This is a genomic window from Pseudomonas sp. P1.8 (genome assembly GCF_001269805.1).
Classification (GTDB): Bacteria; Pseudomonadota; Gammaproteobacteria; order Pseudomonadales; family Pseudomonadaceae; genus Aquipseudomonas.
The window spans coordinates 57,444-256,721 of sequence record NZ_LHVM01000009.1; the positions used below are offsets into that span (position 1 = coordinate 57,444).

General features: G+C 59.1%; 199 protein-coding genes, 4 tRNA genes, 2 pseudogenes and 1 riboswitch. Of the genes and pseudogenes, 129 read left to right on the top strand and 76 right to left on the bottom strand.

Annotation, left to right across the window (positions count from 1 at the left end; translation table 11 throughout):
• Window positions 1-13: 13 nt before the first annotated feature.
• The 39 genes from AD668_RS07730 to AD668_RS07920 all read left to right on the top strand — a co-directional run bounded on the left by AD668_RS07730 (window position 14) and on the right by AD668_RS07920 (window position 37,330).
• On the top strand, window positions 14-358 hold the full coding sequence (locus tag AD668_RS07730; protein ID WP_053156571.1) for a flagellar protein FlaG: 345 nt from the start codon (window positions 14-16) through the stop codon (window positions 356-358).
• Window positions 359-439: 81 nt separating this feature from the next.
• Window positions 440-1,804 carry a flagellar filament capping protein FliD gene (gene fliD / locus AD668_RS07735; protein WP_053156572.1) on the top strand — a complete coding sequence of 455 codons (1,365 nt, stop codon included), beginning with the start codon at window positions 440-442 and terminating at the stop codon, window positions 1,802-1,804.
• 131 nt (window positions 1,805-1,935) lie between these two features.
• Complete coding sequence (gene fliS / locus AD668_RS07740) at window positions 1,936-2,331, top strand: flagellar export chaperone FliS (RefSeq protein WP_053156575.1); 396 nt, start codon at window positions 1,936-1,938, stop codon at window positions 2,329-2,331.
• A 17-nt stretch (window positions 2,332-2,348) separates the two neighbouring features.
• Window positions 2,349-2,645, top strand: a complete 297-nt coding sequence (gene fliT / locus AD668_RS07745; protein ID WP_053157081.1) for a flagellar protein FliT — start codon at window positions 2,349-2,351, stop codon at window positions 2,643-2,645.
• A gap of 175 nt (window positions 2,646-2,820) precedes the next feature.
• The gene (locus AD668_RS07750; protein WP_053156578.1) at window positions 2,821-4,296 is read left to right on the top strand and encodes a sigma-54 dependent transcriptional regulator; all 1,476 of its coding nucleotides are present in this window, start codon (window positions 2,821-2,823) and stop codon (window positions 4,294-4,296) included.
• Window positions 4,297-4,424: 128 nt separating this feature from the next.
• Window positions 4,425-5,618, top strand: coding sequence for a PAS domain-containing sensor histidine kinase (locus tag AD668_RS07755; protein WP_172681809.1), 1,194 nt, complete (start codon window positions 4,425-4,427; stop codon window positions 5,616-5,618).
• 5 nt (window positions 5,619-5,623) lie between these two features.
• On the top strand, window positions 5,624-7,009 hold the full coding sequence (locus AD668_RS07760; RefSeq protein WP_053156584.1) for a sigma-54 dependent transcriptional regulator: 1,386 nt from the start codon (window positions 5,624-5,626) through the stop codon (window positions 7,007-7,009).
• A gap of 233 nt (window positions 7,010-7,242) precedes the next feature.
• Entirely contained in the window at window positions 7,243-7,572 is a 330-nt protein-coding gene (fliE, locus tag AD668_RS07765; RefSeq protein WP_053156587.1) for a flagellar hook-basal body complex protein FliE, read from the top strand.
• A gap of 16 nt (window positions 7,573-7,588) precedes the next feature.
• Entirely contained in the window at window positions 7,589-9,376 is a 1,788-nt protein-coding gene (fliF, locus tag AD668_RS07770) for a flagellar basal-body MS-ring/collar protein FliF (protein ID WP_053156589.1), read from the top strand.
• The gene (gene fliG / locus AD668_RS07775; RefSeq protein ID WP_053156594.1) at window positions 9,369-10,388 is read left to right on the top strand and encodes a flagellar motor switch protein FliG; all 1,020 of its coding nucleotides are present in this window, start codon (window positions 9,369-9,371) and stop codon (window positions 10,386-10,388) included. The genes fliF and fliG overlap by 8 nt, the downstream gene beginning before the upstream one ends.
• Window positions 10,389-10,392: 4 nt before the next feature.
• On the top strand, window positions 10,393-11,196 hold the full coding sequence (gene fliH / locus AD668_RS07780; protein ID WP_053156597.1) for a flagellar assembly protein FliH: 804 nt from the start codon (window positions 10,393-10,395) through the stop codon (window positions 11,194-11,196).
• A complete protein-coding gene (gene fliI, locus AD668_RS07785; RefSeq protein WP_053156600.1) occupies window positions 11,186-12,544 on the top strand; it encodes a flagellar protein export ATPase FliI in 1,359 nt (452 codons plus the stop codon). The genes fliH and fliI overlap by 11 nt, the downstream gene beginning before the upstream one ends.
• A gap of 6 nt (window positions 12,545-12,550) precedes the next feature.
• A complete protein-coding gene (gene fliJ / locus AD668_RS07790; RefSeq protein WP_053156603.1) occupies window positions 12,551-13,000 on the top strand; it encodes a flagellar export protein FliJ in 450 nt (149 codons plus the stop codon).
• A gap of 170 nt (window positions 13,001-13,170) precedes the next feature.
• Window positions 13,171-13,470, top strand: a complete 300-nt coding sequence (locus AD668_RS07795; RefSeq protein ID WP_053156606.1) for an STAS domain-containing protein — start codon at window positions 13,171-13,173, stop codon at window positions 13,468-13,470.
• Window positions 13,471-13,475: 5 nt separating this feature from the next.
• Window positions 13,476-15,182 (top strand): fused response regulator/phosphatase, encoded by a 1,707-nt coding sequence (locus AD668_RS07800; RefSeq protein ID WP_053156608.1) that lies wholly within the window; start codon window positions 13,476-13,478, stop codon window positions 15,180-15,182.
• Between the two features lie 30 nt (window positions 15,183-15,212).
• Window positions 15,213-15,563 (top strand): Hpt domain-containing protein, encoded by a 351-nt coding sequence (locus tag AD668_RS07805; RefSeq protein WP_053156610.1) that lies wholly within the window; start codon window positions 15,213-15,215, stop codon window positions 15,561-15,563.
• 101 nt (window positions 15,564-15,664) lie between these two features.
• Window positions 15,665-16,999 carry a flagellar hook-length control protein FliK gene (locus tag AD668_RS07810; RefSeq protein WP_053156612.1) on the top strand — a complete coding sequence of 445 codons (1,335 nt, stop codon included), beginning with the start codon at window positions 15,665-15,667 and terminating at the stop codon, window positions 16,997-16,999.
• Window positions 17,000-17,184: 185 nt separating this feature from the next.
• A complete protein-coding gene (gene fliL, locus AD668_RS07815; RefSeq protein ID WP_053156614.1) occupies window positions 17,185-17,688 on the top strand; it encodes a flagellar basal body-associated protein FliL in 504 nt (167 codons plus the stop codon).
• A 9-nt stretch (window positions 17,689-17,697) separates the two neighbouring features.
• A complete protein-coding gene (gene fliM / locus AD668_RS07820; RefSeq protein WP_053156617.1) occupies window positions 17,698-18,666 on the top strand; it encodes a flagellar motor switch protein FliM in 969 nt (322 codons plus the stop codon).
• A 67-nt stretch (window positions 18,667-18,733) separates the two neighbouring features.
• Window positions 18,734-19,177 carry a flagellar motor switch protein FliN gene (gene fliN, locus AD668_RS07825; RefSeq protein WP_053156620.1) on the top strand — a complete coding sequence of 148 codons (444 nt, stop codon included), beginning with the start codon at window positions 18,734-18,736 and terminating at the stop codon, window positions 19,175-19,177.
• Window positions 19,178-19,624: a flagellar biosynthetic protein FliO gene (gene fliO / locus AD668_RS07830; protein WP_053156621.1), complete on the top strand. Its 447-nt coding sequence runs from the start codon at window positions 19,178-19,180 to the stop codon at window positions 19,622-19,624.
• Entirely contained in the window at window positions 19,624-20,382 is a 759-nt protein-coding gene (gene fliP, locus AD668_RS07835; protein ID WP_053156624.1) for a flagellar type III secretion system pore protein FliP, read from the top strand. Before fliO ends, fliP begins: the two co-directional genes overlap by 1 nt.
• Complete coding sequence (gene fliQ / locus AD668_RS07840) at window positions 20,379-20,648, top strand: flagellar biosynthesis protein FliQ (protein WP_008077662.1); 270 nt, start codon at window positions 20,379-20,381, stop codon at window positions 20,646-20,648. Before fliP ends, fliQ begins: the two co-directional genes overlap by 4 nt.
• Window positions 20,649-20,651: 3 nt before the next feature.
• Window positions 20,652-21,437, top strand: coding sequence for a flagellar biosynthetic protein FliR (fliR, locus tag AD668_RS07845; protein ID WP_053156627.1), 786 nt, complete (start codon window positions 20,652-20,654; stop codon window positions 21,435-21,437).
• A gap of 3 nt (window positions 21,438-21,440) precedes the next feature.
• Window positions 21,441-22,580: a flagellar biosynthesis protein FlhB gene (gene flhB / locus AD668_RS07850; protein ID WP_053156630.1), complete on the top strand. Its 1,140-nt coding sequence runs from the start codon at window positions 21,441-21,443 to the stop codon at window positions 22,578-22,580.
• A gap of 261 nt (window positions 22,581-22,841) precedes the next feature.
• The gene (flhA, locus tag AD668_RS07855) at window positions 22,842-24,971 is read left to right on the top strand and encodes a flagellar biosynthesis protein FlhA (RefSeq protein WP_053156633.1); all 2,130 of its coding nucleotides are present in this window, start codon (window positions 22,842-22,844) and stop codon (window positions 24,969-24,971) included.
• An 11-nt stretch (window positions 24,972-24,982) separates the two neighbouring features.
• Entirely contained in the window at window positions 24,983-26,308 is a 1,326-nt protein-coding gene (gene flhF, locus AD668_RS07860; RefSeq protein ID WP_053156636.1) for a flagellar biosynthesis protein FlhF, read from the top strand.
• Between the two features lie 116 nt (window positions 26,309-26,424).
• Window positions 26,425-27,255, top strand: coding sequence for a flagellar synthesis regulator FleN (gene fleN / locus AD668_RS07865; RefSeq protein WP_007975361.1), 831 nt, complete (start codon window positions 26,425-26,427; stop codon window positions 27,253-27,255).
• The gene (fliA, locus tag AD668_RS07870; RefSeq protein ID WP_018925059.1) at window positions 27,252-27,992 is read left to right on the top strand and encodes an RNA polymerase sigma factor FliA; all 741 of its coding nucleotides are present in this window, start codon (window positions 27,252-27,254) and stop codon (window positions 27,990-27,992) included. Before fleN ends, fliA begins: the two co-directional genes overlap by 4 nt.
• A 167-nt stretch (window positions 27,993-28,159) precedes the next feature.
• A complete protein-coding gene (locus AD668_RS07875; protein WP_003183998.1) occupies window positions 28,160-28,531 on the top strand; it encodes a chemotaxis response regulator CheY in 372 nt (123 codons plus the stop codon).
• A gap of 19 nt (window positions 28,532-28,550) precedes the next feature.
• On the top strand, window positions 28,551-29,339 hold the full coding sequence (locus AD668_RS07880) for a protein phosphatase CheZ (protein WP_053156640.1): 789 nt from the start codon (window positions 28,551-28,553) through the stop codon (window positions 29,337-29,339).
• A 54-nt stretch (window positions 29,340-29,393) separates the two neighbouring features.
• Window positions 29,394-31,640 (top strand): chemotaxis protein CheA, encoded by a 2,247-nt coding sequence (locus AD668_RS07885; protein ID WP_053156643.1) that lies wholly within the window; start codon window positions 29,394-29,396, stop codon window positions 31,638-31,640.
• Between the two features lie 49 nt (window positions 31,641-31,689).
• Entirely contained in the window at window positions 31,690-32,820 is a 1,131-nt protein-coding gene (locus AD668_RS07890) for a chemotaxis response regulator protein-glutamate methylesterase (protein ID WP_053156646.1), read from the top strand.
• Window positions 32,820-33,560 (top strand): flagellar motor protein, encoded by a 741-nt coding sequence (locus AD668_RS07895; protein WP_053156650.1) that lies wholly within the window; start codon window positions 32,820-32,822, stop codon window positions 33,558-33,560. Before AD668_RS07890 ends, AD668_RS07895 begins: the two co-directional genes overlap by 1 nt.
• A gap of 15 nt (window positions 33,561-33,575) precedes the next feature.
• Window positions 33,576-34,466 carry a flagellar motor protein MotD gene (motD, locus tag AD668_RS07900; protein WP_053156653.1) on the top strand — a complete coding sequence of 297 codons (891 nt, stop codon included), beginning with the start codon at window positions 33,576-33,578 and terminating at the stop codon, window positions 34,464-34,466.
• Between the two features lie 43 nt (window positions 34,467-34,509).
• Window positions 34,510-35,298, top strand: a complete 789-nt coding sequence (locus tag AD668_RS07905; RefSeq protein WP_053156657.1) for a ParA family protein — start codon at window positions 34,510-34,512, stop codon at window positions 35,296-35,298.
• Between the two features lie 120 nt (window positions 35,299-35,418).
• Window positions 35,419-36,375 carry a CheW domain-containing protein gene (locus AD668_RS07910; protein WP_053156662.1) on the top strand — a complete coding sequence of 319 codons (957 nt, stop codon included), beginning with the start codon at window positions 35,419-35,421 and terminating at the stop codon, window positions 36,373-36,375.
• 76 nt (window positions 36,376-36,451) lie between these two features.
• Window positions 36,452-36,937 (top strand): chemotaxis protein CheW, encoded by a 486-nt coding sequence (locus tag AD668_RS07915; RefSeq protein WP_007946765.1) that lies wholly within the window; start codon window positions 36,452-36,454, stop codon window positions 36,935-36,937.
• A complete protein-coding gene (locus tag AD668_RS07920; RefSeq protein ID WP_053156665.1) occupies window positions 36,938-37,330 on the top strand; it encodes a DUF2802 domain-containing protein in 393 nt (130 codons plus the stop codon).
• Between the two features lie 115 nt (window positions 37,331-37,445).
• On the opposite strand, the gene AD668_RS07925 is transcribed toward AD668_RS07920, so the two are convergent.
• Together AD668_RS07925 and AD668_RS07930 are read right to left on the bottom strand one after the other, a co-directional pair.
• Complete coding sequence (locus AD668_RS07925; protein WP_053156668.1) at window positions 37,446-37,775, bottom strand: EscU/YscU/HrcU family type III secretion system export apparatus switch protein; 330 nt, start codon at window positions 37,773-37,775, stop codon at window positions 37,446-37,448.
• The gene (locus AD668_RS07930; RefSeq protein WP_053156671.1) at window positions 37,772-39,346 is read right to left on the bottom strand and encodes a flagellar hook-length control protein FliK; all 1,575 of its coding nucleotides are present in this window, start codon (window positions 39,344-39,346) and stop codon (window positions 37,772-37,774) included. The genes AD668_RS07925 and AD668_RS07930 overlap by 4 nt, the downstream gene beginning before the upstream one ends.
• A gap of 198 nt (window positions 39,347-39,544) precedes the next feature.
• Here AD668_RS07930 and ccmA point away from each other — a divergent pair, with 198 nt between their 5' ends.
• The 23 genes from ccmA to phnP all read left to right on the top strand — a co-directional run bounded on the left by ccmA (window position 39,545) and on the right by phnP (window position 58,404).
• Window positions 39,545-40,180: a cytochrome c biogenesis heme-transporting ATPase CcmA gene (gene ccmA / locus AD668_RS07935; protein ID WP_053156674.1), complete on the top strand. Its 636-nt coding sequence runs from the start codon at window positions 39,545-39,547 to the stop codon at window positions 40,178-40,180.
• The gene (gene ccmB, locus AD668_RS07940) at window positions 40,177-40,845 is read left to right on the top strand and encodes a heme exporter protein CcmB (protein WP_007980754.1); all 669 of its coding nucleotides are present in this window, start codon (window positions 40,177-40,179) and stop codon (window positions 40,843-40,845) included. The genes ccmA and ccmB overlap by 4 nt, the downstream gene beginning before the upstream one ends.
• A 73-nt stretch (window positions 40,846-40,918) precedes the next feature.
• Window positions 40,919-41,674 (top strand): heme ABC transporter permease, encoded by a 756-nt coding sequence (locus AD668_RS07945; protein ID WP_053156678.1) that lies wholly within the window; start codon window positions 40,919-40,921, stop codon window positions 41,672-41,674.
• Window positions 41,671-41,847 (top strand): heme exporter protein CcmD, encoded by a 177-nt coding sequence (gene ccmD, locus AD668_RS07950; protein ID WP_007980758.1) that lies wholly within the window; start codon window positions 41,671-41,673, stop codon window positions 41,845-41,847. The genes AD668_RS07945 and ccmD overlap by 4 nt, the downstream gene beginning before the upstream one ends.
• Window positions 41,844-42,299, top strand: coding sequence for a cytochrome c maturation protein CcmE (gene ccmE / locus AD668_RS07955; protein ID WP_053156681.1), 456 nt, complete (start codon window positions 41,844-41,846; stop codon window positions 42,297-42,299). The genes ccmD and ccmE overlap by 4 nt, the downstream gene beginning before the upstream one ends.
• A gap of 3 nt (window positions 42,300-42,302) precedes the next feature.
• Window positions 42,303-44,291 (top strand): heme lyase CcmF/NrfE family subunit, encoded by a 1,989-nt coding sequence (locus tag AD668_RS07960; protein ID WP_053156684.1) that lies wholly within the window; start codon window positions 42,303-42,305, stop codon window positions 44,289-44,291.
• On the top strand, window positions 44,288-44,824 hold the full coding sequence (locus AD668_RS07965; protein ID WP_053156687.1) for a DsbE family thiol:disulfide interchange protein: 537 nt from the start codon (window positions 44,288-44,290) through the stop codon (window positions 44,822-44,824). Before AD668_RS07960 ends, AD668_RS07965 begins: the two co-directional genes overlap by 4 nt.
• Window positions 44,821-45,291 carry a cytochrome c-type biogenesis protein gene (locus tag AD668_RS07970; RefSeq protein WP_053156691.1) on the top strand — a complete coding sequence of 157 codons (471 nt, stop codon included), beginning with the start codon at window positions 44,821-44,823 and terminating at the stop codon, window positions 45,289-45,291. Before AD668_RS07965 ends, AD668_RS07970 begins: the two co-directional genes overlap by 4 nt.
• Window positions 45,288-46,490: a c-type cytochrome biogenesis protein CcmI gene (ccmI, locus tag AD668_RS07975; protein WP_053156694.1), complete on the top strand. Its 1,203-nt coding sequence runs from the start codon at window positions 45,288-45,290 to the stop codon at window positions 46,488-46,490. The genes AD668_RS07970 and ccmI overlap by 4 nt, the downstream gene beginning before the upstream one ends.
• A 14-nt stretch (window positions 46,491-46,504) precedes the next feature.
• A complete protein-coding gene (locus AD668_RS07980; protein ID WP_053156696.1) occupies window positions 46,505-46,912 on the top strand; it encodes a hypothetical protein in 408 nt (135 codons plus the stop codon).
• 938 nt (window positions 46,913-47,850) lie between these two features.
• Window positions 47,851-48,684: a phosphonate ABC transporter ATP-binding protein gene (phnC, locus tag AD668_RS07985; RefSeq protein WP_053156699.1), complete on the top strand. Its 834-nt coding sequence runs from the start codon at window positions 47,851-47,853 to the stop codon at window positions 48,682-48,684.
• A 43-nt stretch (window positions 48,685-48,727) separates the two neighbouring features.
• Window positions 48,728-49,741 (top strand): phosphonate ABC transporter substrate-binding protein, encoded by a 1,014-nt coding sequence (gene phnD, locus AD668_RS07990; protein ID WP_053156701.1) that lies wholly within the window; start codon window positions 48,728-48,730, stop codon window positions 49,739-49,741.
• Window positions 49,742-49,890: 149 nt separating this feature from the next.
• Complete coding sequence (gene phnE / locus AD668_RS07995) at window positions 49,891-50,673, top strand: phosphonate ABC transporter, permease protein PhnE (protein WP_053156703.1); 783 nt, start codon at window positions 49,891-49,893, stop codon at window positions 50,671-50,673.
• Window positions 50,674-50,712: 39 nt separating this feature from the next.
• On the top strand, window positions 50,713-51,417 hold the full coding sequence (phnF, locus tag AD668_RS08000) for a phosphonate metabolism transcriptional regulator PhnF (RefSeq protein WP_172681803.1): 705 nt from the start codon (window positions 50,713-50,715) through the stop codon (window positions 51,415-51,417).
• Window positions 51,418-51,428: 11 nt separating this feature from the next.
• Window positions 51,429-51,878: a phosphonate C-P lyase system protein PhnG gene (gene phnG, locus AD668_RS08005; protein WP_053156711.1), complete on the top strand. Its 450-nt coding sequence runs from the start codon at window positions 51,429-51,431 to the stop codon at window positions 51,876-51,878.
• Window positions 51,878-52,468 carry a phosphonate C-P lyase system protein PhnH gene (phnH, locus tag AD668_RS08010; RefSeq protein WP_053156714.1) on the top strand — a complete coding sequence of 197 codons (591 nt, stop codon included), beginning with the start codon at window positions 51,878-51,880 and terminating at the stop codon, window positions 52,466-52,468. Before phnG ends, phnH begins: the two co-directional genes overlap by 1 nt.
• Window positions 52,468-53,544 carry a carbon-phosphorus lyase complex subunit PhnI gene (locus AD668_RS08015; protein WP_053156716.1) on the top strand — a complete coding sequence of 359 codons (1,077 nt, stop codon included), beginning with the start codon at window positions 52,468-52,470 and terminating at the stop codon, window positions 53,542-53,544. The genes phnH and AD668_RS08015 overlap by 1 nt, the downstream gene beginning before the upstream one ends.
• On the top strand, window positions 53,537-54,409 hold the full coding sequence (locus AD668_RS08020; RefSeq protein ID WP_053156719.1) for an alpha-D-ribose 1-methylphosphonate 5-phosphate C-P-lyase PhnJ: 873 nt from the start codon (window positions 53,537-53,539) through the stop codon (window positions 54,407-54,409). Before AD668_RS08015 ends, AD668_RS08020 begins: the two co-directional genes overlap by 8 nt.
• Window positions 54,406-55,212, top strand: a complete 807-nt coding sequence (gene phnK, locus AD668_RS08025; RefSeq protein WP_053156723.1) for a phosphonate C-P lyase system protein PhnK — start codon at window positions 54,406-54,408, stop codon at window positions 55,210-55,212. Before AD668_RS08020 ends, phnK begins: the two co-directional genes overlap by 4 nt.
• A 28-nt stretch (window positions 55,213-55,240) precedes the next feature.
• Complete coding sequence (phnL, locus tag AD668_RS08030) at window positions 55,241-55,960, top strand: phosphonate C-P lyase system protein PhnL (protein ID WP_053156726.1); 720 nt, start codon at window positions 55,241-55,243, stop codon at window positions 55,958-55,960.
• Window positions 55,950-57,095, top strand: a complete 1,146-nt coding sequence (locus tag AD668_RS08035; RefSeq protein ID WP_053156729.1) for an alpha-D-ribose 1-methylphosphonate 5-triphosphate diphosphatase — start codon at window positions 55,950-55,952, stop codon at window positions 57,093-57,095. Before phnL ends, AD668_RS08035 begins: the two co-directional genes overlap by 11 nt.
• Window positions 57,095-57,664 carry a phosphonate metabolism protein/1,5-bisphosphokinase (PRPP-forming) PhnN gene (gene phnN, locus AD668_RS08040; RefSeq protein ID WP_053156732.1) on the top strand — a complete coding sequence of 190 codons (570 nt, stop codon included), beginning with the start codon at window positions 57,095-57,097 and terminating at the stop codon, window positions 57,662-57,664. The genes AD668_RS08035 and phnN overlap by 1 nt, the downstream gene beginning before the upstream one ends.
• Window positions 57,655-58,404 (top strand): phosphonate metabolism protein PhnP, encoded by a 750-nt coding sequence (phnP, locus tag AD668_RS08045; protein ID WP_053156735.1) that lies wholly within the window; start codon window positions 57,655-57,657, stop codon window positions 58,402-58,404. The genes phnN and phnP overlap by 10 nt, the downstream gene beginning before the upstream one ends.
• Before the next feature lie 177 nt (window positions 58,405-58,581).
• On the opposite strand, the gene AD668_RS08050 is transcribed toward phnP, so the two are convergent.
• Complete coding sequence (locus tag AD668_RS08050) at window positions 58,582-59,787, bottom strand: MFS transporter (protein ID WP_053156737.1); 1,206 nt, start codon at window positions 59,785-59,787, stop codon at window positions 58,582-58,584.
• A gap of 308 nt (window positions 59,788-60,095) precedes the next feature.
• Between AD668_RS08050 and AD668_RS08055 the strand changes: the two genes are divergently transcribed.
• Entirely contained in the window at window positions 60,096-60,539 is a 444-nt protein-coding gene (locus AD668_RS08055) for a hypothetical protein (protein WP_053156740.1), read from the top strand.
• Window positions 60,540-60,719: 180 nt separating this feature from the next.
• Here AD668_RS08055 and AD668_RS08060 read toward each other — a convergent pair whose 3' ends face one another.
• The 8 genes from AD668_RS08060 to gcl all read right to left on the bottom strand — a co-directional run bounded on the left by AD668_RS08060 (window position 60,720) and on the right by gcl (window position 70,369).
• Window positions 60,720-61,718, bottom strand: coding sequence for a sulfate ABC transporter substrate-binding protein (locus tag AD668_RS08060; RefSeq protein WP_053157084.1), 999 nt, complete (start codon window positions 61,716-61,718; stop codon window positions 60,720-60,722).
• Window positions 61,719-61,889: 171 nt separating this feature from the next.
• Complete coding sequence (locus tag AD668_RS08065; protein WP_053156743.1) at window positions 61,890-62,714, bottom strand: ion transporter; 825 nt, start codon at window positions 62,712-62,714, stop codon at window positions 61,890-61,892.
• 21 nt (window positions 62,715-62,735) lie between these two features.
• Window positions 62,736-63,650, bottom strand: coding sequence for an urea transporter (locus AD668_RS08070; RefSeq protein WP_053156746.1), 915 nt, complete (start codon window positions 63,648-63,650; stop codon window positions 62,736-62,738).
• Window positions 63,651-63,798: 148 nt separating this feature from the next.
• Window positions 63,799-65,214, bottom strand: coding sequence for a pyruvate kinase (gene pyk, locus AD668_RS08075; RefSeq protein ID WP_053156749.1), 1,416 nt, complete (start codon window positions 65,212-65,214; stop codon window positions 63,799-63,801).
• Complete coding sequence (locus AD668_RS08080; protein ID WP_053156752.1) at window positions 65,211-66,485, bottom strand: glycerate kinase; 1,275 nt, start codon at window positions 66,483-66,485, stop codon at window positions 65,211-65,213. Before AD668_RS08080 ends, pyk begins: the two co-directional genes overlap by 4 nt.
• 177 nt (window positions 66,486-66,662) lie before the next feature.
• The gene (locus AD668_RS08085; protein WP_053156755.1) at window positions 66,663-67,550 is read right to left on the bottom strand and encodes a 2-hydroxy-3-oxopropionate reductase; all 888 of its coding nucleotides are present in this window, start codon (window positions 67,548-67,550) and stop codon (window positions 66,663-66,665) included.
• 123 nt (window positions 67,551-67,673) lie between these two features.
• Window positions 67,674-68,456, bottom strand: a complete 783-nt coding sequence (gene hyi / locus AD668_RS08090) for a hydroxypyruvate isomerase (protein ID WP_053156758.1) — start codon at window positions 68,454-68,456, stop codon at window positions 67,674-67,676.
• A gap of 137 nt (window positions 68,457-68,593) precedes the next feature.
• Window positions 68,594-70,369, bottom strand: coding sequence for a glyoxylate carboligase (gene gcl, locus AD668_RS08095; protein WP_053156761.1), 1,776 nt, complete (start codon window positions 70,367-70,369; stop codon window positions 68,594-68,596).
• Between the two features lie 268 nt (window positions 70,370-70,637).
• Between gcl and AD668_RS08100 the strand changes: the two genes are divergently transcribed.
• The gene (locus AD668_RS08100; RefSeq protein ID WP_053156764.1) at window positions 70,638-71,078 is read left to right on the top strand and encodes a heme-binding protein; all 441 of its coding nucleotides are present in this window, start codon (window positions 70,638-70,640) and stop codon (window positions 71,076-71,078) included.
• Between the two features lie 135 nt (window positions 71,079-71,213).
• Here the strand turns inward: AD668_RS08100 and AD668_RS08105 are convergent, their stop codons facing one another.
• Entirely contained in the window at window positions 71,214-71,819 is a 606-nt protein-coding gene (locus AD668_RS08105) for a TetR/AcrR family transcriptional regulator (protein WP_053156767.1), read from the bottom strand.
• Window positions 71,820-71,953: 134 nt separating this feature from the next.
• Between AD668_RS08105 and AD668_RS08110 the strand changes: the two genes are divergently transcribed.
• On the top strand, window positions 71,954-72,868 hold the full coding sequence (locus AD668_RS08110) for a DUF808 domain-containing protein (RefSeq protein WP_053156772.1): 915 nt from the start codon (window positions 71,954-71,956) through the stop codon (window positions 72,866-72,868).
• 134 nt (window positions 72,869-73,002) lie between these two features.
• Here AD668_RS08110 and AD668_RS08115 read toward each other — a convergent pair whose 3' ends face one another.
• The gene (locus tag AD668_RS08115; RefSeq protein ID WP_053156775.1) at window positions 73,003-73,791 is read right to left on the bottom strand and encodes a VacJ family lipoprotein; all 789 of its coding nucleotides are present in this window, start codon (window positions 73,789-73,791) and stop codon (window positions 73,003-73,005) included.
• Window positions 73,784-75,082: a serine/threonine protein kinase gene (locus AD668_RS08120; protein WP_053156778.1), complete on the bottom strand. Its 1,299-nt coding sequence runs from the start codon at window positions 75,080-75,082 to the stop codon at window positions 73,784-73,786. The genes AD668_RS08115 and AD668_RS08120 overlap by 8 nt, the downstream gene beginning before the upstream one ends.
• 226 nt (window positions 75,083-75,308) lie before the next feature.
• On the opposite strand from AD668_RS08120, the gene AD668_RS08125 reads away from it, so the two are divergent.
• Window positions 75,309-75,677 carry a hypothetical protein gene (locus tag AD668_RS08125; RefSeq protein ID WP_053156783.1) on the top strand — a complete coding sequence of 123 codons (369 nt, stop codon included), beginning with the start codon at window positions 75,309-75,311 and terminating at the stop codon, window positions 75,675-75,677.
• Between the two features lie 126 nt (window positions 75,678-75,803).
• On the opposite strand, the gene AD668_RS08130 is transcribed toward AD668_RS08125, so the two are convergent.
• On the bottom strand, window positions 75,804-77,399 hold the full coding sequence (locus AD668_RS08130; protein WP_053156786.1) for a beta (1-6) glucans synthase: 1,596 nt from the start codon (window positions 77,397-77,399) through the stop codon (window positions 75,804-75,806).
• 287 nt (window positions 77,400-77,686) lie between these two features.
• On the opposite strand from AD668_RS08130, the gene AD668_RS08140 reads away from it, so the two are divergent.
• The 3 genes from AD668_RS08140 to AD668_RS08150 all read left to right on the top strand — a co-directional run bounded on the left by AD668_RS08140 (window position 77,687) and on the right by AD668_RS08150 (window position 80,789).
• Entirely contained in the window at window positions 77,687-78,538 is an 852-nt protein-coding gene (locus tag AD668_RS08140; protein WP_053156789.1) for a glycine betaine ABC transporter substrate-binding protein, read from the top strand.
• Between the two features lie 284 nt (window positions 78,539-78,822).
• Complete coding sequence (locus AD668_RS08145) at window positions 78,823-79,134, top strand: DUF485 domain-containing protein (protein ID WP_053156791.1); 312 nt, start codon at window positions 78,823-78,825, stop codon at window positions 79,132-79,134.
• Complete coding sequence (locus tag AD668_RS08150) at window positions 79,131-80,789, top strand: cation acetate symporter (RefSeq protein WP_053156796.1); 1,659 nt, start codon at window positions 79,131-79,133, stop codon at window positions 80,787-80,789. The genes AD668_RS08145 and AD668_RS08150 overlap by 4 nt, the downstream gene beginning before the upstream one ends.
• Window positions 80,790-81,925: 1,136 nt before the next feature.
• On the opposite strand, the gene gltA is transcribed toward AD668_RS08150, so the two are convergent.
• Window positions 81,926-83,215 carry a citrate synthase gene (gene gltA / locus AD668_RS08155; RefSeq protein ID WP_053156800.1) on the bottom strand — a complete coding sequence of 430 codons (1,290 nt, stop codon included), beginning with the start codon at window positions 83,213-83,215 and terminating at the stop codon, window positions 81,926-81,928.
• A 364-nt stretch (window positions 83,216-83,579) separates the two neighbouring features.
• Between gltA and sdhC the strand changes: the two genes are divergently transcribed.
• From sdhC to AD668_RS08215, 12 genes are all read left to right on the top strand, one after another.
• Entirely contained in the window at window positions 83,580-83,954 is a 375-nt protein-coding gene (sdhC, locus tag AD668_RS08160) for a succinate dehydrogenase, cytochrome b556 subunit (protein WP_032829628.1), read from the top strand.
• Window positions 83,948-84,316 carry a succinate dehydrogenase, hydrophobic membrane anchor protein gene (gene sdhD, locus AD668_RS08165; protein WP_053156804.1) on the top strand — a complete coding sequence of 123 codons (369 nt, stop codon included), beginning with the start codon at window positions 83,948-83,950 and terminating at the stop codon, window positions 84,314-84,316. Before sdhC ends, sdhD begins: the two co-directional genes overlap by 7 nt.
• A gap of 3 nt (window positions 84,317-84,319) precedes the next feature.
• Window positions 84,320-86,092 (top strand): succinate dehydrogenase flavoprotein subunit, encoded by a 1,773-nt coding sequence (sdhA, locus tag AD668_RS08170; protein WP_053156807.1) that lies wholly within the window; start codon window positions 84,320-84,322, stop codon window positions 86,090-86,092.
• An 11-nt stretch (window positions 86,093-86,103) separates the two neighbouring features.
• Window positions 86,104-86,808, top strand: coding sequence for a succinate dehydrogenase iron-sulfur subunit (locus tag AD668_RS08175; RefSeq protein WP_008063297.1), 705 nt, complete (start codon window positions 86,104-86,106; stop codon window positions 86,806-86,808).
• Between the two features lie 252 nt (window positions 86,809-87,060).
• Window positions 87,061-89,892, top strand: coding sequence for a 2-oxoglutarate dehydrogenase E1 component (locus tag AD668_RS08180; protein WP_053156810.1), 2,832 nt, complete (start codon window positions 87,061-87,063; stop codon window positions 89,890-89,892).
• 42 nt (window positions 89,893-89,934) lie between these two features.
• Entirely contained in the window at window positions 89,935-91,155 is a 1,221-nt protein-coding gene (gene odhB, locus AD668_RS08185) for a 2-oxoglutarate dehydrogenase complex dihydrolipoyllysine-residue succinyltransferase (protein ID WP_053156814.1), read from the top strand.
• A gap of 98 nt (window positions 91,156-91,253) precedes the next feature.
• Complete coding sequence (gene lpdA / locus AD668_RS08190) at window positions 91,254-92,690, top strand: dihydrolipoyl dehydrogenase (protein WP_053156817.1); 1,437 nt, start codon at window positions 91,254-91,256, stop codon at window positions 92,688-92,690.
• 196 nt (window positions 92,691-92,886) lie between these two features.
• Window positions 92,887-94,053 carry an ADP-forming succinate--CoA ligase subunit beta gene (sucC, locus tag AD668_RS08195; RefSeq protein ID WP_007919879.1) on the top strand — a complete coding sequence of 389 codons (1,167 nt, stop codon included), beginning with the start codon at window positions 92,887-92,889 and terminating at the stop codon, window positions 94,051-94,053.
• Window positions 94,053-94,934: a succinate--CoA ligase subunit alpha gene (gene sucD / locus AD668_RS08200; RefSeq protein WP_053156820.1), complete on the top strand. Its 882-nt coding sequence runs from the start codon at window positions 94,053-94,055 to the stop codon at window positions 94,932-94,934. Before sucC ends, sucD begins: the two co-directional genes overlap by 1 nt.
• A 374-nt stretch (window positions 94,935-95,308) precedes the next feature.
• Entirely contained in the window at window positions 95,309-96,622 is a 1,314-nt protein-coding gene (brnQ, locus tag AD668_RS08205; RefSeq protein WP_053156823.1) for a branched-chain amino acid transport system II carrier protein, read from the top strand.
• Between the two features lie 274 nt (window positions 96,623-96,896).
• Window positions 96,897-97,634, top strand: a complete 738-nt coding sequence (locus AD668_RS08210) for a DUF599 domain-containing protein (RefSeq protein WP_053156826.1) — start codon at window positions 96,897-96,899, stop codon at window positions 97,632-97,634.
• Window positions 97,634-98,035 (top strand): MAPEG family protein, encoded by a 402-nt coding sequence (locus AD668_RS08215; protein WP_053156830.1) that lies wholly within the window; start codon window positions 97,634-97,636, stop codon window positions 98,033-98,035. Before AD668_RS08210 ends, AD668_RS08215 begins: the two co-directional genes overlap by 1 nt.
• 80 nt (window positions 98,036-98,115) lie before the next feature.
• Here AD668_RS08215 and AD668_RS08220 read toward each other — a convergent pair whose 3' ends face one another.
• Window positions 98,116-98,352: a hypothetical protein gene (locus AD668_RS08220; RefSeq protein ID WP_053156833.1), complete on the bottom strand. Its 237-nt coding sequence runs from the start codon at window positions 98,350-98,352 to the stop codon at window positions 98,116-98,118.
• A 158-nt stretch (window positions 98,353-98,510) separates the two neighbouring features.
• On the opposite strand from AD668_RS08220, the gene AD668_RS08225 reads away from it, so the two are divergent.
• The 4 genes from AD668_RS08225 (at window position 98,511) to AD668_RS08240 (ending at window position 102,219) form a co-directional block, all read left to right on the top strand.
• Complete coding sequence (locus AD668_RS08225; RefSeq protein ID WP_053156836.1) at window positions 98,511-98,987, top strand: PaaI family thioesterase; 477 nt, start codon at window positions 98,511-98,513, stop codon at window positions 98,985-98,987.
• On the top strand, window positions 98,984-99,436 hold the full coding sequence (locus tag AD668_RS08230; protein WP_053156839.1) for a PaaI family thioesterase: 453 nt from the start codon (window positions 98,984-98,986) through the stop codon (window positions 99,434-99,436). Before AD668_RS08225 ends, AD668_RS08230 begins: the two co-directional genes overlap by 4 nt.
• Window positions 99,437-99,517: 81 nt before the next feature.
• On the top strand, window positions 99,518-101,422 hold the full coding sequence (gene htpG / locus AD668_RS08235) for a molecular chaperone HtpG (RefSeq protein WP_053157090.1): 1,905 nt from the start codon (window positions 99,518-99,520) through the stop codon (window positions 101,420-101,422).
• A 68-nt stretch (window positions 101,423-101,490) separates the two neighbouring features.
• On the top strand, window positions 101,491-102,219 hold the full coding sequence (locus AD668_RS08240) for a dienelactone hydrolase family protein (RefSeq protein ID WP_053156842.1): 729 nt from the start codon (window positions 101,491-101,493) through the stop codon (window positions 102,217-102,219).
• A 99-nt stretch (window positions 102,220-102,318) separates the two neighbouring features.
• On the opposite strand, the gene AD668_RS08245 is transcribed toward AD668_RS08240, so the two are convergent.
• Window positions 102,319-103,179: a pirin family protein gene (locus AD668_RS08245; protein ID WP_053156845.1), complete on the bottom strand. Its 861-nt coding sequence runs from the start codon at window positions 103,177-103,179 to the stop codon at window positions 102,319-102,321.
• Between the two features lie 62 nt (window positions 103,180-103,241).
• Window positions 103,242-103,658: an OsmC family protein gene (locus AD668_RS08250; RefSeq protein WP_053156847.1), complete on the bottom strand. Its 417-nt coding sequence runs from the start codon at window positions 103,656-103,658 to the stop codon at window positions 103,242-103,244.
• Between AD668_RS08250 and AD668_RS29420 the strand changes: the two genes are divergently transcribed.
• Window positions 103,657-103,872, top strand: a complete 216-nt coding sequence (locus AD668_RS29420) for a hypothetical protein (protein WP_156322317.1) — start codon at window positions 103,657-103,659, stop codon at window positions 103,870-103,872. The genes AD668_RS08250 and AD668_RS29420 overlap by 2 nt on opposite strands.
• Before the next feature lie 663 nt (window positions 103,873-104,535).
• Here the strand turns inward: AD668_RS29420 and AD668_RS08260 are convergent.
• Window positions 104,536-104,925 (bottom strand): annotated as a pseudogene (locus AD668_RS08260) (DUF3108 domain-containing protein); the annotation flags it as partial.
• A gap of 166 nt (window positions 104,926-105,091) precedes the next feature.
• Between AD668_RS08260 and AD668_RS28640 the strand changes: the two are divergent.
• The gene (locus tag AD668_RS28640; protein ID WP_082344435.1) at window positions 105,092-105,301 is read left to right on the top strand and encodes a hypothetical protein; all 210 of its coding nucleotides are present in this window, start codon (window positions 105,092-105,094) and stop codon (window positions 105,299-105,301) included.
• Window positions 105,302-105,323: 22 nt separating this feature from the next.
• Here the strand turns inward: AD668_RS28640 and AD668_RS30305 are convergent, their stop codons facing one another.
• The 6 genes and pseudogenes from AD668_RS30305 to purM form a co-directional block, all read right to left on the bottom strand.
• Window positions 105,324-105,611: a DUF4225 domain-containing protein gene (locus AD668_RS30305; RefSeq protein ID WP_371259773.1), complete on the bottom strand. Its 288-nt coding sequence runs from the start codon at window positions 105,609-105,611 to the stop codon at window positions 105,324-105,326.
• A complete protein-coding gene (locus AD668_RS29865; protein WP_256220594.1) occupies window positions 105,518-105,850 on the bottom strand; it encodes a DUF4225 domain-containing protein in 333 nt (110 codons plus the stop codon). The genes AD668_RS30305 and AD668_RS29865 overlap by 94 nt, the downstream gene beginning before the upstream one ends.
• A gap of 130 nt (window positions 105,851-105,980) precedes the next feature.
• A pseudogene (tssD, locus tag AD668_RS08265) lies at window positions 105,981-106,271 on the bottom strand (type VI secretion system tube protein TssD); the annotation flags it as partial.
• Window positions 106,272-106,713: 442 nt separating this feature from the next.
• Complete coding sequence (locus AD668_RS08270; protein WP_053156852.1) at window positions 106,714-107,427, bottom strand: DUF3108 domain-containing protein; 714 nt, start codon at window positions 107,425-107,427, stop codon at window positions 106,714-106,716.
• Between the two features lie 8 nt (window positions 107,428-107,435).
• Window positions 107,436-108,086: a phosphoribosylglycinamide formyltransferase gene (gene purN, locus AD668_RS08275; protein WP_053156855.1), complete on the bottom strand. Its 651-nt coding sequence runs from the start codon at window positions 108,084-108,086 to the stop codon at window positions 107,436-107,438.
• On the bottom strand, window positions 108,086-109,144 hold the full coding sequence (gene purM / locus AD668_RS08280; protein WP_053156858.1) for a phosphoribosylformylglycinamidine cyclo-ligase: 1,059 nt from the start codon (window positions 109,142-109,144) through the stop codon (window positions 108,086-108,088). The genes purN and purM overlap by 1 nt, the downstream gene beginning before the upstream one ends.
• A gap of 384 nt (window positions 109,145-109,528) precedes the next feature.
• Between purM and AD668_RS08285 the strand changes: the two genes are divergently transcribed.
• The 6 genes from AD668_RS08285 to AD668_RS08310 all read left to right on the top strand — a co-directional run bounded on the left by AD668_RS08285 (window position 109,529) and on the right by AD668_RS08310 (window position 114,829).
• The gene (locus tag AD668_RS08285) at window positions 109,529-110,590 is read left to right on the top strand and encodes a DUF2066 domain-containing protein (RefSeq protein ID WP_053156861.1); all 1,062 of its coding nucleotides are present in this window, start codon (window positions 109,529-109,531) and stop codon (window positions 110,588-110,590) included.
• A 37-nt stretch (window positions 110,591-110,627) separates the two neighbouring features.
• Window positions 110,628-111,695 carry an AI-2E family transporter gene (locus AD668_RS08290; RefSeq protein ID WP_053156864.1) on the top strand — a complete coding sequence of 356 codons (1,068 nt, stop codon included), beginning with the start codon at window positions 110,628-110,630 and terminating at the stop codon, window positions 111,693-111,695.
• Window positions 111,696-111,878: 183 nt separating this feature from the next.
• Complete coding sequence (gene hda / locus AD668_RS08295; protein ID WP_038979708.1) at window positions 111,879-112,583, top strand: DnaA regulatory inactivator Hda; 705 nt, start codon at window positions 111,879-111,881, stop codon at window positions 112,581-112,583.
• 223 nt (window positions 112,584-112,806) lie between these two features.
• Window positions 112,807-113,454: a C40 family peptidase gene (locus AD668_RS08300; RefSeq protein ID WP_053156867.1), complete on the top strand. Its 648-nt coding sequence runs from the start codon at window positions 112,807-112,809 to the stop codon at window positions 113,452-113,454.
• A gap of 166 nt (window positions 113,455-113,620) precedes the next feature.
• Window positions 113,621-114,157 (top strand): C40 family peptidase, encoded by a 537-nt coding sequence (locus tag AD668_RS08305; RefSeq protein ID WP_053156870.1) that lies wholly within the window; start codon window positions 113,621-113,623, stop codon window positions 114,155-114,157.
• An 18-nt stretch (window positions 114,158-114,175) separates the two neighbouring features.
• Window positions 114,176-114,829 carry an O-methyltransferase gene (locus AD668_RS08310; RefSeq protein ID WP_053156873.1) on the top strand — a complete coding sequence of 218 codons (654 nt, stop codon included), beginning with the start codon at window positions 114,176-114,178 and terminating at the stop codon, window positions 114,827-114,829.
• A gap of 92 nt (window positions 114,830-114,921) precedes the next feature.
• On the opposite strand, the gene AD668_RS08315 is transcribed toward AD668_RS08310, so the two are convergent.
• Window positions 114,922-116,235: a sorbosone dehydrogenase family protein gene (locus AD668_RS08315; protein ID WP_053156876.1), complete on the bottom strand. Its 1,314-nt coding sequence runs from the start codon at window positions 116,233-116,235 to the stop codon at window positions 114,922-114,924.
• 137 nt (window positions 116,236-116,372) lie between these two features.
• Window positions 116,373-116,607, top strand: a riboswitch (cobalamin riboswitch).
• Between the two features lie 81 nt (window positions 116,608-116,688).
• Between AD668_RS08315 and cobO the strand changes: the two genes are divergently transcribed.
• The 14 genes from cobO to AD668_RS08380 all read left to right on the top strand — a co-directional run bounded on the left by cobO (window position 116,689) and on the right by AD668_RS08380 (window position 128,113).
• Complete coding sequence (gene cobO / locus AD668_RS08320) at window positions 116,689-117,300, top strand: cob(I)yrinic acid a,c-diamide adenosyltransferase (RefSeq protein ID WP_053156879.1); 612 nt, start codon at window positions 116,689-116,691, stop codon at window positions 117,298-117,300.
• Window positions 117,297-118,679 (top strand): cobyrinate a,c-diamide synthase, encoded by a 1,383-nt coding sequence (locus AD668_RS08325; protein WP_053156881.1) that lies wholly within the window; start codon window positions 117,297-117,299, stop codon window positions 118,677-118,679. The genes cobO and AD668_RS08325 overlap by 4 nt, the downstream gene beginning before the upstream one ends.
• Window positions 118,676-119,326: a 5,6-dimethylbenzimidazole synthase gene (bluB, locus tag AD668_RS08330; protein WP_053156885.1), complete on the top strand. Its 651-nt coding sequence runs from the start codon at window positions 118,676-118,678 to the stop codon at window positions 119,324-119,326. The genes AD668_RS08325 and bluB overlap by 4 nt, the downstream gene beginning before the upstream one ends.
• Complete coding sequence (gene cbiB, locus AD668_RS08335; RefSeq protein WP_053156888.1) at window positions 119,323-120,231, top strand: adenosylcobinamide-phosphate synthase CbiB; 909 nt, start codon at window positions 119,323-119,325, stop codon at window positions 120,229-120,231. Before bluB ends, cbiB begins: the two co-directional genes overlap by 4 nt.
• A complete protein-coding gene (cobD, locus tag AD668_RS08340) occupies window positions 120,224-121,216 on the top strand; it encodes a threonine-phosphate decarboxylase CobD (protein ID WP_053156891.1) in 993 nt (330 codons plus the stop codon). Before cbiB ends, cobD begins: the two co-directional genes overlap by 8 nt.
• Window positions 121,213-122,664, top strand: coding sequence for a cobyric acid synthase (locus AD668_RS08345; protein ID WP_053156893.1), 1,452 nt, complete (start codon window positions 121,213-121,215; stop codon window positions 122,662-122,664). The genes cobD and AD668_RS08345 overlap by 4 nt, the downstream gene beginning before the upstream one ends.
• Before the next feature lie 122 nt (window positions 122,665-122,786).
• Entirely contained in the window at window positions 122,787-123,308 is a 522-nt protein-coding gene (gene cobU / locus AD668_RS08350) for a bifunctional adenosylcobinamide kinase/adenosylcobinamide-phosphate guanylyltransferase (RefSeq protein ID WP_053157093.1), read from the top strand.
• Window positions 123,305-124,360 (top strand): nicotinate-nucleotide--dimethylbenzimidazole phosphoribosyltransferase, encoded by a 1,056-nt coding sequence (cobT, locus tag AD668_RS08355; protein ID WP_053156896.1) that lies wholly within the window; start codon window positions 123,305-123,307, stop codon window positions 124,358-124,360. The genes cobU and cobT overlap by 4 nt, the downstream gene beginning before the upstream one ends.
• Complete coding sequence (gene cobC / locus AD668_RS08360; protein ID WP_053156899.1) at window positions 124,357-124,932, top strand: alpha-ribazole phosphatase family protein; 576 nt, start codon at window positions 124,357-124,359, stop codon at window positions 124,930-124,932. Before cobT ends, cobC begins: the two co-directional genes overlap by 4 nt.
• A 2-nt stretch (window positions 124,933-124,934) precedes the next feature.
• Window positions 124,935-125,666 (top strand): adenosylcobinamide-GDP ribazoletransferase, encoded by a 732-nt coding sequence (locus AD668_RS08365; protein WP_053156902.1) that lies wholly within the window; start codon window positions 124,935-124,937, stop codon window positions 125,664-125,666.
• A gap of 54 nt (window positions 125,667-125,720) precedes the next feature.
• A complete protein-coding gene (locus tag AD668_RS08370) occupies window positions 125,721-126,125 on the top strand; it encodes a MarR family winged helix-turn-helix transcriptional regulator (RefSeq protein ID WP_053156905.1) in 405 nt (134 codons plus the stop codon).
• Between the two features lie 52 nt (window positions 126,126-126,177).
• The gene (locus AD668_RS08375) at window positions 126,178-127,386 is read left to right on the top strand and encodes an MFS transporter (RefSeq protein ID WP_053156908.1); all 1,209 of its coding nucleotides are present in this window, start codon (window positions 126,178-126,180) and stop codon (window positions 127,384-127,386) included.
• Window positions 127,383-127,505, top strand: a complete 123-nt coding sequence (locus tag AD668_RS29870; protein ID WP_256220596.1) for a hypothetical protein — start codon at window positions 127,383-127,385, stop codon at window positions 127,503-127,505. Before AD668_RS08375 ends, AD668_RS29870 begins: the two co-directional genes overlap by 4 nt.
• A 56-nt stretch (window positions 127,506-127,561) precedes the next feature.
• Window positions 127,562-128,113, top strand: a complete 552-nt coding sequence (locus AD668_RS08380; RefSeq protein ID WP_053156911.1) for a glutathione peroxidase — start codon at window positions 127,562-127,564, stop codon at window positions 128,111-128,113.
• Window positions 128,114-128,202: 89 nt separating this feature from the next.
• Here the strand turns inward: AD668_RS08380 and AD668_RS08385 are convergent, their stop codons facing one another.
• From AD668_RS08385 to AD668_RS08395, 3 genes are all read right to left on the bottom strand, one after another.
• Window positions 128,203-129,489, bottom strand: coding sequence for an OmpP1/FadL family transporter (locus tag AD668_RS08385; protein ID WP_053156914.1), 1,287 nt, complete (start codon window positions 129,487-129,489; stop codon window positions 128,203-128,205).
• A gap of 147 nt (window positions 129,490-129,636) precedes the next feature.
• On the bottom strand, window positions 129,637-130,119 hold the full coding sequence (locus AD668_RS08390; RefSeq protein ID WP_034146385.1) for a hypothetical protein: 483 nt from the start codon (window positions 130,117-130,119) through the stop codon (window positions 129,637-129,639).
• Window positions 130,120-130,392: 273 nt separating this feature from the next.
• On the bottom strand, window positions 130,393-130,617 hold the full coding sequence (locus AD668_RS08395) for a hypothetical protein (protein WP_007898912.1): 225 nt from the start codon (window positions 130,615-130,617) through the stop codon (window positions 130,393-130,395).
• A gap of 975 nt (window positions 130,618-131,592) precedes the next feature.
• Between AD668_RS08395 and AD668_RS08405 the strand changes: the two genes are divergently transcribed.
• Complete coding sequence (locus AD668_RS08405) at window positions 131,593-131,916, top strand: hypothetical protein (protein WP_082344436.1); 324 nt, start codon at window positions 131,593-131,595, stop codon at window positions 131,914-131,916.
• A 175-nt stretch (window positions 131,917-132,091) separates the two neighbouring features.
• Window positions 132,092-133,456, top strand: coding sequence for a DNA recombination protein RmuC (rmuC, locus tag AD668_RS08410; protein WP_172681810.1), 1,365 nt, complete (start codon window positions 132,092-132,094; stop codon window positions 133,454-133,456).
• Between the two features lie 72 nt (window positions 133,457-133,528).
• Here rmuC and AD668_RS08415 read toward each other — a convergent pair whose 3' ends face one another.
• Window positions 133,529-136,999 (bottom strand): PAS domain-containing hybrid sensor histidine kinase/response regulator, encoded by a 3,471-nt coding sequence (locus AD668_RS08415; RefSeq protein WP_053156926.1) that lies wholly within the window; start codon window positions 136,997-136,999, stop codon window positions 133,529-133,531.
• Between the two features lie 413 nt (window positions 137,000-137,412).
• Here AD668_RS08415 and AD668_RS08420 point away from each other — a divergent pair, with 413 nt between their 5' ends.
• Window positions 137,413-138,564 carry a TDT family transporter gene (locus AD668_RS08420; RefSeq protein ID WP_053156930.1) on the top strand — a complete coding sequence of 384 codons (1,152 nt, stop codon included), beginning with the start codon at window positions 137,413-137,415 and terminating at the stop codon, window positions 138,562-138,564.
• A gap of 93 nt (window positions 138,565-138,657) precedes the next feature.
• Window positions 138,658-140,532: an MFS transporter gene (locus tag AD668_RS08425; RefSeq protein WP_053156934.1), complete on the top strand. Its 1,875-nt coding sequence runs from the start codon at window positions 138,658-138,660 to the stop codon at window positions 140,530-140,532.
• A gap of 96 nt (window positions 140,533-140,628) precedes the next feature.
• On the opposite strand, the gene sugE is transcribed toward AD668_RS08425, so the two are convergent.
• The 3 genes from sugE to rdgC all read right to left on the bottom strand — a co-directional run bounded on the left by sugE (window position 140,629) and on the right by rdgC (window position 143,131).
• Window positions 140,629-140,943, bottom strand: coding sequence for a quaternary ammonium compound efflux SMR transporter SugE (gene sugE / locus AD668_RS08430; protein WP_027922462.1), 315 nt, complete (start codon window positions 140,941-140,943; stop codon window positions 140,629-140,631).
• Between the two features lie 119 nt (window positions 140,944-141,062).
• Window positions 141,063-142,028, bottom strand: coding sequence for a bile acid:sodium symporter family protein (locus tag AD668_RS08435; RefSeq protein WP_053156936.1), 966 nt, complete (start codon window positions 142,026-142,028; stop codon window positions 141,063-141,065).
• A gap of 182 nt (window positions 142,029-142,210) precedes the next feature.
• Window positions 142,211-143,131 carry a recombination-associated protein RdgC gene (gene rdgC, locus AD668_RS08440; RefSeq protein ID WP_053156939.1) on the bottom strand — a complete coding sequence of 307 codons (921 nt, stop codon included), beginning with the start codon at window positions 143,129-143,131 and terminating at the stop codon, window positions 142,211-142,213.
• A gap of 160 nt (window positions 143,132-143,291) precedes the next feature.
• Here rdgC and AD668_RS08445 point away from each other — a divergent pair.
• From AD668_RS08445 to AD668_RS08485, 9 genes are all read left to right on the top strand, one after another.
• Window positions 143,292-143,367: transfer RNA gene (locus AD668_RS08445), tRNA-Val, on the top strand.
• A gap of 19 nt (window positions 143,368-143,386) precedes the next feature.
• Window positions 143,387-143,463: transfer RNA gene (locus AD668_RS08450), tRNA-Asp, on the top strand.
• A 199-nt stretch (window positions 143,464-143,662) separates the two neighbouring features.
• A tRNA-Val gene (locus tag AD668_RS08455) sits at window positions 143,663-143,738 on the top strand.
• A gap of 19 nt (window positions 143,739-143,757) precedes the next feature.
• Window positions 143,758-143,834, top strand: a tRNA-Asp gene (locus AD668_RS08460).
• A 476-nt stretch (window positions 143,835-144,310) separates the two neighbouring features.
• The gene (locus tag AD668_RS08465) at window positions 144,311-145,027 is read left to right on the top strand and encodes an FKBP-type peptidyl-prolyl cis-trans isomerase (RefSeq protein WP_053156940.1); all 717 of its coding nucleotides are present in this window, start codon (window positions 144,311-144,313) and stop codon (window positions 145,025-145,027) included.
• Between the two features lie 293 nt (window positions 145,028-145,320).
• The gene (locus AD668_RS08470) at window positions 145,321-145,776 is read left to right on the top strand and encodes a YkvA family protein (protein ID WP_053156941.1); all 456 of its coding nucleotides are present in this window, start codon (window positions 145,321-145,323) and stop codon (window positions 145,774-145,776) included.
• Between the two features lie 114 nt (window positions 145,777-145,890).
• Entirely contained in the window at window positions 145,891-146,232 is a 342-nt protein-coding gene (locus AD668_RS08475) for a helix-turn-helix transcriptional regulator (RefSeq protein WP_053156944.1), read from the top strand.
• The gene (locus tag AD668_RS08480) at window positions 146,229-146,600 is read left to right on the top strand and encodes a hypothetical protein (protein WP_007898892.1); all 372 of its coding nucleotides are present in this window, start codon (window positions 146,229-146,231) and stop codon (window positions 146,598-146,600) included. The genes AD668_RS08475 and AD668_RS08480 overlap by 4 nt, the downstream gene beginning before the upstream one ends.
• On the top strand, window positions 146,601-147,032 hold the full coding sequence (locus tag AD668_RS08485) for a sel1 repeat family protein (protein WP_053156946.1): 432 nt from the start codon (window positions 146,601-146,603) through the stop codon (window positions 147,030-147,032).
• Between the two features lie 223 nt (window positions 147,033-147,255).
• On the opposite strand, the gene AD668_RS08490 is transcribed toward AD668_RS08485, so the two are convergent.
• Window positions 147,256-149,337 carry a carboxy terminal-processing peptidase gene (locus tag AD668_RS08490; RefSeq protein WP_172681811.1) on the bottom strand — a complete coding sequence of 694 codons (2,082 nt, stop codon included), beginning with the start codon at window positions 149,335-149,337 and terminating at the stop codon, window positions 147,256-147,258.
• 138 nt (window positions 149,338-149,475) lie between these two features.
• Here AD668_RS08490 and AD668_RS08495 point away from each other — a divergent pair, with 138 nt between their 5' ends.
• Window positions 149,476-150,438 carry a zinc-binding dehydrogenase gene (locus tag AD668_RS08495; protein ID WP_053156952.1) on the top strand — a complete coding sequence of 321 codons (963 nt, stop codon included), beginning with the start codon at window positions 149,476-149,478 and terminating at the stop codon, window positions 150,436-150,438.
• Between the two features lie 111 nt (window positions 150,439-150,549).
• Here AD668_RS08495 and AD668_RS08500 read toward each other — a convergent pair whose 3' ends face one another.
• From AD668_RS08500 to AD668_RS08525, 6 genes are all read right to left on the bottom strand, one after another.
• Window positions 150,550-151,203, bottom strand: coding sequence for an HAD family phosphatase (locus AD668_RS08500; RefSeq protein ID WP_053156955.1), 654 nt, complete (start codon window positions 151,201-151,203; stop codon window positions 150,550-150,552).
• A gap of 34 nt (window positions 151,204-151,237) precedes the next feature.
• A complete protein-coding gene (locus tag AD668_RS08505) occupies window positions 151,238-152,227 on the bottom strand; it encodes an ABC transporter ATP-binding protein (protein WP_053156957.1) in 990 nt (329 codons plus the stop codon).
• Window positions 152,224-153,024 (bottom strand): ABC transporter permease, encoded by an 801-nt coding sequence (locus AD668_RS08510; RefSeq protein WP_053156960.1) that lies wholly within the window; start codon window positions 153,022-153,024, stop codon window positions 152,224-152,226. Before AD668_RS08510 ends, AD668_RS08505 begins: the two co-directional genes overlap by 4 nt.
• Complete coding sequence (locus AD668_RS08515) at window positions 153,011-153,847, bottom strand: ABC transporter permease subunit (RefSeq protein ID WP_172681804.1); 837 nt, start codon at window positions 153,845-153,847, stop codon at window positions 153,011-153,013. The genes AD668_RS08510 and AD668_RS08515 overlap by 14 nt, the downstream gene beginning before the upstream one ends.
• 5 nt (window positions 153,848-153,852) lie before the next feature.
• Window positions 153,853-154,659, bottom strand: coding sequence for an alkaline phosphatase family protein (locus tag AD668_RS08520; protein ID WP_053156965.1), 807 nt, complete (start codon window positions 154,657-154,659; stop codon window positions 153,853-153,855).
• Between the two features lie 135 nt (window positions 154,660-154,794).
• Window positions 154,795-155,859 carry an ABC transporter substrate-binding protein gene (locus tag AD668_RS08525; RefSeq protein WP_053156967.1) on the bottom strand — a complete coding sequence of 355 codons (1,065 nt, stop codon included), beginning with the start codon at window positions 155,857-155,859 and terminating at the stop codon, window positions 154,795-154,797.
• A 353-nt stretch (window positions 155,860-156,212) separates the two neighbouring features.
• On the opposite strand from AD668_RS08525, the gene AD668_RS08530 reads away from it, so the two are divergent.
• On the top strand, window positions 156,213-156,926 hold the full coding sequence (locus tag AD668_RS08530) for a UTRA domain-containing protein (RefSeq protein ID WP_053156970.1): 714 nt from the start codon (window positions 156,213-156,215) through the stop codon (window positions 156,924-156,926).
• Window positions 156,927-157,028: 102 nt separating this feature from the next.
• On the opposite strand, the gene AD668_RS08535 is transcribed toward AD668_RS08530, so the two are convergent.
• The 9 genes from AD668_RS08535 to minC form a co-directional block, all read right to left on the bottom strand.
• On the bottom strand, window positions 157,029-159,185 hold the full coding sequence (locus tag AD668_RS08535) for a mechanosensitive ion channel family protein (RefSeq protein ID WP_053156973.1): 2,157 nt from the start codon (window positions 159,183-159,185) through the stop codon (window positions 157,029-157,031).
• A 78-nt stretch (window positions 159,186-159,263) separates the two neighbouring features.
• The gene (locus AD668_RS29645; protein WP_172681805.1) at window positions 159,264-159,440 is read right to left on the bottom strand and encodes a hypothetical protein; all 177 of its coding nucleotides are present in this window, start codon (window positions 159,438-159,440) and stop codon (window positions 159,264-159,266) included.
• A gap of 154 nt (window positions 159,441-159,594) precedes the next feature.
• Window positions 159,595-160,884, bottom strand: coding sequence for a M18 family aminopeptidase (locus tag AD668_RS08540; protein ID WP_053156979.1), 1,290 nt, complete (start codon window positions 160,882-160,884; stop codon window positions 159,595-159,597).
• Window positions 160,885-160,981: 97 nt separating this feature from the next.
• Window positions 160,982-162,073 carry a hypothetical protein gene (locus AD668_RS08545; protein ID WP_053156984.1) on the bottom strand — a complete coding sequence of 364 codons (1,092 nt, stop codon included), beginning with the start codon at window positions 162,071-162,073 and terminating at the stop codon, window positions 160,982-160,984.
• A 104-nt stretch (window positions 162,074-162,177) separates the two neighbouring features.
• Window positions 162,178-163,020 (bottom strand): lipopolysaccharide kinase InaA family protein, encoded by an 843-nt coding sequence (locus tag AD668_RS08550; protein ID WP_053156987.1) that lies wholly within the window; start codon window positions 163,018-163,020, stop codon window positions 162,178-162,180.
• A gap of 156 nt (window positions 163,021-163,176) precedes the next feature.
• Complete coding sequence (locus AD668_RS08555; protein WP_053156990.1) at window positions 163,177-163,812, bottom strand: RluA family pseudouridine synthase; 636 nt, start codon at window positions 163,810-163,812, stop codon at window positions 163,177-163,179.
• Between the two features lie 191 nt (window positions 163,813-164,003).
• Complete coding sequence (minE, locus tag AD668_RS08560; RefSeq protein ID WP_007974947.1) at window positions 164,004-164,258, bottom strand: cell division topological specificity factor MinE; 255 nt, start codon at window positions 164,256-164,258, stop codon at window positions 164,004-164,006.
• Between the two features lie 3 nt (window positions 164,259-164,261).
• Window positions 164,262-165,074 (bottom strand): septum site-determining protein MinD, encoded by an 813-nt coding sequence (gene minD, locus AD668_RS08565; RefSeq protein ID WP_008056976.1) that lies wholly within the window; start codon window positions 165,072-165,074, stop codon window positions 164,262-164,264.
• Window positions 165,075-165,275: 201 nt separating this feature from the next.
• Complete coding sequence (gene minC, locus AD668_RS08570; RefSeq protein ID WP_053157096.1) at window positions 165,276-166,013, bottom strand: septum site-determining protein MinC; 738 nt, start codon at window positions 166,011-166,013, stop codon at window positions 165,276-165,278.
• Window positions 166,014-166,131: 118 nt separating this feature from the next.
• Here minC and AD668_RS08575 point away from each other — a divergent pair, with 118 nt between their 5' ends.
• The 3 genes from AD668_RS08575 (at window position 166,132) to AD668_RS08585 (ending at window position 171,127) form a co-directional block, all read left to right on the top strand.
• On the top strand, window positions 166,132-167,064 hold the full coding sequence (locus AD668_RS08575) for a lipid A biosynthesis lauroyl acyltransferase (protein ID WP_053156993.1): 933 nt from the start codon (window positions 166,132-166,134) through the stop codon (window positions 167,062-167,064).
• 88 nt (window positions 167,065-167,152) lie between these two features.
• Entirely contained in the window at window positions 167,153-168,322 is a 1,170-nt protein-coding gene (locus AD668_RS08580) for a patatin-like phospholipase family protein (RefSeq protein WP_053156996.1), read from the top strand.
• Window positions 168,323-168,586: 264 nt separating this feature from the next.
• Window positions 168,587-171,127, top strand: a complete 2,541-nt coding sequence (locus AD668_RS08585; protein ID WP_053156999.1) for an RHS repeat domain-containing protein — start codon at window positions 168,587-168,589, stop codon at window positions 171,125-171,127.
• A gap of 47 nt (window positions 171,128-171,174) precedes the next feature.
• Here the strand turns inward: AD668_RS08585 and AD668_RS08590 are convergent, their stop codons facing one another.
• The 9 genes from AD668_RS08590 to puuE form a co-directional block, all read right to left on the bottom strand.
• Window positions 171,175-171,960, bottom strand: a complete 786-nt coding sequence (locus AD668_RS08590; protein ID WP_053157002.1) for an outer membrane protein OmpK — start codon at window positions 171,958-171,960, stop codon at window positions 171,175-171,177.
• Window positions 171,957-172,337 carry a hypothetical protein gene (locus tag AD668_RS29425; RefSeq protein ID WP_156322318.1) on the bottom strand — a complete coding sequence of 127 codons (381 nt, stop codon included), beginning with the start codon at window positions 172,335-172,337 and terminating at the stop codon, window positions 171,957-171,959. The genes AD668_RS08590 and AD668_RS29425 overlap by 4 nt, the downstream gene beginning before the upstream one ends.
• A gap of 1 nt (window position 172,338) precedes the next feature.
• The gene (locus AD668_RS08595) at window positions 172,339-173,124 is read right to left on the bottom strand and encodes an outer membrane protein OmpK (protein WP_053157005.1); all 786 of its coding nucleotides are present in this window, start codon (window positions 173,122-173,124) and stop codon (window positions 172,339-172,341) included.
• Window positions 173,125-173,292: 168 nt separating this feature from the next.
• Window positions 173,293-174,651, bottom strand: coding sequence for a nucleobase:cation symporter-2 family protein (locus AD668_RS08600; RefSeq protein WP_053157010.1), 1,359 nt, complete (start codon window positions 174,649-174,651; stop codon window positions 173,293-173,295).
• Between the two features lie 148 nt (window positions 174,652-174,799).
• Window positions 174,800-176,104 (bottom strand): urate hydroxylase PuuD, encoded by a 1,305-nt coding sequence (locus tag AD668_RS08605; protein WP_053157013.1) that lies wholly within the window; start codon window positions 176,102-176,104, stop codon window positions 174,800-174,802.
• 50 nt (window positions 176,105-176,154) lie between these two features.
• On the bottom strand, window positions 176,155-176,658 hold the full coding sequence (locus AD668_RS08610) for an ureidoglycolate lyase (protein ID WP_053157016.1): 504 nt from the start codon (window positions 176,656-176,658) through the stop codon (window positions 176,155-176,157).
• 123 nt (window positions 176,659-176,781) lie between these two features.
• A complete protein-coding gene (gene alc, locus AD668_RS08615; RefSeq protein ID WP_053157019.1) occupies window positions 176,782-177,777 on the bottom strand; it encodes an allantoicase in 996 nt (331 codons plus the stop codon).
• A gap of 86 nt (window positions 177,778-177,863) precedes the next feature.
• Window positions 177,864-178,379, bottom strand: a complete 516-nt coding sequence (gene uraD / locus AD668_RS08620) for a 2-oxo-4-hydroxy-4-carboxy-5-ureidoimidazoline decarboxylase (RefSeq protein WP_053157022.1) — start codon at window positions 178,377-178,379, stop codon at window positions 177,864-177,866.
• Window positions 178,376-179,302, bottom strand: a complete 927-nt coding sequence (gene puuE, locus AD668_RS08625; protein ID WP_053157025.1) for an allantoinase PuuE — start codon at window positions 179,300-179,302, stop codon at window positions 178,376-178,378. The genes uraD and puuE overlap by 4 nt, the downstream gene beginning before the upstream one ends.
• A gap of 435 nt (window positions 179,303-179,737) precedes the next feature.
• On the opposite strand from puuE, the gene uraH reads away from it, so the two are divergent.
• On the top strand, window positions 179,738-180,091 hold the full coding sequence (gene uraH, locus AD668_RS08630; protein ID WP_053157028.1) for a hydroxyisourate hydrolase: 354 nt from the start codon (window positions 179,738-179,740) through the stop codon (window positions 180,089-180,091).
• Between the two features lie 186 nt (window positions 180,092-180,277).
• On the opposite strand, the gene AD668_RS08635 is transcribed toward uraH, so the two are convergent.
• The 3 genes from AD668_RS08635 to AD668_RS08645 all read right to left on the bottom strand — a co-directional run bounded on the left by AD668_RS08635 (window position 180,278) and on the right by AD668_RS08645 (window position 183,045).
• The gene (locus tag AD668_RS08635; RefSeq protein WP_053157031.1) at window positions 180,278-180,904 is read right to left on the bottom strand and encodes a LysE family translocator; all 627 of its coding nucleotides are present in this window, start codon (window positions 180,902-180,904) and stop codon (window positions 180,278-180,280) included.
• Window positions 180,905-180,976: 72 nt separating this feature from the next.
• Window positions 180,977-182,326 (bottom strand): NCS2 family permease, encoded by a 1,350-nt coding sequence (locus AD668_RS08640; RefSeq protein WP_053157033.1) that lies wholly within the window; start codon window positions 182,324-182,326, stop codon window positions 180,977-180,979.
• Window positions 182,327-182,598: 272 nt separating this feature from the next.
• Window positions 182,599-183,045, bottom strand: a complete 447-nt coding sequence (locus AD668_RS08645; protein ID WP_053157036.1) for a MarR family winged helix-turn-helix transcriptional regulator — start codon at window positions 183,043-183,045, stop codon at window positions 182,599-182,601.
• Window positions 183,046-183,127: 82 nt separating this feature from the next.
• On the opposite strand from AD668_RS08645, the gene AD668_RS08650 reads away from it, so the two are divergent.
• The gene (locus AD668_RS08650) at window positions 183,128-184,294 is read left to right on the top strand and encodes a PLP-dependent aminotransferase family protein (RefSeq protein WP_053157039.1); all 1,167 of its coding nucleotides are present in this window, start codon (window positions 183,128-183,130) and stop codon (window positions 184,292-184,294) included.
• Between the two features lie 182 nt (window positions 184,295-184,476).
• Here AD668_RS08650 and AD668_RS08655 read toward each other — a convergent pair whose 3' ends face one another.
• The 5 genes from AD668_RS08655 to AD668_RS08675 all read right to left on the bottom strand — a co-directional run bounded on the left by AD668_RS08655 (window position 184,477) and on the right by AD668_RS08675 (window position 187,251).
• Window positions 184,477-184,848, bottom strand: a complete 372-nt coding sequence (locus AD668_RS08655) for a glutathione S-transferase N-terminal domain-containing protein (RefSeq protein ID WP_053157042.1) — start codon at window positions 184,846-184,848, stop codon at window positions 184,477-184,479.
• A 104-nt stretch (window positions 184,849-184,952) separates the two neighbouring features.
• Window positions 184,953-185,498: a GTP cyclohydrolase I FolE gene (folE, locus tag AD668_RS08660; protein ID WP_003204506.1), complete on the bottom strand. Its 546-nt coding sequence runs from the start codon at window positions 185,496-185,498 to the stop codon at window positions 184,953-184,955.
• A gap of 77 nt (window positions 185,499-185,575) precedes the next feature.
• Window positions 185,576-186,133: a Smr/MutS family protein gene (locus AD668_RS08665; protein WP_053157045.1), complete on the bottom strand. Its 558-nt coding sequence runs from the start codon at window positions 186,131-186,133 to the stop codon at window positions 185,576-185,578.
• A gap of 75 nt (window positions 186,134-186,208) precedes the next feature.
• On the bottom strand, window positions 186,209-186,529 hold the full coding sequence (locus AD668_RS08670; RefSeq protein ID WP_053157046.1) for a hypothetical protein: 321 nt from the start codon (window positions 186,527-186,529) through the stop codon (window positions 186,209-186,211).
• A 131-nt stretch (window positions 186,530-186,660) separates the two neighbouring features.
• Entirely contained in the window at window positions 186,661-187,251 is a 591-nt protein-coding gene (locus AD668_RS08675; protein ID WP_053157049.1) for a cysteine hydrolase family protein, read from the bottom strand.
• A gap of 239 nt (window positions 187,252-187,490) precedes the next feature.
• Here AD668_RS08675 and prmB point away from each other — a divergent pair, with 239 nt between their 5' ends.
• Window positions 187,491-188,399 carry a 50S ribosomal protein L3 N(5)-glutamine methyltransferase gene (prmB, locus tag AD668_RS08680; protein WP_053157052.1) on the top strand — a complete coding sequence of 303 codons (909 nt, stop codon included), beginning with the start codon at window positions 187,491-187,493 and terminating at the stop codon, window positions 188,397-188,399.
• A 58-nt stretch (window positions 188,400-188,457) separates the two neighbouring features.
• On the opposite strand, the gene paaZ is transcribed toward prmB, so the two are convergent.
• From paaZ to paaA, 9 genes are all read right to left on the bottom strand, one after another.
• Window positions 188,458-190,527: a phenylacetic acid degradation bifunctional protein PaaZ gene (paaZ, locus tag AD668_RS08685; RefSeq protein WP_053157055.1), complete on the bottom strand. Its 2,070-nt coding sequence runs from the start codon at window positions 190,525-190,527 to the stop codon at window positions 188,458-188,460.
• 58 nt (window positions 190,528-190,585) lie between these two features.
• Window positions 190,586-191,839 carry an OprD family porin gene (locus AD668_RS08690; protein WP_053157058.1) on the bottom strand — a complete coding sequence of 418 codons (1,254 nt, stop codon included), beginning with the start codon at window positions 191,837-191,839 and terminating at the stop codon, window positions 190,586-190,588.
• Window positions 191,840-191,873: 34 nt separating this feature from the next.
• Complete coding sequence (locus AD668_RS08695; RefSeq protein WP_053157061.1) at window positions 191,874-193,520, bottom strand: cation acetate symporter; 1,647 nt, start codon at window positions 193,518-193,520, stop codon at window positions 191,874-191,876.
• The gene (locus AD668_RS08700) at window positions 193,517-193,825 is read right to left on the bottom strand and encodes a DUF485 domain-containing protein (RefSeq protein WP_053157064.1); all 309 of its coding nucleotides are present in this window, start codon (window positions 193,823-193,825) and stop codon (window positions 193,517-193,519) included. The genes AD668_RS08695 and AD668_RS08700 overlap by 4 nt, the downstream gene beginning before the upstream one ends.
• A 147-nt stretch (window positions 193,826-193,972) precedes the next feature.
• Complete coding sequence (paaE, locus tag AD668_RS08705; protein WP_053157068.1) at window positions 193,973-195,049, bottom strand: 1,2-phenylacetyl-CoA epoxidase subunit PaaE; 1,077 nt, start codon at window positions 195,047-195,049, stop codon at window positions 193,973-193,975.
• A 34-nt stretch (window positions 195,050-195,083) separates the two neighbouring features.
• Entirely contained in the window at window positions 195,084-195,617 is a 534-nt protein-coding gene (paaD, locus tag AD668_RS08710) for a 1,2-phenylacetyl-CoA epoxidase subunit PaaD (protein WP_053157070.1), read from the bottom strand.
• Window positions 195,604-196,365, bottom strand: a complete 762-nt coding sequence (paaC, locus tag AD668_RS08715) for a 1,2-phenylacetyl-CoA epoxidase subunit PaaC (protein ID WP_053157072.1) — start codon at window positions 196,363-196,365, stop codon at window positions 195,604-195,606. Before paaC ends, paaD begins: the two co-directional genes overlap by 14 nt.
• Window positions 196,366-196,373: 8 nt before the next feature.
• Window positions 196,374-196,655 (bottom strand): 1,2-phenylacetyl-CoA epoxidase subunit PaaB, encoded by a 282-nt coding sequence (gene paaB / locus AD668_RS08720; protein ID WP_053157074.1) that lies wholly within the window; start codon window positions 196,653-196,655, stop codon window positions 196,374-196,376.
• A gap of 126 nt (window positions 196,656-196,781) precedes the next feature.
• Window positions 196,782-197,771: a 1,2-phenylacetyl-CoA epoxidase subunit PaaA gene (paaA, locus tag AD668_RS08725; protein WP_053157076.1), complete on the bottom strand. Its 990-nt coding sequence runs from the start codon at window positions 197,769-197,771 to the stop codon at window positions 196,782-196,784.
• Between the two features lie 676 nt (window positions 197,772-198,447).
• Here paaA and tssI point away from each other — a divergent pair.
• Window positions 198,448-199,278, top strand: an 831-nt coding sequence (gene tssI, locus AD668_RS08730; protein ID WP_156322319.1) for a type VI secretion system tip protein TssI/VgrG, incomplete at its 3' end; no start/stop codon positions are given.

A 199,278-nucleotide genomic window follows, 5' to 3' on the forward strand; every position in this document is an offset into this window, starting at 1 on the left:
TTGAGGTGATGTCATGGATATGAGCATTAAGCTGAACGCGCATTACCCTGCCGGTGCAACCCAGGCTGGCAGCGCCTCTGTCATTCAGGCGCAGCCTGTGGTCGAGAAAGACTCCGCGCCTGCGGACGAGACCCGGCGAGTTGCCCTGGAGAAGGCTGTAACCGATATTCGCGAGTTCGTTCAATCGACTCAGCGCAACCTGGATTTTTCCATCGATGACTCGACCGGTCGTGTCGTGGTCAAGGTGATAGCAACCGAAAGTGGCGAAGTGATTCGGCAGATTCCGTCAGAGACGGCGCTGAAACTTGCACAAAACCTGAGTGATGCCAGCAGCCTGCTGTTTGATACCAAGGCCTGATCTGGCATGAAATGTGTTTCTGACTGCCGTTAAGGCGCTATTCGCCAATAAAACGGCAGCCACAGGACAAGGAGAAAGCAGATGGCGAGTTCAACGATTACCGGCGTGGGTTCGGGCTTCGATACCCAGGGCATTGTCAAAGCCCTGGTCGCGGCCGAAAAAGCCCCCAAGCAAACCCAGATTACCAACCAGCAAAAAGACACCACGATTCAGTTGTCGGCAGTCGGCTCGGTGAAGGGCGCGCTGGAGGCATACCGCACCGCAATCAGCAAATTGAACAACGTGTCTGCCTTCAACGGCTTGGCGGGTACTTCGTCCGAAGACAAGAACGTCAAGGTCACCCTGGGCGATGGCGCGTCCAGCGGCAAGTACACCGTCGTCGTGCAGGATCTGGCTACGTCCTCGAAAGTCACCAGCAAGTTGTTTGCGGGTGGTGCAACGGGCAAGGCCAACACCACTGATGAAGCGCAGACGCTGACCATTACCCAGTCCGGCAAAAGCTACGATGTGTCGATTCCGGGTGGCGCGACCCTGAGCCAGGTGCGCGAATCGATCAATACCCAGCTTTCGGCCCAGGGTATCAGCGCCAACATTCTGAGTGATGCCAATGGTGCGCGCCTGGTTGTTGGTTCCACCACCACGGGCGCAGGCACCGACATTACCCTCAGTGGCAACTCCGAACTGGCCCAAGGCTACGACACTGGCGTGGCGGCGAAGAACGCCAAGTACACCATCGACGGCATCGCGCTGGAGTCCACGACCAACAAAGTGACTTCCGCCATCAGTGGTGTGACCCTGGATCTGCTTGCCAGTGACAAAGACAAGCCGATCACAGTCAATGTGGAAAGTAACTCTGCCACCCTGAAGACTTCGGTGCAGTCGTTCGTCACGGCCTACAACGCCTTGATGACCAGCATCAATACCCAGACCAAAGTCACCGCCACGGGCGATGCCTCGACCACCACGTCAGGCGCCCTCACGGGGGACGCATCGATGCGTCAGCTGGTGGCGAGCCTGCGCAGCGAGCTGGTCAACAGTTCGGGTTCGACCAGCATGACCGGACTGGCACAGATCGGCGTGACCACCGACCAGAAAACCGGGCTCTTGAGCCTGGATGACAAGGCGTGGGAAAAAGCGGTGGTCAAGAGCTCTGGTGATATCGCGAAGCTTTTCACCGGCGACGACGGTTTGATCACCCGCATGAACAAGGCGACTGACGCTTATGTAGGGACCGCCGGGCTTCTGGCCTCGCGTGTCACCGATCTGAACACCAAGTTGACCGACCTGACCACCCAGCAGTCGGACCTTGATCGTCGCATGGAAAGTATGCAGACGTCCCTGACGGCCAAGTACACGGCGATGGATACCCTGATCGCCAAGCTCAACGCCAGTAGCTCGAGCATCATGACAACGCTCAACTCGTTGAATAATCCGAAGTCGGATTGATCCATGAGGGAAAACCTCGGGAATTGATGCCGGATGGCCTCGGCTTTTTGGCCGAATTAAAGTTTTATGCGACGCAGTCGACAAAATGAACAGAGAGTTTTTTCGCCTGTAGCCTGTTACGAGGTAGCAACATGAATCCTATGAGAGCCCTTCGTCAGTATCAGAAGGTCAATTCCCACGCTCAGATATCCGAGGCCAGTCCTCATCGTCTGATTCAGATGCTGCTTGAAGGTGGTCTGGATCGACTGGCTCAGGCCAAGGGTGCACTGGCTCGCGGGGATATCGCCCAGAAGTGCCTGTTGATCACCAAGGCAATCGACATCATCACCGGTCTGCGCCAGGGTCTGGATGCGGAGAAGGCCGAAGATCCAGCCTCGATCGAACAGCTCGACAGTCTCTACGAATATATGAATGCGAGATTGGTGCAAGCCAACGCCGGCAATGACCCGCAAATCATCGACGAGGTCGTGAGCCTGCTCGTTACCGTGAAAAGCGGCTGGGATGCAATCGGCACCCCACAGGCCTGATGGCCGAGGATGACGTCATGAGTCAAGCACTCCAACGGATCGAACAAACCCGTGAAGCCTTGGTCGATGCCCTGGCCGAGCGCAACTGGGACGCCATCGGCGAACTGGATGCAGCTTGCCGGGAATGCGTCGAAGAAGTACTCAGCGAAGCACCCGTCGATGAAGACGCTGTTCGCAGCAATCTGGAAGGATTATTGGCGGTGTACAAAGATTTATTGACGGCGACAATGGGCGAGCGTCAGGCGATAGTCGAAGAGATGTCGCAGATGAACCAAGCGAAGAGCGCGGCAAAGGTTTACCATCTGTTTGGTTAATTAATCCCGCGGTTAATCCAGATATGTGCGCCATAAATTTGACTGTGCACGGTTTTTTGACTTAACTAGTGTGGCTGGTTCCAGGTTTCAGTCGTCTTCAGGCATATCAGGCCTGCAAGCGTTTAGCTTGCCCCAGCATTTTGGGCATTGAGTTGACTAGGGAAGTTGCTATTGCATGTGGCGTGAAACCAAAATTCTGCTGATTGATGACGATAGCGTCCGCCGCCGCGACCTGGCGGTGATCTTGAATTTTCTCGGTGAAGAAAATTTGCCTTGCGGCAGCCATGACTGGCAGCAGGCCGTCGGCTCTTTGTCGTCAAGTCGTGAAGTCATCTGTGTCCTGATCGGCACGGTCAATGCGCCTGGCGCAGTTGTGGGCTTGTTAAAGACACTCGCAACCTGGGATGAGTTCCTTCCGGTTTTGCTGATGGGCGATAATTCTTCCATTGACCTGCCTGAAGACCAGCGTCGTCGCGTGCTGTCGACCCTCGAAATGCCGCCCAGCTACAGCAAGCTGCTCGATTCGCTGCACCGTGCCCAGGTCTATCGCGAAATGTATGACCAGGCCCGTGAGCGCGGTCGTCATCGCGAACCCAATCTGTTTCGTAGCCTTGTCGGCACCAGCCGGGCGATTCAGCATGTCCGTCAGATGATGCAGCAAGTGGCCGACACCGATGCCAGCGTGTTGATCCTCGGCGAGTCCGGGACCGGCAAGGAAGTGGTTGCGCGTAACCTGCATTACCATTCCAAGCGCCGCGAAGCGCCGTTCGTGCCGGTCAACTGCGGGGCGATCCCGGCCGAGTTGCTGGAAAGCGAATTGTTCGGTCACGAGAAGGGCGCGTTCACTGGTGCTATCACCAGTCGTGCCGGGCGTTTCGAGCTGGCCAATGGCGGCACGCTGTTCCTCGATGAAATCGGCGACATGCCGCTGCCAATGCAGGTCAAGCTGCTGCGCGTATTGCAGGAACGCACCTTCGAGCGCGTGGGCAGCAACAAGACCCAGAGCGTCGACGTGCGCATCATCGCCGCCACCCACAAGAATCTCGAAAGCATGATCGAGATCGGCACCTTCCGCGAAGACCTGTACTACCGCCTGAACGTGTTCCCGATCGAGATGGCGCCGCTGCGCGAGCGCGTCGAAGACATACCGCTGCTGATGAACGAGTTGATCTCGCGCATGGAGCACGAGAAGCGTGGTTCGATCCGTTTCAACTCAGCCGCCATCATGTCCCTGTGCCGCCATGGCTGGCCGGGCAACGTCCGCGAGCTGGCCAACCTGGTGGAGCGCATGGCGATCATGCACCCCTATGGCGTCATCGGTGTGGTCGAATTGCCGAAGAAATTCCGCTACGTCGACGACGAAGACGAGCAGATGGTCGACAGCCTGCGCAGCGATCTCGAAGAGCGCGTGGCCATCAATGGGCATGCCCAGGACTTCAACGCCGGCGCCATGCTGCCGCCGGAAGGTCTGGACCTCAAAGACTATCTGGGCGGGCTCGAGCAAGGGCTGATTCAGCAGGCGCTGGATGATGCCAATGGCATCGTGGCGCGTGCCGCTGAGCGCCTGCGCATCCGTCGAACCACCCTGGTGGAGAAGATGCGCAAGTACGGCATGAGCCGTCGTGACGGTGATGAACAGGCGGATGATTGACGCCCGTTTTTCAACTTGTTCATTTGTAAGCGATTTTTTTTAGGCACGGGTATTGCTACGTCCCTCGCAACGTTCCGTTTCACTGACGGTCAACCAAGCGAGAGAGCACAATGCCCCAAGCCGCCCAGATGTCTCCTGTTCCTGATGCTTCGGAGTCATCGTCGTCCGTCGAGCAGGCGAGCCGGATGGGGCTTGAGCAGGCGTTCGCACTGTTCAATCAGATGTCCAGTCAATTAACCGATTCCTACAGCATGCTGGAAGCCCGGGTCACCGAGCTCAAGGGCGAGTTGGCGGTGGTCAGCGCGCAACGCATGCAGGAGCTGGCCGAAAAGGAACGCCTGGCCAACCGTCTGCAAAACCTGCTTGATCTGTTGCCTGGCGGGGTCATTGTCATCGATGCCCAAGGCATCGTGCGCGAGGCCAATCCGGCGGCTTGCGAGCTGCTCGGCCTGCCGCTCGAAGGCGAGTTGTGGCGTCATGTCATCGCCCGCTGCTTTGCGCCGCGCGAAGACGACGGGCATGAAGTCTCCCTCAAGGATGGTCGGCGCCTGTCGATAGCCACGCGCTCGCTGGATGCCGAGCCCGGTCAGTTGGTGCTGCTCAATGACCTGACCGAAACCCGCCACCTGCAGGATCAACTGGCGCGCCACGAGCGTTTGTCGTCCCTGGGGCGCATGGTCGCTTCCCTGGCCCATCAGATTCGCACGCCGTTGTCGGCGGCGTTGCTGTATGCGAGCCATTTGACCGAACAGGAGTTGCCGGTCGCGACCCAGCAGCGCTTTGCCGGGCGTCTCAAGGAGCGCTTGCACGAGCTGGAGCATCAGGTGCGCGACATGCTGGTGTTCGCTCGTGGCGAGCTGCCGTTGACTGATCGCGTGACCCCTGGCCAGTTGATGCAGTCGCTGCAGGCTGCCGCGCTGACTCAGGTGCAGGATCTGCCGATCCGTTGGCAGTGCGACAGTCATTGCGGGGAGTTGCTGTGCAATCGCGACACCCTGGTCGGCGCGATCCTGAACTTGATCGAAAACGCCATTCAGGCCAGCGCCGGCGATTTGCGTCTGAAGGTTCATCTCTACACCCGTGGCAGCAGTCTGTGCCTGAGTGTCAGCGACAGCGGCAGCGGTATCGACGACGCCGTGCTGGCGCGTCTGGGTGAGCCGTTCTTCACCACCAAGACCAACGGAACGGGCCTTGGGCTGACCGTGGTCAAGGCCGTGGCGCGTGCGCATCAGGGAGAATTGCGCCTGCGTTCGCGACTCGGTCGCGGTACTTGCGCGCAAGTGATTCTGCCGTTGTTCAGCGGCACCCAGGGAGTGGAGTGACGGGCATGGGCATCAAGGTTTTACTGGTTGAGGACGACCGCGCTTTGCGCGAAGCACTGGCGGATACGCTGTTGCTGGCGGGGCATGATTACCAGGCTGTGGGCTCGGCGGAAGAGGCGTTGGTGGCGGTGGGCAGCGAGGCTTTCAGTCTGGTGCTCAGCGACGTCAACATGCCGGGCATGGACGGGCATCAATTGCTCGGCTTGCTAAGGGCACGCCAGCCGCAATTGCCGGTGTTGCTGATGACCGCCCATGGTGCGGTGGAGCGCGCAGTCGACGCGATGCGCCAGGGCGCGGCGGACTATCTGGTCAAGCCGTTCGAGCCCAAGGCGCTGCTCGACTTGGTGGCGCGTCACGCCCTGGGCAATCTGGGTGTGACTGACCATGACGGCCCGATTGCGTTCGAGCCGGCCAGCACCCAGTTGCTGGAACTGGCGGCGCGTGTGGCGCGCAGCGATTCCACGGTGTTGATCTCCGGGGAGTCGGGGACCGGCAAGGAAGTGCTGGCGCGGTACATCCATCAGCATTCCCATCGCGCCAATCAGCCGTTTGTGGCGATCAACTGCGCAGCGATACCGGACAACATGCTCGAAGCTACCTTGTTCGGCCACGAAAAGGGTTCTTTCACCGGCGCCATCGCCGCGCAGGCGGGCAAGTTCGAACAGGCTGACGGCGGGACGCTGCTGCTCGATGAAATTTCCGAAATGCCCCTGGGGCTTCAAGCCAAGTTGCTGCGGGTGCTTCAGGAGCGCGAAGTTGAGCGGGTGGGTGGGCGCAAGCCGATCAGTCTGGATATCCGCGTGGTTGCCACGACCAATCGGGATCTGGCGGCAGAGGTTGCGTCGGGGCGCTTCCGTGAAGATCTTTTCTATCGTCTGTCGGTGTTCCCTTTGGCCTGGCGGCCTCTGCGCGAGCGCACCGCCGATATCCTGCCGCTGGCCGAGCGTCTGCTGGCCAAGCACGTCAATAAAATGAAGCACGCGCCAGCCCGGCTGTCGCCCGAGGCTCAGGCGTGTCTGGTCGGTTATCCGTGGCCGGGGAACGTGCGGGAGTTGGACAACGCGATCCAGCGCGCCTTGATTCTTCAGCAGGGCGGGTTGATTCAGCCGCAGGATTTTTGTCTGGTCGGGGTGGTGGCCTGCGCGCCGTTGCCCGTTGCGTCGGCGGAGCCTGTTCGTGCCTCGCAAAGCGAGCCTGAATCAGTCGGTGCCTTGGGTGACGACCTGCGTCGCCGTGAATTCCAGATGATCATCGACACCTTGCGCACCGAGCGCGGTCGCCGCAAAGAGGCGGCGCAGCGCCTGGGCATCAGCCCGCGAACCCTGCGCTACAAGCTGGCGCAAATGCGCGATGCCGGCATGGATGTAGAGGCTTACCTGTTCGCGACCTGAGGGTCTGGCGAACAACCCTGTTCACCACATCCGATCCTGTAGGAGCAGGCTTGCCGGCGAATCGATGGTGGCTGTGACGCCGCTTTCGCTGGCAAGCCAGCTCCTACAGGGGGTGAGATGTCTGGAAAGGGCTTTTGTTAGGTGAGGTCATGGAGCTGGCACCCTTGTTGCTAACACCTCAGTGCCCGCCGCGTGAGTGTCAAAAAATTGCGGGTCGCCCAAGAGAGTAGATCATGAGCCAAGGTATCGAATTTAATCGATTGATGCTGGATATGCGCGCCATGCAAATGGATGCCATGTCTGCGCCGAAATCGACTGCCGCCGTCCCGGAACTGGCGGGCAGCAGCTTTTCCGACATGCTCGGTCAGGCCGTCAATAAAGTGAACGACACCCAGCAGGCTTCTACTCAGTTGGCCAGCGCTTTCGAAATCGGTAAAAGCGGTGTCGACCTGACGGACGTGATGGTTTCCTCGCAGAAAGCCAGCGTCTCATTCCAGGCGCTGACCCAAGTGCGCAACAAGCTGGTTCAGGCCTACCAAGACATCATGCAGATGCCGGTTTAAAGGACGAGATTGAGTCATGGCAGAAGCAGTCGCCGATAACGTTCCGGCCAAGTCCACCTCAAACGACGGCAAGCCGCCGCTGTTCGGGTTGTCCTTTCTGGAAAACCTCTCCGAGATGACCGTGTTGCGTCAGGTAGGCCTGTTGGTTGGCCTGGCAGCGAGCGTGGCGATTGGTTTTGCCGTGGTGTTGTGGTCCCAGCAGCCGGACTATCGGCCTCTGTACGGCAGCCTTGCCGGTATGGACGCCAAACAGGTCATGGATACCCTGGCCTCGGCCGATATTCCCTACACCGTCGAACCGAACTCCGGCGCGTTGTTGGTCAAGGCCGAAGACTTGTCCCGTGCGCGGCTCAAGCTCGCGGGCGCTGGTGTCACGCCCAGCGATGGCAACATCGGCTTTGAGATTCTCGACAAGGAGCAAGGCCTGGGGACCAGCCAGTTCATGGAGGCGACCCGTTATCGTCGTGGTCTCGAAGGCGAACTGGCCCGCACCATTTCCAGCCTGAACAACGTCAAGGGTGCCCGTGTGCATCTGGCGATTCCGAAGAGTTCGGTGTTCGTGCGCGACGAACGCAAGCCCAGTGCTTCGGTTCTGGTTGAGTTGTATTCCGGTCGTTCGCTGGAGCCGGGGCAGGTCGTGGCGATCATCAACCTGGTGGCGACCAGCGTCCCTGAACTGAGCAAGTCGCAGATCACCGTGGTCGACCAGAAGGGCAACCTGCTCTCCGATCAGGCGGAAAACTCCGAACTGACCATGGCCGGCAAGCAATTCGATTACAGCCGTCGCATGGAAAGCATGCTTACCCAGCGTGTGCACAATATTCTGCAGCCGGTGCTGGGCAATGATCGCTACAAAGCCGAAGTCTCGGCCGACGTGGATTTCAGCGCCGTCGAATCGACCTCCGAGCAGTTCAACCCGGACCAACCGGCGTTGCGCAGCGAGCAGTCGGTCAACGAACAACGCACCGCCAGCAATGGCCCGCAAGGGGTGCCGGGTGCCCTGAGCAATCAGCCACCGGCGCCGGCCTCCGCGCCGCAAACCACCGGTGGCGCCACGGCGTCGGCGGGCATGGTGCAACCAGGTCAGCCGCTGATCGATGCCAACGGTCAGCAAATCATGGACCCGGCCACCGGCCAGCCGATGCTCGCGCCGTATCCGGCGGACAAGCGTCAGCAATCGACCAGGAACTTCGAGCTGGATCGTTCGATCAGCCACACCAAGCAACAGCAGGGTCGATTGAATCGCCTGTCGGTGTCGGTCGTGGTCGACGATCAGGTCGTGATCAACCCGGCCAACGGTGAAACCAGCCGCGCGCCCTGGAGCGCCGATCAATTGGCGCGCTTCACGCGGCTGGTTCAGGATGCAGTCGGTTTCGATGCCAGCCGTGGCGACAGTGTCAGCGTGATCAACATGCCGTTCTCCGCGGAGCGCGGAGAGGTGATTGCCGAAGCTGCGTTCTATTCCCAGCCGTGGTTCTGGGACATCGTCAAGCAACTGCTGGGTGTGCTGTTCATTCTGGTGCTGGTGTTCGGCGTGCTGCGTCCGGTGCTCAACAACATCACCGGTGGCGGCAAAGACAAGCAACTGGCCGGCATCGGCAGCGATGTCGAACTGGGTGGCATGGGCGGTCTGGATGGCGAACTGGCCAACGACCGTGTCAGCCTCGGCGGCCCGCAAAGCATTCTGCTGCCGAGCCCAAGCGAAGGCTATGACGCTCAGTTGAACGCAATCAAGAGTCTGGTGGCTGAAGACCCGGGTCGCGTGGCCCAGGTCGTGAAAGAGTGGATTAACGCAGATGAGTGATAACCGAGCCGCTACCGTCAAACTCAACAAGGTCGACAAAGCCGCGATCCTGTTGCTGTCACTGGGCTCAACCGACGCTGCCCAGGTGCTGCGCCACATGGGGCCCAAAGAGGTTCAGCGTGTGGGCATGGCCATGGCGCAGATGGGCAATGTGCATCGCGAGCAGGTCGAGCAGGTCATGCGAGAGTTCGTCGACATCGTCGGCGACCAGACCAGCCTGGGCGTCGGCTCCGACGATTACGTGCGCAAGATGCTCACCCAGGCGTTGGGCGAAGACAAGGCCAACGGCCTGATCGACCGCATCCTGCTCGGCGGCAACACCAGCGGCCTCGACAGCCTGAAATGGATGGAGCCACGTGCCGTCGCCGACGTGATCCGCTACGAGCACCCACAGATCCAGGCGATCGTGGTGGCCTACCTCGATCCGGACCAGGCCGGTGAAGTGCTGGGCAACTTCGACCATAAGGTGCGCCTGGACATCATTCTGCGGGTTTCATCGCTGAACACGGTGCAGCCGGCAGCCCTGAAAGAACTCAACCAGATTCTCGAGAAGCAGTTCTCCGGCAACTCGAATGCCTCGCGCACCAACCTGGGCGGCATCAAGCGCGCAGCGGACATCATGAACTTCCTCGACAGCTCGATCGAAGGCCAGCTCATGGACTCGATCCGCGAAGTCGACGAAGACCTGTCCGGCCAGATCGAAGACCTCATGTTCGTGTTCAACAACCTGGCCGATGTCGACGATCGCGGCATTCAGGCGTTGCTGCGCGAAGTGTCCTCGGACGTGCTGGTGCTCGCGCTCAAAGGCTCGGACGAAGGCGTCAAGGAAAAGATCTTCAAGAACATGTCCAAGCGTGCAGCCGAACTGTTGCGCGACGACCTGGAAGCCAAAGGCCCTGTGCGCGTCAGCGATGTCGAAACCGCGCAGAAGGAAATCCTCACCATCGCCCGCCGTATGGCCGAAGCCGGAGAAATCGTGCTCGGTGGCAAGGGCGGCGAGGAAATGATCTGACCCCATGGCCAAGCATGATGAAGTGCACTCTGAGCTGATTCGGGCCGGGGTTGTCAGTGGTTTCGATACCTGGGCGTTGCCCAGTTTCGATCCGCCGGCACCCGAGCCTGAACCGCAGCCGGAGCCGGAACCCGAGCCGCCGGAAATGGAGGAAGTGCCGCTGGAGGAAGTCCAGCCACTGACCCTCGAAGAGCTCGAAAGCATCCGCCAGGAAGCCTACAACGAAGGCTTCGCCGTGGGCGAAAAGGAAGGCTTTCACAGCGCCACGCTCAAGGTCCGTCAGGAAGCGGACGTGGCTCTGACGGCGAAAGTCTCGGCCCTGGAGCAACTGATGTCGCGCCTGTTCGAGCCTATCGCCGAACAGGACACGCTGATTGAAAAATCCTTGGTCGATCTTGTGCAGCACATCACTCGGCAAGTGATCCAGCGCGAACTGGCGATCGATTCGACGCAACTCGAACACGTGATGCGCGACGCGCTCAAGCTATTGCCGCTGGGTGCGAACAATGTGCGGCTGTACATCAATCCGCAGGATTTCGCCCAGGTCAAAGCCCTGCGCGAACGCCATGAGGAAACCTGGCGCATTGTCGAGGATGAGTCGCTGTTGCCGGGTGGTTGCCGGGTCGAGACCGAGCACAGTCGCATCGACGCTACCGTGGAAACCCGGGTCGCGCGGGTCATGGACAAGCTGCTCGATCAGTTGCACGAACAGGCGCTGCACCCGGCCGCGCCTGACTTGAGCGTCGATTTGACGGCAACAGCCAAACCGGCGGTCGCGCCTGAACCGGATGCACCTGATGCGCCTTGACCGCACCAGCTTTGCCAAGCGCCTGAGCAGTTACGCCGAGGCCACGACACTGGCCGGCGCACCGATCCTCGAGGGGCGCCTGCTGCGCATGGTCGGCCTGACCCTCGAAGCCGAAGGCCTGCGCGCCGCCATGGGCAGCCGCTGCATGGTCATCAACGATGACAGCTATCACCCGGTGCAGGTTGAAGCCGAAGTCATGGGTTTCTCCGGCAACAAAGTCTTTCTGATGCCCGTCGGCAGCGTTGCCGGCATTGCGCCCGGCGCCCGCGTGGTGCCGCTGTCTGACAGTGGCCGGCTGCCGATGGGCATGAGCATGCTGGGGCGTGTGCTCGACGGTGCCGGGCGTGCGCTGGACGGCAAGGGCGGAATGAAAGCCGAAGACTGGGTGCCGATGGACGGCCCGACGATCAACCCGCTCAAACGCGAGCCGATCAGCGAGCCGCTGGATGTGGGCATTCGCTGCATCAACGGCATGCTGACGGTCGGTCGTGGTCAGCGGCTCGGGCTGTTCGCCGGTACCGGTGTCGGTAAATCCGTGTTATTGGGGATGATGACGCGCTTCACCGAGGCCGACATCATCGTCGTCGGGCTGATCGGTGAGCGGGGTCGTGAAGTCAAAGAGTTCATCGAGCACATCCTCGGTGAAGAAGGGCTCAAGCGTTCGGTGGTGGTGGCGTCCCCGGCGGACGATGCGCCGTTGATGCGTCTGCGCGCCGCGATGTATTGCACGCGAATCGCCGAGTATTTCCGCGACAAGGGCAAGAATGTCTTGCTGCTCATGGATTCGCTGACCCGTTTTGCCCAGGCCCAGCGGGAAATCGCCCTGGCCATCGGCGAGCCGCCCGCGACCAAGGGCTATCCGCCGTCGGTGTTCGCCAAGCTGCCGAAACTGGTGGAGCGGGCGGGTAATGCGGAGAAGGGCGGTGGCTCGATCACCGCGTTCTACACCGTGCTGTCCGAGGGCGATGACCAGCAGGATCCGATAGCCGACTCGGCGCGAGGCGTGCTCGACGGTCACATCGTGCTGTCCCGGCGACTGGCCGAAGAAGGGCATTACCCTGCCATCGATATCGAGGCCTCCATCAGCCGGGTGATGCCGGCCGTGGTTTCGCCGGAACACATGATGCGCGCGCAATACTTCAAGCAGTTGTGGTCGCGCTATCAGCAGAGCCGCGACCTGATCAGCGTCGGCGCTTACGTCGCCGGTGGCGACCGCGAGACCGATCTGGCGATTTCCCTGCAGCCGCAATTGGTCAAATACCTGCGCCAGGGCCTCAACGACAGCATCAGCCTGGGCGAAAGCGAAGCGTATCTCGCCTCGATCTTCGCGCCAGCGGCGGGCGGTTAACCGGTCATGGCCCAGACTCGTGCAGGGCGTTTGGCCCCCGTGGTGGAAATGGCCGAAAAAGCCGAGAAAACCGCGGTGCAGCGTCTGGGGCATTTCCAGGGGCAGGTGCGGCTGGCAGAAAGCAAACTCGCCGACCTCGAAGCCTTTCGTCTGGATTATCAGGAACAATGGATCGTGCGCGGCAGCGGTGGCGTCTCCGGCCAATGGTTGCTGGGCTATCAGGGCTTTCTCGCGCAACTGGGGACGGCCATCGACCAGCAGCGTCAAAGCCTCGCCTGGCATCAGAACAATCTGAACAAGGCCCGGGAAACCTGGCAGCAGGCGTTTGCCCGGGTCGAAGGTTTGCGCAAGCTGGTGCAGCGTTATGCCGATGAGGCAAGGGCGCTGGAAGATCGGCGCGAGCAAAAGTTGATGGATGAATTGTCTCAGCGCTTGCCGCGGGACAATCCGTATTGATTGTAGGGTTTAAAAAGATCGCAGCTCCTACATTGAGCGCATGCAGTTTCGATTTGGCAGGCGCCGGCGAAGGGTGCGAGCTTTTGATCCTGATGGCGTAACTTGCCCCAACCTCTAGCCAATGCTAAACCTTGTACAACGAGGTTCCCCAGCGACAAGGAAGCCATGCCATGCCAGTCGTTTCAGAAATCTCCCCGGATGGGCAAAAACTGACGATATCGATCAAAGGACGATTCGATTTCGCCAAGCATCAAGAATTTCGTGAATCCTACGAAGATAAAACACTGTCAGCGGTCGTCGTCGACCTCAAGGAGGCCACCTACCTCGACAGTTCCGCATTGGGCATGTTGCTCTTGCTGCGCGACCACGCCGGCGGTGACGACTCTGACATTCAAGTGATCAACAGCACCCCGGATGTGCGAAAGATCCTCGCCATCTCCAACTTCGACAAGCTGTTCGACATCAGTTGATCCCCGTGCAGCCCTCTGAGCCGCTGACGATCCTGATCGCCGAAGACAGCGCTGCCGATCGCATGCTGTTGTCGAGCATTCTGCGTCGGCAGGGGCACGCGGTATTGACAGCCGCCGACGGTGCGCAAGCTGTCGACATCTTCCGCCAGCAGCAGCCGCATCTGGTGTTGATGGATGCCATGATGCCGGTGATGGATGGCTTCGAGGCGGCCCGGCAGATCAAGGCGTTGTCCGGGGAAAACCTGGTGCCGATCATCTTTCTCACGTCGTTGTCCGAGAGCGAGGCCCTGGCCCGCTGCCTGGAGGCGGGAGGCGACGACTTTCTGGCGAAACCCTATAACCAGGTGATCCTCGCAGCCAAGATCAAGGCGATGGATCGATTGCGACGGCTGCAGACTACGGTGCTGCAGCAGCGTGACCAGATCGCCAGGCATCACCAATACCTGCTCAACGAGCAGCGCGTGGCCAAAGCCGTGTTCGACAAGGTTGCGCACTCCGGTTGCCTGAATGCCGCTGCCAATATCCGCTATTTGCAGTCGCCCTATGCGCTGTTCAATGGCGACCTGTTACTGGCCGCCTATACCCCTTCCGGCGACATGCATGTGCTGCTCGGCGATTTCACCGGCCACGGTTTGCCCGCTGCGGTGGGTGCCATGCCCCTGGCCGAAGTCTTTTATGGCATGACGGCCAAGGGTTACGGATTCTCGCAAACCCTGCGCGAGATGAACGCCAAGCTCAAACGCATCCTGCCAGTGGACATGTTCTGTTGCGCCACCTTGCTGTGCCTGAGTATCCAGCGGCGCTCGGTGGAGGTCTGGAATGGCGGCATGCCGGACGGATACCTGCACCGCATGGCCGACGGCGAGCGAACGCCACTGACGGCACGGCATCTGCCGCTCGGGGTGCTGGGGCCGGAGTCGTTCGATGACCGGTCAGAGGTTTATCCCATGGCCATCGGCGATCGGGTTTTCCTGCTGTCCGACGGGGTGGTCGATACCTGTGATGCCAATGATCAGCTGTTTGGCGTGGAGCGCTTGCAGCAGGTGTTCGCGGCCAATCGTCAGCCAGATGCAGTGTTCGAAGAGATCGAGCAGGCACTGCGGGATTTTGGCGGTGAGTCCCGCGACGATGTGAGCATGGTCGAGATCAGTCTGCTGGAACCTGCGCAGACAAACCTGCCGGCACTGGTGTATTCCGACAGTGGCCAATCCTGTCCGCTGGATTGGTCAGCCAGCTTCGAGTTTCGCGCCGCGACGCTCAAACGCTTCAATCCGTTGCCCTATCTGTTGCAGTTGCTGCTGGAGGTGCATGGCCTGCGGGCTCAGAGCGGGGCGCTGTACAGCGTGCTGGCGGAGCTGTACTCCAATGCGCTGGAACATGGCGTGTTGGGCCTGGACTCGAGCCTGAAACGCAATGCCTCGGGTTTTGCGCGCTATTATCAAGAGCGCAGTGCACGCCTGGAGACGCTGCAGGACGGTTTCATCCGGGTGCACTTGCAGGTAAACCCCGAAGGCGAGGGCGGTCATCTGGCCATACACGTCGAGGACAGCGGCAAGGGGTTCGATGTGGCGCGGGTGATGGAGCGGCCGCTGGATGAGGTCCGTCTGTCGGGTCGCGGGGTCAGTCTGATCCGCCAATTGGGCAGAAACGCTCGTTGGACCGACGATGGACGAAGTGCCCGCGTGGAATTTTTCTGGAGCGCTCAGGCATAATCCCCGCATTCTTGATCAAGGAGTGAGCAAGTGGCTGATAAGCATCTAGATCTCGACATCTTGGCCGCGTTGCAGGAAGTCATGGAGGAGGAGTATTCGACGTTGCTGGATACTTTTCTTGCTGATTGCGAAGAGCGTTTAGACCACCTGCAAAAATCAGGCGACATTGTGCAGCTCATTGAAACCGCTCACAGCCTCAAAGGCAGCAGCGGCAACATGGGGGCCATCCATCTCGCGGCGTTATGCGGCACGCTCGAATCCAGTGCTCAGGACATGCCATCGGTGGACTTGAAAGCACTGGTCGCAGAAATTCACGATGAGTTCGCTTTCGTACGCCCCCTTTATGAAGCTGAGCTGCAGCGTTCCCTTTCGGAAATTTGAAGCCGTTTCTGCTGTTCGTCGTGTTCGAGCAAAACTGGCTCAACCCTTGCAGCTAACTCTTCCAACTGTATCTACGAGCCCCGTGCAGCGGAGACCGTTTCATGCCTGTCACCCCCAACACCTTGCTTCAGGCCGCCGCGCAGACCAAGGCGCAAACCGCGTCCGCCAATAGCCCGGCGCCGACCGTCGAGCCCGGGGGCAAGGCGGCCAGCTTCGCTCATGTGTATGCCAATCAAGCGCAGAACAAACCTTCAGCGATGGGCGATGGCTCAGCCAGGCCGATGCGCGATAAGGCGGCGGATGGCCCTGGTAAAAAAGACAGCAGCGACGACAAATCTGCCGCTGCACAGCCAGCGCTTGCCGATAACGGCAAATCCTTGCCTGCCGATCAATCGGCGCAGGCTGACGGCACGACGTCCACTGATGAGGCTCCAGAGGCAGGTCAATCTCCGGTTGCCGATGTGTTGCCCGTCGATCCAGCGCTTGATCCTGCATTGCAGGTCGCTCAAGCGATAGTGCCTGCAGCGCTGCCAGCGGAGGATGCCGCGCAGGAGGCCCCGTTAGACTCAGCGGTCTCGACTGCGGCGACGACAGCCCTTGCCGCCGACGCGGATTTCGACCCGCAAGCGGACCCGCTCGACGCATTGCCGGCGTTGCGCCTGGCGATGGAGCAGAGTGGGCATCTGTCCGCGTCCAGTCAGGCTCAGGCGAAGGGGGCGTCGACGTCAGCAGAAGCACAGGCTGACGGTGAGTTGACCTCGGCACAGAATTTCGCCACGGGCATGGCGAACATGCTGGACGTGCAGGCCGACAAGGACAGCACCAGCCAGGGTGGCGACAAGGCATTCAGCGGCTTGATCGATGACGGTCTCAAGGACCTCAAGGCTGCCACCAGCGATACCCGGGTCGACGATTTTGCCAATCGTCTGGCCGCGTTGACCCAGGCTGCCACGCCGAAAACCGCCAACGCCTTGCCGGTCAACCAGCCGATTGCCATGCACCAAAGCGGTTGGACCGAAGAGGTGGTGAATCGGGTCATGTACCTGTCCAGCGCCAATCTCAAGGCGGCTGACATTCAGTTGCAGCCTGCCGAACTTGGGCGTCTGGATATCCGGGTGAACATGGTTCCGGATCAGCAGACCCAAGTGACCTTCATGAGCGCCCATCCCGGTGTCCGTGAAGCGCTGGACAGCCAGATGCATCGCTTGCGGGACATGTTCGTGCAGCAGGGCATGGGGCAGGTTGACGTCAACGTGTCCGACCAGAATCGCGGTTCGCAGGATCAGGGGCAGAATCAGCAGGCCCGGAGCGGACGAGCTGACGCCAATGGCGGTCGACTTGACGGCGTGGACGAGAGTCTCACCCCAAGCGTCGCCGAAGTCGCCGCAACCACCACCAGCGTGATCGGCTCCAGCGCGGTTGACTACTACGCCTGACGAACACAACGCCCAACCTTGTAGGAGCGAGCTTGCTCGCGATGGACGTTAACGATGACGAGTGCCATCTGGAAAAACGCGGCGCTCTCACGTCTTTCGCGAGCAAGCTCGCTCCTACATGGCATAACACTTGCTCTTGCCTATCCGTGCGACTGTGAAAACCCGAATAGTGACGGATTATTGGCATGGCGAAGAGCGACGCAGCAGTAAAAGACCCCGCGACCAAAGGCAAACTCAAACTGATCATCGCGATCGTGGTGGCCCTGCTGCTGGCGATCGGTGTGTCCGTGGGTGCGACCTGGTACTTCATGCACAGCGCTCAGAACAAGCCGACCGCCGCCGTGGCTGAAACCGCCACCGTGGGCAAGCAGCCAGCGATTTTCGAATCGATGGCGCCCGCTTTCGTGGCCAACTTCAACCAGAACGGTCGTCAGCGCTACATGCAGGTGAGCATCACCATGCTCGGCCGCAATCAGGCTGATCTGGACGCGCTCAAGGTCCACATGCCGGTGATCCGCAATAACCTGGTGATGCTGTTCTCCGGTCAGGATTTCTCGACCCTCGCCTCGCCGGTCGGTCAGGAAATGCTGCGTCAGAAAGCCACGGCCAGCGTCCAGGAAGTGGCGCACAAAGAGCTGGGCAAAGTGGTGATCGAACAGTTGCTTTTCACTAATTTCGTACTGCAGTAGGAACACGACATGGCCGTGCAGGACCTGCTGTCCCAGGATGAGATCGATGCGCTGTTGCATGGCGTCGACGATGGTCTGGTACAGACCGAAAACGCTGCCGAACCCGGCACCGTCAAAAGCTATGACCTGACCAGCCAGGATCGCATCGTCCGTGGACGCATGCCGACGCTGGAAATGATCAACGAACGTTTCGCCCGCTATACGCGCATCAGCATGTTCAACATGTTGCGCCGCTCGGCGGACGTGGCGGTCGGTGGTGTGCAGGTGATGAAGTTCGGCGAATACGTGCACTCGCTGTACGTGCCGACCAGCCTCAATCTGGTCAAGATCAAACCCCTGCGCGGCACTGCGCTGTTCATTCTGGACGCCAAGCTGGTGTTCAAACTGGTGGACAACTTCTTCGGCGGCGATGGCCGCCACGCGAAGATCGAAGGTCGTGAGTTCACGCCGACCGAGCTGCGTGTGGTGCGCATGGTGCTGGAGCAGGCGTTCGTCGATCTGAAGGAAGCCTGGCAGGCGATCATGGAAGTGAACTTCGAGTACATCAACTCGGAAGTGAACCCGGCCATGGCCAACATCGTCGGCCCGAGCGAAGCCATTGTGGTGTCGACCTTCCACATCGAACTCGATGGTGGTGGCGGTGACCTGCACGTGACCATGCCGTACTCGATGATCGAGCCGGTGCGCGAAATGCTCGACGCCGGCTTTCAGTCCGACCTCGATGATCAGGACGAGCGCTGGGTCAACGCCCTGCGCCAGGACGTGCTGGACGTCGATGTGCCAATCGGCGCCACCGTGGCTCGTCGTCAGCTCAAGCTGCGCGACATCCTGCACATGCAGCCGGGGGACATCATCCCGGTCGACATGCCGGAAGACATGGTCATGCGCGCCAATGGCGTACCGGCCTTCAAGGTCAAGATGGGGTCGCACAAAGGCAACCTGGCGTTGCAAGTGATCGAGCCGATCGAGCGCCGTTGAGCGGTGCTTCTTACACATTCGCAGTTAACCGAATTCTGATTTTTTGCTCGCCGAGGACACTGACAATATGAACACCCAAGACGACCAGGCTCTGGCCGACGAGTGGGCGGCAGCCCTGGAAGAAACCGGTGACGCGCAGGCCGATATCGATGCCTTGCTGGCAGCCGATGCCGGGCTTTCGTCGTCCAACCGTCTGCCAATGGAAGAGTTTGGCAGCGTGCCGAAAAACAACGAGCCGGTCAGTCTCGAAGGTCCGAACCTGGACGTGATCCTGGATATCCCGGTATCGATTTCCATGGAAGTGGGCAGCACCGACATCAACATCCGCAACCTGCTGCAACTCAACCAGGGCTCGGTGATCGAGCTCGATCGTCTGGCCGGTGAGCCGTTGGACGTGCTGGTCAACGGCACCCTGATCGCCCATGGCGAAGTCGTAGTGGTCAACGAGAAGTTCGGCATCCGCCTGACCGACGTGATCAGCCCAAGCGAACGCATCAAGAAGCTGCGCTGAGTGAAACAGGTTCTGGGAGTTCTTCTGGCCTTGCCGATGAGCGCGCTGGCGGCCGAGCCGGTCGCTACGGCCACCGCCGCAGCTGCGCCGACGGTCAACAGCGGTGTGGCCGGGCAACTCACGCAATTGGTGTTTGGATTGCTGTTGGTGCTGGGGCTGATCTTCTTCCTGGCCTGGCTGCTGCGCCGGGTGCAACAGGCCGGACCGGCCGGTAAAGGCCAGGTCATCGAACTGATCGGTTCCCGCGCCCTGGGTCCGCGTGACCGGCTGATGCTGGTACAGGTCGGCAACGAGCAGATTCTGCTTGGCCTGAGCCCCGGCACCATCACTGCGCTGCACGTGCTCAAAGAGCCGGTGAAAGTGCCGGACGGGACTGAAAAAACGACTCCGGAATTTGCCCAGCGCCTGCTGGAGATCCTGGGCAAAGATCACAAGGATAAGAAGTAATGGGTGCGTTACGCATCGTCCTGACGCTGGCCCTGATGCTGGCTGCGCCGCTGGCGTTCGCCGCCGATCCATTGTCGATTCCGGCGATCACGTTGGGAACCAACGCCGAAGGCGCTCAGGAGTACTCGGTCAGCCTGCAAATCCTGCTGATCATGACCGCGCTGAGTTTCATCCCGGCGTTCGTCATGCTGATGACCAGTTTCACCCGGATCATCATCGTCTTCTCGATCCTGCGTCAGGCCCTTGGCCTGCAGCAGACGCCGTCGAACCAGATCCTCACGGGCATGGCACTGTTCCTGACGCTGTTCATCATGGCGCCGGTCTTCGATAGGGTGAACCAGGACGCCTTGCAGCCTTACCTGGCGGAAAAACTCACGGCGCAGGATGCCGTCGCCAAGGCCCAGGTGCCGATCAAGGACTTCATGCTCGCCCAGACCCGCAGCAGTGATCTGGAGTTGTTCATGCGTCTGTCCAAACGCACCGACATTGCCACGCCGGACCAGGCGCCGTTGACCATCCTGGTGCCGGCTTTCGTGACGTCCGAACTGAAGACCGCTTTCCAGATCGGCTTCATGATCTTCATTCCGTTTCTGATCATCGACCTGGTCGTGGCCAGTGTGCTGATGGCGATGGGTATGATGATGCTCTCGCCGCTGATCATTTCCCTGCCGTTCAAGATCATGCTGTTCGTGCTGGTGGATGGCTGGGCGTTGATCATTGGTACATTGGCCAGCAGTTTCGGCGGTGTCTCGCCATGACGCCTGAAGTTGCGGTCGATATCTTTCGCGAAGCGCTGTGGCTGACCACCATGATGGTGGCGGTGCTGGTGATTCCGAGTCTGCTCGTGGGGTTGCTGGTGGCGATGTTCCAGGCCGCCACCCAGATCAACGAACAGACCTTGAGTTTTCTGCCGCGCCTGTTGGTGATGCTGGTGACGCTGATCGTCGCCGGACCCTGGCTGGTGCAGACCTTCATGGAATACATCATCCAGCTGTACCACAACATTCCGATGGTCATCGGCTAAGCCATGCCTTCCCTGCTTCAGCTGACCGACACTCAGATCAGTACCTGGGTCGCGACCTTCATGCTGCCGCTGTTTCGCATCGGCGCATTGCTGATGGTGATGCCGGTGTTCGGCACCTCGCTGGTGCCCAAACGCATCCGTCTTTATTTCGCCCTGGCCATTACTGTGGTCATTGCTCCCAACCTGCCGCCCATGCCACCGGTGAACGCACTGGATTTGAGCGGATTGTTGCTGATCGCCGAGCAGATTCTCGTCGGTGCGATCCTGGGGTTCTCTCTGCAACTGTTTTTCCAGGCGTTCGTGGTGGCGGGGCAGATCGTCGCGATCCAGATGGGCATGGGCTTCGCCTCGATGGTCGACCCCACCAACGGCGTGTCGGTGGCGGTGATCGGGCAGTTCTTCACGATGCTGGTGACGCTGATGTTCCTGGCGATGAACGGCCATCTGGTGGTGTTCGAAGTTCTGACCGAAAGCTTCACTACGTTGCCGGTCGGGAGCGGCTTGATGGTCAATCATTACTGGGAACTGGCCGGCAAACTGGGCTGGGTGCTGGGCGCGGCACTGTTGCTGGTGTTGCCGGCGATCACCGCGTTGCTGGTGGTCAACATCGCCTTCGGCGTGATGACACGCGCGGCGCCGCAACTGAATATTTTCTCCATCGGCTTCCCGCTGACTCTGGTGCTCGGCCTGTTCATCGTCTGGGTCGGTCTGGCGGACATCCTCAATCAGTATCAGCCGCTGGCCACCGAGGCCCTGCAGTTTTTACGCGAACTGGCGAAGGCGCGCTGAGTCATGGCTGAGAGCGAAAGCGGTCAGGACAAGACAGAAGACCCCACGGAGAAAAAGAAAAAGGACGCCCGTGAAAAGGGTGAGATTGCCCGTTCCAAGGAGCTTAATACGCTGGCGATCATGCTCGCCGGTTCCGGCGCATTGCTGGTGTTCGGCGGGGCGCTGGCCCAGGAATTGATGGACCTGATGCGCCTGAATTTCACCCTGTCGCGGGAGGTGCTGCTGGATCCGCGTTCCATGGGTAGCTACCTGCTGCACTCGGGGCAGATTGCCTTGCTGGCGATTCAACCGGTGATGATTACCTTGCTGCTGGCCGCTTTGATCGGCCCGATTTCCCTCGGTGGCTGGCTGTTTTCCGCAGGCACCATGGCGCCCAAGTTCAGCCGGATGAACCCCGGCGCCGGGCTCAAGCGAATGTTCTCGGCCAAAGCCGTGGCCGAATTGCTCAAAGCCCTGGCAAAGTTTTTCATCGTGCTGTTCGTGGCCCTGCTGGTGCTGTCGGCGGACATCGACGACTTGCTGCGCATCGCCCATGAACCGCTGGATCGCGCGATCATTCACAGCCTGCAAGTGGTCGGCTGGAGCACGCTGTGGATGGCTTGCGGGCTGTTTATCATTGCCGCTGTCGACGTGCCGATCCAGATCTGGGAAAGCATCAAGAAACTCAAGATGACCAAGCAGGAAGTGCGTGACGAGCACAAGGATCAGGAGGGGCGGCCAGAGGTCAAGCAGCGGATTCGCCAGTTGCAGCGTGAAATGTCCCAGCGCCGGATGATGGCGGCGGTTCCCGACGCCGACGTGGTCATTACCAACCCGACCCACTACGCGGTAGCGCTCAAGTACGATCCGGACAAGGGTGGGGCGCCCATGCTGATCGCCAAGGGCAGCGATTTCCTGGCCCTGAAAATTCGCGAGATTGCCACGGCCAACGAGATTCTGCTGCTGGAGTCACCAGCGCTGGCGCGGTCGATTTACTACTCCACTGAGTTGGAGCAGGAAATTCCCGGCGGGCTCTATCTCGCGGTTGCCCAGGTATTGGCTTACGTCTATCAGATCCGCCAGTACCGCGCGGGTAAAGGTAAACGACCTGATCCGCTCAAGGATGACTTGCCGATTCCGCCGGACCTGCGCCGCGATTCCTGAGGTCTGCAGTGCTTATGCCGACGCCTTCGCTGGCAAGCCAGCTCCTACAGGGTTGTGTTGATTGCGTTGGATGTTGCGTAGATCTTGCCCACGCTTTCTGTAGGAGCCGGCTAGCCGGCGAAGGCGTCTGTTCAGGCAAAGAAAATCGCGGTTAAACCTCTCTATTTCAACCTCCCGCAAAAGTTGGAAAGCTTCTTGCAGTAGCCGCCCTGCGCCCGCTTCAGGCGTCAATGTTTTGCTTCAAAGGAACGGGGAATACCGGTGGATCGCTCTCAGTTAATCAGCGCAGCTCGCACAAACGTCGCCGACCTCAGTCGGGGCAATTTGGGTGTGCCGCTGTTGCTGCTGGTCATGCTGGCGATGATGATGTTGCCGATACCGCCGTTCCTGCTCGACGTGTTCTTCACGTTCAACATTGCGTTGTCGATTGTGGTCTTGCTGGTTTGCGTATACGCCCTGCGACCGCTTGATTTTGCGGTGTTCCCGACCATTCTGCTGGTGGCGACGCTGTTGCGCCTGGCGTTGAACGTGGCGTCCACGCGGGTGGTGATGCTCCACGGGCAGGATGGCCATGCGGCCGCCGGCAAGGTGATTCAGGCCTTCGGTGAGGTGGTGATCGGCGGCAACTATGTCGTGGGTATCGTGGTCTTCGCGATCCTGATGATCATCAACTTCGTCGTGGTGACCAAGGGTGCCGGGCGGATTTCCGAGGTGAGCGCGCGTTTCACCCTCGATGCGATGCCCGGCAAACAGATGGCGATCGACGCCGACCTCAACGCCGGCCTGATCGATCAGGCGCAGGCCAAGGCCCGTCGTTCGGAAGTCGCCCAGGAAGCCGAGTTCTACGGTTCCATGGACGGTGCCAGCAAGTTCGTGCGCGGTGATGCCATCGCCGGCTTGCTGATTCTGTTCATCAACCTGATCGGCGGCATGGCGGTCGGTATCTTCCAGCACGGCATGTCCTTCGGCGACGCCGGCAAGGTGTATGCGCTGCTGACCATCGGTGACGGTTTGGTGGCGCAATTGCCATCACTGTTGTTGTCCACGGCGGCCGCCATCATGGTGACCCGTGCTTCCGGTTCGGAAGACATGGGCAAACAGATCAATCGCCAGATGTTCGCCTCGCCCAAGGCGTTGGCGGTATCGGCGGGTTTGATGGCGGTCATGGGGCTCGTCCCCGGCATGCCGCACTTTTCCTTCCTGAGCATGGCAGCCCTTGCGGCGGGCGGTGCCTATCTGTTCTGGAAGAAGCAGAACGGTGCCAAGGTGCAGGCGCTGCAAGAGATCAAACGCCAGCAGGAATTGCTGCCATCGCCAGCGCGGGCCCAGGAAACCAAAGAGCTTGGTTGGGACGATGTGACGCCTATCGACATGATCGGCCTGGAAGTGGGTTACCGCCTGATTCCACTGGTGGATCGCAACCAGGGCGGTCAGCTGCTCGCACGGATCAAGGGCGTGCGCAAGAAGCTGTCCCAGGACCTGGGTTTCCTTATGCCGACTGTGCATATTCGCGACAACCTCGACCTGGCGCCGAGTGCCTATCGCCTGACGTTGATGGGGGTGATCCTGGCGGAAGCGGAAATTTACCCGGATCGCGAATTGGCGATCAATCCGGGGCAGGTCTATGGCACGCTCAACGGTATTACCGCCAAAGACCCGGCTTTTGGCCTGGAGGCGGTCTGGATCGAAATCAGCCAGCGTGCGCAAGCGCAATCGTTAGGGTATACAGTGGTCGATGCCAGTACTGTAGTGGCCACCCACTTGAACCAGATTCTCTACAAGCATTCCAGTGAGCTGATCGGCCACGAAGAAGTGCAGCAGCTCATGCAGTTGTTGGCCCGCAGCTCGCCAAAACTGGCCGAAGAGCTGGTGCCGGGAGTGGTGTCGCTGTCGCAACTGCTCAAGGTGTTGCAAGCGTTGTTGGCTGAACAGGTGCCGGTACGCGACATCCGCAGCATTGCCGAAGCCATCGCCAATAATGCGGCCAAGAGTCAAGATACCGCCGCCCTGGTGGCTGCGGTGCGTGTCGGTGTCTCTCGCGCCATCGTCCAAAGCATTGTAGGCACTGACTCCGAGCTTCCGGTGATCACGCTGGAGCCAAGGTTGGAACAGATATTGCTCAATAGTCTGCAGAAGGCAGGGCAGGGCTCGGAAGAGGGGGTTCTGCTGGAGCCAAGCATGGCTGAAAAGCTGCAGCGCTCGTTGATCGATGCAGCGCAGCGCCAGGAGATGCAAGGTCAACCGGTGATTCTGCTGGTAGCCGGTCCGGTTCGCGCGATGCTCTCGCGATTTGGCCGGCTCGCAGTCCCGGGTTTGCACGTGTTGGCTTATCAGGAAATCCCTGACAACAAGCAAGTGACCATCGTTGCGACAGTAGGGCCCAACGGCTGAGGTAGTGGTTTATGCAAGTTAAGCGTTTTTTCGCCGCCGATATGCGTCAGGCCATGAAGCTGGTTCGTGATGAGCTGGGCGCTGATGCTGCGATCATCGGCAACCGCCGAATCGCCGGCGGCGTCGAGCTGACTGCCGCGCTGGATTACAAGTTGTCGGCGCTGGCGCCGCGTGTGCCGAACCTCGAGCTCGAGGATGAGCTGCGCAAGACCCAGTCGCGGATCGTCACCGCCCAGGCCGAACTGAGCCTGCGCAGCGAAGGCGAGCGCGACGACAGCACCAACCTTCAGTTGTTCGCCGGCTTGCCGCTGACCGCTGCCGAGCCGTTGATTGAACCGACACTGGCCGAGCCTCGTCACCCTGCACCAGCGCCTGCTCCAGCAGCCGGTATCGATGCTCGGGTGTTCGACTCGATGCGGTTTGAGCTCAACAGTCTGCGTGAATTGATGGAAGTACAGCTCGGCTCGCTGGCGTGGAATCAGCTGCAAGGCAGCAGCCCGGGCCAGGCGAACCTGTGGCGGCGTCTGCAGCGCATTGGCCTGTCCGGCCCGTTGTCGCGTGATCTGCTGGCCATGATTACTGAAATTCAGGAGCCTCGTCAGGCCTGGCGCATGTTGCTGGCGCACCTGGCGCGAATGATCGTGACGCCGGAAATCGAGCCTCTGGAAGAAGGTGGCGTGATTGCCATGGTCGGCCCGGCCGGCATGGGCAAGACCACCACTCTGGCCAAGCTGGCAGCCCGCTACGTGCTCAAATACGGCGCGCAGAACATTGCGCTGGTCAGCATGGACAGTTTTCGCATCGGCGCCCAGGAGCAGCTGCGCACGCTTGGCCGCATCCTCAATGTACCGGTAACCCATGTCGATCCGGGGCAGTCCCTGGTGCAGGCGCTGGAGCCTCTGATGCGCAAGCGTGTGGTGCTGATCGATACCGCAGGCCTTCAGGCCAGCGACCCGGCGCTGCGCATGCAGCTTGAAAGCCTGGCTGGCCGTGGCATCCGCTCAAAAAATTATCTGGTCCTGGCAACCACTAGCCAAAAACAGGTTCTAACCGCCGCTTATCATAGTTACAAGCGCTGCGGGCTCGCTGGCTGCATCCTGACTAAACTGGATGAAACGGCAAGTCTGGGCGAAGTGTTGAGTCTAGCCATCAGCCATGAATTGCCGGTGGCGTATCTGACCGATGGCCCGCGGATTCCGGATGATTTGCATCTGCCGCGTCGTCATCAACTGGTCAGTCGCGCCGTTAGCGTGCAAATGCAGGAAGAACCCAGCGAAGAAGCCATGGCTGACATGTTCGCTGACATCTACCACAGCCCCACCAAGCAGGTAGGCTGAGGTGAAAATGAATAGTTTTTGTACCTACATCGATGGTCTGCCATGCATTGTTCCGTTTGTGAACGCGCAGCCAGTAATGTGGCCTCCGTCTATGCAAGACAAGGTAATGGAATAACATGGGCAGCATGCATCCTGTACAGGTGATCGCGGTGACCGGCGGCAAAGGTGGCGTCGGGAAAACTAATGTGTCAGTGAACTTGTCGCTGGCCTTGGCGGAACTAGGCCGGCGCGTCATGTTGCTGGACGCCGACCTGGGGCTGGCGAACGTCGACGTTCTGCTGGGCCTGACACCCAAACGTACCCTGGCCGACGTGATCGAAGGCCGCTGCGAGCTGCGCGACGTTCTGTTGCAGGGCCCCGGTGGCATTCGCATCGTTCCGGCGGCGTCCGGCACCCAGAGCATGGTTCACTTGAGCCCGGCTCAACACGCCGGCCTGATCCAGGCATTCAGTGATATCGGCGACAATCTCGATGTGCTGGTGATCGATACCGCCGCCGGTATCGGTGAGTCGGTCGTCAGCTTCGTTCGCGCCGCTCAGGAAGTGTTGCTGGTGGTCTGCGACGAGCCGACATCCATCACCGATGCCTACGCCTTGATCAAGTTGCTCAACCGCGACTACGGCATGAACCGTTTCCGCGTCCTGGCCAACATGGCCCAGAGTCCGCAGGAAGGGCGCAACCTGTTCGCCAAGTTGACCAAGGTCACCGACCGCTTCCTCGACGTCGCGCTGCAATACGTCGGCGCCGTGCCTTATGACGAAAGCGTGCGCAAGGCTGTGCAGAAGCAACGCGCCGTATATGAAGCCTTCCCGCGTTCCAAATGCTCGCTGGCGTTCAAGGCGATCGCGCAGAAGGTCGACACCTGGCCGCTGCCCGCCAACCCGCGTGGGCACCTGGAGTTTTTCGTCGAGCGCCTCGTGCAACAAACGGCAGGACCGGTGTTATGACCGCCAGCGGCTACAACCTCTACAAGCAATCGGCCCGCGATGCGCAGTACGAGCTGATCGAGCGTTACGCGCCGCTGGTCAAACGCATTGCCTACCACTTGCTGGCGCGTCTGCCGGCCAGTGTCCAGGTCGAAGACTTGATCCAGGCCGGGATGATCGGTCTGCTTGAAGTCTCGACCAAATACGACGCCAGCAAAGGCGCCAGTTTCGAGACGTACGCGGGCATACGAATCCGCGGCGCGATGCTCGATGAAGTGCGCAAGGGAGACTGGGCACCCCGTTCGGTTCACCGCAATACGCGCATGGTCAGCGACGCGATTCGCTCGATTGAAGCTAAAACCGGCCGTGACGCTAAAGATCACGAGGTTGCGGCCGAACTCCAATTGAGTCTCGATGATTATTACGGAATTTTGAACGACACCCTGGGTAGCCGGTTATTCAGTTTCGACGACCTGTTGCAGGACGGCGAACATGAGGGGCTGCACGAGGATGGCGCGAGTGCTCATCTCGAGCCGTCTCGCGATCTGGAAGATGAACGCTTCCAGGCAGCGCTGGCGGACGCGATTGCCAATTTGCCGGAGCGTGAGCGACTGGTGTTGGCGCTGTACTACGACGAAGAGTTGAATCTCAAGGAAATCGGGGAGGTCCTGGGGGTCAGCGAATCTCGGGTCAGCCAGTTACACAGCCAGTGCGCGGCCCGTTTGCGGGGGCGTTTGGGGGAGTGGCGAGCGCGCTGAAGGCAGTGTGGGGACACTGCGAATGGAGCTGGTGTGGCGTTGAACTGCACCGGTCTCGATCTGTTGTGCTCCAGACAGTCATTGAGTGCTTTGCCGGATTGAATGAAATGGCGCGTCCAGGTGCTGGGCGCGTTTAAGACTGCTTGGAGGTCGAATTGGACAAGAACATGAAAATCCTCATCGTTGATGACTTCTCAACGATGCGGCGGATCATCAAGAACCTGCTGCGTGACCTTGGGTTCACCAACACCGTCGAGGCCGATGATGGCACTACCGCCATTCCGGTGCTCAACAGCGGAAGCATCGACTTTCTGGTAACGGACTGGAACATGCCGGGCATGACCGGCATCGATCTGCTGCGCCACGTGCGTGCCGATGAAAAGCTCAAGCACCTGCCGGTGCTGATGGTAACCGCTGAAGCCAAGCGTGAGCAGATCATCGAAGCGGCCCAGGCCGGCGTTAACGGCTATGTGGTCAAACCCTTCACAGCCCAGGCGTTGAAAGAAAAAATCGAGAAGATTTTCGAACGCATCGGTTGAACGGCGCCACGGGGGAGCTATGGGGAATAACGAATCTTCATTGGGCGATTTTGAATCGACCCTGAAAAAACACGCCGTCGAATTGGTCGCAAGCCTTGAAAAAGGCAAGTTCGGCGACGCTGTGCAATTGATCCATGAGCTCAATCAGACCCGTGATCGCGGCCTGTATCAGGAGGTGGGCAAGCTCACCCGCGAGCTGCATAGCGCGATCGTCAATTTTCAGATTGACCCGCACATGCCGCAAGCCGCAGAAGTGTCCCAGATCACCGACGCCGCCGAGCGTCTGGGCTACGTTGTGAAGCTGACCGAAGCCGCGGCCAATCGCACCATGGACCTGGTCGAAAGCGCCACGCCACTGGTCAACAGCCTGGGTGATGAAGCCCAGGCCTTGAGCACGGACTGGGGGCGCTTCATGCGTCGCGAAGTCGGGGCCGAAGAATTTCGCGAGCTGGCACGACGGGTCGACGGTTTTCTGTCGCGCAGCAGTGTCGATAGTCGTGCGGTGTCGAGCAACCTTAACGACATCCTGCTCGCCCAGGATTACCAGGACCTCACGGGGCAGGTGATCAAGCGCGTGACCCAGTTGGTCACCGAAGTTGAAAGCAACTTGCTCAAGCTCGTGCTGATGGCCAGTCAGGTGGACCGCTTTGCGGGCATCGAACATGACCGTGCCGCGATGCTTGCAGAAAAAGATCCACAAAAACATCTCTCTCAGGGTGAAGGTCCGCAGATTCATGCCGATAAAAGAGAAGACGTTGTGTCCGGTCAGGACGATGTGGACGATTTGTTATCCAGCCTAGGGTTCTAGCGTTTTAGCATTTTAGGTTTTTGGGTTTTTTGACCTTTAGGAGCACCCCCCTACATGAGCTTCGGCGCCGATGAAGAGATCCTTCAGGATTTCCTGGTTGAGGCCGGCGAGATTCTAGAGCAACTGTCCGAACAACTGGTCGAGCTGGAAAGCCGTCCGGATGATGCGGATTTGCTCAATGCAATTTTTCGCGGTTTTCACACTGTAAAAGGGGGCGCCGGCTTCCTCCAGCTCAACGAGCTGGTGGAGTGCTGCCACATCGCCGAGAACGTGTTCGACATCTTGCGCAAGGGTGAGCGTCGCGTCGATTCGGAGTTGATGGACGTGGTGCTCGAAGCACTGGACGCGGTGAACGGTATGTTCAGCGAAGTCCGCGAGCGCTGCCCGATCACGGCCGCCACACCTCAATTGCTCGCCGCACTGGCGCGTCTGGCAGAACCTCAGGCAGCTGACGAGGCGGCGCCTGCCCCCGTCGCCGAAGTGGTTGGCGCTCCTCAAAGCGAATCGGGTGACATCACCGACAACGAATTCGAACAACTGCTGGATTCGCTGAACGCCGTCAAGGCACAGGCCGAGGCTCCGGCGGCTGCTCCAGTCTCGGCCGGCAATGCCGCGGCAAGCGATGAAATCACCGATGCCGAGTTCGAGTCCCTGCTCGATCAATTGCACGGTAAAGGCCAGTTCGCCGTCGACGCAATCGCGCCAGCGCCTGTTGCGCCACCAGCGCCGAAAGCCGCTGGCGACAGCTCCGACATTACCGATGAAGAATTCGAAGCGCTGCTCGATCAGCTGCACGGCAAGGGTAACTTTGCCGTCGAAGCGCTGGAATCGGCGATTGCCTCGGTGCCCGTGCCCGCAGCGCCAAGCGCTGTAGCGGCCGGTAGCGATCTGATCACCGACCACGAGTTCGAATCGCTGCTCGACGAGCTGCATGGCAAAGGCAAGTTCAGCGAAGTCGGCACCGCGAAGGTGGTGAGCGGGGCGAGTGCGTCCGTCGCGGCCCCGGCAGTCAAAGCCGCCGCGCCCACGCCTGTAGCCAAGGCCCCGGAACCGAAAGCCCAAGCGCCTGCCGCAGCACCGGCGCCGGCCCGCGCTGTCGCCGCGCCGCCGGCGGAAAAAACGGCCAGCGAAGCCGAGACCACCGTGCGGGTCGATACCGCGCGTCTCGACGAAATCATGAACATGGTCGGCGAGTTGGTGCTGGTGCGTAACCGCCTGGTACGCCTGGGTGCCAACAGCGCCGATGAAGCCATGTCCAAGGCGGTGTCGAACCTCGATGTGGTGACGGCCGACCTGCAAACCGCGGTCATGAAGACCCGGATGCAACCGATCAAGAAAGTCTTCGGGCGCTTCCCGCGCCTGGTTCGCGACCTGGCTCGGCAGCTCAAGAAAGAGATCAACCTGGAGCTGGTCGGCGAAGAAACCGACCTCGACAAGAACCTCGTCGAAGCCCTGGCCGACCCATTGGTCCACTTGGTGCGCAACGCGGTCGACCACGGCATCGAGTCGCCGGAAGAACGCGAAGCCTCGGGCAAGGCACGTGGCGGCAAGGTGGTTCTGGCCGCCGAGCAGGAAGGCGATCACATCCTGCTGTCGATCTCCGATGACGGCAAAGGCATGGACCCGAACGTCCTGCGTTCCATCGCGGTAAAACGTGGCGTGATGGACAAGGACGCGGCCGATCGCCTGAGCGATACCGAGTGCTACAACCTGATCTTCGCCCCGGGCTTCTCGACCAAGACCGAGATTTCCGACGTGTCGGGTCGCGGCGTGGGCATGGACGTGGTGAAAACCAAGATTTCCCAGCTCAACGGTTCGATCAATATCTACTCGGCCAAGGGCCAGGGCTCGAAAATCGTCATCAAGGTGCCACTGACCCTCGCGATCATGCCGACGCTGATGGTGATGCTTGGCAACCAGGCGTTTGCGTTCCCGCTGGTGAACGTCAACGAGATCTTCCACCTTGACCTGTCGACCACCAACGTCGTCGATGGCCAGGAAGTGGTGATCGTACGGGACAAGGCCTTGCCATTGTTCTACCTCAAGCGCTGGCTGGTCAGTTCCGCCGCTCACGAAGAGCAGCGCGAAGGCCATGTGGTGATCCTTTCGGTGGGCACTCAGCGGATCGGCTTCGTCGTCGATCAACTGGTGGGCCAGGAAGAAGTGGTCATCAAGCCATTGGGCAAAATGCTTCAGGGAACGCCGGGCATGTCGGGCGCCACCATTACCGGTGACGGTCGCATCGCGCTGATCCTCGATGTCCCGAGCATGCTCAAGCGTTACGCCACACGGCGTATTTGATTCTGGTGGGGCGGGGCGACCGAGCTTCGCTCCATCTAATGGAGTGTTTATGGCAGTCAAAGTCCTGGTGGTGGATGATTCGGGTTTTTTCCGCCGCCGCGTCTCGGAAATTCTTTCAGCGGATTCCAATATCCAGGTCGTCGGCACCGCAACCAACGGCAAAGAGGCGATTGATCAAGCGTTGGCCCTCAAGCCCGACGTGATCACCATGGACTACGAGATGCCGATGATGGACGGCATCACCGCCGTGCGGCACATCATGCAACGCTGCCCGACCCCGGTGTTGATGTTCTCTTCGCTGACCCATGAAGGCGCCCGGGTGACCCTCGATGCGCTGGATGCCGGCGCTGTGGATTTTCTGCCGAAAAATTTCGAAGACATCTCGCGCAACCCCGAGAAGGTCAAGCAACTGCTGTGCGAAAAGATCCTGAGCATCTCGCGCAGCAACCGTCGTGTCAGCACCTACAGTGCTCCGACGCCAGTGCACGCCCCGGCCCCGGCCCCTGCGCCTTCGAGCATTGGCAGTTACGCCAGCAGCGTGCCTGCACGCCCGGTCCCGACACCGGTCCCTGCGCGTTCCCATGCGCCTGCGCCGTCGTCGCCAGCGCCCAAACGCAAAGCCTACAAACTGCTGGCCATCGGTACGTCCACGGGCGGGCCGGTTGCCCTGCAGCGGGTCTTGACCCAATTGCCGGCCAACTTCCCGGCACCGATCGTGTTGATCCAGCACATGCCGGCCGCGTTCACCAAAGCCTTCGCCGAGCGTCTGGACAAGCTCTGCCGCATCAGCGTCAAGGAAGCCGAGGATGGCGACATCCTGCGACCTGGCCTGGCGCTGCTGGCGCCGGGCGGCAAACAGATGATGGTCGATGGTCGGGGCGCGGTGAAAATCCTCCCGGGCGACGAACGTCTGAATTACAAGCCGTGCGTGGACATCACGTTCGGTTCGGCGGCCAAGACCTACGGTGACAAAGTTCTGGCGGTTGTGTTGACCGGCATGGGTGCCGACGGCCGCGAAGGCGCGCGCCTGCTCAAGCAGGGCGGCAGTACGATCTGGGCTCAGGACGAAGCCAGTTGCGTGATCTACGGCATGCCGATGGCCATCGTCAAAGCTGAACTCGCCGACGCGGTGTACAGCCTGGACGAGATCGGCCGGCACATCGTCGAGGCGTGCGTCTGATGGATGTTCTGAGCCTGATCGGCATCATCATGGCGTTCGTCGCCATCATTGGCGGCAACTACCTCGAAGGCGGACATCTCGGCGCGTTGGCCAACGGCCCGGCGGCCTTGATCGTACTGGGTGGGACCGTCGGTGCTGCGCTGCTGCAATCGCCGATGAGCGCCTTCAAGCGTGCGATGCAGATTCTGGCGTGGATCCTGTTTCCGCCGCGCGTCGACCTCGCCGGTGGCATCGACCGCGTGGTGAACTGGAGTTTGACGGCGCGCAAGGAAGGCCTGCTGGGCCTGGAAGGCATCGCCGACGCCGAACCGGATAATTACTCGCGCAAAGGCCTGCAATTGTTGGTCGACGGCGCTGAGCCAGAGGCCATCCGCAGCATTCTCGAAGTGGATTTCTACACCCAGGAAAGCCGCGATGTCGAAGCGGCCAAAGTGTTTGAAAGCATGGGCGGCTATGCGCCGACTATCGGCATCATCGGCGCGGTCATGGGCCTGATTCATGTGATGGGTAACCTCGGCGATCCTTCGCAATTGGGCAACGGCATTGCCGTGGCTTTTGTTGCCACCATCTACGGTGTGGCCAGTGCCAACCTGGTGCTGTTGCCGATTGCCGCCAAGCTCAAGTCCATCGCGTTGCGCCAGTCGCGTTACCGCGAAATGTTGCTCGAAGGCATCCTGTCGATCGCCGAAGGTGAAAACCCTCGATCCATTGAATTGAAGCTCCAAGGCTTCATGGATTGATGGGGGTAAAGGACTATGGCTCGTCGTCGCCAGCATGAAGAGCACGTAAACCATGAGCGTTGGCTGGTGTCCTACGCCGACTTCATCACTTTGCTGTTCGCCTTCTTCGTGGTGATGTACTCCATCTCGTCGGTCAATGAAGGCAAGTACAAGATCATTTCCGAGGCATTGATCGGCGTCTTCAGCGACACCGATCGCGCGCTCAAGCCGATCCCGATTGGCGACGAGCGACCGAAGACCGTCACACCGGCCAAACCTTTGGTCAAGGACAGCGACGAGGTCGACGCCGGTGTGGCCGGTGCCAGCGATCCGCTCAAAAGCATCGCCGACGACATCAGCGCAGCGTTCGGCGATCTGATCAGTTCCCATCAGATGACCGTGCGCGGCAACGAGTTATGGGTCGAGATCGAGCTCAACTCCAGCCTGTTGTTCGGCAGTGGCGATGCCATGCCCAGCGACATTGCGTTCAACATCATCGACAAGGTCGCGGCGATTCTGAAGCCGTTCGACAACCCGATTCATGTTGAAGGCTTTACCGATGACCAACCGATCCGCACCGCGCAGTACCCGACCAATTGGGAGCTGTCGTCTGCCCGCTCGGCGAGCATCGTGCGCATGCTTGCGATGCAGGGGGTACACCCTGGGCGCCTGGCGTCGGTGGGTTACGGTGAATTCCAGCCAGTGGCCAATAACGCTACGAGCGAAGGCCGGGCGCGCAACCGCCGCGTTGTGCTGGTGGTCTCGCGCAACCTGGATGTGCGCCGCAGCCTGACCGCCACCGGAACCGCCAAAGCGCAACCGGACGCCGCGCTGAAGCGTGCTGGCACACAAACTGCACCGACCACCGTCAAGTCGCCGGTACGAGAGAGCGCCGTCAAATCTCCGTCACCCGTATTAACACGTTGAGCTATTTCTCGGCCGATCCACTTGGCCGGGAGGAATCATTCGAATGAGAGTCTGGGCAGTCGCCAATCAAAAGGGTGGTGTTGGTAAAACCACTTCCTCCATCGCTTTAGCCGGTTTACTGGCCGAGGCGGGCAAGCGCGTGGTTGTGGTCGATCTCGACCCCCACGGCTCGATGACCAGCTATTTCGGTTACGATCCCGACACTCTGGAACACAGCAACTACGATCTGTTCCTGCACAAAGGCAGCGTGCCGCAGGGTTTGCCAGGGCAACTGTTGCTGTCGACCAGTGACGAGCGAATCTCGCTTTTACCTTCCAGTACCGCGCTGGCGACCCTTGAGCGCCAGTCGCCGGGCCAGAGTGGTCTGGGTCTGGTGATTGCCAAGAGCCTGGCGCAGTTATGGCAGGACTTCGATTACGCGATCATCGACAGCCCGCCGCTGCTCGGGGTGCTGATGGTCAATGCCTTGGCCGCGAGCCAGCAGCTGGTAATCCCGGTGCAAACCGAACACCTGGCGGTCAAGGGTCTTGAGCGCATGGTCAATACGTTGGCGATGATCAATCGTTCACGCAAACAGGCGTTGCCGTTCAGTATCGTCCCGACCTTGTTCGACCGCCGCACGCAAGCCTCCCTTGGAACGCTGCGGGTCCTGCGCGACAAATTCCCCGAGGAAATCTGGCAAGGCTACATCCCGGTCGACACGCGCCTGCGTGATGCCAGCCGCGCCGGCTTGACGCCTTCGCAGTTTGACGGCAAGAGCCGCGGCGTGCTCGCGTACCGTGCATTGCTCAAGCACCTGCTGGCGGCGCAACTCGTCGCGCAGGTGGCTTGATATGAACTCAATCTGTGTAGGAGCTGCCGCAGGCCGCGATCTTTTGATCTTGCTTGGCGGCGCTCTTGATATCGCTAAAAGATCGCAGCCTGCGGCAGCTCCTACAGTGGGAATGTTCCAGTGAACCGGCCGATCAAGATCACATCGCGTCCACAGCGGGCGTTGCAGTCGTATCTGGACAACCTGCTGCAAGACGCGACCGAAGAGTTTTCGCCAGACATTTCGGCAATTCCCGAAGTCGTGGAAGTCGTCGCAGCAGTAAAAACCATTGAAGAGCAGGGCGTGCTGGATGAATTCCAGGCAGCCGTGCTTGAAGAACAGGCCCGGGATGCGCAGAAAAACACGGTGGCGGTTGCGCCGGTAGTCAAAGCGCTCGTTGCCGTGGTCGACGCGCCTGCACCCGCCATGGTGTCGGTATCGACTATCGCGCCGTTGCTGCCAACCTTGTCCGAGCCAGTCGTCGACGCGCCTGAGGCCCAGGAACCGCTGCCCACGCAATCGCAGCAAGTCCTGGTAGAACCCGTCGTCGAAGTTCATCTGCCGCCGAGCAACACGCCGCCCCCGGTAGAAACCGACGGACGTCCTGCCTGGGCGGCCGAACCCTTCGAATGCCTGCTGTTCGACGTCGCAGGGTTGACCCTGGCGGTGCCGCTGGTGTGCCTGGGTTCGATCTATTCCCTGACCGGTCACGAGCTCACGCCGCTGTTCGGCCAGCCGGAGTGGTTCCTTGGCATCCTGCCCAGTCAGGCGGGCAACCTCAAGGTGCTGGATACCGCGCGTTGGGTCATGCCCGATCGATATCGCGACGATTTCAAGCAGGGCCTGCAATACGTCATTTCCGTTCAGGGCTACGAGTGGGGGCTGGCTGTGCACCAGGTCAGTCGCTCGTTGCGCCTGAATCCGAACGAAATCAAATGGAGAAGTCACCGAGGTCAGCGGCCATGGCTCGCCGGCACGGTGATTGAGCACATGTGCGCTTTGCTCGATGTCGCCTCACTGGCCGAATTGATCGCCAGCGGCGGCGCCCGGCACATGTCCGGCAGCAAGCCGGGCCACAAACCGACATCAGTCAAATAAACAAAACAGGCGACGTCACTCTGATGATGTTGCACAGAACACACACCGCCAGGGCGGTTTCTTGAGGGGTCAGGGTATGAATGACAAGGCAACGGCGGCAAAAGGTTCCGAAGATCCGATCCTGCAATGGGTCACCTTCAAGCTGGACAACGAGACCTACGGCATCAACGTGATGCGCGTCCAGGAAGTCCTGCGCTACACCGAAATTGCCCCGGTCCCGGGTGCCCCGAGCTACGTGCTGGGCATCATCAACCTGCGCGGCAACGTCGTCACCGTGATCGACACCCGCCAGCGCTTCGGCCTGATGAATGCCGAAATCAGCGACAACACCCGCATCGTCATCATCGAAGCCGACAAGCAAGTGGTCGGGATCATGGTCGACAGCGTGGCCGAAGTGGTTTACCTGCGTCAGTCGGAAATCGAAACCGCGCCGAACGTGGGTAACGAAGAGTCTGCCAAGTTCATCCAGGGCGTTTGCAACAAGAACAATGAATTGCTCATCCTGGTCGAGCTGGACAAGATGATGAGCGAAGAAGAATGGTCGGACCTGGAGAACATCTGATTGATTCTCGAGGTGGCGGTCATCGTCCTGTTCCTGTTCTGGGCAGGCACCCTGGCGATGTTCCTGGCGTATATTCGCGGACAAAAGCTCATCGCCGCGCAGCAAGCCCAGGGGGATGCGCTGCGTGATCAGCGCATCAAGGACCTGGCCAAGCGCATTGACGACTATCAGAACAGCAATGTACGCATGGGCGAAGACCTGCACGAACTGCGGACCATCGTCGCGCCCTTGCCGAACAAACTCGTCCAGCTGGAACAGCGCGATCCCACCAGCCTGTCGTTCGCCCAGGCGGCGCGACTGGTCGGGATGGGCGCCAGCGTCGACGAACTGACCCAGTCCTGCGGCTTGACCCAGGCAGAGGCGGAGTTGATGAGCAAGATGCACAAGAACTGACAGATCAAAAGATCGCAGCCTCGTTGCACTCGACAGCTCCTACATTGGGACGGCGTACGCCCTGTAGGAGCTGTCGAGTGAAACGAGGCTGCGATCTCTTCTATTTACCTCTAACTCAATAATCATCCCCACGCTCGGTGACGTCCTTCTCGACCATCGCCCCATCCGGATCCTGCCCCGCCGCAAACTTCCCTTTCAAATTCCACGCAAACGCAATGATCTCGGCAATCGTCAGATAGAGTTCCTGCGGAATGCTGTCCCCCAATTCCATTCGCGCCAATAACCTCACCAGCTCGGCGTTCTCGTAGATCGGCACTTCGCAGTCGCGGGCGATGCGCAGGATTTCTTCCGCCAGTTCTTCGTCGCCCTTGGCGGTGAGGGTCGGGGCGTGGGTGCCGTCGTACTTGAGGGCGATGGCCTGGCGTGGCGCGTTTGAATTGTTCATGCGGTTTCGTCGACCCAGCGTTGTTCGAGGCAGGTTTGTGGGCCTTGGGGCGGTGTGCCGAGGTGGCAATCCAGATCGCCGACGTTGAGTCCGGCAGCCAGCAAGCGGTCGCGCAGACCGGCCAGATTGCTTTCGATCAGGCTGGCGGTGTACGGGCGCTCGGCCCAGAGCTGGCCAGACAGGCTGCCTTTGATCAAGTGTGCCTGGATCTGCAACGGTCCCAGCGGCTCCATGGCGAAGGCCAGTTCCACACGCCACAACTGTTGTTTGGGCTCGTGTTCTTCGCGACGCTCTTTTGGTTGTTCTTTCGCGGGGGCGTCTTCGCGCTGGAACTTGAGCTGCAGGGGCACGATGTCTTGCAGATTGCGCATCGGGATTTCCAGCTGCCAGGTGCTCATCAGCCGTCCGTCGGCGGTGACGCCAGTCTGTTCCAGGCTTGAGAGCTGGTGGCTTTGCAGGCGTGAAACAGCGGCGGCTGCCAGACGCAGCAGGTGTTCGAGATCGTCTTCACCTTCGGCGCTTTGCAGCAGGCGCTCGGGCAGGGGAAAGCCGGTCGGCGATGGCTTGGCACTGACCTGGCCGAGCATGCCCAGGGCATTGCGCAGGAAACTCGGCATGGCCTGGGCCAGGGTGTTGGAGGCGATGATTGCGCCGAGATTAGTGCTCGTCGGCAACCCCGGCGTCAGTTGCCCGATCAGTTTGAGCAGATCGCCTTTCATGTCCGGTGCCAGTGCTGGATTCTGGCCGCTCAGCAGTTTCGACTCGAGGAATGCGCCGCTGCTGGCCAAGGCTAACGCGAGCCCTTTGGGCGTACTGAGTTGATGCACATCGGGCAGGCCGGCGAGCAGTTTATCGACGGCTGCGCGCAGGCCGCTGGAGGTCTGCTCGGAGGGCGCCAGGTTTTGCAGGAGCTTGAGCAATCCATCCAGCGAGCCTTGGCGACTTTGCTGGCTGACCAATTGCTGGGTCACGGCCAACTGTTCCTGCCGACTGCTCAGCGGTACGAATTTCAGCGTCTGGCCGTCCTGCACCTGGGCACTGAGCAAGGTGTCGATGCGCAACGGTTGCGGGCTGTCGATGGTCAGGGTGCTGCCACTCAGGGCGGTGTTGAGCAGGCTGACCATCGAACGAAACACGGCCGGCTGCCCCGGTAGTTGCGGCAGCGCTTGAGAGGTCAGCACCTTGCCCTGCAGTAACGTCCCGGCCGGCAATTGCGCAGTGTCGATGCGGGTGAGGGTGGCGACACTGGAGGCGATGGCCTGTTGCACGCTGACCGCCAGATTGCCCGCTGAAGGCTGGGTGACGAGCAGGCTGGACCCTTGCGCCAACGGTTGATTGCTGGTGGTCTGCACCGTGGTCTGCCGACCGCTGTCGAGGGTGAGTTTGAGCAACATCTGGAAAGCCTGGTCGGCCTGCTTGAGCGACAGGACTTCGGCCCGAGCGGTCTGGCCTGCGCTAATCAAACCCTCCAGTGGCGTCAGCAGCTTGAGCAACTCACCGCTGAATGCCTGGGCGCGCGTAGTCGTCGCAGTGGTCTGCTGCAGCGGGGGAATGTTCATTTCGCCTGTCATACGCGGTCACAACCTGAGGAAAATGCGCTCTTTAGAGTAAGGCATGGCATGTATAATGCCGCGCCGTTGTATCCAAAAATGGCGGAAACTTTGCAATTGTTTGACGCAGCTCTCTAGAACAAGACGTCGTTGCATCTATGCTGCATCTCTTTAACGGCCGCGCCAGCGCCGACTTGAACCGTATAAGGCCGTGAACCCTTGACCAGTCCTGTCCTGCAAACCGTTGCCCTTGCCTGCGAGCGAGACCTTCGGCTGCTCTTCGAAAATCTCGATTTGAGACTGGCCAGTGGCGAAATGATGCAAATCAGCGGCCCCAACGGCAGCGGCAAGACCAGCCTGTTGCGCCTGCTCTCGGGGCTGATGCAGCCGACGGCCGGTCAAGTGTTGCTCAACGGCCAGCCGCTGAACGAGCAACGCACCGAGCTGGCGCGCAACCTGTTGTGGATCGGCCATGCTGCCGGGATCAAAGACCTGCTGACGCCGGAAGAGAACCTGAGCTGGCTGTGCGCCTTGCATCATCGGGCGACCCACGAGGCGATCTGGCAGGCGCTGGCGGCTGTCGGCCTGCGCGGTTTCGAGGATGTGCCGTGCCATACCTTGTCCGCCGGTCAGCAGCGCCGCGTCGCATTGGCGCGTTTGTATCTGGACTGTCCACCGTTGTGGATTCTCGACGAGCCGTTCACCGCCCTCGACAAGCAAGGCGTGGCGCAACTTGAAGAACACCTGGCGACCCACTGCGAGCGCGGCGGTATGGTGGTCCTGACCACACACCACACATTGAGCCGGATGCCGGCCGGTTATCGCGACATCGATCTGGGGAGCTGGGTCGTATGAGTGTTTTCGGCCTGTTGGTCGCCCGTGAGGCTCGCTTGTTGTTTCGCCGTCCGGCGGAGCTGGCCAATCCGTTGGTATTTTTCGCCATCGTCGTTTCGCTGTTCCCGTTGGCGGTCGGACCCGAGTCTCAATTGTTGCAAACCTTGTCTCCGGGGCTGGTCTGGGTCGCAGCCCTTTTATCGGTTTTGCTCTCGCTGGACGGGCTTTTTCGCAGTGATTTCGAGGATGGATCGCTTGAACAGTGGGTCCTTTCGCCGCACCCCTTGGCTCTTCTGGTTTTGGCCAAAGTGCTGGCACACTGGGCGTTTTCCGGCCTGGCACTGGTTTTGCTCGCGCCCTTGCTGGCGTTGATGCTCGGTTTGCCTGCCGCCTGTCTGCCGGTGTTGCTGCTTTCGTTGTTGCTCGGTACACCGGTGCTGAGCCTGCTCGGTGCAGTGGGCGCGGCGCTGACGGTCGGTTTGAAGCGCGGCGGCCTGTTGCTGGCGTTGCTGATTCTGCCGTTGTACATCCCGGTGTTGATCCTGGGCAGTGGCGCCTTGCAGGCTGCCTTGCAGGGCATGCCGGCAACCGGTTATCTGCTGTGGCTTGGTAGCCTGACCGCTTTGGCGATAACCCTGACACCTTTTGCAATAGCTGCTGGCCTGAAGATCAGCGTCGGCGAATAATGAGGTCTGATCATTTTTTGATCAGCAAAGACCCAGGCTCTTCACAGTAAAGAGCAACCGTGATGGAAACAGTATGAACTGGACGTGGTTTCACAAGCTCGGCTCGCCCAAATGGTTTTACGGCATCAGCGGCAAAATGCTGCCATGGCTGAGCGTCGCGGCGTTGCTGCTGATCGGCGTTGGCGTGGTCTGGGGCCTGGCCTTCGCGCCGCCGGAAAAATGGCAGCAAAACAGCTACCGCATCATCTATATCCATGTCCCGGCCGCGATGCTGGCCCAGTCCATCTACGTGATGCTGGCGGTGTGCGGCATCGTCGGCCTGGTGTGGAAAATGAAAATGGCCGACGTCGCCCTGCAGTGCGCTGCGCCGGTCGGGGCCTGGATGACCGCCTTGGCGCTGGTCACCGGGGCGATCTGGGGCAAGCCGACGTGGGGCTCGTGGTGGGTCTGGGATGCACGACTGACGTCCATGCTGATTCTGCTTTTCCTGTACTTCGGTCTTATTGCGCTGGGCAACGCCATCAGCAATCGTGACAGCGCGGCCAAGGCTTGCGCGGTGCTGGCGATTGTCGGCGTGATCAACATCCCGATCATCAAGTACTCGGTGGAGTGGTGGAACACCCTGCACCAGGGCGCGACCTTCACCCTCACGGAAAAACCGGCGATGCCCGCCGAGATGTGGCTGCCGTTGCTGCTGACGGCGTTGGGTTTCTATTGTTTCTTCGGCGCGGTGTTGCTGCTGCGCATGCGCCTCGAAGTGCTCAAGCGCGAAGCGCGGGCCAGTTGGGTAAAAGCCGAAGTGGAAAACAGCCTGGAGGTCGTTCGATGAGTTTTGCTTCATTCGGCGACTTCATCGCCATGGGCCATCATGGCCTGTATGTCTGGTCAGCCTATGGCATCTGCCTGGCGGTATTGGCCCTCAACGTGGCGGCGCCGATCCTGGCCCGCAAGCGGTATCTGCAACAAGAGGCGCGTCGTCTGCGCCGGGAGAACGGCAAGTGAATCCGCTGCGCAAAAAGCGTCTTATCATCATTCTCGCGATTCTGGTCGGGGTCGGCGCTGCCGTCGGCCTGGCCCTGAGCGCCCTGCAGCAGAACATCAACCTGTTTTACACGCCGACCCAGATCGCCAACGGCGAAGCCCCGCAAGACACGCGCATTCGTGCCGGCGGCATGGTCGAGGCAGGTTCCCTGCAGCGCTCCGGCGACTCGCTGGACGTGAGGTTTGTCGTCACCGACTTCAACAAATCCGTGACCATCACCTATCGTGGCATCCTGCCGGATCTGTTCCGCGAAGGGCAGGGCATCGTCGCCTTGGGCAAACTCAATGCTGAAGGCGTGGTGGTGGCCGATGAAGTGCTGGCCAAACACGATGAAAAGTACATGCCGCCGGAAGTGACCAAGGCTCTGAAAGACAGTGGCCAGTCGGCACCTACTCCTGCGAAAGAGGGCTAACCGATGACCGCTGGAATTTTTATCCCGGAGCTGGGCCACCTGGCCATGATCCTGGCGCTGTGTTTTGCGTTGGTTCAGGCCGTGGTGCCATTGGTCGGTGCCTGGCGCGGTGATCGTTTCTGGATGAGCCTGGCCCAGCCGGCCGCGTGGGGGCAGTTCGCGTTTTTGCTGTTCGCTTTCGGTTGCCTGACGTATGCCTTCATGGTCGACGACTTCTCCGTGGCTTACGTGGCCAACAACTCCAACAGCGCGCTGCCGTGGTACTACAAATTCAGCGCCGTGTGGGGTGCCCACGAAGGGTCCTTGTTGCTGTGGGCGTTGATTCTTGGCGGCTGGACCTTCGCAGTGTCAGTGTTCTCCCGGCAATTGCCGCAAGTCATGCTGGCCCGCGTGCTGGCGGTGATGGGCATGATCAGCACCGGTTTCCTGCTGTTCCTGATCCTCACCTCGAACCCGTTCAAGCGCATCCTGCCGCAAATGCCGACCGACGGCGCCGACCTCAATCCGTTGCTGCAAGACATCGGACTGATCGTTCACCCGCCGATGCTGTACATGGGCTACGTCGGTTTCTCGGTGGCCTTCGCTTTCGCCATTGCCGCACTGATGGGCGGTCGCCTGGACGCCGCATGGGCGCGCTGGTCGCGTCCGTGGACCATCGTGGCCTGGGCGTTCCTCGGCATCGGTATCACCCTCGGTTCGTGGTGGGCGTACTACGAACTCGGTTGGGGCGGCTGGTGGTTCTGGGACCCGGTGGAAAACGCCTCGTTCATGCCATGGCTGGTGGGCACCGCGCTGATTCACTCGTTGGCGGTCACGGAAAAACGTGGTGTGTTCAAAAGCTGGACCGTGTTGCTGGCCATCGCCGCGTTTTCGTTGAGCCTGCTGGGCACCTTCCTCGTGCGTTCCGGCGTGCTGACGTCGGTGCATGCGTTTGCCTCCGACCCGGAGCGCGGCGTGTTCATCCTGATTTTCCTGCTCTTCGTGGTCGGCGGTTCGCTGACGCTGTTCGCCCTGCGCGCACCGGTGGTCAAGAGTCAGGTCGGCTTCAACCTGTGGTCTCGGGAAACCCTGCTGCTGGGCAACAATCTGGTGCTGGTGGTAGCGGCTTCGATGATCCTGCTCGGCACCTTGTACCCGCTGATTCTCGATGCCATGACCGGCGCCAAGCTGTCCGTCGGTCCGCCGTACTTCAACGCACTGTTCATTCCGTTGATGGCGCTGCTGATGATGGTGATGGCGGTCGGCGTGATCGTGCGCTGGAAAGACACACCGGTGAAATGGCTGGTGAGCATGCTTACGCCAGTGCTGCTCGGCAGCGCTGCGCTCGCGGTCGTAGCGGGCGTCGCCTACGGCGATTTCAACTGGGCGGTGCTTGCGACCTTCATGCTCGCGGCCTGGGTGTTGCTGGCCGGTGTGCGTGACATCTTCGACAAGACGCGCCACAAAGGCCTGATCAAAGGCCTGCCAACCCTGACCCGCAGCTATTGGGGCATGCAGGTTGCGCACCTGGGCATTGCCGTGTGTGCGTTGGGTGTCGTGTTGTCCAGCCAGAACAGTGCCGAGCGCGACCTGCGTCTGGCGCCGGGCGAATCCATGGACCTGGGCGGTTATCAGTTCGTGTTCGAAGGCGCCAAGCATTACGAAGGCCCGAACTTCACCTCGGACAAGGGCACCGTTCGCGTGATCCGCGATGGCAAGGAAATCAGCGTGCTGCACCCGGAAAAACGCCTCTACACCGTGCAAAACTCGGTGATGACCGAAGCCGGGATCGACGCAGGTTTCACCCGTGACCTCTATGTCGCCCTTGGCGAACCGTTGGGCGATGGCGCGTGGGCCGTGCGCGTGCACGTCAAACCGTTCGTGCGCTGGATCTGGTTCGGCGGTCTGCTGACAGGTCTGGGTGGATTGCTGGCGGCGCTGGATCGTCGTTATCGGGTCAAGGTGAAAAGCCGTGTGCGTGAAGCGCTGGGCCTGTCGGGAGCGACTGCATGAAACGTTGGTTGATGGTGTTGCCGCTGGCGATTTTTCTGGTGGTGGCGGTGTTCCTTTATCGCGGTCTGTACCTGGACCCGGCCGAGCTGCCTTCGGCGATGATCGGCAAGCCGTTCCCAGAGTTTTCGCTGCCAGCGGTGCAGGGTGAAAAGACCCTGACCAAGGCCGATATTCTCGGAAAACCGGCGCTGGTCAACGTGTGGGGCACCTGGTGCATTTCCTGCCGGGTCGAGCACCCGGTGCTGAACAAACTGGCCGGGCAGGGCGTGGTGATCTATGGCATCAACTACAAGGACGTCAATGCCGATGCCTTGAAGTGGCTGGCAGACTTCCACAACCCGTACGTCTTGGACATTCGAGACGATGAAGGCTCATTGGGCCTGAACCTCGGTGTCTACGGTGCTCCGGAAACCTTCTTCATCGACGCCAAGGGCATCATCCGCGACAAGTTCGTCGGCGTGATCGACGAACAGGTCTGGCGCGAAAAACTGGCGGCGAAGTATCAGGCGCTGGTCGACGAGGCCAAGCCATGAAGCGCTGGATCGCTGCCGCCATTCTCGGCTTGAGCATGGCCGGCATGGCCCACGCGGCCATCGACACCTATGAGTTCGCCAAGGAAGGTGATCGCGAGCGTTTTCGCGAGCTGACCAAAGAACTGCGTTGCCCAAAGTGCCAGAACCAGGACATTGCCGACTCCAACGCACCGATTGCCGCTGACTTGCGCAAAGAGATTTTTCGCATGCTCGGCGAGGGCAAGGACAACCAGCAGATCATCGACTTCATGGTCGATCGCTACGGTGATTTCGTCCGCTACAAACCGGCGTTGAATGCCAAGACCGCATTGCTCTGGTTCGGCCCCGCCGGCCTGTTGCTCGGTGGTGTGGTGATTATTGCGGTGATCGTCCGCCGTCGTCGCGTGCAGCGCGCCGACATCCAGGATGAGCTGTCTCCCGAGGAACGTTCGCGCCTCGACAACCTGTTGGATAAAAACCAAGAATGATTGATTTCTGGCTCGCTGCAGGTCTGCTGCTTCTGGTTGCCCTGAGTTTTCTGTTGATTCCGGTTCTGCGCAGTCGTCGTGCCCAGCTCGAAGAGGATCGTACCGCCCTGAACGTCGCGCTTTATCAGGAGCGCGTGGCTGAGTTGCAGGCTCAGCAGGAAGAAGGCGTACTGGATGCGGCGCAAATGGACACCGGCCGCGCCGAAGCCGCCCGCGAGTTGCTGGCGGATACCGAGGGCGTCGAGGCACCTCGGGTATCGCGTCTGGGCAAACCCTTGCCGTTGCTCGCAGCGATTCTGGTGCCCGTCCTGGGCCTTGGGCTGTACCTGCATTTTGGTGCCAGCGACAAAGTCGAGCTGACCCGTGAATTCGCCCATGCGCCGCAATCGATGGAAGAGATGACCAAGCGCCTGGAGCGCACGGTTGCCGCTCAACCGGATTCTGCCGAAGGCGTATATTTCCTCGGTCGTACCTACATGGCCCAGGATCGGCCTGCGGAGGCGGCGAAGATGTTCGAACGCACCGTAAACCTGGCGGGTCGTGAGCCTGAACTGCTCGGCCAATGGGCTCAGGCCCAGTACTTTGCCGACGGAAAGAAGTGGTCGGACAAGGTCCAGGCCCTGACCGATGAAGCACTCAAGGCTGATCCGAATGAAGTCACCAGCCTTGGCCTGCTCGGCATTGCCGCTTTTGAAAGCGAGCGTTATCAGGACGCCATCGATTACTGGAACCGCCTGCTGGCGCAATTGCCACCGCAAGACAATTCCCGCGAAGCCCTGCAAGGCGGGATTACCCGCGCCACCGAGAAGCTGGTGGCCAGCGGCGGCAAGGTCGCGCAAGCACCGGCGGCAAAGGCCTCGGCAGTGCTCAAGGTCAGCGTCGATCTGGCGGCCGAACTCAAAGGCAAGGTCCAGCCCGGCGACAGCGTCTTCATCTTCGCCCGGGCGATTTCCGGTCCTCCGGCTCCGCTGGCGGTCAAGCGCATGACCGTGGCCGATCTGCCGGTAACCGTCGAACTGGGTGATGCCGATGCGATGATGCCGCAATTGAAACTGTCGAACTTCCCTGAAGTCCAACTGGTTGCACGCGTTTCCCGTGCCGGCAAACCGACCGCCGGCGAATGGATCGGTCGCAGCCAGCCGCTGGCCAGCAGCACCACCGCGCCGCAAACACTGACCATCGACAGCCCGGACAAATAACAGGAAACGCCACCATGACCGCCATTGCTCGTATTGCCCTGCTCAGCGCTGTTTTGGGGTTAAGTGCTTGTGCGGTCCAGCGGCCGCCGGAGCAGCCGACTCCGGCACCGATCCCGCCGTCGCAGCCAAGCCCTACGCCATCGACGTCGCCCACTCCGAGCAAACCGAGCATCCCGGCCAAACCGGCCAAGCCGTTGCCGCGCACCTCCGCCAGCTTCGCGCCGCCGCCGGGTGGGAACAGTCATTGGGATCAGAAGATGGGGGTCTATGTGCTTGATGACCAGCCCAATACCTTCTATCGCCAGCGGACTTACTACCGTTGGGATAATGGCTGGAGCCGTTCGATCAGTCCGAAAGGGCCTTGGGAGGAGACGGATATCCACGGGGTGCCGGGCGGGTTGGGGCGGCAGTTCGAGCAGTAACGCAGAGAGGCGACCTTCGGGTCGCCTTTTTTGTGGGCGTTGAACAGTGTTTTTCGGGCCGCGTGTGAACTCTGTGGGAATGGGCTTGCTCGCGAAGGCGGCCTGACTTTGGTTGACCGGGTACATATCCATTGCTGCGGTAACGACGGCTTATGGTTTCGCCCTTACGGCGACTCACTTTTTTACAAGCGCCTAAAAAAGTAAGCAAAAAACGCTCGCCCCTTACGTACGGCCCCTCGCTGAGGCTCGGCGTTCCTTCGCTCCGGCATTCATCCGGGGGCATTGCCCTCCGGTCTGCTTCGCTACGACCTACATGCAATGAGTTCGACTGCGTCGAACGGCGCTGCGCGCCAATCCCCGGATAAACACCTCCACTCAGCCTCCCGAGGGGGCGGGTGGATCAAAAGCGGAAGGCGAGCTAACGCTCGGCCTGATGAGTGGTGAAGAGCGTGGGTGTACGCTGATCAATTGTAGGAGCTGGCTTGCCAGCGATGGCGGCCTGCCAGCTGACCTGATCTCGCGGATGTATCACTCCGCTGGAGCTGCCGAAGGCTGCGATCTTTTGATCTTGCCTGTAAAAAACAGAGTCAAAAGATCGCAGCCTCGTTGCACTCGACAGCTCCTACAGGGAAACACGCACGCATCAGAACCAGACCGGCCGGTAGGCCGCCTCTGACGCGGTTGCGGTATATGCCCCCTCATGAAAAACCAGGGCGAATACCGGCCTGAGTCAAGTCTGCTGGGTTCGCCAGTGGACACCCAATCCGGTCACAACCGCGACCAAACGCGCCAGCCCTCCAGCTCAACCTTTCACAAAACCTTCATCAAATGACTCACCCAGTGTCATGTGCAAGTCATAGGGCTGACATGCCCCATGCCTAAAGTCTGTTGAACTCAAATACGGCCACGGACGGCTGTTCAACCAGACAGAGAAGCCCATGAACGCTGCTATCCATGTCGATCATCTGAACAAGACCTTTGCGCGTAAAACCGCACTGGTCGACCTCGAACTGACCATCGCGGCCGGTGAGATGGTCGCGCTGATCGGCGCGTCCGGCTCCGGAAAATCCACCTTGTTGCGCCATCTCGCGGGCCTGGCTTGCTGCGATAAAAACAACGGCGGCAGCGTCAAGGTGCTGGGCCGCGAGGTGCAGGCGTCGGGTCGGCTCAATGGCAAGGTGCGCCGCCTGCGCGCCGACATCGGCTATATCTTCCAGCAGTTCAACCTGGTCAACCGCCTGAGCGTGCTCGACAACGTGCTGCTCGGTTGTCTGGGACGCATGCCGCGCTGGCGTGGCAATTTAAGCCTGTTCAATGCCGAGGAGAAACAGTTCGCCATGGCGTCCCTGGACCGCGTCGGCCTGGCTGACCTGGCTGCGCAGCGCGCCTCCACCTTGTCCGGTGGGCAACAGCAGCGCGTGGCGATCGCCCGTGCGCTGACCCAGCGTGCCGAAGTCATTCTTGCGGACGAGCCGATCGCCTCCCTCGATCCGGAGTCGGCGCGCAAGGTCATGGAGATCCTCGCCGACATCAATCGCCGCGACGGCAAGACCGTGGTGGTGACCCTGCATCAGGTCGACTACGCCACCCGCTATTGCCCACGCGCGGTAGCACTGAAGGCCGGCCGGATTCATTTCGATGGCCCGGGTACCGAGCTCAGTGGCGCGTTCCTCAACGATTTGTACGGGGCCGATATCGACACCAGCCTCATGTGCTCCGAGCCACTGCGTCACAACGAATCAGCGCCCCGGCTGGTGCTGGCGCGTGTTTGATCACTGCGTATTCCTTAACCGTTCACTCTCAGGAAGCCTTTCCATGTTGAACCGTATCGGTCGCGTTTTTGCGGGTGCAGCTCTGCTCACCGGTTGCTTGATGGGCACTGCCCAGGCTGAAGAAAAAGCCATCAACTTCGGCATCATGTCCACCGAGTCTTCGCAAAACCTCAAGAGCATCTGGCAGCCATTCCTTGATGACATGCACAAACAGACCGGCCTGAAGATCAATGCCACGTTTGCCTCTGACTATGCGGGTCTGATCCAGGGCATGCGTTTCAACAAGGTCGATGTCGCCTGGCTGGGCAACAAGGCCGCCATCGAAGCCGTGGACCGTTCCAACGGCGAAATCTTCGCCCAGACCGCTGCAGCCAGTGGCGCTGCCGGTTACTGGAGCGTGTTGATCGCACGCAAGGACAGTCCGATCAACTCGGTCGACGACATGCTGAAAAACGCCAAAAACCTGACCTTCGGCAACGGTGATCCGAACTCGACGTCCGGCTACCTCGTACCGGGCTATTACGTGTTCGCCAAGAACCATGTCGATGCGGCCACCGCGTTCAAGCGCACGCTCAACTCCAGCCATGAGGTCAACGCCTTGAGTGTGGCCAAGGGGCAGCTGGATGTGGCGACCTTCAACACCGAGAGCTGGGATCGCCTGGAGGTCACCCAGCCTGATAAAGCTGCGCTGCTGAAGGTGATCTGGAAGTCGCCGCTGATCCCCGCCGACCCGTTGGTGTGGAGCAAAGCGCTGAGTGACAGCGAGAAAACCAAGATCCGCGATTTCATTTTCAGCTACGGCGATACCGACGAAGAGAAAGCGGTGCTCAAGGGCATGCAATTGGGCAAGTTCCTGACATCCAGCGACGACCAGTTGCTGCCGATTCGCCAGCTCGAATTGTTCAAGCAACGGACCACGATCAGTGCGGACACCAAGCTTGAGGCGGCGGACAAGGCCAAGAAACTGGCCGACATCGACGCCGAACTGGCCAAGCTGCAAGAGCGCATCACCGTGCTCGATAAAACCGCCGACAAAAAATCCGCAGCCAACGGCTAACCCCTGTAGGAGCGAGCCGGCTCCGGGCGGCGTTCCGACGATGAACATAAGGACACCGCGTTTCTCCCGGTTTCCCGCGTCATCGTTGACGACCATCGCGAGCAGGCTCGCTCCTACAGGTTCTGCATTACGCAATCTAGAGAACCCTCATGACCACTCTGCACGCTGAAGCTGTCGGCAAGCGTACCTGGCCGCAATACGCCGGTTGGGGCCTGTTCCTGGTCCTGCTGGCCTGGGCCTGGCACGGCGCCGAAATGAACCCGATGACGCTGTACCGCGACTCGGGAAACATGGCGACCTTCGCCGGGGACTTCTTCCCGCCGGATTTCCATGAATGGCGCATGTACCTCAAGGAAATGCTCGTCACCGTACAAATCGCCCTGTGGGGCACGGTGCTGGCGATTGTCTGCTCGGTGCCGCTGGGCATCCTCTGTTCGGAAAACATCACACCGTGGTGGATCCACCAACCGCTGCGCCGGGTGATGGATGCGTTCCGCTCAATCAACGAAATGGTGTTCGCCATGTTGTTCGTGGTGGCCGTCGGGCTGGGTCCGTTTGCCGGGGTATTGGCGCTGTGGATCAGCACCACCGGGGTACTCGCCAAATTGTTCGCCGAAGCTGTCGAGGCGATAGATCCGGGCCCGGTGGAAGGCGTTCGCGCCACCGGTGCCAGCGCCTTGCAGGAAGTGATCTACGGCGTGATCCCGCAGGTGATGCCGCTGTGGGTGTCCTACGCGCTGTATCGCTTCGAGGCCAACGTGCGTTCGGCGACGGTGGTGGGAATGGTCGGGGCCGGCGGGATCGGGGTGATCCTGTGGGAGAACATCCGCGCCTTCCAGTTCACACAGACCTGCGCGGTGCTGCTGGTGATTATCGTCGTGGTCAGCTTGATCGACATCCTGTCGCAGCGCTTGCGCAAGCAGTTCATCTGACTTTTTCGGAGGGGTGCCCTTGGGCGCTTTTTTTAAAGCATGCAGTTGTCTAGACAAGATGAACCGGTGTACCGCGAATTGGCCGATATCCTGCGGCGGGAGCTGGCGGAGTACCGCGCCGGGGATTTCCTGCCGGGCGAAGTGATGTTGGCCGAGCGCTTCGGTGTCAATCGCCACACCTTGCGCCGCGCCATCGATGAACTGGTGTTCGAAGGCAGCCTGTTGCGCCTTCAGGGCAAAGGCACCCAGGTGCTGGAGCGGCCGCTGATTTACTCGATGACCGCCGACAGCGCCTACAGCCAGTCGCTGTCAGCCCAGGGACATGGCGTCGAGGCAGTGCTGCTCAAGCGTCGCTACTGCTTTGCCAGCCGTGAAGAAGCGCAGCATCTGGGCATCGCCGAGATGGCGCCGATGATCGAATTGCAGACCTTGCGCAAACTCGACAACCAACCGGTCAGCCTGATCCGCCATCGCTACTGCGCCAGTCACGCACCGCTGCTGGCCGACTACTGCGGCGGCTCTCTGCGCAAATACCTGAGCGAACGGGACCTGCCGCTGACCCGTACCCAGAGCCTGATCGGCGCCCGATTACCCAACCGCGAAGAAGCCGCGCTGCTGCTCATGCCCCGGCATTTGCCGGCGCTGAGCGTGTTCACCCTTTCCCGCGACCGCGACGGCCGTGCGGTGGAGCTGGCCCAGTCCACCAGCCGTTCGGATCGCTTCCAGTACCAGGTCGTGACCTGATGGAGAACTCAATGACCAACCTTGCTCAGCACGCCGAACGGCAACACTGGATCGGCGTACTCGCCTGCGCTCGTCGCGATGAATTACAGCCCTTCGAAAATGCGCTGCGCGACATCGATTACCAACTGATCCGCGCCCCGGAAATCGGCATGACCCTGGTCCGTGGTCGCATGGGCGGTAACGGCGCGCCGTTCAATGTCGGCGAAATGAGCGTCACCCGTTGCGTGGTGCGCCTGGCCGATGGCCGTACCGGTTACAGCTACCTGGCAGGCCGCGACAAGGTCCACGCCGAACTGGCTGCACTGGCCGACGCGCATTTGCAGGGCGCGCAACAGCGCCATTGGCTGGCCGACATGATCACGCCTCTGGCGGCAGCGCAGGCCGAGCGCCGGGCACAGAAAGAGGCGGAAACCGCCGCCACCAAAGTCGAATTCTTCACCCTCGTGCGAGGAGAAAACTGATGAGCGCACAGCTGTTGCAACGGGCCTTCAGCGACCCGGTGCTGGATGCCCAGCGTGGATTTCGCACGGCGCTCAAGGCCCTGGCCGGTCCCGGTTTGATCCAGACGTTATACGCCTCGCCGAGACTCGAAGGCTTGGCCCCCGCAACCTATGCGCTGTGTCTGGCGTTGCTGGATGTCGACACGCCGCTGTGGCTGGCGCCGTCCTTCGACACGCCGCTGATCCGCGCCAATCTGGCGTTCCACGGTTGTTGCCCGTTGACCGCCAAGCGTGAAGAAGCGCGGTTCGCATTGCTCGCCTCCGAGGATCTGCTCGACCTGAGCGGTTTCGATACCGGCAATGATCGTTATCCCGACCAGTCCTGCACCTTGCTCATTCAGCTGCCACGCCTCGACGGCGGGGCAGGGCGGACGTGGCGCGGACCGGGGATCGAAAGCGAACACGGCGTCGCGCTGCCGGTGGCCGAAGGCTTCTGGCGCGAACGCGAACGGCGCAACGAATTCCCCCGTGGGCTTGACCTGTTTTTCACCGCCGGCCACGACCTGGTCGGCCTGCCGCGCAGCACCCGCATCGCAGAGGAGCGAGCCTGATGTACGTAGCCGTCAAGGGTGGCGAACAGGCCATCGACAATGCCCACCGTCTGCTGGCAAAAAAACGTCGGGGCGATACCGCGGTCACTGAGCTCGGTGTCGAGCAGATTCGCCAGCAACTGCCGCTGGCGGTGGCGCGGGTGATGAGCGAAGGCTCGCTGTACGACGAAGAGCTCGCTGCGCTGGCGATCAAGCAGGCGGCGGGGGATCTGGTGGAAGCGATCTTCCTGCTGCGGGCCTACCGCACCACGTTGCCGCGCTTCAGCCCGAGCCTGCCGATCGATACCCAGAACATGCAACTGAGTCGGCGCTTGTCCGCCACCTTCAAGGACGTGCCGGGTGGACAACTGCTGGGTCCGACCTTCGACTACACCCATCGTCTGCTGGACTTCGCGTTGCTGGCCGAAGGCGAATACCCGGGGCCGCAAGTGACCCCGAATGCCAGTCTCCAAGCGTGCCCGCGAGTCCTCGGTTTGCTGGCGCAGGAAGGCCTGATCAAGAACGAGTCCGACAACGGCGAACGCGTGGCCGACATCACCCGCGACCCGCTGGAATTGCCCGCCTGTCGCGCTCAACGCCTGCAAGCACTGGCCCGGGGCGACGAAGGTTTCCTGTTGGCGCTGGGTTATTCGACCCAGCGCGGTTATGGCCGCAACCACCCGTTCGCGGGTGAAATCCGCATCGGCGAAGTCGAGGTCTGGATCGACCCTGAAGAGCTGGGTTTTCCGATCAATCTGGGCAGCATCGAAGTCACCGAGTGCGAGATGGTCAACCAGTTCGTCGGCTCGGCCACGGAGTTGGCGCAGTTCACTCGCGGCTACGGTTTGGCCTTCGGACACGCCGAGCGCAAGGCCATGGGCATGGCGCTGGTGGACCGTGCGTTGCGCGCCGACGAGTACAACGAAGAGATCGTGTCCCCGGCCCAGCAGGAAGAGTTTGTGCTGATGCACTGCGACAACGTCGAGGCCGCCGGTTTTGTCTCGCACCTCAAGCTGCCTCACTACGTCGACTTCCAGGCCGAACTGGAACTGATCCGCAAACTGCGCAAGCCTGCCGAGGGCCAAAACCATGAATGACCTGAACCAGGCACCCGTGCGCGACGCGGCGTACAACTTTGCCTACCTTGATGAACAGACCAAACGCATGATTCGTCGCGCCTTGCTCAAGGCCGTGGCGATCCCTGGCTATCAGGTGCCGTTCGGTGGTCGCGAGATGCCGTTGCCTTACGGTTGGGGCACCGGTGGCATGCAGTTGACCGCCGCGATCCTCGGTGACGATGACGTGCTAAAGGTTATCGATCAGGGCGCGGACGACACCACCAACGCCGTATCGATCCGCCGCTTCTTCGCCCGCACCGCAGGCGTCGCCACCACCGAAAGTACGCCGGACGCGACGGTGATCCAGACCCGTCACCGCATCCCGGAAACTGCGCTGCATGCCGATCAGATCATGGTTTATCAAGTGCCGATTCCCGAGCCGCTGCGCTTTATCGAGCCGTCGGAAACCGAGACCCGGACCATGCACGCCCTCAACGATTACGGGGTCATGCACGTCAAACTCTACGAAGACATCGCCACCTTCGGCCACATCGCCACCGCGTACGCCTACCCGGTGATGGTCGACGAGCGCTACGTGATGGACCCGTCGCCGATTCCCAAATTCGACAACCCGAAACTCGACATGAGCCCGGCGCTGATGCTGTTCGGCGCCGGCCGCGAGAAGCGCCTGTACGCGGTGCCGCCGTACACCCGGGTCACCAGCCTCGACTTCGAGGATCACCCCTTCGAAGCGCAGAAATGGGAAGCGTGCTGCGCCATTTGTGGCAGCCGTGAATCGTTCCTCGATGAGTTGATTCTCGACGACGCCGGCACCCAAAGCTTCGTCTGTTCCGACACTTATTACTGCGCCCAGCGCGTCAGCCAGCAGGAGCAGGGCCAATGAAGCATGCGCTGAAAAACGATGTGTCCGTGTCCACTGAACCGCTGTTGCGAGTGCGTGATTTGTCGCTGTTGTACGGCCCGGAAAAGGGCTGCCAGGACGTCGGTTTCGACCTGTACCCCGGTGAAGTGCTGGGGATTGTCGGCGAGTCCGGCTCGGGCAAATCCACGTTGCTCTCGTTGCTCAGCGGGCGCTTGCCGCCGCAGCGCGGCAACATCGGTTACCGCGACAAACAGGACCAATGGCTGGACCTGTACAGCGCCAGCGAAGCCGAGCGCCGCACGCTTCTGCGCACCGAATGGGGCTTTGTCGAACAGAATCCGAGGGACGGTCTGCGCATGGGCGTGTCCGCTGGCGCCAACATCGGCGAACGCCTGATGGCCCAGGGCGTGCGCAATTATCAGCAGCTGCGCGGGGCCGGTCTCGACTGGTTGAGTCAGGTGGAAATCGATCCGCAGCGCATCGACGATTTGCCCCGGACCTTTTCTGGCGGCATGCAGCAGCGCCTGCAAATCGCCCGCAATCTGGTGTCCAGTCCACGGCTGGTGTTCATGGACGAGCCGACCGGCGGCCTCGACGTCTCGGTGCAGGCGCGCTTACTCGACCTGCTGCGTGGGCTGGTGCGTGAACTGGATCTGGCCGTGGTGATTGTCACCCATGACCTGGCGGTGGCGCGGCTGCTGGCCGACCGCTTGATGGTGATGCGCCGCTCGCGGGTGGTGGAAACCGGGCTGACCGACCAGATCCTCGACGACCCTCAGCACCCTTATTCGCAACTGCTGGTGTCTTCGGTGTTGCAGCCGTGAAGCCCCGTTCAATAGTGGAATCCGAGCGATGAATACCTTGATCGAGGTCCGTGACCTCTCGAAAACTTTCACCCTGCACCAGCAGCACGGCGTGGTCCTCAATGTACTGCGCGGGATCGATTTCAGTGTGGCGGCCGGTGAATGCCTGGTGCTGCACGGTCAGTCCGGTGCCGGTAAAAGTACCTTGCTGCGCACCTTGTACGGCAACTACTTGCCTGCGGGCGGCAGTATTCGCGTGCAGCACGATGGCCAATGGCTGGAGCTGGTGGGCGTCGAGCCCCGGGACATCCTGCAAGTGCGTCAGCGCACGTTGGGTTATGTCAGCCAGTTTTTGCGAGTGATCCCGCGGGTCGCGTGCCTGGACGTGGTCATGGAGCCAGCGCTGGCCCGGGGCTGGTCGAAAGATCAGGCGCAATTGCGTGCCGAATTGCTGCTCAGCCGCCTGAACATTCCGCAACGGCTCTGGCAACTTGCGCCCGGTACGTTTTCCGGTGGCGAGCAGCAACGAGTCAACATCGCTCGCGGCTTCATGGTGGCGTGGCCGGTGATGTTGCTCGACGAGCCGACCGCATCACTCGACGACAACAATCGCCAGGTGGTGCTGGAACTGATGAACGAAGCGAAAAGCGCGGGTGCCGCACTGATCGGCATCTTCCACGATCGCATCGCCCGCGAGGCGGTTGCCGATCGCCATCTCGACATGACCCCAGCCGCAGTCAGCCAAGAGGAATACGCCGATGCCCGTTGAACAGATCCTCAGCAATGCCCAACTGGTCACCGCGGACCGTGTGTTCTACGGCACCGTGGTGCTGCGCGACGGGTTGATTGCCGAGGTCGCCGAAGGTCCGAGTCGCTTGCCCCAGGCACAGGATCTGCACGGTGATTACCTGCTGCCCGGTCTGGTGGAGTTGCACACCGACAACCTGGAGCGCCACATGACCCCACGTCCCGGTGTGGATTGGCCGTCGGTGCCGGCAGTGCTCAGCCACGATGCGCAGATCATCGCGGCGGGCATCACCACGGTGTTCGATGCCGTGTCCATCGGCGACGTGAACCCCAAGGGCAATCGCATGCAGAAATTGCCGGCGATGCTCGATGCCATCTCCAAGGCCTCGGATGCCGGGCTGACCCGCGCCGAACATCGTCTGCACTTGCGCTGCGAGCTGTGCCACCCGGACACCCTCAGCGTGTTTCGCGATCTGGTGGAAAACCCGCTGGTGCAACTGGTGTCGGTCATGGACCACTCGCCGGGTCAGCGCCAATTCGTGCTGGAGTCCAAGTACCGTGAGTACTACATGGGCAAGTACCACCTGACGACGACGCAGATGGATGAGTTCATCACCCTGCAAATGGCCAACTCCCGGCAATACAGTGATCGTTATCGTGCGGCGATTGTCGAACATTGCCAGGCCCTTGGCCTGTCGGTGGCCAGCCATGATGACGCGACCCTGGCCCACGTCGAAGAGTCGGCGCGCTACGGCATGACCATCGCCGAGTTCCCGACCACGGTCGAGGCGGCACGCGGTTGCAGGGAGCGGGACATGCAAGTGTTGATGGGCGCACCGAACATCGTGCGCGGCGGATCGCACTCGGGTAACGTGGCCGCCGCGGATCTGGCTGCCGAAGGCTTGCTGGATATCCTGTCCAGCGATTACTACCCGGCGAGTCTGTTGCAATCGACGTTCGCGCTGGCGGCCCAGAACAATCGCATCGGCCTGGCTGATGCGGTGCGCATGGTCAGCCTGAACCCGGCACGGGCGGCGGGATTGAATGATCGGGGCGAAATTGCGCCTGGCTTGCGCGCTGATCTGGTGCAGGCGCGCAGTCAGGACGGTATGCCGGTGGTCCAGCAAGTATGGCGAAAAGCGAAGAGGGTGTTTTGATGGCGGGCAGGTTGATCTATCTCATCGGACCCTCAGGGGCGGGCAAGGACAGCCTGTTGGATGCAGCACGCGAACGATTGGCCGAACGCGGCTGCCGTATCGTGCGGCGGGTCATCACCCGTTCGGCCGAGGCGGTGGGCGAGGCCGCAATGGGCGTCAGCCCGCAGCAGTTCACCGAGATGGAAGCTCAGGGCGCGTTTGCCCTGAGCTGGCACGCCAATGGCTTGTCCTATGGCATCCCGCGGGAAATCGACGACTGGCTGAAGTCGGGGCAGGATGTGCTGGTCAACGGCTCACGCGGGCATTTGCAGAATGCCCGTGAGCGCTACCCGCACATGCTTGTGGTGCTGTTGACCGTGGAACAGGCCGTGTTGTGTGAGCGCCTGCTGGCACGAGGGCGAGAGTCCATAGCGGAAATAGACTCACGACTGGCACGCAATGCCCGGTTCAACCAGCGCGTACTCGCCGACAATGACCCGACGCTGCACGTACTCGATAACTCCGGGGCGCTGGAGAACACAGTGGATCGTTTGCTTGCCTGCATCGATGAGCCTTGCGCATGCGCCTGATGTTGCTCGGTACCGGCGATGCGCGACAGGTTCCGGTCTATGGCTGCGAGTGCGTGGCTTGCGACCGGGCGCGTCATGATCAGCGCTTGCTGCGTCGACCATGCAGTGCGCTGATCGAGTGTGGCGATCAACGCTGGTTGATCGACAGTGGTCTGCCAGACGTGTGCGAACGTTTTGCGCCACGCAGCTTTAACGGCATTTTCCAGACCCACTACCACGCTGATCACGCCCAGGGCTTGTTGCACCTGCGCTGGGGGCAGGGGCTGGTCATTCCGGTCCATGGTCCCGTGGACCCGGAGGGCCTGGCCGACCTCTACAAGCACCCCGGTATTCTCGATTTCAGCCAGCCGTTCGAGCCCTTTGAAACACGCTCCTTCGGCACGCTGACCGTTACCGCGCTGCCGTTGCTGCACTCCAGACCGACTCTGGGCTATTTGCTGGAAGGCGAGGGGCGGCGGATTGCCTACCTCACTGACACCGTGGGATTGCCCCCGCATACGACGGCCTGGCTGCAACGTCAGACGTTGGATTTGCTCGTGCTGGACTGCTCGATGCCGCCGCAACCCCAGGCGCCGCGCAATCACAATGACCTGAACCTGGCCTTGCAGTGCATCGAGGAGTTGCAGCCGACGTCAGCGGTATTGACCCACGTCGGGCATACGCTCGATGCATGGTTGATCGAGCATCGCGAAGAGCTGCCGGGCAATGTCAGTGTCGGGTTTGATGGGTGTGTGCTGTAAAAAGATCGCAGGCTGCGCCAGCTCCTACAGGGCCATATGCACGACCAACGTAGGAGCTGGCGCAGCCTGCGATCTTTTGATTTTGATTCCAGATCCAGATATTCCCGGCGCAGTGACCGCCGGCGATACGATTCCGATGCCGATTTCGGATGTCAAAAGCCGCTCCTCGTTAGGGGGCTACGCCGTCGCCAAGGAGTCTTTCTGCGAAAAACTCAAGAATCGCAACAACGCCAACAGGGGAAACGCACTGCCAACGATCACGATCCACAACCAGCCACCGTGCTCGTACACCGCGCTGGCCACTGAAGAACCGAAGGCGCCACCGATGAAGATGCTGGTCATGTACAGCGCATTCAGGCGGCTGCGGCTTTTGGAATCGAGGGCGTAGACCGCGCGTTGGCCGAGGACCATGTTCATTTGCACGCAGAAGTCGAGCACTACGCCGGTCACGGCCAGGCCGATTACGCTGTAGGCCGGGTGGATGAACGCAGGCAAGAAACTCAGACTGGCGAACAGCAGGGCCAGCAATGAAGCCGTGCGGGTGTGACCGGCATCGGCGAGGCGACCGGCGATGGGCGCGGCGATGGCACCGATGGCCCCGACCAAGGCGAAAATCGCGATCTGGCTTTGCGACAAGCCATGATTACGCGCCAGTTCCAGCGGCACCGCAGTCCAGAACAGACTGAACGTGGCGAACATGCAGCCTTGGTAAAACGCACGCTGGCGCAGCACCGGTTGCTTGCGCAACAGCGTCCATAGCGACCCCAGCAGTTGGCCATAGGATGCACTGTGATCGGGTTGGCGCTTTGGAATGGTCACGGCCAGGATGATGCTGATCGCTGCCATCAACGCCGCGGCGATCACGAACATGGCACGCCAGCCGAAATGATCGGCTACCACGCTGGATACCGGACGGGCCAACAGAATCCCCAGTAACAAGCCGCCCATGATGCCGCCGACGATGCGGCCGCGAGACGCTTCCGGCGCCAGGTTCGCGGCCAGTGGAATCAGGATCTGCACCGACACCGAACTGAACCCCACCAGCAGCGAAATCAACAAGAACACATTGGGCTGATCGGTGAACGCTGCACCCAGCAGGCTGGCAATCGCCACTATTGTGGTGATGATCATCAGCCGACGGTTCTCCAGCAAATCGCCCAGCGGCACCAGGAAAAACAGGCCCAGCGCATAACCGATCTGGGTCAGCGAAACAATCAGGCTGGCCATGGTGTTGGTCAGTCCAATGTCCGGGGCAATCAGACCGATGATCGGCTGTGCGTAGTAGATGTTGGCCACAATGGCGCCGCAGCAGAAGGCGAACAGCAGCACCATGCCTGGGGTCATTGTCGCGGTGCCATGGGGCACCTGGGTTGCTGGATTCATGACGTGTCTCGCTGAGCAGAAGGGAATGCGCGCAGGCTGGAAGCCTGACTGAAACGGCGGAAGAGTGATTGGCGTGCTACCGGTCATTGCGTTGTGCAAGGCGTGATGAACGAGCGCGAGAGGGTCAGCCTCGCGACAGAGGCGTTGAACAGGAATGATACATTCACTTACATCTTGTTCGATAGCATGCTTATGTTTCTCTTTCGAACGATGTGTGACCGGCCATCCGAAGAAATGCCCACCTTTGCCTGGCAACTAAAATCAACAGGGGGATCACTTCAACGCATCCTTATAGCGGGAGTATCACGATGAAAATCGTATCTTCGCTGGCGTTGGTGGTAGCGATTGGATCGATCTGCGGGTGCTCGACAGTGCCCGACAGTCAAGTCACCAACGTTCCCCTCAACGCTACACCCATCAACGCCGGGAATATCGCCCGGCCTATCATGATGGCCGACGGTAATGCCACGGTGTTCTGGTTCGCTGTCAGCGGCGAAAGCATGGGCAGTGCCTTGCCGGGTCGTTTGCAGGCCTACATCTACTCGGGAAGCTGTGCGAATCTGGGTGCCAAACCGGTGTATGACATGAACGACGGCCCGAATGCGCGGTTCTATTCTGCGGCATCGCACCAGTATTTCTGGAAAAGCGCACCGGTCGCCTACGAGACGCTTCGGGCGGGAGGCTATTCGTTGGTGGTGCGGGAAAGTCCGGCCGACGGCAACCAGAATATTTTTTGCGGGAGCCTGAGCTAAAAGACACCGAGCCCTGTAGGAGCGAGCATGCTCGCGAAAAAGCCAAGGGCGTCGCGGGCTGTCTGGTTTCAAGCGTTATCGTTTGCGATCTTCGCGAGCATGCTCGCTCCTACAGGGGTCAGGTTGTATCCATGAAAAAGGCGGCCTGTGCAGGCCGCCTTTTTTTATGCCGATCTGCGCTTACTGACCGGTGTAGATCTGATCGAAAACGCCACCGTCATTGAAGTGGGTCTTCTGCACGGTGCGCCAGTCGCCGAAGGTCTTTTCAACCGACAGGAAGTCGACTTTCGGGAAGCGGTCGGTGTATTTCGCCAACACGGCCGGGTCACGCGGACGCAGGTAGTTGGCGGCGGCGATCTCCTGACCTTGCGGCGACCACAGGTACTTCAGGTATTCCTCGGCAGCGGCGCGGGTGCCTTTCTTGTCGACGGTTTTGTCGACCACCGACACCGGCGGCTCGGCTTCGGCGGAGACGCTTGGGTAGATGACTTCGAACTGATCGCGGCCGAACTCGCGGGCAATCATTTCCGCTTCGTTTTCGAAGGTCACCAGCACGTCGCCGATCTGGTTGGTCATGAAAGTGGTAGTGGCGGCGCGGCCACCGGTGTCCAGGACCGGCGCTTGCTTGAACAGCTTGCCGACGAAGTCCTTGGCCTTGCTTTCATCGCCGCCGTTTTTCAGCACATAGCCCCAGGCCGACAAGTAGGTGTAGCGACCATTGCCCGAGGTTTTCGGGTTCGGGACGATGACTTGCACGCCATCCTTGAGCAGGTCGGGCCAGTCTTTCAGGGCTTTCGGGTTGCCTTTGCGGACGATGAACACGGTGGCCGAGGTGAACGGTGCGCTGTTGTTCGGCAGGCGCGTCACCCAGTTTTCCGGGACCAGTTTGCCGTTGTCGGCAAGTGCATTGATGTCGGTCGCCATGTTCATGGTGATCACGTCAGCCGGCAGGCCGTCGATAACCGAACGCGCCTGTTTGCTGGAACCGCCGAAGGACATCTGCAAGGTGATGTTTTCGTTGTGTTCGGCTTGCCAGTGCTTTTGGAACGCAGTGTTGTAGTCCTTGTAGAAATCGCGCATCACGTCGTAGGAAACGTTAAGCAGGGTCGGTGCGGCCTGAGCCACGCTGGTCAATGCCAGGCCAGCGGCCAGAAGTGAGGCGCCAAAGAGTTTTTTCACTGCGCATTCCTTGTTGTGCAGGAGCTGCCGCAGGCTGCGATCTTTTGATTTTGCCTTCAAAGATCAAAAGATCGCAGCCTGCGGCAGCTCCTACGGGTTATTAGTCTTTTATTCCAGCCAGCGACTATAGCCGGGGACGGATAGTCCTTTAAAGATTAAAAAGCTCTTTGCTTATTCCAGTTTTTTAAACAATGCATTGCCGCACCGGGAACAGAACGCGGCACCGTGTTCGTGACTGTTTTTCCGGCACACAGGGCAATCGTGTTGCAACTGTTCGCCACGCATCGCGTTGGCCAGTTCGGCGGTGAAAATGCCGGTGGGTACCGCGATGATCGAATAACCGGTGATCATCACCAGCGACGAGATCACCTGGCCCAGGGGTGTCTTGGGCACGATGTCGCCGAAACCCACGGTCGTCAGGGTCACGATCGCCCAGTAGATGCCTTTGGGTATGCTGGTGAAACCGTGTTCCGGGCCTTCAATCACATACATCAGGGTGCCGAATACTGTCACCAGGGTGCAGACGCTGACCAGAAACACCACGATTTTCTGCTTGCTGCCGCGCAGCGCCGACATCAGGTAGTTGGCTTGCTTGAGATAAGGGCTGAGCTTGAGCACGCGGAAAATCCGCAGCATCCGGATGATCCGGATAATCAGCAGGTACTGCGCATCGGCGTAATACAGCGCAAGGATACCGGGCACGATTGCGAGCAAGTCCACCAGTCCATAAAAGCTGAAGGCGTAGCGCAGGGGCTTGGGCGAGCAGTAAAGGCGCAGGATGTACTCGCCGAGGAAGATGACCGTGAAACCCCATTCGATATAGGCGAGTACATCGGCGTAGTTTTTGTGAATGCTGTCGATGCTGTCGAGCATCACGATTACCAGGCTGGCGAGGATGATCAACAGTAAAATGCCGTCGAAACGCCGGCCAGCCTGGGTGTCGCTTTGGAAAATCATGACGTAAAGGTCTTCACGCCAGTTTTTGTTGCTGTCCATGGATTGCGCCTGACTCGATGATCAGCGCAGCCTAGGTTGATTCTCCTCCAGAGTGCAAGGCGTATGGCTGACAGGGGCCTTGGCAAACATTTGAACCACGCAGCGCACCAGCCAGCAGGCAAGAATGAACGGCGCAGTCAGGGTTGGCAGACCGATGGCGGCAAACATCGGTGTCAGCACCAGCGCTAGCACTATGCCAACCAGCGGCAGCCACGGCTGTTGGCGCTGCGAGCTGAGGGCAAGGGCGGCGAGCACGGCGTTATAGCCACCGAGGCCGAGCAGCGCGGTATAGAAGTCGTGTTGCAACAGGCTCCAGCCCATGCCGGCGACAGACGCCAACAGCGCCCAACAGAATGCGCGGCGATCGGCGATCAGCAAACCCGCGACAATCATCGCCCCGGCCAGCGGATGACCCAGGAACATCACCTGGCCGATGCCTTTGAGTGGCGCGGCGAGCATGTTCAGCGTGCTGACTTCGATCAAGCGAGCGTCTGTCGAGGGAGTGGCGAAGCACAGCAGCATCCAGCTCAGCACGACGAAGGGTGTGGTGTAGGCGGGCAGGTATTGGCTGACCCGCACGCGCTTGAGCCACTGTTGCGTGATCATCGCGCTCAGGCCGCCAGCAGCCAGAATCAGCGGCGGCATCATGGCCGACCAAGGGAAATACAGGCTCAGCAAAAGTCCGAGCAATACGCCGTTGTAGCTGTACAACCCGGCTTGACGATCAGTCTTTGCATAGTTGCGACGTTGCGCGGTGAGCAGCCCGGCGACGCCGCCGAGTAATGCGCCGCCCAGCAAGGCGGGCGCGGTGAACAGGATGGCCGAAAGAATCAGCAATCCACACAGCGGATTGCGCTGGAGGAATATTTGACTGAAGCCGTTGAGCAAAGCCTCGGCCCAGTCGGGGCAGTGGGTGTTGAAGTGGTTGGCAGGCATGGCAGTTCTGAAAGGTCGGTGAAACCGAGTCACCTCCATCGCCAGCAGGCTGGCTCCCACACTGAATCTCTGTTCAGTCTTGATTCCGTGATCGACACAAAACCAATGTGGGAGCCAGCCTGCTGGCGATGAGGCCGGTATGGGCGCTCTAGATCAACGTCTCGATACGCAATGAGTTAGTCGATCCCGGTTGACCAAAGGGCACACCGGCAGTGATCAATAATGTATCGCCGCGCTGGGCCATGCCCTGGGCCTGAGCAATCTCCAGTGCCGTCGAGCACACTTCGTCCACTTGACGCAGGCGATCATTGACCACCGAATGCACGCCCCACGCCACAGTCAGTCGGCGTGCGGTTTGCAGATTTGGCGTCAGATTGAGGATCGGCACCGTCGGCCGTTCCCGCGCTGCACGCAGGCTGGAAGTACCCGATTCGCTGTAGTTCACCAGCACCGCCACCGGCAGCACATTGCTGATGCGGCGAATCGCGCAGCTGATCGCATCGGAAACAGTCGCCTCGGCTTTTGGCCGGCTGACATCCAGTTGCGCCTGATAGTCCGGACCGTTTTCCACCTGGCGGATGATCTTGCTCATCATTTGCACGGCTTCAAGTGGGTACTCACCGGACGCGGTTTCTGCCGACAGCATCACCGCGTCGGCACCTTCGGCCACGGCGTTGGCCACATCGGTGACCTCGGCGCGGGTTGGCGCGGGAGAGAAGCGCATCGACTCCAGCATCTGAGTGGCGACCACCACCGGTTTGCCGAGTTCGCGGCAGGTGCTGATGATGTTTTTCTGGATCTGCGGCACGCTCTCGGCCGGCACTTCCACGCCCAGGTCACCACGGGCGACCATGATCGCGTCGCTCAATTCGGCGATCTCGCGCAGTTGTTCCACCGCCGACGGCTTTTCGATTTTCGCCATCAGGAAGGCTTTGTCGCCGATCAGCGTACGGGCTTCGCGAATGTCGTCCGGGCGTTGCACGAATGACAGCGCCACCCAGTCGACACCCAACTCCAGACCGAAGCTCAGGTCACGGCGGTCCTTGGCAGTCAATGGGCTGAGGTCGAGCACCGCTTGCGGTACGTTCACGCCTTTGCGGTCCGACAGTTCGCCGCCATTGAGCACCGTGGTGTCGATGGCGTCGGCGTATTTGGTGACCACACGCAGGCGCAGCTTGCCGTCGTCCAGCAGCAGGTCCATGCCCGGCTCCAGCGCGGCGATGATTTCCGGGTGCGGCAGGTTGACCCGGCGTTCATCGCCCGGTGTGGCGTCCAGATCCAGGCGCAAAGCCTGACCTCGCACCAGTTGGATCTTGCCTTCAGCGAATTTGCCAACCCGCAGTTTCGGACCTTGCAGATCCATCAGGATACCCAGCGGATAATTCAGCTGACGCTCGACTTCACGGATCCACTGAAAACGCTGGGCATGGTCGGCATGATCGCCATGACTGAAATTCAGGCGAAAGATGTTCACCCCGGCCTGCACCAGCTCACGGATGTCGTCGATTCCGTTGATGGCCGGGCCAAGGGTGGCGAGGATTTTGACCTTTTTATCAGGCGTCATGATGTTGGGCTCTCGAGGATCAGAATGGCGCGGAAATCGTTGACGTTGGTGCGGGTCGGCTCGGTGACGATCAGCGCGTCGAGCGCCTCGAAATAGCCGTAGCCATTGTTGTTGTCCAACTCGTCGCTGGTGCTCAAACCCAGGGCGGCGGCGCGGGCGTAGCTGTCTGGGGTCATGATCGCGCCGGCGTTGTCTTCGGAGCCGTCGATGCCGTCGGTGTCGCCGGCCAGCGCGTAGACGCCGGGCAGACCTTTGAGGCTGTCGGTCAGGCTCAGCAGGAACTCGGCGTTGCGTCCGCCACGGCCATTGCCGCGCACGGTCACGGTGGTTTCACCGCCCGAGAGAATCACGCAAGGTGCCGCCAATGGCTGGCCGTGCTGGACGATCTGCCGCGCGATGCCGGCATGGACTTTGGCCACTTCGCGGGATTCGCCTTCCAGGTCGCCGAGGATCAGCGGGCTGAACCCGGCCTGGCGGCATTTCACCGCCGCCGCTTCAAGCGATTGCTGTGGGCGGGCGATCAGTTGGAAATGACTGCGCGCCAGACTCGGATCGCCGGGTTTGACCGTCTCCGATTCCGGGCTTTGCAGCCAGGTGCGCACCGAGGCCGGTACGTCGATGTTGTAACGCTTGAGGATCGCCAGCGCTTCGGCGCAGGTGCTCGGGTCGGCCACGGTGGGGCCGGAGGCGATGACCGTGGCGAGGTCGCCCGGCACATCGGAAATCGCATAGGTATAAACAGTGGCAGGCCAGCAGGCTTTGCCCAGGCGCCCGCCCTTGATCGCCGAGAGGTGCTTGCGTACGCAGTTCATCTCGCCGATGGTCGCGCCGGACTTGAGCAGGGCTTTGTTGATGGACTGCTTGTCGGCCAGGGTGATGCCTTCGGCCGGCAGTGCCAGCAGGGCAGAGCCACCGCCCGAGAGCAGGAAAATCACGCGATCGCTTTCGTTCAGGTCGCTGACCAGTTCCAGCACGCGTTTGGCGACGGCCAGGCCGGCTGCATCGGGAACGGGGTGAGCCGCTTCGACCACTTCGATTTTTTCGCAAGGTGCACCGTGACCGTATCGGGTCACGACTAGGCCGGATACTTCACCCTGCCAGCAACGCTCGACCACCTGGGCCATGGCGGCGGCGGCTTTACCGGCGCCAATGACAATGACGCGACCCGTGCGATCGGCAGGCAGATGGGCTTCGAGGACTTGTTGCGGATGCGCCGCGTCGATGGCTGTGGCAAACAGCTCGCGCAGCAATTGTTGCGGATCGACCGACATGGCGGGCTCCCGGAATTCTTGTTATTGGGATTGACGTTGGAGCAGTGCTGAATGGATCGCTGGCAGGCCAGCGCCTACAGGGTTTCATCGGCCTCTGTAGGAGCTGGCTTGCCAGCGATCCAGGCGCCTCGGTGCTTCAGATACACCGAGGCGATTTTGTCGCGAGCAAGCTTGCTCCTACTTGCGAATCGAGAAGTTCGCCATGTGTTCCAGGCCCTTGATCAGCGCCGAGTGGTCCCAGTTACTGCCACCGATGGCCGCGCAGGTGCTGAACACTTGCTGAGTGTTGGCGGTGTTCGGCAGGTTGATGTTCAGTTCCTTGGCACCTTGCAGGGCCAGATTCAGGTCCTTCTGGTGCAGGCTGATGCGGAAACCTGGGTCGAAGGTGCCCTTGATCATGCGCTCGCCGTGCACTTCGAGGATCTTCGACGAAGCGAAACCGCCCATCAGTGCTTCGCGCACCTTGGCTGGATCGGCACCGTTTTTCGAAGCAAACAGCAGGGCTTCGGCCACGGCCTGGATATTCAGCGCAACGATGATCTGGTTCGCCACTTTCGCGGTTTGACCGTCGCCATTGCCGCCGACCAGGGTGATGTTCTTGCCCATGGCCTGGAACAGCGGCAGGGCGCGTTCGAAGGCATCGGCGTCGCCACCGACCATGATGCTCAGCGTCGCAGCCTTGGCACCGACTTCACCGCCGGACACTGGCGCGTCGAGGTACTGGGCGCCTTTTTCGTTGATTTTGGCAGCGAAAGCCTTGGTGGCGGTCGGCGAGATCGAGCTCATGTCGATCACGACTTTACCTTTGCCTACGCCAGCAGCGATGCCGTCGGCACGGAACAGCACGTCATCGACCTGCGGGGTATCCGGCACCATGACGATGATGAATTCGGCTTCCTGTGCCACTTCGCGCGGGTTCGCCAGTGCGACGGCGCCAGCGGCGACCAGGTCGGCAGGGGCGGCGTCGTGGTGCGCCGACAGGAACAGGCTGTGACCGGCTTTCTGCAGGTTCGCCGCCATTGGGTGGCCCATGATGCCGGTGCCGATAAATCCGATTTTAGCCATGAGAAAATCCTCGTTGTATTTGTTTTTGTAGGAGCCGGCTTGCTGGCGATCCAGGCGAGACGGTCTGTCTGATACACCGCGGTGATGCCATCGCCGGCAAGCCGGCTCCTACAGGGATTTGTGTTAGATCGCGTTGTGGGTTTTCAGCCAGCCCAGGCCTGCTTCAGTGGTGGTCAGCGGCTTGTATTCGCAACCGACCCAACCCTGATAACCAATGCGGTCCAGGTGTTCGAACAGGAAGCGGTAGTTGATTTCACCGGTGCCTGGTTCGTTGCGCCCCGGGTTGTCCGCGAGTTGCACGTGGTTGATCTCGGCCAGGTGCGATTGCAGGGTGCGCGCCAGATCACCTTCCATGATTTGCATGTGGTAGATGTCGTATTGCAGGAACAGGTTGGCGCTGCCGACCTGCTCGCGAATCGACAGGGCTTGCGCCGTGTTGTTCAGGTAGAAACCCGGAATGTCACGCGTGTTGATTGCTTCCATCACCAGTTTGATACCTGCCGCTTGCAGCTTGTCGGCGGCAAACTTGAGGTTGTCGACGAAGGTTTTCTCGACGGTGGCATCGTCAAAACCCTGCGGACGAATACCGGCCAGGCAGTTGACCTGGGTGTTGCCCAGCACTTGTGCGTAAGCGATGGCCAGATCGACACCGGCGCGGAACTCTTCGATACGGTCCGGCAGGCACGCGATACCGCGCTCGCCCTTGGCCCAATCACCGGCCGGCAGGTTGAACAGCACTTGAGTCAGACCGTGGGCATCAAGCTGGGCCTTGATTTCGGCGGAGCTGAAGTCGTACGGGAACAGGTATTCGACACCACTGAAGCCGGCCTTGGCGGCCGCTTCAAAACGGGCGAGAAAGTCCTGTTCAGTGAACAGCATGGACAGGTTGGCTGCGAAACGCGGCATGGTGGTCTCCCGTAAATATGTAAGGCCCCCTTGTAGGAGCCGGCTTGCTGGCGATGGCGTTATGTCAGTCATATCAATGTCGATTGATACTCCGCTATCGCCAGCAAGCCGGCTCCTACAGAGGGAGCGAGCAGCTATTAATCAAGCAACGAAATCGCCGTCGGTGCGTCGTTGCCGACCAGCGCCAGGTCTTCGAATTCGTTGACGGCGTTGATCTCGGTACCCATGGAAATGTTGGTCACACGCTCCAGGATAATCTCGACGATCACCGGCACCTTGAACTCTTCGATCAGCTCCTGAGCCTTGCGCAGGGCAGGCTGGATCTGAGCCGGTTCGAACACACGCAGTGCCTTGCAGCCGAGGCCTTCGGCCACTGCGACGTGATCGACACCGTAGCCGTTGAGTTCCGGCGCGTTCAGGTTATCGAAGGACAGCTGCACGCAGTAGTCCATGTCGAAACCGCGCTGTGCCTGACGGATCAGTCCCAGGTACGAGTTGTTCACGACTACATGAATGTACGGCAGCTTGAACTGCGCGCCTACGGCCAATTCTTCGATCATGAACTGGAAGTCATAGTCCCCCGACAGGGCCACGACTTTACGGTTCGGATCGGCCTTGACCACACCCAGTGCTGCCGGAATGGTCCAGCCCAACGGGCCTGCCTGACCGCAGTTGATCCAGTGACGCGGCTTGTAGACGTGCAGGAACTGCGCGCCGGCAATCTGTGACAGACCGATGGTGCTGACGTAGCAGGTGTCTTTGCCGAACACCTGGTTCATTTCTTCGTAAACGCGTTGCGGCTTGACCGGCACGTTGTCGAAGTGAGTCTTGCGCTGCAGGCTGGCTTTACGCTGCTGGCAGTCTTGCAGCCAGGCGCTGCGGTTCTTCAGCTTACCGGCGGCTTGCCATTCGCGAGCGACTTCGATGAACACGGTCAGCGCGGCGGCAGCGTCGGACACGATGCCCAGGTCCGGGGTGAACACGCGGCCGATCTGAGTGCCTTCGATATCGACGTGAATGAACTTGCGGCCTTCGGTGTACACATCCACCGAACCGGTATGACGGTTGGCCCAACGGTTACCGATACCCAGCACCACGTCGGACTTCAGCATGGTGGCGTTACCGTAGCGGTGCGAAGTCTGCAAGCCAACCATGCCCACCATCAGCGGGTGATCGTCCGGGATGGTGCCCCAGCCCATCAGGGTCGGGATCACCGGAATACCGGTCAGTTCGGCGAACTCGACCAACAGATCGCTGGCGTCGGCATTGATGATGCCTCCACCGGCCACCAGCAATGGGCGTTCAGCCTGATCCAGCAAGGCCAGAGCCTTCTCGACTTGAACGCGGCTGGCGGTCGGCTTGGCCAGCGGCAGTGGCTGGTAAGCGTCGATGTCGAATTCGATTTCGGCCATCTGCACGTCGAACGGCAGGTCGATCAGCACCGGGCCTGGACGGCCGGAGCGCATTTCGAAGAAAGCTTTCTGGAACGCGTAGGGCACTTGGCCCGGTTCGAGAACCGTGGTTGCCCACTTGGTGACGGGCTTGACGATGCTGGTGATGTCGACAGCCTGGAAGTCTTCCTTGTGCATACGGGCGCGGGGTGCCTGGCCGGTAATGCAGAGGATTGGAATCGAGTCGGCCGAGGCGCTGTAGAGCCCGGTGACCATGTCAGTACCGGCAGGGCCGGAAGTCCCGATGCACACGCCGATGTTGCCAGCCTTGGTGCGGGTGTAGCCCTCGGCCATGTGCGAGGCGCCTTCAACGTGGCGAGCAAGGACATGATCGATGCCGCCGACCTTTTGCAGGGCGTTGTACAACGGGTTGATGGCGGCACCCGGGATGCCAAAAGCGGTATCAACCCCTTCACGGCGCATCACCAGAACGGCGGCTTCGATTGCTCTCATTTTGCTCATGGTTTTGTGCCTCTTTACGTTTTGTAATTGTATACAAGTGGCTTTGCGCAGAGTGTATTCACGGCGGACGGCGCAGGTCAATCCATTTTCTCAAGCGCTCGTTTCATTCGTCTGAAGCCCGTTCTGCTGTGGCTTTTCGTCGCATGTCGCGCTTTTCGAGAATTATTGTATACAAAAAAATAATTCATTGTGTTCTATTTGTTGCATCGGGCTGCGACGTAAAAGCGCAGCTCAACGGCTTTCCGAAAAACAAAATGAGGACGGCACCATGAGCGCTTTAACCTTGAAAGTCGCAGTCAACCTGGTCAACGAAGCCATCACCGCAGGGCGTGCAATCTGCGCGGCACCCTTGACCATCGCAGTACTGGATGCCGGCGGGCATCTGATCACCCTGCAGCGCGAAGACGGCGCGAGCCTCCTGCGCCCGCACGTCGCCATCGGCAAAGCCTGGGGCGCGATCGCGCTGGGCAAGGGTTCACGTCTGCTGGCGCTGGATGCGCAACAACGTCCGGCGTTTATCGCGGCGTTGAACAGCCTGGGGCAGGGCAGCGTCGTGCCGGCACCGGGAGGGGTGTTGATCCGCGATCAGGCGGGCAATGTGCTGGGGGCGTTGGGGATCAGCGGGGATTTGTCCGATGTTGATGAGCAGTGTGCGATCACTGCGATTGAGGTGTTGGGGTTGCGGGCGGATGCGGGGGTGGTTGCTTAAGTTTTTTATTGATTGATCTACCGTCATCGCCAGCAGGCTGGCTCCCACAGGGGGATGTTTGTCTTACACAAATTTTGTGTTCACAAGGATCCAGTGTGGGAGCTAGCCTGCTAGCGATGAAGACACAGCGATGGATCAATCCGGCTCACATCCTTTGAGCACCAACCGAATAATCGTCTGCGCCGCCGCTTCATAATCTTCTTCGTCCAGCTTTGCCTTGCCAGTGATAGCCGTGATCTGCCAGTCGAAATCAGCGTAGGTCTGGGTCGCGGCCCAGATGCTGAACATCAGGTGGTTGGGGTCGATGGGGGCGATTTGCCCGCGATCGATCCAGGTCTGGATACACTCGATATTGTGTTTGGCCTGGCCGTTGAGCTGTTCGACGAGGTCGGTGCTCAGGTGCGGTGCGCCGTGCATGATTTCGCTGGCGAACACCTTGGAGGCGAAAGGCAGGTCGCGGGAAATGCGGATTTTCGAGCGAATGTAGCCGCTGAGCACTTCGCTGGGAACACCGTCCGGATTGAACGGCGTGGACGCCTGGAGAATCGGCTCGATGATACTTTCCAGGACCTCGCGGTAGAGGTTTTCCTTGGATTTGAAATAGTAATAGACGTTGGGCTTGGGCAATCCCGCCTTGGCTGCGATGTCGCTGGTTTTGGTCGCAGCGAAGCCTTTGTCGGCGAATTCTTCACTGGCGGCACGCAGGATCAGTTGTTTGTTGCGCTCGCGGATTGTGCTCATAAAGCCGGTGGTTCCTTGCCTGTTCTGGCGGTTGCGCATGGTATCACCGGGCTCGCGCGGCGCTCAAGAATGCACCATAGCCTGTTGCGCCGCGCTATGCTGCATCGCATTTATCGAAGAAGGAAACCTGACCCATGGCAGGAAGCAGTTTGCTGGTGCTGATCGACGACATCGCCACCGTACTGGACGATGTATCGTTGATGACCAAAATGGCCGCCAAGAAGACTGCCGGGGTGCTCGGCGACGATCTGGCGCTCAATGCCCAGCAAGTCAGCGGCGTGCGCGCCGAACGGGAGATCCCGGTGGTCTGGGCGGTCGCCAAGGGGTCGTTCATCAATAAGCTGATCCTGGTGCCGTCGGCATTGGCCATCAGCGCATTCGTTCCGTGGCTGGTCACGCCGTTGCTGATGGTCGGTGGCGCTTACCTGTGCTTCGAAGGTTTCGAAAAGCTCGCCCACAAATTCCTGCACAGCAAGGCCGAGGACGCCGCCGAGCATGCGCAGCTGGTCGAGGCGGTGGCCGATCCTGCCACCGACCTGGTGGCCTTCGAGAAGGACAAGATCAAAGGCGCCGTGCGCACCGACTTCATTCTTTCGGCGGAAATTATTGCGATCACCCTCGGCACCGTGGCCGATGCGCCGCTGTCCCAGCAAGTAATCGTGCTGTCGGGCATCGCAATCGTCATGACGGTCGGCGTCTATGGCCTGGTGGCGGGCATCGTCAAACTCGACGATCTGGGGCTGTGGCTGACGCAGAAGCCCGGACAGATGGCGAAAAGCATCGGCGGCGCGATCCTGCGGGCAGCGCCTTACATGATGAAAAGTCTGTCGGTGATCGGCACGGCCGCGATGTTCCTGGTCGGCGGGGGGATCCTGACCCATGGTGTGCCTGTGGTGCATCACTGGATTGAAAGTGTCAGCGCGGGGGCGGGCGGGGCAGGTTTTATCGTGCCGATGTTGCTGAATGCGGCGGCGGGTATTGTCGCGGGTGCAGTGGTGCTGGCCGGTGTGATGGTCGCAAGCAAAATCTGGAAAGCCCTGAAAGGCTGAAAGCAATCACATAACAAATGTGGGAGTGAGCCTGCTCGCGAAGAGGGCGTGTCAGTCACCAAAAAGGTTGTCTGTCACACCGTCATCGCGAGCAGGCTCGCTCCCACACTGTTTTTGTTTTTTGGGCGCCGGACTTACTCGGCAACCTGCAACTTGCGAGACTCCGTATACACGTAACGCACTTTTTCATATTCGAACGGTGAGTTCAGCTGACCGTAGCGGAAGCTGGTCTGGTTGCGCTTGTCGATGCCGCGCAGGATCCAGACTTCCGGATGGTTGGAGCTGACTTCGGATACGTTGAGAAAGTTGATCGCCGAATCCGCGCTGAAGTCCACGATCAGGCCGCCCGTGTCCCGCAGGTTCGACGGTCCAAGGATGGGTAATACGAAGTAGGCACCGCCTGGTACACCGTAGAAGCCCAGTGTCTGGCCAAAGTCTTCGTTCTGACGCGGCAAGCCCATGGCAGTTGCCGGGTCCCACAGGCCGGCAATGCCGATGGTGGTGTTGAGCAGCAGTCGCGCAGTGGTTTCCATCGAGCGCTCACCCTTGAACTGCAGCAGGCTGTTCAACAGGTTTGGTACATCGCCAAGGTTGTTGAAAAAGTTGCTGACGCCGGTGCGCAGGAAGCTCGGAGTGATATAGCGATAGCCGTTGACGACGGGCAGGAACACCCACTCGTCAAAGCGATAGTTGAAGTGGTAAACGCGACGGTTCCACTCTTCCAGCGGGTCGTAGATGTTCAGCGCGTTGAGCGTCGAGCGTTCGAATTCGCGCTGATCGAGGCCCGGGTTGATCTTCAGCTTGCTCAATGGTTCCTTGAAGCCGTCACTGTCGACCACGGTGGGGGCGTTGGCCTTGCTGTTATCGGCATTGGCGATGTTTGCACAGAGTAACGCGGCGAGAAGCAGGAGATATTTAGCCACGGAAGAACTCCAGCATGGCGTCGCTGTTGACGCGGTAATTAAGGTTGCCGCAATGGCCGCCCAGTGGATAAACAGTCAAGCGTTTGCCAAACGTCTCGCGCAGGAAGCCCAAGTCGCCCGGGCCGAGGATCACGTCATCGGCATTGTGCATGACGGCGATTTTCGGGCTGTTGTGCAGATAGTCTTTCAGCGCATACAAACTGACCTGGTCAATCAGTTGCAGCAGGCTGCCACCGTCGGTGCGGGCGCGCCACATAGGGATCACCTGTTCGGTGATGTAGCAATCGAAGTCGCATTGCAGCGCACGCTTGAGGAACGGCGTGAGGCTGGTGCCTTCGGTAATCGGGAACTTGGGCGGCGTGATCAGGCCGCGGCGGTTGATCAGGTCCGAGGTAAATGCGATGTCGGCAGCCGAAAAGCGAAACGATGTGCCAATCAGCATGGCCATCTGTTCGTTGGTCAGATGCTGTTTGGACTGCTGGAAATCGTAAAGCAGGGCATCGTTGAGGTCGATGTAGCCCTTCTGCTGGAAGTAGCGGGTCAGTTTGTTCAGTACCAGCTCATAAAAGGTAGTGCTGTTGTTGATGCCCTTCACCTCGGTTTGCACCAGCTTGTCGAGGTTGGTGATGGAGGTGTAGAGGTTCACCGGCGGGTTGAGCAACAGGACTTTCTTGAAGTTGAAGCTGCGGCGGGTTTCGTCCAGGTGCGCTACAAAGGCGGCATCCAGAGCACCCAGGCTGTAACCGGTCAGGTAGTAATCGGTGACCGGCAGGTTCGGGTTTTGTGCCCGTACGGCCTGCATCACCCGATACATATCCTCGGCGTCTTCCTTGGTGACGCCAGGTGTAGCAAAGCGCGAAGCGGCGCTGATGAAATCGAAGCTGGTCGGCGAAGACAGCTGCACCACGTGATAACCAGCTTTGTAGTAGAGCTTCTTCAGGTATTCGTTGTGGCTGCTGTCATAGCGTGCGCCGGTGCCGGCAATCAGGAAAATCAGTGGAGCGGCATGGTCCTGGGTGGCGATGCGGTAATTGAGGCTCTTCACTGGCCAGAAGTTGTCCGGCAGTTCAAACGCCCGCTCGGGGCGCAGGGTGATGCTGCGTGTCGACTGATCGATGTCTTCGTCCAGCGGCAATTCGGGACGCAGGTCCGGTGGTGTCGTGGCGATGGTCGCTTCGAACGGATTGGTGAGGGGATAGCCATAACTGGCAGCGTCTATATCGACCGCCAGTGCGGACGCACTCAATATAAGGCCGCCAAAGAGGGCGGCGAAGCGCAAGGAACGGAGCATGACTAGATCCCTTAGAAGAAGGTGCCGATTGAATTTCGCAGGCTATGACCACAGGGTTTGCGCCTAAGTGCCATGCATCGGCACCAAACAGGGCGGATTTCGAAGTAATAGTAGCTGGACGATACACTTTGCAGCGATTGAATGACCAGTTAACAGTTGTTATAGCTTGCGAATCGTTTGTGTGCGATTAAGCTGGCCGCCGTTTTTTCGTCAATTGGAGTGCTACATGTCCCGTCGCCTGCCCGTGATCCTGCTGCTTGTTTTGCTGCCTGTCTGGCTGGCCGCCAGTTATGGCGCGCGTTATGGCTTCATGGAGGATGCGCAATGGGTTGGCATTTGCGTTGACGAGACAAGCCGTTGGGAATGTCAGGTACGTTCGAATCTGGGGTTGATGATTCACTTCGCCGTCCTGGGATGGGCTGCATTGGCGGCTGCGATTATCGGTTTCGTTGTGCCGGGGCGGGCAGGGTGGTGGCTGGCGGTACTGGCGCTGGTGTTCGGGTTACCCGCGCTGGCGTTGTACAACACGACCTTGGCGGTGTTTGCGGTGGTGGTTGCGGGGTTGCGGTTGGTTCGGGCGTCTCGTAGCGCCTGATAGATTGCCATCGCGAGCAGGCTCGCTCCTACAGTAGATCTTCAGCGAACGCAAAATTGGCGTGCGACAAAAATCAAATGTAGGAGCAAGCTTGCTCGCGATGGGGCCGTACGCTTCGCTGTTAATTCAAGCCTTGCGAACTCGCAGGCAACGCCACAACGCCGCCACCATCAACACACTCACCAACGCCCAACCCCAAGCCTGCTGATTCTGCAGCCCTTCACGAAACAACTGCGGTGCAATGCTGGCCCCGATAATGAAGGTCAGCAACGCAATCTCCCGACGCTGCACGCTCACCGGGCGGCATAGGTAGACGAGTGCTGGCACGACAAACGCGACACTCGGGAAGCTGCGATAACGCGGGTCGAGCACCAGTTCGAGCATCATCACTGCCGCCGCAAAACCGGAAGCTGCAACGAGCCATCCAGCGTGGCGCTCCAAAAAGTTGAAAGCGCTTTCACGCCATCCGGTGCGTGAGCTCAGCGTCAGCGCCGCATGGGCAATGATCAGCAGATTCAACACGGTCAGCAAACCGACCCACAACCATTCACTGTTGAAGCGAGTGGTGACCCGCGCCAGGTCGCCCCAGGCACCCAGCGAGCAGGCGGCGAGTGCACCGAAAAGCGGGAGTATCAAAGCCGCGCGCGTGCTACGAACCCGACCGCCAAGCAGCAGCGTGCCGATGAAAATCAAACCACCCACCACCAGCCATTGCGACCAGTACGGCACGTTCGTCACCGGCCCGGCCAGCACGCCTTTGTCCTGGCGGTCGGCATCGAACAATCCCCAGTAACCGCCGACTGCACCTTCGCTGGCGCGTTTCCACGGCTGGTCGAAAGCTTCGATCAGGTTGTAATGCCAGCCTTGCTGCTCGGCCATGGTGACAAAGCCACGAATGAATTTGGCTTCGTTAACCCGGCTCGGCAGCGCGGTTTCACGCTGGCGGCCCTCACTCGGCCAGCCGGTTTCGCCAATCATCACGTCCTTGGGCGCGAACTTGTTGCCGAACACCTGGCGTACCTCGGCCACATGTTGCAGGGCGGCATCGATGTTCGATGGATCATCTTCCCAGTACGGCAGCAAGTGGATGGTCAGGAAGTCCACGGCGGGGGCGATTTGCGGATGCTTGAGCCAGAACTCCCAGACGTCGGCATAAGTGACGGGTTGTTTGACCTGGCTTTTGACTTTGTTGATCAGCTTGGCCAGTTGTGGTCCGGTAACTTCCTTGCGCAGCAGGGCTTCGTTGCCGACGATCACCGCGCTCACCACGTCGGCGTTGGCGTTGGCCGAGGCGATCAGCATATCGACCTCTTTTTCCGTGTCCACCGGATTGCTGTTCACCCAGGCGCCGATCATCAACTTCAAGCCATGCTTGCGCGCCAGATCCGGCAACGCTTCGAGGCCGGTCATGGAGTAGGTACGAATGCATTCGAAGCTCTTGGACAGCAGCGCGAGGTCAGCGTCCATGCGCTCGGGACGCAAATTGAACGGCACATCGAACGGTGATTGGTCTTTATCGAATGGCGTGTAGGAGGCGCACTGCAGCTTGTGCGTCGCGCTGGCCACGTCCGGCAAAATCACCGGTTTGCCAAGCCCGTACCAAAAGCCGCAGAGCGCGAACAGACCCAGCAGGCAAGCGAAAAAATAAGCAGCAAAAGGGAATCGAGGAGTCGCGGACATGGTCAGACCGTGTGGGAGCAAAGCGGCGCATGTTACCTGCATTTACCGCGTGCTTGGGGGCCTGCATGATTTTGACATGCAAAGTTCGGGCGGATCGGCCGGAGTGTTTGTCGTGCTCAGGGTTAATGGCGTTCTGATGTCGTTTCTCGTTGCTTTGAGGTCGCTGGCAGAGCAGGTCGTCATTGGCGCGAGGTTGATGATCGGAGTGTCAGTGCTCCGCTGATGTTCGAGCGAGTTTGCAGTGAGGCGTGATGGGGGCGCTGTGCACGATAACTATACGTTGACGCGGCTCGGCACCCGTCGAGCGCAGCACTTTCGGGGAAGTAACGATGAAGATGCGACGACTTTTAGGCGCGAGTGCCGCTCTGGTACTTGCGGTTGGCTCCACATTCGCCAATGCCGAGAGCAAGACCCTGAGCATCGGTTATGTTGACGGCTGGTCCGACAGCGTTGCGACCACTCACGTGGCCGCCGAAGTGATCAAACAGAAGCTCGGTTATGACGTGAAGCTGCAGGCCGTCGCCACCGGGATCATGTGGCAAGGCGTGGCGACCGGCAAGCTCGACGCCATGCTATCGGCGTGGCTGCCAGTGACACACGGCGATTACTGGACCAAGAACAAGGATCAGGTTGTCGATTACGGCCCCAACTTCAAAGATGCGAAAATCGGTTTGATCGTACCGGAGTACGTGAAGGCCAAGACCGTTGGCGATCTGAAAACCGACGACAGCTTCAAGAACCGCATCGTTGGTATCGACGCCGGTTCAGGCGTAATGCTCAAGACCGAACAGGCCATCAAGGACTACGACCTTACCGGTTATCAACTCAAGGCCAGTTCCGGCGCCGGCATGATTGCCGAGCTGACTCGCGCCGAGAAGAAAAACGAATCCATCGCCGTGACCGGTTGGGTGCCGCACTGGATGTTCGCCAAGTGGAAACTGCGTTTCCTGGAAGACCCGAAAGGCGTGTATGGCGCTGCTGAAACCGTCAACAGCATCGGCAGCAAAGAGCTGGCAACCAAAGCACCGGAAGTGGCCAAGTTCCTGAAGCACTTCCAGTGGGCGTCGAAAGACGAAATCGGCGAAGTCATGCTGGCGATTCAGGATGGTGCCAAACCTGAAGCGGCGGCGAAGGACTGGGTCGCTAAACACCCGGAGCGCGTGGCTGATTGGACTAAATAATCTGAGTTGATGCTTCAGGTCAGTCTCTTCCAGGGTCGCTGGGCATTCTATGCCTAGTGGCCCTTTTTCTTTTCTGTAGGAGCAAGCTTGCTCGCGATGGGCGTGAACGTTAACGCGTGCCGCCGGGAAAAACTCGGTGCCTCCAAATTCATCGCGAGCAAGCTCGCTCCTACAATTGGCAGATATGTCATGGCGTTCTAAGACTAAGGTCGTCTGGAACCTGCCCCGCAGCCGCATAGAGTGGATACCGTTCCAACTAAATCTGTGCTGCGAGGATAAAAACAATGAACGACAGCATTTACCTCTCGATTCAAAACAGCCCGCGCTTCAAGGAGCTGGTTAGCAAGAGGGAACGATTCGCCTGGATTCTTTCGGCGATCATGCTAGGGCTTTACTCCGGATTCATCCTTTTGATTGCCTACGGGCCGCATGTGCTGGGGGCGAAAATCAGCCCTGAGTCATCGATTACCTGGGGTATACCGATCGGTGTCGGGCTGATTATCTCGGCCTTCGTCCTGACCGCTATTTACGTGCGACGCGCCAACGGCGAATTCGACGACCTGAACAATGCGATTCTCAAGGAGGCTCAGCAATGATCCGGCGTCTAATGGCTCTGTTGAGCATCGCAGCCTTCGCACCGGGCGCCTGGGCGGCTGACGCCCTGACCGGCGCCGTGCAGAAACAACCGCTGAACGTCGCCGCGATCCTTATGTTCGTGGCGTTCGTCGGCGCAACCTTGTGCATCACTTACTGGGCGTCCAAGAAAAACAACTCGGCCTCCGACTACTACGCCGCTGGCGGCAAGATCACCGGTTTCCAGAACGGTCTGGCGATTGCCGGTGACTACATGTCGGCAGCATCCTTCCTGGGTATTTCCGCGCTGGTGTTCACCTCCGGCTACGACGGTCTGATCTACTCGATCGGCTTCCTGGTGGGCTGGCCGATCATTCTGTTCCTGATCGCCGAGCGCTTGCGGAACCTGGGCAAGTACACCTTTGCCGACGTGGCGTCCTATCGCCTGGGCCAAACCCAGATTCGCTCGCTGTCCGCGTGCGGTTCGCTGGTGGTGGTGGCGTTCTACCTGATCGCGCAAATGGTGGGTGCCGGCAAGCTGATTCAGCTGCTGTTCGGTCTCGACTACCACGTTGCAGTGATCCTGGTCGGTATCCTGATGTGCATGTACGTGTTGTTCGGCGGCATGCTGGCGACCACCTGGGTGCAGATCATCAAGGCAGTCCTGCTGCTGTCCGGCGCTTCGTTCATGGCGCTGATGGTGATGAAGCACGTTAACTTCGACTTCAACATGCTGTTCTCCGAAGCGATCAAGGTTCACCCCAAAGCTGAAGCGATCATGAGCCCGGGCGGCCTGGTGAAAGATCCGATCTCGGCGTTCTCCCTTGGTCTGGCCCTGATGTTCGGTACCGCTGGCCTGCCACACATCCTGATGCGCTTCTTCACCGTGAGTGACGCTAAAGAAGCTCGCAAGAGCGTGTTGTATGCAACTGGTTTCATTGGTTACTTCTACATCCTGACCTTCATCATTGGCTTCGGCGCGATCCTGCTGGTCAGCACCAACCCGGCCTTCAAAGATGCTGCTGGCGCGCTGTTGGGCGGCAACAACATGGCGGCGGTGCACCTGGCCAACGCGGTCGGTGGCAGTATCTTCCTGGGCTTCATCTCGGCGGTGGCGTTCGCGACCATTCTGGCAGTGGTAGCTGGTCTGACTCTGGCCGGTGCTTCGGCGGTGTCCCACGACCTGTACGCCAGCGTGATCAAGAAAGGCAAAGCCAACGAGAAGGATGAGATTCGCGTCTCGAAGATCACCACCATCGCCTTGGCGGTGCTGGCAATTGGTCTGGGTATCCTGTTCGAGAGCCAGAACATTGCGTTCATGGTCGGCCTGGCATTCTCCATCGCGGCGAGCTGCAACTTCCCGGTGCTGCTGCTTTCCATGTACTGGAAAAAGCTGACCACTCGCGGTGCGATGATCGGCGGCTGGATGGGGCTGATCAGTGCGGTCGGTTTGATGGTGCTTGGTCCGACCATCTGGGTGCAGATCCTGCATCACGAGAAGGCTATCTTCCCGTATGAGTACCCGGCGCTGTTCTCGATGATGATTGCCTTTGTCGGTATCTGGTTCTTCTCGATCACTGACAAGTCGACGGCGGCTGACAATGAGCGGGCGCTGTTTTTCCCGCAGTTTGTTCGTTCGCAGACTGGCCTGGGCGCGAGTGGGGCGGTTTCGCACTAAGCGTTTGGGTTTGACTGTTTAAGATGTGTTGAATGGAATGCCCCGGTCGAGAGATCGGGGCATTTTTTATTGGGCGGTAATCGGCCTGAATTTGGTGGATGTAGCCGATTTGCTGTAGGAGCTGGCTTGCCAGCGATGGCGGCCTTCGGGTCGACCAGGTTCTTGGTTGATTGAGTACATATCCGTTATTCAGGTGACGGCGGCTTATGGGTTCGCTCTTACAGCGGGTCACTTTTGGCAAACGCCCGGAGTGCCGGCCCAGCCAAAAGTAACCAAAAGGTCTCGCCCCTTACGTACGGCCCCTCGCTAAGGCTCGGCGTTCCTTCGCTCCGGCATTCATCCGGGGGCATTTCCCTCCGGTCGGCTTCGCTTCGACCTACATGCAATGAGCTCGACTGCGTCGAACGGCGCTGTGCGCCAATCCCCGGATGAACACCTCCACTCAGCCTCCCGAGGGGGCGGGTGGATCAAAAGCGGAAGGCGAGCTAACGCTCGGCCTGATGAGTGGTGAAGAGCGTGGGTGTACGCCAATCAACTGTAGGAGCTGGCTTGCCAGCGATGGCGGCCTGCCTGCCGGCCAGATTTCGCGGATGTATCACTCCGAGCTGCCGAAGGCAGCGATCTTTTGATCTTGCCTTTAAAAAACAGAGTCGAAAGATCGCAGCCTCGTTGCACTCGACAGCTCCTACAGGGAGGGCGCGTACACATCAGAACCAGGCCGGCCGGTAGGCCGCCTCGGATGCTGTTGCGGTGTATGCCCCCTCGTGAGGCTGAGTGGAGGTTCTGCGCAGTGGGCAACCCGGCATGGATGCCGGGTTAGCCGCCCCCGGCCATGGATGGTCGATGGCGGCGGGCCCACGGAGCAGGACCGGAGCGAGGGAATGCCGAGCCACGGCGAGGCACCGAATGTCAGGGGCAAGAGCCCTTGGTTACTTGGGGCCGGGCGGCGTTCCGTTTTTCCAAGTGACCCGCCGTAAGGGCGGAACCCTAAGTGGCCGTTACAGAAAAAACGGATATGTACCCGAGCAAAGAACCAATTGCGAAAAAGGCGCACAAACAAAAACGGCCTCCTGCTCTTTATATAAAAAGCAGAGGCCGTCTCCGGTACAACTCAACACGCTACAGCAAGACAGATCTTACTTACGGTCTTCCAGCTTGGTGATGTCACGCGACTCGTAGCCGGTGTACAGCTGGCGCGGGCGGCCGATCTTGTACGGGCTGGAGAGCATTTCTTTCCAGTGGGAGATCCAGCCGACGGTCCGCGCCAGGGCGAAGATTACGGTGAACATGCTGGTTGGAATGCCGATCGCCTTGAGGATGATCCCCGAGTAGAAGTCGACGTTCGGGTACAGCGAGCGTTCGATGAAGTACGGGTCGGTCAGAGCGATCTCTTCCAGGCGCATGGCCAGTTCGAGTTGCGGATCGTTGTTGATCCCCAGTTCGCGCAGCACTTCGTCGCAGGTCTGCTTCATCACGGTGGCGCGTGGGTCGCGGTTTTTGTAAACGCGGTGACCGAAGCCCATCAGTTTGAACGGATCGTTCTTGTCCTTGGCCTTGGCAATGAACTTGTCGATGTTCGAAACATCGCCGATTTCATCGAGCATGGTCAGTACGGCTTCGTTGGCGCCGCCATGGGCAGGGCCCCACAGTGCAGCGATACCGGCGGCGATACAGGCGAACGGGTTGGCGCCCGAAGAGCCAGCCAGACGTACGGTGGAGGTCGAAGCGTTCTGCTCGTGGTCGGCGTGGAGGATGAAGATCCGGTCCATGGCCTTGGCGAGTACCGGGCTGATCGGTTTGATCTCGCACGGGGTGTTGAACATCATGTGCAGGAAGTTTTCCGCGTACGACAGGTCGTTGCGCGGGTACATCATGGGTTGGCCCATGGAGTACTTGTAAACCATCGCTGCCAGGGTAGGCATCTTGGCAACCAGGCGGATCGCGGAAATTTCGCGATGCTGCGGGTTATTGATGTCCAGGGAGTCGTGGTAGAACGCCGAGAGGGCGCCGACTACGCCGCACATTACGGCCATCGGGTGAGCGTCGCGACGGAAGCCGTTGAAGAAAGTCTTCAGCTGCTCGTGAACCATGGTGTGGTTCTTCACGGTGCTGACGAACTGGGCCTTCTGTTCTGCGGTCGGCAGTTCGCCGTTGAGCAGCAGATAGCAGGTTTCCAGGTAGTCCGACTTTTCAGCCAACTGCTCGATCGGATAGCCGCGATGCAACAAAATGCCATTGTCACCGTCAATATAGGTGATCTTCGACTCGCAAGAAGCGGTCGACATGAAGCCTGGGTCAAAGGTGAAGCGGCCCGTGGCCGTCAGACCCCGAACATCGATAACATCGGGACCAACGGTGCCGGTTAAAATGGGCAGCTCGACGGGGGCTGCGCCCTCGATGATCAACTGCGCTTTTTTGTCAGCCATGTGGCCTCCTATTTATGCTTGAAATCATCAGACAGACCCCCCACGCAGGGCCCGCACCACTATAGTGAGATAAATTTGAATGTCAATTTGCCTAAAGTCTTGCTGCTAAAGGCTTTAACCGTACTTTTTCCTCGAAATTGACTGCCATTTACGCCTTTTATCCAACTTGTGCAATCAGCTATTAGGGGAAGGTGAACGCGTTGTCATTAGTAGCCTAACTGTCTATACTCGGCCACCGACCGCCAAGGGCTTTTGGGCTTGCTTTCATTGGGGGTCGCATCCCTGGGTGGTGGTTACCTGACCAGTGCACTCCCCAACAACTTTGCCCTGATTGTTAGGGGCTCTTCAGTGTGAAAAAAAAGCCGTGAAAAGCCAACGACCTGTAAACCTAGACCTAAGGACCATCAAACTCCCAGTCACTGCTTACACGTCCATCCTTCACCGTATTTCCGGTGTCATCCTCTTCGTGTGCCTTGCCATCATGCTTTATGCATTGGACAAGTCGCTGAGCTCTGAGGAAGGCTTCGGTCAGGTGAAAGCGTGTCTGACCAGTCCGCTAGCCAAGCTAGTGACATGGGGCATCCTGTCCGCTCTGCTTTATCATCTGGTAGCCGGTGTGCGCCATTTGATCATGGACATGGGCATCGGTGAGACGCTGGAAGGCGGCAAGCTGGGCTCGAAAATCGTTATCGCCGTTTCCGTGGTGGTAATCGTTCTGGCAGGAGTTTGGATATGGTAACTAACGTCACGAACCTCTCGCGTTCGGGCCTCTATGACTGGATGGCGCAACGTGTGTCTGCGGTCGTTCTCGCGGCTTACTTCATCTTCCTGATCGGATACATCGCGGCCAACCCTGGCATCGATTACGCCCAGTGGCATGAACTGTTCGCCCATAACGGAATGCGTATCTTCAGCCTCCTGGCCCTTGTTGCCCTCGGCGCTCACGCCTGGGTCGGCATGTGGACCATCGCGACCGACTACCTGACGCCAATGGCGTTCGGCAAGTCCGCGACGGCTATACGTTTCCTTTTCCAGGCAGTCTGCGGCGTTGCGATGTTCGCTTACTTCGTCTGGGGCGTGCAGATTCTCTGGGGTATCTGATTCATGGCTAACATTCCAACGATTTCTTTCGACGCCATCATTATTGGTGGTGGCGGTGCCGGCATGCGCGCAGCGCTGCAACTGGCACAGGGCGGTCACAAGACTGCCGTGATCACCAAGGTTTTCCCGACCCGTTCGCACACTGTTTCCGCCCAGGGCGGCATCACCTGTGCCATCGCGTCCGCTGACCCGAACGATGACTGGCGCTGGCACATGTACGATACCGTCAAGGGTTCCGACTACATCGGTGACCAGGACGCTATCGAATACATGTGTCAGGAAGGCCCGGCTGCTGTTTACGAGCTGGATCACATGGGTATGCCGTTCTCGCGTACCGAGCAAGGTCGTATCTACCAGCGTCCATTCGGTGGTCAGTCCAAGGACTACGGTAAAGGCGGCCAGGCTGCGCGTACCTGCGCTGCGTCCGACCGTACCGGTCACGCTCTGCTGCACACCCTTTATCAGGGCAACCTGAAAGCCGGTACCGTGTTCCTGAACGAGTACTACGCTGTCGATCTGGTGAAGAACGGCGAAGGCGAGTTCGTCGGCGTGATCGCCATCTGCATCGAAACCGGCGAAACCACCTACATCCGTGCCAAGGCCACCGTACTGGCTACCGGCGGTGCAGGTCGTATCTACGCTTCGACCACCAACGCCCTGATCAACACCGGTGACGGCGTTGGTATGGCACTGCGTGCTGGCGTTCCGGTGCAAGACATCGAAATGTGGCAGTTCCACCCGACCGGCATCGCCGGCGCCGGTGTACTGGTCACCGAAGGTTGCCGTGGTGAAGGTGGATACCTGATCAACAAGCACGGCGAGCGTTTCATGGAGCGTTATGCTCCGAACGCCAAAGACCTTGCCGGTCGTGACGTGGTTGCTCGTTCGATGGTTAAAGAAATCATCGCCGGCAACGGTTGCGGTCCGAATGGCGACCACGTAATGCTCAAACTCGACCACCTGGGCGAGGAAGTGCTGCATAGCCGTCTGCCAGGCATCTGCGAACTGTCGAAGACTTTCGCGCACGTTGACCCGGTTGTTGCGCCGGTTCCGGTTGTTCCGACCTGCCACTATATGATGGGCGGCGTTGCCACCAACATTCATGGTCAGGCGATCACACAGGACGCCGAAGGCGTTGACACCATCATCCCGGGTCTGTTCGCAGTGGGTGAAGTGGCTTGCGTATCGGTTCACGGTGCCAACCGTCTGGGCGGCAACTCGTTGCTCGACCTGGTGGTGTTCGGCCGCGCTGCCGGCCTGCACCTGGAAAAAGCACTGACCGACGGCATCGAATACGACGACGCTACCGAAGCCGATATCGAAGCTGCCCTGTCGCGCCTGAACGCACTGAACAGCCGTACTGAAGGCGAAGACGTGGCTACCCTGCGTCGCGAGCTGCAGAACTGCATGCAGAACTACTTCGGTGTATTCCGTACCGGCGAATACATGCAGAAGGGTATTGCCCAGCTGGCTGACCTGCGCAAGCGCATCGCCAACGTCAAGATCAACGATAAGTCGCAGGCGTTCAACACTGCACGTATCGAAGCGCTTGAGCTGCAGAACCTGCTGGAAGTGGCAGAAGCTACCGCCATCGCTGCAGAAGTACGTAAAGAGTCCCGCGGTGCTCACGCCCGTGAAGACTTCGAAGACCGTGACGACGAAAACTGGCTGTGCCACACCCTGTACTTCCCGGGTGACAAGCGCGTGACCAAGCGTGCTGTGAACTTCTCGCCGAAGACTGTTCCGACTTTTGAACCTAAGATTCGGACTTATTAAGGGTGGCCGCCATGTTGCAAGTCAGCGTTTATCGTTACAACCCTGATCAGGACGCCGCGCCGTTCATGCAGGAATTCCAGGTTGATACCGGTGGTAAAGACCTGATGGTGCTGGACGTGCTGGCCCTGATCAAAGAGCAGGACGAAGGTTTCTCCTATCGTCGCTCTTGCCGTGAAGGTGTTTGCGGTTCCGATGGCATGAACATCAACGGCAAAAACGGTCTGGCCTGCGTCACACCGTTGTCTGCTGTCGTGAAAGGCAACAAGTTGATCGTTCGTCCTCTGCCAGGTTTGCCGGTTATCCGTGACCTGGTCGTCGATATGAGCATCTTCTACAAGCAATACGAGAAGGTTAAGCCCTACCTGCAGAACGACACGCCGGCTCCGGCCATCGAGCGTCTGCAGTCCCCTGAAGAGCGTGAAAAGCTCGACGGTCTGTACGAGTGCATCCTGTGCGCTTGCTGCTCGACCTCTTGCCCGTCCTTCTGGTGGAACCCGGACAAATTCCTGGGTCCAGCTGCTCTGCTGCAAGCGTATCGCTTCCTGGCAGACAGCCGTGACACCAAGACGTCCGAGCGTCTGGCTTCGCTGGATGACCCGTTCAGCGTATTCCGCTGCCGCGGGATCATGAACTGCGTCAACGTATGTCCGAAAGGCCTGAACCCGACTAAGGCCATCGGTCACATCCGTAACATGTTGCTGTCTAGCGGCGTGTGATTCAGCTGCTGTACCCGTTGTACCCGTAGATGCTACGGCGCAGGCTTCAACCGGCGCCGTAGTTTTAACCTGAGCAGCAGCTTAAAAGGCTGGGCTCTTATTTTGAAGAAATGAGACAAGCAGGGGCATCCGGGCTGGTACCCGGACTATCAGTGTGATCCTAGTGGCTTGTTTTGGTCGCTGCATTCGGACTTCTGCAAGCTTGCTCTGTGTCGACACCGGTGGTGTTCCCCTAACCGAGGGTGACCAAGCATGCAAGAAAGCGTGATGCAGCGCATGTGGAACAGCGCCTACCTATCCGGTAGTAACGCTGCCTATGTGGAAGAGCTCTACGAGCTCTACCTGCACGACCCTAACGCTGTGCCAGAAGAGTGGCGCACCTACTTCCAGAAGTTGCCTGCTGACGGCAACTCTGCCACCGATGTTTCGCACTCGACAATTCGCGATCATTTCGTCCTGCTGGCAAAGAACCAGCGCCGCGCCCAACCGGTTTCCGCCGGCAGCGTGAGCAGTGAGCACGAGAAGAAGCAAGTTGAAGTGCTGCGATTGATCCAGGCCTACCGTATGCGTGGCCACCAGGCAGCCCAGCTTGATCCGCTGGGGCTGTGGCAGCGTCCTGCACCTGCAGACCTGTCGATCAATCATTACGGCTTGACCAATGCCGATCTTGATACGACCTTCCGTGCCGGCGACCTGTTCATCGGCAAAGAGGAAGCGAGCCTACGCGAAATTCACGAAGCGTTGCAGCAGACATATTGCCGCACCATCGGCGCTGAATTCACGCACATTACCGATTCCGAGCAGCGCCAGTGGTTCCAGCAGCGTCTGGAAAGCGTGCGCGGCCGTCCGACGTACTCCGCCGACATCAAGAGCCACCTGCTTGAGCGCGTGACTGCCGGTGAAGGCCTGGAAAAATACCTGGGCACCAAATACCCGGGTACCAAGCGTTTTGGCCTGGAAGGCGGCGAAAGCCTGATTCCGATGCTCGACGAGCTGATCCAGCGTTCCGGTTCCTACGGCACCAAGGAAATCGTCATCGGCATGGCCCACCGTGGCCGTCTGAACGTACTGGTCAACACCTTCGGCAAGAACCCGCGCGAGCTGTTCGACGAGTTCGAAGGCAAGAAGAAGGTCGAGCTGGGTTCGGGTGACGTTAAATACCACCAGGGCTTCTCGTCCAACGTGATGACCACCGGCGGTGAAGTTCACCTGGCGATGGCGTTCAACCCGTCCCACCTGGAAATCGTTTCCCCGGTGGTCGAGGGTTCGGTACGCGCCCGTCAGGATCGTCGCAACGATCCAACCGGTGAGAAGGTTCTGCCGATCTCCATCCACGGTGACGCGGCTTTCGCCGGTCAGGGCGTGGTCATGGAAACCTTCCAGATGTCGCAGACCCGCGGTTTCAAGACCGGCGGTACCGTGCACATCGTGATCAACAACCAGGTCGGTTTCACCATCAGCAACCCGCTGGACTCGCGCTCCACCGAGTACGCGACCGACGTTGCGAAAATGATCCAGGCGCCGATCCTCCATGTGAATGGTGATGATCCGGAAGCCGTATTGTTCGTGACCCAGCTGGCCATCGACTACCGCATGCAATTCAAGCGTGACGTGGTGATCGACCTGGTCTGCTACCGTCGTCGCGGCCACAACGAGGCCGACGAACCTAGCGGTACCCAGCCGATCATGTATCAGCAGATCACCAAACAGCGCACCACCCGTGAGCTGTATGCCGATCGTCTGACCCAGGGCGGTGTGCTGGACGCAGAGCGTGTTCAGGCGAAAGTCGACGAATACCGCAGCGCGCTGGACAACGGTCTGCACGTTGTGAAAAGCCTGGTCAAAGAGCCGAACAAAGAGTTGTTCGTGGACTGGCGTCCGTATCTGGGCCACGCCTGGACCGCGCGTCACGACACTCGCTTTGATCTGAAGACCCTGCAGGAACTGTCCGCCAAGCTGCTGGAAATTCCGGAAGGCTTCGTGGTTCAGCGCCAGGTTGCGAAGATCTACGAAGACCGTCAGAAGATGCAAGCCGGCGGCCTGCCGATCAACTGGGGTTACGCCGAAACCATGGCGTACGCGACCCTGGCGTTCGAAGGTCACCCGATCCGCATGACCGGCCAGGACATCGGCCGGGGTACGTTCTCGCACCGTCATGCTGTGCTGCACAACCAGAAAGACGCGGGCACCTACATCCCGTTGCAGAACCTGTACGACGGTCAGCCGCGTTTTGACCTGTACGACTCGTTCCTGTCCGAAGAAGCGGTGCTGGCGTTCGAATACGGCTACTCGACCACCACGCCGGATGCGCTGGTGATCTGGGAGGCCCAGTTCGGCGACTTCGCCAACGGTGCCCAAGTGGTTATCGACCAGTTCATCACCAGTGGCGAGCACAAGTGGGGCCGTCTGTGCGGTCTGACCATGCTGCTGCCGCACGGTTATGAAGGTCAGGGGCCAGAGCACTCCTCGGCTCGTCTGGAGCGTTACCTGCAACTGTGCGCCGAGCACAACATTCAGGTCGCGGTACCGACTACGCCGGCACAGATCTACCACTTGCTGCGTCGTCAGGTGATTCGCCCGCTGCGCAAGCCGTTGATCGTTTTGACTCCGAAGTCGTTGTTGCGTCACAAGCTGGCCATTTCGACCCTGGAAGATCTGGCCGAAGGTTCGTTCCAGACCGTTATCCCGGAAATCGATGCCCTGGACCCGAAAAAGGTCGAGCGCGTTGTTCTGTGTAGCGGCAAGGTCTACTACGACCTGCTGGAAAAACGCCGTGCCGAAGGCCGTGACGATATCGCCATCGTGCGTATCGAGCAGCTGTACCCATTCCCTGAGGACGACTTGAAAGAAGTCCTGGCGCCTTATACCAACGTCAAAGCTGCCGTTTGGTGTCAGGAAGAGCCGATGAACCAGGGTGCGTGGTACTGCAGCCAACACCACATGCGTCGAAGCATCAGCAACCTCGACAAGTCTCTCGTACTTGAGTACGCGGGCCGCGAGGCTTCTGCTGCACCGGCATGCGGTTACGCCTCGATGCACGCCGAGCAGCAGGAACAATTGCTGCAAGCGGCCTTTACTGTTTAACGCCTTCGCGCACCTGAAACCGAATTTAAGGACTCACAGACAATGGCTATCGAAATCAAGGCCCCCACTTTCCCGGAATCGGTTGCCGATGGCACCGTTGCCACCTGGCACAAAAAACCAGGCGACGCTGTAAAGCGTGACGACCTGATCGTTGACATCGAGACCGACAAGGTTGTGCTGGAAGTGTTGGCAGAAGCCGACGGCGTCCTGGGCGCCATCGTGGCCGAAGAGGGCGCTACCGTTCTTTCTGCCCAGGTACTGGGTTCCATCGAAGCGGGCGGCGCTGCTGCCGCTCCAGCTGCTGCCGCGGCTCCGGCTGCTGCACAGGCTGCTGCTCCAGCTGCCGAAGGCGAAGACGATCCTGTTGCTGCACCGGCTGCTCGCAAGCTGGCTGAAGAAAATGGCATCAACATCGCTTCCGTTGCCGGCACTGGCAAAGGCGGTCGTGTGACCAAGGAAGACGTGGTTGCAGCTGTTGCTGCCAAGAAAGCCACTCCGGCTGCCGCGCCTGCCAAGGCGGCTGCACCTGCCGCTGCTGCTCCGGTGTTCGCTGCTGGCGACCGCATCGAGAAGCGCGTGCCGATGACCCGCGTTCGTGCCACCGTGGCCAAGCGTCTGGTTGAAGCTCAGTCGAACATGGCGATGCTGACCACTTTCAACGAAGTCGACATGACCGAAGTCATGGCCCTGCGTTCGAAGTACAAGGACCTGTTCGAGAAGTCCCACAACGGCGTGCGCCTGGGCTTCATGTCGTTCTTCGTGAAAGCGGCCACCGAAGCGCTGAAACGCTTCCCGGCTGTCAACGCTTCGATCGACGGCGGCGACATCGTTTACCACGGCTACGCTGACGTCGGCGTTGCAGTTTCCAGCGATCGCGGCCTGGTTGTACCGGTTCTGCGTAACGCCGAACTGATGAGCCTGGCTGAAATCGAAGGCGGCATCGCCACCTTCGGCAAGAAAGCCCGCGACGGCAAACTGTCGATGGACGAAATGACCGGTGGTACGTTCACCATCACCAACGGCGGTACTTTCGGTTCGATGATGTCGACCCCGATCGTCAACCCGCCACAAGCCGCCATCCTGGGCATGCACAACATCATCCAGCGTCCAATGGCCATCAACGGCCAGGTCGTTATCCGTCCGATGATGTACCTGGCACTGTCCTACGATCACCGTCTGATCGATGGCAAAGAAGCTGTGACCTTCCTGGTGACCATCAAGAACCTGCTGGAAGATCCGGCTCGTCTGTTGCTGGATATCTGATAGAAGCAGCCATGAGCTGCAAGTCCAGGCTGTCGGAAAACCCGCTGCCTGGCTTGCAGCTTGCGGCTTGAAGCTTTTCGCTAAAGAGGATTTTTTGAATGTCGCAGAAATTTGACGTAGTAGTGATCGGCGCGGGCCCTGGCGGTTACGTGGCTGCCATCAAGGCCGCTCAGCTTGGTCTTTCGACGGCCTGCATCGAGAAGTACACCGACAAGGAAGGTAAACTGGCTCTGGGCGGTACTTGCCTGAACGTCGGCTGCATTCCATCCAAAGCCCTGCTGGACAGCTCGTGGAAATTCCACGAAGCCCAGGACGGTTTCGCGATCCACGGTATCAACCACGCTGGCGTGACCATGGACGTGCCAGCAATGGTGGGCCGCAAGGCCAACATCGTCAAAGGCCTGACCTCCGGCGTTGCGACCCTGTTCAAAGCCAACGGTGTGACCTCCATCCAGGGTCACGGCAAGCTGCTGGCCGGCAAAAAAGTTGAAGTCACCAAGCCTGATGGCTCGGTAGAAATCATCGAAGCCGAAAACGTCATCCTGGCTCCAGGTTCGCGTCCGATCGACATTCCGCCAGCACCGGTTGACCAGAATGTGATCGTCGATTCGACCGGCGCCCTGGAATTCCAATCCGTGCCCAAGCGTCTGGGCGTGATCGGCGCTGGCGTGATCGGTCTGGAGCTGGGTTCGGTCTGGTCGCGTCTGGGTGCAGAAGTCACTGTCCTGGAAGCCCTGGACACCTTCCTGATGGCAGCCGATGCCGCTGTTTCCAAGGAAGCGCTGAAAACCCTGACCAAACAGGGTCTGGACATCAAACTGGGCGCTCGCGTGACCGGTTCGAAAGTGAACGGCGACGAAGTCGTGGTGAACTACACCGATGCCAAAGGCGAACAGAACATCACTTTCGACAAGCTGATCGTAGCCGTTGGTCGCCGTCCGGTGACCACTGATCTGCTGGCTGCCGACTGCGGCGTGACCCTGGACGAGCGCGGTTTCGTGCACGTCGACGATCACTGCGCTACCACCGTGCCGGGCGTTTACGCCATCGGCGACGTGGTTCGCGGCATGATGCTGGCGCACAAGGCGTCGGAAGAAGGCATCATGGTTGTCGAGCGCATCAAGGGTCACAAGGCTCAGATGAACTATGATCTGATCCCTTCGGTTATTTATACTCACCCGGAAATCGCGTGGGTCGGTAAAACCGAGCAGGCCTTGAAAGCTGAAGGCGTTGAAGTTAACGTCGGCACCTTCCCGTTCGCAGCCTCCGGCCGTGCCATGGCTGCCAACGATACCGGTGGTTTCGTCAAGGTCATCGCAGATGCCAAGACAGACCGCGTACTGGGCGTCCACGTGATTGGCCCAAGCGCTGCCGAACTGGTTCAGCAGGGCGCGATCGGTATGGAATTCGGCACCAGCGCTGAAGACCTGGGCATGATGGTTTTCTCCCATCCGACCCTGTCTGAAGCCTTGCACGAAGCTGCTTTGGCAGTGAATGGCGGCGCCATCCACATCGCCAACCGCAAGAAGCGTTAAGACAATAAGAAACCACGGCGGAATGGCCCGTCGTGAGCCTTGCATGCAAGACTCACCGCGGAATATCCGCTGGACGCAGTCTTGCGTAGCTGCACCGGTTGTCCGGAAAGGCTACGCAAGCAGCAGTCACAGGTGGTGCGGCACTTGAATGAGTGCAGCACCGAATGCGCAGTACCTAACGAAGACGGTAATAAGCATGAATCTTCACGAGTATCAGGGTAAGCAGCTGTTCGCTGAATACGGCCTGCCAGTTTCCACCGGTTACGCAGTAGACACCCCGGAAGCAGCAGCAGAAGCTTGCGACAAAATCGGCGGCAGCGAGTGGGTTGTCAAAGCCCAGGTCCACGCCGGTGGTCGCGGTAAAGCGGGCGGCGTAAAGCTGGTTCGCAGCAAAGAAGACGCCAAAGCCTTCGCACAGCAGTGGCTGGGCAAGCGTCTGGTGACTTACCAGACTGACGCCAATGGTCAGCCAGTCACCAAGATCCTGGTTGAATCGTGCACTGATATCGCTAAAGAGCTGTACCTGGGCGCTGTCGTTGACCGTTCGAGCCGTCGTATCGTGTTCATGGCTTCCACCGAAGGTGGCGTGGACATCGAGAAAATCGCTCACGACACTCCAGAAAAAATTCTGAAAGCCACTATCGATCCATTGGTTGGCGCTCAGCCATTCCAGGGTCGCGAGCTGGCATTCCAGCTGGGCCTGGAAGGCAAGCAAGTTGCTCAGTTCGCCAAGATCTTCGTAGGTCTGGCCAAACTGTTCAAGGATCACGACCTGGCTCTGCTGGAAGTGAACCCGCTGGTGATCAAGGCTGATGGCGATCTGCATTGCCTCGACGCCAAGATCAACATCGACGCCAACGCCATGTACCGTCAGCCTAAGCTGAAAACTTTCCACGATCCGTCGCAAGACGATCCGCGCGAAGCGCACGCTGCCAAGTTCGAACTGAACTACGTAGCACTGGAAGGCAACATCGGTTGCATGGTCAACGGTGCTGGCCTGGCCATGGGTACCATGGACATCGTCAACCTGCATGGCGGCAAGCCAGCCAACTTCCTCGACGTGGGCGGCGGTGCTACCAAAGAACGCGTTACCGAAGCGTTCAAGATCATTCTGTCCGACACTAACGTCGCTGCAGTACTGGTCAACATCTTCGGCGGCATCGTTCGTTGCGACATGATTGCCGAAGGCATCATCGGCGCCGTGAAAGAAGTCGGCGTGAAAATCCCGGTTGTTGTTCGCCTTGAAGGCAACAACGCTGAGCTGGGCGCTAAAGTACTGGCAGAAAGCGGTTTGAACATCATCGCTGCTACCAGCCTGACCGACGCTGCTCAACAAGTTGTTAAAGCTGCGGAGGGCAAATAATGAGCGTCCTGATCAATAAAGACACCAAAGTTATCTGCCAGGGTATTACCGGTTCGCAAGGTAGTTTCCACACCCAGCAAGCCATCGAATACGGCACCAAGATGGTTGGTGGCGTAACTCCAGGCAAAGGCGGCACCGAGCACCTGGGTCTGCCAGTGTTCAACACCGTTAAAGACGCAGTAGCTGCCACTGGCGCTACCGCCAGCGTGATCTACGTTCCGGCTCCTTTCTGCAAAGATTCGATCCTGGAAGCTGCTTTCGGCGGCATCAAGCTGATCGTCTGCATCACCGAAGGCATTCCTACCCTGGACATGCTGGACGCTAAAGTTAAGTGCGACGAGCTGGGCGTAGTCCTGATCGGCCCTAACTGCCCAGGCGTGATCACCCCAGGCGAATGCAAGATCGGCATCATGCCAGGTCACATTCACTTGCCAGGCAAGGTCGGTATCGTTTCCCGTTCCGGCACCCTGACCTACGAAGCTGTGAAGCAGACTACTGACGCCGGTTTCGGTCAGTCGACTTGCGTCGGCATCGGTGGTGACCCGATCCCGGGTTCGAACTTCATCGACATCCTGAAGCTGTTCCAGGAAGACCCGAAGACCGAAGCGATCGTGATGATCGGCGAGATCGGCGGTTCGGCTGAAGAAGAAGCGGCTGCCTACATCAAGGCACACGTGACCAAGCCGGTTGTTTCCTACATCGCTGGTGTGACTGCTCCTCCGGGCAAGCGCATGGGCCATGCTGGCGCAATCATCTCTGGCGGCAAAGGCACTGCAGACGAGAAGTTTGCTGCCCTGGAAGACGCAGGCGTTAAAACCGTGCGTTCGCTGGCAGACATCGGCAAGGCTTTGTCCGAGCTGACCGGTTGGGCTGTCAAGTAAGCCTCGCGCTTAGCTGACGCTTCACCAAACAAAGGCCACCTTCGGGTGGCCTTTGTCGTTTTTGAAGATCAAAAGATCGCAGCCTGCGGCAGCTCCTACATTGGATCGCATTTCCCTGCAGGAGCTGCCGCAGGCTGCGATCTTTTGATCTTTTAATGCATAAACGCGACATCGAAGTGTCGCAGATCGGAATGTTCGCCCCGTAACAGTGCGTTTATCAGCCAAATTCGTTAGGCTACGCGCCATTTTTGCGTCCGCAGCCCACAAGGCGGCAACGCGCTAAAAGGGTTGGTCCCATACGGACCGACAGCATTTCCCTCACCCATAGGGAAATCCCTCTCTAAATTCCGATTCAGTAGTGTGGTATTTCCTTAATGAAAGTGTTGAAAGGCCAGGACATCCTGGCACTTGGTTTTATGACGTTTGCCCTGTTCGTCGGGGCCGGCAACATCATCTTCCCGCCTATCGTCGGTTTGCAGTCCGGACCTCATGTCTGGATGGCGGCGCTGGGTTTCCTGGTCACGGCAGTCGGTCTGCCAGTGATCACCGTTGTGGCGCTGGCCAAGGTCGGTGGTGCCATGGATGCGCTGAGCAGCCCGATCGGTAAAGTCGCCGGTGGCCTGTTGGCAGCCGCCTGCTACCTCGCTGTGGGTCCGCTGTTCGCGACACCGCGCACTGCGACCGTATCGTTCGAAGTGGGGCTGGCGCCTTTGACCGGCGAGAGCCCGTTGGCGCTGTTCCTCTACAGTTCGGTGTACTTTCTGTTGGTGTTCTTCATCTCGCTCTATCCGGGCCGCCTGCTGGACACTGTAGGTCGTTTCCTCGCCCCGCTGAAGATCATCGCGCTCGCCGTTCTGGGCATTGCTGCATTCGCCTTGCCGGCGGGTGATATTGGTCAAGCCACGCCTGAGTACGTTGCGGCACCGTTCTCCCAAGGGTTCATCAATGGTTATCTGACCATGGATACCTTGGGCGCACTGGTGTTCGGCATTGTCATTGTCAACGCCATCCGCTCCCGTGGCGTCGAGTCGCCAGCACTGATCACCCGTTATGCGATCATCGCCGGCCTGATCGCCGGTGTCGGGTTGGCACTGGTGTATGTCAGTCTGTTCCGCCTGGGTTCGGGCAGCCACGAAGTGGCCGCTGGCGCTACCAATGGCGCAGTGGTATTGCATGCTTACGTGCAACATACCTTTGGTTCGTTGGGCAGCGGCTTCCTTGCCGTGCTGATCTCTTTGGCGTGCCTGGTGACAGCGGTCGGCCTGACCTGCGCCTGTGCCGAGTATTTCAGCCGTGTGTTGCCGCTGTCCTACAAGACACTGGTGATCATCCTCGCGGCATTCTCGCTGCTGGTGTCCAACCTGGGCCTGACCAAACTGATTGCGTTCTCGATCCCGGTGCTCACCGCGATCTATCCACCGTGCATCGTTCTGGTGGCGTTGAGCTTCTGCAAGGACTTCTGGCATGAGCAGAGTCGCATCCTTGGCCCAGTGATGCTGGTGTCGTTCATCTTCGGCTTGATCGATGCCCTGAAGGGGGCCGGTCTGGCTGACTGGATGCCGACTCAACTGACCCATTTGCCGCTGAGCGAGCAAGGTCTGGCATGGCTGGTGCCATCGGTGATGACGCTGGTGGTCGCCGTGGTCTGTGATCGTCTGTTGGGCAAGCGCGCCGAAGCGTTGGCTTAAGCCTCAAAGGCCGGCCGCTAGCCGGCCTGACAAGCCAATACAGAAATGCCCCGTATCGATTGATACGGGGCATTTTTTTTGTGAGGGATGCGGTGTCTTTTGCGTTGCGCTAACGTCGAAGCATTGCCGAATCGATTGTAGGGGCGAGCTTGCTCGCGAAGAACCCGAGAGTAACGCGTTTATCCAGAAATCACGTGCCATGGTTTGCGACCATCGCGAGCAAGCTCGCTCCTACAGGCTTTATGTACGCCGTTAACACATCACAAGGACCTGCATGTCGTTTATCCAAGCCAACCTGATCCACATTCTTGCCGCTATCTGGTTTGTCATCTGCTGGGGCGGTTACACCCGCTATGCGACGTGGAAGGGCCGCGACACGGCGTGTCTGGCCAGCGTCCTGCACCTGTACCGCGAAGACTGGATGCGTCGCATGCTGCTGCGAGACAACCGCATTGCTGATGCCAGCGTGATCGGTAACCTTGAGCGCAACGCGTCATTTTTTGCTTCCAGCACGTTGATCATCCTGGCGGGCATTCTCACGGTGCTCGGCGCTTCCGAGCGTGCAGTGTCATTGCTGGCGGATATTCCAATGGTGCAACAGGCGTCCCAAGGCATGTCGGAGATCAAGTTGCTGTGCCTGGCGCTGGTGTTTGTCTATGCGTTCTTCACCTTCAGCTGGTGCATGCGCCAGTACAACTTCGCGGCGATTCTGGTCGGTTCGGCGCCGATGGTCGGTGAGCGTCATGTTTCCGAACAGGAACGCAAAGCCTTCGCCTCCCGGGCGGCGCGGGTTATTTCGATGGCCGCCAACCAGTTCAACTTCGGGCTGCGCTCCTACTACTTCGGCATGACGATGCTGGCCTGGTTTGTCAGCCCCTGGTTGTTCATGTTGATGAGCGCCGGTGTGGTGTTCGTGTTGTATCGCCGCGAGTTTCACTCTGACGTTCTCGACGTGATGGTCTATACCCCTACAGAGGCACCCTTGCCCGATGTGAGTAAAGAGGCGGCTTGATGAGTATTCCGTTCTGGTGCGTGTTTATCTCGGCGTTGCTGATCTTCGTGGCGCGTATGCCCGTGAGCAAGGCGATGAAAGAGCAGGGTGGTTACAACAATCACCAGCCACGCCAACAGCAGGCGCAACTCACGGGGTTGGGTGCGCGCGCGGTGGCGGCCCACCAGAACAGTTTCGAAGCTTTCTTGTTATTCGCCGTGGGTGTGTTGATGGCGCATACCACTCAAACGGCAGGATGGCTCATCGATTTGCTGGCGATCATCTTCGTGATTTCGCGAGTGATCTACCTGGCGTGTTACTGGAAAGATCTGGCTTGGCAGCGCAGTCTTGTTTGGCTGGTGGGATTGGTCTGTTCGTTGTTACTGATGATTAGTCCGACTTTTCGAACGATTTTGCTCTAGCGCTAACGATGCAAAAAAAAACTCCGGACAAAAGAAAACCCGCACTTGGCGGGTTTTCTTTTGTCGCGCTAAAAACTGTTTTAGTTTTTAGGGGCGGCCTCTTTAGCCGCTGCTTCGTTCGATTCAGCCTGAGCTTTGGCAGCTTCGGCGTTTTCTTTCGCAGCGTCGTTCACTTTATCCTGAGCTTTGTTCATGTCTTGCTGAGCCTGCTCAGCATGTTTGGCGGCATCTTGAGCTTTGTCCTCGGATTTTTTATCGCAGGCAGCGAGACCGAGGGAAGCGGTCAACATCAAGGCAATAGCTAAAGTCTTACGCATGGGGTGTTTCTCCTTATGGAAAATATCTACTGGCTTTAAGAGCACAGGCGTTCGGGTTAAGTTCCACAATTTGTGCAGATATATAAGTTTGTTCTAACGCGGAACTTTTACCGGGACTTTCACTGCACTGGGCCAACACTAACAAGAGTCTTTATCAAATGGCTGAAAACCCCGTTTTTGAGCGCGCCAGGCGATTCCTATCGGCGTTGCGGCATTGTCAGGTACTTGGATTGCGAGTTCACAGCGCCAGCCACGAAGGCCTCACCGTTGTGCTGCCATACAGCCCGCAAATCGTCGGCAATCCTGAAACGGGCGTCATTCATGGCGGCGCCTTGACCTCGTTGATGGACACGGCTTGCGGCATGTCTACGCTCTGCGTACTGCCAGAATTCGAAGTCTGCCCGACGCTCGACCTGCGCATTGATTACATGCACGCCGCCGAGCCTCATAAAAATGTCTACGGTTTTGCCCAGTGCTACCGGGTGACCACCGATGTGATCTTTGCCCGCGGCTTCGCTTATCAGGACGACCCGGAGCATCCCATCGCCCATGTGGTCGGCACATTCATGCGCATGGGCAAGGGCATTAAAGGCACCAAAGGCTTCGGTGGCGCCATCGCCGGAGGAGTGAAATGACCATTAGCTTTCAGGCGCAACTGCAAGCGGCCCATGAGCAGGGGGACTACAGTTCGCTGTTGCAGCTGATTCCGTACGCCACGCTGATCGGCGTCGAATGCTCACGGGTGGGGGATGAACTGCTTTTTCGTCTGCCGGCCAACAAAGACAATATTGGTAATCCTTTATTGCCGGCCATTCATGGCGGAGTAATCGCCGGTTTCATGGAGTTGTCCGCCGCGTTGCATCTGCTGGTCGCGACCGGATCGCCCGGTGTGCCGAAGATCATCGACTTCTCCCTGGACTACCTTCGGGCCGGGCAATTTCGCGATACCTGGGCCCGTTGCCAGGTATGTCGCCAGGGCCGCAGAGTCGCCAATGTGGCGATTACCGCCTGGCAAAGCACCGAAGCCGAACCCATTGCCACCGCCCGCGCCCATTTCAAACTCGAGGAGCCCTTGAAATCCTGATCGGTGCCCCAAACTCTGAGGACAACCCGCCGTCGATCATTCGGGTCGCGGTTTATGCCATCTGATTGGAGTTTGATGACCATGAGTGTGGAAACTCAAAAGGAAACCCTGGGCTTCCAGACCGAGGTGAAGCAACTGTTGCACCTCATGATCCATTCGCTGTATTCCAACAAGGAAATTTTCCTTCGCGAATTGATCTCGAACGCCTCTGACGCTGTCGATAAATTACGTTTCGAAGCCCTGGCCAAACCAGAGCTGCTGGAAGGTGGCGCCGAACTGAAAATCCGTGTGAGCTTCGACAAGGACGCTAAAACCGTCACCCTCGAAGACAACGGTATCGGCATGAGCCGCGAAGACGCGATCACCCATCTGGGCACCATCGCCAAGTCCGGCACCGCCGATTTCATGAAGCACCTGAGCGGCGACCAGAAGAAAGATTCACACCTGATCGGTCAGTTTGGTGTCGGCTTCTATTCCGCTTTCATCGTTGCCGACAAGGTCGACGTGTACAGCCGTCGCGCCGGCGCTGCTGCCAGCGAAGGTGTGCACTGGTCGTCCAAAGGCGAAGGCGACTTTGAAGTCGCTACCGTCGAAAAGGCCGACCGTGGCACGCGCATCGTCCTGCACCTGAAATCCGGCGAAGACGAGTTCGCCGATGGCTGGCGCCTGCGCAACATCATCAAGAAGTACTCCGACCACATCGCGTTGCCAATCGAGTTGCCGAAAGAAGTGGCAGCTGCTGAAGGCGAAGAGAAGCCTGCCGTTGAATGGGAAACCGTCAACCGCGCCAGCGCTCTGTGGACCCGTCCGCGTACCGAGGTCAAGGACGAGGAATACCAGGAGTTCTACAAGCACATCGCTCACGACTTCGAAAACCCGCTGAGCTGGAGCCACAACAAGGTCGAAGGCAAGCTCGAATACAGCTCGCTGCTGTACGTGCCGGCCCGTGCCCCGTTCGATCTGTACCAGCGTGAAGCGCCGAAAGGCCTGAAGCTGTACGTGCAGCGTGTGTTCGTCATGGATCAGGCTGAGTCCTTCCTGCCGTTGTACCTGCGCTTCATCAAGGGCGTGGTCGACTCCAACGATCTGTCGTTGAACGTGTCCCGGGAAATCCTGCAGAAAGACCCGATCATCGACTCCATGAAGTCGGCGCTGACCAAGCGCGTTCTGGACATGCTGGAAAAGCTGGCGAAGAACGAGCCCGAGCAATACAAAGGCTTCTGGAAAAACTTCGGCCAGGTCATGAAAGAAGGCCCGGCAGAAGACTTCGCCAACAAAGAGAAAATCGCCGGTCTGCTGCGTTTCGCCTCGACCAACGGCGATGATGGCGAGCAGGTTGTCGGCCTGGCTGACTATCTGGCACGCGCCAAGGAAGGTCAGGACAAGATTTACTACCTGACCGGCGAAACCTACGCGCAAGTCAAAAACAGTCCGCACCTGGAAGTCTTCCGCAAGAAAGGCATCGAAGTGCTGCTGCTGACCGATCGCATCGACGAGTGGCTGATGAGCTACCTCAGCGATTTCGACGGCAAGAGCTTTGTCGACGTGGCGCGCGGTGACCTGGACCTGGGCAACCTGGACTCGGAAGAGGACAAGAAGGCTGCGCAAGAAGTCGCCAAGGCCAAAGAAGGTCTGGTCGAGCGTCTGAAAACCGCCTTGGGCGAATCCGTTGCTGAAGTGCGGGTTTCCCATCGTCTGACCGACTCCCCGGCAATTCTGGCCATCGGTGAACAGGACCTGGGTCTGCAAATGCGTCAGATCCTCGAAGCCAGCGGTCAGAAGGTTCCGGATTCGAAGCCGATCTTCGAATTCAACCCGACTCACCCGCTGATCGAGAAGCTCGACAACGAGCAGAGCGACGAGCGCTTCGGCGATCTGTCGCACATCCTCTTCGATCAGGCCGCTCTGGCTGCCGGCGACAGCTTGAAAGACCCGGCGGCCTACGTGCGCCGTCTGAACAAGCTGCTGGTCGAACTATCAGCTTAACTGTGTTGCAGAAAAACCCGCTTCGGCGGGTTTTTTTTATTCTGGTGTTCAACAATCAGGAGTCATAAATGAGCCAAATCACTGTACGTTCTGTTGCCTATCAGATTGATGGGCGGGAGTACGAAAGCCGTCTGGCTTTCGATGCCGACCAAAAAGGTCCGCGTCCGGGTCTGTTGATGGCGCCGAACTGGATGGGCGTCAGCGCCGGCGCTGAAGAGATTGCCAGGTCGGTGGCGGCCAAGGGCTACGTGGTGCTGATCGCGGACCTCTACGGTCAATCGGTTCGTCCGACCAACAACGATGAAGCGGCCGCGGCGATGATGCCGTTGAAAGATGACCGTCCGTTGCTGCGCAAACGCATGCAGGTGGCGTTCGAACAGCTGCAAAGCCAGGGTGAAGCGGCCGTTGATACGTCGAAACTGGCGACTTTCGGGTTCTGCTTCGGCGGTTGCTGTGCTTTGGAGTTGGCGCGTACCGGTGCTCCGGTCAAGGCGGCTGTGTCGTTCCACGGCACTCTCGATACGCCGAATCCGGCTGATGCGAACAACATCAAGGGTAAAGTGCTGGTGCTGCACGGTGCTTCCGATCCATTGGTGCCGAAGGAGCAGTTGCCAGCCTTTGAAGATGAGATGAATGCGGCGGGTGTGGATTGGCAGTTGCTGAGTTATGGCGGTGCCTTCCACTCGTTCACCGATCCGCATGCCAACGTTGCGGGGATGATGATGTACGACGCTAAAATCGCCGCTCGAGCGTTTACCTCAATGCATAACTTGCTGGATGAAGTGTTCAAGGGCTGATTAGCTTTGAGGTCAAAAGATCGCAGCCTTCGGCAGCTCCTACAGAATGACGTGATTCCTGTAGGAGTGGCCGAAGGCTGCGATCTTTTGCTTTTTATCCTAAGGCAATTCGATCCGCTCCACCTCCCCCGGAACTGTCGGCCAATCCCCGGCCGCCCAGCGACGGCGCGCCTCGTCGATGGCTGCCGGATCGCTTGCGACAAAATTCCAGTTGATCCGTCGTGGCCCGTCCAGCGGTGCACCGCCGAACAGAACGGCATGACTGTCGCTTTCAGCGAACAGGGTCATTTCTACTCCGGCAGGCAGCACCACCAGCGAGTGCGGTTCTATTGGCTCGCCATCCAGCTGCACCTCACCACTCAATACATATAGCGCGCGTTCTTCGTGCTCGGTGGGAATCAGCATTGTCGTCGCTGTTTGCAGGTGCAGCTCAGCGTACAACGTAGGTGAAAGCACCGGTACTGGCGATTCCAGGCAAAAGCCTGAGCCGGCAATCAGGCGGATTTTCACACCGAGGTTGTCGCTGACCGGAAGCGTGGATGCGCGATGGTGGCTGTAATGGCCGGGACCCTGTTCATGTTCTTTGGGTGATGCCAGCCAAATCTGCAGGCCATGCATCGTGAAGCCGCTGCTTTGAAGCGCCTCAGGGGTACGTTCGACGTGAGCAATGGCGCTGCCGGCGGTCATCCAGCTGACATCACCGGCATTCACTACCTGATCGGAGCCCAGGCTATCCTTGTGCTGAATCTGCCCCTGGAACAGGTAGGTCAAAGTGGAGAGGCCAATGTGCGGATGCTGGCGGATGTTCATGCCTTTGCCGGGCGGATAACGGGTCTCCAACATGTGGTCGAAAAACACGAATGGCCCGACGCTGCGACACTTGGCCGATGGCAGCGGGCGGAGAATCGGCTGGCCTTCGACATCTTCGGCGCGGGGGCGGATCACGAGCGGAGTGTTCATGGTGCGTTCCAGGCTGAGCGGGTGATGCCGTCGAGCATAACCCGCTTGCGTTGCCCTTGCCGCTACTGGCTGAAGGCACCTTCGGACAGATGGGTCTCGATGCTGACTTCGCTGGTGGTCATCAGCTTGTGCACCGGGCAGCGGTCGGCCACCCGGTGCAGCTCTTCACGCTGGGCGTCGGTGAGCACGCCCTTGAGGGTCAGTTTCACATGCAGGGCATATTTACCTTTCTGTTCTTCACTGTTGTCACGTTTGACCTCCACGCCAACGCCGGTCAGCGGAATGTCCTTTTTCTTCGCGTACATCTTCAAGGTCAGGGCCTTGCAGGCGCCCAGCGCGGCATCGAAGTAATCGTGCGGCTCCGGCGCCGAACCTTCTCCGCCTGCCGATGGCGGGGCATCGGCAAAGAGTTCGTGGTCATCGATCTGGACGGTATGGCGCAAGCCTTCAGCAGAAACGGTGTTGACGGTGACAGTCATGGGAAACCTCGCAGGCAGCAGGAAAAGTCATTCGATCAAGAAAGACCTTGAAGGTATAGAGCATTACACCGCGCGTGCGTTCCGCATTCCTCCTGTAGGAGCTGGGGCAGGCTGCGATCTTTTGATCTTCAAAAAAAAGCATTTGCGCAATGCTGTTCACTTAAGCATGGGGTTGTTAAAAACTGGATTGGGGGGATATCCATTGCTGCGGTAACGGCCACTTATGGTTTCGCCCTTACGGCGAGTCCCTTTTTCAAACGCCAAAAAGGAACCAAAAGGCTCTTGCCCCACCACTCGGTGCCTCGCCTAGGCTCGGCATGCCCTCTCTCCGGCATTGCTCCGTGGGTCGCCGCGATGGGCCATCCATGGCCCAGCGCGGCTAAACCGGCGTCCTGCCGGTTTACCCACTACGCAATGCCTGCGTTCGGCCATCGTGGTTTAACGGGGCGCCACGATCAAAAGCAAAGCGAGGCAGCCTGACAGCCGACCTGTTTCTAGTGAACACGTTTCCCTGTAGGAGCGAGCTTGCTCGCGATGGTCGCCAACGATAAAGCGCCCTGTCTGGATGACTGCGTTGTCTGGAAGTCCATCGTCGGAACGCCGCGTGGAGCAGGCGCGCTCCTACAATTGGATCGCGCACAGACCTGCAATCAGGTCGGCTGTCAGGCCGCCTCGCTTTGGCTTTGGCTTTTTGATTTTCTTGCCCTATATCGAGAGGCCGAGTGGAGGTTCTGCGCAGGCTTTTCCAAGTGACTCGCTGTAAGAGCAAAACCATAGGTGGCCGTTACCGCAGGAATGGATATACACCTAATCCAAATATCCACCTGGAGCCCTCCAACGTAAAGTGAACAGCATTACCGCATTCGCGGGGCTTCGTTCAACTGCCCTTAACCGAGTTGCCGTTCACCGCGCCGTCCAGGAGCATGATGTTGTACTCCCTGCCATCGGTCTCGACCTGTTGCAGGCGAACCAGCAGGTAATCCCAATCCTTGGCGAACCACAGCACGGTGATGCGCTTGCTTTGTGTTGGGTCGCGCACGCGCTCGACCTCGACCTTGATCGCATCGATCTGGCCAGCCTTGGTTTCGACTTTTTCCGAACCCAGCACGCGGAAGTCGTAGGTATCGACTTCGCCATCATCGACGACCTGATAGCTCATGCTTTTCTTGCCGGCGGCCACGTCATGCTGCAGCTCCAGCTGGTAGGTGGATTTGTCGAGCATGCCGCGGTTGAGGGCAATATTGACCGCGTCGCCGCTACCGGTGCCCTTGTCGGCGGTCAGGGTGTTTTTCTTCGGACAGCCAATCAGTTCAGTCATCGCCGCCAGTCAAATTCAATTACAAATGCTTTTCTGGTGTCGTCCGAAGAAGTGTTTATTTGTTTTGCAAGGCCGTATTAATCTCGATGCTCACATCGGTTGGATATGATGGCTAATGAATCTTGAAAATATTCGATACCATATCGCAGTCACTCTCTTGGTTTTAGGGTGTTCAATTCCGGTCATGGGAATGGTGGTCTGGGTAATTACTGAGATAATCCCGCTTGAAGATCGAGCCTTGAAAATTGCTTATTTAACAACCTATGTGTTTATAGTATTGCTTGGCTTGCGCTTTTACATTCCAAGAATGCGCGGCATGACATAAAATAGCAGCGCATCATCCAGTATTATGGATTATTAAGTGTTGATTGGTTTTCTTCGTGAATGGCGCTCAATGTGATCGAGTCAACTAATCCTTCAAAGAGCAAAGCCAGCCTCCCAGTTTGCTGATAGCTCCGCTCATTACTAATAGGGTCAAATCGAAAAAACTGTACAGAGCCTGGTTTTCGCACAACTCTGAACATTCCGTAACCCGACAAGATCAAGTCTGTTGTGTAGTACGCCATATTGCCGCTGTAGCTATCCCTAAATAACGCCTGATAGCCGCGCCGAATAGGTCCTTGAGTGGCAGGCATGTCTGGGCCGTTATAATATTGGCCGCACCTTCGGCGATATTGTTAGCCCCATGACTGACTAGAAGTGCGCCAGGTATAACTCCGACTCCCCAAGATGCACCTGTAACCACTACCCCTGCTTTAATCTGTGCGCCTCCTGCTAGAATATTGATGCCGTTTTGAGTATAAAAAAGTGACTTGGATATTAGCTCCGCATGTTCAGCCCCGATCTGCCGCAGCCCTTCCCATGCGCTTATCACGCCCTCATCAACGGCCTGAATAATTTCCGATGTGCGCCATGCCTATGCTGCAGCCAGCTGCAACCAATTCTGACGCCGCTCTGGTCACGTCATGAATATCACAGGAAGTTTCATTCATTATCATTCATTCCCTGTATAAATTGATGGTGCAGTCCAATTCTTCACCACCATGCAGTGCGCTCGCCAGCAGTGGTGATGATTTGTCGATGGCTTTGGTTATCATGATAGGCATGTGTTTACCGCGACCACCGGTAATGCTTCCGTCATTGCCTGCAACCATATCATGCGAAAAAGCCAGCACCATGATTTCGTCCTGATGGCCGAATTGGCACTTATTGCCGATAGAACTTTGGCCTGAGCAGCCGGCAGAAATCTTCCCTTGACGCTTACCGGTAATACTCATGTAGCTATGGCTCGCAATTAAGGTCGCTCCTTAATTTATTGGGAGCGCCAGATTATAGGAGAAGTGTTGATCCTGGCTTTAGGCTGTTTCTGAAAATGCAATATTTCACCCGTTTTGTTTTAGATTAAGAAATTGCTGTGGGAAATTACGACGTGGCTTGTAGGATTAAGGCGTCAGGGAAGATCTAAGAGTTTGTGTACTAAAAAATTCCCGGTACTTAAATCTGGTTTCTTAAAGTATCTATATTCTTGTGTTCGAAGGTTTTTCAGCGGGGATATATGAAGTGCGGGTATTAATGTCGTATGGGCTAAAGAGTTGCCGAGGGCGAGCGGGTCCTGTTCAGCAGAAAAAAATCCGATGCCAGAGGTCTGGCATCGGATTTTCGGAGAAGCTCGCAGGGGTTTAATTGCTTACGCAAACTACGTTGCCGCAATGGCGGTGTTTTACATGTCGATCCGAATCAGCTGCCTTTGACAGTCTTGCCGTTGACCGTACCGTTCAGGAGCATGATGTTGTACTCCTTGCCGTCGGTTTCGACCTGTTGCAGGCGGACCAGCAAGTAGTCCCAATCCTTGGCGAACCACAGCACGGTGATGCGCTTGCTTTGTGTCGGGTCGCGCACGCGTTCGACCTTGATTGCCTCGATCTGGCCAGCCTTGGTGTCGACTTTTTCCGAACCCAGCACGCGGAAGTCATAGGTATCGACTTCACCATCATCGACCACTTGATAGCTCATGCTTTTCTTGCCGGCAGCTACGTCATGCTGCAGCGCCAACTGGTAAGTGGATTTGTCGAGCATGCCACGGTTGAGCGCAATCTTGACCGGGTCACCACGATCGGTGCCGGTGACCATCTTGGTGGTCCAGTCGAAATCCAGGTCGGCTTTCTTGGCTTTACCCAGGCCACCGCGTTCGAAGTGATACGACTGCGGCAGAAAAGTGTCCTTGTCCACGGTCAGAGTGCTTTCTTCGGACAGGCTGGCAATCATCATTGATGCCTTGAAGCTCAGCTTCCACTTGCCGCCACCCAGGCTTTCGAGGCTTCGCTCGGCAGTGCCGCTCATGGGCAGTTGTTTCCAGTCGGCGGTGTAGCTGGCGGAGAACGGTTGTAGGTCTGCAGCCTGTGCGAAGGGTAAGGCAAGCAAGGCGCAAGCGAAGAGCAGGGCGCGACGCATAAAATCTCCTAGGGTCGAATCAAGTGGCCACTGGCCGCGAGTAACTGTCCATCCAGTAAAGCACCTTGTTCGCCGAGGGCTAGACGACCTTCGGCAAACCAGCGTACCGCCATCGGGTAAATCAGGTGTTCCTGTACATGGACCCGCTGCGCCAGGCTCTGCGGCGAGTCATGCAACTCTACCGGTATTACTGCTTGTACGACCAGTGGTCCGCCATCGAGTTCCTCGGTGACGAAGTGCACGGAGCAGCCATGCTCGGCGTCGCCGGCCTCCAGCGCGCGCTGATGAGTATGTAGCCCTTTGTATTTGGGTAGCAGCGACGGGTGGATATTGAGCAGGCGACCCTGATAGTGGCGCACGAATCCAGCGCTGAGAATGCGCATGAAACCGGCCAGTACAACGAGTTTGGGGTTGAAGGCGTCGATCAGTTCGATCAGCGCGGCATCGAAGGCCTCGCGACCTTCGAAGGCCTTGTGATCCAGGGTGCGAGTGTCGATACCCGCATCCCTGGCGCGTTGCAGGCCGTAAGCGTCGGCGCGGTTGGAAATCACCGCAGCGATGCGGACCGGGCTGTCGCCGGTCCGCGTGCTGTCGATCAAGGCCTGCAAGTTACTGCCGGTGCCGGAGAGCAGCACCACGACATCACAGGTCTTAGGCATCAGTGAGCCTTGAGGTTCTTCAATTCGACCTGAGCCGCGCCTTCGGCAGCGGTGGAGATCTGACCGATGACCCATGGCTGCTCGCCGGCTTCACGCAGGACGTTCAGGGCGGTTTCAACGTGCTCTTGAGCCACGCAGATGACCATGCCGACGCCGCAGTTCAGGACGCGGTGCATTTCGTTTTCATCGACGTTGCCTTTCTCTTGCAGCCAGTCGAACACCGCCGGGCGGGTCCAGCTCGCCACGTCAACCACCGCCTGTGCACCTTTAGGCAGGACGCGCGGGATGTTGTCCAGCAGGCCGCCACCGGTGATGTGGGCCATGGCTTTGACTGCGCCGGTTTCCTTGATCAGCTTGAGCAGCGGCTTGACGTAGATACGGGTTGGTGCCATCAGCAGGTCGGTCAGTGGCTTGCCGTCGAGCTGGGTGTTTTCGATGTCGGCACCGGACACTTCGATGATCTTGCGGATCAGCGAGTAGCCGTTGGAGTGCGGGCCGGAAGACGGCAGGGCGAGCAGGGCATCGCCGGCTGCGACTTTGGATCCGTCGATGATCTCGGATTTTTCCACGACGCCGACGCAGAAGCCGGCCAGGTCGTAGTCTTCGCCTTCGTACATGCCAGGCATTTCTGCAGTCTCACCGCCAACCAGTGAGCAACCGGACAGCTCGCAGCCAGCACCGATGCCGGTTACGACCTGGGTCGCGGTTTCGACGTTGAGTTTGCCGGTGGCGTAGTAGTCGAGGAAGAACAGCGGCTCGGCGCCGCAGACCACCAGGTCATTCACGCACATGGCGACCAGATCGATACCGATGCTGTCGTGCTTGTTGAGGTTCAGTGCCAGGCGCAGCTTGGTGCCGACACCGTCAGTACCGGAAACCAGCACAGGCTGCTTGTAGCCGGCCGGGATTTCGCAGAGGGCGCCAAAACCGCCCAGGCCGCCCATGACTTCCGGGCGCGCAGTGCGCTTGGCGACGCTCTTGATGCGTTCGACCAATGCTTCACCGGCGTCGATGTCTACACCGGCGTCCTTGTAGCTCAGGGAGGGTTGCTTGCTCATGATCCAGGCCTTTAGGGGGGATTTCTGGGTAACGACCGAGTCCAGCGGGACCGCCGAACTGCGTAGGCAAGAGCCATGCGCGCTATTCGGACACTGCCCGGCTGTTGCCGGTCTGCGAAGGCGCGCGATTTTATCAGGCTTGAGCGGCAGCGACCATCCTCACGCCGACAGCAGGGGCATATCTGCTTAAAAAAAACCGTGATTGAGCCGTGTCATTGGCATCCTTCATGGCTGTAAGGTATCGCGATTAACCGTCTATCGTTATGGCAGTGCGAAAAACTTACCCAGGGCGTGTGAATGTTTGGCGTCGGTCGAGGGTCACAGCCTTGCCCGATTGTTCTCATGCGGTCTGTTCCAAGCCGCTCTTGTCGTCAGGAATCGTCCATGCGTTTTTGTAAATTCTTGTTTGTGGGCTGTTTGTCATTGTTCAGCCTTGTGGGGCATGCCGAAACCGTCAAAGGCCTCTATCAAGTGCGTGAACCAGTCAATGGTCAGTCGCCCGAGGAGCGCGAGCAGGCGACTCAGCGTGCGCTGGATACGCTGGTGGTACGCCTGACCGGCGATCCCAAGGCTGCGCAGAGTCCGGGGTTGGCGGCGGTTCGCAAGGATCCGCAACAAATCATCAGTCAGTACGGTTTTGAAGCCGGTCCGCCGGAAGTGTTGAAAGTCGATTTCGATCCGGGCACGACTGAGCAAGCTCTGCGCCGTGCCGGTTTGCCCATGTGGGGTGCCAATCGGCCGTCGATTCTGGGTTGGTGGCTGAATGATTCGACTGAGGGTTCCAGCCTTGTCGGCGATGGTCAGGCCAGCGCAACACCGCTGCGACGGGCCGCACAGCATCGTGGATTGCCATTGCGCTTGCCATTGGCGGACTTGAATGAACAGATCATCGCCACGGCACCGAATCTGGAAGGCACTGACCCGGCGCCGTTGCGCGGTGCTTCGGAACGATACAACGCAGACGCCTTGCTGGCGGTGCATGCCCGTGAGGAAGGTGGCCAGTGGCAAGCCAATTGGCGGCTGTGGCTTGGTGATCAGAAAGAGGCCGGCACTGTGCAGGGCGCCGATCAGGCGGCTTTGGCCGATGCGGTGATGCTGGCGGTCAATCAGCGTCTGGCGCCCCGTTTCGTCGCCAAGCCTGGGGCTTCAGGTCAGCAGTTGGTAGAAGTGCAAGGCATGAATCTTGAGCGATACGCCGCGCTTGGGCGTTTGCTTGAGCCATTTGGCGGGCGGCTGCAAGGTGTTGATGGTGACCGGATACTTTATCGGGTAAATGGCAGTGTCGAACAATTGAAGGCGCAGATGTCGCTGGCGAGATTGCAGGAAATGCCGGTCGAACCCGCACCGGCGCCAGTAGTTTCCGCCCAGCCTGTGGCTGGAGGCGCGGCACCTGCCGCAGCGCCAGCCCCTGTCGCACCGACACCGCAATTGCGTTTTCGTTGGTAAATCGTTTTCGTTCCTTATATAGAAGCAGGAGTGGTACATGGCCGATTCTCGGCGTTGGTTCTGGCTGGGTGGGGTGGTCCTGCTTTGCGTGTTTGTCTGGTTGTTGCATCCGATTCTGACGCCGTTCCTGGTGGCGCTGCTGTTGGCCTATCTGTTCGATCCGCTGGTGGATCGCCTGGAGAGCGCCGGTCTTTCCCGGACCTGGGGCGTGATTACTGTGTTTGCAGTGTTCACCCTGATTTTTACTGCACTGCTATTGGTGCTGGTGCCAATGCTCGCCAGGCAGTTGTTCCGTTTGTATGAACTGGCGCCGCAAATGCTCGATTGGTTGCAGCACACCGCATTGCCATGGGCGCAATCGAAATTCGGCTTGTCAGACGGGTTCTGGAAGTTCGACAAGCTCAAGGCGGCGATCAGCGAGCACATGGGTCAGACCACTGACATTGTCGGCGTGGTGTTGAGCCAGGCGACGGCCTCGGGGCTGGCGTTGATAGGTTTGCTGGCGAACCTGGTGCTTATTCCGGTGGTGAGTTTTTACCTGTTGCGGGACTGGGACGTGATGATGGCCAAAATCCGCGGCCTGTTACCTCGCGATCGCGAGGAGCGTGCTGTGTCCCTGGCAGGCGAATGTCACGAAGTGCTCGGGGCGTTCGTACGCGGGCAATTGTTGGTCATGGTGGCGTTGGGCGTGATTTACGCGGCAGGCCTGATGCTGGTCGGCCTGGAGTTGGGATTGCTGATTGGTCTGATTGCCGGTCTGGCGGCAATCGTGCCGTATATGGGTTTCATCATCGGCATCGGAGCGGCATTGATCGCCGGCCTGTTTCAATTCGGCGGGGATTTGTATCCCATGCTGGGAATCGTAGCGGTCTTCATGATCGGTCAGGCGCTGGAGGGCATGGTGCTGACGCCGTTGCTGGTCGGCGACCGTATCGGTTTGCACCCAGTGGCAGTGATTTTTGCGATTCTGGCTGGCGGAGAGCTGTTCGGCTTTACCGGTGTGTTGCTGGCGCTACCGGTGGCGGCAGTGATCATGGTGCTGGTACGTCATGCCCATGATTTGTACAAGGACTCGGACATCTATGCCAATGGCGAGGAGCCTTGACGAGAAGATGAGTGGGTGGCGGTCGCACTGACCGCCGAACAAACTGTCATAAAACTGTAGCGTTAACGCAAACCTTTGATTTTGCTTATGGTCTGTCGCATTGTGCGTCCAGCGCCACGGGTATAAACTTCGCAAACTTTACACAGAGGCCACTAACGGTTCCTTTGGAACTGTTCAGTCAGCATGAAACCGATTCAGCTGCCCCTAGGTGTGCGTCTGCGTGATGACGCCACCTTTATCAACTATTACCCAGGCGCCAACGCCGCTGCACTCGGCTATGTCGAGCGGCTCTGCGAAGCCGACGCCGGCTGGACCGAAAGCCTGATCTACCTTTGGGGCAAGGACGGGGTAGGGCGTACGCACCTGCTGCAAGCGGCCTGTCTGCGTTTCGAGCAGTTGGGGGAGCGGGCGGTATACCTGCCGCTGGCCGAGCTGCTGGACCGTGGCATTGAAATTCTCGATAACCTCGAACAGTACGAACTGGTCTGCCTGGATGATTTACAGGCGGTCGCTGGCAAGGCGGACTGGGAAGAGGCGTTGTTCCATCTGTTCAATCGCTTGCGTGACAGCGGCCGACGTCTGCTGATTGCTGCGTCGACTTCACCCCGAGAGTTGCCGGTGAAACTGGCGGATCTCAAATCCCGCTTGACCCTGGCGTTGATCTTTCAGATGCGTCCCCTGTCCGATGAAGACAAATTGCGTGCACTGCAATTGCGTGCTTCCCGTCGCGGGCTGCATCTGACCGACGAAGTGGGGCATTTCATTTTGACCCGGGGCACTCGCAGCATGAGTGCACTTTTCGAACTGCTTGAGCGCCTCGATCAGGCCTCGCTTCAGGCTCAGCGCAAGCTGACCATCCCGTTTTTGAAAGAAACCCTGGGCTGGTAAACCCGCTAAAACCGAGAGGTTTAGCGGGTTTGGCATATTTAAGGCGCCAGAAAACACGCTTTCCTGTCGGGTCTCAGGCAGCGCGTTACATTCAAAATGGGCTTAAGCGCTTAGATGCTAACGAGAAACCGAGAAGTCACATAAAGATCGATTGAATTTGCAAATGAGGTTGATAGCGGGCATAGTCTCGGCTTCTTTACATCTATCAGCCACGGTCGTGCCCATGCTAAATCGCTTTGCACCCCTCGTGCCCCTCGCACTCGTTACCCTGTTGTTCGGTTGCGCTGCTCACACTCCAGTGAGTCAGCAAGCATCGCAACAGCAGGTCAAGAACTCCGCTACAACCCAGACTTCCGCTCTTTATCAGGAAACGCTGGAACAGGAAGAGAAGGCGAACGAAAAAGAACTCGCCGACTTCGCTGGTGGCAAGTCGTATCAATTGCCGGTTCTGGCAGACAGCATCCTTGAGCGTGGCATGTCCCTGATCGGTACCCGTTACCGTTTCGGCGGCACCTCTGAAGCCGGTTTCGATTGCAGTGGCTTCATCGGTTACCTGTTCCGCGAAGAAGCGGGCATGAACCTGCCGCGTTCCACTCGCGAAATGATCAACGTGGACGCCCCTCTGGTCTCGCGCAGCAAGCTTGAGCCGGGCGACCTGTTGTTCTTCGCTACCAACGGCCGTCGCGGTCGCGTCAGTCACGCCGGAATCTACCTCGGCGACAACCAGTTCATCCATTCGAGCAGCCGTCGTAGCGGTGGCGTGCGGATCGATAGCCTGGGGGACAGCTACTGGAGCAAGACCTTCATCGAAGCCAAACGAGCCCTGGCAATGGCACCAAACGCATCGCCAATCGTCACTGCGCGTAAATAAGCAGACATTTTGTAAGGTGAACTTAAAGTCTTACTTGAAGTTTGCCGGATAGCCGCTAAAATTCTGATCTACTAATGATGGCAAACCGCCTGCGTCACGCGCAGGCGGTTTTCTTTTCTGCGCTCCCCGCAGAAAAAAGCCGCAGCCAGATCAGGATGTTCTGCTTATGACGACGTCGGCCCGCCTCGCAATCATCTTCCTCGCAGCGCTGCTCAGCGCCTGCGCCAGTCGCACACCGCCGCCAGCGCCGGTGGTTCGCGCGCCCCTCGTATTCGGTCCATCCCAAGCTTTTTCGCCTGAAGCGGAAGACGTGCTGTTCCGCGCGCTCGGTCTTGTGGGCACACCTTATCGCTGGGGTGGCAACACGCCGGATTCGGGATTTGATTGCAGTGGTCTGATTGGCTACGTGTACCGTGACGTTGCCGGTATTTCCTTGCCGCGCACCACCCGCGAGATGATCACGATACAAGCGGCCAGTGTCGGTAAGGAGGGTCTGCAAACCGGTGACCTGATCTTCTTCGCCACCAATGGTGCTTCCCAGGTCAATCATGCCGGGATCTATGTTGGCGAGGGGCGCTTCGTCCATGCACCCGCCACCGGCGGTACTGTGAAGCTCGACAGTTTGTCCAAGGCTTATTGGCAGAAAGCCTACCTCAGCGCCAAGCGCGTTCTGCAGCCGGAGCATCTGGCGCGCAATCCATAATCGCCTGAGGTTGTGGACATGACCGCTCGCACGCTCAATCTCGACGATGGTTTGTACCAATACCTGCTCGATGTTTCCTTGCGCGAAACGCCGCTACTCAAGCGTTTGCGCGACGAAACCCAGGCAATGCCCATGGCGCGATGGCAAGTGGCACCGGAGCAAGGGCAGTTTCTCGCGCTGCTGGTGAAACTCACCGGCGCCAGGCATGTGCTGGAAATCGGCACTTTCACCGGTTACAGCGCCCTGTGCATGGCGGCGGCATTGCCGGATGACGGCTCACTGATCTGTTGCGACATTCCCGGCGATTACAATGCCACCGCCCTCCGTTACTGGCTCGAGGCAGGGCTGACCGGGCGAATCGACCTGCGTCTGGCGCCTGCGCTGGAGACGCTTGGCAAGCTGGGCCAGCCAGGTCAATTCGATCTGATTTTCATCGATGCCGACAAGGCCAACTATCCCGCCTACCTGGAGCATGCGCTGCGTCTGTTGCGGGTCGGTGGGCTGGCGGTGTTCGATAACACCCTGTGGAGTGGCCGAGTTCTCGAGGCAAATCCCGAGAGCGAAGACACCCGTGCGATCCAGGCGCTTAATCGAGCGTTGAAAGATGACTCGAGAGTGGATCTATCCCTGTTGCCGATAGGCGATGGATTGACACTCTGCCGTAAACGGTAGTCATCAGCAGGAAAGATCGCAGCCTTCGGCAGCGCCTACAGGACGTGCGCCAATCAATGTAGGAGCTGGCGAAGGCTGCGATCTTTTGCTGTCTATTTTGCAGTCGACACCCGCCAAATCTTGTTCCCTACATCGTCGGCCACCAACAAATCCCCCTGCTGATCAATCACCACGCCCACGGGTCGACCCATGGCCTTTTCCTCGTCATTGAGGAATCCGGAAAGGACATCAACCGGCTGCCCGGCCGGTTTGCCGGCATTGAATGGCACGAAAATCACTTTGTAACCACTGTGCGGCTTGCGGTTCCACGAGCCGTGCTGTCCGATGAAAGCACCTTGAGTGAACGGTGCTGGCAGTTTGCTGTTTTCGGCAAACGTCAGGCCCAGCGAGGCGGTGTGCGGGCCGACGGCATAGTCTGGCTTGAGAGCTTTGGCGACAAGATCCGGATTCTGCGGCTCGACGCGAATATCGATGTGTTGACCGTAGTAGCTGAACGGCCAGCCGTAGAACGCGCCGTCCTGCACCGAGGTGATGTAGTCCGGCACCAGGTCGCTGCCGATTTCATCGCGCTCGTTGACCGCGGTCCACAGCGCGCCACTTTGTGGTTCCCAGGCCATGCCGTTGGGATTACGCAAACCCGAAGCAAAAATCCGGTGGTTGCCGGTGGCGCGATCCACTTCCCAGATCGCGGCGCGTCCTTGCTCCTTGTCCATGCCATTTTCCGCGACGTTACTGTTGGAGCCCACGGTCACGTACAACTTGCTGCCATCCTTGCTGGCGATGACATTTTTGGTCCAGTGGTGATTGAGGGGGCCGCCCGGCAAGTCGACCACTTTGATCGGCGACGACTTGATCGTCATATCGCCGTTCTCATAGTGAAAACGCAGCAAGCGGTCCGTATCGGCCACGTACAGGTCGTTGCCGACCAGCGTCATGCCAAACGGTGAATTGAGATTTTCCAGAAACACGCTGCGGGTTTCCGCAATACCGTCGTGATCCTTGTCCCGCAGCAGGGTGATGCGATTCGGGCTCGGCACGCCGGCTCCGGCGCGGCCCATCACTTTTTTCATGACCCAGCCTTTGACGCCTTTGCCATCGTCGGGTTTGGGCGGGGCGTTGGTTTCGGCCACCAGCACGTCGCCGTTGGGCAATACATAGAGCCAGCGCGGGTGATCAAGGTCTTCGGCAAAAGCGGCTACTTGAGTGCCTGCGGCGGCGACGGGTTTGGCACCGGCAGGCCAGCCGATGGCGGGCGCGATGTTCACCGTCGGGACCAGGGTTTTATTGGGTTCGGGCAGTTGGGGCGAGGGGCCGGTGCCGTCGGATACTTGCAGCCTGGAGGTCTCGCCACAAGCGGTGAGCCCTCCAGCGAGGGCGATAACGAAAACGAACGGGGAGGTGCGCATGCTGATCGTCCCTATGAATGCCTTGTTCTAATCATAGAGAAGCGCTGCCTTTCGATGGTTCAACCTTCAGCCGTGGGCTTGCGATATTCCTGCCCGGCCGCCCGGCTTTAATTGACGCTCCATTCCCAACCCTCTAACCTTCGCGGCTTGTTTCAGGTGCTCTGTGGCTTGTGTCGACAGAGTGAAACAGGGAAGCCGGTGAATGAGTTCTTCAAAGGGTTGAAGGTCATGATCCCGGCGCTGCCCCCGCAACGGTAAATGAGTGAAGGCTGCGCCTTGAGCCACTGTATCGATATGTCGATATGGGAAGGCGCGCAGTCAGGTGCAAACCGCTCATGAGCCCGGAGACCGGCCTGATTCATCCAACGGCATCACGGTGGGCGATGCCAGGCTTGTTGCCTTCTATTCTTGTGCCTGCCCGCCGTTATTCCAGCCTCAACGGAGAGCTTCCCCATGACTGATACCCCCGAACGTGATGAGCGCCATCTGGCGCGCATGCAGCGCAAAAAAGCGGTGATCGATGAGCGCATCGCCAGTTCCCCGAATGAATGCGGCCTGTTGCTGGTGTTGACCGGCAACGGCAAGGGCAAGAGCAGTTCGGCGTTCGGCATGCTGGCGCGAGCCATGGGTCACGGCATGCAATGCGGCGTGGTGCAGTTCATCAAGGGGCGCAACAGCACGGGCGAAGAGTTGTTCTTCCGGCGTTTCCCGCAACAAGTGCGCTTCCACGTGATGGGCGAGGGTTTCACTTGGGAAACCCAGGATCGCCAGCGCGACATCGCCGCGGCCGAGGCTGCCTGGGAAGTGTCCCGCGAACTGCTGCGCGATCCGTCCATCGGCCTGGTGGTGCTGGATGAATTGAACATCGCCCTCAAACACGGCTATCTCGATCTCGATCAGGTGCTCAGCGATTTGCAGGCGCGGCCGCCGATGCAGCATGTGATCGTGACTGGTCGCGCCGCCAAGCCGGAAATGATCGAGATGGGCGACACCGTGACTGAAATGGGCATGCTCAAACACGCCTTCCAGGCTGGAATCAAAGCGCAAAAAGGCGTCGAGCTGTGAATCAACCTCGTCATTGCCCGGCGGTACTGATCGCCGCGCCGGCTTCCGGTCAGGGCAAGACCACTGTCACTGCCGCGCTCGCCCGTTTGCATCGCAATCAGGGGCGCAAGGTTCGTGTATTCAAATGCGGGCCAGACTTTCTCGATCCGATGATTCTCGAGCGCGCCAGCGGTGCGCCGGTTTATCAACTGGATATGTGGATGGTCGGCGAGCAGGAAAGCCGTCGTCTGCTGTGGGAAGCCGCCGGCGAAGCTGATCTTATTCTGATCGAAGGTGTCATGGGCCTGTTCGACGGTACACCGTCCAGCGCCGACCTGGCGCGGCACTTCGGTGTACCGGTGCTGGGGGTGATCGACGGCACCGCCATGGCTCAGACCTTCGGCGCACTGGCGTTGGGGCTGGCGCGGTATCAAACGGACCTGCCGTTTGCCGGGGTCCTGGCCAACCGTGTCGGCACGTTGCGTCATGCGCAGTTGCTTGAAGGCAGCCTGACTGAAGGGTTGCGCTGGTACGGCGCCTTGTCCCGGGAAACCGGGATCGAATTGCCGAGTCGGCACCTTGGCCTGGTGCAGGCCAGCGAGTTGAACGATCTCGATGTGCGCCTCGATGCGGCCGCCGATGCCTTGGCCAGCAGTTGCGAGGTGGCGCTGCCGCCCGCCGTGGCGTTCGCGGCGCCGGACGTTATTGACGTCGAACCGTTGCTGGCCGGTGTACGCATCGCCGTGGCTCGGGACGAAGCTTTTGCGTTCACCTACGGCGCGAGCCTGGACCTGTTGCGGGCGATGGGCGCCGAGTTGTCATTCTTCTCGCCGATCCGCGATAGCGTGTTGCCGGAGGTGGACAGTCTCTATCTGCCGGGCGGATATCCGGAGTTGCACCATGTTGCGCTGTCGAAAAACACCGCGATGCTTGACGCGATCCGCGCACACCACGGGGCAGGCAAGCCATTGCTTGCCGAGTGTGGCGGCATGCTTTATCTGCTCGATTCGTTGACCGATGTCGACGGTACTCGCGCTGAACTGGTTGGCTTGCTGGCCGGTGATGCCGTGATGCAAAAACGCCTTGCCGCGCTGGCGTTGCAAGCGGTCGAGCTGCCGGAAGGGTCGTTGCGCGGACACACGTATCATCACTCGCTGACCACCACTGAGTTGGTGCCGATTGCCCGGGGTTTGAGCCCGAATGGCGGTCGCGGAGCCGAGGCGGTTTATCGTGAGGGGCGGATGACCGCTTCTTATGTGCACTTTTATTTTCCGTCCAATCCCTCAGCGATTGCCGCGCTTTTTGCGCCCGACCTTCAGGACGCCTTCGCTGGCAAGCCAGCTCCTACAAGGGACCACCTCTATCCTGTAGGAGCTGGCTTGCCAGCGAAGCGGTCATGACTGACAACACCTTCTCTGAAACCGAACGCGCAGCCGTCTACCGTGCCATCGCCGAACGCCGCGACATGCGTCACTTCGGCGGCGGTACGGTCGAGCCGGAGCTGCTTCGACGTCTGCTCGAAGCCGCGCATCAGGCGCCGAGCGTAGGCCTGATGCAACCGTGGCGTTTCATCCGCATCAGCGATCGCGCCTTGCGCCGGCAGATTCAGCAACTGGTGGAAGAAGAGCGCATCCGCACCGCCCAAGCCCTCGGTGAGCGCAGCGACGAGTTCATGAAGCTCAAGGTCGAAGGTATCGACGATTGCGCCGAAGTGCTGGTCGCCGCGCTGACCGACGACCGCGAGCGGCATGTCTTCGGTCGTCGCACCTTGCCGGAAATGGACATGGCGTCGTTGTCCTGCGCGATCCAGAACCTCTGGCTGGCGTCCCGTGCCGAGGGATTGGGCATGGGCTGGGTGTCATTGTTCGAACCGCAAGCCCTGGCGGATCTGTTGAACTTGCCGCCCGGTGCGAAACCGCTGGCGGTGCTGTGCCTGGGGCCGGTCAAGGAATTCTATCCAGCGCCGATGCTGGTGCTCGAAGGCTGGGCGCAGGCGCGCCCGCTGAGTGAACTGTTGTACGAAAATTACTGGGGAGTGAGTCAATGAGTGTGGCGTTGTTGAGTGTCGCCGCGGTTGCGCTGGATGCGCTGCTGGGTGAACCCAAACGCTGGCATCCGCTGGTGGCGTTCGGCCGTTTTGCCGACCGCATCGAGCAACGTTTCAACAGTGGGGGGCGCGGCTGGCGCAGCCATGGCGTCACCGCGTGGATGATCGCTGTGGTGCCACTGACATTACTGGCTACGGCATTTTCCTGGGCGCCTTATGTTGGCTGGATCGTCGAGATACTCGCGCTCTATTGCGCGCTCGGCATGCGCAGCCTCGGCGAACACGTCGAGCCGGTAGCCAAAGCACTGCGCAGTGATGATCTTGAAGAAGCCCGCGCGCGTGTGGGCTATCTGGTCAGCCGCCAGACCAGCGATCTGGATAAAACCGAAGTCGCCCGCGCCGCCACCGAATCAGTGCTGGAAAACGGGAGCGACGCGGTGTTCGCTGCCTTGTTCTGGTTTGCCGTGGCCGGTGTGCCGGGGGTGGTGCTCTACCGTTTGAGCAACACGCTGGATGCGATGTGGGGCTATCGTAATGAGCGCTTTGAGCGTTTTGGCTGGGCGGCGGCGAAGATTGACGACGTCCTCAATTACATTCCGGCAAGGCTGGTGGCAATGACTTACGCGTTGCTGGGTAAAACCCGCCTGTCGCTGAAATGCTGGCGTACGCAAGGCCCGACCTGGGACAGCCCGAATGCCGGTCCGGTGATGGCGGCGGGGGCGGGAGCGCTGGGAGTCGAATTGGGCGGGGCGGCGATTTATCACGGTGAACTGCATCAGCGTCCTCAGCTGGGCGAAGGTCCGCCGGCGGATGCCGACTCCATTGACCGGGGCTGGCAATTGGTCCAGCGCGGGGTATGGTTATGGCTGCTGATTCTCTGCATAGGGGCTGAATTTTATGCTTGAGCACGGTGGAAGGCTGCGCAAGGCCGCGCTCGAATATGGCATAGACGAATCCGAATGGCTGGACCTGTCGACCGGTCTGGCGCCCTGGCCGTTTCCTGTACCGGACATTCCGTTGCGCTCCTGGGCGCGTCTACCGGAAGCCGACGACGGGCTGGAGCAGGCTGCGTGTGATTACTACGGCACGTTACAGGCACTGCCGGTGGCCGGTTCGCAAATGGCCATTCAACTGCTGCCGCGCCTGCGTCGCGCCGGCAAGGTCGGCGTGCTGTCGCCTTGTTATGCCGAACATGCCGAAGCGTGGCGCCGCAATGGTTACATCGTGCGCGAAGTGGTGGAGCAGGAAGTCGACTTCTTCATTGACAGCCTCGACGTGCTGGTGGTGGTCAATCCAAACAATCCCACGGGTTTGAATCTGACACCGGGGCGTTTGCTGGACTGGCACGCGCGGCTGGCCCAGCGCGGCGGGTGGCTGGTGGTGGATGAAGCGTTCATGGACAACACGCCGCAGCTGAGTCTGGCGCCGTTTGCCCATCAGGTGGGATTGATCGTGCTGCGTTCGTTCGGCAAGTTCTTCGGCCTGGCCGGGGTGCGATTGGGTTTCGTGCTGGCGGAGCGCAAGTTGCTCAAGCTGCTCGCCGAACAAGTGGGGCCTTGGGCGGTGAGCGGGCCGACGCGGATAGTCGGGCAGGCATGCTTGCGTGATACCGAAGGCCATGTGCGCCAGCGAGCACGCGCTGAAAAGGCCAGAGAGCGCCTCGCTTCGTTGCTGGAACAACACGGTTTCAAGGCTCAGGGCGGCTGCGCCTTGTTCCAGTGGCTGATCACTGATCAAGCCCAGGCCCTTCACGAATTCATGGCCAGGCGCGGCATTCTGCTGCGCCTGTTCACTCACAACAGCAGCCTGCGTTTCGGCTTGCCGGGCGACGAATCCGATTGGACTCGCCTGGCTGCGGCATTCGAAGCGTTCGCCAAGGAAACTGCATGACCACGTTGATGGTGCAGGGCACCACCTCGGATGCCGGCAAGAGTACGCTGGTAACCGCACTGTGCCGCTGGGTTACGCGTCAGGGTGTCAGTGTCGTTCCGTTCAAGCCACAGAACATGGCGCTCAACAGTGCGGTGACCGCTGACGGTGGCGAGATTGGTCGTGCGCAAGCGGTGCAGGCCCAGGCGGCTAATCTTGAGCCACACACCGACATGAACCCGGTGCTGCTCAAGCCGAACAGCGACACCGGCGCGCAGGTGATTATTCATGGTCGCGCTGTCACAAGCATGAATGCCGTCGCCTATCACGACTACAAGACCATCGCCATGCAAGCGGTGCTGGCGTCCCACGAACGCTTGAGGACGGTGTATCCGGTGGTGATGGTCGAAGGCGCGGGCTCGCCAGCCGAAATCAATCTGAGGGCCGGCGACATCGCCAACATGGGCTTTGCCGAAGCGGTGGATTGCCCGGTGGTGCTGATTGCCGACATCAATCGTGGTGGCGTGTTCGCGCATCTGGTAGGCACCCTTGAGCTTTTGTCGCCGAGCGAGCAGGGGCGAATCAAAGGTTTCATCATCAACCGTTTTCGTGGCGACATTGCCTTGCTGCAACCGGGTCTCGACTGGCTGGAAGAACGCACCGGCAAACCGGTGATCGGCGTTCTGCCCTACGTGATGGACCTGCACCTGGAAGCTGAGGATGGCATTGACCAGCGCCAGACCGACAAGGCCGAGCAAGTGTTGAAAGTGGTGGTGCCGGTGTTGCCGCGCATCAGCAATCACACCGATTTCGATCCGTTGCGCCTGCATCCGCAAGTCGATCTGCAATTCATCGGTCCGGGCCAGGCAATGCCACCGGCCGATCTGATCATTCTTCCCGGATCGAAAAGCGTACGCAGCGATCTCGCGTTTTTGCGGGCCAATGGCTGGGAAAGCGCCATCGCCCGACATCTGCGTTACGGCGGCAAGGTGCTGGGGATTTGCGGTGGCCTGCAAATGCTCGGTGAGCAAGTGCACGACCCGCTGGGCCTGGAAGGCGCGCCGGGTTCCAGTGCCGGTTTGGGATTGCTGGCGTTTGAAACGGTGCTCGAAGAACACAAGCAGCTGCGCAATGTACGCGGTCGCCTGGCGCTGGAAGATGCGCCGGTCTCGGGTTATGAAATTCATGCAGGCGTGACCACCGGGCCGGCGCTGGAAAATGCGGCGGTATTGCTCGATGACGGGCGTTGCGACGGTGCGCAAAGTCTCGATGGGCAGATTTTCGGCACTTACCTGCACGGCCTGTTCGAGTCACCGGCGGCGTGCAGCGCGCTGCTGCGTTGGGCCGGTTTGCAGGATGTGCAGGAGGTGGATTACCACGCCTTGCGCGAACGCGATATCGAGCGCTTGGCGGATCTGGTGGAGAAGCATCTGGATACCGACTTGCTGCGTCAGCTCTGCGGGATTTGAGATGCCTTCAGGACCTCCTCGCGGGTAAACCCGCTCCCACAGAGAGCACCTCGAACCCTATAGGAGCGGGCTTGCCCGCGAAGAGGCCAGTCGCCTCAACAATGATTTTTCAGGACGGCACCATGCTCCAACTGATCCTCGGCGGCGCTCGCTCCGGCAAAAGTCGTCTAGCTGAAAAGCTCGCCATCGACAGCAATCTGGCCGTGACGTACATCGCCACCAGCCAGCCGCTGGACGGTGAAATGAATCAACGTGTGGCCCATCACCGCGCCCGTCGCCCTGTCGAATGGGCGTTGATCGAAGAGCCGCTGGATCTGGCCCGGGTGCTGCACGAAAACGCGAGCGCCGAACGCTGTCTGCTAGTGGATTGCCTGACGTTGTGGCTGACCAATCTACTGATGCAGGACGATGCGCAGCGTTTGATCGCCAAGCGCGACGCTTTGCTGGACTGCCTGACGTCGTTGCCGGGTGAAATCATTTTTGTCAGCAACGAAACCGGAATGGGTGTCGTGCCGCTGGGCGAATTGACTCGCCGCTATGTCGATGAAGCCGGTTGGCTGCATCAAGCCCTGGCCGAGCGCTGTGACCGCGTCATCCTGACCGTCGCCGGCCTGCCTCTGACTTTGAAAGGAACTGCGTTATGACCCAAACCTGGTGGCTCAATCCGTGCACGCCCATTGACGCCCAAGTGATGGAACAGGCGCAGGCCCGGCAGCAGCAACTGACCAAACCGGCCGGTTCCCTCGGTCAGCTGGAGTCGGTGGCGATTCAGTTGGCGGGTTTGCAGAGACAGGTCAAGCCGAGTCTGGATCAGCTGTGGATTGCGATTTTTGCCGGTGACCATGGCGTCGTTGCCGAAGGGGTGTCGGCGTTTCCCCAGGAAGTCACCGGGCAAATGCTGCACAATTTTGTCGGCGGTGGGGCGGCGATCAGCGTTTTGGCGCGGCAGTTGGGCGCGTCGCTCGAGGTGATCGATCTCGGGACAATCACGCCTTCATTGAATCTGCCGGGAGTGCGGCACTTGAACATCGGCCCGGGCACGGCGAATTTTGTGCAGGGTTCGGCGATGACCGTGACTCAGGGTGAACTTGCTCTGCAGGCCGGGCGCGACAGTGCGCAACGGGCCAAAGCGACAGGCGCGCAGCTTTTTATCGGCGGCGAAATGGGCATCGGCAACACCACGGCCGCCAGTGCACTGGCGTGTGCGTTGCTCGATTGCCCGGTGACGCATTTGACCGGGCCGGGAACCGGGTTGAATGCAGCCGGTGTCAGCCATAAGGCGCACGTCATCGAGCAGGCCTTGGCGTTGCATGGCGCGCAGCGTGGCGATGCGTTGCAGACGCTTTTCAACCTGGGTGGTTTTGAGATTGCCGCGCTGGTGGGCGCTTATCTGGCATGTGCCCAGGAAGGTATCGCGGTGCTGGTGGACGGTTTCATTTGCAGCGTCGCGGCGTTGGTGGCGGTGCGCTTGAATCCGGAATGTCGCCAGTGGCTGTTGTTCGGTCATCGTGGTGCGGAACCGGGGCATCGGCATGTTCTGGAAACCCTGCAGGCTGAGCCGCTGCTCGACCTCGGCCTGCGTCTGGGCGAAGGCAGCGGCGCAGCGCTCGCGGTGCCGCTGTTGCGCCTGGCGTGCGACCTGCACGGGCAGATGGCGACCTTTGCCGAAGCAGCTGTGGCGGATCGTCCAGCATGACCCTGCGCCTGGACCTGCTGCGGCATGGCGAAACCGAACTCGGCGGCGGCCTGCGCGGCAGTCTCGATGACGCCCTGACCGAAAAGGGCTGGACGCAGATGCGTGCAGCGGTGGTCGCGCAGGGCCCTTGGGATCGCTTGATCAGTTCACCGTTGCAGCGTTGTGCGCGATTCGCGCAAGAACTCGGTGCGCAGTTGGCGGTGCCGGTCGAGCTGTACAAAGATCTGCAAGAGCTGCACTTCGGCGACTGGGAAGGGCAAAGCGCTGCGGCGTTGATGGAAACCGATGCTGAGGGCCTGGGCCGGTTCTGGGCTGATCCTTACGCGTTCACACCGCCTCGGGGTGAACCTGTTGCTGATTTTTCCGCGCGAGTGCTCACGGCGGTGGAGCGGTTGCACGCTTCGTGCGCCGGCGAGCGGGTGCTGCTGATCAGCCATGGCGGTGTCATGCGGTTATTGCTGGCTCAGGCCCGGGGCTTGCCTCGTGAGCAGTTGCTCAGTGTTGAAGTCGGGCATGGCGCATTGTTCTCGCTGGCGGTGACGTCCCGCGGCTTGCTGGAAGAAAGAGTCTGACCATGTTGCCGTTCTGGATCGCCCTGCAATTTCTCAGTAGCCTGCCGATTCGCCTTCCTGGTATGCCCGAGCCTGAACAATTGGGTCGATCCCTGTTGTTTTACCCGCTGGTCGGTCTGCTCTTCGGTGCGTTTCTGTGGGCGGTGAACGGGCTGCTGCTCGGCACGCCGCTGTTACTGCATGGGGCTTTGTTACTCACCGTTTGGGTGTTGCTCAGCGGTGCGCTGCATCTGGACGGCCTGGCCGATAGCGCCGATGCATGGCTGGGTGGTTTCGGCGACCGAGAGCGCACCTTGATCATCATGAAAGACCCCCGTAGCGGGCCGATCGCCGTGGTCACGCTGGTGTTGGTATTGCTGCTGAAATTCGCAGCGCTACTGGCGTTGATCGAACAGCAGCAGACGCTGGCGTTGCTGATTGTTCCGTTGATCGGTCGCAGTGCCTTGCTGGGCGTGTTCCTGACGACGCCTTACGTGCGTCCTGGTGGTCTGGGGCAGGCGCTGGCGGATCATCTGCCGCGCTCCGCAGGCAAGCAGGTGTTGGCACTTAGCGCAGTGGTATGCGTGGTGATCGCCGGATTGAACGGCGTTGTGGCGGTGGTGCTGGCGATATTGGGTTTTGTCTGGCTGCGCCAAATAATGCTGCGACGACTGGGCGGTACGACCGGTGACACGGCTGGCGCAATGCTGGAGTTGCTGGAAGTTGCAGTGCTGGTAGGCTTAGCCCTGGCTTGATAATTTTGCAATCTGTAACTTGATTTAACCCACTCGCGGGTATATACACGCACCATGCTCGATTCCCAATGTTTATGCATCAATCTGCGTCGCGCCGCTCGTGGCGTCAGCAGGCACTACGACGGCGCTCTCGATGGCTTCGGGATCAACGTTGCGCAGTATTCTTTGCTGTGCAATCTGCAACGCCTGAATCAGCCGAGTATTTCCGTGCTGGCCGAGGCAATGGGGCTGGATCGCAGCACCCTGGGACGTAATTTGCGCGTTCTGGAAGGCGAAGGCCTGGTGACGCTGGTCGAAGGCGAGGACATGCGCAATCGTATCGTCGTGTTGACCCAAGCGGGTGCCGATCGGTTGAAAGCAGCCTTGCCAGCGTGGGAAGCGGCGCAACAGCGTTTAATTGATCGCTTGGGTGTCGAGAAGCAGGAAATTTTGCTGAAACTGTTGGATGAACTGGCTTGATGCCGGTTTTTTCCGATCTTAAGCGGGTATATACCCGCTACCGGAGAACAAGATGACATCGATGTGGCGTACGTGCGGTTGGGTTTTGTTGGGAAGTGCGCTGATCCTTGCGTTGTCACTGGGTGTGCGACACGGTTTCGGGCTTTTTCTGGCGCCCATGAGCGCCGAGTTCGGCTGGGGGCGTGAGGTCTTTGCCTTTGCCATCGCCTTGCAGAATCTGATATGGGGCCTGGCACAACCGTTTACCGGTGCGCTCGCCGACCGCTTCGGTGCGGCGAAAGTCGTGCTGATCGGGGGCGTCCTGTACGCGGCAGGGTTGATTTGCATGGGACTTTCCGACTCACCGGCGACCCTGTCCCTGAGTGCAGGCCTGCTGATCGGGATTGGCCTGTCCGGCACCTCGTTCTCGGTGATTCTGGGTGTGGTCGGCCGTGCGGTGCCGCCGGAAAAACGCAGCATGGGCATGGGGATTGCCAGTGCTGCCGGCTCGTTCGGCCAGTTCGCCATGCTGCCCGGTACCTTGGGTTTGATCGGTTGGCTGGGTTGGTCGGCCGCGTTGCTGGCGCTGGGTCTGCTGGTAGCGTTGATCGTGCCGCTGGTGACGATGCTCAAGGACAAACCTCTGCCAGTGCTGGGGCATGAACAAACCCTGGGTGAAGCGTTGCGTGAAGCCTGTTCCCATTCGGGTTTCTGGTTGCTGGCGTTCGGCTTCTTTGTGTGCGGCTTTCAAGTCGTGTTTATCGGTGTGCACCTGCCGGCCTATCTCGTGGATCAACATTTGCCGGCCACGGTTGGGACGACGGTGCTGGCACTGATCGGCCTGTTCAATATTTTCGGAACCTACACTGCCGGCTGGCTGGGCGGACGCATGTCCAAACCGCGTTTGCTCACGGGGTTGTATCTGTTGCGGGCAGTGGTCATCGCACTGTTCCTGTGGGCGCCGGTGACGACCACTAGCGCGTATCTGTTCGGTATGGCCATGGGGTTCCTGTGGTTGTCGACGGTGCCGTTGACCAACGGTACGGTCGCCACCTTGTTTGGCGTGCGAAACCTGTCCATGCTCGGTGGGATTGTTTTCCTGTTTCACCAGCTCGGCTCGTTCCTCGGCGGCTGGTTGGGCGGGGTGGTGTACGACCGCACAGGGAGCTATGACTTGATCTGGCAGGTAGCGATTCTCTTGAGTCTCGTTGCCGCTGCGCTGAATTGGCCGGTGCGTGAGCGTCCGGTGGAGCGTCTTCAAACCAGTATGAGTGCGACATGAACAGTCTTTGGCCACGGATCACGATTTTTGCTGTTGGCGCGATGCTGCTCGCCGCCGTGTGGTGGGGCTGGCAGCAGGGCGGGTTGGCCTTGATGCAGTTGGGTATGGGGACTTGCTAGCGGGATGTGGGGGCGAGTAACGTCCAACCCTGACGACTTTTCAAGGATATCCCGATATGCCGATACGCTGGCTGGCAGTTCCCGCGTTACTGATCGCGTTTACCGGGTGGGCTCAAGCGGCAGGATGTCCGGATCTGTTGCAAGGCTCGTTACCGAAGCTGCGGGCCAAGGAAACGATCGACCTGTGCGAGCGCTTCGCCGGCAAGCCGCTGGTGGTGGTCAATACCGCGAGCTTCTGTGGCTTTGCTCCGCAATTCAAAAGCCTGGAGGCACTGAATCAGCGTTTCAAGGATCAAGGCCTGGAAGTGATCGGCGTGCCGTCCAATGATTTCAAGCAGGAATCCGGGGATGGAGCCGAAACCGCCAAGGTCTGCTACGTGAATTACGGCGTGACCTTCACCATGACCGAGCCGCAGAAGGTTCGTGGCGACGAGGCGACGCACCTGTTCAAAGTGCTTGCCGAACAGAGCAGTGCGCCGAAGTGGAATTTCTATAAGTACGTGGTCGATCGCCAGGGTAAGGTTATCGCCAGCTTCTCCAGCCTGACCAAGCCGGATGATCCCGAGTTCATCGCGGCGGTGGAGAAAGCCCTGGCGTCGAAACCTTGATAAACGCCCACTAAAAAGCCCCGCCTCTTTACAAGAGAGCGGGGCTTTTTTGATGCTGTCGGCGAGCGGTTCAGGCTCGCCGGCAATCATCAGAAGCGGTAGGTCGCACCGACACCAAAACCGTTTGCACTGTTTTCGTACTTCGCGTTGTAGGACTGACCCAAAGCGTTGGAGCGTTTGACAGTGACATCTTCTTCCTGAAGGTAGGAGTAAGCCACATCAATGGTCCAGTCGTCGGTTGGGCTGAAGCCCGCACCGATGCTGAAGATCGTCCGGTCGCCAGTAGGAATGCGTGGCGAGCGATCAGTGTTGTTGGTGGGCGACTGGTCAAAGGTCAGACCGGTACGCAGTACCCACTGCTTGTTCAACTGGTAGGAAGTACCCACGGCGTAGGCCCAGGTGTCATGCCAGTTCTGGTCTTCCTTGATGGAACCCACGATTTGTGGGGCGAGGGCACCACCGCCAGCGGCGGTTACACCTTCGTTGTTGACCGTGATGTCTTTCAGGCGGCTCCAGCGAGTCCAGGTGGCACCGGCATAGAGCTTCCAGGCCTCATTGATATCTTGAGTCATGGAAAGGTCCCAGGACTCAGGTGTATCGATCTTCAGCGAGGCATCGTAACGGTTGCTTCTGAGTAACTGTGGTGGCACGTTGGTGCCGGCCGTCACTTCGGTGTGGCCATCGAGCTCGTACTTCACTTTCGAGTGATAGGTCAGACCGAGGCGCGTGGTGTCGGTGGCTTGCACCAGGATACCGGCGTTGAAGCCCCAGGCCGTATCGTCGCCCTTGATCTGGATATTGTTGTCGCCAGTCCCGCGGACAGGGAGAGCAATGTCCGATTCCAGGGTGCCGGAGATCCGGTTGATGGTAGGGCCGAAACCAATCGATACTTTATCGTTGAACGCGTAGCTGACGGTTGGCTGGAAAGTGATGACTTTGACTTCGCTCTTGCTGCCGAAAGCACGGCCCTGAAAGCCGCTTTCGTAGTCGGTGACCAGCCCGAACGGAGCATAGACACCAAAGCCGACAGCCCATTCATCGTTGAGTTTATTGGTGTAGAAACCCATCGGTACTGCGGTGAACGGAACCATGTCGCCTTTGTTGGTCCCGGTTGAGCGACCGCTGGTATCGCTGATGTCGGTCGAGGCGTCGATCGCTGCAATACCGCCAGTGATTTGCTGGCCATTGAGGCGGGCCATACCGGCAGGGTTGCCAAATACTGTACTTGCATCGTCGGCAGATGAAGAGCGCCCTGCAAAACCAGTCCCCATTGCGCTGATGCTCTGCTCGTTAAGGGCAAAGCCACTCGCAAAGATCTGGGTGGATGCCATGGCAACGGCGAGGCTAATGGTGGATTTGAGCATTACTTTTTTCATTATTAGAACTCCTGGTGATCACCGGGGCGAAAATTACCAACATTTTCGTCCCAGCGCCATAGGCTGTAATGCTTGATTTAGAGCGGTTTTGTAGGACAATCCGACCAAAATGCCGACGCGTTGCGCGATCTTTGGATACAAATTTTTTCAGCAGGCGACCTGATTCAGGGGTGAAACACAGGTTTGCCATGCGCAGGTGAAATCACGCAGACGACCCTGGGGATGAAATGTCTGGCGCCAAATTCTGGCCATACCCAACAAGTCATCAGCTTCGGGAAGGGGAGTGTTTTGTTCTTCCACCAGCAGCCAGGCGATGGCAGTGGCGTAACGCAGGTTGACGGTCAATTCGAGGTGCGGGCCGCTCAGAAAGGCGTGTTGGCTGGCCAGCCCGCGGACCAGGCTTGCGCGCTCCGGGTCCAGCGCCAGGTAGTGATCCCAGAGAGCCTGGTGGCGGGGCTCGGCGATTCGGTACAGGCCGTGACCACGGCGGTCATGCAGGGCGGATCCAAGGGCAGACTGACTGGCGGCGATGCCCAGCAGCAGGGATTCGGCAGTAGCGCTATGACGTCCCAGGTAGATCAGGGTAGGACGAATGACATAACGGCACAGTTCGCTGGCAGCGATACCCATAAAACCCTCGAAACCTTAAATGGGCGGCGAAACCTGAAGGGGCTTTGGCAGCAGTGAATCTACTCAGGATCGCCGCAAGCGGGTCAAGCCGCTTGAGTTGAAGTGTAGTGTCATATTCGCGCCGTAAAGTTCTGTTTTTAAAATATTTCTGGCTGCCAGTTATAATCGTTATACCGGTTTGTACTTAGCCTGAACCCTGTCAATGGGAAATATCGGGCAATAAAAAAGCCCCGCTTTTTATTAGCGGGGCCTTTGGCTATCAGCGTTCTGGTATCAGGCAACCAGTGCCTGACGGGTACGCTCGATTACGGCCTGCAGCGGCTCGGCGCTGGAGTATTGATCGGGGTACAGGCGCTCGCTGTGGCGGGCGATGCCGTGTTCGTTCACCAGAGTGAAACTGAAGCAGCCTTTGCGAGCGGCCATGATCAGGCAGTTCATTGGTGCAAAAGCATTGGTTAGGGTGCGGATGGCATCCTGTGTATGGATTTGAGTAGACATTATTGGGTGTTCCTGCAAATGACACGGATAAGAACCGTGCAACGTTAAAACGTTCCAGTAACGTCGACCACCATTGGTCGAACGAAGAACCCGACTGGAACAAAGCAGCCAGTTTGAAGCGCTATGAATTTTTGCGCGCTTGGGCCGGCAGGTAGGTACTTAGGAGGGCAGGCAACACATCAAGGGCAAAGGTTCTGGGCCCGGGGTGAAGATCCTGATCAATTTGCAGGTTGGTTCGGTCAGAGTAATAGCGCTTGGCAACACCCTTTGCTTTCGATTCAAAGGCAGTGTTGGCGCAAGATATACCTGGAAACCATCGAGGTGGCCGATCCCGCTTGTTCGGTGAAAGCTTCCATGGAGAAGGCTGACCGGGGGGATTTGTTCGACCAGAATTGACTTTCAGCTTGGTACTAACGCCGCGGATACTAACGGATTGAACCGGAGAAGGGAAGTGTGTTAGCAAAAAAGAGTCGCAGATGACTCCAGGGCAGGCCTTTGTACCCTGCCAGCGAGCGGTCAAGGCCCCCGGAAACTCTACGAAATCCGACTGCCGGTAACCGAAGCTGTAACATGGGAATCCGCAGATACAGCCATTTATCCCCAGGTCTGGCGTCAAAATGCGCCGAAAAAGTGCATCGATATAACCGTCGCAAAGGCACTTGTGCACATTAGTTGCGCAGTTTGTCACTGCGCTGTCATCTCACGTTCAAGCAGCATGGCTGCCTGTATCCAAAATTTAAGTCAATGAAAAACATCGCTTTTTTTTACTGGTGAAAAAATCGTCAGTTTGACTGCAAGCCCCATTCCACAGGGCTTTGCGGGAGTTCACGGGTGGTTGTCCACTGAGTTATCCACAGCTTCTGTGGATTGTCCCGAGCGCTTGCTCTAGCACGGGCGTGCCGGGTTATTTTCAGCTTTACCTGTAAGAAAAAGAGAGTAAAGTTGCGCGCCTTCCGATCTACCCCACAGTGCTTTATGAAGTTTCGTTCAACCTCTGATTCCACATCCTCCGCACCTCCTTCTGGTCCTCCTACCAAACGCTTCTCGATGCGGGTAGCCGAGTGGCTTTTGGACAGCCCGCGGCTGGGTGAAAACACTAACGTCAAACACATCGCCGGGCGTTTGCTCAAGCAGCCGGCTCGTGAAGGCGTCGTGGCCGCGCAAAGCCGCCTCGGCCAGTTGATGTGCCGTGAATGTGGAAATGCCCGGGACCGCCGGATCGGCCAGGACCTTCTGCGTCAGGCCGCTCGGGCAGGCGATCGGCGTGCTCAACAGGAACTGGGGCTGATTGAAGACTGAGCTGTCCAAGACCTGATGCCTTGGTTAACCTTCAGGCTTTATCCGGATGGCAGGAGTGACTATGGCGATGGACTTGACCAGCGCATTGCTTGGTTTGGCGGGTGCTGCGCTGCCGTTGCTGGTATTGGCCTGGCAACTTCAGCGACGAGCCGGTACTGCGCAGGCAGAGGTCACACTGCTGCAGGAGCGATTGGCCATGTCGCAATTGGCCCAGGATGGACTGAGCGCGCAACTTGAATCGAGTCGCGATGAAATCGGTGATTTGACTCAGGCCAATGCTGCCAAGCAGGCAGACCTGGCCGCCTTGCGCCGGGAAGTCGAATTACTGCAGGTAGAACGAGACGATGCTCGGGACGCCGCCCACGCCTGGAATATCGAGCGAGCCGGCAAAGAAGCCGAGTTGCGTCGTCTGGATGCACAGACAGCTTCGCTGAGCGCCGAGTTGCGTGAACAACAGGACAGCCATCAGCAACGCCTCAACGACCTGCAAGGCTCGCGAGACGAACTGCGTGCTCAGTTCGCAGAATTGGCGGGGAAAATCTTCGATGAGCGTGAGCAGCGTTTTGCCGAAACCAGTCAGCAACGCCTGGGGCAATTGCTCGATCCATTGAAGGAGCGCATCCAGTCCTTCGAAAAACGCGTCGAAGAAAGCTATCAGGCAGAGGCCCGTGAACGTTTCTCCCTGGCCAAGGAGCTTGAGCGCTTGCAGCAGCTGAACCTGCGCTTGAGCGACGAAGCGACTAACCTGACTCGCGCCTTGAAAGGGCAGAAAACCCAAGGCAACTGGGGTGAGCTGATCCTGGAGCGGGTACTGGAACATGCCGGGCTGGAAAAAGGCCGCGAGTACCAGACCCAGGTCAATCTCAAGGGGCCGGACGGCGAGCGATTCCAGCCAGACGTTATCATCTATCTGCCGGGCGACAAGCAGGTGGTGGTCGACTCGAAAGTCAGTCTCACCGCCTACCAGCAATACGTCGCGGCCGAAGACGAGGCCATAGGACAGATTGCGATCAAGCAGCATGTGCTGTCGTTGCGTAATCACGTAAAGGGGTTGGCCGGCAAGGATTACAAGCGACTCGACGGCTTGCACAGTCTGGATTTCGTTTTGCTGTTCGTGCCGATCGAAGCGGCGTTTTCGGCCGCGTTGCAGGCTGAGCCCACGCTGTTTCAGGAAGCGTTTGACCGCAATATCGTGATTGTCAGCCCAACCACGTTGTTGGCGACCCTGCGGGTGATCGACAGTCTGTGGAAACAGGAGCGTCAGAGCCAGAATGCCCGGGAAATCGCTGAACGAGCCGGATGGCTGTACGACAAGTTCGTGCTGTTCATTCAGGATCTGGATGAGGTCGGCAATCGCTTGCAGCAATTGGACAAGGCCTACAGCTCGGCTCGCAACAAACTGACAGAAGGCCGCGGCAATCTGGTCAGTCGCTGTGAGCAGCTCAAGTTGCTGGGTGCCCGTGCGAGCAAAAGCCTGCCGGCAGACTTGCTGGAGCGGGCGATGACGGATGTGGATGGCTTGGTCGAGTTGCCAGAATAAAATCAAAAGATCGCAGCCTGCGGCAGCTCCTACAGTGCCGATCTATGTAGGAGCTGCCGCAGGCTGCGATCGTTACAACGGCAAATGCCGACTCAACAACGCCCTCAACGCCGCAGGCTTCACCGGTTTTGGCAGGTAATCCAGCCCCGCCGCATGCACCTGCGCCACCGTCTCCGGACGCCCATCGGCGCTGATCACCACCCCTGGCACCGGCTCGCCCAATCGGGTGCGTAACCAGGCCATCAGTTCGGTCCCGGTGTCGCCGTGATCCAGATGGTAATCCACCAGCGCCAGATGCGGACGCACGCCCTCATCAAGCAACGTTGAGCATTCCTCACGGTTGCGCGCGGTCCAGACCTGGCAGCCCCAGCGCGAGAGCAAACTGTTCATGCCGATCAGGATGCTGTCTTCGTTGTCGACACACAGCACCTGAGCGCCGTTCAGCAATTTGCCATTGAGTTCGGTGACTTGGGTCGGCATCGCCGTTTGTGCACGGGCCAATGGCACGCTCACGCTGAACACGCTGCCGCGCCCCGGCCAGGAGCGCACGCGCAGGGTGTGACCGAGGACCCGGCACAGTCCGTCGGCAATTGCCAAGCCCAGGCCGAGTCCTTTTTCAGCGCGGGTCTGATGGCTGTCGAGGCGCTTGAATTCTTCGAAAATCACTTGCTGCTTATCTTCCGGAATGCCCGGGCCACGGTCCCAGACTTCAAGGCACAATGCTTCTTTATGTCGACGTACGCCCAGTAATACAGGGCCTTTGGCATAGCGGAAAGCATTGGTCAGGAAGTTCTGCAGAATCCGTCGCAGCAGTTTGATGTCGCTGTCGACACGCAGTGCGCTGCCACGAACGCGGAAGATCAGTCCTTGCTCCTGCGCCAGCGCCTTGAACTCCGCTCCGAGGGTGTCAAACAGTTCGTTGAGGACAAAAGGCTTGCGGTCCGGATTGATCTTGCCGTTTTCCAGGCGGGAAATATCCAACAGGTCGCTGATCAAGTCCTCGGCCGAACGCAGTGAGCTGTCCAGATGCGCCACCAGTTTCTGCGTGTCGAGCGACAGGCCGTCGTCCTGATGGGAGAGCGCAGCGGAGAACAGCCGCGCTGCGTTCAACGGTTGCATCAAGTCATGGCTGACTGCTGCAAGGAAACGGGTTTTAGACTGGTTCGCCGCCTCGGCATTGCCCTTGGCTTCGGTCAGGGCGACGTTGAGTTGCGACAGTTCCTGGGTGCGCTCGGTGACTCGCTGCTCGAGGCTCTCGTTGGCTTCGGTCAGTGCCTGCTCAGCCTCGCGGAACGGGGTGATGTCAGTGAAGCTCATGACAAAGCCGCCACCGGGCATCGGGTTGCCGATCAGCTCGATCACCCGACCGTTGGGGAACAGTCGCTCGGACGTGTGCGCGCGACCTTGGCGCATCCAGTGCAGGCGTCGGGCGACATGCACTTCCGCTTCGCCGGGGCCGCACAGTCCGCGCTCGGCGTTGTGGCGAATGATGTCGGCAATCGGCCGGCCGACGCTGATCAAACCGTCCGGATAGTCGAATAACTCCAGATAGCGACGGTTCCAGGCCACCAGTTTCAGAGACTGATCGACCACGCTGATGCCCTGGGTGATGTTCTCGATCGCCCCTTGCAACAGGGCGCGGTTGAATTGCAGCACCTCCGAGGCTTCGTCGGCGATTCTTACAACGTCCTCCAGTTGCATTTCACGACCTTCGATGGCGGCTTTTACGACGGCGCGAGTCGAAGATGCGCCGAGCACGCCTGCCAGCAAGCGTTCGGTGTGGGCGATCCACTCACCGTCGGCATTCTGGTTGGGATTGAAACCTTTGCCCTGACGATAGGCAAAGCGGATGAAGCTCTGTCGAGCACGTTCCTCGCCAACGAAACGTGCGGCCAGTTGTAACAGATCATCGATTTGCACCGACAGCAGGGAGCGGGCGCTGGGGCGGGCGCTGATCTCCTGGCCGATGAAGCGCCCAGCCTGCCAGTGTTCGGAAACCCGGGTGCGTGACAATACCGAGACCCAGGCGAACAGCGTGAAGTTGCCCGCCAGGGACAGCACTACGCCTTGGGTCAGCGGGGTAATCGGCAGGTTCATCGGATTTGAGTGAAGCCATGCCAGGCCCGGGAAAGTGTTCAGTGACAGACCAAGGCTGTGGGCGGCAATTGGCAGAACCAAAGTGTAGAACCACAGGAACGTACCGGCAGCGAGGCCGGCAAATACGCCACGGCGGTTGGCCTGTTTCCAGTACAAGGCGCCGAGCATGGCCGGGGCCAATTGGGTCACGGCGGCGAAGGCGATCTGACCGATGGTCGCCAGGCTCGCGGTAGAACCCAGCAGCCGATAACTGACGTAGGCCAGCAGCAAAATGACTACGATGCTGACCCGTCGTACCGACAGCATCCACTGGCGAAACACTTCGAATGGTCGCTCGGCATTGTTACGCCGCAGCAGCCATGGCAGCAGCATGTCATTGGAGACCATGGTCGACAGCGCCACGCTGGCCACGATCACCATGCCGGTAGCGGCGGAAGCGCCACCGATAAACGCCAGCAAGGCCAGTGCCGGATGCGCCTGGGCCAGCGGCAGGCTGATGACAAACGAATCCGGCAACACCGAGCTGGGCAGCATCATTTGACCCGCGAGGGCGATAGGCACAACGAACAATGCCGCCAGTGCGAGGTAGGCTGGGAACACCCATTTGGCCAGGCGCAGATCCTGTGGGTCGATGTTCTCCACGACCGTGACATGGAACTGCCGTGGCAGGCAGATGATTGCCATCATCGCGACGCCGGTCTGTACCACCATCGACGGCCAGTTGATGGTTTCCTTCCAATACTCTTCAAGGCGCGGCGCGAGCATCGCCTGGTCGAACAGATCGTCGAAACCGTCGTAGAGGCCGTAGGTGACGAACGCGCCGACAGCGAGAAAGGCGAACAGCTTGACCAGTGATTCGAAGGCAATCGCCAGCACCATGCCGCGGTGGTGCTCCGTGGCGTCGAGGTTGCGGGTACCGAAAACGATGGTGAACAGCGCCAGTACCAGCGACACGATAAGCGCGGTGTCCTGGGCGCGGGTTCCCATCGCGTCGGCCCCGGCGCCGATCAGCAGATTCACCCCGAGCACGATGCCTTTGAGCTGCAGGGCGATGTAAGGCAGCACGCCGACCAGGCAGATCAGCGCGACCACCACCGCCAATGACTGGGATTTGCCATAGCGGGCGGCGATGAAGTCAGCGATGGAGGTGATGTTCTCCTGCTTGCTGATCATCACCATTTTTTGCAGGACCCACGGCGCGCCGAGCAACAGCAGGATCGGCCCGAGGTAGATCGGCAGGAATGACCAGAGTTGTTCGGCGGCCTGACCCACTGCGCCGAAAAAGGTCCAGCTGGTGCAATAGACTGCCAGCGACAGGCTGTACACCCACGCCCGCACTCGCGGCGGCAAGGGCGCGCTGCGACGGTCGCCGTAGAAGGCGATGGCGAACATGATGGCCATATAGGCCAGGGCGACGGCGGCGATCAGCCCGGTGGACAACGACATGGAAACTCCCGGCAAAAGACTTCCGGGCCTCCCGCCCGGACTGACAGTCTCGCACGGCCGCCCCGGTTAGTCAGTGTCGACCAAGGTCGTGGCGTGGCGGGGTGTCGCAGGTTGAAATGAGGGAGATTTTCGCTGTTTGGGCAGGCCTCATCGCGAGCGAGCTCTCTCCCACCATTAAACGCGATCCAATGTGGCAGCGAGCCTGTACGCGAAAGCGGCTACGCAGCAGCGCTGATTGTGCTGTCCGTTATCGCGTGGCACGCCTGCTGCGCCTGCGTTCAGCCTGTGTATGTAGGAGTGAGTTTCGGGAGAATATCTACAAAACAGATAACATATAGAGATATTACCCGTTATATAGATATTCTATTCGAATCTAACATGGGCTCTACCTCACGTGAGGACAGGAGTTCGTCATGACATGCGCCAATAGCATCAAGCCCGGAATAAAGCCTTTCAGCCACTTGCAGCACCCGCGCGAAGTGATTCGCCAATTCACCCCGAACTGGTTCGCCGCCACCATGGGCACCGGCGTACTGGCGTTGGCGCTGGCGCAACTGCCCGTTGCGATGCCCGGCCTGCACGCCATCGCCGAAGCACTCTGGCTGTTCAACATCGTATTGTTCCTGGTGTTCACCGCGGTCTATGCGGCGCGTTGGGTACTGTTTTTTGACGAGGCGCGGAGAATTTTCGGCCACTCCACGGTTTCGATGTTTTTCGGCACGATCCCGATGGGGTTGGCGACCATCATCAACGGTTTCCTGGTGTTCGGATTGCCACGCTGGGGCGATAGCGTGATTCACGTGGCTGAGGTGTTGTGGTGGCTGGATGTGGCGATGTCTGTGGCCTGCGGCGTGCTTATTCCTTACATGATGTTCACCCGTCAGGAGCACAGCATTGATCAGATGACCGCAGTCTGGTTGCTTCCTGTGGTCGCGGCCGAAGTGGCGGCGGCCAGCGGTGGATTGCTGGCACCGCATTTGGCCGACGCACATTCGCAACTGGTGGTATTGGTGACCAGCTACGTGCTGTGGGCATTTTCCCTGCCGGTGGCGTTCAGCATTCTGACAATTCTTCTGCTGCGAATGGCCCTGCATAAATTGCCCCATGAAAACATGGCAGCGTCGAGTTGGCTGGCGCTCGGTCCTATCGGCACCGGGGCGTTGGGTATGTTGTTGCTCGGAGGCGATGCGCCGCTGATTTTCGCGGCCAATGGGATGCCGGGTGTCGGGGAAGTCGCTGCCGGGTTGGGGCTGGTGGCCGGGATTACGCTGTGGGGCTTCGGCTTGTGGTGGATGCTGATGGCGGTGCTGATCACCGTGCGTTATCTGCGCGACGGGATTCCGTTCAACCTCGGCTGGTGGGGGTTCACCTTCCCGTTGGGTGTCTACTCACTGGCGACATTGAAACTGGCCAGCACCTTGAACCTGACGTTTTTCAGTGTTGCGGGTTGCATACTGGTGACGTTACTGGCGGTCATGTGGCTGATCGTTGGCAAGCGAACAGTGTTGGGCGCATGGCGCGGAGAGTTGTTTGTATCGCCATGCATTGCCGGATTAAAGAAATAAGCCGCAAAGATTGGGTAATGTGTGGCCTGGATCGACGTTTGATAATCCTGTAAAGAATCCAGGCCACTCTTACCCACATCAGAGACACATGGAATGAGTCACCCCTCACAGTTCACCTTGCTGCGCACCCGGCGCTTCCTGCCGTTCTTCATTACCCAGTCCCTGGGGGCATTCAACGACAACGTCTTCAAGCAGTCGTTGATCCTGGCCATTTTGTACAAGTTGTCCATCGAGGGTGATCGCTCGATCTGGGTCAACCTGTGCGCACTGCTGTTTATTCTGCCGTTTTTTCTGTTTTCGGCCCTGGCCGGACAGTTCGGGGAAAAATTCGCCAAAGATGCGTTGATCCGCCTGATCAAGCTCGGTGAGATCGCCATCATGGCGGTCGGAGCGGTCGGCTTCCTGTTTGATCACCTGTCGCTGATGCTGGTGGCGCTGTTCGCCATGGGCACCCACTCGGCACTGTTCGGGCCGGTGAAGTATTCGATCTTGCCTCAGGCCTTGCGCGAAGATGAATTGGTCGGTGGCAATGGCCTGGTGGAAATGGGCACATTCCTGGCGATCCTCGCCGGCACCATCGGCGCCGGGATCATGATGTCGTCCGGGCATTACGCCCCCATCGTTTCCACCGCAATCATTGGTATCGCCGTGCTCGGTTACCTGGCCAGTCGCAGCATTCCCCGCGCCGCAGCCGCCACGCCGGAAATGCGCCTGAACTGGAATATTTTCAGCCAGTCCTGGGTCACGCTGAAACTGGGCCTGGGGCAAACCCCGGCAGTGTCTCGTTCAATTGTCGGCAACTCGTGGTTCTGGTTTGTCGGGGCGATTTACCTGACGCAGATCCCGGCGTATGCCAAGGAGTGGATGCTCGGTGACGAGACCGTGGTCACCCTGATTCTGACCGTGTTCTCCGTAGGCATTGCGATGGGCTCGATGCTTTGCGAGAAGCTTTCCGGGCGCAAAGTCGAGATCGGATTGGTGCCCTTCGGATCGTTCGGTCTGACCGTTTTTGGCTTGCTGTTGTGGTGGCATTCCGGTGGGATTCCGGACAGTGCAACGGGGCACGGCTGGATCGAGATTCTCGGCTTCGGCCACACCTGGCTGGTGCTGTTCGACATCCTGGGTCTGGGTGTGTTCGGTGGATTCTATATTGTGCCGTTGTATGCGTTGATCCAGTCGCGTACCGCCGAGAACGAGCGGGCGCGGGTGATTGCCGCGAACAACATTCTCAATGCACTGTTCATGGTGGTCTCGGCGATTGTTTCGATCGTTTTGCTGAGTATCGCCAAGCTGTCGATCCCGCAGCTGTTCCTGGTGGTGTCGTTACTGAACATCGGCGTCAACGCCTACATATTCAAGATCGTCCCCGAATTCACCATGCGTTTCATGATCTGGCTGCTGAGCCATTCCATGTACCGCGTGGAGCATCGCAATCTGGATCTGATTCCGGACGAAGGTGCCGCGTTATTGGTGTGTAACCACGTGTCGTTCGTCGATGCGCTGTTGATTGGCGGCGCGGTGCGTCGGCCTATTCGCTTTGTGATGTATTACAAGATCTACAATCTGCCGGTGCTCAATTTCATCTTTCGCACGGCGGGGACGATTCCTATCGCCGGGCGTCATGAAGACATCCAGATCTACGAACAGGCCTTCACGCGTATTGCCCGTTATCTGAAGGATGGGGAGCTGGTGTGCATCTTCCCTGAGGGCAAGTTGACGGCTGATGGCGAGATCAATGAGTTCAAAGGCGGTCTCACGCGGATTCTCGAAGAGACGTCGGTGCCGGTGATTCCGTTGGCCTTGCAGGGGTTGTGGGGGAGTTTTTTCAGTCGTGATCCGGGCAAAGGGGTGTTTCGCCGATTGTGGTCACGGGTGACGCTGGTGGCAGGCCCGGCAGTGGCGGTTAATGCAGCAGAGCCGGCGAAGTTGCAGGCATTGGTCGGTGAGTTGCGTGGGGCAGTCAGATAACAGGTGTCTGTGCGGACCTCATCGCTAGCAGGCTAGCTCCCACAGGGGAATGCATTCCGATGTGGGAGCTAGCCTGCCAGCGATAGCGTCAGTGGCCTAAGCGCTGACCTTGAGCCCAACCAACCCGGCAATAATCAACGCCACACTGGCCAACCGAAACAACGCCATCGACTCGCCAAACAGAATGATCCCGGCGATCACCGTGCCGACAGCGCCGACCCCGGTCCAGATCGCATAGGCCGTGCCCAGCGGCAGTTCCTTCATGGCCAGGCCCAGCAAGCCAAGGCTGATGGCCATGGCCGCCACGGTCAGTGCAGTGGGGAGCGGGCGGCTGAAGCCGTCGGTGTATTTCAGGCCGACGGCCCAGCCCACTTCGAACAGACCGGCGAAAAACAGAATGATCCAGGACAAGAGAGACCTCCATCGATTGACGGGGTCGTCCCCAGATTAATGACTCGATTGAGCCGCGAGGTCGTCCTCGCGTTGCGCAATATAGTGCCCAGCATTAACCCGGGGATCAAGTTCGCGAATCAGTCAGTCGCTTGCTGCGCAGCGACTTCGCGATCTTCTTTTTCGCTCATGCGGCGGAAATACGTTGAGAGTAACGCCCCGGAAATATTGTGCCAGACGCTGAACAGCGCGCTCGGTACCGCCGCCAGTGGTGAAAAGTGTGCGCTGGCCAACGCGGCGCCCAATCCGGAGTTCTGCATGCCGACTTCCAGTGCCAGGGATTTGCGCTGCGCCAATGGCAGCTTGAATACACGGCCAGTGAAGTAACCCAGCAGATAGCCAAAGCTATTGTGCAGCATGACCACGGCCATGATCAGCAGGCCGGACTCAGCGATCTTCGCCTGGCTGGCGGCGACCACGGCGGTAACAATGATCACGATGCTGACCACGGACACCAACGGCAATACGTCCACCGCATGACGAACCTTGTCGCCGAGCACGCGCTGGGCAACCACGCCCAACACGATCGGCAGCAACACCACTTGCAGGATCGACCAGAACAGCTCCATGAAAGACACCGGCAACCAGGCCGAAGCCAGCAGCCAGATCAGCGCGGGTGTCAGCAATGGAGCGAGGAGTGTAGTGACCGCGGCAATCGCCACCGACAGCGCCAGATCCCCGCGCGCTAGCCAGGTCATTACGTTAGAAGAAGTACCGCTCGGGCAGCAGCCGACCAGAATCACACCGACAGCGATTTCCGGCGGTAAATGAAACGCCTGGCAGAGCAGCCACGCTACTCCGGGCATGATCACGAAATGCGCAACCACGCCCAGTGCCACGCGCCATGGATGGCGGGCGACTTCGGCGAAGTCTTCGAGTTTGAGGGTCAGGCCCATGCCGAACATCACCAGCCCCAGCAAGGGCACGATGGCGCCTTTGAGGCCGATGAACCATGCCGGTTGCAAGAAGGCCACGACGGCGAAAATCAGAACCCAGTAAGCGAAAGTGTTGCCGACAAAACGACTTAAAGCAGCCAGTGCGCGCATGGCTTGTTCCTTATTAGAGTGAAAGCGTTAGGGAGCTAAGCATACGCGGCTTACAAAAAAAGATCGCAGCCTGCGGCAGCTCCTACAGGAATCAGGTCAATCCGCATTATTTGCGGCCAACCGAATCAACGTAGGAGTTGCCGAAGGCTGCGATCTTTTCCAAGCGCCGCCGATCAAGGCAATCAGATGCCCTGTGGCGTCTCTTCCCCGCCCAACGCCTCAACCAGCGCCGGCAGGAAGTCGCCGAAGGTCAGCATCATCAGGGTGAAGCTGGCATCCAGTTGACCCAGGGCTTCATCACCACCGTCCTGTTCTGCCTGGTCTTGCAGCAGGTCTTCGAACTTCAGGCGCTTGACCACCATTTTGTCGTCGAGAACGAACGACAGTTTGTCCTGCCAGGCCAACGACAATTGAGTCACGACTTTGCCGGTGCTCAGGTGCAGCTGGATTTCTTCGCTGGTCAGGTCCTGACGTTTGCAGCGCACGATGCCGCCGTCTTCGTGTGTGTCACGCAGTTCGCATTCGTCCAGCACAAAGAAGTCATCCGCGGCTTTCTGAGTGGTGACCCACTCGGTCATGGTCGCGGTTGGAGACATCTTCACGGTCAGTGGGCGCACCGGCAAGGTGCCGATCACTTCACGCAGCGTCGACAGCAAGTCTTCGGCCCGTTTCGGGCTGGCCGAGTTGACCAGGATCAAACCTTGCTTCGGCGCGATGGCAGCGAAGGTCGACGAGCGGCGGATAAAGGCGCGAGGCAGGAAGGCCTGGATAATTTCATCCTTGATCTGATCGCGTTCCTTCTTATAGACCTTGCGCATTTGCTCGGCCTCGATCTCTTCGACCTTTTCCTTGACCGCGTCACGCACGACGCTGCCCGGCAGGATGCGTTCTTCTTTGCGCGCGGAAACCAGCAGGAAGTCGCCGCTGACATGCACCAGCGGAGCATCTTCGCCTTTGCCGAACGGCGCGACGAAACCGTAGGTGGTCAACTCCTGGCTTGCACATGGACGCGCCTGTTTGGTGGCCAGTGCAGTTTCCAACGCCTCGGCATCAACAGGCAGATCTTGGGTCAGGCGATAGATAAGCAGGTTTTTGAACCACATGGGGTAAGTCTCTCCTTATATGCAAAGGGGGGCATTATTGTCTTCGCCGTGCCATAGGCCAACCTTTCTCTAAGCCTTTGGAAGGGCTAAGAAAATTATTTAAAAAAGTGCTTGCCAGAGGTGGGGTCGCTCCGTAGAATGCGCGCCACACCGAAGCGAAGGGTGATTAGCTCAGCTGGGAGAGCGTCTGCCTTACAAGCAGAATGTCGGCGGTTCGATCCCGTCATCACCCACCATTCGTTTTCAGTGTTACGCGCAGCGGTAGTTCAGTCGGTTAGAATACCGGCCTGTCACGCCGGGGGTCGCGGGTTCGAGTCCCGTCCGCTGCGCCATATTCGGTAACCTGGAACGCTGAACGCCAGGTCACCACGGAAAAGCCCGCTAACGCGGGTTTTTTTCTGCTCCAAGTTTGTATGTTGTTCCTGCGGGTCGCATCGTTTCACCGGTTTTTAGATTTATTTGAAAAAAACTTCAATTAAATCAACACTTTATAAAAACCTGTGGCATAATGTGCCCCGCAACGAAGGTAAAGGGTGATTAGCTCAGCTGGGAGAGCGTCTGCCTTACAAGCAGAATGTCGGCGGTTCGATCCCGTCATCACCCACCATTTACTTTCAACGCTACGCGCAGCGGTAGTTCAGTCGGTTAGAATACCGGCCTGTCACGCCGGGGGTCGCGGGTTCGAGTCCCGTCCGCTGCGCCATATTCGGTTACCTGGACCACTGAACGCCAGGTCACCACAGAAAGCCCGCTAAATGCGGGCTTTTTGCTGTCTGGTGTTTGGCTTTCCTGTGTAGGGGCGAACCTGCTCGCGAAAAACTCAAAGCTGACGCCAGGCATCTGGTTCCCGCGCTGGGTCGACGCCCGGGCAGAACTGCCAGCAAGCCCGGCAGGCTGAAAATCGAGCGCAAGATGAGCGTCCTTGTCCAGTTGTCATTCTTTTATGCCTGTGCGTCCAAAGAGCGGCAGGAGGCCATTACGCAATATGTTGCAGGTTCAGAAATTGCCTGCATGAGGGGAAGATGAATGAAACTTCATTACCCGATTCCTGAAATGCGTTTAAACACCTGAACTTATCGGAGCTTTTCAGCTCTCATGCCGGTAGCCATTGGTCGTGGCGGCCTGATAAGCTCGCGGCTTTACTCGATTGCCCTTTAGGCGCATGAACAAGGAAATAGCATGAAACAGCATCGGTTGGCGGCGGCGGTAGCCCTGGTTAGCCTGGTACTCGCGGGTTGTGACTCGCAGACCAGCGTAGAGCTGAAAACTCCGGCGCAAAAAGCTTCCTACGGAATCGGCCTGAACATGGGCAAGAGCCTGGCTCAGGAAGGCATGGATGACCTGGATTCCAAAGCTGTAGCCCAGGGCATCGAAGACGCCGTCGGCAAGAAAGAGCAGAAGCTCAAAGATGAGGAACTGGTTGAAGCGTTCGCCGCGTTGCAAAAGCGTGCTGAAGAGCGCATGGCCAAAATGAGCGAAGAGTCGGCAGCTGCCGGCAAGAAATTCCTCGAAGAAAACGGCAAGAAAGCCGGCGTGACGACCACTGCGTCGGGTCTGCAGTACGAGGTTGTGCAGAAAGCCGAAGGCGCTCAGCCAAAGCCGACTGACGTAGTGACCGTTCACTACACCGGCAAGCTGACCAACGGCACCGTATTCGACAGCTCCGTCGAGCGCGGCAGCCCGATCGATCTGCCGGTCAGTGGTGTGATCCCGGGTTGGGTCGAAGGCCTGCAACTAATGCACGTTGGCGAGAAGTACAAACTGTACATCCCTGCGGACCTGGCGTACGGCGCACAAAGCCCGAGCCCGGCGATCCCAGCCAACTCGGTGCTGGTGTTCGACCTGGAACTGCTGGCGATCAAGGATCCGACGAAAGAAGACGCCGCTGCCAAATAATCAGCGACTGCTTCAAGTACAACGCCTCGCTCATGCGGGGCGTTGTTGCATCTGGCGTTCAGCGCAGGTAAACAAAGCGAACAGATGTCCCAAGCGAGAGTCATAGCCAATGTAGGCAACGGGGCTAGCTGCCTCGGCGTGCCAAGTCAATGAAATTATGGGATTTTTTCGATGGGCAAAAAACGCCCGATCTGAGCCGGGGCCTTGTGAAACGGGGCTTGCAGCCCTGAAAATCAGCTCTGTTCACAAGGTTATCCACAATTTGTGTGGATAACATTTCAACGGGAGGAATGATGAAAGCACCCTGGAGTTTCGCTCGTTTCCTGCCATTGGCCGGGCGCCTGCTCGCACGCGGGCGTTTGCCGACTTTGTTGTTCGCCGTAGCCAGCAAAGGCGCTAGCCAAGGCAATCGCCTGGGCAAGATCAAGGATGACCTGCGCTTGTTGCAGGCGCTCTGTCTGGCTTATTGGCGTGGTGAATATCGTGCCATAAGCCCGAAGGCCCTGGTTTCGGTCGTCGCCGGTCTGATGTATTTCCTCAGTCCGGTCGACGCCATACCGGACTTTCTGCCGCTGTTCGGCATGATCGATGACATTGCCGTGCTGGCCTGGTTGATGAAAGTGCTCGACGATGAACTCAATGCCTTCCGCGCCTGGCGCAAGCGTCAGGGGCCAGAGAAGCTCGCAGTGGTCGAGCGCCTGCCCGACAACCCGGAGCAGTTGCACCTTCAAGGCCCGAAAAAAAAATGAGCTGACCCCGTCTCGCCCATAGATTGATGCCCCCCGCGACCTTGGCCGCTGTTAGGATTACACTTCTAGGGAAAAGTGCCGACTCGCTAAGTGTTGTTGTCCTACGGGGTAGTCATGGATATTCAGATAATTACACGCGAAGGCGAACCCGAATATGCGGTTCTGCCATGGGCTCAGTATCAGGCTTTACTCAAAGCGGCAGGCATCAAGGAGCAACCGTCGCCTGAAGTCTCGAAGCTTCAAAAGGCAGCACCCGATCAGGTTCTTCCGGGCCTGGAAGAACTACGCAGTTTGCGCGAAGGGAAGGGCATCGCCATTGAGGCGCTGGCCCGCACGGTAGGCATCAGCCCGTCTTATCTGGCCATGATCGAGAGTGGCGAGCGTCTGCCCGACGCCGCGATTCGCCGCAGCCTGGCCTGGGAGTTGACGGTGCCAGGGTGGAGGGATGAATCGTGAGCGTACGCATCAGTCGTCAACATTGGGACGGATTGCTGGGGGAGCTGGATCAGGCGCGCCGTCAGCGCCATCTCCTGACTTATCGGGCACTGCTGGAGCGTTTGCAGTTGCCGACCCCAGCCATGCAAACCCTGACGGCAGCCCTTGAGCATTTGGCGGCGCTCGATGCCCGGGCCGAACAGCCGCTGCGCAGTTCGTTGGTGATCAGCCAGGGTGCCAGCCGTTTGCCGCGTACCGGTTTCTTCGAGTGTGTCGAGCGCCTGGGGCGTTTTTCAGGTCCCTCCGACGGCGTTGCCGCAGCGTCCTGGCATGCGTCGGAAGTGGTGCGGGTATTTGAATACGAATACCCGGAATCGGCAGAGGCCTGAGTGTTTCTGCAATTAAAGGCACGAGCCGGCTATTGGCTCGCGCGCAGGCTGTTTCACTGGTCGTGGTTGGTTCGTCAGCCGCGAGGCTGGCGCTGGCTCGAAGGCCAGTTCGCCCGTATGGCCAATCTGGGTGATGTCGGCGCTCAGAGCTTCTATGGGCACATCCTGACCTTTCGCGGTGTTGGCCTCGGTGCTCGTGAGGAAGGGGTGCGCTTGTTGCGTCTGGCGGCCCTGGCGGGGGATGGCAAGGCGGCTTATCAGATGGGCGTGATCAGCTTGGCGGGGACGCCGGCCAAGGCACCGGATCCGGGTGAGGCGGCGCGGTTCTGGGCGTTGGCTGCAAAGGCCGGACATCCCTTGGCGCCAATCAAATTGAAAGAGCTGCAAACTTTCTGCTCCGACGATGACCTGAAATCAGTGCCCCCTCTCTAACCGGTCTGTTCAGAAAGGCTGCTGATCGGCTGGAGCAGGCTGTGCAAACCGCTGAGCCAGGATTGAGCTCAAGCACTCAGCTGTTCGGTTGGGGGCATGGCGATTTCTGGCAAAAAAAAAGACCGGGGGTGCCTTTGATATCAAAAGCACGCCCAGTCCCGTATTACACAGCACAACGATGATTATTTGATGACGCTCCGAGGAGCGTCGACATCAATTGCCGTTAGTGCTTGGCCACTGCCGTATTGAGTTTCAGGTAGTCCAGCAGGATCCGCCCGGTTTCGCTCAGGTAGGCATCGTCTTCTGGCTTGGTCTTGTCATCCTCGGCCGCGATCGCATCCTCGTCTTCTTTCTTCAGCTCTTTGAGCGGTTCTTCGCCCTTGGCCTTGCGACGGATGTTTTCCATGACCAGTTGCTTGGCTTCGATGTCGGCGTGTTGGGCACGACGTTCGGCTTCGTTGAGGCTGACGGTTTTCTCGGACATCAGCTTCTGCGCCAGTGCCAGTTTGTCGCGGATGAACACGAACTCCGCGTCCTTGGCTGTACGTACGTCATGCTCGGATTTGAGCTGCGAAAGATACGGCTTGAACGGGTCGGCCGCTGGCTTGATGGCGGCGCGGATGGTGTCCCACGGCATGGCTTCCGGCAGGGCACTTTCACCGATTTCCTTGGTGTCGATGATCGACGGGTAGTCGATGTCCGGCAAGACGCCTTGATGCTGAGTGCTCTGGCCGGAAACCCGGTAAAACTTGGCCAGGGTCAGCTTCAGTTCGCCATGGTTGAGCGGCTGAATGGTCTGCACGGTGCCTTTGCCGAAGGTCTGGCCGCCGATGATCAATGCGCGGTGATAGTCCTGCATGGCGCCGGCGAAAATCTCCGAAGCCGAGGCGGACAAGCGGTTGACCAGCAACGCCATCGGGCCCTTGTAGAACGCCCCCGGGTTTTCATCTTCAAGTACATCGACGCGCCCATCGGCGTTACGCACGAGCACGGTCGGCCCTTTGTCGATGAACAGGCTGGTCAGCTCGGTGGCCTCTTGCAAGGAACCGCCGCCATTGTTGCGCAGGTCGATGACGACGCCGTCGACTTTGTCTTTCTGCAACTCGGTCAGCAGCTTCTTGACGTCGCGGGTGGTGCTCTTGTAATCCGGGTCGCCAGCGCGAAAGGCTTTGAAGTCCAGGTAGAAGGCCGGGATCTCGATGACGCCGAGCTTGTAGTCCTTGCCGTCCTGTTTCAGGTTCAGCACCGACTTCTTCACGGCCTGGTCTTCAAGTTTTACCGCTTCGCGAGTGATCGGCACGATCTTGCTGGTCTGGTCGTTCGGCGCATTGCTGGCCGGGATCACTTCCAGGCGGACCACGGTGCCTTTCGGGCCACGGATCAGCTTGACCACTTCGTCCAGACGCCAGCCCACCACATCGACCATTTCTTTGTTGCCCTGGGCAACGCCGATGATCTTGTCGGCCGGAGCAACCTGCTTGGTCTTGTCGGCAGGGCCTGCCGGCACCAGGCGCACGACTTTCACCTGGTCGTTGTCGCTCTGCAACACCGCGCCGATGCCTTCCAGGGACAGGCTCATGTTGATGTCGAAGTTTTCCGCGTTATCCGGCGACAGATAGTTGGTGTGCGGGTCGTAGGACATGGCGAAGGTGTTGATGTACGCCTGGAAGATGTCTTCCGCGCGAGTCTGGTCCAGGCGCGCCAACTGGTTCTTGTAGCGCTTGGTCAGGGTTTCCTGGATCTGCTTGGAGTCTTTGCCGGCGATCTTCATGCGCAGGACTTCGTCCTTGACGCGTTTGCGCCACAGGTCATCGAGCTCTGCGGTGGACTTGAGCCACGAGGCGTCCTTGCGGTCGATCAGCAAGGTTTCCTTGGTGGTGAAGTCGATCTTGTCGACGCCTTTGTTCAGCTCGGCAAGGGCGAAGTCCAGACGCGCCTTGACGCGGTCCAGATAGCGCTTGTAGATGGTGAAGCCGGCGTTGAGGTCGCCGCTTTTGAGGAAGTCGTCGAACTGCGTCTTCCACTTGTCGAATTCGGCAATGTCGCTGGCCATGAAATAGCTGCGCGACGGATCCAGCAGCTTGAGGTAGCTGTCGTAGATGATCACCGAGCGCGCGTCATCGAGTGGTGGCTTGCTGTAGTGGTGGCGCTTGAGCAACTCCACGACGTTCAGGCTGGCGATCACTTCGTCACGATCGGGCTGAAGCTTGTCCCAGCTATTGGCTGCGAATGTATTGCTCGACATCGGCAGCAAGCCGATACCAATGAATAAGGCGAGGGCGGTGCTGGGGAACAAATGCTTCATGCTGATTCGACGCGGGGACAATTGATAACGCATATTAGGCCGTCTTTGAAGTCGCCGGTTCTTTGGGAGCCGGTCGCATAATGCAAAAAGCCCGGCGCTATAGCTTCGGGCTCAGTCCAGACTCACTATGGAGGCACTGTGAAAGCATTGCAAGGCGTTGACGGTCAAGTGGTGTGGGTTGATGAGCCGAGTCCTACGTGCGATGTAGGGCAAGTTCGCATTCGAGTGTCGGCAGCAGGTCTCAATCGCGCCGATTTGTTGCAGAAAGCAGGCCTTTATCCGCCCCCGCCAGGGGCAAGCCAAGTGCTCGGTCTAGAGTGTTCGGGGGTGATCAGCGAGGTCGGCCCGGGAACGTCATGGAAGGTGGGCGATCGGGTTTGCGCCTTGCTGGCCGGGGGTGGGATGGCCGAAGAGGTGGTTGTCGACGGGCGGCATGTGCTGCCGGTTCCCGACGCAATGACATTGATCGAGGCGGCGGCATTGCCTGAGGTTTATGCAACAGTCTGGCTGAATTTGTTTCAACTGGCTGCGCTCAAACCCGGTCAGAAAGTTCTGCTGCACGCCGGGGCAAGTGGAATCGGTTCAGCGGCCATTCAGCTGTGCAAGGCGTTTGGTAACCCGTGTTGGGTCAGCGTCGGGTCCGCAGAGCGTCTGGCGTATTGCGAGGCACTGGGGGCGCAGGGCGGTGTGGTGCGCAACGGTGATCTGGAAAGTCTCAGGGATCTCGGACCGTTCGATGTGATCCTCGACCCGGTGGGCGGCAATTACGCGTCGCTGAACCTCAAACTCCTGGCTCAGGACGGGCGTTGGGTGCTGATCGGATTGATGGGCGGGCGCGAGGCCAAGCTCGATCTTGCTCAGGTGCTGGCCAAGCGTGTGCAATTGCTGGGCTCAACCTTGCGCACTCGCGATGATCAGTTCAAGGCTGATCTGTTCAGTGATTTGAGCCAGCATGTCTGGCCGTTGTTTGCCGAAGGGCGGTTGAGTCCGCAATTGGCCAGGACTTTTGCGATCAAGGATGCGGAGGCCGCGTTTGCCGAGTTGGCGAGTAACAACGTGGCGGGGAAAGTGGTGTTGGTGATTGATGAAAGCCTGAGCTGACAACACTGGACCTGTAGGAGCGCGGCTTGCCCGCGAAGACGTCGTGTCAGTCAATGGATCGTTGAATGACACACCGCTTTCGCTGGCAAGCCAGCTCCTACAGGTTTCGGGTTACTTCCAGTGATGGATCGGCCAGCCAGCTTTTTCGGCGTGCTCGAGCAACACCGGATCAGGGTTGACCACATGCGGGTAATCCACCTTCAGCAACAGCGGTAGATCATTGCGTGAGTCGGAATAGAAACTCGCGCCTTCAAGGTTTTCCTCTTCTGCATCCAGCCATTCCAGCAAACGGGTGATCTTGCCTTCGCGGTAGGTCAGGGTGCCGACGGTATGGCCGCTGTAAACCCCGTGGGCGACTTCCAGTTCGATGCCGAGGATCTCGTCGATACCCAGGCGCTCGGCGATGGGGCCGACCAGGTGGGTGCCCGAAGCGGAGATCACCAGAATCCGGTCACCAGCCTTGCGGTGCGCCGCAATGGTTTTGGTGGCGTCGCTGAAAATGATCGGTTCGATGAAGTCTTCAACCCAAGGCCCAACCAAATGCTCTACTTCGGCGGGGGTACGTCCGATCAACGGTTCCAGGCTGAAGGCCATGTAGTCCTCCATCGCCAGGTGGCCCCGGCCGTAGGCGTCCATCAATTCCTTGTCGCGACTCAGGAACGATTCACCGTCGACCCAGCCGAGGCGGACCATTTGTTCGCTCCACAGCGAAGCACAGTCGCCGTGGATCAGGGTTTCGTCCAGATCAAAAATTGCCAGGGCCATCAGTGCAGTTCTCTCTTCAGCGTCAGCAAAGTCATCAGGCTACCTCACACAGGGCCGTCGGATCGATGGAAAGCGCCAGGCGCTGACCGTCGGGATGCAGGTCGGCCGCCGAGCGATTGAGTACGTCCACGACCAATTCCACGCCCCGGGCTTCTACCCGGTAGCGAATCACGTTACCCAGCAAGCTATGGCTGCGCACTTGCGCGTCCAGTTCGCCGTTAAGACTCAACTCGATGGCCTCCGGGCGAATCGCGATGCGCTTGCTGATCGGTCGTTGCAGCAGTTTCGAGGCACTGTCGGCGTCCAGCAGGTTGTAGTTGCCGATGAAGCCTGCCGCGAACACATCCACGGGGGCAGTGTAGAGGGTTTCAGCATCGCCGCTTTGTACGATCTTTCCCTGATTCATCAGGAAAATCCGGTCAGACATCGTCAGGGCTTCTTCCTGATCGTGTGTGACGAAAATCGTGGTCAGGCCCAGCTCGCGCTGAATCTGACGGATTTGTTCGCGCAAGTGTTTGCGAATTCGCGCATCCAGGGCCGACAGCGGCTCATCCAGCAGCAACAGGCGTGGTCGGGTCACCAACGAGCGGGCGAGGGCGACGCGTTGGCACTGGCCGCCCGAGAGCTGATGAGGGTAACGCGCGGCGAACTCATTGAGCTCCACCAGTCTGAGCACTTCGGCGACGCGTTTCTGGCTGTCATCGGCATTGACCTTTTGCATGCGCAGACCGAAGGCGACGTTCTGCTCCACGGTCATGTTGGGGAACAGCGCATAGCTCTGGAACACCATGCCGATTCCGCGTTTTTGCGGGCTCAACGGCACGAGATCGAGATCATCGAGCAGGATTTTGCCGCCATCGACCGAAGTCAGACCGGCAATGCAGCGCAGTAGCGTCGACTTGCCGCAGCCGGATGGGCCGAGCAGGGTGACAAATTCGCCTTTTTGTATTTCGCAATTGATGTCGCTGAACACCGTGGTGCCCGCGTAATTTTTCTGAAGATGTTGGACGCTGACATAGCTCATTCGCTTTTGTCCCTGTTCAAGATATTGGCGATCCAGGTCAGAACCAGCACAAAGAAGAAGTAGGAAATCACCAGCGCACTGGTGAAATGGCCGCTGCTGTTGCGCATGTTATTGAGATAGACCTGCAGGGTTTCGTAGCGGGTGCCGACGAGGATGTTGGCGAACACGAATTCACCAAACAGAAACGAGAACGACAGCAGCAGGGCGACCATCAGGCCCTTGCGCAAATTGGGCAACACCACCAGGAAAGCCGCCTGGAAGGTGCTGGCACCGAGCAATTGGGCGGCGTCCATCAAGTCGCGCAGGTTGATCGCCTGCAGGTTATTGGTGATCGCCCGGTACATGAACGGCAAAGCCACCGTGAAGTAACAACCGATCAGGATCCACGGTGTACCCACCATTGCGAAAGGCCCCGATCCGTAGAGCTGCAACAGTCCAACCGATGACACTACGGGCGGTACGGCGAAGGGCAGCAAAATCAGGATATTCATCAGCACGTCGAGTTTCGGGAAGTGGTAGTGCACGACGAACAGCAGCGGCAGAATCAGCACCACCGACAGAATCAGCGCGCCAACGCAGACCAGCAATGATTGACCGAACGCATGCAGAAAGCGCGGATCGCTCCACAACTGGACATACCACTTGAAGGTGAATCCGCTGGGCAGGATGGTCGCCGACCAACTGCTGGCGACCGAGTAGATCAGCGTGCCGAGCAGTGGCATTAGCAGGATCGCAAACAGCAGATACACCACGATGCGGTGGTAGACGCCGGCAGGCCCCAGTTCAGCGCGAGACATGGTAGCTCCTCTTCAGCAGCAACTGATGCACGATGGTTACCAGGGTCATCAAGGCCACCAGCACCACGGCCAGGGCACTGGCCAGATTCGGGTCCAGTGAAATGTCCCCCGAGACCATCGCCGCGATTCGGATCGGCAGCACGTTGAAGTTACCGGTGGTCAGGGCGTACACCGTGGCGTAAGCCCCAAGGGCGTTGGCCAGCAGAATCACGAAGGTGCCGAGCAACGCCGGGGTCAGCACCGGCAGGCCGATGTGCCGCCAGAACTGCCAGCCGCTGGCACCGAGCAGCGCGGCGGACTCGCGCCAGTCCTCGCGCAGGGCATCAAAGGCTGGATAGAGCAGCAACACGCCGAGTGGTATCTGGAAATAGGTGTAGAGAATGATCAGCCCGGTTTTCGAGTACAGGTTGAAATCCTGAATGATCCCGGCCTGCTTGAGCATGATGGTGAAGCTGCCGTTGAAACCGAGCAGGATGATGAATGCGAAGGCCAGGGGCACGCCGGCGAAGTTGCTGGTCATGTTGGCGAAAGCGTTGACGAAATTGCGCAGCTTCGAATCGACCCGGCGCAGAGAATAAGCGCCGAGCACTGCGATGATGATCCCGAACACGCTGGACCAGAGGCTGATCTCGAGACTGTACTGGATCGCCTGCAGGTAAAACTTTGAACTGAAGATCCTGGTGAAATTAGCCAGGCCCCAGCCGAACTCTTCCGATTCCAGGCTGTTGACCATGACCCAGATCAGCGGGGCGATTTCGAACACGATAAAGAACAGTGCAAATGGTACCAGGCACAGGGCTGCCAGGTATTTGCTGCGGGTCATGGGACTCACTTCACAAGCTCCCGGCAGACCGGTTTGTCGTGGGGCACACCCAACAGTTCGCAAACAGTACCGCAGATGTCGGTCTGCTTCGGTTCGGCCTCGGCATCGAAACTGAAGGCATCCCCGAGGACAAACAACGGCACTTCGCGCTCCTCCGGGAGCAAGCCATTGTGGGAGCGGTCGTTGTTCATGCCGTGGTCGGCGGTCACCAATACCTGATAACCGGCGTCGAGCCAGCCTTGCAGGTAGTCGGCCAGAATAATGTCGGCCGATCGGGCGCTGTTGCGGTACTGCGGGGTGTCGAGGCCGTGCTTGTGCCCGGCGTCGTCGATGTTCATGGGATGGATCAGCAAGAAGTTCGGAGCATGGCGCAGGCGCAGGTTCTCGGCGTCGGCGAACAGGTGCGCGTCCGGGTAGTGATCGCTCCAATAGAAATGCCCGTGCTGGATCGGCAGTGTCGGATCGTCGGTATGACGGTCCCGCGCAGCCACGAAAGGCGAACGGTTATACAGCTCGCTGACCCAGTGGTAGGCCGCCGCCGCAGTCGTCAGACCGGCCTCGGTGGCGTAATGGTAGATGCTGCGTTGATTGGACAGGCGCGAGACATGGTTGTGGACGATGCCGCTGTCGATTGGGGTGACACCGGTCAGGATGCATTCGTACAGCGGCCGTGACAGGGCCGGCAGTTCGCACTGCAGTTTGTAGAGTGCTGCGCGTCCTGCGCCGACGTAGGCCTGCAGGTGTCCCATGGCGTGGCGGGCGACCTCGTAGTTGAGGCCGTCGAGCACGACAAGGATGACGTTGTGCTTCATGGGGAATGGGACTCCGCAAAACGTGAAAAATCGTCAAGCCTGTAGGAGCCGACTTGCTGGCGAATGCATCGCCGCGGTGATCAAACAGACCGCAGTGTCTGGATCGCCAGCAAGCCGGCTCCTACAGATGCAGCATTACTGCATATTGATAATGACTTCTTCCTGCCACTTCTGAGGAAGGGCCTTGGAGGTCTTTTCCCATGCGTCCGCGTCTTTGATCGGCGTGACCTTCTTGTACTGCTCGTTAGGCAGCAGTTTGGCCTGCACCTCGGCTGGCAGGGTCAGGTGCTCGGCCCGGATCGGACGGGCGTTGCCTTTGGCGAGGTTGATCTGGCCGGCGTCGCTGAAGATGTATTCGCGGGTCAGCTTGGCGGCGTTCGGGTTTTTTGCGTACTTGTTGATGATGGTGGTGTAGCCGGAAATCACCGAGCCGTCGGACGGGATCAGTACCACGTAGTCATCGGGGTTGGCCATCTTGGCCTTGTAGCTCAAACCGTTGAAGTCCCAGACCACGCCGACTTCGATTTCACCTTTTTCCATGGTGGCGATGGTCGGGTTGGCCATCGACAGGCGACCTTGCTTGGCGATGTCAGCGAACATCAGCAAAGCTGGCTGAAGGTTCTTCTCATCGCCGCCGTTGGCCAGTGCCGCCGCCAGAACACCATTGGCTGCCTGTGCAGCGGTGCTCACGTCGCCGATGGAAACCTTGTATTTGCCGGTCTTGAGGTCAGCCCATTTGGTCGGTGCTTCGGAGCCGTGCAGAAGCTTCTTGTTGACGATGAACGCGATGGTCCCGGTGTAGGCCAGCGCCCAGTTGCCATCCTTGTCCTTGGCCCAGGCGGGCACCTGATCCCAGGTCGAAGGCTTGTATGGCTGGACCACGCCTTGCTTGACCGCGATCGGACCGAACGCGGCGCCCACATCACCGATGTCGGCGCTGGCGTTATCTTTTTCGGCGGCGAACTTGGCGATTTCCTGGGCCGAGCTCATGTCGGTATCGATGTGCTTGAGGCCGTATTTGTCGCTCAGGTCTTTCCAGGTGCCAGCCCAGTTTGCCCAGTCGTCAGGCATACCAACGCTGTTGACGGCGCCTTCCGCTTTCGCAGCGGCTTCCAGGGTTTTCAAGTCATCTGCCGCCATGGCGGCGGTGCACATTGCGATGGTCGAGCCTAACAGTGATGCCAGGAAAAGCTTTTTCATTCCGAAGCTCCTTGGGTCGTATTCAACGCTGCGATTGCGGTTCGTGTTGGTCTAGGTCAGCAATACCTGAGCCAATCTAAGGAGCCTGGATGACACTTTGATGTCGCTCGTCGTCCGGGCAGGACTCTTATCGCCAGGTATCACTTGGGGCCAGCTAAGCGTAGACCATGGCCAAGGCCCCGGAGTACAAGGGACTTGGCCGATCTATTGCAGGTCCTTGATGCGACCGTCGGGCGGCTTTGTCATCTCTCGGTCATCTGCACTGCCTACGCTTGCACCCTATTAAATGAACCCCGATCTCAGTGCGGTTCCGCCCCGAAACAGTGCTGGTCTAGTCCAGATAGGTAACGTTGATGCGCGATGAGGCAACAAAAGCGGTGACAGCCATCGGCCAAGTGCTTCAGGAGCAACTCGACCATGGCTTGCTGGCGCCCGGCAGCAAGTTGCCGGCCGAGCGTAAACTCAGCGAGTTGTTCGGCACCACGCGCATCACGGTGCGCGAAGCGTTGTTGCAGTTGGAATCGCAAGGGCAGATTTATCGCGAAGAGCGCCGGGGCTGGTTCGTGTCGCCTCCGCGTCTGGCGTACAACCTGATGCAGCGCAGTCACTTTCACGCGATGGTCAGTGCGCAGGGGCGTGAACCGTCAACGGAAGTGATTTCGGCGCGCTTGCAGCCAGCGTCGGCGGCAGTCTGTGCCTGGCTGCAATTGCCGGCGCTGTCGAGCGTAATCCAGGTTTGCCGTTCACGGCGTATCGATGGGCGACTGGTGCTATACGTGGAGCATTACCTCAATCCGCAGTATTTTCCGGGGATTCTCGATTTCGATTTGAATCAATCGATCACCGAGCTGTATGCACGGCACTACGATTTGCATTACGGGCGGGTGCGGTTTGAAATTGTACCGACGGCGTTGTCGGTGGACGCGGCGGCGGCATTGAAAGTGTCGGTCGGCAGCCCCGGCCTGCGGATCGCCCGGGTCAACTATGACCAGCATGAACGCTTGATCGACTGCGATCTGGAGTTCTGGCGGCATGATGCGATTCATGTCGGTGTCGATGTGGTCTGACGCTGCTTTTGTAGGAGCTGGCTTGCCAGCGATGAGGCCATAACATTCAACCTCTTCGTTGGACGTTAAACCGTCATCGCTGGCAAGCCAGCTCCTACAGCGTTACTCATTCTGCGGACCGCCACCGGCCGTGATCACCTGAATACTCATCCGCGGTGTCGCCAGATCCAGTCCGGCTTCATCCATGTGCCGTTTGAGTGACAGGTTGAACGCTCGCGATACCTCCCATTGCTTGATCGGCGCCGTCTTGAACCGGGCGCGAAGTATCGCATTGCCGGATTCGAAGCTTTCCACGCCCTGAAACTCCAGTGGCGACCAGATATTGCGTCGCTGCAGCGGGTCGGTACGCATCTTCTGGCCGACGTCGCGCATCATTTTGATTGCGTTATCGATGTCCATGTTGGCCGGCACCGCTACCCGGAAAATCGCGTAGCCGAATTCTCGCGAGTAATTCTTGATGCTTTTGATTTCGCTGAATGGAATGGTGTGGACGATGCCATCGATATCACGCAGGCGCACGGTGCGGATGGTCAGGCCCTCGACAGTACCGAGGTGGCCGCCGACATCCACGTAATCGTCGATGGCCAGGGAGTCTTCAATGATGATGAACAAACCGGTGATCAGATCAGCTACCAGCGACTGGGCACCAAAACCGATGGCCAGGCCGATCACGCCGGCACCGGCCAGCAGTGGCGTGACGTTCATGCCCATGTTCGCCAGGGCAACGATCAGCGCGATGATGAAAATTGCCACGAACAGCACGTTGCGGATCAGCGGCATCATCGTTTGCGCGCGGGCATTGGCAAGGCCTTTGCGCGATCGGGTCAGGGCGTGATGCACCGCAGTGTCGCTGAGAATCCAGATCAGCCAAGCGAATAGCAACGTACCGGCGAGGCTGAACAGCTTAACGCTGACTTCATGGCCGTCGCCTTCGGTGAAGCGGATCAACGACATGCCCCAGACCCGCAGGCCGAGTTCGATGAAGCTCAGCCATACGAGCATATGCGCGATGGTGTAGAAGAAGTTTTTCAGGCGTTCGGAATAAAACGCATGACGCTTGATGCCGCGCTGCGGCTTCAAGGCATGGCGGCGCACGAGTCCGTTGATGACCATGCACAGCACCAGCAACACCGTGCAGATAAGCGATTGACGCAGTGCTGTGCTGGTATCGCCCGCCGAAATGAATGTGGCGAACAGTGAGATACCTACCAGCACAAGGGCAGGCACGTACCAGAAGGTGCCGAGAATCGAGAGGGTGTCATTCAGGGCTCGGCGGGTCAGACGTCGTGACAGCGGCTGATTGCGGATCAAATGGGCAATGGGTCGGCGGAAACGCAAGATGAACAAGCCCGTGGATAATGCGGCCAGGACGTTGGCGATTGTTGCGGCGGTATGCGCCAGATGGCTGCCGAGGCTGTCGATCAATCGCGGATCGCTCAGGGCTTCACCAAAAGCGGCGAAGCTGCCGATCAACCACAAAGGCCGAAAGGCCTGGTGCCGCAGGATATACAAGGCACGGTGGCGGTGCGGGCCGTCGAGCAGGGAAAAGGCAATCACGCAGATCGCCGAGAAGCAGGTGCCGACTACCAGTGCATAAGCGAGCACCATGGCCAGGCTTTTACCCAGGGACGAGGGCAGGGCGTAACTCATGTAGACCGTGATGACCAGGGCGACCAGCCACGGACCGAGCTTGCGCAACGCAAAGCGCAACATGTCCAGGGCCTTTGGGTGCTGCGGCAACTCTTCGGTCAGGCCAAAGCGCATGCGCACGCGATGGCTGAGCCAGATCAATGCGGCAGCCAAAAGGCTCCAGACCATCAGAATCATGGCAAAGGCAAAAAACACGGGCAGCCACTCATTGGCCGGGAGTGCCAGTGCGCTCAGCTCTTCGCTGGCCAGATCGAGCTCGCTGGACCAGCGAGTCAGAGGACTGTCCTCACCTGACAGTTTCTTCTCGAGATCGGCCAGGGTTCCACCAATCAAACCCAGTACGCCTTCTTCGGCGACAGGCTGGGCTTTTTTGGTGGCGTCCCGAAGTTTTTTCAGGTCCGCCAGCAGCTTGGTTCGCTGCTGATCGTTCTCCAGTGACTTGATCACTTCATCCAGGGATTGCCCCAGCGGCTCCTGTGCTTCGGGCTGGGCCTTGGCCTGGCTGTTGAGCAGGCCGGGCAAACCGACCGCATTGGCAGGCGCCATCGGCAGCAGCGTCATCAGGCAGACAAGGAAGAAGCAGGGCAGGGCGAAAAGACGAGCGAACACTAGGCGGTCAACCTCGCAAGGAGCGGATCGACCGAGTGTACGAGCCCGTCTAAATCAATGCGAGCCGGGTGGGAGGATTTATTCGTTGAGTTTGGCGAGGATCTTGAAAATGACCGTGGCCAGAATCGTTAGCATGCCGATCCACATGGCGAACACGCCGGCATTTTTGTCGCGAAAGTTGAAGCCGATAGCCAGCATGAGCATCCCGGCAAGAATCGGGATCAGCATGGCTTGAAAGGTAGACATCGAGATCATGAAGACAGCCTTGTCGAAGGTATATTTGAAAGTCTAGGTGGCTTTTAAACAACGGGTGATGATGTGTGCAGGAGCTGCCGTAGGCTGCGATCTTTTGATCTTTATCGGAACAACAAAATCAAAAGATCGCAGCCTACGGCAGCTCCTACAGGTATTACGGCAACTCTTGGCAGGCGTAGAACGCGCTCAGCACTTTGACCAGGTGAGCCAGGTCGTGGCTGCCGCACAGTTCACGGATCGAGTGCATCGCAAACGTCGGCAAACCGATGTCTACGGTGCGAACGCCCAGGTGGCTGGCAGTGATCGGGCCGATGGTCGAGCCGCAACCCATGTCGCTGCGCACCACGAAACTTTGCACCGGTACTTCTTCAGCCATGCACAGGTGGCGGAAAAAGCCAGCGGTTTCACTATTGGTGGCGTAGCGCTGGTTGCTGTTGACCTTGATCACCGGGCCGGCGTTGAGTTTCGGGCCATGGTTGGCGTCATGCTTGTCGGCGTAGTTGGGGTGTACACCGTGGGCGTTGTCGGCCGAAACCAGCAGGGATTTCTGAATGGTGCGTACGAATTCGTCACCTTCAGGCAGCAGGCGACGCAGGGTTTGTTCGAGCATCGGGCCATCGGCACCGCAGGCCGAGCACGAGCCGACTTCTTCGTGGTCGTTGCAGACCAGCACGCAGGTTTCGTCGGTATCGGCCGTGAGCAGCGCTTGCAGGCCGGCGTAGCACGACAACAGGTTGTCGAGGCGCGCACCGGCGATGAAGTCACCGTGCAGGCCGATCACCGCGGCACTTTGGGTGTCGTAGAAGCTCAGCTCGTAATCAAGCACCACGTCAGCGTTCAAACCGTGCTCACGGGCCAGTTGATCAGTGAGCACAGCGCGGAAGTCCACGCGTTCGTCACCGGCAAATTGCGCGAGTATCGGTGGCAGCTCGGTCTGGGCATTGATCGCCCAACCCATGTTGGCCTCACGATTGAGATGGATGGCCAGGTTCGGAATGATCGCGATGGGGGCTTTGAAGTCGATCAACTGACTCTCGACCTTGCCATCACGGCGGAAGGTCACGCGGCCCGCCAGGGACAGGTCGCGGTCGAACCACGGGGCCAGCAGCGCACCGCCATAGACTTCGACGCCCAATTGCCAGAATCCCTGCCGTTGCAGCTCTGGCTGTGGCTTGACGCGCAGGCATGGGCTGTCGGTGTGGGCGCCGACCAGGCGAATGCCATCGTGCAGCGGCGAGTGGCGGCCCATTTTGATCGCGACAATTGAAGAGTCGTTACGGGTGACGTAATAGCGACCATTGGCTTCGGTGTGCCACGGTTCGCGTTCGTCGAGGCGTTGATAGCCTGCCGCTTCCAGTCGCTGAACCAGGCTGGCGGTGGCATGGAAAGGGGTAGGGGAGGCCTTGAGAAAATCGATCAGGCCTTGGTTCAACTCTTCGCGCATAAATAGCTCCAGACAGCAATGGTGCCAGTTTAACGCATTGGCCCGGGGCATTGGGCAAGAGCTTTCGCAACCGTTTAGCGCACGTGTCTCGAGTCGGTTACTGTTTCATTCGCTCGCGCAGGTAGGCGATGATGGTCTGTTCGTCGGCGGCCTTGGTTGGCTTGGGCAGGTGTTTTGGCCAGCGATCCTTTTCCGGGCCGAAGAACCTTTTCTGCTGTTGTTCATCCCAGCGCAGAATTTCTCGGGAGGCAGACTCCCACCATTCATGGCGGCACACTTCGTAATATGGATGGTCGGGGGCAGCGCTTCCGTACAACAGGTGGCGACCGACTTTTTTCATGCCATCGCGTTTATTGCGCAACTTCCATTTGATGCGCAGGCGCTGCCATGGTGACGGGATAGGTTTGCAACGTGGTACTTCCGTGCAAAGAATCGCAAGCTCGGCACGGAACTGTTCACCATGGCGGGTGAAAAAATGCTTCTGCATCGCATGGAAGAAGCGTTTTTCGGCGAAGTAGTGATAAACGAATTTTTTCGCTTCCCGAACCGGCTTGTCGCGCATTGCGAATGACAGGGCGATTTGCTCGATGGTATGGATGTCGAAAGTGTCCACAGTCCATTCATCGATCAGCCTGATCGTTTCCTCGAGCAGCGGCGTATCGCTGCTCGTGACACCGCACAGACCGCTGTTGTAAAGCTTGAAGCTGTTTTCGGATGAGATCCCGTAAGCTTGCAGGCAGCGGCCGAGCTTGATGTAGTCCGGGCGCTCGCAGACGTAATGCCAGTCGTATTCGAAACGGTCCATTACATACTGGCCCGGCTCGATACGCTCGAAGACGCAATGGGGCGACTCCAGAAACAGCGTATCGGTGTCGACGAACAGCGTCTTTTCAGCCAGTTTCAGCCCCTGCGCGATGGCGCAGGCCTTGCGTCGATGGTGGTAGCCGTTTTCACCCTGCCAGTCGATCATGGTCTGATCGCTCAGAGTAATGACATCGACCGGCCAGCCGTCGTAGTCCTGCGGGCGATCCGTCATGATCCGGATGCACAGCGATTCCCCACGCTTGAGGTGCGAGAGTGCCGTGAGCATGCTGAATTTGGCTTCGCGCCGGTACACATCCTGGTTGCCGTAGATGAGGTAAAGCAACTGGGATGGTGACTTTTTGAGGGGACTCAGTGCTTCATGCATAAGCAGCTCCTGGCAGCGAATGCCGGAGTTTAGCGTATCTGCCTGTTGCATTGCAGGTGTACAACTGTTTGTAGTTTGTAAGGGAAAAAGCCCCGGAGCTTCCTTCAACCGGTGATCAGGTTGCCATGGAGGAATATGTCTCGACGTTGCTTGCGTCCGACATGTTCATGTTTGCTTGGGTGGTAGATTTCGTCGAATTTGCGCCGTGAGAGATCCGGAAACTTTCGGATATATTCATCTACCAGGCGATCATAGTCGGCTTCGGTAATGAGTTTGTAGATCTCTCGACTGTAAAAAAAACCTAGCTGGAAGCCTAGCGTTTCGCTGAAGTGAGCGGTCTGTCCGGCGAAACAGTTTTCGAAGTCAATGGCTTTCAGCGAGTGCTGCGACTTTTCCGGGATCATGACGTTGCCCACCCAGAAATCCATGTGCGTGATGTTTTTTCGGGACAGGGAGTGCAACAGTTCGAATGCACTGCGAATGAAGGTTTCGACGTATTGAGGATGGCGTTTGAGCCATTGCGCGCCGTCGATATAGTCATTGAGCAGGCGAGTGATAATGAAGTATTCCTGGGTTAGACCCAGTCTGTTTCTGGTATATCCAAAGCCTTCCAGCGGTGGCATTTCCACGCCTCGACGCTGCGCTTCATGAGTATTGATCAGTTCTTCAAGTGGCCAGTCGAATCGACCATTGCGTTGCGCTTTGCCCAAGGTTACCCGGACTTTCGCCTTGAATGAATCCAGCGGCTGGACTTTCGCAAATAACGGCTTCTTACCGATGGCCAGCGGTGCGCTTGCACGATTGAGTTTTTGCGCGCGTCGTTTTTTGATGAGTTGTTCGAAAGCCAACCGCGCTTCGCAGCTGGGCTGTTCACTCAAATGAAGGGTGGTGTTGCCGAAAACGAAGGTGACGGGGTAATGGCATTGAAGCGTTTTACTGCTGAACACTAGGGCATCCTGCATGATGTCTGGATGCCATCATTTTACGTATTATTACAAAATCATGACAATTTTTTCACGCCGTTTTCATTTTTGGCAGTCAGTCCTGGCCAATCAAAACGCCCTTCAATGGAAGGGCGTTTGCGGGTAGGGCTCAAGTGCTAATCAAAAAGGCGCGGGGCACTCGAAGCGCAAGCGTTCGCCACTTTGCGGGTGCGTGAAGCTGAGCATGCTCGCATGCAGACACAGGCGCGGCCAGGCAGCCAATGCTTGCTCATGGGCATAGAGACCGTCGCCCAGCAGCGGATGGCCAATGGATAACATGTGCACGCGCAACTGGTGGGAGCGGCCGGTAATCGGAGTCAGCTCGACACGGCACCAATCGCCGCAACGCTCCAGTACTCGCCAGAACGTCAGGGCATGTTTGCCGAACTCATGATCGACCACGTGACGTGGTTTGGTCGGCGGGTCGTAGCGCAGGGGCAGGTCGATACTGCCGCTGTCCAGTTCCGGTTGACCCCAGCACAGGGCGGTGTAGGCCTTTTCGGTTTCACGGTCGTGAAATTGCCGGGATAGTTCGCGATGGGTGTCCGGGTCGCGGGCCAGCAGGATGATGCCGGAAGTCTCCCAGTCAAGCCGGTGGACGATTCGCGCTTCCGGGTAGCCGTTTTCCTGCAGACGGGTAATCAGGCAGTCCTTGTTGTCATCAGCCCGGCCAGGGACGGAGAGCAACAGGGTTGGTTTGTTCACCACCAGTACGGCGGCGTCCTCATGGAGGATATGGATATTGGACAGCGGCATTAAAACAGCCTCGTAACAAACGCCAACGGCGGTTCGATCATTTGACGCCCTGCTTGTAGGAGCTGGCTTGCCAGCGATGGCATCAATGCGTTGTAAGAGTTACAACGCGCTGTTTGCATCGCCGGCAAGCCGGCTCCTACAAAAAAGGGGCGCCCAAATGATCGAGCCGCCGTGGCTCCAGCCGGATCGACTCAGCGATCTGGCAGGGTGATATTGAGTTCCAGAATCGAGCAGCTGCCCTGGCTTTCCAGTGCGACGTGCACGTCATCGGACCCGATATTGACGTACTTGCGAATCACCTCGACCAGTTCCTTCTGCAAGGCTGGCAGGTAGTCCGGGGTGCTGCGTTGGCCGCGTTCGTGCGCCACGATGATCTGTAGACGCTCTTTCGCTACCGACGCGGTGCTTTGCTTTTTGTTGGCACGAAAGAAGTCAAAAAGGTTCATTGCTTAGTTGCCTCCAAACAGGCGCTCGAAGAATCCCTTCTTCTGTACATCGAGGAAACGATGTTCCACGGTTTTGCCCAACAGGCGGTCTACGGTATCGCTGTAGGCCTGGCCGGCATCGCTCTGGTCGTCGAGAATCACCGGAACGCCCTGGTTGGATGCCTTGAGCACCGCCTGGGATTCAGGGATCACGCCGAGCAGGGCCACCGAGAGGATTTCCTTGACGTCTTCCACGCCGAGCATTTCGCCTTTGCTCACACGTTCAGGGTGGTAACGGGTAATCAGCAGGTGTTCCTTGATCGGGTCTTCGCCGCGTTCGGCGCGACGGGACTTGCTGGCCAGCAGGCCGAGCATGCGGTCCGAGTCACGTACCGAGGAGACTTCCGGGTTGGTCACGACGATCGCTTCATCGGCGAAGTACATGGCCAGGTGGGCACCTTTCTCGATGCCGGCCGGGGAGTCGCAGACCACGAACTCAAAGTCTTCCTTGAGTTGCATCAGGACTTTTTCCACGCCTTCGACAGTCAGCGCGTCTTTGTCGCGGGTCTGGCTGGCGGCCAGGACGTAGAGGTTTTCCAGACGCTTGTCTTTGATCAGGGCCTGTTGCAGGTTGGCTTCGCCGTTGACCACGTTGACGAAGTCATACACCACGCGGCGCTCGCAACCCATGATCAGGTCGAGGTTACGCAGGCCCACGTCGAAGTCGACGATCACTGTTTTGTGGCCGCGCAGAGCGAGGCCGGTACCGATAGCGGCACTGGTGGTGGTCTTACCCACACCACCCTTGCCGGATGTAACCACGAGAATCTTGGCCAAGGTGTTTCACCCCTAAGGAAAAAGGACTTTTAGCCCCTGAAAAACATCTCTTGAAAAACTACTGCAGTCGGACAGCCTTGGCTGGAATCCGGTTTTGAGCGGCGTTTACCCCCGGTAAACACTGCTTTCGGCCTTTTTCCTACTTCGTTTGAGCCGTTTTCGCTACGTTTCAGAGATGCTTGGAAAATGCGGCAGTATCCGTTAAAGCCGAATGATGTTCAACACATCGCCCGACAGGCTGACCTGCACGCCCGAACCCCACAAAGGGTCGCGGCGCAGATCTTCGGAAACCTTGTAATGACCTGCAATCGAGATGAGTTCAGCGCTCATTTGCTGGCAGAAAATCCTGGCCTTCTTGTCGCCCTTGACCCCAGCCAGCACGCGACCACGCATCGGGCCGTATACATGGATGTTGCCATCGGCGAGAAGTTCCGCCCCCGGACTGACCGAGGAGATGACCACAAGATCGCAGCCCTGGGCGTAAATCTGCTGGCCACCCCGTACGGGCGAGGTGATGATTTTTGTCGGCTTGATGGTGGGCTCGGGCGGTTTTTCCGGTTTTTTCTTCGGTTCGCCCTCCGCCAGGTCCAATGGGCGCTCCCGTGCACCGGACGGGGGCAGCACCGGCAAGTCGACTGCGATGGCGGCGGCGATGTCTTCGATGCGGCTGGCACGGATCGCCAGGGTACGCAGACCATGCTGGCGACAAACGCGCATCAGCCCTGGCAGGTCGATAGCACCTTCGTTGGCCGGGAGCTTGTCCAGGGCCAGTACCAGCGGCGCGTTGCTGAAGAAGTTGGGCGCTTGGGCAACCTTGGCGGCCAGTTGCCGATCAAGGCTTTCCAGGTCGTTACGGGCCAGTTCCAGCACCGTAATGGCCAGCATGCTGCCCTTCAACTGGAACACGGGATCTTGGTCTAGCGGTTCGGTTTGGCTCATGGTCGGCATACAACGACTTGTCACTAAAAGTGCCGAGACTTATAACGAGAACGCCCGCAGGCCGCAAGCCGGGTCGAACGATGTAGAATGCGCGGCCATTGTCATTCCGGAAGCTTTAATGGACCGCCCGCGTTTTCAAAAAGCATTTCTAGCTCCACGTTTCTGGCCGCTGTGGTGTGGTCTGGGGCTTTTGTGGCTGATCGTTCAGTTGCCGTATCCGGCATTGCTGTGGATCGGTCGTGTCCTGGGCGCTCTGATGTATCGAGTGGCCGGCGACAGACGGCGCATCGCCAAGCGCAATCTGGAGCTGTGCTTTCCTGAAAAGACCGCTGCCGAGCGCAAACGTCTGCTCAAGGAAAACTTCGCCTCTACGGGCATCGCCTTTTTCGAGATGGCGATGAGCTGGTGGTGGTCGCGCAAGCGCCTGGCGAGCCTGGCTCACATCGAGGGACTGGAGCATCTGCAGAAGGCCCAGCGCGAGGGCAAGGGCGTAATTCTGATGGCGCTGCATTTCACCACGCTGGAAATTGGTGCGGCGCTACTTGGTCAGAAGCACACCATCGATGGCATGTACCGCGAGCACAAGAACCCGCTGTTTGACTACGTCCAGCGCCAGGGGCGTGAACGGCATAACCTCGACTCGCTGGCTGTAGAGCGCGAGGACGTGCGCGGCATGCTCAAGTTGCTGCGTTCGGGCCGAGCGATCTGGTACGCACCGGATCAGGACTACGGCGCCAAACAAAGCATCTTCGTTCCGCTGTTCGGCATTCAGGCCGCTACAGTGACGGCCACCAGCAAGTTTGCGCGGTTGGGCAAGGCGTTGGTGGTGCCTTTCACCCAGGAGCGTCTGGCCGACGGTAGTGGTTATCGCCTGGTGATCCATGCCCCTCTCGAAGGCTTCCCCGGCGAAACCGAAGAGGACGATTGCCTGCGCATCAACCAATGGATCGAAAGTGTTCTGCGCGAGCACCCCGAGCAATACCTGTGGGCCCATCGCCGCTTCAAGAGCCGTCCGCCGGGCGAACCCAAGTTGTACGCCAAGCGCGGTTGAATGCCGAGACCCTGTAGGAGCGAGCTCGCTCCTACAGGGGAAGAGGTCGAAACAACGAAACCCCATCAAGCACCATGGAGAGTTGCGCATGAGTCCAAGCGAACCGGTCACGGGTTTGATTCTTTCCGGCGGCGGGGCTCGGGCGGCCTATCAGGTGGGTGTACTGGCGGCGATTGCGGAATTGCTGCCGCCGGGTGCGAGCAATCCGTTTCCGGTGATTGTCGGCACCTCGGCAGGTGCGATCAATGCCGTCAGCCTCGCCAGCGGGGCGATGGACTTTCGCGGTGCCATCGAACGTTTGACGGCGTTCTGGCAGGGCTTTCGCAGTCATCGGGTGTTGCGCAGCGACTGGCCCGGGGTAATCCGTCAGGCCACTCGATTTGTCAGTCATAGCTTGTTGGGCATCGGCGCCCAAGTGCCGGTGGCGTTGCTCAACAGTTCGCCGCTGCGGGATTTGCTCAACGAAAAGTTACACATGAACGGCATCGCCGAAGCCATCGCGCAACAGCAATTGCAGGCCGTGGCGGTGACTGCATTCGGCTATGAGTCTGGTCAAGCCGTCACCTTCTATCAGGGTGGCGGCAAGATTGACGCCTGGTTGCGTCATCGTCGGATCGGCGTTCCCACGCGGTTGTCCGTTGAGCATTTGCTCGCCAGTTCAGCCATTCCACTGTTGTTCGCCCCGGTGAAAATCGGTGAGGAGTACTTCGGTGATGGCGCCGTACGCCAATCGGCGCCGATCAGCCCAGCGCTGCACCTGGGTGCCAGTCGGGTGCTGGTGGTGGGTGTCAGCGGCAACCCGCGTGGCGTCGACCCTGAGCAACCCTTGCAGCGCACCTGCACCGGTCAGCAGCCCACCCTGGCGCAGATCGGCGGGCACATGCTCAACAGTACGTTCATTGACAGCCTGGAAAGCGATATCGAATTGCTGCAACGCCTGAACCAGTTCAGTCACCTGATACCCGACGGCACGCCGACCCGCGCATTGGGCGTGGCACCGGTGGACGTATTGGTGATTTCACCGAGCCAGCCAATCGACGAGATTGCCGCACGCCATCGCCAGGAGCTGCCGGCGGCTTTGCGCCTTTTTCTGCGCGGGCCGGGTGCGACCAAGACTAGCGGGGCAGGGGTGTTGAGCTATCTGTTGTTCGAATCGGGGTATTGCAGCGAATTGATCGAGCTGGGGCGACGCGATGCGTTGGCCAAGCGCGGGGAGTTGTGCCGGTTTCTCGGGCTCTCGGTGGCAGAGACTGTTTGAACTGTCAGATCTGACAGTAGATGTCGTCAGGTATTTCCATCAGATTGAACCCCTTTGGCAGAGGGTTCGAAGATGGCGCCTGCGCAATGGATTGATGCTCACACACCGAGCGTGTCGGTGGTGGATTCGCGCGGTTTGGCTGTGCGAAGTGTCGCGTATTTTCGTCATCCGCTTACCCCGTCCTCCGTGGAAACTCGCATCACCCGCAATCACTTTGACGCTGCCGGACGGCAGGTGGCTTCCTGGGATCCACGATTGTGGGGCATGACGCCAAAACCGAACCTCGCCAGGACGCGCGATCTACAGAATCAGCCGCTGCTGGTGGACAGCGTCGATGCCGGTTGGCAACTGAGCTTGCTGGATCAGGCCGGTATGGCGCGCTCATTCTGGGACGGTCGTGGGAGTCAGCGGCACACTGAGTACGATGAGCTTCAGCGTCCCACGACCGTGACGGAGCAGATGAAGGATGAGTCGCCGAGCGTCTCCGAGCGTTTTGCTTACGCAGGGGCGGGTGATGAGTTCGCGGTGCATAACCAGTGCGGCCAATCGATCCGTCATGACCATCCGGCGGGCAGGCGTAGCCTTTGTGAATATGGTGTGGGTGGTTTGCTTCTGGCGGAAGAGACCCGTTTTTTGCTCGATCTGGCCCCGGTGGATTGGTCTTCCGAATCTGCTGATGCTCGCCTGGAGAAGGATGTTTTCAGGACGGCTCAACAGTATGGGCCTGCAGGGGAAATGCTCTGCCATACGGACGCCAAGGTTAACCTCAGGGCATTCGCTTACAACCAGGCCGGTGAGTTGCAGGAAACCCGACTGAGGTTGGCTGACGCATCTGGCCCTCCTCAAGTGCTGGTGGGTGACATCCGTTACGATGCCGTTGGCAGGATTGAGCGTGAACGAGCCGCTAATGGTGTCGTAACCACAGCCCGATACGCGCCTGAAGATGGGCGGCTGATCGGATTGCTGTCTTGCGATGCCCGAGGCACGCCGCTTCAGCACCTCGAATATGCCTATTATCCGGTTGGCAACATTTCTAGTGTCGAAGACAAGGTGGCGTTGACACGCTATTTCAATCAACAGCGCATCGACCCGATCAACCGCTATCGTTATGACAGCCTGTATCAACTGGTCGAAGCCACCGGCCGGGAAGTGAGCCAGCCCGCTTATGGCCCTGCATTGCCTGCCTGGAAAACCACGCCGCTGGATCCCAACCAGTTGCGCAATTACACCCAGACCTTCAATTACGACGCCGCCGGGAATCTGCAAACCCGTCACCATAGCGGTGTGGAAACCTTCGAGATGTTTACCTCGACCGACAGCAATCGCAGCGTTGCGCAAGAAGGCAATCTGGCGGATGGCTTTGATTCCAACGGCAATCAGCGGGAGCTGTTGCGCGGCCAGGAAATGAGTTGGGGCATTCGTAATCAGTTGAGTCGCGTGACGATGGTCCGGCGTGAAGATGGATCTGACGATACCGAGTGTTATTTCTACGACAGTCCCGGGCATCGACTGAGAAAAGTCCGACTCACGGAGGCTTCTCGTCGCACGCTGCGTGCTGAAGTTCGTTATTTGCCAGGGCTGGAAATCCATAGAGATACGGCTACTGGTGAAGAGCGGCATGTGCTGAGTGTCGAGGCGGGGCTCAGCCATGTACAGGCCTTGCACTGGGTTGAAAAACTGCCCAGTGGAGTACGTAACGACCAACTGCGTTATTGCCTGAGCGACCACCTTAACTCCTGCACGCTGGAACTGGATGAGCAGGGAGCGCTGCTGAGTCAGGAAGTCTATTACCCGTTTGGCGGGACGGCGTTGTGGGCGGGTGGCAGTGACAACGAGGTCAAGTACAAGACGATTCGCTACTCGGGTAAAGAACGGGATGCGACGGGGCTTTATTGCTATGGGTTTCGGTATTACGCACCGTGGTTGCAGCGGTGGGCGAGTGCGGATCCTATCGGCAGCGTAGACGGTTTGAACCTGTTTTTAATGGTAAATAATCGCCCTGTGTCGTTGAAAGATGAGCAAGGACTGACAGGGGGGGACGTGAATTTGAAGTTGCCTGAGAAAATTGGAAAATGGCAGCTTGAAAAATTGCAATTTTCTTATTCTGATCTGAATTCAGATGAGGCTGTCGGGAATAACATTGTCGCCAATATTGAGCTTTCCTATAAGCCGGATTGGAAAGATAGAGTGCTAGGCGTATTTCAGGAAATGCCGAACTTAAGATGGAAGGAAAGAATAACGCTTAATGATTTTTCGAAAAATCAGTCTTGGAGCTTTAAGGCGGATATGCTTCAGCATAACCCGTCAAGCCGAACAATGGAGCTTTGGCCTAGAAGGTACATTGAGGCATTTAATTCGGCGGCCGGTCAGCCCACTCTGGTCAGAGGCGCAGTAGTCTTGCGTGATTTGCGGGGGAATAATGTGAGTCTCGCCGATTTGGGAGCAGAAGTTTCAGGGAATGAAGAAAAGTCTAAATCTGTGCGGAACTATCTTTCCAGGAATGGAGGGACACTCGCTATTGAGGTGCATGACGTGCCGTCAATTATCACACGAGAAAATACCCATAAAGAGAGGCTGCTCGAGATACAGGTTGGTTTGAGTGGCGCGCTAACAACAGCTGCAATTTATCAGTATTTGAGCGTGGAAATTACTCCAGAAAAGTCTGTATCCAAGCGTTTTGTTAGCGTGAGACCCATACCAATGGTGGATAGGGGGTTGAAGTCAGTTGAACCTCCTTCGGTTGTCAGCAAAAGAAGGTCCTACACGCGGTTTCCGGGAGAAGTGCTGAGTATGGCTTCGCGATAAAACCGAACTGCGCCTCATTAGTGAGGCGCAGAACGATCAAAGAATCATCAGAAATGAACCTTGACCAGGAAGCTGGTCACACTCTGATCAGTCTTGAAGCCCTGGCTGTCTTCAATCCCGTACTTGTTTTTCCAGTAGTCATACTCGACACCGACGTACAGTTGCTTGGCGCCCAGATTCAGCGCCTTGCCCAGGTCATATTTGACCTGTGGGTTGAAGTGCAGGTTGGCGTGGTATTCGCCTTTGTCGTTCACATCGTTGTCGACGACCCAGTCCATGTAGCCGTCGATCAGGATGTTCGAATCGCCCACTGGAACGGTGTAGGACCATACAGGTGTGACTTGCCAGACATCGTCACCCGGGCGGTCGCCTTCGGTGTGACGGTTGTAGAAGTTCAGCTGGAAGTAATCGAAGCCCGGGATGGCCAGGTCGAAGCCTGGACCGACCAGGTACGACTCGGTGTCGTCTTCGCCGAACTCGTAGGTCATGGCCAGCAGCACGTCTTTGATCGGACCGAACTCGAACTTCTGGTCGAAGATTTTGTTGAACGACAGGCGCGGCTGGAATTCGCCGTAGTGAGTGTTCTCACCGGCGAAAGCGTCTTCCTTGCCGTTGTAGAAGATCTTGTCGATGAAGAAGAAGTTGTCGCCGTATTTCCAGCCATCGGCGTGCTCGAAGGTCACCGTCTGCTGGATGCGCGGGTTGACCTGGAAGTCTTTGCCGTAAAGGTAGGTCAGGCTGTTGTCCTGCCATTGCAGCCATTCGCCGGCCATGGCTTGGCCCCCGGCCAGCATTGATCCCGCCAGCATCAGGCTAGTGCACGTACGTTTCATTCGGTTGCTCCCAAAATGTAGGTGTGTTCCACGTTTATTTTTTTAAGGTCTGCGCTCTGGTGTGGCGCCTTTTTCTGTAGCGGTAAAAAATCATCCAATCGGTCAGCTTTAATGCAGTAAGCAAGAGCTGCGCCAAGGCTTTCAGAAAGCAAAAAAACTCCCGTTCGACGGCTCAAGAACAGTCGATTGAGAGGGGTATTGGAGTGCCTTGGTACCGTCCAGAGCCGGGATAAGTTGGCTTTCTGGTCAGGAATTAAATCCGGGCTTTTTTTTAAAGCGGATTCAGGCGGTCGCGGAGAATACTGACTCCTTGGCCAGGTCTCAAGTGCCCCGCAACAGCGCACCGACGACAGGTTTGGGGCACGGTTGCGGGTCATCTTAGAAATGCACCTTCACCAGCAGGCTGGTGGTGTTTTCATTGGTGTCGAAATTGTTAGTGTTTTCGATGCCGTACTTGTCTTTCCAGTAGCTGTACTCGGCGCCGACATAGATCTGTTTTTCGCGCCAGCCGAGGGCTTTGCCCAGGTCGTATTTGATCTGCGGGTTGAAGTGCACGTTGGCGTGATAGGTGCCGTGTGAGTTCTCGTCGTTATCCACGACCCAGTCGATGTAGCCATCGATCAGCAGGTTCGAATTGCCCAATGGAAGGGTGTAGGACCAGGCCGGAGTGATCTGCCAGACATCGTCACCGGGGCGCGAGCCCTCGGTCTGGCGGTTATAGAAGTTCAAGGTGAAAAAATTGAAGCCCGCAATCGCAAGGTCGAACCCGGGGCCGATCAGGTAGGCCTCGGTGTCGTCTTCGCCGTTCTCGTAGGTCATGGCCAGCAGCACGTCCTTGATCGGGCCGAATTCGAAGCGGCGGTCGAGGATCTTGCCAAAGGAGAGGCGCGGGCTGAATTCGCCGTAATAGGCGTGAACGCCTTTGTTCCGGTCTTTCTCGCCGTTGTAGTAGGTACTGTCGATGAACATGAAGTTATCGCCGTACTTCCAGCGGTCGGCGTGTTCGAAGGTGATCGTCTGCTGGATCGACGGGTTCACCGCAAAGTCCTTGCCGTACAGATAGCTCAGGCTGTTGGTCTGCCACAGCAATAAATCGCCGGCCATGGCTTGACTCGCGGCCAGCAGGCCGGCACTCAACAGCAAGTTGGTTTGTGTCCGAATCATCTGTTGCTCCCTCTTGTTTTTATTTTTCAGGCGCAGGCACCGCCGCCCCTGTAGGAGCGAGCCTGCTCGCGATGGTCGTAAACGATTACGCGTGTTATCTGGAAAAACGCGCTGTTCTTGAATCCATCGCGAGCAAGCTCGCTCCTACAGGGGTCATTGCCTAATGAATTAATGCGTGTGGGCTTGGCACTCATTGATGGCCGCGCGTTCAGCGCCGCCAAGGATGTTGAACAGCAGGTTCAGCACCAGTGCACTGATAGTGGCCATGGCGATGCCGCTGTGGGTAATCGGGCTCATCCACACCGGCAAGTGTGCGAAAAACTCCGGGCGTACCACTGGGATCAGGCCCATGCCGATGCTCACCGCCACCAGCAATTGGTTGCGACGGTCACCGATGTCGGCTTCTTGCAGGATCTTGATCCCGGTGGCCGCGACCATGCCGAACATCGCAATGGCCGCACCACCCAATACCGCCGGTGGAATCGACGCCACCAGGAAGGCGGCTTTCGGCAGCAGGCTCAGCACGATCAGCAATCCGCCGGCGACGATGGTCACCGAACGGCAGCGCACGCCGGTCATTTGCACCAGGCCGATGTTCTGGGCGAAGGAGGAGTGGGTGAAGGTGTTGAAAAAACCGGCGAAGAACGAAGCGCCGGCATCGCAGAGCAAGCCGCGACGCAGCATCCGCGGGCAGACTTCCTGGCCGGTGATCTTGCCCAGCGCGAGGAACATTCCGGTGGACTCGACGAAAATGATGACCACCACCAGGCACATCGAGAGGATTGGCGCGAGTTCGAATTTCGGCATGCCGAAGTGCAGCGGTGTGACGAATTGCAGCCATGGCGCCTGGTCCATGCCACTCAGATCAACCATCCCGATCAGACCGCAAAGCACGTAGCCCAGGCACATGCCGATCAGTACGGAAATGTTGACCCAGAAACCGCGCATGAAGCGATGCACCAGCAGGATGGTGCCGAGAACCAGTGCGGCAATGGCCAAGTAAATCGGTGAGCCGAATTGGGCGGCGCTCGCACCGCCACCGGCCCAATTCACAGCCACGGGGAACAGCGACAAACCGATCGAGGTGATGACTGTGCCGGTGACCAGAGGCGGGAAGAAGCGAACGACTTTGGACATGAACGGCGCGATGAGCATGCCGAAGAACCCGGCGGCGATGGTTGCGCCGAAGATCCCTTGCAGACCGATACCGGGCATACCGGCCATGGCGACCATGCTGCCGACGGCGGCGAAACTGGCGCCCATCATGACTGGCATGCGAATGCCCATTGGGCCGATGCCGAGGGATTGAACGATAGTGGCGATCCCGGCGACCAGCAGGTCGGCGTTGATCAGGAAGGCGATTTCTTCACGACTAAGGCCTGCGGCCTGTCCGATGATCAGCGGCACCGCGATGGCACCCCCGTACATCAGCAGAACATGTTGCAGACCGACCAGGATCAGCTGCAAAAGGGGCAAACGCTGAATGGCGGGTGCGTCGGGGATGCGCGCTTTGGAGAGCTCGGACATGCAACACCTCGGATCTTTTTTATTCTTGTGATTTTGTGCGTCAGGCAACCGCTGCGCGGTTGATCGCCAGCAAGCCGGCTCCTACAGGTTGGGGTTTGCGAACGACGTAAACCCGTAGTAGCCGGCTTGCTGGCGATGCTTTCAACGATCAGTTGGTCGGAGCTCCCTGCACAATCCAGGCACCGATCAGGTCACGTTCCTGCTGGGTCATCTGCGTGATGTTGCCCAGTGGCATGATCTGACTGGCGACGGCTTGAGCCTGAATACGCGCGGCGTTCTGGCGGATCTGCTCGGGGGTGTCGAACATCACACCGGCCGGAGCCGCGCTGAACAATGGGCTGGTCGGTTTGGCCGAATGGCAAACCGCGCAACGCTCCTGGATCACGCTGTGGACTTTGTCGAAGCCGGGGCCGGCGTTGGACGCTTGTGCTGGTGCAGCAGCGGCAGCTTCTGCTGGTTTGGCTTGGGCAGGCTTCAAACCACCGCCCACTGCAGTTTCCGGCAGCGGTTGGTATTCGATCGCAGCAGGTGCCTTGGCCACTTCAGGAGCGCTGGACATCGGCTTCGGACCGGACACATAAGCCAGGCAGATCATGCCCACCGCTGCCACCGGCAGGGTCCAGGCAAACTTGTGGCTGTCGTGACGGGTGTTGAAGTAGTGACGCACCAACACCGCCAGCACCGCGATCCCGGCCAGGATCAACCAGTTGTACTGGCTGCCGTAGGTGCTCGGGAAGTGGTTGCTGATCATGATGAACAGCACGGGCAAGGTGAAGTAGTTGTTGTGACGCGAACGCAGCAGGCCTTTGGCCGGCAGTGCCGGGTCCGGCGTGCGGTTCTCGGCGATGGCCGCTACCAGTGCGCGTTGCGCCGGCATGATGATGCGGAACACGTTACCGACCATGATGGTGCCGATGATCGCGCCAACGTGCAGGTACGCACCGCGACCGCTGAACACTTTGCTGAAGCCATAGGCTGCGGCGATGATCAGAACGAACAGGATGGCGCCAAGCAGGGCAGGGCGTTTGCCCAGGGCCGAGTCGCAGAGGAAGGAGTAGATGAACCAGCCGATGAACAGCGAGCCGATACCGATGGCCACGCCTTCAGGACCGCTCAGGGTGCTGCCCGGAGCCAGCAGGTAGAGCGTCGGGTTGGAGTAGAACACCACGCACAGCAGCGCGATACCCGACATCCAGGTGAAGTAGGCTTCCCATTTGAACCAGTGCAGGTTGTCCGGCATGGTCGGTGGAGCCAGTTTGTATTTTTCCAGGTGGTAGATACCGCCGCCGTGGATCGCCCACAAGTCACCGGCCAGACCACTTTTCGGGTTGACCCGATTGAGGTTGTTTTCCAGCCAGACGAAGTAGAACGATGCGCCGATCCAGGCCACGCCAGTAATCATATGAACCCAGCGCACGCTCAGGTTCAGCCATTCCAACAGATGTGCTTCCACAGTCTTTACCTCTCGCCTGTCACTCTGTCGTCGAGTGATCAGACCTTCTCTTATTGGTGGGGGGCGAGGACCAAACGCTCTTCCTCTTTGAAAAAATGCTCATCGCAGTTATTGCCTGTGCCACTGCGATCAACCACCAGGAAGTCATCCCGCTTTTCGATCGTCAGCACCGGGTGGTGCCAAACGCCGCGATGGTAATTGATGCCCTGCCTGCCGTTGGTGACGAAGGCGCGGACCAAGCCTGATACAGGTGCATCGCCAACGGGCGCGACCACGATCAGAAAGGGGTTGCCGAGCAGCGGAATGAAAGCCTGGCTGCCCAGCGGATGGCGCTCCAGCATGCAAACGGTCAGCGGCATGTCCTGCGCGTCGGCGCGGAAGATGCTGATGATCGCATTGTCCTCTGGCGTTGCGGTTTCGACCACGGCCAGTTTATGGAAGCGCATGGTCGAACCGTTGTTGATCATGAAGTGATCGCTACCGTCGGTTTCGATTACGTCACCGAAAGGGGCGAAGGCTTCTTTGGTCAGCGGTTCAATCGTTAATGTGCGCATGCTGTTCTACTTAATCTCAAATGTGTTGGTGTGCAGCTTTTGTAGGAGCCCGGCTTGCCGGCGATGGCGTCGGTAAGGGCGCCATCGCCAGCAAGCCGGCTCCTACAGGTTTTCCATCAGCGCTTATTTAGCGACCTTGCCCAAAACGCGCAGGCGGCTCACACCACCGTCCGGGAACACGTTCAGGCGGATGTGGGTGATCGGGCCCAGTGCCTTGATCTGCTCGGCGAAGGTGTGTTCGGCGTGCATTTCCAGCTTCTGGCTTGGCAGCAGTTCGCGCCAGAACAGCGATTGGGTTTCGATCTGGCTGTCGGTACCGCCCTTCACGAACGCGCCCTGGATCGAGCAAGTGTCCGGGTAGTTGCCTTTGAAGTGCAGGGTGTCGACGATTATTTTCTCGATCTCGCCCGGGTGACCCAGCGCGACGATGACCCAGTCATTGCCTGGCGTACGACGACGTGCGGTTTCCCAGCCGTCGCCCATGTTGATGCCACGGCCCGGGTTGAGGATGTTGCTCATGCGACCGAAGTGTTCATCGGAGCAGGCGAGGGCGCGGCCGCCGTTGAGGGCTGCGGCCAGGTCGACTTGCTCGTTGTCACCGACAGCGGACCAGTCGCGGAACGGAATGCCGTACACGCGCAGACGGGCAACACCACCGTCCGGGTAGATGTTGAAGCGCAGGTGGCTGAACGCCTGGTCGTTGTTGATTTCGTGGAAGTGGTGGCTGTTGCCTTGCAGCTCGACGGCGGACAGCACTTCAGTCCACTGGGTGTTTTCGTTCGGCTCGCCTTCGGCCAGGAAGCAGGCTTCCAGGGATGCCGATGGCGGGAAGTTGCCGGTGAAGAATGAAGTGTCGATGTCGACGCCCTTGATCGAACCCGGTACGCCCAGGCGGATCACTGCGCTGTCGAAGCCTTCGAAGCGCTTGCGGCGCGACTCCCAGCCGTCCATCCACTTGCCGTTGTCATCGAACACGCCCTCCTTCCATACGGCCGGGGTCGGTTGGAACAGACGGTTGGCGTCTGCGAACCAGTCATCGGTGACCGAGATGATTTTGGTGCCCAGGCGGGCGTCGGCCAGGTTGACGAACTTCTCGAAAGGTACGGCGTAAGCTTTCATTCTTCTTGTCTGCCTTTAAATAAGTGGCTTGGGATGCTTGCAGTGCCCTGGGTGTTTTCGCGTTTTTAACACTCGGGCAAGGCTTGCTATAGGGTCAGTAATCGGAACAGGGCGATCTTGTTGATCTCCGCCAGCGCGCATTTGAATTCGGTCTCGACCGAGTTGTGAATGCGCGTTTCGAACGCTGCGAGGATCTGATGCCGGTTGCTGCCTTTTACCGCCATGATGAAGGGAAACTTGAACTTGGCTTTGTAGGCGTCGTTCAGCTCGGTGAAGCGTTGGAACTCTTCGGCCGTGCATTGGTGAATACCGGCGCCAGCCTGTTCATTGGTGCTGGCTTCGGTCAATTGGCCCTGGACGGCCGCACGGCCTGCCAGGTCCGGGTGAGCGACGACCAGCTCAAGCTGGCTTTCGTGATCGGCGCTCAACAGGATGTCGCTCATGCGCTGGTGCAGGGTTTCGATCTCGTCGATCGAAGGGTTCTGGCCCAGGTCGAAGGCCTTCTCGGCCACCCATGGCGAGTGTTCGTAGATGTCGGCGAAAGCGGCGACGAAGGCGTCGCGGCTCAGGGTCGAGGGTTTTACGGTTTGAAAGGTGCTCATTGGGCAGCCCCTGTGTACGGGTGGGTTTCTTGCCAGTGGCGCGCGATGTCGACGCGACGGCTGAACCACACCTGTTCATGACTTTTAGCGTATTCGATAAAGCGCTTGAGCGAAGCCAGACGCGCCGGACGGCCGATCAGGCGGCAGTGCAGGCCGATCGACAGCATCTTCGGGGCGTCGCTGCCTTCGGCGTACAGCACGTCGAACGCGTCTTTGAGGTATTCGAAGAAGTCGTCGCCCTTGTTGAAGCCTTGGACCTGGGTGAAGCGCATGTCGTTGGTGTCCAGGGTGTACGGGATCACCAGGTGCGGCTTGCCGGTCGGGTTGTTCGGTTCCCAGTAGGGCAGGTCGTCGTCGTAGGTATCGCTGTCGTAGAGGAAACCGCCTTCTTCCATCACCAGGCGACGGGTATTCGGGCCGGTGCGGCCGGTGTACCAGCCCAGCGGGCGTTCGCCGGTGATTTCGGTGAGGATGCGGATCGCTTCGAGCATGTGCTCGCGTTCCTGGGCTTCGTCCATGTACTGGTAGTCGATCCAGCGATAGCCGTGGCTGCAGATCTCGTGACCGGCATCGACCATGGCGCGGATCACGTCTGGATGGCGCTGGGCGGCCATGGCCACGGCGAAGACGGTCAACGGAATGTCGAATTCCTTGAACAGTTTCAGGATCCGCCAGACGCCGGTACGGCTGCCATACTCGTATAGGGATTCCATGCTCATGTTGCGCGCGCCTTGTAGCGGCTGCGCAGAAACCATTTCCGAGAGGAAGGCTTCGGACTCTTTATCGCCGTGCAGGATATTGCGCTCGCCGCCTTCTTCGTAATTGAGCACGAACGACAGGGCGATGCGGGCGTTGCCCGGCCAGTGTGGATGGGGAGGGTTACTGCCGTAACCGACCAGGTCGCGTGGGTAGTCAGCGCTCACTGCAGTCTTCCTTCTTGTTCGGTGAAAACGGTTGGTGTGACGCGCCCGGGGTTTGAATGAAAGGCTGGCGTCACTGCAATGGGATGATTGTATACAACTTTATATTCACTTTGTAAGCCCGAATTTTCGCATTTTTCACCGACTGTCATCTTTTGCTGTTATTGGCAGGCGTCTGCAAGAAACCTGCCTGACCCGTCAGTTAATGATTTGATGAGGCATATTCTGCGGGGTTTTGCGTTGAATTGGCGAAAATCCGTTGGAGGGCGGGAGAAGGACGAAAAATGTCGTTTTTATTGTGTACAATTTTTTTGAAAAGTGTCTTAATCAGTCGCTCGCCGCAGCTTTTCGTGCTCCGAATCGGTGCGGTCTCCTTTTCACTTTGACTTCGGGAGGCGCGAAGTCTGACTGCTCCACGCAGGCAGGCGCGCAGAATCAATGGGACGTTTGACTACACACGTTTTGGACGCAGCACACGGTTGCCCGGGCAGCTCGATCAAAGTCGAGTTGTACCGTGTTGAAGGTTCTCGGCTGGAATTGGTCGCCAGCGCGACAACCAACAGCGATGGCCGTGTCGATGCACCGCTGCTGCAGGGCGATGACTATCGCACCGGGGTCTATCAGGTTCAGTTCCACGCGGGCGATTACTACCGCGCCCGTGGCGTTCAGTTGCCGGAACCGGCGTTCCTGGATGTGGTGGTGCTGCGTTTCGGCATCTCTGCCGAGCAGGATCACTACCATGTGCCACTGCTGATTTCGCCTTACAGCTATTCCACGTACCGCGGCAGCTGATCCCCCAAGCAGCTGCCTCACCCTGGAAGCGACTGCGCATATAGCTTCTTTGGTTTTTCGCCCGCTCACACTGCGGGCTTTTTTTCGTCTTGATGAATGTGAAAAGATCGCAGCCTTCGGCGGCTCCTACAGGTTCACACAAACCATGTAGGAGCTGCCGAAGGCTGCGATCTTTTGCTCTTGCGGTTAGCGGCTCAACAGAGACGCCGCACCCGCACCGCTGAACAACCCGGCACTGATCCGGTTGAACCAGCTCTGGCCCTTACCACTGCGCAGATACCGCGCTGCACCATGGGCGCCGAGGCCATAAGCCAGCTTGCAGGCCAGATCCAGCAGTGTCCAAGTGACGATCATCACCAGCAACTGCGGCAAGAACGGCTGTTCAGCACTCAAGAACTGCGGCAGGAAAGCGGCAAAGAACAGAATGTCCTTCGGATTGCTCGCGCCCAGCATGAATGCCCGGCCGAACAGTGCACGAAAACGTGGCACCGGCGCCGCCTGAGGGACTTCGGCGCCGTGGGAAGGCAGGCGCGATTGCTGCCAGCTCTGCCATGCAAGATAGAACAGGTACAGCGCGCCAAGGATCTTCAGGGCGCTGAACAGTTGTTCCGAAGCCAGCAGCAGGGCGCCCAGGCCCAGCGCCGAAGCACTCAGCAGGCAGATCGAAGCCGAAACCCCACCGAGAAACGCCGGATAGGAACGGCGCAACCCGTAATTCAGACTGTTGCTGATCATCAACAACGACAGCGGCCCCGGGATCAGGATCACTATCAGCGCAGCGCCGCTGAACAGCAGCCAGGTTTCCAGACTCATCACTTTCCTCCATTTGCACAAAAGCCTCACCCGACGGGGTGAGGCTGTTTCCAAGCGTGTACGGCGTGTGGTTTACAAGAAGATGAACTTGGCGATGAAGATCGCGCAGAGCACCCACAGGCTCACCGAAATTTCCTTGTACTTGCCGGTGCCGGCCTTCATCGCCACGTAAGTGATGAAGCCCAGCGCGATGCCGTCGGCGACCGAAAAGGTCAGCGGCATCATGATTGCGGTCACGATCGCCGGAATGCTGTCGGTGGCTTCGTCCCACTCGATGTGGGCCATGCCGCCCATCATCAGCATCGCTACATAAATCAACGCGCCGGCGGTGGCGTAGGCAGGGATCATGCCGGCCAGCGGTGCGAAGAACATGGCTGCAATAAATAGCACACCTACGGTCACTGCGGTAAGACCAGTCCGACCACCCGCCGCGACACCGGCCGCACTTTCCACATAGCTGGTGACTGGCGGCACACCGACCACTGCACCAAACACGCTGGATGCACTGTCGGCTTTCATTGCGCGGGAGAGGTTTTCGATCTTGCCGTCAGCGCCCACCAGGTTGGCGCGCTGGGCAACGCCCATCAGGGTGCCGGCGGTGTCGAACATGTGCACGAAAAGGAATGCCAGGACCACGCTGACCATGCTGATGTTGAATACACCCGCAACGTTCATGGCCATCCAGGTCGGAGCCAGGCTCGGCGGGGCCGACATGATGCCCTCGTAGTGCACCAGGCCCAGGCCCCAGCCGGCCAGGGTCACAGTGATGATGCTGATGAGGATCGCGCCAAACACTTTGTGATAGCTGAGGATCGCGATCATCAGGAAACATACGGCAGCCAACAGCGGGCCAGGCTCGCGCAGGGAACCGAGCTTGATCAGTGTGGCCGGGCTATCGACGACGATGCCAGCGGTTTTCAGGCCGATCAGCCCCAGGAACAGACCCACGCCGGCACCCATCGCAAAGCGCAGACTGACCGGGATGCTGTTGAGCAGCCACTCGCGGATGCGCGAGAAGGTCAGGATCATGAACAACACACCGGACACAAACACCGCGCCGAGTGCGGTTTCCCAGTTGTAGCCCATGGTGCCGACGACGGTGTAAGTGAAAAACGCGTTCAAGCCCATGCCCGGTGCCAAACCGACCGGCCAGTTGGCGTACAGGCCCATCAACAGGCAACCCAGAGCAGCGGCGATGCAGGTGGCGACAAACGCCGCGCCATGATCGATCCCGGCGTCAGCCATGATGTTGGGGTTGACGAAGATGATGTAGGCCATGGTGATGAAGGTTGTCAGACCGGCAATCAGCTCGGTCTTCACCGTGGTGCCATGCAAGCTGAGTTTGAACAGGCGTTCCAGCAAGCCATTGCGTGCTGGCGGCGAAAGATCCAGCGTCGATGCTTCGGATTTGCGGCTTTCCACAGCGAGTACTCCTCAAGAGTTTTATTTTTATTTCCAGGGCCGGACCCATGAGGGTGGCAGCGGCCCTTTGAGGCACTTGCGAATTTGTTGACCTGTTGGTCAGGAACTCGCACGAAGTGGATTATGCTTTTGTATACAAAGAAAGCAAATAATGTTTTTGATTTTGTTTACGAAAAGTTTGGCGATAGGGATATATCGCCATCGAGGGCCTCATCGCCGGCAGGCTGGCTCCCACAGTGGGAGCCAGCCTGCTGGCGATAGGGCCAGGACAGTCAGCCAACAACTGCCTGACTTTTCCCAAGGGCCAGATTCACCGCCAACCACCCGTTCACTGCCATCTCCCCAGCCTCGGCGAACACCCGCTCCAACAACTTCACCTGCTCACGCCGCAACGCCTGCTCAAATCGTGCGCCTTCATCGGTCAGCTCGAGCAAGCGCTTACGCTTGTCCGTCTCGGACGCAATGCTCTCCACCAGATGCATCTCCAGCAATTGTCGCAACGGCATGTTCAACGCCTGCTTGCTCACGCCGAGCAACGCCAGCAACTCCTTGACGCTCAGGTTCGGATAGCGGGCGATAAAAAACACGATGCGTTGATGCACTCGGCTCAAGCCTCGGCGTTCGAGCATTTCATCGGCCTTGGCGGTGAAGGCCTGATAGCCGAAGAAAAACGCTTCCATGGCCTGTTGCTGGGAAATTGGATTTTTAAGGTCAAGCATGTTGACGTTTCCATTCGAGCTGTCGTAATTTCAGTCAACAAGTTTGACTCATTTTCCTCATGCCAAGCTACCGGTGACCACCATGGCTTTTTCCGAACGTGTCTCGCGCCTTAAAAGTTCTTTGATCCGTGAAATCCTTGCTGCTGCCCAGCGTCCGCAGATGATGTCGTTTGCTGGTGGCTTGCCGGCCGAAGCCATGTTGCCGAAGGTCGAATGGGCCGACATGCCGGTGTCCATTGGCCAATATGGCATGAGCGAAGGTGAGCCGGCGCTGCGCGAGGCTTTGGCGGCAGAGGCGCGGGCCCTGGGTGTGCCATGTGAGGCAAGTCAGGTGCTGGTGGTCAGCGGCTCCCAGCAAACCCTGGACCTGGCCGCCAAGCTGTACATCGACAAAGGAACGGAAATCCTTCTGGAGGCGCCGACGTATCTGGCGGCGTTGCAGATTTTCCAGTTGTTCGGTGCCGATTGCCTGACCGTGCCACTGGAGGCCGATGGCCCGAACCTCGAGCAGTTGCGCATTCGCCTGGAAAAACACCGCCCGGCGTTTATCTATCTGATCCCGACGTTCCAGAATCCGTCGGCCGTGCGTTACAGCGAGGCCAGGCGCGATGCCGTGGCGGCTTTGCTCGATGAGTTCAGCGTTACCCTGATTGAAGACGAACCTTACCGGGAGCTGACCTTCGATGGCGCCAACGCCACGCCGATTGTCAGCCGTCTGAAGAAAGCCAGCTGGATCTACACCGGCACCGTGTCGAAAACCCTGCTGCCGGGTTTGCGGGTCGGCTTCCTGATCGCCAGCCCCGACCTGTTCCCGCATTTGCTCAAGCTCAAGCAGTCGGCGGACTTGCACACCAATCGGGTCGGTCAGTGGCAGGCGCTGCAATGGATCGGCAGCGAGAAATATCAGCAGCACCGTAGTGAGTTGCGCGATTTTTACCGAGGGCGGCGGGATGCGTTTCAGGTGGTGCTGGAGACGCACTTTTCCGATCTGGCGGACTGGGATGTGCCGCAGGGTGGATTGTTTTTCTGGTTGAAACTCAAGCAACCGATAGACACGCGGCTTTTACTCGATGATGCGTTGGCCAATGATGTGGCGTTCATGCCGGGTGAGCCATTTTTCCCTGAGCCGGACAACCATCACGGGTATCTGCGGTTGAACTTCAGCCATATCGATCCGGCACGGCTCGATGAAGGGCTTGGGCGATTGGCGGGCGTGGTGCGTCAGGCGCAAGCGTCGCAAGCCGCCTGAAAACGAATAAACCGGCGCAAGGGCCGGTTTATTTTTGTCTGGGTTTTATGGTGTCTGGACCGGCCTCATCGCCAGCAAGCCGCCTCCCACAGGGCCGGGCAGCGGCCACGAAACTTGCATGCGCCGCCACTTTGTAGGAGTCGGCTTGCTGGCGATTGCGTCCGCAAGGACACCGCAAAACCTCAGGCTGCCGCGAACCGCTTGTCCAGATAATCAATGATCACCTTGGACTCATACATCCAGGTGGTCTGTCCGTTCTCTTCGATCCGCAGGCACGGCACCTTGATCTTGCCGCCTTGCTCCAGCAGTGCCTGGCGATCCAGCTCGTTGTTCTTGGCGTCACGCAACGCCACCGGCACGTTCAGGCGGCGCAGGGTGCGGCGGGTTTTCACGCAGAACGGGCAGGCGTGGAATTGATACAGGGTCAGGCCCTTGGCAGCGGATTCGACTTGAGCCTGGGCCGCGGCGGGACGCTTCTTTTTGCCTGGGCGAGTCAGGAAGTCGATGAAGATGATCAGTTGGCCAAGGCCGACACGAAGCGCTTTTACGAACACGTTGAAAGCCTCACGGTGCTAATGAAGAAAGGCGCGCAGCTTACCTGATTTTTTGCAGACGAAAAAAAACCGGCGATGAATGCCGGTTTTCTTCGTGCGGCGAATTACTTGATGAGGCTGAGGAATTCGCTGCGGGTCGCGGCGTTTTCGCGGAACTCACCGAGCATCACCGAGGTGATCATCGACGAATTCTGCTTTTCCACACCGCGCATCATCATGCACATGTGCTTGGCCTCGATCACCACCGCAACACCCAGGGCACCGGTGACCTGCTGGACCGCGTCGGCGATCTGGCGGCTGAGGTTTTCCTGGATCTGCAGGCGGCGGGCGTACATGTCGACGATCCGCGCGACTTTCGACAGGCCCAAAACCTTGCCGCTCGGAATGTAGGCAACGTGCGCCTTGCCGATGAACGGCAGCAGGTGGTGTTCGCACAACGAGTACAACTCGATGTCCTTGACCAGCACCATTTCGCTGTTGTCGGAGCTGAACAAGGCACCGTTGGTGACTTCTTCCAGCGTTTGTTCATAGCCGCGGCAGAGGTACTGCATGGCTTTGGCGGCACGTTTTGGCGTGTCGAGCAGGCCCTCGCGGGAGACGTCCTCGCCCAATTGGCCAAGGATCGCGGTGTAATTCTGTTCCAGGGACATGAAACTACCTGTGGGATTTTACGCAAAGGGCAAGGGTACGGTGGCAAACACGGCGCTGCAAGCGCGATGCATCAGCTTTACTCGTCGCGACCTTCCATCATGGTTCTTTTCAGCATTACATACACCGCACCGGCACCGCCATGTCTGGCCTGGCACGAAGTAAAGCCGAGCACTTGCGGATGCTGGCGCAGCCAGGTGTTGACGTGGCTTTTGATCATCGGGCGTTTGCCGTCCAGACGCACGGCTTTGCCATGGGTGACGCGCACGCAGCGGATTTCGAACTTGGTGGCTTCGGCGAGGAATGCCCAAAGGGTTTCCCGGGCCTTTTCCACGTTCATGCCGTGCAGGTCGAGGCTGCCTTCGAACGGAATCTGGCCGATCTTGAGCTTGCGCATCTGGCTTTCCTGAACGCCATCACGCGCCCACATCAGCTCGTCCTCGGGGCCGACGTCGATGACGAACTGATCGGACAGCCCGTCGACGGTGGTGGCATCTGTGCGCACGGTGGCGGCCCGGCGCAGCTTGGCGATCTGCGCGCGGTCAGCTTTGGGTTTGCCGGTTTCGGCGCGATCGTGCTTGATCGGCTTGACGCCTTGGATCGCACTTTTGAACAGGGAAAAATCGTCGTCTTGCATGTCAGCCTCCGCGAAGGGCGGCCAGTTTACCCAACTCGCAGCGAATCGGGCGCGACAAAACAGCGCTGCGATGGCTCAGTCGTGTTTTTTCATCAGGTGCGGAGAAATGTTCAACGCCATCGATTGCCGTGCACGACGACGGCAACGGCGCCACAGCCAGACGCTGATGTACAGGACAAACAGGCCGATCACTATAACCACGGCCGCACCGGCCCGGTTGCTGTTGAGCTCGCCCAGGCCTGGCACCTGACCCAGCAGGCCGGCAATGCCGGCCATGGTGAGCAGTACACCGCACATCGCCAGCAACGCCGCGAACGTCGCGGCGATTCGAAAACGCCAGTTGCTTTGGCCTTTGGGCCGCAAGCGGCGAGCGTCAAAACCATCGGATATCTTCATTCCGACCTTCCTCAATGGGTATCGGCCCTTCGACCGGGAGTTGACCGGGATGTTCCTGAGGCTAAGACAATTACGGCGAATGAGAGGTTTTTGCGGATGAGCGGTGGTGCAGACCGCTCATTGAACGTCGATCAGATCAACTCGCGAGTCAGGGCGAGGGTAGCGAAGTTGTCCCCCATGATCGCCATTTCGGTCTGGTGAACGTGCTCTGCGCTCAGGACGCCGCCCTTGTAAGGCAGGTCGCGGGTGGCGCAGGCGTCTTCCACCAGGGTGCAGCGGAAACCCAGGTTTTTCGCCGCACGGACTGTTGTGCTGACACTCGAATGGCTCATGAAACCGCAAACGATCAGGTCAAGGGCACCGAGGTCTTCCAGGCGCTTGGCCAGTTCGGTGCCGTGAAATGCGCTCGGCAGCAGTTTGCCGATGACGGTTTCGTCGCTCTCTGGCTCAAGACCGGGAATGAATTCACCGCCGACGCCTTGCGGGTTGAACATGCCACCGAGCGTGCCCAGGTGGCGTACGTGCACGATTGGGCGGCCGGCAGCACGGGCAGCGGCGAGCAATTGCTTGATGTTCGCAACCGCTTCATCCATGCCGCTCAGGGCCAGGGGGCCACTCAGGTATTCTTTCTGGGCATCGATGATGACGAGGGTTGCGTGGCTCAGGTTGGCTGCTGCGTAACCGCGGCCGCTGAGTTGAAACATCGTTTTTGGAACGGACATTCTGGGGCTCCTTCGAGTGGGGCTTTTGCGACATTGTCCTCTGGCTGAGCGCTTCTGTGAATCGCTACCATCGTAGGCACCGTCGTTACTGGCGTGCAGCGTTGTCAAGTATCCCGATTTGTTCAATACCACGCTTAAAAAAGAGATTAGTCCTACATTCTCGCCGGCGTCTTTCCTGCGTCGTCGACGCGACGTTTGGCTGGTAGAATCGCCCATCGATTTTTCTGGAGTTAACCGTCGTGATCACTTCCCGCCTTCGTACCCTGCGTGACCATATCCGTTGGGCCGTCAGCCGCTTCCATGGGGAGGATCTGTTTTTCGGCCATGGCACCGACAATGCCTGGGACGAAGCCCGTCAACTGGTGTTGGGTGCCTTGCAATTGCCGTGGGAAATCGCCGACAGCTATCTCGACTGCAACCTGGAAGAAGACGAACTGGTTCACCTGCAACTGTTGCTCAAGCGCCGTATCGAAGAGCGCGTGCCGACCGCTTACCTGCTGGGTGAGGCCTGGTTCTGTGGCCTGTCGTTCATTGTCGATGAGCGCGTGCTGATCCCGCGCTCGCCGATTGGCGAACTGATCGAAAACCGCTTCACGCCGTGGCTGGCCACCGAGCCTGCACGGATTCTCGACCTGTGCACCGGCTCCGGCTGCATCGGTATCGCCTGTGCCTACGAGTTCCAGAAGGCCGAAGTGGTGCTGGCCGACCTGTCGTTCGAAGCGCTGGAAGTGGCCAATCAGAACATCGAGCGTCATGGTGTCGATGAGCGCGTGTACACCGTTCAGGGCGATGGCTTCGACGGTTTGCCGGGCCAGCGTTTCGACCTGATCGTGTCGAACCCGCCTTATGTCGATTCCGAAGACTTTGCCGACATGCCGGACGAATACCAGCATGAACCGGAACTGGGCCTGGCCTGCGGTGATGACGGTTTGAACCTGGTGCGACGCATGCTCGCCGAAGCGGCGGATCATCTGACGGAGAAGGGCTTGTTGATTGTCGAAGTGGGCAACAGTCAGGTGCATGTCGAGGCGTTGTACCCGGAAGTCGATTTCGCCTGGCTGGATTTCGAGCGCGGTGGGCATGGCGTGTTTATGCTGAGCGCGGAACAGTGCCGCGATCATCAGGCGTTGTTTGCTTCACGGGTTTAATCGCCGTTCCGCGTAGAAGGATCGTTCCCACGGCGTGGGAACGATCTCTGAGGCGGGCTTAGTCCTCGCGCTTGACCACCAGCGTCAGGATGTCATAGCTGGCCACCAGCTCTCCCAACTGGTTGGTGACTTCCACGTCCCACGCCACCACCCCTTGCGGGATGCCTTGTGGGCTCTTCTTGCCCTGATCGATCTTGCGCTTGCAGGTCAGGCGCGCCTGGATGGTGTCGCCGATGCCCACCGGGTTGATGAAACGCAAGGTGTCCAGACCGTAGTTGGCCAGCACCGGGCCGACGCCGGGGGAGACGAACAGACCCGCCGCTGCCGACAGCACGAAGTAACCGTGGGCAATACGCTTGCCGAACTGTGATTCCTTGGCTGCGATGTCATCGAAGTGCATGTAGAAGTGGTCGCCCGACAGGCAGCCAAAGTTCACCAGGTCCGCTTCGGTCACGGTGCGACGGTGGGTCAGCAGTGACTCGCCGATCTGCAGGTCCTGGAAGTAGCGACGGAACGGATGGACTTCGGTCTCGATCACTTTGGCGCCACGGACGAATTCACCGGTGACCGCTGCCAGCATGGTCGGCGAACCCTGTACCGCGGCACGTTGCAGGTAGTGCTTCACCGCACGCAGACCGCCGAGTTCTTCACCGCCGCCGGCACGACCCGGGCCGCCGTGCTTGAGTTGTGGCAGTGGCGAGCCGTGGCCGGTGGATTCACCTGCCGATTCGCGATCCAGCACCAACAGACGACCGTGCAGAGCAGCCGCTACCGGAATGGCTTTGGCGGCGATTTGCGGGTCTTTGGTGATCAAACTCGCGACCAGGCTGCCTTTGCCGCGTGCGGCCAGGGCCAAGGCTTCGTCCAGATCATCGTAGGCCATCAGGGTGCTGACCGGGCCGAATGCTTCGATGTCGTGGGCACCGCCTTCGGCGTGCGGGTCGCGGGCCTGCAACAGGGTCGGGGCAAAGAACGCACCTTTGTCGACATTTACACCACGCGGTTCGAAACCGTCGCGGGCACCGAACAGCATGTCGCTGCTCTGCAACAGGGATTCCAGACGTTCGGTCACGTCTTTCTGCTGATCGTGGGAAGCCAGCGCGCCCATGCGCACGCCTTCCACCGACGGGTCGCCGACCACGACTTTGGCCAGGCGATCGCGCAGGCGGGTAGCCACGGCGTCGATGTGCTTGGCCGGGACGATGGCGCGGCGGATGGCGGTGCATTTCTGCCCGGCCTTGGTGGTCATTTCCCGGGCGACTTCCTTGATGAACAGCTCGAATTCTTCGTCGTCCGGGGTCACGTCCGGGGCGAGGATCGCGCAGTTCAGCGAGTCGGCTTCGGCGTTGAACGGTACCGAATTGCGGATCAGGTTCGGGTTGACCCGCAGCTTGGCCGCGGTGTCGGCGGAACCGGTGAAGGTCACCACGTCCTGGCCTTGCAGGCGGTCGAGCAGGTCGCCGGTGCCGCCGATGATCAGTTGCAGGCTGCCTGCCGGCAACAGGCCGGATTCGTCCATCAGACGGACCACGGCTTCAGTCAGGTAGCTGGTGGCGCTGGCCGGCTTGACGATGCACGGCATGCCCGCGAGGAAGCTTGGCGCGAACTTTTCCAGCATGCCCCAGATCGGGAAGTTGAACGCATTGATGTGCACGGCCAGGCCGCCGCGTGGCACCAGGATGTGCGTGCCGGCGAAAGTGCCCAGTTTGCTCAGCTGCATCGCCGGACCTTCGTGGACGACGTTACCCGACGGCAGTTCACGGGAACCGAGGCTGGCGTAGGTGAACAGTGTGCTGTTGCCGCCTTCGATGTCGATCCAGCTGTCGGCGCGGGTGGCGCCGCTGTGGTGGGAAATCGCGTAGAGCTGTTCTTTGCGCTCGCTCAGGTACAGGGCCAGGGCCTTCAGACGCTGTGCGCGCTGCTGGAAGTCCAGCGCCATCAAGCCGCTGATGCCCTGGCGACGACCGTGCTCGATGGCTTCGGCGAAGTCCGGGCGCTCTTCGTGGGTACGGGCGATTTCATGGCCGTCGATGGCGCTGCGCAGTACTTGTGCGCCTTGCTGGCCGATCCAGCGGCCAGCGATGAAACTCTGCAGGGTAGGGGCATGCAGTGTAGGTGAGGAGGACATCACGATTGCTCCTGGAGATGAAAAGTGTTGGCGCGGCCGCAGCCGTGCGATTCAGGGATTACCAAAGCGCCACGGTGTAACCGACGATCAGTCGGTTCTCATCGATGGCGGTACTCAAACCGTTGCCGGAGCGGAAGGTCACGTTGCGCCAGCGCAGGCTGACGTCTTTGAACGGGCCGCTCTGGATCACGTAACTGATATCGGTGTCGCGTTCCCACTCGCGACCGTTGTCGACGGTCCCCGATTTGACGTGGCGACCGTCGGTGTAGCGGGTCATGAAGGTCAGGCCGGGAATGCCTTGCGCCGCGAAGTCATAGTCGTAACGCAGTTGCCACGAGTCTTCGTCGGCGCGGGTAAAGGTGTTGAAGGTCACCAGATTGACGACGTACGGATCGCCCCCGTTCAAGAACGGAAAGGCGCTGTCGCCGGACAATTGCTGGTAGGCCGCACTGACTTTGTGGGCACCCTGGGACAGGGTGAACATGCTGTTGAAGTTGCGGTTGTCGATGCCCCCGGCCTTTTGCGCACCGTCGCCGCGGCTGTCGAAATAACGCAGGTCGCTGCGCAGGTTGAAGCCATTGCCCAGCGCTTGGGTGTGCACCAGACCGACGAATTGCTGACGGTAGATCTGTTCGAGCTTGCCGTAGTAGTAGCTCAGGTTCAGTTGCGGGCTGAACGCGTAACTGCCGCCGCCGAAGTCGAAGTGATCGCTGCTGGCGGCGGCGTAGCCGATGTCATCGTTGCTGGAAGAGTCCCGCAGGTTGGCCTTGGTCAGGCGTCCGGCATTGAGGGTCAGGCCATTGATGTCCTGACTGGTCAACAAGCCGCCCTCAAAGGTCGAGCTCAACAAGCGTGTGTCGTTGTAGGTCGCTACCGGTAGCAAGGGTTGCAAGGTGCCGAGTTTCAACACGCTTTTGGATACCCGCATTTTGCCGGTCAGGCCCAGTTCGCTGTACTCGTCGTCGGGCTCGTGGCTTTGCGAGCCAAATGGCAGCGAACCGGTGCCGCGGCGATCGGGGCTGGAGTCGAGTTTCAGCCCCAGTTCTCCCAACGCGTCCAGGCCGATACCGAACACGCCATCGGTGAATCCGGATTCGATGCGCGCGGTAAATCCCTGGGTCCATTCTTCAGCCTTGGACTGCGGCGCGTTGTCCTGACGGAAATCGCGATTGATGTAGAGGTTACGCATATCGATGCGGGCTTTGCTGTCGTCGATGAAATCGGCCATGGCGCAGGGCGCGATCATGGGCAGGCTCAATAAGACGGCCAGCGAAAACAGTGATTCACAACGTGCGGTGCATGCGGGTTTCATTATTTTTATTCCCTGCCAACTCATCGGTCGTTATTCAGTGTTTGCTGGCGCCAGAGGCACCAATGCCAGTCATCGAACGGATGAACTGCGCCAGATAACGACCACGCTCCAGGACGGCACGGGGTGATTTGTCCGTGACGGAAAACAGCCAGGCACTGAAGAACGCCAGGCTCATGGAAAACAGCGCCGGGTTGGAGTAGGGGAACAGCGCCTTATCGTGATGCATCACGTTGACCCACACCGCCGGGCTGAGGATCAGCAGGACAATCGCCGAAAACAGACCCGCCAGGCTGCCGGTGACGGCGCCACGGGTGGTCAGGCCTTTCCAGTACATCGAAAGGAACAGCACCGGGAAATTCACCGACGCGGCGATGGCCAGCACCAGGCCGGAGAGGAAGGCAATGTTCTGCGATTCAAACAGCAAGCCAAGGATGATCGCCAGCACACCGATGCACAGGGTGGCGATGCGCGAAACGCGGATTTCCTGTTGCTCGGTGGCCTTTCCTTTACGCATCACGCAGGCATACAAGTCGTGGGACACCGCCGAGGCGCCGGACAGTGCCAGCCCGGCAACCACCGCCAGAATGGTGGCGAAAGCGACCGCCGAGATGAAGCCGAGGAACAGGTTGCCGCCTACCGCCTGGGCCAGGTGCACGGCGACCATGTTGCCGCCACCGATGATCGCGCCGCTGGCGTCACGGAATGTCGGATCAGTGCCGACCATGACGATGGCGCCGAAGCCGACGATGATCAGCAGCAAGTAGAAGTAGCCGATGAAGCCGGTGGCGTAGAACACGCTTTTACGCGCCTCCTTGGCATCGCTGACGGTGAAGAAACGCATCAGGATGTGCGGCAGGCCGGCGGTGCCGAACATCATGCCCAGCCCCAGGGAAATCGCATCGACCGGATTGGACAGCAAACCGCCTGGGGCCATGATCGCGCCGCCCTTGACGTGCACGGCGGTGGCGCCGGCAAACATCGCTTCGGTGCTGAAACCGAAATGCTTGAGCACCATAAACGCCATGAAGCTGGTGCCGAACAACAGCATCACCGCTTTGATGATCTGTACCCAGGTGGTAGCGAGCATGCCGCCGAAGGTCACGTAGAACACCATCAGCACGCCCACCAGCATCACTGCGTAGAGGTAGTCGATGCCGAACAGCAATTCGATCAGCTTGCCGGCGCCGACCATCTGCGCCACCAGGTACATCAAGGCCACGGTCAGGGTGCCGAAAGCCGAAGTCAGGCGTACCGGGGTTTGTTCCAGGCGATAGGAAACCACATCGGCAAAGGTGAACTTGCCCAGATTGCGCAGGCGCTCGGCAATCAGGAACAGGATGATCGGCCAGCCGGCCAAAACGCCCAATGCGTACAGCAAGCCGTCGTAGCCATTGAGGAACATCATCGCGGAGATGCCGAGGAACGAGGCCGCCGAGATCATGTCACCGGCAATCGCCAGGCCGTTCTGCAAACCGGTCATGCCGCCACCGGCGGTATAAAAGTCGCTGGTGGAGCGAGTGCGAAGTGCCGCCCAGCGAGTTACGCCCAGGGTGAACAGCACGAACACCAGGAACATGCTGATGGCGTTCCAGTTCAGTGGGCGGGCGGCGCCGTCGGCGGCCATCGCCATATCAGTGACCGCCACCAGCGGCAGCAGTAACAACGCAAGTAGGCGGCTCATCGGGCACACTCCTGCTTGAGTTTTTCATTCAGCGGGTCGATCACGTTGTTGGCGCGATAGACATAGAAACCCGTTAGCGCGAAGGCCAGGAACACGATCACCACACCCACCAGCATGCCCACGGTGGTCACGCCACCGTTGAGGGATTGGCCGAGGGTCGCAGGGGAAAAAGCCACCAGCAGTACGAAGCCGTAATAGATCACCAGCATGGCCAGGCTCAGTGACCAGTACAGCTTCTGTTTGCGACGAACCAGCTGGATGAAGTCCGGGTGCTGGCGGATGAGTTCTACTTCTTGCGGGCTCATGGGTAGCGTCCTTTTTTGTTTTTTTTGGGGTGACCACGGTTTTCCCCCTGTAGGAGCCGGCTTGCTGGCGATAAGGCCGGTGAAATCACCGGTGAACTCATTGGCCTTATCGCCAGCAAGCCGGCTCCTACAGGGAGGTGTTGCTTTTCAGAGCTGATCGAAATCCAGCACCACTTTGTCGCTGATCGGGAACGCCTGGCACGACAGCACATAGCCGGCGACCACTTCGTAGTCTTCCAGGGCGTGGTTGCTGTCCATTTCCACTTCGCCTTCGATGACCTTGCACTTGCAGGTCGAGCACACGCCGGCCTTGCACGAGTAGGGCAGTTCGGCGCCTTGGGCATTGCCGGCATCGAGGATGCTCTGGCTGTTGCGCGGCAAGTCGAACGCCAGTGCGCGGCCGTCGCTGATCACGGTGATCTGGCTGACCGCCGCATCCACTTGGCGCGCCGCCTCACGGGCTTCGCGTTTTTGCTGGCTGCCGGCGGCGGCGAACAGTTCGAAATGGATGCGCTCAGGTTGCATGCCCTTGGCCTTGAGGCTGTCGCGCACGGTCTCGGTCATTTCCTGCGGGCCGCAAATGAACGCGGCGTCGAGGGCTTTGACGTCGAGCCAGCGGCTGAACAGTTGCTCGCATTTCTCGGCGTTGATCCGGCCGTTGTACAGGTCGACGTCCTGCTGCTCGCGGCTGAACACGAAGATCAGGTTCAGGCGTTGCAGGTAACGGTTTTTCAGGTCTTCCAGCTGCTCGCGAAACAACGCGCCGGAGCTGGAACGGTTGCCGTATAGCAGCGTGACGCGGCTGTGGGGCTCGGTTTGCAGGGTGGTCTTGATGATCGACAGGATCGGTGTGATGCCGCTGCCCGCCGCCACGGCCAGGTAATTGCCATGGCGCGCCGGGTCGAGCTCGACGCAGAAGTGCCCGGCCGGCGGCATCACTTCCAGGGTGTGTCCGGCTTTGAGCTGTTCGTTGGCAAACGCCGAGAAGCGTCCACCCGTCACACGCTTGATGGCGACGCGCAGCTCACCGTCGTTGACCCCGGTGCAGATCGAATAGGAACGACGGACTTCTTCACCGTCCAGTTGGGTGCGCATCACCAGGTGCTGGCCTTGGGTGTAGTGAAAGCTGTCTTGCAGTTCCTGCGGAATCTCGAAGGCGATGGACACCGCGTCACGGGTCTCGGTGCGCACGTCCTTGATGGTCAGGCTGTGAAATTTGCTCATTGTTATTCTCCAGCTGGGACGGCCGATTCGCCGCTCAGATGCACTTGAAATAGTCGAACGGTTCCCGGCAATCGACGCAGCGGTACAGGGCCTTGCACGCGGTGGAACCAAACTCGCTGAGCACCTCGGTGTGGGCGCTACCGCATTGCGGGCACACCACCTGCGGGCTTTCGCCGAGCAGGCTGCGTTTGCTGGTGCTGCCCTCGGGCGGCGCGATGCCGTAGGCGCGCAGGCGTTCGCGACCGTCGGCGCTGATCCAGTCGGTGGTCCAGGCCGGGGTCAATTTTCGCTCCAGTTGCGGCGCCTTGAATCCGGCGAGTTCCAGCGCTTCGCGGATGTCGCTCTCGATCACTTCGGTCGCGGGGCAGCCGGAGTAGGTCGGTGTGACCACCACGTGAAGGTGGCCGGCCTGCCAATCCAGATCGCGGACAATGCCCAGGTCAACCACGCTGACCACCGGCACTTCCGGGTCCATGACTTCGGACAGAATTGCCCACGCAGCCGCCAGGTCGGTCGGTTGAGCCGGCCGGGCGCCGAGGTCGCTGGCGATCAGATCACCAGGTTGCATCGGGGTACGCTCGTGGCAGGAACTGCATTTCGGCCAGCAGAATGCCCAGGTGTTCGGTGTGCAGACCCTTGCGCGCATTCAGGTAGAAATAACTCGGTGCGGCAGGCACGGGCAGGGTGGAGCTACTGAAGATCTGCTCCACTTTGGCCAGCCATTGTGCGGCGACGCTGGCGATGTCCGGAGTAATGCCCGCTGCATTCAAGCGCTGTTCGCTGTCATCGGCGGCGATCAGTTCCACGGTAAAGCGCCAGACTTCGGGGATTGCCGCGAGCATGCGCTTGTGGCTTTCCTCGGTGCCGTCACCCATGCGCTCGATCCATTCGCCGGAGCGGCGCAGGTGATAGGTCACTTCCTTCACCGCCTTGGCAGCGATCCCGGCAATGCGCTCGTCGCTGGACTGACTCAGCCCTTGCAGCACCGGCAAATGCCAGGCGTCATAGAGGAACTGCTTGAGCATGGTCACCGCGAAGTCGCCGTTGGGTTGTTCCACCAGCAGCAGGTTGCGATAAGCGCGTTCGTCGCGGCGGAATGCGAGGTCATCGGCATCACGGCCGTCGTCCAGCAGTTCAGCGGCGTATTCCAGCCAGTTGCGCGCCTGGCCCACCAGGTCGAGGCCGACGTTCATCAGCGCCAGTTCTTCTTCCAGCGCCGGGGCCTTGCCGCACCATTGGCACAGGCGCTGGCCCTGGATCAGGGCGCTGTCGCCGAGGCGCAACAGGTATTCGATCAGATCGGTCTTGTTATTCATGGTCGACCTCACATGTGCCCGACTTCGGCCGGCAGCTCGTAAAAGCTGGCATGGCGGTAAACCTTGTCGTCCGACGGATCGAACAGCGGGTCCTTTTCATCCGGCGACGAAGCGGTGATCAGCCCCGAAGGCACCACCCACAGGCTCACGCCCTCGCTGCGACGGGTGTACAACTCGCGAGCGTTCTCGATGGCCATGGTGGTATCGGCGGCATGCACGCTGCCGACGTGCTTGTGGTTGAGGCCGTGCTTGCTGCGCACGAAAACTTCGAAGAGGGTCCACTCGGACATTTCAGTTACTCCACATCGTTTGCTTCTGTAGGAGCTGCCGCAGGCTGCGATCTTTTGATCTTCAGCGGCTTCAAAAGCGCCAAAAGATCGCAGCCTTCGGCAGCTCCTACAGGGGGTCGGATTGCCTTATGCGGCGTTCTTGTTTTGTTTTTTGCGGGCGTGGGCGACGGCGGCTTCACGGACCCAGGCACCGTCTTCAATCGCCTTGCGGCGGGTGGTGACGCGTTCCTGGTTGCACGGGCCGTTGCCCTTGAGCACTTCGTAGAATTCGTTCCACTGGATGTCGCCGAAGTCATAGTGGCCGCGCTCGGCGTTCCACTTAAGGTCCGGGTCTGGGCAGGTGCAGCCCAGCAGCTCCAGCTGCGGGATGGTCTGGTCGATGAAGCGCTGGCGCAGTTCGTCGTTGCTCTGGCGCTTGATCTTCCAGGCCATGGATTGCGCGCTGTTCGGCGAGTGTTCGTCGCTTGGGCCGAACATCATCAGAGACGGCCACCACAGGCGGTTGATCGCGTCCTGGACCATGTCTTTTTGCGCTTGGGTACCGTGGCGCATCATGGTCAGGAGGATTTCGTAGCCCTGGCGCTGGTGGAAGCTCTCTTCCTTGCAGATGCGCACCATGGCCCGGGAGTAGGGGCCGTAGGACGTACGCTGCAACACCACCTGGTTGACGATCGCCGCGCCATCCACCAGCCAGCCCACGGCGCCCATGTCGGCCCAGTTCAGCGTCGGGTAATTGAAGATGCTCGAATACTTGGCCTTGCCGCTGTGCAACTTGGCGATTTCTTCATCGCGGTCGGCGCCCAGGGTTTCCATGGCGCTGTACAGGTACAGGCCGTGGCCGGCTTCGTCCTGGATCTTGGCCATCAATTGCAGTTTGCGTTTGAGCGACGGCGCACGGGTGACCCAGTTGCCTTCGGGCAGCATGCCGACGATTTCAGAGTGGGCGTGCTGGGAAATCTGCCGGATCAGGGTCTGGCGATAAGCATCTGGCATCCAGTTCTTGGCTTCGATCTTGATTTCTGAATCGATTTTTTCCTGGAAGGCGCGTTCCTCTTCGGACATTTCCGAGAGGTCCTTGATGCGCTTGACGCCTGTGTCTACGAGCTGTGCGTACATTTTTGTTCTCCCGCCTTGAATCTGTTCTGAGGCATGGAGAACTTTATAAGCGATACACAAATTAATATCAAACACAAAATGACGTGTCGCATTTGTTTTTTGTATCGCTTTGGAGGGCGAGGTGTTTTTTTGATGTGGTGTGAGCAAGCAAAAGACTTGCCCCGCCATCGGGCCAAAGCCAAACCCTGTCGTCGAAGAGGCTCGGGGCGTGAAGGCGGCAGCCAAGGCGTCGCAGGGGAGGTGTCAGGAAGGAGTTTCAAGCGATGGCGGAAGGGTTGGGCAGAGAGCGTTTTTCATGCGATCAGGCGTCATCCCCTGTATCGGATGGCGTCAGTCGATAGAGCTCGAAAGGCTTCAGTATCTGAATAGGGGCGTATGGCCATTATGCGCAAGAAGTTGCGCACTCTTTTTCTGAAAAACACCGGGTGATCTTGCTACAGACCAGGCCGCTCAAGGGCTGTAGCCAAGTGCGCAAGAAGTTGCACAGTACTGCGCAACTTCTTGCGCACTTTTGGCTGGAATTTCCAGGTCAAAAATGGATTTCAATCATGGATGCTTCGTAACTTGTTGTTATTCAAGCGTATTTAAAAATATGGCACAAACCTTGATCTGTTAATCGGCACCTTGGCGGGCAATTCAACCTTCAAGTCTCATTTTTCAGCTTAAGGACAAGTCTATGTTCGCGCCGGCCCATACCGCGCATTTCGAACTGAAAATTCCCACCGTACGGAACGATTTCAAGGTCCTGGCGTTTGACGGTGTCGAAAGCATCAGCACCTTGTATGCGATCCGGGTGGAGTTGGTCAGCGAGTACCCGGATCTGGACCTGGAGAGCCTGCTCAGCCAGCCGGCCTTTCTGCGGTTTGGTCACAACGGCGAAGGCCTTCATGGGCAAATCGAAGAGGTGTCGGTCGGTGCGTCCGGCAAGCGCCTGACGCGCTACCATTTGACCCTGGTGCCGGCGCTGCACTACTTGCAGTTCAGCCACAACCAGCGGATTTTCCAGCACCAGAGCGTGCCGCAGATCGTCAAGCAAGTGCTCGAGGCGCACGGCATCCTGGCCGATGCGTTCACCTTCAACGTCAGCACCAGTCCCGTGCGTGAATACTGCACGCAATACGGGGAAAGCGACTTCGACTTCATCCAGCGGCTGTGCAGCGAAGACGGGATTGCCTGGCACCATCAACACAGCCCGGATGGGCATCACCTGGTCTTCAGCGACGATCAGACCTGGTTCCCCAAACTCGGCGAAACGCCTTATCAGCCAGGTTCTGGCCTGGTCGCCGAGCATCCGGTGGTCAGCCAGTTCTCCCTGCGCTTGAGCACCCGAACCAGCACGGCCACGCGCCGCGGCTATGACTTGAAGCGCCCCAGCCGCTTGCTGGAAAGCCAGATCACCGCCGGGTTTACCCCGACACTCGAAGACTACCGTTACCCGGCGCTGATCGAGAATGAAAAACTCGGCCGACAACTGGCCCGTCAGGCGCTGGAGCGGCACCGTGTCGAC

Coding starts and splice junctions, on each gene's coding strand:
- AD668_RS07730 (WP_053156571.1), top strand. CDS start 14: ATGGATATGAGCATTAAGCTGAACGCGCATTACCCTGCCGGTGCAACC.
- fliD (WP_053156572.1), top strand. CDS start 440: ATGGCGAGTTCAACGATTACCGGCGTGGGTTCGGGCTTCGATACCCAG.
- fliS (WP_053156575.1), top strand. CDS start 1,936: ATGAATCCTATGAGAGCCCTTCGTCAGTATCAGAAGGTCAATTCCCAC.
- fliT (WP_053157081.1), top strand. CDS start 2,349: ATGAGTCAAGCACTCCAACGGATCGAACAAACCCGTGAAGCCTTGGTC.
- AD668_RS07750 (WP_053156578.1), top strand. CDS start 2,821: ATGTGGCGTGAAACCAAAATTCTGCTGATTGATGACGATAGCGTCCGC.
- AD668_RS07755 (WP_172681809.1), top strand. CDS start 4,425: ATGTCTCCTGTTCCTGATGCTTCGGAGTCATCGTCGTCCGTCGAGCAG.
- AD668_RS07760 (WP_053156584.1), top strand. CDS start 5,624: ATGGGCATCAAGGTTTTACTGGTTGAGGACGACCGCGCTTTGCGCGAA.
- fliE (WP_053156587.1), top strand. CDS start 7,243: ATGAGCCAAGGTATCGAATTTAATCGATTGATGCTGGATATGCGCGCC.
- fliF (WP_053156589.1), top strand. CDS start 7,589: ATGGCAGAAGCAGTCGCCGATAACGTTCCGGCCAAGTCCACCTCAAAC.
- fliG (WP_053156594.1), top strand. CDS start 9,369: ATGAGTGATAACCGAGCCGCTACCGTCAAACTCAACAAGGTCGACAAA.
- fliH (WP_053156597.1), top strand. CDS start 10,393: ATGGCCAAGCATGATGAAGTGCACTCTGAGCTGATTCGGGCCGGGGTT.
- fliI (WP_053156600.1), top strand. CDS start 11,186: ATGCGCCTTGACCGCACCAGCTTTGCCAAGCGCCTGAGCAGTTACGCC.
- fliJ (WP_053156603.1), top strand. CDS start 12,551: ATGGCCCAGACTCGTGCAGGGCGTTTGGCCCCCGTGGTGGAAATGGCC.
- AD668_RS07795 (WP_053156606.1), top strand. CDS start 13,171: ATGCCAGTCGTTTCAGAAATCTCCCCGGATGGGCAAAAACTGACGATA.
- AD668_RS07810 (WP_053156612.1), top strand. CDS start 15,665: ATGCCTGTCACCCCCAACACCTTGCTTCAGGCCGCCGCGCAGACCAAG.
- fliL (WP_053156614.1), top strand. CDS start 17,185: ATGGCGAAGAGCGACGCAGCAGTAAAAGACCCCGCGACCAAAGGCAAA.
- fliM (WP_053156617.1), top strand. CDS start 17,698: ATGGCCGTGCAGGACCTGCTGTCCCAGGATGAGATCGATGCGCTGTTG.
- fliN (WP_053156620.1), top strand. CDS start 18,734: ATGAACACCCAAGACGACCAGGCTCTGGCCGACGAGTGGGCGGCAGCC.
- fliP (WP_053156624.1), top strand. CDS start 19,624: ATGGGTGCGTTACGCATCGTCCTGACGCTGGCCCTGATGCTGGCTGCG.
- fliQ (WP_008077662.1), top strand. CDS start 20,379: ATGACGCCTGAAGTTGCGGTCGATATCTTTCGCGAAGCGCTGTGGCTG.
- fliR (WP_053156627.1), top strand. CDS start 20,652: ATGCCTTCCCTGCTTCAGCTGACCGACACTCAGATCAGTACCTGGGTC.
- flhB (WP_053156630.1), top strand. CDS start 21,441: ATGGCTGAGAGCGAAAGCGGTCAGGACAAGACAGAAGACCCCACGGAG.
- flhF (WP_053156636.1), top strand. CDS start 24,983: ATGCAAGTTAAGCGTTTTTTCGCCGCCGATATGCGTCAGGCCATGAAG.
- fleN (WP_007975361.1), top strand. CDS start 26,425: ATGGGCAGCATGCATCCTGTACAGGTGATCGCGGTGACCGGCGGCAAA.
- fliA (WP_018925059.1), top strand. CDS start 27,252: ATGACCGCCAGCGGCTACAACCTCTACAAGCAATCGGCCCGCGATGCG.
- AD668_RS07875 (WP_003183998.1), top strand. CDS start 28,160: ATGAAAATCCTCATCGTTGATGACTTCTCAACGATGCGGCGGATCATC.
- AD668_RS07880 (WP_053156640.1), top strand. CDS start 28,551: ATGGGGAATAACGAATCTTCATTGGGCGATTTTGAATCGACCCTGAAA.
- AD668_RS07885 (WP_053156643.1), top strand. CDS start 29,394: ATGAGCTTCGGCGCCGATGAAGAGATCCTTCAGGATTTCCTGGTTGAG.
- AD668_RS07890 (WP_053156646.1), top strand. CDS start 31,690: ATGGCAGTCAAAGTCCTGGTGGTGGATGATTCGGGTTTTTTCCGCCGC.
- AD668_RS07895 (WP_053156650.1), top strand. CDS start 32,820: ATGGATGTTCTGAGCCTGATCGGCATCATCATGGCGTTCGTCGCCATC.
- motD (WP_053156653.1), top strand. CDS start 33,576: ATGGCTCGTCGTCGCCAGCATGAAGAGCACGTAAACCATGAGCGTTGG.
- AD668_RS07905 (WP_053156657.1), top strand. CDS start 34,510: ATGAGAGTCTGGGCAGTCGCCAATCAAAAGGGTGGTGTTGGTAAAACC.
- AD668_RS07915 (WP_007946765.1), top strand. CDS start 36,452: ATGAATGACAAGGCAACGGCGGCAAAAGGTTCCGAAGATCCGATCCTG.
- AD668_RS07925 (WP_053156668.1), bottom strand. CDS start 37,775: ATGAACAATTCAAACGCGCCACGCCAGGCCATCGCCCTCAAGTACGAC.
- AD668_RS07930 (WP_053156671.1), bottom strand. CDS start 39,346: ATGACAGGCGAAATGAACATTCCCCCGCTGCAGCAGACCACTGCGACG.
- ccmB (WP_007980754.1), top strand. CDS start 40,177: ATGAGTGTTTTCGGCCTGTTGGTCGCCCGTGAGGCTCGCTTGTTGTTT.
- AD668_RS07945 (WP_053156678.1), top strand. CDS start 40,919: ATGAACTGGACGTGGTTTCACAAGCTCGGCTCGCCCAAATGGTTTTAC.
- ccmD (WP_007980758.1), top strand. CDS start 41,671: ATGAGTTTTGCTTCATTCGGCGACTTCATCGCCATGGGCCATCATGGC.
- AD668_RS07960 (WP_053156684.1), top strand. CDS start 42,303: ATGACCGCTGGAATTTTTATCCCGGAGCTGGGCCACCTGGCCATGATC.
- AD668_RS07965 (WP_053156687.1), top strand. CDS start 44,288: ATGAAACGTTGGTTGATGGTGTTGCCGCTGGCGATTTTTCTGGTGGTG.
- AD668_RS07970 (WP_053156691.1), top strand. CDS start 44,821: ATGAAGCGCTGGATCGCTGCCGCCATTCTCGGCTTGAGCATGGCCGGC.
- ccmI (WP_053156694.1), top strand. CDS start 45,288: ATGATTGATTTCTGGCTCGCTGCAGGTCTGCTGCTTCTGGTTGCCCTG.
- AD668_RS07980 (WP_053156696.1), top strand. CDS start 46,505: ATGACCGCCATTGCTCGTATTGCCCTGCTCAGCGCTGTTTTGGGGTTA.
- phnC (WP_053156699.1), top strand. CDS start 47,851: ATGAACGCTGCTATCCATGTCGATCATCTGAACAAGACCTTTGCGCGT.
- phnD (WP_053156701.1), top strand. CDS start 48,728: ATGTTGAACCGTATCGGTCGCGTTTTTGCGGGTGCAGCTCTGCTCACC.
- phnE (WP_053156703.1), top strand. CDS start 49,891: ATGACCACTCTGCACGCTGAAGCTGTCGGCAAGCGTACCTGGCCGCAA.
- phnF (WP_172681803.1), top strand. CDS start 50,713: ATGCAGTTGTCTAGACAAGATGAACCGGTGTACCGCGAATTGGCCGAT.
- phnG (WP_053156711.1), top strand. CDS start 51,429: ATGACCAACCTTGCTCAGCACGCCGAACGGCAACACTGGATCGGCGTA.
- phnH (WP_053156714.1), top strand. CDS start 51,878: ATGAGCGCACAGCTGTTGCAACGGGCCTTCAGCGACCCGGTGCTGGAT.
- AD668_RS08015 (WP_053156716.1), top strand. CDS start 52,468: ATGTACGTAGCCGTCAAGGGTGGCGAACAGGCCATCGACAATGCCCAC.
- AD668_RS08020 (WP_053156719.1), top strand. CDS start 53,537: ATGAATGACCTGAACCAGGCACCCGTGCGCGACGCGGCGTACAACTTT.
- phnK (WP_053156723.1), top strand. CDS start 54,406: ATGAAGCATGCGCTGAAAAACGATGTGTCCGTGTCCACTGAACCGCTG.
- phnL (WP_053156726.1), top strand. CDS start 55,241: ATGAATACCTTGATCGAGGTCCGTGACCTCTCGAAAACTTTCACCCTG.
- AD668_RS08035 (WP_053156729.1), top strand. CDS start 55,950: ATGCCCGTTGAACAGATCCTCAGCAATGCCCAACTGGTCACCGCGGAC.
- phnN (WP_053156732.1), top strand. CDS start 57,095: ATGGCGGGCAGGTTGATCTATCTCATCGGACCCTCAGGGGCGGGCAAG.
- phnP (WP_053156735.1), top strand. CDS start 57,655: ATGCGCCTGATGTTGCTCGGTACCGGCGATGCGCGACAGGTTCCGGTC.
- AD668_RS08050 (WP_053156737.1), bottom strand. CDS start 59,787: ATGAATCCAGCAACCCAGGTGCCCCATGGCACCGCGACAATGACCCCA.
- AD668_RS08055 (WP_053156740.1), top strand. CDS start 60,096: ATGAAAATCGTATCTTCGCTGGCGTTGGTGGTAGCGATTGGATCGATC.
- AD668_RS08065 (WP_053156743.1), bottom strand. CDS start 62,714: ATGGACAGCAACAAAAACTGGCGTGAAGACCTTTACGTCATGATTTTC.
- AD668_RS08070 (WP_053156746.1), bottom strand. CDS start 63,650: ATGCCTGCCAACCACTTCAACACCCACTGCCCCGACTGGGCCGAGGCT.
- pyk (WP_053156749.1), bottom strand. CDS start 65,214: ATGACGCCTGATAAAAAGGTCAAAATCCTCGCCACCCTTGGCCCGGCC.
- AD668_RS08080 (WP_053156752.1), bottom strand. CDS start 66,485: ATGTCGGTCGATCCGCAACAATTGCTGCGCGAGCTGTTTGCCACAGCC.
- AD668_RS08085 (WP_053156755.1), bottom strand. CDS start 67,550: ATGGCTAAAATCGGATTTATCGGCACCGGCATCATGGGCCACCCAATG.
- hyi (WP_053156758.1), bottom strand. CDS start 68,456: ATGCCGCGTTTCGCAGCCAACCTGTCCATGCTGTTCACTGAACAGGAC.
- gcl (WP_053156761.1), bottom strand. CDS start 70,369: ATGAGCAAAATGAGAGCAATCGAAGCCGCCGTTCTGGTGATGCGCCGT.
- AD668_RS08100 (WP_053156764.1), top strand. CDS start 70,638: ATGAGCGCTTTAACCTTGAAAGTCGCAGTCAACCTGGTCAACGAAGCC.
- AD668_RS08105 (WP_053156767.1), bottom strand. CDS start 71,819: ATGAGCACAATCCGCGAGCGCAACAAACAACTGATCCTGCGTGCCGCC.
- AD668_RS08110 (WP_053156772.1), top strand. CDS start 71,954: ATGGCAGGAAGCAGTTTGCTGGTGCTGATCGACGACATCGCCACCGTA.
- AD668_RS08120 (WP_053156778.1), bottom strand. CDS start 75,082: ATGCTCCGTTCCTTGCGCTTCGCCGCCCTCTTTGGCGGCCTTATATTG.
- AD668_RS08125 (WP_053156783.1), top strand. CDS start 75,309: ATGTCCCGTCGCCTGCCCGTGATCCTGCTGCTTGTTTTGCTGCCTGTC.
- AD668_RS08130 (WP_053156786.1), bottom strand. CDS start 77,399: ATGCAGGTAACATGCGCCGCTTTGCTCCCACACGGTCTGACCATGTCC.
- AD668_RS08140 (WP_053156789.1), top strand. CDS start 77,687: ATGAAGATGCGACGACTTTTAGGCGCGAGTGCCGCTCTGGTACTTGCG.
- AD668_RS08145 (WP_053156791.1), top strand. CDS start 78,823: ATGAACGACAGCATTTACCTCTCGATTCAAAACAGCCCGCGCTTCAAG.
- AD668_RS08150 (WP_053156796.1), top strand. CDS start 79,131: ATGATCCGGCGTCTAATGGCTCTGTTGAGCATCGCAGCCTTCGCACCG.
- gltA (WP_053156800.1), bottom strand. CDS start 83,215: ATGGCTGACAAAAAAGCGCAGTTGATCATCGAGGGCGCAGCCCCCGTC.
- sdhD (WP_053156804.1), top strand. CDS start 83,948: ATGGTAACTAACGTCACGAACCTCTCGCGTTCGGGCCTCTATGACTGG.
- sdhA (WP_053156807.1), top strand. CDS start 84,320: ATGGCTAACATTCCAACGATTTCTTTCGACGCCATCATTATTGGTGGT.
- AD668_RS08175 (WP_008063297.1), top strand. CDS start 86,104: ATGTTGCAAGTCAGCGTTTATCGTTACAACCCTGATCAGGACGCCGCG.
- AD668_RS08180 (WP_053156810.1), top strand. CDS start 87,061: ATGCAAGAAAGCGTGATGCAGCGCATGTGGAACAGCGCCTACCTATCC.
- odhB (WP_053156814.1), top strand. CDS start 89,935: ATGGCTATCGAAATCAAGGCCCCCACTTTCCCGGAATCGGTTGCCGAT.
- lpdA (WP_053156817.1), top strand. CDS start 91,254: ATGTCGCAGAAATTTGACGTAGTAGTGATCGGCGCGGGCCCTGGCGGT.
- sucC (WP_007919879.1), top strand. CDS start 92,887: ATGAATCTTCACGAGTATCAGGGTAAGCAGCTGTTCGCTGAATACGGC.
- sucD (WP_053156820.1), top strand. CDS start 94,053: ATGAGCGTCCTGATCAATAAAGACACCAAAGTTATCTGCCAGGGTATT.
- brnQ (WP_053156823.1), top strand. CDS start 95,309: ATGAAAGTGTTGAAAGGCCAGGACATCCTGGCACTTGGTTTTATGACG.
- AD668_RS08210 (WP_053156826.1), top strand. CDS start 96,897: ATGTCGTTTATCCAAGCCAACCTGATCCACATTCTTGCCGCTATCTGG.
- AD668_RS08215 (WP_053156830.1), top strand. CDS start 97,634: ATGAGTATTCCGTTCTGGTGCGTGTTTATCTCGGCGTTGCTGATCTTC.
- AD668_RS08220 (WP_053156833.1), bottom strand. CDS start 98,352: ATGCGTAAGACTTTAGCTATTGCCTTGATGTTGACCGCTTCCCTCGGT.
- AD668_RS08225 (WP_053156836.1), top strand. CDS start 98,511: ATGGCTGAAAACCCCGTTTTTGAGCGCGCCAGGCGATTCCTATCGGCG.
- AD668_RS08230 (WP_053156839.1), top strand. CDS start 98,984: ATGACCATTAGCTTTCAGGCGCAACTGCAAGCGGCCCATGAGCAGGGG.
- htpG (WP_053157090.1), top strand. CDS start 99,518: ATGAGTGTGGAAACTCAAAAGGAAACCCTGGGCTTCCAGACCGAGGTG.
- AD668_RS08240 (WP_053156842.1), top strand. CDS start 101,491: ATGAGCCAAATCACTGTACGTTCTGTTGCCTATCAGATTGATGGGCGG.
- AD668_RS08245 (WP_053156845.1), bottom strand. CDS start 103,179: ATGAACACTCCGCTCGTGATCCGCCCCCGCGCCGAAGATGTCGAAGGC.
- AD668_RS29420 (WP_156322317.1), top strand. CDS start 103,657: ATGGGAAACCTCGCAGGCAGCAGGAAAAGTCATTCGATCAAGAAAGAC.
- AD668_RS08250 (WP_053156847.1), bottom strand. CDS start 103,658: ATGACTGTCACCGTCAACACCGTTTCTGCTGAAGGCTTGCGCCATACC.
- AD668_RS28640 (WP_082344435.1), top strand. CDS start 105,092: ATGAATCTTGAAAATATTCGATACCATATCGCAGTCACTCTCTTGGTT.
- AD668_RS30305 (WP_371259773.1), bottom strand. CDS start 105,611: ATGCCTGCCACTCAAGGACCTATTCGGCGCGGCTATCAGGCGTTATTT.
- AD668_RS08270 (WP_053156852.1), bottom strand. CDS start 107,427: ATGCGTCGCGCCCTGCTCTTCGCTTGCGCCTTGCTTGCCTTACCCTTC.
- purN (WP_053156855.1), bottom strand. CDS start 108,086: ATGCCTAAGACCTGTGATGTCGTGGTGCTGCTCTCCGGCACCGGCAGT.
- purM (WP_053156858.1), bottom strand. CDS start 109,144: ATGAGCAAGCAACCCTCCCTGAGCTACAAGGACGCCGGTGTAGACATC.
- AD668_RS08285 (WP_053156861.1), top strand. CDS start 109,529: ATGCGTTTTTGTAAATTCTTGTTTGTGGGCTGTTTGTCATTGTTCAGC.
- AD668_RS08290 (WP_053156864.1), top strand. CDS start 110,628: ATGGCCGATTCTCGGCGTTGGTTCTGGCTGGGTGGGGTGGTCCTGCTT.
- hda (WP_038979708.1), top strand. CDS start 111,879: ATGAAACCGATTCAGCTGCCCCTAGGTGTGCGTCTGCGTGATGACGCC.
- AD668_RS08300 (WP_053156867.1), top strand. CDS start 112,807: ATGCTAAATCGCTTTGCACCCCTCGTGCCCCTCGCACTCGTTACCCTG.
- AD668_RS08305 (WP_053156870.1), top strand. CDS start 113,621: ATGACGACGTCGGCCCGCCTCGCAATCATCTTCCTCGCAGCGCTGCTC.
- AD668_RS08310 (WP_053156873.1), top strand. CDS start 114,176: ATGACCGCTCGCACGCTCAATCTCGACGATGGTTTGTACCAATACCTG.
- AD668_RS08315 (WP_053156876.1), bottom strand. CDS start 116,235: ATGCGCACCTCCCCGTTCGTTTTCGTTATCGCCCTCGCTGGAGGGCTC.
- cobO (WP_053156879.1), top strand. CDS start 116,689: ATGACTGATACCCCCGAACGTGATGAGCGCCATCTGGCGCGCATGCAG.
- bluB (WP_053156885.1), top strand. CDS start 118,676: ATGACTGACAACACCTTCTCTGAAACCGAACGCGCAGCCGTCTACCGT.
- cbiB (WP_053156888.1), top strand. CDS start 119,323: ATGAGTGTGGCGTTGTTGAGTGTCGCCGCGGTTGCGCTGGATGCGCTG.
- cobD (WP_053156891.1), top strand. CDS start 120,224: ATGCTTGAGCACGGTGGAAGGCTGCGCAAGGCCGCGCTCGAATATGGC.
- AD668_RS08345 (WP_053156893.1), top strand. CDS start 121,213: ATGACCACGTTGATGGTGCAGGGCACCACCTCGGATGCCGGCAAGAGT.
- cobU (WP_053157093.1), top strand. CDS start 122,787: ATGCTCCAACTGATCCTCGGCGGCGCTCGCTCCGGCAAAAGTCGTCTA.
- cobT (WP_053156896.1), top strand. CDS start 123,305: ATGACCCAAACCTGGTGGCTCAATCCGTGCACGCCCATTGACGCCCAA.
- cobC (WP_053156899.1), top strand. CDS start 124,357: ATGACCCTGCGCCTGGACCTGCTGCGGCATGGCGAAACCGAACTCGGC.
- AD668_RS08365 (WP_053156902.1), top strand. CDS start 124,935: ATGTTGCCGTTCTGGATCGCCCTGCAATTTCTCAGTAGCCTGCCGATT.
- AD668_RS08370 (WP_053156905.1), top strand. CDS start 125,721: ATGCTCGATTCCCAATGTTTATGCATCAATCTGCGTCGCGCCGCTCGT.
- AD668_RS08375 (WP_053156908.1), top strand. CDS start 126,178: ATGACATCGATGTGGCGTACGTGCGGTTGGGTTTTGTTGGGAAGTGCG.
- AD668_RS29870 (WP_256220596.1), top strand. CDS start 127,383: ATGAACAGTCTTTGGCCACGGATCACGATTTTTGCTGTTGGCGCGATG.
- AD668_RS08380 (WP_053156911.1), top strand. CDS start 127,562: ATGCCGATACGCTGGCTGGCAGTTCCCGCGTTACTGATCGCGTTTACC.
- AD668_RS08385 (WP_053156914.1), bottom strand. CDS start 129,489: ATGAAAAAAGTAATGCTCAAATCCACCATTAGCCTCGCCGTTGCCATG.
- AD668_RS08390 (WP_034146385.1), bottom strand. CDS start 130,119: ATGGGTATCGCTGCCAGCGAACTGTGCCGTTATGTCATTCGTCCTACC.
- AD668_RS08395 (WP_007898912.1), bottom strand. CDS start 130,617: ATGTCTACTCAAATCCATACACAGGATGCCATCCGCACCCTAACCAAT.
- AD668_RS08405 (WP_082344436.1), top strand. CDS start 131,593: ATGAAGTTTCGTTCAACCTCTGATTCCACATCCTCCGCACCTCCTTCT.
- AD668_RS08415 (WP_053156926.1), bottom strand. CDS start 136,999: ATGTCGTTGTCCACCGGGCTGATCGCCGCCGTCGCCCTGGCCTATATG.
- AD668_RS08420 (WP_053156930.1), top strand. CDS start 137,413: ATGACATGCGCCAATAGCATCAAGCCCGGAATAAAGCCTTTCAGCCAC.
- AD668_RS08425 (WP_053156934.1), top strand. CDS start 138,658: ATGAGTCACCCCTCACAGTTCACCTTGCTGCGCACCCGGCGCTTCCTG.
- AD668_RS08435 (WP_053156936.1), bottom strand. CDS start 142,028: ATGCGCGCACTGGCTGCTTTAAGTCGTTTTGTCGGCAACACTTTCGCT.
- rdgC (WP_053156939.1), bottom strand. CDS start 143,131: ATGTGGTTCAAAAACCTGCTTATCTATCGCCTGACCCAAGATCTGCCT.
- AD668_RS08465 (WP_053156940.1), top strand. CDS start 144,311: ATGAAACAGCATCGGTTGGCGGCGGCGGTAGCCCTGGTTAGCCTGGTA.
- AD668_RS08470 (WP_053156941.1), top strand. CDS start 145,321: ATGAAAGCACCCTGGAGTTTCGCTCGTTTCCTGCCATTGGCCGGGCGC.
- AD668_RS08475 (WP_053156944.1), top strand. CDS start 145,891: ATGGATATTCAGATAATTACACGCGAAGGCGAACCCGAATATGCGGTT.
- AD668_RS08490 (WP_172681811.1), bottom strand. CDS start 149,337: ATGAAGCATTTGTTCCCCAGCACCGCCCTCGCCTTATTCATTGGTATC.
- AD668_RS08500 (WP_053156955.1), bottom strand. CDS start 151,203: ATGGCCCTGGCAATTTTTGATCTGGACGAAACCCTGATCCACGGCGAC.
- AD668_RS08505 (WP_053156957.1), bottom strand. CDS start 152,227: ATGAGCTATGTCAGCGTCCAACATCTTCAGAAAAATTACGCGGGCACC.
- AD668_RS08510 (WP_053156960.1), bottom strand. CDS start 153,024: ATGTCTCGCGCTGAACTGGGGCCTGCCGGCGTCTACCACCGCATCGTG.
- AD668_RS08515 (WP_172681804.1), bottom strand. CDS start 153,847: ATGACCCGCAGCAAATACCTGGCAGCCCTGTGCCTGGTACCATTTGCA.
- AD668_RS08520 (WP_053156965.1), bottom strand. CDS start 154,659: ATGAAGCACAACGTCATCCTTGTCGTGCTCGACGGCCTCAACTACGAG.
- AD668_RS08525 (WP_053156967.1), bottom strand. CDS start 155,859: ATGAAAAAGCTTTTCCTGGCATCACTGTTAGGCTCGACCATCGCAATG.
- AD668_RS08530 (WP_053156970.1), top strand. CDS start 156,213: ATGCGCGATGAGGCAACAAAAGCGGTGACAGCCATCGGCCAAGTGCTT.
- AD668_RS29645 (WP_172681805.1), bottom strand. CDS start 159,440: ATGATCTCGATGTCTACCTTTCAAGCCATGCTGATCCCGATTCTTGCC.
- AD668_RS08540 (WP_053156979.1), bottom strand. CDS start 160,884: ATGCGCGAAGAGTTGAACCAAGGCCTGATCGATTTTCTCAAGGCCTCC.
- AD668_RS08545 (WP_053156984.1), bottom strand. CDS start 162,073: ATGCATGAAGCACTGAGTCCCCTCAAAAAGTCACCATCCCAGTTGCTT.
- AD668_RS08555 (WP_053156990.1), bottom strand. CDS start 163,812: ATGCCGCTGTCCAATATCCATATCCTCCATGAGGACGCCGCCGTACTG.
- minE (WP_007974947.1), bottom strand. CDS start 164,258: ATGAACCTTTTTGACTTCTTTCGTGCCAACAAAAAGCAAAGCACCGCG.
- minC (WP_053157096.1), bottom strand. CDS start 166,013: ATGAGCCAAACCGAACCGCTAGACCAAGATCCCGTGTTCCAGTTGAAG.
- AD668_RS08575 (WP_053156993.1), top strand. CDS start 166,132: ATGGACCGCCCGCGTTTTCAAAAAGCATTTCTAGCTCCACGTTTCTGG.
- AD668_RS08580 (WP_053156996.1), top strand. CDS start 167,153: ATGAGTCCAAGCGAACCGGTCACGGGTTTGATTCTTTCCGGCGGCGGG.
- AD668_RS08585 (WP_053156999.1), top strand. CDS start 168,587: ATGACGCCAAAACCGAACCTCGCCAGGACGCGCGATCTACAGAATCAG.
- AD668_RS08590 (WP_053157002.1), bottom strand. CDS start 171,960: ATGAAACGTACGTGCACTAGCCTGATGCTGGCGGGATCAATGCTGGCC.
- AD668_RS29425 (WP_156322318.1), bottom strand. CDS start 172,337: ATGACCCGCAACCGTGCCCCAAACCTGTCGTCGGTGCGCTGTTGCGGG.
- AD668_RS08595 (WP_053157005.1), bottom strand. CDS start 173,124: ATGATTCGGACACAAACCAACTTGCTGTTGAGTGCCGGCCTGCTGGCC.
- AD668_RS08600 (WP_053157010.1), bottom strand. CDS start 174,651: ATGTCCGAGCTCTCCAAAGCGCGCATCCCCGACGCACCCGCCATTCAG.
- AD668_RS08610 (WP_053157016.1), bottom strand. CDS start 176,658: ATGCGCACATTAACGATTGAACCGCTGACCAAAGAAGCCTTCGCCCCT.
- alc (WP_053157019.1), bottom strand. CDS start 177,777: ATGAAAGCTTACGCCGTACCTTTCGAGAAGTTCGTCAACCTGGCCGAC.
- uraD (WP_053157022.1), bottom strand. CDS start 178,379: ATGAGCACCTTTCAAACCGTAAAACCCTCGACCCTGAGCCGCGACGCC.
- uraH (WP_053157028.1), top strand. CDS start 179,738: ATGGGACGTTTGACTACACACGTTTTGGACGCAGCACACGGTTGCCCG.
- AD668_RS08635 (WP_053157031.1), bottom strand. CDS start 180,904: ATGAGTCTGGAAACCTGGCTGCTGTTCAGCGGCGCTGCGCTGATAGTG.
- AD668_RS08645 (WP_053157036.1), bottom strand. CDS start 183,045: ATGCTTGACCTTAAAAATCCAATTTCCCAGCAACAGGCCATGGAAGCG.
- AD668_RS08650 (WP_053157039.1), top strand. CDS start 183,128: ATGGCTTTTTCCGAACGTGTCTCGCGCCTTAAAAGTTCTTTGATCCGT.
- folE (WP_003204506.1), bottom strand. CDS start 185,498: ATGTCCCTGGAACAGAATTACACCGCGATCCTTGGCCAATTGGGCGAG.
- AD668_RS08665 (WP_053157045.1), bottom strand. CDS start 186,133: ATGCAAGACGACGATTTTTCCCTGTTCAAAAGTGCGATCCAAGGCGTC.
- AD668_RS08670 (WP_053157046.1), bottom strand. CDS start 186,529: ATGAAGATATCCGATGGTTTTGACGCTCGCCGCTTGCGGCCCAAAGGC.
- AD668_RS08675 (WP_053157049.1), bottom strand. CDS start 187,251: ATGTCCGTTCCAAAAACGATGTTTCAACTCAGCGGCCGCGGTTACGCA.
- paaZ (WP_053157055.1), bottom strand. CDS start 190,527: ATGTCCTCCTCACCTACACTGCATGCCCCTACCCTGCAGAGTTTCATC.
- AD668_RS08690 (WP_053157058.1), bottom strand. CDS start 191,839: ATGAAACCCGCATGCACCGCACGTTGTGAATCACTGTTTTCGCTGGCC.
- AD668_RS08695 (WP_053157061.1), bottom strand. CDS start 193,520: ATGAGCCGCCTACTTGCGTTGTTACTGCTGCCGCTGGTGGCGGTCACT.
- AD668_RS08700 (WP_053157064.1), bottom strand. CDS start 193,825: ATGAGCCCGCAAGAAGTAGAACTCATCCGCCAGCACCCGGACTTCATC.
- paaE (WP_053157068.1), bottom strand. CDS start 195,049: ATGAGCAAATTTCACAGCCTGACCATCAAGGACGTGCGCACCGAGACC.
- paaD (WP_053157070.1), bottom strand. CDS start 195,617: ATGCAACCTGGTGATCTGATCGCCAGCGACCTCGGCGCCCGGCCGGCT.
- paaC (WP_053157072.1), bottom strand. CDS start 196,365: ATGAATAACAAGACCGATCTGATCGAATACCTGTTGCGCCTCGGCGAC.
- paaB (WP_053157074.1), bottom strand. CDS start 196,655: ATGTCCGAGTGGACCCTCTTCGAAGTTTTCGTGCGCAGCAAGCACGGC.
- paaA (WP_053157076.1), bottom strand. CDS start 197,771: ATGTACGCACAGCTCGTAGACACAGGCGTCAAGCGCATCAAGGACCTC.